Raw genomic sequence first — 222365 nt, forward strand, 5'->3', positions numbered from 1 at the left:
GGCCTACGATGCAGCCATCTCGACCTGGTTCGCCAGCCAGCTGGGCGAGGCCGCCCCGAAGCGCCGCTCCCTGTCGGGCCGCCTGGCCCAGACCCTCCGCTACGGCGAGAACCCGCACCAGGCCGCCGCCTTCTATGTGGAGGAGGCCCCGCGGACCGGGGTGGCCACCGCCCGCCAGGTTCAGGGCAAGGCCCTGAGCTACAACAACATCGCCGATACCGACGCGGCCATCGAGCTGGTGGCGGAGTTCGACCCCCAGGCCTCCGCGGCGGTGGCGATCATCAAGCACGCCAATCCCTGCGGCGTGGCCCTGGGCGCGGACCTGAAGACCGCCTACGCCCGGGCGCTGCAGTGCGACCCGGTCTCGGCCTTCGGTGGGATCGTGGCTGTGAACCGCCGCCTGGACGCGGCGGCGGCCAGGGAGATCATCAAGATCTTCACCGAGGTGGTTGTGGCCCCCGAGGCCGACGAGGACGCCATCGCCCTGTTCGCCAAGAAGAAGGACCTGCGCCTGCTGCTGACTGGCGGCATGCCCGACCCCCTGGCCCCCGGCGACCTCTTCAAGCAGGTGGCGGGCGGCTTCCTGGTCCAGGGCCGCGACACCTCTCGCCTGACAGCCGCCGACCTGAAGATCGTCACCCGCCGCCAGCCGACCCCGCAGGAGGTGCAGGACATGCTCTTCGCCTTCACCGTGGCCAAGCACGTCAAGTCCAACGCCATTGTCTTCGCCCGGGACGGCCAGACGGCCGGGATCGGGGCCGGCCAGATGAACCGGCGCGACTCCGCCCGGATCGCGGCCCTTCGCGCCGGCGAGGCGGCCGAGCAGGCGGGCCTGCCGGAGAGCCTGGCCAAGGGATCGGCCTGCGCCTCCGAAGCCTTCTTCCCCTTTGCCGACGGCCTGATCCAGGCGGCGGATGCCGGGGCCACGGCGATCATCCAGCCCGGCGGCTCGATCCGCGACGAAGAGGTGATCGCCGCCGCCGACGCCGCCGGCGTGACCATGGCCTTTACGGGCGTGCGGGTCTTCCGGCACTAACCCCCAAGTCATCCGTCTTCCTTCCTCCAGAATACAGGGCCTTCCCATGACCCCGTTCCGCCCCCTCGCCCTGGCCGGCCTGAGCCTGGCCCTCGCTGTCCCCGCCCTTGCCCCCGTCCACGCCGCCGCCGCGTCCAAGGCCCCGGTTTCGGCGTCGCCGGCGGAGCCTGCGGCCTGGACGACCGCGACCCGCCGCCGGCCGGTGAGCTTCGCCGAGACGGCGCCGGGCACATCCGGCGTCCTGGTGATCGCCGCCGGCTCCGTCGCCGAGGCCTCGGAGCGGGCTTCCGCCCTCCTGGCTCCGGAGGCGGGCGCCGGGGTCCGCCGGGCGGTGGAGGCCGCCGGGTTCGACTTCTCCAGCGGCGAAATGCTGGTCCTGCGGGCCTTTGGCGGGCTGGAACAGGTCGTCCTTCTTGGAGTGGGCAAGTCGCCGAAAGGCGCCGGCCTTCAGGGCGCGGGCGAGGCCCTGGGCCGGTCCCTGGCCAAGGTGCGGGCGCCGGTCACCGTGTCAGCCGGAGCGCTCGGCGCCGAGGGCCTCGCCGCCCTGGCCACGGGCTTCGGCATCGGCGAGTACCGGTCGGACCTGCTCAGCTCGGACCGCCCGACCACCTCGCCCGCGACGGTCGTCTTCACCGGCGCCGGGGCTGCCGGAGCCGAGACGATCTACAGGGGTCGCGGTCAGGCGCTGGTCGAGGCGGTGCAGTGGACGCGGGACGTCTCCAACCTGCCCGCCAACCTGATGTATCCGCAGGCCTTCGTGGACAGCGCCCGGGCGGCCTTCGCCGGAATCCCGGGCGTGACGATCGAGGTCCTGGACGAGGTCGCCATGCGGCGGCTGGGCATGGGCGCCCTGACGGGGGTGGGGATGGGCTCGGCCCGCCCGCCCCGTCTCCTGGTCGTCCGTTACCGGGGCGTCGGCGCCCCCGCGGGCGGGCCCCTGGTCCTGGCGGGCAAGGGCATCACCTTCGATAGCGGAGGCATTTCCCTGAAGCCCGGCTCTGGCATGGGCGAAATGAAGATGGACATGTCTGGCGCCGCCTCGGTGACCGGCGCCGTCCTGTCCCTGGCGAAATCCGGCGCACCGGTGAACGTGGCCGCTGTCTCCGCCCTCGCCGAGAACATGCCCGACGGCGCCGCCATCCGGCCGGGCGACGTCCTGACAGCCATGAACGGCAAGACCATCGAGATCATCTCCACCGACGCCGAGGGCCGGCTGGTCCTGGCCGACGCCATGGTCTGGTCCGAGCGCAACCTGAAACCCTCGGCCATCGTCGACCTCGCCACCCTGACCGGCGCCGTCCGGACTGCCCTGGGCGACGACTACGCCGGCCTGTTCGGCCGCGGGGACGCCCTGCTCGACCGCGTGATGGCGGCGGGCGAGCAGACGGGGGAGCGCCTGTGGAAGCTGCCGCTCCACCCCAGCTATGCGAAGGATACGTCCTCGACGATCGCGGACATCAAGAACAGCGGCGAGGGCGGGGCGGGGGCCGGGATCGGCGCCTGGTTCATTGGCGAATTCATCAGCCGGGACACGCCCTGGGCCCACCTCGACATCGCCGGTGTGGCCTACGGTGGCGCGAACGCCGTCAAGCCCGCGGGATCGGCCGGCTTCGGGGTTCGCCTCCTCGATCGCCTCGCCCGGGACTGGGGGCGGTAGCCCCGGCGGATCAGACCGTATCGACCATCACCAGCTCGGCGTCGTCCAGGGCGGTGATCCTCAGGCGAGGCTCATCGGTGATGGCCGCCCCGTCCCGGGCGCCGACCCTGACGCCATTCACCTCCACCGCGCCACGGGCCGGCACCAGGTAGGCCCTGCGGCCTGGCCCGAGATCATAGTCCAGGGTCTCGCCGGACCGCACGGTTGCGCCGAGCACACGGCCTGGCGTGCGGATCGGCAGGGCCTCCTCATCGCCCGGAAGCCCTGAGGCCAGGGGCACGAAGCGACCGGCGCGGTCATCCTTGGGGAAGGGACGGGCGCCCCAGGACGGCGCGCCGCCGGCGCGGGCCGGCAGGATCCAGATCTGGAAGAGGCGCGTGACGCCGGGCTCGAGATTGTATTCGGCGTGACGGATGCCCGACCCGGCGCTCATGACCTGGACATCCCCGGCCTCGGTGCGCCCCTGGTTGCCCAGGCTGTCCTGGTGGCTGATGGCGCCCTCCAGGACATAGGTGATGATCTCCATGTCCTGGTGCGGATGGGGCGGGAAGCCGGTGTTCGGCTGTATGGCGTCGTCGTTCCAGACCCGCAGGGCGCCCCAGTTCATGCGGGCCGGGTCCTGGTATCCTGAAAACGAGAAGTGATGCCGGGCGTTCAGCCAGCCGTGGTCGGCGCCGCCGAGGGTGTCGAAGGGACGAAGGTCGATCATGGGTGGCTTCCATCGACGGGGTCTTGGAGGGCCGGAAGATAGGGATTGAGACGGCCGAATGGAAATGGCGGGGCGGAAGATTTCCCGAGGGGCCGGGCTGGACGCCCGCCGCCGGGCCGGGTCATGGTGGGCGGCCCGACGCCGAGAGTCCCGAATGCCCCCCCGGGTCCCGCCTGCACCCGGCCTACCTGGCCGCCGGCCTGATCTTCGCCGTCCTGCTGGTCAGCGCCGGCTTGCGCTCGACCCCCGGCGTCCTGATGCTGCCGCTGGAAGAGGCGTTCGGCTGGAGCCGCTCCACCGTCTCCTTCGCCGCCGGGGTGGGGATCCTGTTCTACGGCCTGACGGGTCCCTTCGCCGCCGCCCTGATGCAGGGCCTGGGCGTTCGCCGGGTCGTGCTGGGCGCCCTGGCCCTGATGGCCGCAGCCACCCTGGCCTCGACCCTGATGCGCGAGCCCTGGCAGTACGTGGCGACCTGGGGCGTCGCAGCGGGAATCGGCTCGGGAGCCCTGGCCATGACCCTGGCGGCCACCGTGGTGAACCGGTGGTTCGTCGCGAGGCGGAGCCTGATGATGGGCCTGCTCACGGCGGCGACGGCCACGGGCAACCTGATCTTCCTGCCTGTCCTGGCCCTGCTGGCCGAGGACGGGGGCTGGCGGCGGGCGGCGGCGGCCACCGGGCTGGTCGCCCTGGCCCTGATCCCCCTGGTCTGGCGGTTCCTGCCGGAGCGGCCCTCAGACCGGGGCCTTGCACCCCTGGGCGCACCCGATGGCCATGTGGAGCCTACGGCGCCGGCGGGAAGCGTCCTGTCGCTGGCCTTTGGCGCGCTCTTCCGCGCGGCGCGGACCCGCACCTTCTGGCTGCTCTTCACCGGCTTCTTCATCTGCGGCCTGACCACGAACGGACTGGTCGGGACCCACCTGATCGCCCTGTGCGCCGACCAGGGCATGGCCCAGGTCCAGGCCGCGGGCCTGCTGGCCATGATGGGCGTCTTCGACCTGGCCGGCACGACGGCCTCGGGCTGGCTGACGGACCGCTACGACCCGCGCCGGCTGCTGGCCATCTACTACACCTTGAGGGGGCTCGCCCTGGTCGCCCTGCCCTTCTCGGATTTCTCCCTGATGGCCCTGGGCCTCTTCGCGGTCTTCTTCGGCCTGGACTGGATCGCCACCGTACCCCCCACCGCGCGGCTGGCCACCGAGGCTTTCGGCCTGCGGGAGGGACCCATCGTCTTCGGCTGGATCGCCGCCGGCCACCAGGCGGGTGCGGCCACGGCGGCCATCACGGCGGGGATGATGCGCGCCGCCCAGGGCCGCTACCTGGAGGCCTTTGTCCTGGCCGGCCTGACCGCCCTGATCGCGGCGGCGGCCTCGCTGATGATCCGCCGGAGCGTCGTGGCGGCGGCGTCCTAGAAGGGCCGGGGCTTGACGCCGTTGGCGGCGAAGTGGGCCAGCATCCGGTCCCAGGCGTCCCGGGCGGCGACCGGATCGTAGCTGGTGCGGTAGTCGGCGTGGAAGCCGTGCTGGCTTTCCGGATAGATCACGATCTGGCTGCCGGTCTTGCGGGCGGCGACCAGGGCGCTGCGCATGGCCTCGACGTCGGAGAGGGGGATGCCCTGGTCCTTGCCCGCATACAGACCGATCACCGGGGCGCGGAGCTGGGCGACGCCGGGGAGGGGCCAGGGCCGGTTCGGCTCGCCCAGGAACTCGCCAGGCTTGGGCGCGGTCAGGCGACCGTACCAGGCGGCTCCGGCGCGGAAATCGGGAAGGCGCTGGCAGGCCAGCCAGACGATGGCGCCGCCCCAGCAGAAACCGGTGACCGCCATACGGGACTTGTCGACGAAGGGCTGGGCCTTGAGGAACCGCAAGGTTCCCGACAGGTCGTTGAAGATCTGCTTGTCCGGGGCCGCGCTGACGATGCGGCGGATCTGGTTGAAGTCGTTGGTCTTGGAGGGGTCCCCGGCGCGGACGAAGAGGTCGGGGGCGATGGCCACGTAGCCGAGGCGCGCGAGGCGGCGGCAGACGTCGCGGATGTACTCGTGGACGCCGAAGACCTCGGAGATGACCAGGACGGCGGGGAAGCGGCCGCGGGCGTCGGGGCGCGCCATGTAGGCGGGCGCCATCCGATCGCCGACGTCGACCTCGACGTCGCCGGCGACCAGACCCGTGGAGGGCGTCGAGATGGCCTGGGCCTCCGCCGAATAGGCGTAGAGCGCGTAGCCGCCCAGGGCGGCCAGGGCCAGCCGGCGACGGGTCAGGGCGAGATCATCGGGATGATTGCCCTCAGGACGGGTCAGGGTCTTCATGGTCAGCGCCTCCCTCGCCGGTCACCGCCGGCCCGGGCTCATTTGGCGATCCGGAAAGCCGCTGTCAAAGCCTGAGCCCTGCAGAAACCACAGGCATCTTTCCGCCGGGCCCCGCCGGGGGCATATGCGGCGTGTGATGAAGCGTACGACCATGATCCCCGGCGCCGTTCGCCGCCTGACCGAGGGTGAGACCGACCTGGCGGCCGGGGTTTTCGGCCGCGCCCTGGATGCGCGCCGGGTGCGTATCGCCGCCCTGCCGGTCTGGCGCCGCGCCTTCGTGGCCGGTCCCGCCCTGGTGGCCTGGCCGGCGCGGACCGCCCTGAAGGACTTCAGCGTCGCGCCCCTCGCCCTGCAGGCCGTCCTGGTCCACGAACTGGTGCATGTCTGGCAGGCCCAGACAGGGGTGAACCTGCTGGCCGCCAAGCTGAGGGCGGGGGACGGGCCCGCCGCCTATCGCTACGATCCGGCGGCCGGGACCGGGTTCTCCAGCCTCAACATCGAGCAGCAGGCGATGGTGGTCCAGCACGCCTTCCTGGCCTCGCGGGAGGGTCCGTCGCCCCATTCTGCGGAAACCTACGCCATCCTTCTGGCTGGCGCGCCGTTCGGAGAGGGTCTAAAGCCCTTCACCGCATAGGGACTTTGCCCTTGCAGTGCGGCCGTTCCGCACCATATCGCACGGCGACGGCGGTGTTCCCAGAACGTCCGCCGGCGACCCTGAACTGTTCAAGGGGGCCGCAGGAACGAGGAGTGCTTGGCGACGAGGCTCCTCAGGCGCGGCCCGCCAACTCGGAGCGTTTGAGACTCATCATGAGCAAGATCATCGGTATCGACCTCGGGACCACCAATTCCTGCGTCGCGATCATGGACGGCAAGACGCCGAAGGTGATCGAGAATGCGGAAGGCGTCCGCACCACCCCCTCAGTCGTGGCCTTCCTCGAGGACGGCGAGCGCCTCGTCGGCCAGCCGGCCAAACGCCAGGCCGTGACCAATCCCACCAACACCCTCTTCGCCATCAAGCGTCTGATCGGACGGAACTACAACGATCCGCTGGTGGAGAAGGACAAGGGCATGGTGCCCTACGACATCGTCAAGGGCCCGACCGGCGACGCCTGGGTCAAGGCCCATGACAAGGACTATTCCCCCCAGCAGGTTTCGGCCTTCATCCTCCAGAAGATGAAGGAAGCCGCCGAGCAGCACCTCGGCGAGAAGGTCGACAAGGCCGTCATCACCGTGCCGGCCTACTTCAACGACGCCCAGCGCCAGGCCACCAAGGACGCCGGCAAGATCGCCGGCCTTGAGGTCCTGCGGATCATCAACGAGCCCACCGCTGCGGCCCTGGCCTATGGCCTGGAGAAGAACGACGGCAAGAAGATCGTCGTCTATGACCTGGGCGGCGGCACCTTCGACGTCTCGGTCCTGGAGATCGGCGACGGCGTCTTCGAGGTGAAGGCGACCAACGGCGACACCTTCCTGGGCGGCGAGGACTTCGACCTGCGCGTGGTCGACTTCCTGGCCGAGGACTTCAAGAAGGAAACCGGCGTCGACCTGCGGAACGACAAACTGGCCCTGCAGCGCCTGAAGGAAGAGGGCGAGAAGGCGAAGAAGGAACTGTCCTTCACCGCCCAGTACGAGGTGAACCTCCCCTTCATCTCGATGAACGCCTCCGGGCCCCTGCACCTGAACATCAAGCTGACGCGGGCCAAGCTCGAGGCCCTGGTCGACGACCTGGTCTCCAAGACCCTCGGCCCCTGCGAGCAGGCCCTCAAGGACGCCGGCCTGAAGAAGACCGACATCGACGAGGTGATCCTGGTCGGCGGCATGACCCGCATGCCCAAGGTGGTCGAGACGGTGAAGGCCTTCTTCGGCCGCGAGCCGCACACCGGCGTGAACCCCGACGAGGTGGTGGCCCTGGGGGCCGCCATCCAGGCCGGGGTCCTGCAGGGCGACGTCAAGGACGTCCTCCTGCTGGACGTCACCCCCCTGACCCTGGGCATCGAGACCCTGGGCGGCGTTTTCACGCCGCTGATCGAGCGCAACACGACCATCCCGACCAAGCGCTCCCAGACCTTCTCGACCGCCGACGACAACCAGTCGGCGGTGACCATCCGGGTCTTCCAGGGCGAACGCCCCATGGCGGCGGACAACAAGATGCTGGGCCAGTTCGACCTGGTCGGCATCCCGCCCGCGCCGCGCGGCGTGCCCCAGGTGGAGGTGACCTTCGACATCGACGCCAACGGCATCGTCAATGTCTCGGCCCGCGACAAGGCGACGAGCAAGGAACAGTCGATCCGGATCCAGGCCAATGGCGGCCTCTCGGACGCCGACATCGACGCCATGGTGCGCGAGGCCGAGGCCAACAAGGCCGGGGACGAGAAGCGCAAGGCCGTGGTCGAGGCCCGCAACCAGGCCGAAGCCCTGATCCACTCCACGGAGAAGGCCCTGGGCGAGCATGGCGACAAGGTGGGCGAGGCCGAGAAGTCGGCCATCACCTCGGCCATCGAGGACCTGAAGTCGGTGCTGGAGGGCGACGACCCCGACGCCATCTCCTCCCGCACCCAGACCCTGGCCCAGGCTTCGATGAAGCTCGGTGAAGCGATGTACGCGGCCCAGCAGTCCGGGGACGGCGACGCCGCCCGGGGCGACGCGGCCGACGACGTCGTGGACGCCGAGTTCGAGGAAGTCACCGACGACGGCAAGAAGGCCTGAACCTGACCGGGACCCGGCCCCGCCCCGAGAAGAGGCGGGGCCGGCGTCCTTTCGGAAAGATGCATCGGAACGCCTGACGCCTCATGCGCGACTACTATGAAATCCTGGGCGTCGCCCGTGGCAGCGACGAGGCCGCCCTCAAGGCGGCCTTCCGCAAGCTGGCCATGGAACACCATCCCGACCGCAACGGCGGCTCGGAGGAGTCCGCTTCCCGGTTCAAGGAGATCAACGAGGCCTATTCGGTCCTGTCCGATCCCAAGAAGCGCGCGGCCTACGACCAGTTCGGACACGCCGGGGTGAACGGCGGCCAGGGCGGCGGCGGCGGTCCGGGCTTTGCGGACATCAACGACATCTTCTCGGAAGTCTTCGGCTCGGCCTTCGGCGACATGTTCGGCGGCGGCCAGAGGCGCAGTGGCCCGGCCCGGGGCCAGGATCTCCGCTACGACCTTGAGATCACCCTCGAGCAGGCCTACGCCGGCTCCGAGGTCGAGATCACGGCGGCCACCGCCATGACCTGCGAGGCCTGCGAGGGCGGCGGGGCCAAGCCCGGGACCAGCCCCGTCACCTGCCCGACCTGCGGCGGCGCCGGCAGGGTCAGGGCCTCCCAGGGCTTCTTCGCCATCGAGCGCACCTGCCCCCGCTGTGGCGGTGAGGGGCGAACCATCAGCGATCCCTGCACCACCTGCCGCGGCCATGGCCAGGTGCGGCGCAACCGCACCCTCCAGGTCCGGATTCCAGCCGGCGTGGACGACGGCGCCCGCATCCGCCTTTCCGGCGAGGGCGACGCAGGCGCCCGGGGCGGCCCCCGGGGCGACCTCTACATCTTCGTCTCCGTCCGGCCCCACGACCTCTTCGAGCGCGACGGCCTGGACCTGCACTGCACCGTGCCCGTGCCCATGACCACCGCCGTACCCGGCGGCGAGATCGAGGCGCCCTGCCTCTCGGATGGCTCGCCGGATGATGCGGAGAACAACCGCCTCACGGTGAAGGTGCCGGAGGGCGCCCAGACCGGCCGCACCGTCCGGATCCGTGGTCGCGGCATGCCTTCCCTGCGCAGCCGTGAACGCGGCGACCTGGTGGTCGAGCTCTTCGTCGAGACGCCGACCCGGCTCAACGCCCGCCAGAAGGCGCTGATGCAGGAGTTCGCCGACCTCTGCGGCGACCAGCAGCACCCGGAGTCCAGCGGCTTCCTGAACAAGGCCAGGAAGTTCTGGGAAGACGTCACCGGCGGCTGACGGCGGGCCCTGTCCCGATCTCCTGAAGGATGCGGCGTCGAAGCCCTTGACCCCTCACCCGGCTCCGCCGGGAGCTCCCCCTTGGGGGAGCAATTGCGGAGTCATTCCTCCCCCCAGGGGGAGGTGGCGCGCGCAGCGGGCCGGAGGGGGTCTCCAGAGCCGCCGTTGCCCCACTCACCCGGCTCCGCCGCGAGCTCGCCCTTGGGGGGCAATCTGCGCAGCGCGCACCCTTGGGAGTCCGACGCCTCAACGATCTGGATGCGCTTGATTTCGGTTCGTCCTAAGGTTTCCACCGCCCCGGACAGGTCCGGGACCAGGAGGAAATCATGCGATCCACTACATCCAGGTTCGCCGCCGCCGGCTTGGCCGCCATCCTGCTTGCAGGATCGCTGCCCGCCGACGCTGCACCCGCCGCCCGCACCCTCCCCGGCGGTGACGCCGGCAGCCGCGTCCCTGGGTATCCGGACGTGATGGCCGAATACATCCAGCTGCCGGGCGGCAAGGCGCCCGGGACCCCGGCCAGCCTGAACACCGCCAGCTTCCTGCGGGTCCGACCCGCCGCTGACGGCGCCCGGCCGGGACCGGCCAACGCCGTGATCGTCGGCCTGCCGGGCTTCTCCTCGACGCCGCCGCACTGGCTCTTCCTGGCCAGCCAGATGGTCTCGCGGGCCTCGAAGGAATCGTGCGGGAACCAGCCCTGCCGGGTGGAGGTCTGGGTGCTGCAGCGCCGGGGCGCGAATCTGGCGGAAACGGAGGCCCTCACGGAGGCCCGGCGCAAGGGCGACCCGGCCCTGGCCCTGAACCACTATCTGGGCGCCGACTCCATCGGGCCGAACGGCCAGGTGGGATCGCCGACCGCCTCGGCGAAGTGGAAGCCCCTGACCCAGACGGACCTCGCCTTCATGGCGGACTGGGGCTTCGAGACCTACGCCGCCGACGTCGACGCCATGATCGGCCGCATCCGCGAACGCTCGGGCGCCCGCAACATCTTCCTGGCCGGGCACAGCCAGGGCGGCGGCTTCGTGGCCAACTACGCGGCGCGGAAGCGCCCGGACGGACGGCGCGGAGTGGAAGGCCTGGCGGGCCTGATCTTCCTGGACGGCGGCCCCTCGGCGGGTGTGCAGCCCGAGCCGACCGCGGCGGAGCTGGACGCCTATTTCACCCGGGTCTCGGCCCTGCGCAGCGGCAAGGACCGGGTCTACACGGACGCCAACGGCCTGCTGGGCGCCATCGCCGGCCCGGCCTCGGCCGCCAGCCAGTCGGTGACCGGCGTCTATTACGCCCTGTCCGATCCCTCGGCGGAGGCCATCTTTCCCCTTCGGGTCGCCGGCATGGCCCCCGCCCCCGGGGACGACTTCCTCAAGACTGCACGGATGACCTGGCTCGCCCGGGCCGGCGCGAGCTTCGATACCGACCCGGTTCCCGGCGGCGGGGTCCAGATGCAGATTCTCCAGTTCCTGGGCCAGGGCCTCGGACGGCTGGACTTCACCCCCATGCCGGGGACCGAGGACCGCTGCGACCGCACCCCGCCCCCGCCGGCGGCCGGCCCCATGCGCGCCCTCGCGCCCCCGCCCAAGTGCGTCCCCTCGGGCGCCATGGCGGACCCCGGGCGGGTGCACGGCTGGATCGAGCCTGGCGGCGCCTCCGGCCCGAAGGAGGCCGGACGGGCGGAGCTTTGGATGAACGCCCAGGCCTTCGCCCCCACGCGGTCCAACATCCGGCCGGTGACCGTGAGCTTCGCCGAGTCCGGTAGGCGCCGGATCGACGCCTCTGACATGGTCGCCTCCAACTGGTACCCCTCCGAGCGTTGGGATTTCGACGCCGGCTTCGTCGGCCGCTACAAGACCCTCAAGGTCGACCGCGACGGCGTGAAGCTGGACGTCGACAAGGCCGCCATCGCCGGCGTTCCGGTCTATGTCGCCCGGCAGGGCTTCACCCAGGGCGTCTCGGGCAACCCCTTCCCGGGGGTGAAGGACTACACCGAGGTCAACAAGACCGGCACATGGCAGACGCCGGAGGCCAAGGCGATCAGCCCGCTCGACCCGGCGATCAACGCCGCCATCTACTTCCACACGGACTTCGTGGGCGCCGACGACTCCCGGGCTGGCCAGGCCCGCCCGGGCGAGCCCGGCGTCTCGGCCGTGTCCGGCACCCTCGTCGACTGGGTCCTGAAGCGGGCGAAGGGCCTGGCGGATACGCCCTCGCCCGCCGCCCTCGGGGTGCGGGCCCGGTACTGAGCGCCGTGGCGGCCCGGGAGGTGAGGCCGCCGCCCCGTCGCGGGTGACGGCGTCGCAGCCGGCGGCTAGTTTACCCGCCGAGATGAACGCTCCCGTCCCGCCCCAGGTCGATTCGGCCGGCGCCACGCCGGTCATGGCCCAGTTCTTCGAGGCCAAGGCGCGGCAGCCCGACGCCCTTGTCTTCTTCCGCATGGGCGACTTCTACGAACTCTTCTTCGACGACGCCCGACAGGCGGCGGCGGCCCTCGGCATCGCCCTGACCGCCCGCGGCCAGCACGCGGGCGAGCCCATCCCCATGTGCGGCGTGCCGGTCCATGCAGCGGAGGCCTATCTCTCCAAGCTGATCCGGTCCGGCTTCAAGGTGGCGGTCTGCGAGCAGATGGAGGACCCGGCGGAGGCGCGCAAGCGCGGGTCGAAGTCGATCGTTCGCCGCGACATCGTGCGGGTGGTCACCCCGGGAACCCTGACCGAGGACGGCCTCCTGGACGCCCGGGGCGCCAACCGGCTGGCGGCCGTGGCGGTGCGGGCCGGCGCCGCCGCCATCGCCAGCGTCGAACTGTCCACGGGCGAGGTGGAGGTATGGGCGCCCGGCAAGTCAGCCCTCGCCTCGGCCCTGGCGGCCCTGGGCCCCTCGGAGATCCTTGTGCCGGACCGGCTGTTTGCCGACGAGGCGGTGAGCGCCGCCCTCAAGGCGGCTGGCGGCCGGGTCCAGCCCCTGCCCTCGGCCCTGGGCGAACCGGGCGCCGCCGAGGCCCGGCTGAAGCGTCTTTACGGGGTCGAGACCCTGGACGGGTTCGGCGCACTGTCCGGCGCCGAGGTCTCGGCCCTGGGCCTGATCGCCGCCCACCTGGAGACCACCCAGGCCGGCCGCACCCCATCCCTCGCCCCGCCCCGGCGGGCCGGGGAGGCCGACGTCATGGCGATCGACCCGGCCACCCGCGCCAGCCTGGAGATCGAGCGCAGCCTTTCGGGCGCACGGGAGGGCTCGCTCCTGGCCGCCGTGGACCGGACGGTGACGGCGCCGGGCGCACGGCTGCTGGCGGCGCGCCTCGCCCGCCCCCTGTTGGACCCGGAACGGATCGAGGCCCGGCTGGACGCCGTCGACTGGCTGCTTGCGCGGCGGGACCTGCGTCGCCGGTTGCGCGAAACCCTCAAGGGACAGGGCGACATGGCCCGGGCCCTGTCGCGGCTGGCCCTCGGCCGGGGCGGTCCCCGGGACCTGGGCGGACTGCGCGACGGCCTGGCGGCGGGCGGCGCCCTGCGCGCCCTGTTCGAGGCCGCCGAAGGCCCCCTGGAGGCGACTCCGCCAGCCGAGCTGGCGGAAAGCCTGGCCGCCCTCGACCTCGGCCGGCGACCGGAACTGGCCGACCTGCACGCCAGCCTCTCCGCCGGCCTCGGACCCGACCTGCCCCTTCAGGCGCGGGACGGCGGCTTTGTCGCCCCGGGCGTCCGGCCCGAGCTGGACGAGGCGCGCCGGCTGCGGGACGACAGCCGCCGGGTCATCCTGTCCCTTGAGGCTGAACTGGCGGCGCAGAGCGGCGTCGCCCTCAAGATCCGGCACAATGGGGTGCTGGGCTACTTCATCGAGGCCACGGCCAAAGCGGCCGAGCCCCTGCTGCGTCCGCCCCTGAACGCCACCTTCATCCACCGCCAGACCCTGGCCAACCAGATGCGGTTCACGACCGTGGCCCTGGCCGAGCTGGATGCGCGGATCGCCCAGGCGGGCGAGCGGGCCCTGGCCATCGAGATGGCCGCCTTCGAGGCCTGGCGGGACCTGGTCTGCGCAGCCGCAGATCCCCTGCGGGAGGCCGCGGCGGCCTGCGCCCGCCTGGACGTAGCCGCCGCCCTTGCTGAATGGGCCGAAGAGGCCGGGGCTGTCCGGCCCGAGCTGGACCGCAGCACCGCCTTCGAGGCCGAGGGCGCCCGCCATCCGGTGGTCGAGGCGGCGGTGCGTCGCTCTGGCGGCGCCTTCACGCCCAATGACTGCCGGCTTGACGGCCAGGCCGTGACGGCCCCGCGGCTGGCCATCGTCACCGGCCCGAACATGGCGGGCAAGTCGACCTTCCTGCGCCAGAACGCCCTGCTGGCGGTCCTCGCCCAGGCCGGTTGCCCGGTGCCCGCCCGACGCCTGAAGCTGGGCGTGGTCGACCGCCTGTTCAGCCGTGTGGGGGCGGGCGACGACCTGGCCCGGGGCCGTTCGACCTTCATGGCGGAGATGGTCGAGACCGCCGCCATCCTGACCCAGGCGACCCCGCGCTCCCTGGTGATCCTGGATGAGATCGGGCGCGGCACGGCGACCTGGGACGGCCTGGCCATCGCCTGGGCCTGCGCAGAGGCCCTGCATGGGACCAACCGGTGCCGGGGCCTCTTCGCCACCCATTACCACGAGCTGGCCGAGCTTGAGCGACGCCTGCAGGGCGTGGCCAACCTGTCCCTCCGGGCCCGGGAATGGAACGGGGAGCTGGTCTTCCTGCACGAGGCCGGCCCGGGTCCTGCGGACAGGTCCTACGGAGTCCAGGTCGCCCGGCTGGCGGGCGTGCCCCCGACGGTTGTGGCCCGGGCCCAGGAGGTCCTGGAGCGGCTGGAGCGGGAGGCCGGCGCCCCGGCCCAGCTGGGCGACCTGCCCCTGTTCGCATCCCCCGCACCTGGATTGGCGAAGGCCGCGGGTCCCTCCCCGGTGGACGAGGCCCTGGCGGACATGGACCCGGACGGCATGAGCCCCCGTGAGGCCTTGGAGGCCCTCTACCGCCTGAAGGGCCTTTCCCGGGAGGCCTAGCGTGCGGCGCCAGCCGGGGCGCCGTTGACCCCCTCAGTCAGCTTCGCTGACAGCTCGCCCTTTGGGGCAGCCCTGAAGGTGGATTCCTACCTTGAAGGAAGGACCTAGAACCATCCCTTGCGGCGGAACCAGAGCAGGGGCGCGACGCCGCTGACCACCATCAGGCCGAGGGCCAGGGGATAACCCCAGGGCCAGGTCAGTTCGGGCATGACCTCGAAGTTCATGCCGTAGATGGCGCCGATCAGGGTGGGCGGCATCAGGAGGACGGTGAAGACCGAGAAGGTCTTGATGCCGATATTCTGCTCGATGTTGATCAGGCCGAGGGCTGCATCGAGCAGGAAGGCGATGTGGGCCGACTGGGCGGCGGCGTGCTCGGTCAGGGACACGATGTCCTGCTGGACCGAGACCAGGTGGGCCTGGGCAGAGGGCTTGCCGGCGATCTCAGGGGCGAGGGCGGCGAAGCTGGCCAGGCGGGCGAGGCTGGCCAGGCTTGTGCGGGCCAGGGCCGCCAGGGACTGGGTCCGGGCGAGGCTGGTCAACAGGGGCTCGAAGGCGGCGCCCCGCGGCCGGTCGAAGATGGCGTTGGACGAGGCCTGGACCCGCTCCGATCCCCGCTCGAGGACCTCCGCCAGCCGCTCGATGACGGCGTCCAGGAGATCCAGGAAAAGGTCGGCGCCGGACGCTTCGGCGTAGTCTGGCCCGGTTACCCGCTGGGAAAAGGCGGTGAAGGCCCGGAGTGGCTCGTAGCGGAGGGTCACCAGCCGGCCATTGGCGAGGACAAAGGTCACCGGCGTCAGTACGGGATGCTCTTCATCGGCCCGGCTCAGGAGGCTGGCGGTCATGAAGGTCGCCCCGCCCTCCATGTAGAGCCGGCTGGAAGGCTCGATCTGGGCCATCTCGCGGGAGGTCGGCAGGTCCAGGCGCAGGGCGCTCTCGATCACAGCCTCTTCATGCCGGTCGGGGCTGATGAGCTCGATCCAGATGATGTCGTCCGGCGCCTGCCACTCCGGGGGCAGGTCCAGGGCGTGCACGGCCCGGAAGCTGCGGGTCTCGCGCGGGAGGAAATTGAGCATGCGCGGGTCGGCCGGGCCTGCGCCCTAGCGCGGCGGCGGCGGAGCGGTCACGGACTGGATGAGCGCGGCGATCCGGTCGCCGGCGTCAGCTGCCTGACCAAGGATCGAGAGCGGGGTCGCGCCCGGACGGACGGTGGAGGCCACCTGGCTGGCCGCGCTCTGGGCCACGGTGAGGGCGGCGCTCTGGGCGGCGTTGAACTGGCTGGAGGCCATCCGCACGGCCTGGGCGTCGGGGTAGATGAAGCCGTAGGTCGGATAGGTGCTGGAACCGATGTCGCGGACCGGGTCGTACCAGACCTTCACCCGGGACCAGTCGCCGGCGGGGGAGACATCGATCACGGTAACGTCGCGCTCGATCTGGCCGCGGGTCCCGCCGATACGGGACCAGTTGGCGTGGGTGATCTGGATGACCCGGTCGGTGAGGACCTGGCTGACCACGGCCACGTGGCCGAGGGTCATGGCGCCGGATGGCTTGAAGCAGAGGACCGAGCCCGCCCGGGGCGAGAAACCGGTCTCGTAGCGACCCGTGGCCTGGCGCCACCAGGTGTGGGCGTCGCCGAAGATCTGGATGCCGGACACCAGGCGGGCGAAGGGCACGCACTGCCAGTAACGGTCGGCGACGGCGCTGGAGAGCGGCGCGAAAGCCACAATCCCGGCGACGAACGCCCCGACGGCGATGTGCATGGCGCGCCTGAACATCAAGCCTCTGCCTCCAACAATCCGTGACTGCACATAACCGCTCGGGCGGCGCTCGGCAAGTCCGGCGGACGAAACGCCGTGATGCTCTCGGGGCTTACTGAGAGACGAAACAAGGGGAGGCTTGGAAATTGAGAAATGTAAATTTCCTAATGGGTCAAATTAAAATCACGTCTAACCCCTGTTTTCCTCAACGCATCTGATGCTGAATTCAATTTTCGTTGAACCCGAACCAAAGTAGACACTCATTCACTGTTTCGGGAGGGATGAATTCACGCTGGCAGGCACAATGGAGCCATCGATCTTGGCGCCCCTTCAACGGCCCGGAGGCCGACCGGACGCTTTCCCTCCGCCCCGGCCATCGACCCCTGCTCCGGTTCCCGGCGCCTGAAAGCGGGCGCCGGACGCCGGGTTTCCGGGCATATCGGGGATGGATTACGGCCGGCGTCCCAGGCTTTTTGCGACTCATGCTCTGGCTTTCGCCGGATCGCCGCCTAAATCTCGCCCCATGGACGCCATACTCCCCCTTCTGACCGACCCCGCCGCCTGGGCGGCCCTTATCACCCTGATCGCGATGGAGGTGGTGCTTGGCATCGACAACCTCATCTTCATCTCGATCCTTTCGAACAAGCTGCCGGAAGGGCAACGGGAGCGCGCGCGGCGACTGGGCATCACCCTGGCCCTCGTCATGCGCCTCGGCCTGCTCTCGACCCTGGCCTGGCTTGTGCACCTGACCGACCCGGTCCTCTCGCTTGGGGGCTCGATCGGCCCCCTCGACATGACCTTCTCCTGGCGAGACCTGATCCTCATCGCGGGCGGCGCCTTCCTGCTCTGGAAGGCGTCCAAGGAAATCGCCAGCATGTTGAACCCGAAGGCGAGCGGACATGAGACCGACAAGGTCGCCCTGGTTGCCGCCAACTTCGGGGCGGTGATCTTCCAGATCATCCTGATCGACATGGTCTTCTCGGTGGACTCGATCCTGACCGCGGTGGGCATGACCGATCACCTGCCCATCATGATCGTCGCCGTGATCATCACCGTGGCCATCATGCTGGTGGCGGCCGATCCCCTGGCCAACTTCATCAACAAGAACCCGGGCGTGGTCATGCTGGCCCTGGGCTTCCTGCTGATGATCGGCCTGGTCCTGGTGGCCGACGGCTTCGGGATCGATATCCCGAAGGGCTACATCTACACGGCCATGGCCTTCTCTGTGGGGGTCGAGGTCCTCAATATCCTGGCCAGACGCGCCAAGGCGAAACTGGGGCTCCAGGCGGATCACTGACCCGCCGGCGCCGGGGCCTCCCGCGGGAGGCCCGGAGCCTCAGAAGAAGCTGTAGGGGTCGATGTCGACCGACAGGCGGATCGACCCCCGCGGCTTCACCCTGGCCTTCCAGGCCGCCATGTAGGCCGACAGGTCGACCTGGCGGTCGGCCCTGACCAGGAAGCGCTTCCGCCGCCGCCCCCGGACAAGGGCCAGGGGCGCATCGGCGGGACCGTAGACTTCCACCCCCTCCGCATTGGGCGCCGCCGCCGCCAGTTCCCGCACGAAGCCCTCCAGGGCCTGAGGGTCGCGGCCCGACACCACCACGGCGGCCAGACGGCCAAACGGGGGCAGACCCGCCAGCTCCCGCTCATACAGCTCGGTCCGGACGAAGGCGTCGCGGTCCTGGGCCTGCAGGGCCTGCATGACGGGATGGTCCGGCGCCCAGGTCTGGATCAGGGCGCGACCCGGCCGGTCCCGGCGCCCCGCCCGGCCGGTGGCCTGCGCCAGGAGCTGGAAGGTGCGCTCCGCCGCCCTCAGGTCCCCGCCGCGCAGGCCCAGGTCGGCGTCCACCACGCCCACGAGGGTCAGGTTGGGGAAGTTGTGGCCCTTGGCCGCCGCCTGTGTGGCCACCAGGATGTCGATCCCGCCCGCCTCCATGGTCTCGACCAGGGCTCGGGCGTCGGCGGCGCTGCGCACCGTATCCGACGAGAAGACCGAAATGCGGGCCTCCGGGAAAAGGGCCCGGGCCTCCTCCTCCAGGCGCTCGACCCCGGGGCCGATGGAGACCAGGGAATCCGCCGCACCGCAGTGGGGGCAGGTCGCCGGCCGGGGCATGGAGAAGCCCGTAAGGTGGCAGACCAGGCGGTTGGTGTAGCGATGCTCGACCAGCCAGGAATCCGTGTCCGGGGCGGTCAGCTTCTCTCCGCAGGCGCGGCACAGGACCAGGGGAGCGTATCCCCGGCGGTTCAGGAAGAGCAGGGTCTGCTCCCCGGCCGCCAGGGTCTCGGCCATGGCCTCGGCAAGGGGCGGGGAGATCCAGCGGCCCGAGTCCGGCGGGGTCTCACGCAGGTCCACCAGCCGGATGTCCGGCAGTCGCGCCTCGCCGTGGCGGTCCGCCAGCCGCAGCCAGCGGTAGCGGCCCGTCTCGGCGTTCCGCAGGCTCTCCAGGGAGGGCGTTGCCGAAGCCAGGATCACCGACGCCCCCTCCAGCTTGGCCCGGACCACCGCCAGGTCGCGCGCCTGGTAAATGAAGCCGTCCTCCTGCTTGAAGGAGGTGTCATGCTCCTCGTCGACCACCACCAGGGCCAGGCGGCGGAAGGGCAGGAAGAGGGCCGACCTTGCGCCGACCACGATCCGGCAGCGACCCTCGGCCACGGCGTCCCAGACCTGCCGGCGGGCTGGCGGCGCGATGCCGGAGTGCCACTCGCCCGGCGGGGCGCCGAACCTTTCGGTCACCCGGGTGATCAGGGCCTGGGTGAGGGCGATCTCCGGCAGGAGGATCAGGACCTGGCCCTCCGGGTCGGCGGCGAGGGCGGCGCGGACCGCCTCCAGGTAGACCTCCGTCTTGCCCGACCCCGTCACGCCGTCGAGCAGGGCGGCCTGGAACCCGCCCTCGGCGATCATGCCGCGCAGGCTGGCGGCGGCGGCGGCCTGGCTGGCGTTGAGGGGCGGAGCCGGCGTGTCCAGGTCCGGTGGGCCGAATCCGTCGGGCCGGGGCGCCAGGCGCAGCTCCAAGGCGCCGTCGTCGATCAGCCCCTTCACCACCGCGGGCGAGACCTCCGCCCGGCGGGCAAGGTCGGCCGGCGGCGAGGGCCCGGCTGCGGCGGCCTCCAGGACCCGGGCCCGGGCGGGCGTCAGGCGGGCCGGCGGGCGGCCGGTGGCGACCGCCAGGCGCTCGGGCCTGGGCAGGGGAGCCCGCGCACCCCGCAGGGCGATGGCCAGGGGCAGGCCGGGTCCATCGGCGGCGTAGCGGGCGGCCCACTGGACGAACTCGACCGTGGCGGGGCTGAGGGGCGGCCCCGGGAGTCGCTCGGCGACCACCTTCAGGGGCCGGTTGCCGCCGGCTCCCTCCCGCAGGCCGGTGACCACGCCGGCGGCCAGCCGGGCGCCGAGGGGCGCAAGGACCCGGTCGCCGACAGACAGGGCGAGGCCCTCCGCCTCTTCGTAGTCGAAGGCTTCCGGCAGGGGCAGGGGCAGGAGGACGGAGACAATGCGGACCATGTCGCCCCTTCATAGACGGGTCCGGCCCTGAGCGGGAGCGGTCAGGGCTTCCGGGCGGACCCCGGGAGTCCTACAAGAGCCCTTCAACAAAAGCGGACGCAGCCAGATGCAACTCTTCCTCGACACCACCGACGTGGCGATCCTGAAGGATCTCGCCGCCAGCGGCCTCGTCGACGGCGTGACGACCAACCCGACCCTGATCGCCAGGTCGGGCCGGCCCATGTTCGACGTCATCGCCGAGATCTGCGAGCTGGTGGAAGGCCCCGTCAGCGCCGAGGTCGCCGCCACGGACGTCGCCGGCATGCTGGCCGAGGGCGCAAAGCTGGCCGCCATCGCCCCCAACGTAGTGGTCAAGGTGCCCCTGACCCGAGAGGGCCTGGTGGCCACCTCAGAGTTCGCCGTCCAGGGCATATCGACCAATGTCACCCTGTGCTTCTCGGCGGCCCAGGCACTGCTCGCCGCCAAGGCGGGCGCGAGCTACATCTCCCCCTTCATCGGCCGGCTGGACGACCACGGCGCCGAGGGCATGGACCTGATCAGCGAGATCCGGGCCATCTACGACAACTACGACTTCGACACCGAGATCCTGGCCGCCTCGATCCGGAGCCCGGCCCATGTCACGGCCGCAGCCCTCTGCGGCGCGGACTGCGCAACGATCCCGCCCGAGGTCTTCACCGCCCTCTTCAAGCACCCGTTAACCGAACGCGGGCTTTCTCAGTTCCTCAGCGACTGGGCCGCCACGGGACAGTCGATTCTCTGAACCGGGGGTACAGGCGCGATGAGCGGGTCGGGCGAGGCGGAGCCGCAGGACGGGCCCGGGCCGGAGACGGTGCGCGCGGCCCTGCTCCGCCGGCCGGACATCCTGACGGGCGACCCTGAGACCCTGCAGGCCCTGGGTCTGGCGCTTCGTCCCGACGCCCGCGTCGTCGAGTTCGGCCCGGCCGCCCTGGCCCGGGTCAGCGAGGTCGCCCGCGCGGAGAGCGAGGCCCGTTCCCGCCTCGAGGCCGTCGCCCGCGCCAACTTCGCCGCCCAGGCCCAGACCCGCGAGGCCGTGGTGGACCTGCTGGACGCCGGGGACGCCGCCGACCTCGCCCTGCGCCTGGACGAGATCGCCCGGGCCCGCTTCGGCCTCCAGGCCGGGGCCCTGGGGCTCGAGGGCGGGGCGGGGCCGCAAGGCTGGCGTCGCCTGCCGGAGGGCGGGATCGCCCAGGTCCTGGAGGACGGAGCCGAAATCCTGCTTGGCTTCCGCGCCACGGCCCTGGGACTGTTCGGAGACCAGGCGCCCTTCATACGCTCCATGGCCCTGGCCCGCCTTGAACTGCCTACCGGCCCGGGGCTCCTCGGTTTCGGATCGGGCGATCCCGAGGGCTTCACGCCGGACATGGGACCAGAGCTTGTCGCCTTCGTGGCCCGGGTCGCCGAGCGCCTGGCGCGCCGCCTCATGGACGCGGAGCCGGGCGGAGTCGCCTGATGGAGGCCCGTGCGGCCCTCGCCCAATGGCTGGAGCACCTGGAGCAGGAACGGCGCCTGTCGCCCCGCACCCTGGCCGCCTACGGCTTCATCGGCCGGCGCTACCTGACCTTCCTGGAAGGGCACAGGGGCGGCCCCCTGACGGCGGAGGACCTCGGCGGGATCAGCGCCGCCGAGATCCGGGCCTGGCTGGCCGTGCTGCGCCAGGGCGAGACGCCGCTCTCTCCGCGCTCCCTGTCCCAGTCCCTGTCAGCGATCCGCACCTTCCACGGCTTCCTGGACCGGCGACTGGGGATCGCCAACCCCGCCCTGGCCCTGGTGCGGGGACCGAGGGTCCGCCCTTCCGCGCCCCGGCCGGTCACCGAGAGCCAGGCCGCGGAGCTGCTGGCCGAACCCGGCCTCGACGCGAACCTGGACCCCTGGGAGTCGTCCCGGGACGAGGCGGTCCTGACCCTGCTCTACGGCTGCGGTCTGCGGATTTCCGAGGCCCTGTCCCTGCGCCGCCGGGATGCGCCCCTGGGCGAGGCCCTGCGGATCACCGGCAAGGGCGCGAAGACGCGGATGGTCCCGGTCCTGCCCCGGGTGGCCGGGGCCGTGCAGACCTACCTGGACGCCCTGCCCTTCCCGCTTGACCCGGATGAGCCCCTGTTCCGGGCCCGGCGGGGCGGCCCGCTCTCGCCCCGCCACGTCCAGGCGACGGTCCAGGGGATGCGGGCGCGGCTGGGACTTCCGGACTCGGCTACGCCCCACGCGCTGAGGCACGCCTTCGCCACCCACCTGCTCGGGGCCGGCGCGGATCTCAGGTCGATCCAGGAACTGCTGGGACACGCATCGCTATCGACCACCCAGCGCTATACCCAGGTGGATTCCGCAACCCTGCTCAGGGCCTACGCGAACTCTCACCCGAGAGCCTGAGAAAGCCGTCGGGGCCCGTCAGGCCTGCATGGTCCAGCCCTCGACGCCCATGGCGGCCTGCCGGCCGGCCTCGGAGCGCGTCGGGTGCGGGTGGCAGACGCGGGCGATGTCCTCGCTGGCGGCGCGGAAGGCCATGGCCACGCAGTATTCGCCGATCAGTTCGCCTGCCTGGGGCCCCAGGATGTGCACGCCGAGAATCTCGTCGGTGGCGGCGTCGGCCAGCACCTTCACGAGGCCATCGGTCTCGTGGTTGATCTTGGCCCGGCTATTGGCGGCGAAGGGGAACTTGCCGGCCTTGTAGGCGCGGCCCTCGGCCTTCAGCTGCTCTTCATTGCGGCCGACCCAGGCGACCTCGGGGGTGGTGTAGACCACGCTGGGCACCAGGTTGTAGTCCACGTGGCCCGCCTTGCCGGCGATCAGCTCGATGCAGGCGACGGCGTCCTCCTCGGCCTTGTGGGCGAGCATGGGGCCGTGGATCACGTCGCCGACGGCCCAGACCCCAGCTGCGGCCGTGCGGAAGTGGTCGGTCTCCAGGAAGCCCCGGGCGTCGGGAACCAGGCCCACCGTCTCAAGGCCGAGGCCGGCGGTGTAGGGGCGCCGGCCGATGGCCAGGAGGACCCGGTCGGCGGAAAGGGTCTCGGCGGCGCCGCCGGCGGCGGGCTCGACGGCGAGATCGACCTTGGACTTGCCGGCCTTGGCGCCGGTCACCTTGGCGCCCAGGCGGAAGTTCACGCCCTGCTTGGCCAGGGTCCGCTGGAAGGCCTTGGCCAGTTCGGCGTCCATGCCGGGGCAAATCCGGTCCAGGTACTCGATGACCGTGACCTCGGCCCCAAGCCGGCGCCAGACCGACCCCAGCTCCAGGCCGATGATGCCGGCGCCGATGACGACAAGGGTCTTGGGGACCTCGCCCAGGGACAGGGCTCCGGTGGAATCGACGATGCGATCGCCGTCCACCTTCACTCCCGGCAGGCCCGAGGGCTCGGAGCCTGTGGCGAGGACGATGTTGGCGGCCTCGAGGGTGACGACCTTGCCGTCCCCGCCCTCCACCTCGACCCGGCCAGGGCCGGCCAGGCGACCCTTGCCGAGGAAGCGCTCGACCTTGTTCTTCTTCATCAGGAAGTCGACGCCCTTGGTCAGGGCGGTCACCGACTCGTCCTTCTGGGCCATCATCTGCTTGAGGTTGAGGCGCGGGGCGACCTCGATGCCCAGGTGCTCGAACTCCCGGTTCGCCGCCTCGTAGAGCTCGGAGGCGTGCAGGAGGGCCTTGGAGGGCATGCAGCCAACGTTGAGGCAGGTGCCGCCCAGGGTGTCGCGCATCTCGACGATGGCGGCCTTCAGGCCAAGCTGGCCGGCGCGGATGGCGGCGTTGTAGCCCCCGGGGCCGCCCCCGATGATGACGACGTCGAACTGGGACATGGGTTTTCCTCGCCCGCCTCGGGGCCTGAACCGGATTAGATGTCGAGCAGCAGGCGCTGCGGATCCTCGATGGCTTCCTTCACGCGGACCAGGAAGGTCACGGCGCCCTGGCCGTCGACGATCCGGTGGTCGTAGGACAGGGCCAGGTACATCATCGGACGAATGACCACCTGGCCGTTCACGGCCACGGGACGCTCCTGGATCTTGTGCATGCCGAGGATGCCCGACTGCGGCGCGTTCAGGATCGGCGTCGACATGAGCGAGCCATAGACCCCGCCGTTCGAGATGGTGAAAGTACCGCCCTGCAGGTCATCCAGGGCCAGGGCGCCGTCGCGGGCCTTCTTGCCAAGGTCGCCGATGGCCTTCTCGACCCCCGCCAGGGACAGGGTGTCGGCGTCGCGCACCACCGGCACGACCAGGCCGCGCTCGGTGCCGACGGCCACGCCGATGTCGTAGTGGTTCTTGTAGATCAGGTCCTGGCCGTCGATCTCGGCGTTGACCTCTGGCACGGCCTTCAGGGCGTGGATGCAGGCGCGGACGAAGAAGCCCATGAAGCCCATCTTCACGCCATGGGTCTTCTCGAAGGCGTCCTTGTAGGTGTTCCGCAGGGCCATGACGGCGCTCATATCGACCTCGTTGAAGGTCGTCAGCATGGCGGCGGTCTGCTGCGCCTCCTTCAGCCGGCGGGCGATGGTCTGCCGCAGGCGGGTCATGCGGATGCGCTCCTCGCGGGCGTGGGCCTCACGCGGGGCGGCCGGCGCCGGAGCTGGCGGCGGCGCAGCGGCGCGCGCCTCGAGGGCGGCCATGGCGTCAGCCTTGGTCACTCGCCCACCCTTGCCGGAGCCCGGGATGGCGGCGGGATCAAGCCCGCCTTCGGTGGCGATGCGCTGGGCGGAAGGGGCCAGGACCGGCGCGGCGGCCGCGGCCGCCGGGGCGGCGGGCGCGGGCGCGGGCTTGGTCGCCTTCGGCGCGGCGGGGGTGGAAGCCGGGGCGGGAGCCGAAGCCGGAGCGGCGGCCGCGGCGGCGCCCTCCTTCACCCGGCCCAGGACGGCGCCGGGCTCGACGGTGGCGCCTTCCTCGGCGGAGATGGACTCCAGGACGCCGTCCGCCGGAGCGGCCACCTCGAGGCTGACCTTGTCGGTCTCAAGCTCGACGAGAATCTCGTCCTTGCGGACAGCCTCGCCGGGCTTCTTCGCCCAGCGCGCCACGGTGGCTTCGGAGACGGACTCTCCAAGGGCGGGGGTCATGATGTCGGCCATGGTCGTGTCCTTGGGTTCAGGCGAGGGCTTCGGTAAGGAAGGCCTGGAGTTCGCGGTTGTGCCGGCTCATCTGCCCGGCGGCGGTGGAGGCGGAGGCGGGCCGGCCCACATAGCGGGCGCGCTTGGCCTTCACCTTCAGGCGCTCGAGGGTCAGTTCAAGCCAGGGATCGACGAAGGTCCAGCCGCCCATGTTCTTCGGCTCTTCCTGGCACCAGACCAGTTCGGCGTTGGGGAAGCGGGAAAGCTCGGTGGAGAGCGACTTCATCGGCCAGGGATAGAACTGCTCGAGCCGCATCAGGTAGATGTCGGTCAGCCCCTTTTCCTCCCGCGCCTCCAGAAGGTCGTAATAGACCTTGCCGGAGCACAGGACGACGCGGCGGATCTTCTCCGGCGGATCGAGGGTCAGGGCGGTGTGCCGGCCACGCTCGGCGTCGTCGTGCAGCACCCGGTGGAAGGACGAGCCCTCGGCCATCTCCGCCAGGAGGGACACGGCCTTCTTGTGCCGCAGCAGCGACTTGGGGGTCATGACCACCAGGGGCTTGCGGAACTCCCGCTTCATCTGTCGGCGAAGAACGTGGAAGTAGTTGGCCGGGGTGGTGCAATTGACCACCTGCATGTTGTCCTCGGCGCAGAGCTGCAGGAAGCGCTCCAGGCGGGCGGACGAGTGCTCGGGACCCTGTCCCTCATAGCCGTGGGGCAGGAGCAGGACGAGGCCGCTCATCCGCAGCCACTTGCGCTCGCCGGACGAGATGAACTGGTCGATGACCACCTGGGCGCCGTTGGCGAAGTCGCCGAACTGGCCCTCCCACAGCACCAGGGTCTTGGGATCGGCCAGGGAGAAGCCGTACTCGAAGCCAAGGACGGCCTCCTCGGAGAGCGGCGAGTCGATGACCTCGAAGTGCGCCTGCCCTGCGCCCAGGTTGTTGAGGGGCGTGTACTGGGCCTCGGTCGTCTGGTCGATGATCCCGCAATGACGCTGGGTGAAGGTGCCGCGCACGCTGTCTTGGCCGGCCAGGCGGACCGGGAAGCCGTCCTGCAGCAGGCTGCCAAAGGCCAGGTGCTCGGCCGTCGCCCAGTCGAGGCCCTCGCCGGACTCGATGGCCGACTTGCGCCCTTCGATGACCCGCCGGACGTTCTTGTGGACGTCGATCCCGTCCGGAATGGCGGTGATGGCGGCGCCCAGGGACTTGAGGCGGGGAAGTGGAACGGAGGTGTTCCCCCGACGGTCCTCGCCCTCAGGCAGGGCAAGGCCCGCCCACTTGCCGTCCAGCCAGTCGGCCTTGTCGGCCTTGTAGGTCTTGCCGGCCTCGAACTCGGCGTCGAGGAAGGCCTCGAACTCGCCCATCCAGCGCGACACGTCGTCTTCGGACACCACGCCCTCGGCGACCAGTTGGCGGGTGTAGATCTCGCGGGTGCTCGGATGATCCTTGATCCGCGCATACATCAGCGGCGAGGTCATGGTCGGGTCATCGCCTTCGTTGTGACCGAACCGGCGATAGCAGAACATGTCGATGACGACGTCCCGGCCGAACTTCTGCCGGAACTCGGTGGCGACCTTCACGGCGTAGACGGTAGCTTCCGGGTCGTCGCCGTTCACATGGAAGATCGGCGCCTCGACCATCAGGGCCACGTCCGAGGGATACGGCGAGGAGCGGCTGTACTTGGGCGCGGTCGTGAAGCCGATCTGGTTGTTCACGATGAAGTGGATGCAGCCGCCGGTCCGGTAGCCCTTGGTGCCGGAGATGGCGAAGCACTCGGCCACCACGCCCTGCCCAGCGAAGGCGGCGTCGCCATGCATCAGGAGGGGCAGGACATGGTTGCGCCCGGCGTCCGACGTCTCGCGCAGGACAAAGGCCTGCTTGGCGCGGGCCTTGCCGAGCACCACCGGGTTCACGATCTCGAGGTGGGAGGGGTTGGCGGTCAGGGACAGGTGGACGCTGTTGCCGTCGAAGGCGCGGTCGGAAGAGGCGCCCATGTGGTATTTGACGTCCCCAGAACCCTCGACGTCGGTGGGCAGGGTCGAACCGCCCTGGAACTCGTGGAAGATCACCCGGTAGGGCTTGCCCATGACGGCGGCCAGGACGTTCAGCCGCCCCCGGTGGGGCATGCCGATGACGATGTCGCGCACGCCCAGGGCGCCGCCGCGCTTGATGATCTGCTCCAGGGCCGGGACCATGGCCTCGCCGCCGTCAAGGCCGAACCGCTTGGTGCCGGGGAAGCGCTTGTGCAGGAAGCGCTCGAAGCCCTCGGCCTCGATCAGCTTCTTCAGGATGGCGATCTTGCCCTCGCGGGTGAAGACGATCTCCTTGTCCCGCCCCTCGATCCGCTCCTGCAGCCAGGCCTTCTGGGCCGGGTCGGAGATGTGCATGTACTGCACCCCGATGTCGGCGCAGTAAGTGCGCTTCAGGATGGCGAGGATCTCGCGCAGGGTTCCGGTCTCGAGGCCGAGCACATAGTCGAGGAAGATCGGACGGTCATAGTCGGCCTCGGTGAAGCCGTAGGAAGCCGGATCAAGCTCGGAGGCGTCGCCCTCGGGGATGGCGATGCCGAGGGGATCAAGGTTGGCCCGCAGGTGGCCCCGCATCCGGTAGGCCCGAATCATCATGATGGCGCGCAGGGAGTCCAGGGTCGCGGCCCGGACATCCTGGCCCGCTGCGGCGGGCGCCTTGCGGGCGGTCCATGCGGGCGGCGCCATGGGCTGAGCCGCGCCGGCGCGGTCGTGGATGGAGGCGAAGAAGCTCCGCCAGGAGGCCTCGACGGAGTCGGGGGCCTTCATCCAGCGGGCATAGAGGTCTTCGATGAAGGCCGCATTCCCGCCGTAGAGGAAGGAAGTCTCCGCCAGGAGTTCGTTGATCCGTCCCGCGTCGTCCGCCATGTCGCTCGCCTGTCGCCTGCGGCCCGCGACGCCTTCAGGAGGAGAGTCGAGCTGGACCGCTCAAGGTTGAATTGTCAGGCCCCCTCAGGCGCCTTTCAGCACCTCGAGCAGGGTCTCTCCCAGCTTAGCCGGAGACGGCGCCACGCGGATGCCCGCGGACTCCATCGCCGCAATCTTGTCCTCCGCGCCGCCCTTGCCGCCCGAGATGATGGCGCCAGCGTGGCCCATCCTGCGCCCGGGCGGAGCCGTGCGGCCCGCGATGAACCCGACCATAGGCTTCCGAATCGCTGAATTCTTTATGAATTCCGCAGCATCTTCTTCAGCCGACCCGCCGATCTCGCCGATCATGATGATCGACTCGGTCTCGGGGTCCTTCAGGAACATGTCGAGCATGTCGATGAACTCGGTGCCCTTCACCGGGTCCCCGCCGATGCCCACGGCTGTGGTCTGTCCAAGGCCCACCTGGGTGGTCTGGAAGACCGCCTCATAGGTAAGGGTGCCGGACCGCGAAACCACCCCGACCGACCCTTTTTTGAAGATGTTTCCGGGCATAATCCCGATTTTGCAGGCTTCCGGCGTCAGGACGCCCGGGCAGTTGGGACCGATCAGCCGGGACTTCGAGCCCGACAGGGCGCGCTTGACCTTGATCATGTCAGCGACAGGAATGCCTTCGGTGATGCAGATGATCAGAGGAATTCCGGCGTCGATCGCCTCGAGGATCGAGTCCGCTGCGAAGGGCGGCGGCACATAGATCACGCTGGCGTCTGCGCCCGTTTGCCGAACGGCTTCATCCACCGTGTTGAACACGGGCAGGCCCACATGAGTGGTCCCGCCTTTACCGGGGGTCACGCCGCCGACCATCTTGGTCCCGTAGGCGATGGCCTGCTCGGAGTGGAAGGTGCCCTGGGCGCCGGTAATGCCCTGGCAGATGACCCGGGTTTCCTTGCCGATCAGAATGGACATTAGGCGAGCCCCCGCACGGCTTTCACAATCTTCTCTGCGCCATCGCTGAGGTCGTTGGCCGCAATGACGTTGAGGCCGCTCTCATTGATGATCTTCTTGCCCAACTCGGCGTTGGTGCCTTCCAGGCGCACCACCAGGGGCACGGTCAGGCCAACCTGCTTGACGGCGTTGACCACGCCGTTGGCCAGGATATCGCACCGGGCGATCCCACCGAAGATGTTGACCAGAATGCCCTTCACATTGGGATCGGCCATGATGATCTTGAAGGCGGCCGTCACCTTGGCTTCGTCCGCGCCGCCGCCGACGTCCAGGAAGTTGGCGGGCTCGGCGCCGTAGAGCTTGATGATGTCCATGGTCGCCATGGCCAGGCCCGCGCCGTTGACCATGCAGCCGATCTCGCCGTCGAGGGCGATATAGGACAGGTCGAACTTGGAGGCTTCGATTTCCTTGGGGTCTTCTTCGCTCTCGTCGCGCAGAGCCACCACTTCCGGATGCCGGTAGAGGGCGTTGGAGTCGAAGGACACCTTGGCGTCCAGGACCCGCAGCTGGTCATCGGCGGTCACGATCAGCGGGTTGACCTCAAGCATCGCCATGTCTTTGGCGACAAAGGCCGTGTAGAGCTGGCCGAGAAGCCTGGCCGCCTGCTTGGCGAGGTCGCCGCTTAGGCCCAGGGCCTTGGACAGGGTGCGCCCATGGAACGGCCAGACGCCGGTCGCCGGGTCGATCCCGAAGGTTACGATTTTTTCCGGCGTGTCATGGGCGACGGTTTCAATATCCATGCCGCCTTCCGTCGAGGCGACCACCGAGACCCAGCTGGTTTCACGGTCGACCAGGAGGGAGAGGTAGAATTCCTTGGCGATGGCCGCGCCTTCCTCGATGTAGAGGCGGTTGACCTGCTTGCCCTTGGGCCCGGTCTGGTGCGTCACCAGGACCCGGCCGAGCATTTCCTGGGCGTTGGTGCGGACGTCGTCGACGCTCTTGACCACCCGGACGCCGCCCTTGGCGTCGGGCCCGAGTCCCTCGAAGCGGCCCTTGCCGCGCCCGCCGGCGTGGATCTGGGACTTCACCACGAAGACCGGACCGCCCAGTTGCTCGGCGGCCTTCACGGCCTCGTCGACGGAAAAGGCGGGATACCCGCGCGGGACCGCCACGCCGAACTCGGACAGGACGGCCTTGGCTTGATGTTCGTGGATGTTCATGGGGCCCAGAAGCGCTGTTCTGCTGGCTCGCCCGATTGGCGAGTGGCCGGTTTATAGGCGCCCCCCGGAAAACAGGCAACCGCCGAGCCGCCCTGCCCCTGCGTCAGCCCAGGAACAGGTTCCATACGAAACGGCCCGGCAGGAGGACGAACAGGAGGTTCACGGCGAAGCCGCCGAAGAACATGCCGGTCATGGTGCGGCGATGCCGCTCCACGTCATGCCGGCGGGCCGCCGCCACCGCCAGGGGCAGGGCGATGATCACATAGCCGCTCAGGATGTGGATGAAGGAGAAGTGGCCCGGATTGACGACCCGGATGAAGAGGGAAGTGATCGCGACGATACCCACCGCCAGGACCCAGCCCCAGCCGAGGATACGGTGCATGCGGGCTCCCTTGCGACCCGCCATCAGGATGGCGCCGACCAGCAGGGCGAGCAGGCCGAAGGCGAGATGGACCAGGATGACCGGCGGGGTGGAGGCGAGCAACTCCAGGTCCGGCCCGTGCGGCTGGAAGGCCGGCAGGCCGGCGCCCGGCGAAGGCTGGGCCAGGACGCGGGGCAGCAGGGCCGCTGCGATGGCGAGCGAGCCGACCGTCACGGCGGCGATAAGCGCAGCCTTGCGCGAGGGGGGGCGGATTTGGGACATGAGGGTCATCTTGGGTCTCCGGTCACCCGGGCGGACGTCGCCGCCGGGCTCTGGTCGGAACCTGCAGGGCCCCTCGCCGGGCCTCAATCGGGGATGCGCCAGATGACGCCGCCGCTTCGCCAGCCGCCGGGGTCCGCCGTTCGCGAAGCGTGGACGGCGCCCAGGTTTCGACGCTCGGTTGGCGTGACGGCTGGCGTGGCCGCGGCCGTCGGCGCCTTCCTGGCCTTTGTCGGCGCCTTCGGCCTCTCGGCCTTCCCTCTCGCCTGGAGGCTCGCCTACCTGGTCCCGGTGGCGATCCTCACCGGGATGATCGGCCTGTGCGGCTTCCTGGCGGCGAGGCGCCTGGCGCCGGGAGGGAACCGCTGGGTCCAGGCCGGCCTGGGCGGACTCATGGTCTTCATTCCCGCGGGGGTCGTGGTCTGGCTCACGGCGGGCCTGATGCCCGGCCAGGCCCTTAGCCTTTCGGAACTTCCCGGCTACCTGGGTACGTCCCTGGTGGTGTCCGTGAGCATGTCGGTGCTGTCTGTGGCCGTCATGCCCCCGCCGCGAGACCCCGCCGCGGTCCCGGAGGCGGCGACGCCGCCCTCACGCTTCCTGGAACGCCTGCCCGTGCGGCTGCGCGGCGCGGCGATCTGGGCGGTCGAGGCCGAGGACCACTACCTGCGCGTGCACACCAGCGCGGGCCAGGACCTGATCCTCCTTCGCATGGCCGACGCCGTCGCCGAGCTGGAAGGCCAGGAGGGCATGCAGGTGCACCGGTCCTGGTGGGTCGCGCGCGCGGGCATCGCCGACGCCCGCAGGGCGGATGGCCGGGCGACCCTGACCCTGAAGGATGGGGCGGAGGCGCCGGTCAGCCGCACCTACGCCGCCGAGCTCCGGCGGCGCGGGTGGATCTGAGGGTCAGGCCAGGAGGTCCTTGATGGTCTCGCGCTCGCCGACCAACTCGTCGTTGGTCAGGGCGATCTTGGACTTGGCGAAGTCGTCCATGGCGTAGGTCTCGATGACCTCGTAGCCGGTCGCCGTGGTGCGTACGGGCATGCCGGCCCAGACGCCGGGGGCGAAGCCGTAGCGGCCCTCGCTGCTGATCGCCACGGAGTGGACCTTGCCGGGGGTGACCAGGTCGCGGACGTGGTCGACCAGGGCGTTGGCGGCCGAGGCGGCCGAGGACAGGCCCCGGGCCTCGATGATGGCCGCTCCGCGCTTGCCGACGGCGGGCAGGAAGTCGTTCTTCAGCCAGGCTTCGTCACCGATCACGCTGGCGGCGTCCTTGCCGCCGACCTTGGCGTGGGTGAAGTCGGCGAACATGGTCGGCGAGTGGTTGCCGTAGATGTAGAGGTCGGTGACCTCGTCGATGGCCACGCCGGCCTTCTGGGCCAGCTGGGCCCGGGCGCGGTTCTCGTCCAGGCGGACCATGGCGGTGAAGCGGTCGGCCGGCAGGCGGCGGGCCTGGGCGGCGGCGATCATCACGTTGGTGTTGCAGGGGTTACCGACCACCGCCACCCGGGCGTCGTCGGCGGCCACGGCGTCGATGGACTTGCCCTGGGCGATGAAGATCTTGCCGTTGTCCTTCAGGAGGTCGGCGCGCTCCATGCCGGGACCGCGGGGCTTGGAGCCCACCAGCAGGCACCAGTTGGCGTCCTTGAAGGCCACGTCGGCCTCGCCGGTCAGGACCATGTCGGTCAGCAGCGGGAAGGCGCAGTCCTCAAGCTCCATGGCCACGCCCTTGAGGGCCTTCTGGGGCCCTTCCACCGGGATCTCCAGGAGCTGGAGGATGACCGGCTGATCGGGGCCGAACATGGCGCCCGAGGCGATGCGGAACAGGAGGGCGTAGCCGATGTTGCCGGCGGCGCCGGTGACCGCAACGCGGATGGGTTTCCTGGAAGCCATGACGTGTCTCCGGAGTGTGGGTTTCGCGGTCACCCCGCGTCGGAGGGCTCCCTAGCTGGAAGCGGCGGGGCCTGCAACGCCGCAGGCGCTTGTGAAGCCCCGCCCGGGCGGCCAATCTGGCCCCATGCCCGAGATCGACCCCGCCTTCCTCACCGGCTCCCATGCCCTGGACGAGCTGCCCCTCTGCCATGTCCGCCTGCAGGACGACGCCCGCTGGCCCTGGCTGATCCTGATCCCCCAGGTCTCCGGGGCCCGGGAGATCGAGGACCTGACCGTCGCCGAGCGCAGGCTCCTGTTGGAGGAGGTGGTCGCCGCCGGAAACGCCGTTCGGGCCCTGGGGGCGGCCCTTGGCCTGGCGGTGGAGAAGCTGAACGTCGGGGCCCTGGGCAATGTCACGCCCCAGCTGCACGTCCACGTGGTGGGCCGCAGGGCGGGGGATCCGGCCTGGCCGGGACCGGTCTGGGGGTTCGGCGAGGCGGAGCGCTTGGCGGCGGAGGACCTGCAACGGGCCCTCGATGCGGCCCGTCCGGCCCTGGCGCCGGGCGCCCAGCCCTACCCGCCCTTCCCGGGTCACGGCCCGGCCTGAGCCGGCTCAGTCGCGCTCCATGCGCACGGCGACCTCGACCCCGTCCTCGGTCAGGGTCCCGGACCACTGGCCGGCAGGATCGGACCGGAGCTGGAGCCGGACCGGCCCGCGGTGCGGCGGGGCCTCGAAAGTCAGGGCCAGGCGATCGCCGGTCCGGCTGGCGGCGCGGAGATAGCCTGAGCCGGAAAGAGAGCCGGGCCGGCGGGGATCGCTCCAGGCGCCGTCCAGGGTCCCGGCGCCGGAATCAATGAACTGGAAGGCGTAGAGGGCGCCGCCCTGGCTGCGCACCAGCCATCGGCCCTCCAGCGCGCCCTGCCGACCCTGGGCCGCCGCGAAGCCGGCCCTCAGGCGCGCCTCGTAGGTCCGTTCGGCGGAACCGAGGGGCGGCTCGGGCGTACGCCCGTGGTCGTCCACCCCCACCTTCTGGCCGGGGACGGAGACAGGGCCCTGTCGCGGGGCGGCGGGGGCCGAAGCCTCCGGCAGGTCCAGGTCGCCGCCGTCGGCCTCTTCCTCCTCGTTGTCATCCTGGCCCGCCGGAGCGGGCCGGGACTTCAGGAGGTCGCCGATCAGGTCCGGGTCCTGGGCGCGCGCCGGCGCCGCCTGCAGGACCAGAAGGCCGGCAAGCGCGGCCAGGGCGGCGGGTCGGAACCGGGTCATGCCTCCTCGAGGGCTGCGGCGATCTCCAGCAGGCGGAGGGCCTGGTCCAGGTGCAGGCGCTCGACCATCCGGCCCTCGACCCGCAGGACCCCCTTGCCGCGATTTTCGGGCGAATCAAAGGCGGCCGCCACCGTTTGCGCCCAGGCCACCTCTTCCGGCTCCGGGGCGAAGGCCCGGTTGGCGGCGGCGATCTGGTCGGGATGGATCAGGGTCTTGCCGTCGAAGCCGAACTCCACGCCTTGGCCGCACTGGCGCTCCAGGCCGTCGAGGTCGGAGATGTCGTTCCAGACCCCGTCCAGGACGGTCAGGCCCCGGGCCCGTCCGGCGGCGACGGTCAGGGACAGGGCCGCCTGCAGGGGCCGGCGCTCGGCGTCGACCCGGCAGCGCATCTCCTTGACCAGGTCGTTGGATCCGACGACCAGGGCGGCAAGGGGTCCGCCCGCCGAAGCGAGGGCGTCCAGGGCGAAGAGGCTGGCGCAGGTCTCGACCATGATCCAGAGGGCGACGCCTTCCGGCAGCCGTCCGGCGTAGGCGGCGACGTCTCCGGGCGTGGAGACCTTGGGGGCCAGGACCGCATCGGGCCGGACGGCGCCGGCGGCCACGGCGGCCAGGTCCGCCTCGCCCCAGGGCGTGTCCAGGCCATTGACCCGCACCACCAGCTCCCGCCGGCCGAAGCCGCCCTCGGCGACGGCGGCGACCGCAAGGTCCCGGGCCGCCGGCTTGGCGTCGGGGGCCACGGAATCCTCCATGTCCAGGATCACCACGTCGCAGGCCAGGCCCCGGGCCTTCTCGATGGCGCGCGGATTCCCGGCGGGCATGTAGAGGGCGCTTCGGCGGGGGCGGGCGGGCGTCATCGGGCGTCTCCGTGGGCTCTTCGGCGCAGGCGTCGGCGGGGTCGCGGACCGGCCCTGTTCTAGACTATGCTGGCGCCATGATCACCCGCTACGAACCCGACGCCCGCAATGTGCTGGGCGGCCCCTTGCAGCCCTGCGGCCTCGATCCTGTCACGGGGTTCTATCGCAACGGCTGCTGCGAGACCGGCGCCGAGGACATGGGCCTGCATACGGTCTGCGCCATCATGACGGCGGAGTTCCTCGCCTACTCACGGTCCGTGGGCAACGACCTGTCGACCCCCATGCCGGCCTACAGGTTCGCCGGGCTTAGGCCGGGGGACCGGTGGTGCCTCTGCGCACCCCGCTGGAAGGAGGCCCTGGACGCCGGCGCTGCGCCGCCCGTGGTGCTTGAGGCCACCCACGAGGAGACCCTGGCCGTCGTCGACCTCAAGACCCTCAAGGCCTACGCGTCGGGGGCGGACTCGGGCGGCGGGCCGGTATAGCGCGCCCGCGGACGGATCAGGCCGCCGTCCTGGACCTGCTCGAGGGCATGGGCCAGCCAGCCCGCACAGCGGGCGGCGGCGAAGAGGGAGAGGGCCGCACCCTCCGGCGCGCCCAGGTGGTCGCAGACCGCCACAAGGGCGAAATCCACGTTCGGGGCGAGGCCGGTCGTCGCCCGGACCTGTTCGGCCAGCCTGGCCAGGTCCTCTGGCGGGTTGAACCGGGCCAGGAGGGCGGCGGCCCGGGGATCGCCGTCAGGGTAGAGCGGATGGCCGAAGCCCGGGATCCCGCGATCCTCGGCCACCCGGGCGGCGACGGCGGCGTCCGGCCCCTGGGCCAGGACCTCGGCCCGGAGCCGGGCCAGGGCGGCGGGCGCCCCGCCATGCCGGGGCCCCGACAGGGCGGCCAGTCCCGCCAGGGCCGAGGCGGCCAGGGACGCGCCCGTGGAGGCCGCCACCCGGGCTGCGAAGGCTGAGGGATTGAGCTCATGGTCCGCCAGCAGGACCAGGGTGCGGCGGATGAGGTCGGCGGCGGGGCCGCCGGGCCCGAGCCGCCAGGCCTTGGCGAGCCGCAGGTGGATCGGGCCGGAATCGGTCTCGGCGGCCAGGGCGTCGGCGAAGATGTCGAGCAGGAGGGCGGCCTCGGCGGACCGGGCGAGGGCGGGCTGGCCCAGGGCCGGCGAGGCCTCGGCGGCGCGGGCCGCCAGGGCCAGGAAGGCCCGGGACAAAGGCGGCCCCGCGGATGGGGGCTCGGGGCGATCCGACCGCTTGAGGGTCACGCCATCGCCGCCCCGCAGCAGCCGGGCCACCGACTCGAGGGTTTCCGTCTCGGCCAGCAGAAGGGCGTCGCGGCCCCGGTACCAGGGCCGTCCAGCCTGCACCGTGGTGATGGCTGACGCCAGGACCGGCTCGCCCCAGGTCATGGCTCCGGCGGCGACCTCGGAGGGGCGGCGGCTGCGCCTCCTGCGCTCGGCCAGGGCTTCCACCTCCCGCGCGCGGTAGAGGCTGCGCCGGGAATCCCCAGGGTCGGCGCGGGCGGTCAGGAGGCCCCGACTGACATAGGCGTAGAGGGTCTGGGGCTTGAGCCCCAGCCGATCCTGCACGGCTGCAGCGGTCAACCAGTCCGCCATGCAGGCCTCCCTCGCCAGAATTTATATTGATTATCTTGATCAAGATTGACGGGTCAAGGCTGCGAGCGCCGGGTGTGGCCATCGCGACCCAGTGCAGAAAGGAAATCGCCATGGAAGCCGGCCTCGAATCTGTGATCGCCGCACACACGGTGCTGTCGGATGTGGACGGCGAGGCCGGACGCCTCGTCCTGCGAGGCGCGACCCTGGAGTCCCTGGCTGGCGTCGCCAGCTTCGAAGAGGTCTGCGTCCGGCTCTGGTCCGGCCTCGCGCCCGTCCCGGTCGACGGCCTCAAGGCGGCCTTGGGCGCCGCGCGGGTCGAGGTCTGGTCGGAGGTCGAACGGCTGGACGACGCCCTCGCCGCCCTGCCTCCGGTGGAGGGGTTGAGGGCCCTGATGGCCCGGCTTGCGGACGGCGAGGACCTTCCGGCGGCGCTTCGCATCACGGCGGCGCCCGCGGTCTTCACCGGCGCCCTCCTGCGGCGGCGGGCTGGACGGCCCGCCCTGGCGCCTGACCCCTCGGCCGGGCACGCCGCGGACCTCCTGCGGATGATCTCGGGCCGGGCGGCGACCCCGGCCCAGGCGGCGGCCCTGGACGCCTACCTCGTCACCGTCATCGACCATGGCCTCAACGCCTCGACCTTTGCGGCCCGTGTGGCGGCCTCGACCCGGGCGGGCCTGGTGTCGGCCGCCCTCGCCGGGATCAGCGCCCTGAAAGGACCCCTTCATGGCGGGGCCCCAGGTCCGGTGATCGACATGCTGGATGGGATCGGGTCGCCGGGGAATGCGCGCGCCTGGCTGGAGGCGGCCCTCGACCGCGGCGACCGGCTGATGGGCTTCGGCCACAGGGTCTACCGGGTGAGGGACCCCCGCGCCGACGCCCTGAAGGGCGCGATCCGGCGTCTGGGTGCGGACGAAGGTCGTCTGGCCCTGGGCGAGGCGGTGGAGGCGGCGGCCCTCGAGATCCTGCGCACCCGCAAGCCCGACCGCCCCCTGGAGACCAATGTCGAGTTCTACACGGCCCTGCTCCTGGAAGCCCTCGGCATCCCGCCGGAAGCCTTCACCTGCATCTTCGCCGCAGGCCGGGTCGCAGGGTGGACCGCCCACGCCTGGGAGCAGGTCGCCACCGGGCGGCTGATCCGCCCACGCTCGATCTATGTCGGCCCCGAACCGGCCCCGGAATGATTTGGCCGGGCCGGGGGGCGGCGCTAGAAGGGGGCATGCCTCACGACGCCCGCCTGCCGCCGGACCGCGCCGCCGCCCTGACGCGGGGGATCACCCTCATGTCCGTGGGGGTCGCAGCCCTGCTGGTGACCGCCAAGGCGGGAGCCTGGATGGCCTCCGGCTCGGTGGCGCTCCTGGCCTCACTCGCGGACTCCGCACTCGACCTCCTGGCCTCGACCATCACCTTCTTCGCCGTCCGCTACGCCGCCGCCCCGCCCGATGAAGAGCACAGGTTCGGGCACGGCAAGGCCGAGGCCTTCGCCAGCCTGATGCAGGCGGGCCTGGTCTTCGCCTCGGCCGCCCTGATCGGGCAGGAGGCGATCCGGAGCCTCCTGGATCCCCAGCCCCTCGAGGCCAGCGGCTGGGCCCTTGGGGTGATGGTTCTTTCCACCGTCATGACCTTCGTCCTGATCTCGGCCCAGACCTGGGTCCTGAAGCGCACCCAGTCCGTGGCGGTCAGCGGCGACCGCGCGCACTACGCCTCGGACCTGGCGTCCAACCTGGCCGCCCTGGCGGGGATTGGGGCCTCGGCGGCCCTCGGCGTCGCGGGGCTGGACGGCGCCGCCGCCCTCCTGATCACCGGCCTTCTGCTTTGGGGCGCCATCGGCGTCTTCCGCGAGGCCGCCGTCCAGCTGATGGACCAGGAGCTGCCGGCCGAACAGCGGGCCCGGATCGTCGAGCTGGTCACCTCCGACCCGCGCCTCACCGATGTCCACCAGCTGCGCACCCGCGCCTCCGGACCCTACGTGCACATGCAGATGCACGTGGACCTCGACCCCCTCCTGACCCTGGAGGACGCCCATCGGGTGGTCGTCGAGGCCGAGCGACGGCTCCTGGCGGTCTTCCCCATGGCCGACATCCTGATCCATCCGGACCCCCGGGGCCTGGCCGAGCCGCACGGCGGCGCTTTCGCCGAGTCCACGGCCGCAGAGTAAACCGCCCCTTAAGGTCTGGCGCCCCTTACTGCGGCTTCCAGATCGTCTCGCCGGCCGGGCATGACCGAACGCATCCTGCACCACTTTCCGCTGGACCCCGCCTCGCGACAGGTTCGCCTGGCCCTGGGGGAGAAGCGCCTGCCCTTCACGGAACAGACCGTCCGTTACTGGGAGCAGCCCGACGCCTTCCTGGACCTCAACGCCTCGGGCGTGACCCCGGTGATGGTCGAGGACGGGCTGGTCCTTTGCGAATCCCGGACCATCCTCGACCACCTGGAAGAGACCTGTCCCGAGCCGCCCCTGCTGGGTCGCGACCCGCAGGAGCGCGCCGAGGCCCGCCGGCTGGTCCTCTGGTTCGACCGGAAGTTCGACCTCGAGGTGGCCGGCTTCCTCCTGCACGAGAAGATGGAGAAGCGGCTCCTGGGCCTCGGCGCCCCGGACCTCGCCGCCCTGCGCCAGGGCCGCGAGTCCCTGCGCCATCACCTGGCCTATCTCGAGGCCCTCCTGTCCGCCCGCGACTGGCTGGCGGGCCGCCGGCTGTCCCTGGCCGACTTCGCCGCCGCCGCCTACCTCTCGGTGATCGACTATCTGGGCGACGTGCCCTGGGACGGATATCCGACGGTCAAGACCTGGTACATGAAACTCAAGTCCCGGCCCGCCTTCCGCCCCATCCTCGCCGACCGCTGGCCCGGGCTGGCCCCGGCGGCGCATTATGACGACCTCGATTTCTGACCCCCGCGAGGCGATCCGCCAGCGGGCGGCCGAACTGGGCTTCGACGCCTGCCGGTTCACAGGGGTCGAGTCGCCCTGGCCGGCGACCGCCCGTCTGCAGGCCTTCCTCGAGGCCGGACATCACGGCGAAATGGACTGGATGGCCGACACCGCCGGGCGGCGGGGCCACCCCCGCGCCCTCTGGGCGGAGGCCCGGAGCGCCATTGTCCTGGGGCTGAACTACGGGCCGGACGCCGACCCCCTGCCGGGTCTCGCCCGGCGCGACCGGGGCCTCGTCTCGGTCTACGCCCAGGGCGACGACTACCACGACCTAATCAAGGGCCGGCTCAAGCAGCTGGGCGGCTGGCTGGCCTCGCGCCTGGGCGCCGACCTCAAGGTCTTCGTCGACACCGCCCCCCTGATGGAGAAACCCCTGGCCCAGCAGGCCGGCCTGGGCTGGCAGGGCAAGCACACCAACCTTGTCAGCCGCGACTTCGGCTCCTGGCTCTTCCTCGGGGTGATCCTCACCACCGCGGCCCTGCCGCCCGACCCGCCGGGCGAGGATCACTGCGGCCAGTGCCGGGCCTGCCTGGACGCCTGCCCCACGGCGGCCTTCCCGACCCCCTACCAGCTCGACGCCCGCCGGTGCGTCTCCTACCTGACCATCGAGCACAAGGGTCCGGTGGACCCCGCCCTGCGCCCGGGCCTGGGCAACCGGATCTATGGATGCGACGACTGCCTGGCCGTCTGCCCCTGGAACAAGTTCGCCCAGGCGGGCCGGGAGCAGAAGCTGGCGGCGCGGGCCGACAGGGTCGAGCCGTCCCTGGCCGAGCTCGCAGCCCTCGACGCGGCCGCCTTCCGGGAGAGGTTCGCCCGCTCCCCCATCAAGCGGACCGGCCGGGACCGCCTGGTCCGGAATGTCCTCTACGCCATCGGTAACTCCGGCGACCCGGCCCTCGTCCCCGCTGCACAGGCGCGATTGGAGGACGCTTCACCCCTGGTGCGGGGCGCAGCCGTCTGGGCGCTGGGGCGCCTCCTGCCTCGCGCCGAGGTCCTCGCCCTCGCCCACAGTCATGCCGAGGCCGAGGCTGACCCCGGCGTCCGGGCCGAGTGGGCGGCGGTTCAGTCGGCGTAGACGCCGGCCCGGTTCTCCATCGCCGCCCTCACGGCCTCGACCTGGTTGGGCGAGCCGATGAGGGCGCCCTGCTCCTGGCTCTCGGCGAGGAGGATGGCGTGCTGGTCGGCGTCCGGCGCCAGGTCCAGGAGGCGCTTGCCCGCCCGGATGGCGTCGGGATTCTTCGAGGCGATGTCGGCGGCCAGGGCCAGGGCCTCGGCGCGGGGATCGGCGCAGACGCGGGTGGCGAGGCCCAGGCGATGGGCCTCCTCGCCGTTGAAGATCCGGCCGGTAAAGGTCAGCTCGCGGGCCACGTCGTCGCGCACCAGGCGCTTCATGAGGACCAGGCCCGCCATGTCGGGCACCAGGCCCCACTTGATCTCCAGCACGGCCATGCGGACGTCCGGCGTGACGAAGCGGATGTCGGCGCCCAGGGCCAGCTGGAAGCCGCCCCCGAAGGCCACGCCATGGATGGCGGCGATGACCGGCACGGTCTGCTCGCGCCAGACCATGACCGCATGCTGGGCGTGGTTGGAACCGCCCTCGGTGCGCTTGGGCGTGACCAGGCCCGCTCCGCCGCGGCGCTCACCCGAGGCCATCTTGGCGAAATTGCCCATGTCGAGGCCGGCGCAGAAGGCGCGGCCGTCGCCGGACAGGACGATGACCCGGACGCCCTTCTCGGTCTTGAGGCGTTCGCCCGTGTCGACCAGGGCCTGGAACATGCGGTCGTCGAGGGCGTTCATCTTGTCGGTGCGGACGAGGCGGACGTCGGCGACGCCGTTCTCGATCGTGACCTGGATGCGGTCGTCCATGGCAGTCTCCTTCAGGTCTTGCCGGGGACGGCGATGTAGCCGACCCGGGGGAAATGCAGGTGCAGGCGGCCGAGGTCGGGGGTCTCCTGCGCGAGGATGAGTCGGGAATGGCGCGCCGCCACCAGGGTCCCGGCGATCGGGTCCCGGCCATAGTCGTCGGCCATCACCACCACCGGATCGCCCGGGGACAGGCCCAGGGCGTCGTCGGGATCATGGTCCGGCGCGGGAGCGGGCTCGGCCGCCCGGGCGATGTCCAGGGCCGCCGCGCCGGTGATCTCGGTCCGAGCCCCATGGCCGAGGGCGGCCATCCGGCCCCGCCAGGCCTCAAGCCGCTCCAGGCCGGCGGTCAGGCGGGCATAGGTGTCGGGCAGGGCCCCCTTCAGCCACCAGATATTCATCCAGGCCGAGGCGTCGGCCAGGCCGGGCGCATCGCCGGCCAGGAAGGGCGCATCCCCCAGGGCGTAGTCCAGCCAGGAGGCATGCCCCCGCCACTGGACCTTCATGGGCCCGGCGGCCTGCGCCATGGCCTCCACGTCGAAGGGGCGACCGGAGAGCTTCTCGCGGTCGGCGATGAAGGCCTTGGGGGTCAGGTGTCCCATCTCGCCGAAGATGACCGGCACGGTGGCCTGGAAGAACAGCCGGTCGGCCCAGAGGCCGATCCCCCTCAGGCCCGCCAGGCCCCGGTCGCCCGGCAAGGGCGCGCGCCTCTGCAGTTCGTCGAGGATGACCATGGAGTCACAGTAGACGTCAGCGCCGACCTGCAGGACCGGCGCGCGCCGGTAACCCCCCGTCAGGGGCGTCAGGTCCGGCTTGGGCATCATGTTCGGGGTCAGCACCGACGACCAGGCCTGGCCGGTCATGCCGAAGACGATCCGCACCTTCTCCGAGAAGGGCGAGGCGTCGTAGTGGTGCAGGATCAGGTCCATCTCCCCCCCTGTTGCGCGGCGCTTTCGGGACACGCTGTCACGGATTCCGCCGTCCGGCCACCGTGACGCCGCGTCAGCGCCAGCGGATCAGGGCCTCCTGGGCCGCCTCGGCCACCAGCCGGCCCGAACGGTCGTAGATCTGGCCCCGGTTGAAGCCCCGCCCGCCGGAGGCCGAGGGGCTGTCCTGGACGAACAGGTGCCATTCCTGGAAGTCGCTGGGCTGGTGGAACCACATGGCGTGGTCGAGGCTGGCCGCCTGCAGCCGCCCGCTGTCCCAGTCCACCGCATGCGGACGCAGGGAGGCGTCCATCAGGGTCATGTCCGAACCGTAGGCCAGGGCGCACTGGTTCACCGCCACGTCGTCGCCGAGGGGCTGGCGAGCCCGGAACCAGCACATGTCCGTGGGCTCCCGCACGCCGACGAAACCGTGCGGGACCGGGGCGCAGGGCTTGAGCTCCACCGGCCAGATGCGTCGGGTCGAAGGATCCAGGCCGGCCTCGGCGCGCAGTTCCTCCTCGTTCTTCAGGGCCTCGGGCGGCGGGGCTTCGGGCATGGGCAGCTGGTGTTCGAAGCCGGTCTCGGGAACCTGGAAGGAGGCCGCCAGGTTGAAGATCTGCTTGCCGTTCTGGATGGCCACCACCCGGCGGACGCTGAAGGACCCGCCGTCCCGCGCCCTGTCGACCTGGAAGAGGATGGGAAGCTTGGGGTTTCCCGGCCGGATGAAATAGCTGTGCAGGGAGTGGCACTCCCGCCCCTCGATCGTCCGGTAGGCGGCCGCCAGGGCCTGGGCCACCACCTGGCCGCCATAGATCCGGCGGGTCTCGAAGGGCGGGTTGAACCCCCGGAACAGGTCGGTGTCGAGGGTCTCCAGGTCGAGGAGGGCGAGGAGCTCGTGGTCCTCGAAGGCGGTCTGGGTCATGGGCCGGGCCGACAAATCAGAAGGCGGGATCGGGAAGCTGGGCGAGGCGGGGCAGGAGGCGGTCCTTGTCGGAAAGGATGGCGTCCCCCTCCGATACCGGCCAGTCGATGGCCAGGTCCGGGTCGTTCCAGATCAGCCCGCCCTCGGTCTGGGGCGCATAGTCGCCGTCGACCTTGTAGGCCAGCATGACGTCGTCGCAGAGGGTGCAGTAGCCGTGGGCGAAGCCGCGCGGCACGAAGAGCTGCTCGCCCCCCTCGGCGGTGAGCCGGGCCGAAACCCAGCGCCCGCGGGTCGGCGACCCTGGCCGCACGTCCACCGCCACGTCGAGGATGGCCCCTGACAGCACCCGGACCAGCTTGGCCTGTGCGTGCGGCGCCATCTGGAAGTGCAGGCCCCGGACGGTTCCCGCCCGGGCGTTGAAAGCCTGGTTGTCCTGGACGAAGTCGGCCTCGACCCCGGCCCCGGACAGGGTCCGGCGGCTCCAGGTCTCGGAGAACCATCCGCGCGCATCGCCATGTCGGCGGGGCGTGATAAGCAGGACCTCGGGAAGGGCCAGGGGCGTTACGGTCGTCATGGAATTCCCGGACACGGGCGGCGAGGCCGCGAAGGGTGCGAGGCATGGCGCGGGACGCGGCGAAAGACAACCCCGGGGCGGCGACCCAGGGCTCGGTCAGCGTCATCGTGGTCGCCTGGCAGTCGGGCCCCGACCTAACCCGCTGCCTTTCGGCCCTGGCCGGCCAGACCCTGCCGCCACTTGAGATCCTGCTGGTCGACAACGCTTCCACCGACGGCGCGCCGGAAGCGGCGATGCGCGAGGTCCCCGGGATCACCCTGGTTCCGGCGGGCGCCAACCTGGGCTTCGCCGCCGGGGTCAATCTCGGCGCCCGACAGGCCCAGGGCGAGTGGCTGGCCCTGGTGAACCCCGACGCCTTTGCGGCGGCGGACTGGCTGGAGCGCCTGCTCGCGGGCGCGGCGCGCAACCCCGGGGTGGACTGCTTCGGCTGCCGCCAGGCCATGGCCGACGCGCCCGGACGCCTTGATGGACTGGGCGACGTGATGAGCCTGCCCGGCATTCCCTATCGGGGCGGATACGGTCTGCCCGATCCCGGCCCTGTCGGGGAGGGCGAGTGCTTCTCGGCCTGCGGCGGCGCCATGCTGATCCGGCGGTCCCTCTTCGAAGCCCTGGGCGGGTTCGACGAGGACCTCTTCATGTACTGCGAGGATGTCGACCTGGGTTACCGCATCCGGCTGGCGGGCGGCGCCTGCAGGGTCGTCCCCGACGCCGTGGTCGACCATGTGGGTTCGGCTTCCACTGGCGGGGCGGGCTCGGACTTCGCCAGCTTCCACGGCGCACGGAACCGGATACGGGTCTTCATCAAGGACACCCCGCCCCTGTTGTTCTGGCTGACCCTGCCCCTGCACGTCATCGCCACCACCGCCCTCTTCCTGCGGCTCGCGACCCAGGGGCGGCTGGGACCCAACCTCAAGGGCGCACAGGCCGCCCTGGCCGACCTGCCGGCGGCCTTCGCCGCCCGCCGGCGGACCCAGGCGACCCGCAGGGCCTCGTCCTGGGACATCGCCCGGGCCATGACCTGGAACCCCCTCGACCTCCTCGGTCGCCGGGTGGTGATCCGCCGGCGGGGCTGACGCGGTCAGCCGGCCTGTTTGTGGCGGGGGCCCGGCAGGACGTCGATCAGCTCGATCCGGAAGACCAGGGTCGCGCCAGGCGGGATCGGGCCGCCGCCCTGGTCGCCGTAGCCGAGGTCCGCGGGCACGAAGATGCGCCACTCATCCCCCGGCCGCATGATCTGCAGGGCCTCGACCCATCCCGGGATCAGGCCATCCAGGGGCATGACGGCGGGCACGCCCCGGTCGTAGGAGCTGTCAAAGACCTCGCCGGACAGGAGCTTGCCTTCGTAGTGCACCTTGATCTGGTCGCCCGGCAGGGGCCGGACGCCGTCGGCGGGGCCGGAGCGGACCACCGCATACTGAAGGCCGGAGGGCAGGGATTTCACCCCGGGCTCGGCGGCGTTCTTGGCCAGGAAGGCCTTGCCCGCCTCGGCGTTGGCGGCCAGGACCTTGGGGTCTGGCCCCCTCTGGCAGGCGGCGAGCAGGGACAGGCCGGCGGCCAGGGCGATGAGGACGAGGCGCATTGGGGTCTCCTTCAGACCGCGCGGGGCGGATAGCCCCGGGCCCTGAGGGCCTCCATGATTTCTTCGGTGTGCCGGGCGTCGCGGGTCTCGATCATGATGTCGAACTCCGCACCCTTGGCCGGCACGTCGAGGGCCAGGCGATTGTGGGCCACCTCGACGATGTTGGCGCCCATCTGGCCGATCAGGGCCGAGACATTGGCCAGCAGGCCCGGGCGGTCGTCTCCGATGATCCGAAGGGAAACAAGGCGCTGGTCCCGGACCAGCTGGCGGGTGAGGACCGAGGCGAGAAGGCGGGTGTCGATGTTGCCGCCGCAGAGAATCACCCCGACCTTCTTGCCTCGGAACCGGTCCGGATAGGCCAGGAGAGCGGCGAGGGCCGCCGCGCCGGCGCCCTCGGCGACCGTCTTCTCCACGTTGCAGAACAGGGCCACGGCTTGCTCGAGAAAGGGCTCCTCGAGCAGCAGGACCTCGTCGATCAGAGGGCGGGCGACCCCGTAGGTCAGGTCGCCGACCCGCTTGACGGCGATGCCCTCGGCGATGGTCGCCCCGCCGGTGACGGCCTCGATGCCCTGCATGCGCGCCGTGAAGGACGGATACATGGCCGGCTCGACGCCGATCACCCGGCAGCTCGGGTTGATGGACTTGGCCACGGTTGCGCAGCCGGCGATCAGGCCGCCGCCGCCGATGGGCACGGGCAGGACCTCGATGTCCGGCTGCTCCTCGAACATCTCCAGGGCCACCGTGCCCTGGCCGGCCATGACCTTCAGGTCATCGAACGGGTGGACGAAGGTCAGCTCGCGCTCATCGCAGAGCTTCCGCGCGATGGCCGCGGATTCATCGTAGGTGTCGCCATCCTGGACCACCTCGGCGCCAAACGCCCGGGTCTGCTGGACCTTCACGAAGGGGGTCGAGCGCGGCATGACGATGGTCACGGGAATGCCCAGCCGCGCGGCGTGGTAGGCCAGGCCCTGGCTGTGATTGCCCGCCGAGGCGGCGATGACGCCCCGCCGCGACTCGTTGTCCGACAGCTGGAGCAGGGTGTTGAGGGCGCCCCGCTCCTTGTAGGCGGCCGTGAACTGCAGGTTCTCGAACTTCACCCAGACCTCGGCCCCGGTGATTTCCGAGAGGGTCTGGGACTTGCGCATCGGCGTGCGCTCGACCCGGCCGGCGATACGCTCGGCGGCGGCGCGGACATCGGCGAGGGTGAAGCTCATGGCGGACCTGCGACTTTCAGGGGCACTTCCCTAGTCGTTCCGCCGGAAAAGGGAAAGCTCAGGCCTGGGAGTCGAACTCGGCCACGCGGTGGCCGGGACCCGCCTCCAGGAGCTGCGGACGGTAGGGCGGGGTCTCCCCCCGGCGCCCCGGCAGGAAGCGGAGCGCGGCGTCCGGGTCCAGCGGGCTGGGCGGCTCGCCGTGAAGGCGAAGGCGCGGGCGGGTGCGCTCGACCCCGGGGTCGGGGATCAGGGCCGAGGCGATCAGGGTCCGGGTGTAGGGATGGCGGGCGTCCGTGAAGATGCGGTCCGCCGGGGCCTCCTCCACCACCCGTCCCATGTAGAGCACCATGACCCGGTGGCTGATCTCGCGCACCACGGCCAGGTCATGGCTGATGAACATCATGGCCATGCCGAACTCCCTCTGTAGGTCGATCAGCAGGTCGATGATCTGGGCGCGGATCGAGACGTCGAGGGCCGAGACCGCCTCGTCGCAGACCACGACCCGCGGCTTCAGGATCATGGCCCGGGCGATGCCGACCCTCTGGTTCTGGCCTCCGGACAGCTCGTGCGGATAGCGGTTGATCAGGTCCCCGGACAGGCCCACCCGGTCCATAATGGCCCGCACGGCGGCCTCCCGCGCCCGGCGGTCGAGGTGGGGCTGGAAGACCCCCAGGGGCTCGGCGATGGAATCGCCCACCGGCATGCGGGGGTCCAGGCTGGCCAGGGGGTCCTGGAAGACGATCTGCAGGTCGCGACGCGCCGCCCGAAGGGCCTCGCGGTCCGCCTCGGGAATGTCGCGCCCCAGGAGGGTGACAGCGCCGGCGGTTCGGGGGATCAGCCTGAGGACCGCCCGGGACAGGGTCGACTTGCCGCAGCCGCTCTCGCCGACCACGCCCAGGGTCTCGCCCTGCCGGATCTCCAGGCTGACCCCGTCCACGGCCCGCAGGTCGGCCCGCCGCCCGAACAGGCCCCGCCGCACCGGGAACCAGACCTTCACGTCCTTCGCCTCCACGGCCAGGGGCGCGTCCGGGGCGACCGGGACGGGGGCGGGCCGGCCGCCGCGGTCGGCGCGGTCCAGGCGGGGCGCGGCCTCCAGCAGGTTGCGGGCGTAGTCCGTGCGCGGACGGGCGAAGACCTCGGCCGCCTGTCCCGCCTCCACGTAGGCGCCGTCCTTCATCACGCAGACCCGGTCGGCCAGCCGCGCCACCACGCCCATGTCGTGGGTGATCAGCACCAGCCCCGTCCCGCTCTCCCGGGTCAACTCCTCCATCAGGTCGAGGATCTCGGCCTGGACGGTCACGTCGAGGGCGGTGGTGGGCTCGTCGGCGATCAGCAGGCGGGGCGCGCAGGCCATGGCGCCGGCGATCATCACCCTCTGGCGCATGCCGCCGGACAGCTCGTGCGGATACTGGTCCAGCCTCCGGGCCGCGTCGGGAATCCGCACCCGCTCCAGCCAGCGCAGGGCCTCGGCCCGGGCGTCCGCCGCCGACAAGCCCCGCCCGCGCCGCAGGGGCTCGCCCAGCTGGTCGCCGATCTTGAGGTGGGGGGTCAGGGCGGTCAGGGGGTCCTGGAAGATCATCCCCATGCCCGCGCCGCGCACCCGGTTCAGCTCCCGCTTCGGGGCGCCCAGGATCTCGCGGCCCTCGAAGCGCACCGAGCCGCTCGCCCGGCCGTTGGGCGCCAAAAGGCCCATGACCGCCATGAAGGTCTGGCTCTTGCCCGAGCCGCTCTCGCCCACCACGCCAAGGGTCTCGCCCGGCAGGACCTGCAGGGACACGCCCCGGACCGCCGGGACGGACCCGTCGCGGGTCTGGAAGTCGATGCGCAGGTCCTCGATGGCGAGGACGGGGCTCGGGGACGTCAGGGTCACGGGGGGCTCCGCTGGGGTTCGCCTGAACATAGGGCCGACCTCGCAGAAGGGAAATCGCCAGAGGACGGCAAGGCCGCTAGACTGGACCCGTGACCCCCCTGCTCCGGCCCGCCCTGTTCCTTGACCGCGACGGCGTCCTCAACGAGGACCGCGGCTACGTGCACCGCTGGGAGGACTTCCGCTGGATCGACGGCGCCCGGGAGGCCGTGGCGACCTTCAACGCCCGCGACTGGTGGGTCTTCGTGGTCACCAACCAGTCCGGGGTCGGGCGGGGCTACTACGCCGAGGACGATGTCCACGCCCTGCACGCCCGGATGATCGAGGACCTGGCGGCGATGGAGGCCCGGATCGACGCCTTCTACCACTGCCCGCACCACCCCGAGGCGCTCGAGGACCGTTACCGCCACCCCGACCCGCCGGACCGCAAACCGAACCCCGGCATGCTCCTGCGGGCGATGGCGGAGTGGCCGGTAGACGCCGCCCGCTCGGTCATGGTCGGGGACAAGCCCATCGACCTGGAGGCCGGCCGGCGGGCGGGGGTGCGCAGCCTCCTCTTCCCGGGCGGCGACCTTTCCGCCTTCCTCGCCGCCGAGGTCGCCGGGGACTGACCGCGCATTGACCCGTCCCTTCCGTCGCTGCAAACGGAAGGCATGAGCGATCCCAATCCCAACCTGCCCAATCCCAACCTGGACGCCGCCGCGGCCATGGCGACCGAGGTCCCGCAGGCCGCCGCCCTCGGTTTCCAGATGGTCTCCGCCGCCGACGGCAGGGGCGTCATGCACGTGCCCTGGCGCGAGGACCTGGTGGGCGATCCCGACACCGGCGTGATTGCGTCCGGCGTCGTCACTTCCCTGCTCGACCACTGCTGCGGCATGGCCATCACCGCCACCACGGGCGAGCGCCGGCCCACCGCCACCCTGGACCTGCGCATCGACTACATGCGCCCCGCCGCCGCCCGGGCCGGGGTCACGGTCGAGGCGCACTGCTACCACACGACCCGGTCCATCGCCTTTGTCCGGGCCCACGCCTGGGACGCCGACCCCGCCGATCCCATCGCCACCGCCCAGGCCGCCTTCATGCTCACACCGACGCCCGCCCCCGCCCCGGGAGGCGCCGCATGAGCCCCGAGGAACAGCTTCAGGCCTTTCTGGGCCGGGTCCCCTACATCCGCTTCCTGGGCATGCGCGCCGAGCTGGCCGGCGACGAGCTGACCGGCGTCCTGCCCTTCTCGCCCCACCTGATCGGCAACGCGATGCTGCCGGCCCTGCATGGCGGGGTGATCGGCGCCTTCCTGGAGATGACCGCCCTGGCCCAGCTGGCGGTGACCCAGTCGACCCCCCGGGTCCACAAGACCATCGACGTGACCATCGAGTACCTGCGCCCGGGCCGGGCCCTGACCACCTACGCCCGCGCCGACCTGCGCAAGGTTGGCCGCCGCATCGCCAACGTCCACGTCGAGGCCTGGCAGGAAGCCCGAAGCCAGCCCGTCGCCGCCCTCCGCGGCCACTTCATGCTGGCGGAGGACTAGGGACCGTTGCAGGGCGTCCGCGACCAGACTAAGTCTAGTGAACTAAGTTTGGAGGTGTCGACGTGAAGACGGTCAATATGCACGAGGCCAAGACCCACCTTTCCCGCCTGGTCGAGGAAGCGGTCCAGGGCGAGGGCTTCGTCATCGCCCGGGCTGGAAAGCCTCTTGTGAAGGTGACTGCGGTCGACGCGCCCGCCGGTCCGGCGTCGCGGATCGGCTTCCTTCCCGGCCTGCGCTTTCCGGAAGACTTCGACGAACTTGGCCGGGAAGAGATCACTGGTCTCTTCGAGGGTGACCTTTGAACCTCCTCCTCGACACCCACGTCCTCCTGAGGGCGGCGAGGGGTGGCGATTTGAGCGCCGGGCTACGGAAACTTCTCGAGGATCAGTCGAACCGGCTGGTCTTCAGCGCGGCGAGCATTTGGGAGATCGCGATCAAATCAGGCCTCGGAAGGCCGGACTTCGATGTGCCGCCCGGCGTCTTCCGACGGGGGCTCCTGGAGGCGGGCTACGAGGAGCTACCGGTCACGGGCGAGCACGCCGCCGCCATTCAAGGGCTTCCGGCCCTGCACAGGGACCCGTTTGACCGGATCCTCGTCGCCCAGGCCATGGTGGAGAGCCTGATCCTGGTGACGGCGGACAGGACGATCCTGACCTATCCTGGCCCCATCCTGGCGGCGCCCTGAAGCGAGACCTCAGCGCTCGCCTTCAACCGGCCTTCGCCGCCAGGGCCTTCTGCTCGGCCTGGACCTGGTCGAGGCTGGCCTTGGCCTTGGCCTCCGCGGCGGGGTCCTTGCGGTTGCGGGCCTCGATGAGGGCGGCGGTCGCCTCCATCTCCCGCACCGGCAGGAGGTGGCTGTCGTCGGCGGGCTTGAAGGGGCCGGTCTGGATCGCGCGCATGACCTCCCGCTGCCGCTTCGCCTCGTCGGTGTCGCCGACCCCGTAGGAGAGGACGAAGTCGCGGATCCTGGCCTTCAGGGCCGGGTCCAGGTCCTTGCGCCAGACCATCGGGTCCTCGGGCAGGGTGGGCGAGCGCCAGACCACCTCGATGTCGGCCACCGCCTTCTGCGCCGCCGGGGTCTTCTGGTCGGCCAGGCGGGCGATGGACTGGGAGTTGTTGGTGGCCGCATCCAGCTGGCCCATGGACACGGCGAAGAGGTTGGCCTCGTGGTTGGCGCTGCGCACGGTCTTGAAGCAGGTCTCGGGGCGGATGTTGCGCGGCCCGAACAGCCAGGTCATGGGCGCCAGGGTTCCCGAGGTCGACTTGGCGTCGCCCATGGCGAAGTCCAGGGTCCGGTCGCAGGCCAGGATGCGGTCCAGGGTCAGGCCCGAGCCCTTCTTCACGACGATCAGGGCCTGGTAGCCGTCCGGCCCGTCGGGCTTGGTGGTGCGGGCGAAGACCTCGCCGCCGGACCGGCGCACGGCCTCCAGCCCCGACTGGTTGGTGAACCAGCCCACATCCGTCTGCTTGAAGCGCATGGCCTCGATCAGGGCGATGTAGTTGGTCCCGTAGTAGGGCTCGATCTTCAGCCCCGTGGCCTTCTCCATGTCGGCCAGGAAGGGCGTCCAGGCCCCCTGGGCGGCCTGGATGTTCTCTGTGGACATGATGGAGAAGCGCACCGTCCCCGGCGGCGGCCCGGCGGGCGCCTTGGGCTGGCAGGCGGCGAGGGCCAGGCCCAGGCCGGCGGCGAGGAGGAGGGAGAGGCGGACAGGGGTCATGGAGGCGCTCCGGGCCGGGGGTGGACGCCCGGCGTGTGTCCCGACTTCATGACGGTTTCGGCGGGGTCCGCAAGAGACCCCGGCGCCGTGCGGGCTTGAGGCGGCCGCCAAGGAAGGCTAACGCCCCCTCATGCCCGCCCACACCGACCTTTCCCGGCTCGTCCTTCCCGCCCGCGAGGCCCGCTCCTGGCCCTTCGAGCAGGCCCGCCTCCTGCTGGACAGGATCCTCCGCCTGCGCCTCGACGACGCCGGCCGCGACCTCGCCGCCGCCCTGTTCGCCCAGGGCCGCCCGGACGAGGCCGTCGCCGCCCTGCCCGTCCTGCGCGAGCCCGTCATCTTCCAGTGCGGCTACGGCGCCTCGGGACTGCCGCACATGGGCACCTTCGGCGAGGCCGCCCGGCCGACCATGGTGCGCACCGCCTTCCGCGCCTTGACGGGCGAGGCCATCCCCACCCGCTTGATCGTCTTCTCCGACGACATGGACGGCTTCCGGAAGATCCCCGACAACGTCCCGAACCGCGAGGCGCTGGAGCTGGACCGGGACAAGCCGGTGACCAGCGTCCGCGACCCCTTCGGCCTCTACGAGAGCTTCGGCGCCCACAACAACGCCCGCCTGCGCGCCTTCCTCGACGGCTTCGGCTTCGACTACGACTTCAAGTCCTCCACCGAGACCTACCGGTCCGGAGAGCTGGACGCCGTGCTCCTGCGGGTGCTGGAGCGCTTCGACGCCATCCAGGGGGTCATGCTGCCCACCCTGGGCGAGGAGCGGCGGGCCACCTATTCGCCCTTCCTGCCCATCAGCCCCACGACCGGCCGGGTCCTGCAGGTCCCCACCCTGGAGCGCAATGTCGAGGCCGGGACCATCGTCTTCCGCGACGAGGACGGGACCCTGACCGAGACCCCGGTGACCGGCGGCCGCGTCAAGCTGCAGTGGCGGCCGGACTGGGCGGCCCGCTGGGTGGCCCTGGGTGTGGACTACGAGATGTCCGGCAAGGACCTGGTGGACTCCGTGCGGGTGTCCAACAAGGTGGCGAGGATCCTCGGCGGCGAGCCTCCCGAGGCCTTCCACTACGAGCTCTTCATGGACGAGAACAACCAGAAGATCTCCAAGTCCAAGGGCAATGGCCTGACCATGGAGGAGTGGCTGCGCTACGGCGCGCCCGAGAGCCTCGCCTACTACATGTACCAGTCGCCCAAGTCGGCCAAGCGGCTCTATTTCGACGTCATCCCCAAGGCGACGGACGAGTACCTGCAGCAGCTGGACGCCTACAACCGGGTCGGCGCCGGGGCCAATGCGCCGGCCATCGACAACCCCGCCTGGCACGTCCACACCGGCGCGCCGCCGGCGGTGGGCTCGCCCCTGTCCTTCTCCCTGCTCCTGAACCTGGTGTCGGCCGCCGACGCCTCGACCAAGGAGATCCTGTGGGGCTTCATCGCCCGCTACATGCCGGGCGCCGACGCCGCCAGCCAGCCCCTGCTGGACCGGCTGGCCGACTACGCGATCCACTACTACGAGGACTTCGTGAAGCCCTCGAAGCGGTTCCGCGCTCCGGACGAACGGGAGCGGGCCGCCATGGCCGACCTCGCCGCCCGGCTGCGGGCCCTGCCCGCCGGCTGCCAGGACGCCGAGCTCATCCAGGCCGAGGTCTATGAGGCCGGCAAGGCGGCGGGCTTCGAGCCGCTTCGTCTCTGGTTCGGCGCCCTCTACGAGGTGCTGCTGGGCCAGAGCCAGGGCCCGCGCTTCGGCTCCTTCGCGGCCATCTTCGGCCTCGACCGGACGGTGGGACTGATCGAGCGCGCCCTGGCCGGCGAGCTCGCCTCCTGACGAAGGCTCAGGGCTTGCGCGCCACGCCCTCGCGGCGGGGATCGGCGCCGCCGGACAGGCCCTGGGGCGTCACCATCACCCCGTGCAGGCCCGAGCCCTCGGCGCCGCCGGAGCCCACCAGGACCACGCCCCGGGCCGCCAGGCCCTCGACCACGCCGGGGGCGAACTTGGCCGGCTCCGAGAGGTAGGGCGCGCCCCGGGAGATCAGGTTGGGCAGGGCCACGGCCTCCTGCATGGACAGCTTCCAGTCCAGCACACCCACCAGGGCCTTGAGGTTGTAGGCCAGGATGGAGTTGCCCCCCGGCGAGCCGACGGCGGCGTAGAAGCGGCCCTTGCGGTCCAGCACCACGGCCGGGGCCATGGAGGAGCGCGGCCGCTTGCCGGGCGCCACGGCGTTGGCGGCGGCAACCCCGTCCTTTTCGGTGGGCGAGAAGGAGAAGTCGGTCAGCTGGTTGTTCAGGAAGAAGCCGTGGACCATCCGGCCCGAGCCAAACAGGCTCTCCACCGTGGTGGTCATGGACACGACATTGCCGTCGCCGTCGACGATGACGAAGTGGGTGGTGCCGCCCGGCTCCTGGGTGGCGTCCGGCGCCCGGGCGCCCGCGCCCTTGGGCTTGCCGGGAGGCGGCGGCGCGCCGGCGACCTGGGGCGGGATCAGGGCCGCCCGGGCCTTGAGGTAGGCGGGGTCCAGCAGGCCCTTCACCGGCACGTCCACGAAATCAGGGTCGCCGAAATAGCGGTCGCGGTCGGCGTACATCAGCCGGCTGGCCTGGGAGAAGAGGTACCAGCCCTGCACCGTGTCCGGGCCATGGGCGGCGATGTCGGTATTGGCGAGGATGCCCAGGCCCATCAGCACGGCCGGCCCGCCCGAGGGCGCCGGCGGTACGCAGACCACATAGACGCGATAGGGCCGGCACACCGCCTCCGAGACCTTGGGCTTGTAGGCCTTAAGGTCGGCGAGGGTCAGGGTCCCGGGCAGGGGCCCCTCGGTGGTGCGGCGGACGATGGCCTCGGCGATCTCGCCTTCCAGCAGGGCGGCGGGCCCCTCGGCGGCGATCTTGCGCAGGGTGGCGGCGTAGGCCGGGTTCCTGAGGATGTCGCCGGCCTGGATCAGCTGGCCGTCCGGCTTTGTGAAATAGGCGACGGCGTCGGGCTGGCGGGCCTGGGGCGCACGGGAGGCGGCCAGGGCGGCCAGGCGCGGGGTGACGGCGAAGCCCTGGTCGGCCAGGGCCTCGGCCTCGGTGAACAGGTCCTTCCAGGCCAGGCGCCCGTGGGCCTTCTGGGCCATGTGCAGCATGGCCACGGCGCCAGGCACGCCGGTGGAGCGGCCGCTGGTCACGGCGGCGACGAAGGACAGGGGCTTGCCGTCGGGGCCCAGGAACATGTCGGGCGAGGCGCCCGCCGGCGCCGTCTCGCGGCCATTGTAGGCGGTCACCTTGCGGGTCTTCGCATCGTAATAGGTGATGAAGGCGCCGCCGCCGATGCCCGAGCTCTGCGGCTCCACCAGGCCCAGGGCGGCCTGCACGGCCACCGCCGCGTCCACCGCCGAGCCGCCCCGGCGCAACACCGAGACGCCCGCCTCCACCGCCAGGGGATGGGCGGCGGCGACCATGCCGGTCTCCTTCGCCTTTGCCGCCGGGGCGGCCGCCGGAGCCTTCGCCTCCCGCGCCAGGACCGGCGACGCCGGCAGGACAAGGGCCAGGACGGCGGCGGACAGGAGGGCGGACTTCAGCAGGGGGAAGGGGCGCATGGGGGCCTCACGACGCAGGAACCGCCTGACCTATAGACCCGCCCGCGTGGACAAGGAACGCCATCCGGTGTTCTAGGGGCCCCATGAGCGAAACCGCCCTCAAAAGCGGCGCCGGCCCCGCCCCCGGCCCCCGCAACCTCATCACCGACGTCCCCGGCCTCGCCGTCGGCCAGGCTGAGGACCTGGGCGCGCGCACCGGCGTGACGGTGATCCTGCCCGAGGCGCGAGCCGTCTGCGCCGTGGACGTGCGCGGCGGCGGACCCGGCACCCGGGAGACCGACGCCCTCGCCCCCGAGAACCTGGTGGAGGCGGTGGACGCCGTGGTCCTGTCCGGCGGCTCGGTCTGGGGCCTGGCCGCCGCCGACGGCGCCGTCGCCTGGCTGGGGGCCCGGGGCCGGGGCTTCCGCCTCGCCGACCGGCCGGGCGTCCCGCCCTCCCCCGTCGTGCCTGCGGCCATCCTCTTCGACCTCGCCAATGGCGGCGACAAGGCCTGGGGCGAGGACCCGCCCTATCGCGAACTGGGCCGCCGGGCCTGCGCCGCCGCCGGCGCAGACTTCGACCTCGGCACGGCCGGCGCCGGCTATGGCGCGGCGGCGGGCGGCCTGAAGGGCGGGACCGGCTCGGCCTCAATCCTCTCGGCGGACGGCGCCGTGGGGGCCCTGGTCTGCGTCAACAGCTGGGGCTCGGTCACCGCCCCGGACGGCCGCACCTTCTGGGCCGCTCCCTTCGAGATCGACGGGGAGTTCGGGGGCCTGCCCCTCGACGGCCTGCGCGCCGGCCCCGGCCAGTGGGGCCCGTCCAAGGCCCCGCCCCCGGCGGGCGCCCGCCAGAACACCACCATCGCCTGCGTGGCCACCGACGTCGCCCTCACCCCGGCCCAGGCCAGGCGCCTCGCCGTCATGGCCCAGGACGGCCTCGCCCGCGCCATCCGGCCGGTGCACGCCCCCTTCGACGGCGACGTGGTCTTCGCGCTCTCTACCGCCCGCCACCCCCTGATCGGCGGCGACGCCGCCCTCGCCCGGCTGGGCGCCCTGGCCGCCGACACCCTGGCCCGCGCGGTCGCCCGGGGCGTCTTCGAGGCGACGGCCTGGCCCGACGCCCCGCCCGGCGAAGGCCCCCCCGCCTGGCGCGACCGCCGCGGCTGACCGGGGAAGGAATCTCCCGCCCCCCGCTTGCGCTTTGCCGCCCGTGCGACTAATTCTCGCGCCCTCGCCGCAAGGCGGTGCGCGCCCGTAGCTCAGCTGGATAGAGCATCAGACTACGAATCTGAGGGTCGGACGTTCGAATCGTTCCGGGCGCGCCATTTTTCTCTTCTCGAAACTACGAAACTGACTGCGTCGGACGGCCCTTCAGCCGGTCAGATCAACGGTTTCGTGCCGATGGTACAGGCTGGGAAGAACGGCGTGTGAGACGCGGAATTGGTTCCTGCGCTTCAACTTGACGAGGCCATTCGCCTCGGTTTCCAGCTTTAGCGCCGGGTCGAGATAAATCTGACCCCGGTCGACAGCCCTCAGAAACAACAGGAAATCTGTCTCTTCGCAGGTGAGCACCTGACCGCCGAACGCGTACTCAGGAGGTGGGTTCCGGTAAAGCGAGGGGACGTAAGCTGCTTTGGCGTGCTTTCGGTTCCAGTGGGAAAGAAGCCCTCCGAACGTCCAGGACGCCGCTATCGTGTCCGCGGAGTCCAGAAGCACGATGGAGCCGTTCATGTCAGTGACCTGACCATTTCCGCTGTCGAATCCTGACAAGGACATCCGAAGGCCCGTGAGATGGTTTGGAGTCCGAAGGCAATCGTATACTCCACCGAAGTTGAGACGGCTCTCCCGTCCCCTTTGGTCGGGGTACCCAAACCGGCGGATGAAGGCCTCGGGCCCCTCATCCCGATAGACACCTCCGGTGGGCTCCGGGGTCATGAGGGTTACGGCTGACTTCGCTCGATAGGACCTGAAGTCGGAGACTGCATACTGCTTGACTTCCCACCCCATGAAATCAGGTTCAGCGCGTCCATTCGGACTGATCCCGAGCAACGCTTCAAGTGTGTAGCCGCCAGCATTCCGAGCGGCATATGGCTTGGGAACACCTCCGGGTCCCAACTTCATGGACTCCACCCAGGTTCTCTCATGAATCAGGCGGAGTCTCTCGAGGAGAACTTCCTTGGCCGAGGGTTCCGAAGGTGATCCCGATGAAAGTTCGAGGAAGACGCCGACTGACGACCATGCGCCATTCAGGACTTCGTTGGAGATTCTTTCTCCGGCCCCGGATGCGTAGCCGATAATCCTTCCGCTGGCCGTAACCCCGAGGAGGAGGACCCGCCCCGGTTCTCTGGAGACCATGACATCGGAAGGAGGCGACTGGCATCCCCTGAGAAACCCTGAAAACCTCACCTCAGGATAACGAGGGTAGAGGATAAGCTTCGCATCTGGTGCGACACTTATCCCCTCTGGCGAAAGCCAGGAGAATTGCAGCCCGGCCTTGGCCCTGTCTCTTACTGCACCTGCAACGGACGATGGGTCCGTCGTCACTTCGCCATGTGGCAGCAGGTTCAGGGAGGTGAACCCTGACCCAAGGAACACCTGATTTTTGGAGTTATCGTTCGGCGCCAGAACCTTTGCGTAGAGGCGGATAACACCTGCGTGGCGCATCCGCTCCCTCAACGCGGCCAGTGATTGCTCCACAGTCAGCTTCCCCGAAGCTCAAGAAATTCGGAGCTTGAACCTAACCAGCTTTGAAGTGCTGACAAAAGCTCGGGATCACCCATCCGATCCCTGCCTCTCATTGCGCATTCCCAGATCAGACAGACCCGCCAGCCATTCTCGCGAAGTGCCAGAAGGCTCTGCTGATCCCTCAGAACGTTTGCACCGATCTTCGAGCGCCAGAAATCTTCGCGGGTCTTGGGCCACCGGAAAGTCGAGCACTCGTGTCCATGCCAGAAACAGCCATGCACAAAGATGACGGCGCGGTGCTTAGCGAAGACAAGGTCCGGAGAACCCGGCAGCGCCCCGGCGTGAAGACGGAACCTGAATCCAGCATTGTGCAGGATTTTCCGCACCCTGACTTCAGGAGAGGTGTTCTTCGCACGGATCGCCGACATATTCCGCGACCGGGTCGACGGGTCGTGAACATCCCCCAAATTCAGGCCCTCAGTCTTATGTCGCTCCCACCAGTCACCAGACTTTCGATGTGCGGCTTCATAATCCTGAGGACTTCTCTGAACACAGGGACCGCAACGGAGTTACCAAACTGCTTGTAGGCCTGAGTGTCAGAAACCGGAATGATGAAATCATCACCGTAGCCCATGAGGCGGGCGCACTCACGGGGAGTAAGTCGTCTCGGATTTAGTCCGGGTCCCCGGTCTATGAGAATCTCCGAGCCATCCTTGAAGTACCTGGCTGACAGTGTTCGCGCGACATCGTCAGGGCCTACAAGGCCAAATCCAAACCCGTTACCTGCAGCGCGATGCTTGTCGGCATAATCCCGGAGATACTTCCAGAGGTGGTCGGTCAGAACATATTTTTCGCTGACCTTAGCCAAAGGTCCCTGAGTGTAGTGCCCCTCCGGGGCCTCGCTGCCATTTTCGGGATGAAGGATGTCTCGCAGCCGGACCGCACCCTTTGGCGGCAGGCGGAGATCGTCCCAACTGAAGGGAACATTCTCCTTGAATCCGACGATGACAATCCGTTCCCGGTGCTGGGGTACAAAGTGCTGGGCGTCGATGATCTTGTACCAGACCTTGTATCCCAACTCCTCCCGAAGAGTCCGAAGGATCACCTCGAATGTACGCCCCCTGTCATGGGAATGAAGGTTCTTAACATTTTCAAGCAGGAATGCTTCCGGGCGGTGCGATTTCAAAATACGCGCAACGTCAAAGAAGAGAGTTCCCTGGGTTTCATCTGCAAAGCCATGGCTTCGACCGAGGGAATTCTTTTTGGAGACACCTGCAATTGAAAATGGCTGACAGGGGAAACCCGCGAGGAGGAGATTGTGAGACGGGATATCCTCCGCTTCGACCTCGGTGATATCTCCCGAGGGCGGATGATTATCCCTGAAGTTCGCAGCATATGTCTTCTGCGAGTAGGGGTTCCACTCCGAGGTGAAGGCACAGTACCCGCCTATAGACTCTGCCGCCTTACGGAGGCCTCCGATTCCGGCGAAGAGATCGATGAAATTGAACCCCCGGTCGGCATTGACAGCAGCTGAGTTCATTTCTCGGAGCATCCTGAGAAGAGCGGTCATGACCGAACTCCCTCTGCGTGCCCGACTTTGTCTCCGGATGAGGAGACCGCGGATCTTGCATCCGGGGAGAATGGCCAGACCTTCGATGCCGATTTCGGATTGTCTGCGCAGACAGACGAACCAGTCGGCTTGACTAAGGTAGCTGATTCTGGACGCAGGCAGCACATCGCGTAGCACTCGATACCGACTGACAAAATGACCTCCATAGATGCGCCCCTCAGCACATCCGATCTCGAAGCCCGAATGTTCTTCTTTTGTTCGGCCTTATGTCAAGCCCCCTCACCCCTCCCTCAAGAGCCGCCAGGTCATCATCAGCCTCGGCGCCTTCGACGCATTCGGCGCGGCCGTATGCAGCGCCCGCATGTCCATCAGCCAGAGGTCGCCGGGGGCGCCGGTCAGCTCCACCACCTCGATGGGCGCGCCGTCCGCCTCGCCCAGGGGGCCGGGGGCGGCGGGGCGGTCGGGGTGGGCCGGGTCCATCAGGCGGGCGAAGGGGGGCAGGGCGCGCAGGCGGGCCTTGATGCCCTTCGACCTCAGCTCGCCCTCGTCATTGAGCAGCCGGTGCGAGCCGGCGGCGACGAGGGTTCCGCCGGCGCCCGGGGCGACGGGCGAAAGGAAGCTGAAAACCTGAACGCCCGGGCAGCCGGCCTGAGGCGTGCGAGGGACGTCGGTGTGCCAGACGATGGCGGGCAGGCTCCAGGCCGCAGCGTTGGGCAGGGTCCAGAGGAGCTGGGGCCGGCTGAGGCCGCCGGCGGTACCCATCCTCGCCCCCGCCAGCGTATCGAAGCCGGCGATGAGCCCGGCGGGGACCAGGGTCTCCAGCACGGCCGCCAGCCGGCGGTCCTTGAAGGCGGCCGGCGCCTTGCCGAGGGCGGGCCAGCGCGGCGTCTCGGCGCCCGTCAGGGTCCAGCCCTCGCCATCGGTCCAGAGGCCCGCGCGCGACAGGATTTCGAAGACGGCGGTCCGGGCGGCGGCCAGGCCCGCGGGATCGGCGGCGGCGGGAAGGCGCAGGAGGCCCCTGTCGCGGAAGGCGACGACGTCGGCGTCGGAGATCATGGGGCCGCCGCGCCTAGGGGACGGCGGAGGGTTTCACTGCACACGGTAAAAGCCTAGACCCGTCGGGACTGCAGCGCCATCGGGGGCGAGAGAGACGGGGTCGTGACAGAAGCGCAGGTCCTGGAGGTGCTGGCGGCCTGCGCGGCGCAGGGCCTGCCGGTCTGGGTGGACGGCGGCTGGGCCGTGGATGCGGTCCTCGGTCGCCAGACCCGGCTGCACGAGGACCTCGACCTGGCGGCGCGGGTGGAGGATGGGCCGGCGCTGGAGGCCCTGCTGGCCGGGCTTGGCCTGGTCCGGCAGGCGGGGGGCGCCGCCTGGAACCCTGTCTACAGCGACGGCGAAGGCCGGCGCGTCGACCTGCACCTCTTTCGCCTGGACGCGGAGGGGCGCGGGGTGATGGACCCTGACGATCCGGCCGTGGCCTATCCGGCGGGGTCGTTCGACGGGCGCGGCGTGATTGCGGGGCGGGCCGTGGACTGCCTGCCCGCCGACGTCCTCTGGCGGCTGAAGACCGGCTATCCGCCCCGGGACCGGGACCTTCTGGATCTCGCCGCCCTTCAGGCCGCCTTCGGCTTTTCCCTCGCCGGCGACTGACGCGCCAACCCCTCGCCCCTTGCCTGTCGCCCGCGCGCTGGTGGGAGAAACGGGGTGTTTGGAGCGATGCGGAGGCCGGGCTGGCCCTCTTCGCCGGCCTGGAGCGAGGCCGATCCCCGGAGGGCGCCGGGCCCGAAGGTCGGCGTCGAGCACCGGGTGCGAAGCGAGAAGCTGGACCTGCTGGAAGGGGGGCCGTCGGCGCGCATCGGCGGCTGAGGCGGGCGCGAAAGTTCCGGAGAAGGCGCGCTTTCACACGATCTCCGGCTTTTTTCACGGCAGAGTCACGCTTGTCGGCGCGGCGCGCTCACGGAGGCTGGACGCCAACCCCGGAAAAGCCTCCCTGTCAGATGCGCCGGCATGGAGCCGGGGCGGACGCAGGGGGCCCGGGGGCCGACCATGTCGAAGCTGGTGATCGAAAATCTCAGCGTGCGGATCGCCGCCATCAGCCGCGTCCAGCGGCGGGTGTCGGTGACCGTCTTCTGCCGGGGCCCGGGCGACCGCTGCGCCGCCGCCGTCCTGAAGCCCCGCCGCCATATCGCCCAGCCGGCCGACGGACTGTGGAACATCGACCTGTTGATCCCCCGCACGCTGGAGGGCGTCGATCCCGTCACCACCCGGGAGCTGCACTTCACCGGCGACGCCGACTGGTGCCAGGGCGTCCGCCTGCACGCTGACGGCGTCATCATGGAGCACCGGCTGGCCGAACATGAGATCCGCCAGCCCACGCCCGCCAGGCTGGCGTCTCCCGCCGCGCCGCGGATCCCCTGGGCCCCGGCCTCGGCGGCCCTCTCCGTCTGGCTGGACCCTGACCGTCCGCCGATGATCATCCCCGCCGGCCGGCCCGTGCCGCGCCGACCCCGCAAGACCTGGCCGCTGATCGCCTTCGCCTCCGGCGCAGCGGCCGCCGCCGCCGTGAGAGCCTGAACATGCTGAACCTGAAGATCGAGACCGCCGCCGTCCGCGTCGCCGCCTTTCCCGAGGGCGACCGCCTGCTGACCCTCCGGGCGACCTGCCTGGGCCCCGCGGCCGCCCTGGCCGCCGCCCGCCTGGTCCCGCGTCGCCATGCGCAGGTCCCCGAGGACGGCCTCTGGGACATTGACCTGGTCGTGGACGCCGGGGTGGAGCCCGGGGGCGCCGTCACCTGGCGCGATGTCGTCTTCATCGGCGAGGCCGACTGGTGCGAAGGGGTCCGCCTCCACAGCCCGGGCGGCGTGCTGGAGCACCGGATCGCCCCGCAGGGCGCCCAGCTGGCGCCCCGGCCCCTGGCCGCGCCGCGCTGGAGCCGGCCCGCAGCCCCGGCGTCGTCGCCCGCCAAGCCCCGGCGCCGGTTCGATCCCTTCCGCTTCCTGCTGGACGGCGCGGCGACGGCCATGATCCTGGCCGGCGTGTCCCTGCTGCCCATGGCCCTGCCGGCGAACGCCGCCGAGCCCGCGGGTCAGGGTCCAGCCCCGGCGGCCTCCGGGTTCGACCGGAACTGAAGGGGCCTTGCCCCGCGGGCAGGGTCGGGCGAAGGCTGGTCCCCTGCAGGAGGCGGCCATGACCCGACTGAAGCTTCACGACGAACGCCATCGGGTCACCCGGGTGGGCTGGCTGAGGGCCGCGGTCCTGGGCGCAAATGACGGGATCGTCTCCACCGCCAGCCTGATCGTCGGCGTCGCCGCCGCCTCGGCCGGTCGCTCCGAGGTGCTGGTGGCCGGCGTCGCGGGCCTGGTTGCAGGGGCCATGTCCATGGCCGCCGGCGAGTACGTCTCGGTCAGCTCGCAGTCGGACACCGAGGGCGCCGACCTCACCCGTGAGCGCGGCGAGCTGGCGACCCGGCCCGAGGCTGAGCTGGAGGAGCTGGCCGGCCTCTACCGCAGCCGCGGCCTCGACGCCGAGACCGCCCGCAGGACCGCCGAGCAGCTGATGGCGCACGACGCCCTCGGCGCCCACGCCCGGGAGGAACTGGGCATTTCCGAGATCACCACGGCCCGGCCGGTCCAGGCGGCCCTGACCTCGGCCGCCACCTTCACCTTCGGCGCCGCGGCGCCCCTGCTGCTGGCCGCCGTCTCGCCCCTCGCCGCCATGCCTGCGATCGTCTCGGCGGGGTCCCTGGCCGGTCTCGCCATCCTCGGCGCCGTGGGGGCCCAGGCCGGGGGCGCCCCGCCCCTCAAGGCCGCCGTACGGGTCACCTTCTGGGGCGCCCTGGCCATGGCCCTGACCGCCGGCATCGGCCGGCTCGTGGGCGCCGCGGTCTAGACGCGCCCGCCTGGAGGAGGCCGCCTAGAGGGGCCGGTCCTCTGGATCCTCGATCAGGATCCGGCTCGCATCCCCCTGGGGGTCCTCGTACTGGTCATTGCGCAGGGTCCACCAGAAGGCCGCCAGGCCGATCAGGGCCAGGGCGAGGGAGAAGGGCGCCAGGATCACGACGATGTTCACTTCCCGCCTCCGTTCAGCAGCCGCAGGGCGTTGAGCGTGACCACCAGGGACGAGCCCGACATGGCCAGGGCGGCCACGAAGGGATTGACCAGGCCCAGCATGGCCGCCGGGCCTGCGACCAGGTTGTAGAGGGCGGCGAAGGCGAAATTCTCCAGGGCGCGCCGGCGGGCCGCCCGGGCCACGTCGATGGCCTCCAGGATCCGCTCCGGCCGGTCAGCGGGATAGACCAGGTCCGCCGCCGACTGGCTGGCGTCGAGGGCCGTGCCCGGCGCCATGGCCACGTGGGCCTGGCTCAGGGCGGCCACGTCGTTCAGGCCGTCCCCGACCATCAGCACCCTGCGGCCGACAGCCCTTAGGCCGGCGATCACCTCCACCTTGCCCTGCGGGGTCAGGCCGGACCGCCAGTCCGGGACGCCGAGGGCCTCGGCGGCGCGACGGGTCGGGGCCTCGACATCGCCGGACAGGACCGAGACGGCCAGGCCGCGCTCGCCCATCCCGCTCGCCAGGCCGGCGGCGGAGGCGCGCAGGGGGTCGGCGAAGGCGAAGCGGAAGAGGGCGCCCCGGTCATCCCGGAACCAGAGCTCGGTCTGGTCTCCCGACAGGGGCGCGCCGACGAAGGCGGCCCGGCCCAGGCGCATGACGCCGGCCGGGGTGCGGGCCTCCACCCCCTGGCCCGCGACCTCCACGGCCCCGGCGGCGACGGGCCCCTCGCCGGCCGCCTCGGCCAGGGCGCGGGCGAGGGGATGGGATGACGCCCGGGTCAGGGGCGCCGCGCGGGCGAGGTCCAGGGGATCGGCGTTGAGCAGGCGCGGGCGTCCCTCGGTCAGGACCCCGGTCTTGTCGAAGGCGGCGTGGTCGGCCTCGGCCAGGCGCTCCAGCCCGGCGCCGGACTTGACCAGCACCCCCCGCCGGAAAAGGCGCGAGGCCGCCGCCACCTGGACGGCGGGAACCGCCAGGCCCAGGGCGCAGGGACAGGTGACGATCAGCACGGTGGCGGCCCGCAGGACGGCCTCGCGCACCGGCAGGCCCAGGGCCCAGCCCACGACGAAGGTCAGGGCTGCGGCGATGTGGACCACCGGCACATAAATGGCCGCCGCCTTGTCGGCGAGCTGGACGTAGGACGACCGGGACTGGGCGCCCGACTCCACCAGCCGGGCGATCCGCGCCAGGGTCGAGTCCTCGCACGCAGCCTCGGCGCGAAGGGTCAGGAGGCCGGACAGGTTGAGGGCGCCCGCCCGGCAGACCGCGCCGGGGGCCACCGCCTCGGGCGCGGTCTCGCCGGTCAGGATGGCGTTGTCGAGCTCGGATTCCCCGGTCTCCACCACCCCGTCCACGGGGATCCTTTCCCCCGGCCGGACCCTCAGCCTGTGGCCAGGCCGGACCAGGCGCAGGGGCGCCCGCCGCTCGGTCCCGTCGTCGGCGAGGAGGGAGGCCGAGGGCGCCTGGAGGGCCAGGAGGTCAGCCGCGGCGCTTCGGGCCCGCCGCCGGAGGGCGTGGTCCAGCCACCGGCCGATCAGCAGCAGGAAAAGCAGGGTGACGGCGGCGTCGAAATAGGTGTCCCGGCCCTTCAGCAGGGTCTCCTGGAAGCTGACGAGCAGGGTCAGGATCACGCCGATCGAGATCGGTACGTCCATGTTGGCCCGCCCCGCCCTCAGGGCCTTCCAGGCCGAGCGGAAGAAGACCATGCCGGCGAAAACGGCGCAGGGCGCGCCGACCCCGGCGCTGGCCCACTGCATGAAGGTGCGGGTCGCAGGTCCCAGTTCCTGGCCGAACAGGCCGGCCCAGACCGGCACGGAGAAGATCATGGCGTTTCCGGCGCCGAAGCCGGCGACGGCCAGGGCCATGGCCAGCTCCCGGCCCTCCCGGTCCTGGGCCTGTCGGGCCGAGTCCGGATCGAAGGGCGTGGCGGGATAGCCGATGCGGTCGAGGACGCGCAGGACACGGCCGGGCTCCCCGTCAGGGGCCAGGCCCACCGCCAGCCGCCCCGTGCTCAGGTTGAGCCGGGCCGAGGCCACGCCGGGGGTGTCGGCCAGTTCGCCCTCGATCCGGGCGATGCAGGCCGCGCAGTGGGCGCCGCTGACCAGGAGGTCGAGCCGCCGGGCGCCCGGCCCGGTCTCGGTCAGGTAGGCGGACAGGTCAGGGCCGTCGGCTCCGGCCTCCGCCACGCGATCCGCCCAGATCCGCGCCTCGCCCTCGGTCAGGGCCATGTGAGCCTCCGGGCGCCCTCGAAGGCGCCCTCGCCGCCCCGGGCCTCGAAGGTCAGGTCCCAGGCGCCCGAAGGCTGGGCGACCGGCGCCTCGTAACGGCCGGGGGCGGTCTCGGTGAAGCGCAGGGAGGTCCGGCCCGCCTCGGTGGCGGGGCGTTCAAGCCGGCCGGTCAGGGCCAGGCCGCGCACGGGAGTCCCCGAGGCGTCGCGCATCTCCACCCGCGCCTTGCCAGGTCCGGCCCCCGCGGTCGCCGTCCAGCCCAGTCGGGCCTGGGCCTCCTGCCGCGCGATCCGGCGGTTGAAGGCGACGCCGTCCTCGTAGGGCGTGTCGGAGACCTGGCCAGGGAAGGTGCGGTAGGCCAGGGTCATGAACCAGACGTCCAGGGCGATCACGATGGCGAAGAAGCCGACGACGACGCCCAGGACATGCCAGCCGGTGAGGGTCCAGCCGCCCGCGGGGGCGGCGGCCTCGGTCGCGGGGGCGGGACTCATCGAGGGGCTCATGGTCGGGCTAATGGTCGGGCTCCGGGGTCGGTGATGAAGGTCGACTTCACGGTCATGGCGCCTTCCGGCAGGGTCACGGTGAAGGCGACGGGCAGGCTCTCACCCTCGCCCTCGTCCCCGCCCCTGGCCCCGTCCCCGTCCCCGTCTTCCTCAGGCTCGCGCCTGGGCTCAGGCAGGGTCACGAAGATCCGGACGGCGCGGACGGTGTTGGCCTCGATCCGGGCGCTCACCCCGTCGGCGGCGACCGGCGCCGCGGGCGTCTTCAGGATCGCCCCGGCGGGCCCTTCGAACCGGATGCGGGCGTCGGCGTCCGAAAAGCTGCGGTTCGAGACCTTCAGGGTGTAGCCGTTGCGCACCGAACCGTCGGCCAGCCGAACGGCGATGGGGTTGCGGTCGCGCAGGACGTGGACATCGAAGGCCTGGCGGTGGACCAGGCCCCAGAGCATGAGGCCGCAGACCAGGACCAGGGCCCCCGCGTAGACCAGGGTGCGCGGGCGGACCAGCCGGTAGACCGCCGCCCGCCCCGCCGCCCGGGCCGCCACGGCCTTGTCCGTGTCATACCCGATCAGGCCCCGGGGCCGGTCGATCCGGTCCATCATCTCGTCGCAGGCGTCGGCGCACAGGGCGCAGTTGATGCACTCCAGCTGGGCTCCGTTGCGGATGTCGATCCCCATCGGGCAGACCATCACGCACTGGCCGCAGTCGATGCAGCCGCCGCGGCCCTCCCAGGAGGCGCCCTTCTTGTGAGTCCCGCGGGGCTCGCCCCGGTCGGTGCGGTAGGTGACCTGCAGGGAATCCTGGTCGATCAGGGCGCCCTGGATGCGGGGCCAGGGGCACATGTAGGTGCACACCTGCTCGCGCATTGTCCCGGCGAAGACATAGGTGGTGAAGGTCAGGAGGGCGCAGAAGACATAGGCCGTGGCGGGAGCCTGGCCGGTCCAGAACTGGACCAGGACGGTCGGGGCGTCATGGAAATAGAAGATCCAGGCGCCGCCGGTGCCGAAGGCTATGCCCAGCCAGACCAGGTGCTTGCCCGCCTTGCGCCAGGCCTTGTCAAGGGACCAGGGCGCAGCGTCCAGCCGCATCCGGGCGTTTCGGTCACCCTCGAACAGGCGCTCGACGTGGAGGAAGAGATCGGTCCAGAGGGTCTGGGGGCAGGCATAGCCGCACCACAGCCGGCCAAAGAGCGAGCTGGCCAGGAACAGGGCCAGGGCGGCCATCACCAGGAGGCCGGTGATGAAATAGACCTCCTGGGGCCAGAACTGCAGGTCGAAGAGGTAGAGGCGCCGCCCGGCGAAGTCGACCAGGATGGCCTGGTCCGGCAGGTCGGCGGGGCGCTCCCAGCGGATCCACGGCGTGATGTAGTAGATCGCCAGGGTGACGATCATCAGGGCCCACTTCAGGGTGCGCCAGCGGCCCTGGACGGACTTGGGATAGATCGGCGTCCGCGGCTTGTAGAGGCCGCCGCCCGCGTCCCCTCGCCGGCGCGCCTTCTCAGCGGCGGAGGTCGGGGCGGCCTCCTCCGGAGCAGTCCGCGTCCGGTCGATGACGACGGTCATGGCGGCGGCTCACTGTCCCGCGGCGTTGGCGTGCACGTAAACCGCCAGGGCCTTGACCGTTTCGGGATCGAGGCGGCCGGACCAGGCGGGCATGACCCCGCCGCGGCCATTGTGAATCTGGCCCTGGATCTCCTGGCGGGTCGAACCGTAGAGCCACTCCCGGTCGGTCAGGTTGGGCGCGCCCTGGAGGGGATCGCCGCGGCCTTCGGGCCCATGGCAGGCGACGCAGTTGCCCGCATAGACCGGCGCAGCCCTCTGGACCGCCGCCCCATTGGCGGGGCGCCCGGACAGGGCGACCACGTACTCGGTCAGGTCGCCAACCTGGGCTGCGGTGAGGATCTGGTCCTTGCCGAAGGCGGGCATCTTGGAGAAGCGCGCCTGGGGATGGCCCGACCGGATGCCGAACTGAAGGGTCCGATGGATGTCGTCCAGGGTCCCGCCCCACAGCCAGACGTCGTCGCGCAGGTTGGCGTAGCCCTTGCCGCCTGTGCCGCCGACCCCGTGGCAGGTGGCGCAGTTGTCGCCGAACACCGACTGGCCGACCGCCAGGGCCTGGGCCTGGAGTTCCGGGTCGCGCTCGATCTCCTGGAGGGACGCCTGGGTCAGCCGGGCGTTCTGCTGGCCCCGCTGGGCCTTCAGCTGGGCCAGTTGCTCGACCACCTCTGCGCGATCGGACTTGCCCAGCACCCCGCGGGAGTATCCCGTCAGGCCCGGCCAGGCGGGCATTAGGATCCAGTAGCCGACGGCGAAGGCCACAGAAGCGTAGAAAATCCATAGCCACCAGCGGGGAAGCGGGTTGTTCAGTTCGTGGATGCCGTCCCACTCATGGCCGGTCGTCGGGACCGAACCGGTGTCTTTCGGGGTTTCAGGAGCCGACATGCTCGTCCTCGTCATCTCTCAGCGGCAGGTGGGCCATGTCCCGGAAGGCCTGGCGGTTCTTGGGCCAGAGGGCGTAGGCGACGCCCGCCAGGAAGATGACCACGAAGTAGACAGTCCCCCCCTGCTGGGCGAAGCGGGCGACCTGCTCGTAGGTCAGGCCGCTCATCGCAGGTTCTCCGCCGCGCCGGCCTCGTAGGTCCGGAAATCGACCAGGGTCCCCAGCATCTGGAGATAGGCCACCAGGGCGTCCATTTCGGTCAGCCGGTCCGGATCGCCGTCGAAGTCCCGGCGGTTGACCTTTTCGCCATAGAAGCCGGCGAGGCTCGCGCCCGAGGCCGTGGGGTCCACCTGGGCCTCCAGGTCGGCCCGGGCGTTCCTCAGCGCCGCCTCCGTGTAGGGAACACCCACCCGGGTCAGGGTCCGCAGGCGCGCCTCGATGTCATCCCCCTTCAGGTCCTTCTGCGCCAGGAAGGCGTAGGGGGGCATGATGGATTCCGGGACGACGGCCCGGGGGTCGGTCAGGTGCTGCACATGCCAGGCGTCGGAGTACTTTCCGCCCACCCGGGCCAGGTCGGGACCCGTGCGCTTGGAGCCCCACTGGAAGGGGTGGTCGTACATGCTCTCGGCGGCCAGGCTGTAGGGGCCGTAACGCTCCACCTCGTCACGCAGGGGGCGGATCATCTGCGAGTGGCAGACATAGCAGCCCTCCCGCACGTAGATGTCCCGGCCCGCCTGCTCGAGGGGCGTGTAGGGCCGGACGCCCTTCACCTTCTCGATCGTGCTCTCCAGGAAGAAGAGGGGCGCGATCTCGACGAGGCCGCCGACCGAGACCACCAGGAGGATGCCGAGGACCAGCAGGAGCGAGTGGCGTTCAAGCTTGGAATGGTTCTTCCACATGTTCCCGTTCCCCTCAGGCCGCAGCCGCGACGATGGGTCCGGAGGCCTCGGGCAGGACGGCGGGCGCCGGCTGCCGGATGGTCCGGTAGATGTTGTAGGCCATGATCAGGGCGCCCGAGAGGTACATGAGGCCGCCCAGGGCGCGGACGATGTTCTCGACGTGCTTGGCGGCGACCGTCTCGACGAAGCTGTTCGCGAGGAAGCCCTGGGGGGTGTACTCCCGCCACAGGAGGCCCTCGCCGATGCCCGAGACCCACATGGCGGCGATGTAGAGAAGCAGGCCCAGGGTCGCGATCCAGAAATGCCACTCGACCAGGGCGTTGGAGTAGAGCCTGTCCTTCTTCCACAGCCAGGGCACGAGGCAGTAGACCGCCCCGAAGCTGATGAAGCCGACCCAGCCCAGGGCGCCGGAGTGCACATGGCCGATGGTCCAGTCCGTGTAGTGGCTGAGGGCGTTGACCGCCCGGATCGACATCAGCGGCCCCTCGAAGGTGGACATGCCGTAGAAGCCGATGGCCACCGCCATCATCCGCAGGACCGGATCGGTGCGCAGCTTGTCCCAGGCGCCCGACAGGGTCATCAGCCCGTTGATCATGCCGCCCCAGGACGGCATCCACAGCATGACCGAGAAGGTCATGCCCAGGGTCTGGGCCCATTGCGGCAGGGCCGTGTAGTGCAGGTGGTGCGGCCCGGCCCAGATGTAGATGAAGATCAGGGACCAGAAGTGGACGATGGAGAGCCGGTAGGAATAGACCGGCTTCTCCGCCCGCTTGGGCACGAAGTAGTACATCATGGCCAGGAAGCCGGCGGTCAGGAAGAAGCCCACTGCATTGTGGCCGTACCACCACTGGGTCAGGGCGTCCTGGACGCCCGCGAAGGCCGAAAAGCTCTTGGACCCCAGCAGGCTGACCGGCAGGGACAGGTTGTTGACGATGTGCAGCATCGCCACCGTCACGATGAAGGCGAGATAGAACCAGTTCGCCACGTAGATGTGGGGTTCCTTCCGCTTCCAGATCGTCCCCAGGAAGACCAGGAGGTAGACGACCCAGACGATCGTCAGCCAAAGGTCCACGAACCACTCGGGCTCGGCGTACTCGCGGCCCTCGGTGATGCCGGCCAGGTAGCCGACGGCGGCCATGGCGATGAAGAGCTGGTAGCCCCAGAAGACGAACCACCCGGCCATGCCGCCTGCGAGCCGGGCCCGGCAGGTGCGCTGGACCACGTAGAAGGAGGTGGCGATCAGGGCGTTGCCGCCAAAGGCGAAGATCACTCCCGAGGTGTGCAGGGGACGCAGCCGGCCAAAGTTCAGGAAGCCGTAGTCCGGGAAATAGAAGAGGCGCGGCCAGGCCAGCTGCAGGGCGATGACCACGCCGACCAGCATGCCGACAATGGCCCAGAAGAGGGTGGCGATGGCGCCGGCGCGGATCACCCCATCCTGGTAGCGGGTGGGATCCTCACGGTAGCCGCCATTGGCGACGCCCACCGTCAGGGCGGCCGCACTGGCCAGGGCGGCGAGGGTGAAGATCCACCCTTCAAGCCTGTACAGCGGGTCCGGCGACAGGGCCGTCGCCATGAGTCCGAGGAAGGCGCCCGCCGCCGTCAGGATCAGGAGCGCCACCGCGCCGGGCGGCGAATCCTGCTGGGCCAGATTTTCCGACATTCCCCGCATTTCCCTGTTTGTCCTGGGAGGGGCATGCCGTCGTGCCGGAAGGTGGGCCTTGATCTATCGCAAAGGCGGGCGGATCGTCAGGCGTCGGAGGCCCGGAAAGTCAGGGTTTTTTAAGCCTGTTTCCAAACCCTCGATTAAGCCCGTCGCCGGTATCCCTGTCTCATCTGGAAACAGGGGCGAGACCAATGTCGGTTCACAGCAAGACGCGTGCCAAAGCGATCAGGATCCACCAGGGTCCGGTCCTCGCCTTTGCAGCGCTCCTGGTCGCCCTGCTCGCCTTCTGGCCCGCCTCCAGGGCCGCAGCCTCCACCACCGCGCCCTTTGCAGGCGAGCTGACCCGGTCGGCGACGGAACTCGGGGCCGTCGCCCCGGAGGCCCGCGCTATCGTCGGCTTCCGGATTCACCGCACCCTGCGCGCCTTCCGTCCCGCCCCCAAGGTCATGGCCCGCGCCGTCTACCGGCCCTACATTTCCACCCGGCTTGTCCTGACCCCCCGGAAGCTGGCGGCCAACGCGGGCCCCGGGGCCGTCGCGGCCAACCTGACCGAGGACGTCCCGGTCGCCCCGGCCCTCATGGTCAAGGCGACCTGGGCTGACGCCGCCGACCCGACCCTCCAGGACAACCCGTTCACCCTCGTCGGGAACCGCTCCGGCCTGGAGAACGCCACGCAGACGGAAGTCCGCGGCGGCGAGGTCTGGCTGACGGCCGGCGGCGCCAAGCGCGAGCCGGTGAACGCCGGCGTCGCCCAGGGCGGGACGCCCTGACCCCCGGAAACGGCGCACGCGGACGACTTCCCGAAGTTTTCACGCCGGCGTCACCCTTTTCGGCCCTCGGGTCTCACGCTCGCCGGACTCGCACCCTTCATCCTCCCCCCACCTGAAGCCGAGGTCGGCGGCAGGCTGGAGCGGAGAAATACGCATGTCCCGGACGACCGAAACCCCAGGCCACCGGATGTCCCGACCCCTGGAGTCGGGAAACCCTCGCATCCCCCAGGGACTTTGGATCACCCTTGCGGCAAGCCTCGTGATCCTGGGCGCCCACGGCGCCGAGGCTGCGGAAGCGACCCTTGATCCCCTGCCGGAAGCCGCCCTGACCCTCGCCTCAGCCCAGCTTCCCCCGCCCCGGGTTCATGCGAACTTCGGGGTGGCGCCAGGCTTGGGGACCGCCCCGGAAGCTTCCCCGGTCCGACTCGTCATGTCGGCCGGACGCATGTCGAAACCTGTGGTTGAGGCCGCCGGGCCGGGCCATCGCAACCCCTTCACCCTCGTCGGGAACCGGAAGGGCCTCGAGAACGCCGCCCAGGCGGAAGTCCGTAACGGAGAGACCTGGCTGGTCCCGGCCTCCGTGAGCGACACCCCCGTCCGCGAGATCGGGCTGGCGTCTTTCCAAGGCGGGGGTTCCTATATAGCTTCCCGCTAGCCAATCCAGCTTCGGGGCCCTTCATGAAATTCCGCCGCGTTCTCGCCAGTCTTGTCCTTGCGCTCAGCCTTCCCGCCGGGATCGCCGCCGCCGCGTCGCCCGCCCCTCCCGCGGGACTGACCGCCCGGGATTTCGCGCGCGAACCTGCCATCCAGGGCCTCTCGATCTCGCCCAGCGGCAAGAACCTCGTGGGGATCGTCTCGCCGGACGGCGATACCCGCTACATCGCGATCTGGGAGACTGCGAACCCGGGCAAGGCGCCCGTGATCCTGGGCGCCCAGAAGATGCGCCTGATGGCGGTCCAGTTCATCAAGGATGACCGCCTGGCGGTGGTCGCCCAGCAGCTGTTCACGGTCGGGACCCGGGCCACCCATCTCCAGAAGATCTACATTACCGACCTGAAGGGCGAGAAGTGGACGCCGGCCATTCCGGACCAGAAGGCCAGCTCCGAGCAGGAAGAGTTCGCCAACAAGACGAGCAACCCCAGCATCGTGAGCATCCTGCCCAACGACCCAAAGCACATCCTGGTTATCGACAACCGGCTCGACGGGCAGGGCGACATCTACAAGGTGGACATTTATCGCGGCACTGCCGAGCGCCTCTATCGGGGGTCGGACAAGTACGCGAACTACGAACCTGACTGGAACGGCAATCTCCGCGCCCGCAGCTACATCGATTTCGACAATGGCGCGATCTTCATCGGCCAGCAGTTCCTGAACGCGTCGACCGGCCAGTGGGAAGACCACTTCCGCTCCTACGCCCGCGACCGCAACCTGACTGAGGTGGCGGGCTTCTCCCAGGACCCGAACATTGTCTACGTCTCCAAGCGCGAGAAGGACAAGGAAGGCATCTACGAGTATGACCTGACCCAGAAGAAGATCGTCGGGCCGGCCTTCGAGCATAAGCTCTTCGAAGCGGGCGGCGTCCGCCAGGACAAGTCCGGGCGCCTGCTCGGCTTCACCTACCTGGCCGATGAGCCGCGGACCTACTGGACCGATGAAAAGCTGGCGGCCATCGCCAAGGGGCTGGGCCCCGCCCTCGGGGTCGCCAATGTCAGCGTCGACTGGAATGACCCGGCCGGCGGCGCAACCGCCAAGGTCTCCTACCCCGACGGCGCCGGCGCCTATGTCCTGGATTGGTCGGACGACCTGAAGTACGTCCTGGTCGAGAAGTCCGGACCCAACCTCTCTCCGGAGTACTACCTCCTTACCGATGGGGCCAAGCTCACCCTGCTGGGCAAGTCCATGCCGCACATCCCGGGGGCGGCCCTCGGGGACTCCCGCCTTGTCCAGTACAAGGCCCGGGATGGCCTGGTCATACCGGCCTTCCTGCACACCCCATCCAAGGCCCGCTTCGGGGCCGGGCCCTATCCGGCCATCGTGCTTCCGCACGGGGGTCCGACCGCCCGGGACTTCCTGGGGTGGGACGTCTCTGGCTGGACCAAGTACTTCACCGCCCGGGGCTATGTGGTCATCCAGCCCCAGTTCCGCGGCTCGGCCGGTTGGGGCGACAAGCTCTACCGCGCGGGCGACCGGCAGTGGGGCCTGGCCATGCAGGATGACAATGACGATGCGGCCAAGTACCTGGCCTCCCAGGGCCTGGCCGCGCCGGACCGGATCGCCATCTTCGGTTACTCCTACGGGGGATATGCGGCCATGGCTGCGTCGATCCGCCCCAACGGGCTCTACCAGTGCGCCATCTCCGGCGCCGGCGCTCCCGAAATCCGGCGCTTCCAGAACCGGACCTACGAAAACCGCTTCCTGCGGGAGTTCCAGCGGCCGACCGTCGGCGGCGTGGACCTCCTCGACAACGCCGGAAAGGCCTCGATCCCCATCTTCGTCTATCACGGGGACCGCGACACCACCGTCGAGATCGAGCAGTCCGAACGGTTCGTCGCCGCCCTGAAGACGGCGGGCCGTCCGCACCGCTACCTCGCCATCAAGGACATGGGCCACCAGTTCAACCTGATGACCCCGGCCCACGTCGAGACCCAGCTGGTGGAGATCGAGAAGTACCTCACCACCGAGTGCGGCCCCGGCGGGCTCTAGGCGTCCGCCGTGGCTGGCGCCGGCCTGTCTGACCCCGGACTCCTTCGCCAGGCCGCCTGGATCGGCGGCCTGGAGCGGGTGGGCGAGACCTGGATCGAGGTGACCAACCCAGCCAACGGGCAGGTCCTGGGCCGGATCCCCGACCTCGGAGCCGACGCCGCCCAGGACGCGGTGGCGGCCGCCCGGGCGGCCCTGCCCGCCTGGCGCGGCCTGACCGCAAGGGCGCGCGCGGTCATCCTTCGCCGCTGGCATGACCGCGTGATGGAGTCCCGGTCAGACCTGGCCCGCCTCCTGACCGCCGAGCAGGGCAAGCCCCTGGCCGAGGCCGAGGGCGAGATCGCCTATGCCGCCAGCTTCCTCGAATGGTTCGCCGAGGAAGCCCGCCGCGCCTATGGCGACATCATTCCCGGCCACCAGGCCGACCGGCGCCTCCTGGTCCTCAAGCAGCCCGTGGGCGTGGTCGCCGCCGTCACCCCCTGGAACTTCCCCGCCGCCATGGTCACCCGCAAGGTGGCGCCCGCCCTCGCCGCCGGCTGCACCGTCGTGCTCAAGCCCTCGGAACTGACCCCCTTCACCGCCCTGGCCCTGGCGCGGCTGGCGGCCGAGGCGGGGGTCCCGGACGGCGTTTTCAACGTCGTGACCGGGGCGCCCGCCCCCATCGGCGAGGTGCTGACCGGTTCGCCGGACGTCGCCAAGTTCACCTTCACCGGCTCCACCGCCGTGGGAAAGCGCCTCGCCGCGGCCTGCATGGGCACGGTCAAGCGGGTGTCCCTGGAGCTGGGCGGCAACGCCCCCTTCATCGTCTTCGACGACGCCGACCTCGACGCCGCGGTCGAGGGCCTGATGGCGTCCAAGTTCCGCAACACCGGCCAGACCTGCGTGTGCGCCAACCGGGTCTATGTCCAGGCCGGCGTCCACGACGCCTTTGCCGCCGCCCTGGCCGCCCGGGTTGCGGGCCTGCGCGTCGGGGACGGCCTCGCGGGGCCCACCGACCAGGGCCCGCTCATCAACGCCGCGGCCCTCGACAAGGTGGAGCGCCATGTCGCCGAAGCCCTGACCGGGGGGGCGCGGGTCCTGGCCGGCGCCCAGCGCCTGCCGGGCGAGGGCTGCTTCTACGCCCCGACCGTCCTTGCCGATGTCGCACCGGGCGCCCTCATCAACCGCGAGGAGACCTTCGGGCCGGTCGCCGGCCTTGTCCGGTTCACCACCGAGGACGAGGTCCTGGCCCTGGCGAACGACACCCGCGCGGGCCTTGCGGCCTATGTCTACACCCGCGACCTGGGCCGGTCCTGGCGGGTCAGCGAGGGGCTGGAGGCCGGCATGGTCGGCCTGAACACCGGCCTGATCTCCACCGAGGTCGCCCCCTTCGGCGGGGTCAAGGAATCCGGCCTCGGTCGGGAGGGCTCGCGGTATGGCCTTGACGAATTCCTCGAGTCCAAGACGGTCTGCCTTGCGGTCTGACCTGCCGGGACGGGCCGGGCCAACGGAGGGGAGGCGGAGGTGGTGAAGACGGGATCCAGGCTCGCCATCTACCATCCGCCGGGCCGCATCGGGCTGAAGTCCAACCCCTTCGGCAAGGACGTGGCCAACCTCCAGCTCTACCAGGCCCTGGCCCGGCATGGCGGGTATGGCCGGATCGACCTGTTGTCCAACCTGCCGGTGGCTGACGCCGACGTCGCCGCCGACCTTTTCCCGGAGGGGCGGGCGCCCTGCCAGGTCGCCGGGGGCAGCATCCTCTCCACCGAGGCGGCGGCCGAGGGCGGGGTCCTGTTCCGGGGCCAGCCCGACCTTGACGCCCTGGCCTGGATCCGCCGCAAGGCGACGGGCGACCGCGGCTACAGCCTCGTCGGCCTGATCCACACCCTGGCTCCGCCGGCCATGCGCCAGATCATCGCCGGGGCCTTGACCTCGCCGGTCCAGGCCTGGGACGCGGTCATCTGCACCTCGCCCGCCGTGCGGGACGCCCTGTCGAACATGTTCGACGGCTGGGGCGACTTCCTGGGCGAACGCTTCGGCGGCGACCTTCGGCCCCGCCCCCAGCTGCCGGTCATTCCCCTCGGCGTCCCGGCCCAGGAGATCCGCGAGAAGGCCGACCGGCCCGGCGCCCGGGCCCGCGTGCGCTCGGACCTGGGCATCGAGGCCGACGAGGCGCTGGTGGTCTGGGTCGGCCGGATGTCCTTCTTCGAGAAGGCCTTTCCCCAGCCCATGTTCCGCGCCGTGGAGGAGGCCGGGCGCCTGACCGGCAAGCGCATGCACTTCGCCCTGGCCGGCTGGTTCCCCGGCGGCGAGGCGGACCGCGCCCGCTACGAGCAGGCCGCCGCCGCCTACGCCCCCTCGGTCCAGGTCGACTTCCAGGACGGCAACGACCCGGAGGTGGTGGCCGACCTCTGGGCCGCCGGCGACATCTTCCTGTCCCTGGTCGACAACATCCAGGAGACCTTCGGCATCACGCCGCTCGAGGCCATGGCCGCCGGCCTGCCCGTGGTCGCCAGCGACTGGGACGGCTACCGCTTCACCGTGCGACACGGAAGCGAGGGCTTCCTCATCCCCACCCTGGGCGGACCGCCGGGCGCCCTGGGCGAGGCCCTCGCCGCCCGCCACGCCATCGGCCTGGACTCCTACCAGACCTTCGTCGGCGCGGTGGCCCAGCACACCGCCGTCCACGTCGGAAAGGCCGCCGAGGCCATCGCCGAGCTGACCCGCAACCCGGACCTGCGCCGGCGCATGGGCGCAGCAGGGCGGGCCCGGGCGCGGGAGACCTTTGACTGGCCCGTGGTGGTGCGCCAGCTCACCGGCCTGTTCGAGGAGCTCGCCGCCCTGCGCGCCGCCACCCCGGGCGGGGCGTCCAGCCACCGGCTACACCCCCTGCGCGGCGATCCCTTCGCCGACTTCGCGGGCTTTGCGAGCCATGACCTCGGCCTGGAGCGGCGCCTGCGCCTGCGTCCCGGCGCCGGGCCGGACGACCTCGTCCGCGCCGCCGCCGTGGACCTGGACGGGGCCTTCCGGATGTGGCGGGCCCCGACCGAGGACGCCGCCGCCCTGGTGGGTCGCCTGGCGGAGACCGGCGATGCGAGCGTGCGGGACCTGCTGCTGGGCTTTCCGGTCGAGCGCCGTCGGGCCGTCCAGATGTCGCTGGTCTGGCTGGCCAAGATCGGCGTGGTGGACTGGCTGCCGCCTCAGGCCTGAGCCGGCTCCAGCCAGGTCCGGCGGAGGGCCTCGGCCCGCCCGGCGTCGACCCCCAGCCCGGCCAGGTAGGCCTCCACCGACCCGGCCTCCCGGCGGATCGCGCCGAAGGCCTCGGCCAGGTAGGTCCGGTCAACCCCCAGGAAGGCCCGGACCGCCGTTTCCGACGGACGCCGGCCCAGACTCTCGGTCATGGACTCCGTGACCTGCGGCAAGCGCGCCTCGATCCGCGCCGCCAGGTTGGTCAGCTCGAAGTCGGCCAGGAGGTCGGCCTCGTCCACGCCCAGGAGGTGATGGGTCAGGGCCGCCAGGAGGCCCGTCCGGTCCTTGCCCGCCGTGCAGTGGATCAGCACCGGCCGGCCCGCATCCAGGGCCTCGAAGTAGCGGCTGAAGAGCTCCTGGTGTCGGGGCTCGAAGGGCGCCTTTCGGTAATAGTCCCGGAAGAAGGCCCGGGCGCTCTCCGCCGACAGGTCGGTCTCGCGCAGGAAGGCCACGTGGGGCGGCTCGGCCTGGTCCCCATGATCGCAGTCGATCACCTGTCCGCCAAAACCCGCCGGGCGGCGGGACGGCTGGTTCGCCCGCTCGGTCGGCCGGCGCAGGTCGACCACGGCGGCCAGGCCGAGGCCCGCGATCCGCGCCAGGTCCGCCTCCGTGGCCGCGCCATGGTGGGCCGAGCGCCACAGCCGCCCGCGCACCACCCTGAGCCCGCCGGGAACAGCGTAGCCGCCGTAGTCGCGGAAGTTCTCGACGCCCTCCAGGGGCAGGATGCGGTCTTCGGGAGTCATGTCGTCTGGGGTCATGGCGAACTCTCTTCGCGGGATTCTGTGACGGTTTGGGGACCCGGCGCGGCGCAGTCGGCGAGGAAGGCCTCCACCCCCGGGGTGACGGCGGCCAGCCCCTTGTAGCGGCGGAAGTCCTCCGGCGCCTGGGCCCAGGCCCAGGCGAAGACGCGGACAGCCCCGGGATCGGCGGCCAGGTCGCGCAGCGGCGTCAGGTGGATGCGGATGGTGAAGAGCACGCCTCCCGTCCGGGGCAGGCGGCGCAGGGTCTGGCGCTCGCAGCGCAGGAACAGGCCCGCCCCCGGCCGGCGCGGCCGCAGGGCCAGGGCCCGCCTCCGGGCCGCCGCGGCCTCCGGGGCGTAGAGGCTGCTCCAGGCGACCACCGACCAGTTTCGGCGCTCGACGATCTCATCGGCGGGCAGGCGGTCGAAAATCCTCCGTACACGGACCAGGATCCTGTCCTGGAATCCCGGCACCGGGCCGTGAAGCGCCGCGAGGTCGCGCCCCAGGGCCTCGTCCGCCGTGAAGAAGGAGCCCGCGCACAGGCTCAGGGCCGAGACGGTCCAGTCGCCGCCCTCCGGCTTCTCCATCAGGACCAGGTCGTCCGGGACCCGCCGGGCCGCCTCCAGCAGGGGCGGTCTACCCGGGGCGCCAGGCCTCAGCCCCAGGCTCTGGCGGATCATTTCCGCGACCTCGGCCTGCCCCGGCCGCGAACCCGGCGTCTCGCCCCAGACCTTCAGCGGAACCGTGCGCTGTAGGCGGTCCTTGCGCACCCAGGGCCGGGCCTCGCCGCCCTCCAGCCAGTCCCCGGCGGGAATCCGCCTCAGGCCGATGCCGAATCCCGGCAGGCCGCCCCAGGGCGGATCGGCGAAGCGGGAGGCGAGAGGCGGCATGTCCGGGCCACACTAGCACCCTGCAGCCTGTTCCCCTCAAGCTGGAAACGCCCTAGCTTCGCCGCCGCAGGCCAAGGGAGAACAGGGCATGGGCGTCGAGGCGGTGATCTGGGATTTCGGCGGGGTCTTCACGTCCTCGCCCTTCGAGGCCTTCAACCGGTACGAGGCCGAGAAGGGCCTGCCCCGCGACCTGATCCGCACCGTCAACGCCACCAACCCCGACACCAACGCCTGGGCCCTGTTCGAGCGCGCCGAGATCGACGCCGAGGGCTTTGACCGCCGCTTCCATGAGGAGAGCTCGGCCCTCGGCCACCCCGTACCGGGGCGCGAGGTCCTGCCCCTGCTGTCCGGCCACCTCCGGCCGGCCATGGTCGACGCCCTCCTGGCCTGCAAGGCGGTCTTCAAGGTCGGCTGCATCACCAACAACATGGCCAGCAGCCATTCGCCGGGCTCGGAATCGACCATGGTCACCGCCATGGGCCGGGTCATGCCCCACTTCCACGCCATCATCGAAAGCTCCAAGGCCGGCGTCCGAAAGCCCGACCCCCGGATCTACCTGATGATGTGCGAGCAGCTGGAGGTGGCGCCCGCCGCCTGCATCTACCTCGATGACCTGGGCATCAACTGCAAGCCGGCGGCGGCCCTGGGCATGCGGGCCATCAAGGTGGTCAGCGAGGCCCAGGCCCTGGCCGACCTGGCCGAGGCGACGGGCCTCAGCTTCGGCGGCGCAGCGTGAGCCGCCCCGTCCGGATCGGGGCCATAGACGCCCTGGAGACCCTGCCCCTGTGGGGCGACCTGCCGGGGGACCGGGACGTCATCGCCCGCACCTTCGTCTTCCGTGACTTCAACACCGCCTTCGCCTTCATGGCCCGGGTGGCGCTGAAGGCCGAGCGCATGGACCACCATCCCGAATGGTCGAACGTCTGGAACCGTGTGGAGGTCGCCCTGACCACCCACGACGCCGGCGGGGTCACCGCCCTGGACGTGGAGATGGCCCTCTTCATGGACGCCGCAGCGGCGGAACTCGGCGTCAGTTGATCAGGACGTTCAGGACCAGGAGCCGGGCGCCCGGCTGGCCGACGGTCTGGTCGACCTGCTTCTGCAGCTGGGGAACCAGGAGGTCCAGGTTGGGCGACAATCCGGGCGCCAGGTTGTCCGTGTAGAGGGCCAGTCGCCGGGACAGGTCCGCCCGCAGGCGCGGGATCAGCATCTGGACCCGGGCCCGCAGCTTGGCGTCAGGAACGTCGACCCCGCTCTCCACGGACAGGACGCCCCGCGTGCGGTTCGAGCGCACCACATTGGCGTTGAAGACGGGCAGGCGCACGAAGCTGGCCTTCTGGTTTCCCCCGCCCCCCGTCGGCGGGGCGGCGGCCGTTGCGGGCGAGGCGGCGAGGGCCGCAAGACTTGCCAGGAGGACACGCCGGAGCATGGCGGACGTTCTCCCCCATCATGGTTAGCAATCTCTTTACGCGGCCGCGGTCAGACTGGCCCGCGAATCGCAGAATCCCCGGAGATCCGTGTTGGACCGCTTCACCACAGACGCTGGCGAGCTCGAGGGCAAGACGGTCCTCGTCACCGGCGGAACGGGCTCCTTCGGCCGCCGCTTCATCGACACCGTCCTGTCGAGGGCCACGCCGCGGAAGCTGATCGTCTTCTCCCGGGACGAACTCAAGCAGCATGAGATGCAGGTCGACATGGCCGCCCGGTTCACCCCCGAGCAGATGGGCCGGATGCGCTTCTTCCTGGGCGACGTGCGCGACCGCCAGCGGCTGACCCTGGCCCTTCGGGGGGTGGACATCGTGGTCCACGCCGCCGCCCTCAAGCAGGTGCCCGCCGCCGAGTACAACCCCTCCGAGTTCATCCAGACCAACGTGCTGGGCGCCGAGAACATCGTCTGGGCCGCCCTCGCCAACCGGGTCGGCAAGGTCATCGCCCTGTCCACCGACAAGGCCTGCAACCCGGCCAACCTCTACGGCGCGACCAAGCTGGCCTCGGACAAGACCTTCGTGGCGGCCAATAACCTCTCGGGGGACATCGGCGCCCGTTTCGCCGTGGTCAGGTACGGCAACGTGGTGGGCTCGCGGGGCTCGGTGGCGCCCCTGTTCCAGAGGCTGATCGCCGAGGGCGCCCGGGAACTGCCCATCACCGACCCCCGCATGACCCGGTTCTGGATCACCCTGAACCAGGGCGTCGACTTCGTCCTGTCCTCCCTCTCCCTCATGCGGGGCGGGGAAATCTTCGTGCCCAAGATCCCGTCCATGAAGATGACCGACCTGGCCGAGGCCATGGCCCCCGGCCTGCCGATCCGGGTCATCGGCATCCGCCCTGGGGAAAAGCTGCACGAGATGATGATCTCGGTGGACGACGCCCGCCACGTGGTGGACCTCGGCGATCGCTACGCCATCGAACCGGCCTTCGTGGAGTTCTCCCGCAAGTCCTTCGCCAGCGACCACCGGACGGCGGAGGACGGCTTCTCCTACGCCAGCAACACCAATGACGAGTGGCTGAGCCACGAGGGGCTCCTGACCCTGCTCCGCGACGGCGCCGCGGCCTGACATGGGCGCCGGGCCCTTCCTTCCCTATGGCCGCCAGGACATCGACGCTGACGACATCGCCGCGGTGGTGGAGGCGCTCGGCGCGGACTTCCTGACCACCGGCCCCCGGGTGGAGGCCTTCGAGCAGGCCTTTGCGGCGGCCGTGGGCGCGCCCCACGCCGTGGCCTGCGCCAACGGCACCGCCGCCCTGCACCTGTCCATGCTGGCCCTCGGCATTGGCCCCGGCGACCGCGTCGCCGTTCCCTCCGTGACCTTCCTGGCCACCGCCAACTGCGCCCGCTTCGTCGGCGCCGAGGTGATCTTCACGGACGTCGACCCGGACACCGGCCTGATGACCCCCGCAACCCTGGCCGAGGCCCTGGAGCGGGCGGGCCCCGGACCGGTCCGGGCCGTCCTGCCCGTCCACCTGCGGGGCGACGTGGCCGACCTCGCCGGCCTGGCCCGCATCGCCCGGCAGGCCGGCGCGGTCCTGGTCGAGGATGCGCCCCACGCCCTCGGGTCCCGGGCCGACTTTGGCGACGGCGACCAGCCGGTCGGCAACGGCCGCTGGTCGAGGGCGGCCACCTTCTCCTTCCACCCGGTGAAGACCATCGCCACCGGCGAGGGCGGCATGGTCACCACGGCCGACGCCGACGTCGCCGCGCGCCTCCGCCGCCTGCGCAGCCACGGCATGGAGCGCACCCCGGGCGCCGATCCCTGGCTCTACGAGATGCGCGAGCCGGGATTCAACTACCGCCTGCCGGATATCCTCTGCGCCCTGGGCCAGTCCCAGCTGAAGCGGCTGCCGGCCTTCGCCACCCGCCGGCGCGCGCTGGCGGCGCGCTACGCCGACGCCCTCGCACCCCTGGCGCCGCACGTGCGCCTGGCGACGACCCCGGGCTGGAGCCGGCCCGTCCTGCACCTCCTCACCGTCCTCATCGACTTCGAGGCCCTCGGCCGGGGCCGGCGCCCGGTCGTCGAGGCCCTGGCGGCCGAAGGGATCGGGACCCAGGTCCACTACATCCCGGTCCACGCCCAGCCCTACTATGTCGGCCGCTACGGCCCCCTGGACCTGCCCGGCGCGGCGGCCTGGTACCGCCGGTGTCTCAGCCTTCCCCTCTTCCCGGCCATGGCCGACGCCGACGTCGACCGGGTCGTCGCCGCCCTGTCCCGCGCCCTCGGCCTGGACTGACCTCCCCAGTGCTCCCCCAGGGGCGAGCTGCCGGCAAAGCCGGCTGAGGGGGTCAACAGCCTCGCCCCATTGAGGCCACAGGCCTGGGGGACTAGGGTCGAATCTGCAGCGACACGGAACAGACGCACCCCATGGCCCGGATCACCCTCGTGGACGACGACGAGAACATCGTGACCTCGGTGAGCCTTGCGCTCGAAAGCCAGGGCCACGCGGTCAAGGCCTACTACGACGGCGCCTCAGGCCTGGCCGCCCTCGAGAACGATCCCCCCGACCTGGCCATTCTGGACGTCAAGATGCCGCGCATGGACGGCATGGAGGTGCTCCGGCGCCTCCGCCGCGCCTCCGACCTGCCGGTGATCATCCTGACCTCCAAGGATGACGAGATCGACGAGCTCCTGGGGTTCAACCTCGGGGCCGACGACTACATGCACAAGCCCTTCAGCCAGCGCCTGCTGATCGAACGGGTGAAGGCCGTCCTGCGTCGCGCGGGCAGCCCCGCCGGGGACGAGGACGAGGAAGACGAAGTCGCCTCGCGGGCCCTGAAGCGGGGGCGGCTCACCCTCGATCCCGCCCGCCACGACTGCCTGTGGAACGGCAGGCCCGTGAAGCTGACCGTCACCGAGTTCCTGCTCATCCAGGCCCTGGCCCAGCGTCCGGGCTTCGTGAAGAGCCGCGACAACCTGATGGACGCCGCCTACGACGATCAGGTCTATGTCGACGACCGGACCATCGACAGCCACATCAAGCGGATGCGCCGCAAGTTCCGGGAGGTCGACCCCGAGTTCGACGCGATCGAAACCCTGTATGGCGTCGGATACCGTTACCGCGAGTCCTGAGCCCGCGCGTCGACGGTGGCGGGGGCCGCCGTCGTCGCGACTCGGCCGGCTGATCTTCGCCCTGAACCTCCTGGGCCTGACGATCCTGATCGTCGGAGCCCTGGTGCTCAATGAGCTGCGCCGGGGCCTGGTGGAGGCGCGGATCGACAGCCTCACCACCCAGGGCGAGCTGATCGCCACCCTCATCGACCAGGCCGCCACCGTGGGCGAACCCGTCCCGGCCCTCGACGCGGCCCGGGCCAGCGAGATCCTGCGGCTCCTGTCCAATCCCGGCGTCCAGCGGGCCCGGCTCTTCGACGCCCAGGGGCAGGTCCTGGCCGACAGCGACTGGATCGCCGACCGGGTGGAGCAGAAGCCCCTGCCCCCGGCCCGGCCGCGGGGCGCCAAGGCGGAGGCGCCCGAGCGGCCCCGCACCTCCCCGGGCCGCGAGGCCCTGCAGGCCGAGGTGGCCAGGGCCATGGAGGGGCGGCGGGTCTCCGGCGTCCGCCGGGCCGATCCCTCCGGCCGGGTGGTCTCCGTTTCCTTCCCGATCCGCCACGTCCAGGCCGTCCTGGGCGTCCTGACCGTCGAGGCTGGCGACGTCGACAGCATCATCGCCCGGCAGAGGGCGGCCCTGATCCCTTTCATCCTCCTGTCCATCGGGGTCAGCCTCCTGTCCTCGGCCCTTCTGACCAGCCTGATCGCCCTGCCCGTGCGGCGCCTGGCGCGGGCGGCGGACCGGGTGCGCCTGTCGCGGGTGCGCTCCATCTCCCTGCCGGACCTCTCGCGGCGGACGGACGAATTGGGCGACCTGACCCGCGCCCTCGAGGCCATGACCGACGCCCAGTCCGAGCGCATGGGCGCCATCGAGCGCTTCGCCGCCGACGTGGCCCACGAGATCCGCAACCCCCTCACCTCCCTTCGCTCGGCGGTGGAGACCCTGGACCTGGTCTCCGATCCCGAGGCCAAGGCGCGGCTGGGCGCCGTCATCCGCCAGGACATCCAGCGCATGGATCGGCTGGTGACCGACATCTCCAACGCCTCGCGGCTGGACGCCGAGCTGTCCCGGGAGCCGCCGCGCCCCTTCGACCTGGGCCGCCTCCTCGCCGAAATCGTCCAGGCCTATTCCGCCGCCCGGCGCGAGGGCGAGCCCCCGGTCCTGCTGTCCGGCCTCGAGGGCGAGACCCCCGTGATCGGCCGGGAGGGACCGGCCGGCCAGGTCTTCCGCAACCTCATCGACAACGCCCGCTCCTTCAGCCCGCCCGGGGGAAGCGTCCGGCTGGGCCTGTCGCATGACGGCGGCTGGGCCATCGTTCAGGTCGACGACGATGGCCCGGGCATCCCGCCCGAGAACCTCGAGACCGTATTCGAGCGGTTCTACACCTCCCGTCCGAAGGGGGCGGCCTTTGGCGGCAATTCCGGCCTCGGCCTGTCCATCGCCCGGCAGATCGTCGAGGCCCAGGGGGGAACCCTGAAGGCGGAGAACCTGTCGGCCCCGTCCGGAGACCGCATCGGCGCCCGGTTCACCGTGCGCCTGCCCCTCAGGCCGGGCGCGTGAGCCCGCCCCTCCACGCCGGCCTCCTGGCCCTGAGGTGGCGCGGCCGTTGGCGGGGCGCCCTGGTCCAGGGACCGGCCGGCGCCGGCAAGAGCGACCTTGCCCTTCGGGCCCTGGACGTCGGCTTCCGGCTGGTGGCCGATGACCGCACCCAGGTCTGGGCCAGCGGCGGTTGGGCCTGGGGCCGGGCGCCGGAGGTCCTGTCCGGCCTCCTGGAGGTCCGGGGCCTCGACGTCGTCCGGGTCCCGGTCCTGGACTACTGCCGGATCGACCTGGCGGTGACCGCCGGCGACCCCGAACGCCTGCCGGAGCCAGGCGTCCTGGACCTCGCCGGCGCATCGGTCCCGCACCTGGTCCTGCGGCTGACAGACGCCTCGGCGCCACACCGGCTGAAGGAAGCGCTTTGCCGGCTTGGAGGCGACCGGGAAGAGTCGTATCAAGGCGGCCTTCCGGCGCCGCCGGCCTCCGCAACGGGTGGGTCAGCCCCTTGAAAGACTTCTGATGATCGGCCTCGTCATCGTGACCCACGGCCGTCTCGCCGAGGAGTTCCTCCTGGCCATGGAGCATGTGGTCGGGCCCCAGTCCGGGGTTTCGGCCATCTGCATCGGCCCCGACGACGACATGGAGCAGAGGCGACGCGACATCCTGGCGGCCTGTGGCCGGGTGGATGCGGGCAGCGGCGTCATCCTCCTGACGGACATGTTCGGCGGCACCCCCTCCAACCTCGCCATCTCGGTCATGGAGCAGACCCGGGCCGAGGTGATCGCCGGGCTGAACCTGCCCATGCTGATCAAGCTGGCCAGCGTCCGCACTCGGCTGGACCTCGACAGCTGCGTCGCCCAGGCCCAGGAGGCCGGGCGCAAGTATATCTCCGTCGCCTCCTACGTGCTGGCGGGGGACAAGTGACCACCCGGGCGCGGGTCGAGATCATCAACAAGCGCGGCCTTCACGCCCGCGCCTCCGCCAAGTTCGTGAAGACCGCCACCGGCTTCGACGCAGAGGTCCGGGTGTCCAAGGACGGCGCCGAGGTGGACGCCCGCTCGATCATGGGCCTGATGATGCTGGCCGCAGGCCCGGGCTGCTGCATCGACATCACCGCCGAGGGACCACAGGCGGAAGCCGCCCTGGCCGCCCTTGTCGCCCTTGTGGCCGCCCGTTTCGACGAGGACGAATAGCCCCGGAGGGGTCATGAAGCCCGAGGTGGAGATCAAGTTCGCCTGCACGCCGGAGACCCTTGAGGTCCTGGCCGGGCGCCTCTTCACCGGCGCCGCCCGGGATCGTCGACTGGTCTCGGTCTATTTCGACACCCCAGAGGGCGACCTCGCGGCCCGCCAGGTCTCGCTGAGGCTGAGGACCGACGGGACGGGCCGGACGATCCAGACCCTCAAGACCGGCGAGGGCCTTGGCCGACATGAGGCCGAAGGCGAGACCGCGCCGGGACGTCTCGACCTTGCCGCCGTCGCGGCCGGGTCCGGCCTGGGCCCCGGGGACCTGGAACGCCTGGCGCCCCGCTTCACCGTCCAGGTCCGGCGCCGCGCCTTCGAGGTGGTGCGCGGCGGATCGCGGATCGAACTGGCCCTCGACCAGGGGGAGATCCTGGCCGGCGGCGCCCGCGAGCCGGTCTGCGAGGCCGAGCTGGAGCTCCTCTCCGGCGAGACCGGGGACCTCTTCGCCCTCACCCTCGACCTCGCCGGCGACCTGCCCCTGTCCCTGTCCCTGAAATCCAAGTCCGACCGGGGCGCCCGCCTGGCGGCCGGCGGGGGGCCGGACGACGCCCGCATCCCCGCCCTCCCTCCTGGCCTGGACTGCGGCGAGGCCCTGCGCCTCGCCCTGCTCGCGGCCCTCTCCGGGACCTGCGACCGGGCGCTCGAGGCCGCCGCCGACCCGACCCCCAGGGCGGTTCACCGGCTGAGGGTGGCCCTGCGCCGGCACCGGAGCCTGTTGACCGTGTTCCGAAGGCGGTTCGACCCCAGCGAGACCACCGCCGTCCGGCGCGGCCTGCAGGCCCTGGCCCGGGCCTGCGCGCCGGCGCGGGAGCTGGACGTCCTGGTCGCCGCCGCGGACCCCGCCGGCGCCCTCTGCGCCGAACTCATCGCCGCCCGCGGGGCCGCCGCCGACGGGCTGGTCCTGGCCCTCGGGGCCGCGCCCGCACGGCGGGTCCTTCTGGAGAGCCTGGTCCTGGCCGAGGCCGGCGAATGGCGGGCGACCGGCGACAATGCAGCCCCGGCCGTCGGCCTGGGGGAGGACCTCGGCCGTCGCTGGCGGCGGATCTGTCGCCTGGGGGCGGCGATCGACGGGCTGGATGCGGGCGAGCGGCACGAGCTGCGGCTGCGCATCAAGTCCCTTCGGTATGCCCTGGACAGCCTGGCCCTGCCAGGTTGGACCGATCTTCGGGCGGGGCTGGTCCCGGCCCTGCGGGCCGCACAGGACGCCCTGGGGGCCGAGAACGACGGCGAGGCGGCGAAGGCGCGCCTGGCCGGCCTCGACCTCTCCCGGACCGCGCAGCGGGAGGCGGACAGGCTGGCGGCCAGTCTCCGGCGGCGCGGCGCACGGGCCCGGGCCGCCCGGGCCGTCCGGCGGCTGGTGGAAACCCCTGCGCCGGGGCTCACATAAAGCAATCTTTATGTCCCGGTTGCGGCCGGGCGCCCCGGAGCGTATAGGACCGTCCAGGCGGCGAGCGCCCGCGCGACAGGAATCCCGACATGACCGACTATGTGGTGAAGGACATTTCCCTGGCCGACTTCGGCCGCAAGGAGATCGCGATCGCCGAGACCGAAATGCCCGGCCTGATGGCCGTGCGCGCCGAGTTCGGCCCGTCCCAGCCCCTGAAGGGCGCGCGGATCGCCGGCTCCCTGCACATGACCATCCAGACGGCGGTGCTGATCCAGACCCTCGAGGCCCTGGGGGCCGAGGTGCGCTGGGCGTCCTGCAACATCTTCTCCACCCAGGACCACGCCGCCGCGGCCATCGCCGCCGCCGGCACGCCGGTCTTCGCCACCAAGGGCGAGACCCTGGTGGAGTACTGGGACTACGCCCACCGCATCTTCGAGTGGGCCGACGGCGGCTATCCCAACCTGATCCTCGATGACGGCGGCGACGCCACCCTGCTCTGCGTGCTGGGGCCCAAGGCCGAGAAGGACCCCTCGGTCCTCGAGAACCCGCAGAACGAGGAGGAAGAGGCCCTCTACGCCGTGATGAAGCGGTACCTGAAGGAGAAGCCCGGCTTCTACACCGCCATCCGCAACGCCATCGGCGGCGTCTCGGAAGAGACCACCACGGGCGTCCACCGCCTCTACCAGATGGCCGAGCGCGGCGAGCTCCCCTTCCCCGCCATCAATGTCAACGACAGCGTCACCAAGTCCAAGTTCGACAACCTCTACGGCTGCCGCGAGAGCCTGGTGGACGCTATCCGCCGGGGCACGGACGTCATGCTGTCCGGCAAGGTCGCGGTGGTCCTCGGCTATGGCGACGTGGGCAAGGGCTCGGCGGCCAGCCTGCGCAACGGCGGCGCCCGGGTCATCGTCACCGAGATCGACCCGATCTGCGCCCTGCAGGCGGCCATGGAGGGCTATGAGGTCCAGACCATGGAAGACGTCGCCGACAAGGGCGACATCTTCGTCACCGCCACGGGCAACAAGGACGTCCTCACCGTCGACCACATGCGGCGGATGAAGAACAACGCCATCGTCGCCAACATCGGCCACTTCGATTCCGAGATCCAGATCGCGGGCCTGCGCAACTATCGCTGGGACAAGATCAAGGACCAGGTCCACCACGTGGAATTCCCGGACGGCAAGAAGATCATCGTCCTGTCCGAGGGCCGCTTGGTGAACCTGGGCAACGCCACGGGCCACCCCAGCTTCGTGATGAGCGCCTCCTTCACCAACCAGACCCTGGCCCAGATCGAGCTGTGGACCAACGGCGGCGCCTACGGCAAGCAGGTCTACACCCTGCCCAAGCACCTGGATGAGAAGGTCGCCATGCTGCACCTGGAGAAGCTGGGCGCAAAGCTGACCCAGCTGACCTCGGACCAGGCCGCCTACATCAACGTGCCGGTGGCCGGGCCCTTCAAGCCCGAGCACTACCGCTACTAGGGCGTAGGGCGGGGGCCCCGCCATGCCCGTCGCCCTGATCGTCTCCAGTCATGTCGCCGGCTCCGGGGTCGGCGGCGGGCTGCAGGCGGCGGAACTCACCCGGCTGGGCTTTCGCACGGCCCTCCTGCCCACCGTCCTGTTCGGTCGCCATCCGGGCCTGGGGTCGCCGGGCGGCGGCCCGGTCCCGGACGCCCTCTTCGCCGGCCAGGCCGAGGGCCTCCTGGCGTCGGGCCTCGCGGACCGGGTGGACCTTGTCCTCACCGGCTATTTCGCCTCGGCCGGTCAGGTGGAGGCCGCCGCCGGCCTGCTCGACGCCGTCGCGGCCCGCAATCCCCGCGCCCTTGTCCTGGTGGATCCCATCCTGGGCGACGAGGGCCGCGGCCTCTACGTCCCCGAAACCGTCGCCGACGCCCTGCCCCGGGCGCTGGTCCCCCGCGCCGGCCTGCTCGCACCCAATGCCTGGGAGCTGGAGCGGCTGACAGGCGCTCAGGTCACCGACCCCGGCTCGGCCCTCGCCGCCGCCCGGAGCCTGGGCCGGCCGGTCCTTGTCTCCTCCGTCCCCGATGGGGCCGATGTCGGGGTCCTGTGGACCGACGGGGCGGAGGCCTGGCTCGCCAGCCACCCGCGCCTGCCCCGGGCGCCGCGGGGCACGGGCGACCTCCTGGCCGCCCTGTTCGGGGCCGGCCTCAGCCTCGGGGGAGACCCTTCGGAAGTTCTTGAGTCTTCGGTACGGAATCTCGCCGCGCGGCTGGCCCAGGGCGCCGAAGACCTGCTCGACGCGCCCGGAACGGATGCCGGACCCCCCCGGTCCCCCCCACGCGGGGGCGACGCCGGGGTGACGCTGCGCAGACCCTGAGGCGACCTACTTGAGGTCCTTGGCCGCCTTGTTCAGGTCGGGGGCGTTGGGCGAGCGCATGGCCACCCCCGCCTCCATCCCCGCCTTCAGGGCCGCCGCGGCCCCCTCGTGCGACATGATCTTGCTCATCACCGCCTGGCCGGCCCGCTCGAACCATTCCCGGTTCTCGATCACATAGGCGCGGGAGTCGCGGTAGCCCTCCAGCAGGCCGTTGATCTCGGGGATGACGTAGCGGGCGACGAGCTCCCAGCTGCGGTTGGTGTTCTCGCGGTTGGCCCAGTCGTGAACGAAGCCCAGGACGACGCCGAAGCCGCCGGAGCTGGCCTGCAGCTTGCGGATCGCCGCCACCAGGTCGTCCGGCGTGCCGATCACCGCCGCCGCGCCCTCGACGTCGGCGGTCTGCTCCAGCGCCTGCTCGGGCGAGGCGAAGGGGCCGGCGCCCGGGCGCATCAGAGTGCCGACCTGATACTCGTTGTGCCAGTGCATCAGGCCCTTGGCCGCCTGGGCCCGGGCCTCCTCGCGGGTCTCGGCGATGTGCCAGGACATCAGCACCCGCCAGTTCTTCCGGTCGATCCGGGCGCCGGACTTGGCGGCGGCCTGCTCGGCGAAGCCCCACTGGGTGGGCAGGGCGGCGAGGCCTGCGTCGGAGTTGGAGCCGATGGACAGGACGCCCATGCCGTACTTGCCCGCCAGGGTCATGCCCGAGGGGCTGACCGAGGAGGCGGCGACCATCTCCATCTCCTCCTGCAGGGGCAGGAGCTGGAGCCGGGCGTCGCGCAGGGTGAACCACTCGCTCTCATGGGTGACCCTCTCGCCGGCCAGGAGGCGCTTGATCACGCCGATGGCCTCGTCCTGGCGGTCGCGCTGCGTCATGGGGTCGATGCCCAGGGTGTGGGCGTCGGAGGGCAGGGCGCCGGGGCCCGTGCCGAGGATGGCCCGCCCGCCGGTCATGTAGTCCAGCTGGACCATGCGCTGGGCGACGTTGAAGGGGTGGTGGTAGGGCAGGGAGATGACCCCTGTGCCCAGGCGGATGCGCCGGGTGTGCTCGCCCACGGCGGCCAGGAACATCTCGGGAGAGGCGATCATCTCCCAGCCGGTGGAGTGGTGCTCGCCGACCCAGAACTCGTCGTAGCCCAGCTCCTCCAGCCGCGTCGCGAACCGGATGTCGTTCCGGAACTGGAGCATGGGATGCTCGCCGATGGGATGATGGGGCGCCAGGAATGCGCCGAACTTCGTGCGGGCCATGGGTTTCCTCCGGAACTGTCGCGTCGCCGTCGCCGCCCTGTGGGCGAAAGGTCGTTCCGGACACCGATAGCCGCGGGGGCGGAATACGCAAGCGCCGGTCAGGCGTCGAGGTTCCGGGTCCGCCGCCAGAGGCCGAAGATGTAGGTCGCCGCCCCGGCCCAGATGAAGGCGAAGGACACCCCGCGCAGGGCGGTGAAGGGCTCGCCCTGGGCCAGGCCGATGCCGAAGCCGATGGTCGGGCCGATGAACTGCAGGAAGCCCATGGCCGAAAGGGGCATGCGCCGGGCCGCCCAGGAGAAGAGGACCAGGGGAATGGCGGTGATCGGCCCAGCGGCCAGGAGCCAGGCCGCCGCTGCGGGAGAATCGTCCATATGCCCCTGCCCGGTCAGGGTCAGGTGCGCCATCCAGAGGGCGCCGGGGATCGCCAGGAAGAGGCACTCGACGAAGAGGCCGGTCTGGGCGTCGGCCTGCACCTGCTTGCGGACGACCCCATAGGCGCCGAAGGTCAGGGCCAGGACCACCGCCATCCAGGGAAAGTGCCCGAGGGCCAGGCCCTGGAGGGCGACCCCGATCCCCGCCAGGATGATGGCGCCGAGCCCCAGGGCGTCGAACCGCTCGCGGAAGATCAGGGCGCCCGCCGCCATGTTCAGAAGGGGCGTCAGATAGTAGCCGAGGCTGCTCTCCAGCACCCGGCCGGCGTTGACCCCCCAGACATAGAGGGCCCAGTTGGCGCCAATCAGCAGGGCGGAGAGGGCGAGCATGCCCAGCCGCCGGGGCGACCTCAGGACCGACGCCACCTGGGCGCCCTGCCGGGCCAGGACCACGAAGACCCAGGCGGCCAGGGTTCCCCAGACCGCCCGGTGGGCGAGGATCTCCCAGGAGTCCGCGCCGAGCCGCCCCATGGCCTGGAAGAACAGGGGCGCGAACCCCCAGATCAGGTAGCACAGGACCCCGGCGCCGACGGCGGCGCGCGGCGAGACGTCAGCTGGCGAGGCGGGCCCCCCGGCCACCCGTCAGCGGTCGCCGATCAGGCCCCGCTCGTCGAGGAGCTGGGCGATCTGCACGGCGTTGAGGGCGGCGCCCTTCCGCAGGTTGTCGGCCACGACCCACAGGTTCAGGCCGTGCTCGACGGTGGGGTCCCGGCGGATGCGGCTGACGAAGACCGGGAACTCGCCCTGGGCCTCCTTGGGGGTGATGTAGCCCTTGTCATTGCGCTGATCGATGACGATCAGGCCGGGGCTGTTGCGCAGGAGGTCGCGGGCCTCGTCCTCGTCGAGGGGCTCGTGGAACTCGATGTTCACCGACTCCGAGTGGCCGACCATGACCGGCACCCGCACGCAGGTGACGGTCAGGGCGATCTCGGGATCGATCATCTTGTGGGTCTCGTTCCACATCTTCGCCTCCTCGTCGGTGTAGCCGTCGTCGTTGAAGGCGCCGATGAAGGGAATGACGTTGAAGGCGATCTGCTTGGGGAACTTCTTGGGCTCCGACGGGCCGAGGACGAAGATGCCCTTGGTCTGGTCCCAGAGCTCGTCCATGCCCTCCTTGCCCGCGCCGGAGACCGACTGGTAGGTCGAGACCACCACCCGCTTGATCCGCGCCCGGTCGTGCAGGGGCTTGAGCGCCACCACCAGCTGGGCGGTGGAGCAGTTGGGGTTGGCGATGATGTTCCTGCGGTCCGCCCACTCGACATCGTCGGGGTTCACCTCGGGCACCACCAGGGGCACATCCGGGTCCATCCGCCAGGCCGAGGAGTTATCGATGACGATGGGACCGGCGGCGCCGATCTTCGGCGCCCATTCCTTGGAGAAGGTCCCCGACACGCTCATCAGCACCAGGTCGACGGTGGAGAAGTCGAACTGCTCGACGTCCTTGCACTTCAGGATACGGTCGCCGAACGAGACCTCGACGCCAATGGATTTGCGGCTGGCGATCGCGTGAATCTCGTCCACGGGGAATTCGACTTCCTCGAGGATGTTCAGCATTTCGCGGCCCACATTACCCGTGGCCCCGACGACGGCGACGCGATAGCCCACCTGTGTCTCTCCTGTACAGAACGGACGGTCCCCCTACGCCCGGCGGCGGCGGGGCGCAAGGCGAGGCCCCTTGCTGCGTTGCGGAAAATTCACTGGAACCCCACCTGCAGAAGGTTAGACAGCCCTCGGGCGTTCCCAACTCCAGCGCGTATGAGGCCTTGGCATGACCCTTACGGCTCCGACCCGGCGCACCCTCCTGACAGCGGGCGCCCTGCTGGCGGTCCCGCACCCCCTCCTCGCCGCGACGCCGTCAAGCCGGCGGCTGACCTTCCAGGTTTTCCGGAACGGCGAGCGCATTGGCGAACACCGGCTGAGCTTCTCGGGGGACTCCGCCTCCCCGACCGTGTCCACGGAAGTGGACATGACGGTGCGGCTGGGCTCGGTGCCGGTCTATCGGTACCGGCACACAGCCCGCGAGGTCTGGGTGGACGGAAGGTTCGAAAGCCTGGAGACCGTGACGGACGCCACAGCCGGAGACCGGAAGGTCTCGGCCAGGCGCACCCCCTCAGGGGTCCTGATCCGCACCGGACGCAAGGAGGTGCTGGCCCCGGTCGGTACGTCACCTCTCACCCATTGGAACCCGAACGTCCTGACCGGACGCCTGTTCAACCCGCAGGAGGGCACCCTGGCCCGGATCACGGCGTCGCCAAAGGGGTTCCGGCCCATCACCCTGGCCGATGGCCGGCAGGTGGAAGGCCAGGTCTGGGCCCTTCGTGGCGAGGCCGAGATCGACAACTGGTACGACCGGGCCGGCGTCTGGACCGGCCTGAAGGGCCGCCTCGAAGACGGCTCCAGGATCGAGTACCGGCGGGTCTGAGCCCCGCACCGCCGTCCGCTCAGAGGGCGACGAGCACCGCGTCGCCCATCTGCACCGTGGTCAGATCACCGCCCAGGTCCCGGGTGCGGGCTCCGTTGTCGAGGGCGCGGACCACGGCGGCCAGGATGCGGTCCGCCGTCTCAGGACGGCCGAGCGACCAGCGGAAGGCCATTTCCAGCGACAGGATGGAGGCCAGGGGATTGGCGAGGCCCTGGCCCGCGATGTCCGGCGCAGAGCCGTGGATGGGCTCGTAGAGGCCAGGCCGGCCGGCGTCGCCAAGGGCGGCCGAGGGCAGCATGCCCAGGGAGCCCGTCAGCTGGGCGGCGGCGTCGGACAGGATGTCGCCGAACAGGTTGTCGGTCACCATGACGTCGAACTGGCGCGGGTCGCGGACGATCTGCATGGCGGCGTTGTCGGCCAGGATGTGCTCGAGGCGGACGTCCGGGAATTCGCGGGCGTGGAGGTCGGTGACCACCTGGCGCCAGAGCAGGCCGGAATCCATGACGTTGGACTTCTCGGCCGAGTGCACCAGGTTGCGCCGGCCCCGGGCCAGCTGGAAGGCCACCCTCGCCACACGCTCGATCTCGGCGGTGGTGTAGACCTGGGTGTCGACGGCGCGCCTGCCGCCGCCGGGCAGGTCCTCGATGAACCGCGGCGAGCCGAAATAGATCCCGCCCGTCAGTTCACGGACGATCATGAAGTCCAGCCCCTCCACCAGGTGACGCTTGAGGCTTGAGGCGTCGGCCAGGGCGGGGAAGCACAGGGCGGGGCGAAGGTTGGCGTAGACCTCCATGCCCGCCCGCAGGTTCAGGAGCCCGGCCTCGGGCCGCCTGTCGCGGGGGGCGCCGGCCCACTGGGGACCCCCCACGGCGCCCATCAGCACGGCGCGGGCGGACCTGGCGGCGGCCAGGACCTCGTCGGTCAGGGGCGTTCCGTGGGCGTCGAAGCTGCAGCCGCCGAACAGGGCCTCGGCGATGGACAGGTCCGGCGCAACCGCCTCGGCGACCCGGCGGGCCTGGGCGGTGACTTCGGGGCCGATGCCGTCACCCGGCAGAAGGAGGAGGTCGGTCATGGGCAAGCCTTTGCAGATCGGAACAGCGCCCTTGCACGTCCGCCCCCTCGCGGGCAGGACCCGTCAAAGCGGGCGCTGAGAGGCGATCTCGTAGGCGAACAGGCGCCGGTCGGAAACCCCGAAATTGGGCCAGTGGGCGCGCCATTCGGCCATGTGCGGGGTCTGGAAATGGGCCTCGAGGGCGGCCGCGTCGCGCCAGACCTCGAACACCCGGATCCGGCCGGGCTCGGCCACGTCCTCGGCGTAGGTATAGTCCAGGCATCCGTCCTCGGCCCGGCTGGCCTCGAGCATGGCCTTCATGTGGGGCCGGAACCGCTCGAGGTTCCCGGGCGGCACGCGCACTGAGCCGGCGATGATCAGGGTCATGTCCGCTCGAGCCAGGGATGGGTCAGGGTGCGGCCCGCCTCCCAGGCGTCGATGTCGGCGGCGGCTGAGAGGGTCTCGCCGATGGCGTCCAGGCCGTTCAGCATCTTGGCCTTTCGGGAGGCGTCGATCGCGAAGGCGAAGACCCTGCCCGAGGGCGAGGTGACGGTCTGGGCCTCCAGGTCGACGCTGACCATGTGGTTGCCGCCCAGGCATTCGCCCATCAGGTCCTGGACCTCGTCGGGCTTGAGGACCACGGGCAGGAGGCCGTTCTGGAAGCAGTTGTTGTAGAAGATGTCGGCGAAGGACGAGGCGATGACGCAGGTCACGCCGAAGTCCATGAGGGCCCAGGGGGCGTGCTCGCGGCTGGAGCCGCAGCCGAAGTTGTCGCCGGTGACCAGGACGCCGGCTCCGGCGAACTCGGGCCGGTTGAGCACGAAGTCCGGACGGGGCTGGCCGTCGCCATCGAAGCGCAGGTCGTAGAACAGGCCGCGCGAGAGGCCCTCGCGCTCCACCGTCTTCAGGAACTGCTTGGGGATGATCTGGTCGGTGTCGATGTTGGCCAGGGGCAGGGGCGCGGCCCGGGCGTCGAGGCGGGTGAAGGGCTTCATGGCTCGGCTCCGGCCGTTCCGGCGTTCTGCTGCAGCACCACGGTGGGCGTAAAGGGCACGCCCTCGCGGAGGGTGAAGATGCGGGTCCCGGGCTTGCGGCCGTTGCGGACCTCCGAAACGTTGAAGCCGAGGCCGGAGAGCCGGCCCTGGACGGCGTCGGCGTCGGCGGCGCCCCAGGCCAGGCCGTTGAAGTCGTCGGGCTGGTCCGTCGTCTCGGCCTCCCCCAGACGCAGGACGACCTCCATGACCAGGCCCCCGCAGGCGAAGAACATCTGCCGGGCGCCCCAGGCGGGATTGGACCGGTCGAGCCGCAGGTCGAGGCCGAGCCGGGCGCCCCACAGGGCCAGGGCCCGGTCTCCGGAGCGGGCGGCGATGACCACGTGGTCCAGGGCGCTGACGGCCGAGGCCTCCGAAACCGCAGGCGCCGACAGGCCGGGGCCGTCGCCGGACACGAGGGCCAGGTTGAGGCCGCCCGCCGCAGCGGGGTCCAGGCGGACCATGCGGCGGTCGCCGAAGGTGGTCTCCTCCCCCAGGGCGGGCAGGCCCCGACGGCCGGCCAGGCGCACGGCGGCGTCGAGGTCGGCGACCTTCAGGGCGATCAGCTCGCCGGGATCGGCCTCGCGGCGGGCGCGCAGGCAAAGGGCCATGTTGGTCAGGGAAAAGACACTGGCCGCAGCGCCGTCGAGCTGGCCCTCCCAGGCCGGCTCCCGGCCCAGGAAGACGCCGTAACGGGCGGCGGCGTCCTCGACGTCATCCACGGGGACGACCACATGGTCGAGGCCCAGGATCACCGCAGGTAGTCCCGGACGTCGGCGATGCGGCCGGCGAGGGCGGCGGCGGCGGCCATGGCCGGGCTCATCAGGTGGGTGCGCCCTCCCCGTCCCTGCCGGCCCTCGAAATTGCGGTTCGAAGTGGAGGCGCAGCGCTCGCCCGGCGCCAGCCGGTCGGGGTTCATGCCCAGGCACATGGAGCAGCCCGGCTCGCGCCAGTCGAAGCCGGCGGCGCGGAAGATCTCGTCCAGGCCCTCTTCCTCGGCCTGGGCCTTCACGAGACCCGAGCCCGGGACCACCATGGCCCGGACGCCCGGCGCCACCGTACGGCCGCGCACGATGTCGGCGGCGACCCGCAGGTCCTCGATCCGGCTGTTGGTGCACGAGCCGATGAAGACCACGTCGACCTTGGCCGAGGCGATGGGCTGGCCGGCCTCCAGGCCCATGTATTCGAGGGCGCGGGCGACGGCGGCCCGCTTGTCAGGGCTGGCGAAGGCCTCCGGCGAGGGCGCGGCGCCGGTGACCGGGACCACGTCCTCGGGACTGGTGCCCCAGGTGACGAGGGGGGCGATGGCCGAGGCGTCGATCCGGACCTCGCGGTCGAAGACGGCGTCGGGGTCGGAGAAGAGGGTCTTCCAGCTGGCCAGGGCGATGTCCCAGGCGCCGCCCTTGGGGGCCGAGGGACGGCCGCGCAGATAGTCGAAGGTGGTCTCGTCCGGGGCCACCAGGCCCGCCCGGGCGCCGCCCTCGATGGTCAGGTTGCAGAGGGTCATGCGCCCCTCCATGGACAGGGCCCGGACCGCGTCTCCGGCATACTCGATGACATAGCCCGTGCCGCCGGCCGTGCCGATCTGACCGATCACCGCCAGGGCGAAGTCCTTGGCGCCGACGCCCGGGGCGGGCGTTCCCTCGATCATCACCCGCAGGTTCTTCGCCTTGGTCTGGCGCAGGGTCTGGGTGGCCAGGACGTGCTCGACCTCGGAGGTGCCGATGCCATGGGCCAGGGCCCCGAAGGCGCCGTGGGTGGAGGTGTGGGAGTCGCCGCAGACGATGGTCATGCCCGGCTGGGTGCGGCCCTGCTCGGGGCCCACCACGTGGACGATGCCGTTGCGGATGTCGCCCATGGGGAAGAACTCGATGCCGTTGTCGGCGACGTTGCGCTCGAGGGTGGCGAGCTGGAGGCGGGCCTCCTCGTCGGCGACGGCGGCCACGCCCAGGCCCTGGCCCTCGGTGGGGATGTTGTGGTCGGCCACGGCCAGGGTGCGGTCAGGCCGCCGGACCTTCCGCCGGTTGGCGCGCAGGCCGGCGAAGGCCTGGGGCGTCGTCACCTCATGGATCAGGTGCAGGTCAATGTAGAGGATGGCCTCGCCGTCCTGTTCGGCGACGAGGTGTGCATCCCAGATCTTGTCGTAGAGGGTCTTGCCGGCCATGGCGCGCATCTAGGGTGCGAGGGGCGCGGGTGTCCAGCGCAGGACGAAAAAGAGGCGGTTTCAGGCCTTGACCACCCGGTCTCCGGGCAGGCCGCGGCGGGCCATGGCGTTACGGGTGTCGACCACCAGCCGGGCGGCGTCCGAGACAAGGGCGTAGTCCACGGCGTCGTGGTCGGTGGCGATCAGGACGGCGTCGTACCCAGCCAGGGCTTCGCGCGTCAGGTCGACGGAGCGGCGCCCGGCCAGGCCCGGGTGCTCGCGGGTCGGCGGAATCTGCGCGATCAGGGGGTCATGGAAGTCGCAGGTCGCGCCGCGGGCCTCGATGGCCTCGATGAGGACCAGGGAGGGGGACTCCCGCGTGTCATCCACGTTCTTCTTGTAGGCCGCGCCGACGAGGAGGATGCGGGCGCCCTTGAGGGCCCGCTCGGCGTGGTCGCTGAGGGCCCGCGCCAGCCGGTCGACCACAACCCCGGGCATGGCGGTGTTGATCTGTCCCGCCAGCTCGATGAAGCGGGTCTCCATGCCGAACTCCCGGGCCCGCCAGGTCAGGTAGAAGGGATCCACCGGGATACAGTGCCCGCCCAGGCCGGGGCCCGGATAGAAGGGCATGTAGCCGAAGGGCTTGGTGGCGGCGGCGTCGATCACCTCCCAGACATCGATGCCCATGGCGTCGTAGACCAGCTTCAGCTCGTTCACGAGGGCGATGTTCACCGAGCGGAAGATGTTCTCGGTCAGCTTGGCGGCCTCTGCGGCGGCGGCGCTGGAGACCGGCACCACCCGGGTGATCATGGCCTCGTAGAGGGCGACGGCGAGGTCGCGGGAGGCCGGGTCATCGGCGCCCACCACCTTGGGAATGGTGCGGGTGCCGAAGTGGGCGTTGCCCGGATCCTCACGCTCGGGGGAGAAGGCCAGGAAGACCTCGCGGCCCACCTTCAGCCCGCCGGCCTCCAGGAGAGGGCGCACCACCTCGTCCGTGGTGCCGGGCCAGGTGGTGGATTCCAGGACGACCACCTGGCCGGGCCGCAGGGCGGCGGCGGCCGAGGCGGCGCTGGCGCGGACGAAGGACAGGTCGGGGTCGCGGTTGCGGGTGACCGGCGTAGGCACGCAGAGGATGACGGCGTCGGCCTCGGACAGGCGGGCGAAGTCGGTGGTGGCGTCCAGCCGCCCGCTGTCGAGGGCGGTCCGGAGAGCCTCGGGCGCCAGGTAGTTGATCACCTGCCGGCCGGCCAGGATGGCCTCGACGCGGGAGGGGCTGATGTCGAAACCCAGGACCGGGAAACCCGCCTCGACGGCGGCGAGGGCCAGGGGCAGGCCTACATAGCCCAGGCCAATGATCCCGACGACGGCGCGCCGGGACCGGATTCGGTCCATCAGGTCGGCGCTGTGGGCGTTTTGGGTCATCTGGGAGTCCCTGTCGGTCTCAGGCGAGGTCATCGATCTCGGCCTCGGAAAGGTCGCCGGGCACGACGGTGACGGGCAGGTTGCGGCCGCCCCAGCGGACGCCCTCGCGGGCGATGGAGGCGACCAGGGGTCCAGGTCCGCGGCCGCCGGTGGCCGCCGCCAGCACCAGGATCTTGATGTCGCGATCGGCGCTGATGGCCCGGCGCAGGGCCTCGCGGGTGTCGTCGGCGCGGATGAGGAGAAGCTCGGGCAGGCTGCCGGTCTCGGTCTGGACGAGGGGCGTGTAGGCCTTCAGCTCCTCGGCGGCCTCGGCCCGGGCCTGACGCTCGATCTCGTCACGCACTCCGGACCAGTGCTCGAAGACGGCGGGGGCGATGACCCGCAGGATCGCGATCTTGCCCCCCGTCGAGCGCGCCCGGCGGCAGGCGAACCGCAGGGCGGCGGCGAATTCGGCGCTGCCGTCGGCGATCACCAGGAACTTGCGCGGCGGGGCCGTCAGGGAGGTCATGGTCGGACCGTGGCCCGCCGCCGGCGCGGAGACAAGGCCCTCAGCCCGCCCAGTAACCGACCGCGGCCTTCACTTCGGCCAGGACGGGGGCCCCGACCTGGCGCGCCCGCTCGGCGCCGGCGGCCAGGATGCGGTCGATTTCGACCGGATCGGACATGTAGCGGCGCATGGCCTCGCCCACCGGGCCCAGCTTGGCCACCGCCAGGTCCGCCAGGCGGGGCTTGAACACCCCGAAGCCCTGACCGGCGTACTCGGCCAGGACCTCGGCGGAGGTGCGGCCATCGAGGGCGGCGTAGATGGCGACCAGGTTCTGCGCCTCCGGCCGGGCCGCCAGGGCCTCCAGGGTGTCCGGCAGCGGCTCGGGGTCGGTGCGCGCCTTGCGGATCTTCTGGGCGATGGCGTCGGCGTCGTCGGTGAGGTTGATGCGCGAGTATTCCGAGGGGTCGGACTTGGACATCTTGGCCGCGCCGTCGCGCAGGGACATGACCCGGGCGCCCGGCCCCTCGACCACCGCCTCGGGCAAGGGGAAGAAGCCCGGGACGCCAAAGTCATGGTTGAACTTGGCGGCGATGTCGCGGGTCAGCTCCAGGTGCTGGCGCTGGTCCTCGCCCACCGGCACGTGAGTGGCCCGGTAGAGCAGGATGTCGGCGGCCTGGAGCACCGGGTAGGTGTACAGGCCGACGCTCTCGCGCTCCTTGTGCTTGCCCGCCTTGTCCTTGAACTGGGTCATGCGGTCGAGCCAGCCCAGGCGAGCGACGCAGTTGAACACCCAGGCGAGCTCGGCGTGGGCCGGCACGGCGGACTGCGGGAAGATGGTGGCGACCTTCGGATCGAGGCCCGAGGCCAGGTAGGCGGCGGCGATCTCGCGCACCTGGCCCTTCAGCCGCGCCGGATCCTGCCACTGGGTGATGGCGTGCAGGTCGGCGACGAAGATGAAGGTCTCCATCTGGTGCTGGAGGCGGGTGAACTTCACCAGGGCGCCGAGATAGTTGCCAAGGTGGAGGGCGCCGGTCGGCTGGACGCCGGACAGGACGCGGGCGGGGCCGGCGTAGGCGGGGGGAGGCGTGTCGGTCATGGAGGCGCAGGGCTCCGGAAGGGCGTCGGATGAAGGGGCGGCGGCGTCAGCCGCGGCGCCATCGCAGGCTCTGTGCAGGCTTCCGGATCATGGCGGGCGAATAGCGCCGAACCGGCCTCAGGACAAGTCCGGGGCCGGCGGCGAAGGGGCGGAGGGCGTCCGGCGCAGGGCGGCGCGCACGTCGGACATCCGCATGCCGCCAAAGGCGAAGAGCAGGCCGACATAGGCGAGGGCGCCGGCGAGGCAGACCCAGAGCACGGTCAGCTCCTTGGCGCCGAGGCCCAGGAGCGAGACCCCGGCCAGGGGCGCCTCGAGGGCGGTCCGGAAGTGGGCGGCCAGGGCCAGGAGGAGGCCCATGCCCACGCTGGCGGCGATGATCCGGGCGATCCGGCTCCAGGCCTCCGCGGAGGGGGCGTAGGCCTTCCGGCGGCCCAGGGCGTAGGCCATCTGCGCCACGGTGATCCAGGTGGCGATGCTGGTGGCGGCGGCCAGGCCGGTGAAGCCGACCAGGTGGAAGAGGGCGACCCCCAGGGCGATGTTCACCGCCACCGACACCAGGGAGAAGACCATGGGGGTGCGGGTGTCCTCGCGGGCGAAGAAGGCCGGCTGGAGGATCTTGACCAGGACGAAGGCCGGCAGGCCCCAGCCGTACTGGAGCAGGATCAGGCCCGAGGCCCGGGCGTCCTCGAACACGAACTGGCCGCGGGTGAAGAGGCCGTCGACCAGGTAGACCGGCATGGCGACCAGGGCGGCGGAGGCCGGAAGGCAGAGGGCGAGGCCGAAGACCAGGGCCTGGTCCATGACCGCCTGCCCCTCGCGGGCGTCCTCTCCCGCGAAGGCCCGGGACAGCTGGGGCAGCAGGGCCACGCCGATGGCGGTGCCCACCAGGGACAGGGGCAGCTGGTAGAAGCGGTCGGCGACGCTCATCCACACCCGCAGGCCGGCGACGTGGGAGGCGAGCATGGTGGAGATGAAGATGTTGACCTGGACGGCGCTGGAGGCCACCGCGCCGGGGATGGTCAGGCGGACGAGGCGGCGCACCTCCGGGGTCAGCCGGGGCCGGACGAGGCGGATCCGGGCGCCGGCGCGCCGGACGCCCCACCAGCAGAGCCCCGCCTGGGCGATCCCCGAGACGATGGTGGCCCAGGAGGCGGCGTAGGCGGCCTTCACCGGGTCGGTCTGGGGCAGGACCGCCGCGAGGACGCCGATGTTCAGCACCACCGGATAGGCGCCGTAGATGATGAAGCGCCCCCGGGCGGTCAGCACCCCCGCCAGGAGGGCGGCGATCACCATGCAGGGCAGGTATGGCATGGTGATCTGGGTCAGGATGACCGCCAGCCGGAACTTGGCGGGATCGTCGATGTAGCCGGGGGAATAGACCAGCATGATCCAGGGCATGGCCAGCTGGGCGACGAGGGTCAGGGCCACCGTCGCCACGGCCATGACCGCGAGGGCGTCGGAGGCGAGACGATCGGCCTCCGGGCCGCCCTCGCCCGACAGCGTGCGCGAATAGGCCGGGACGAAGGCGGCGGCGAAGGCGCCCTCGGCGAAGACCCGGCGGAACAGGTTGGAGAAGGCCTGGGCGGTAAAGAAGGCGTCCGCCGCTATGGTCTGGCTCGCGCCCATCCGGGCGGTGATGACCAGGTCCCGGGCCAGGCCCAGGAAGCGGCTGACCAGGGTCAGGCCGGAAAAGACCATGGAGGCGCGGATCAGGCCGCCCCCGGCCTTTGGCCCGGCGGACGGCGGATTTCCCCGCGAGGGAGTCGGGAGGGACGGATCGCTCACAGCGCCTGAATGCGCCCCGCCGCGGCGACCGGTCAAGACGCTGGCGCGGGGTCAGCGGGCGACGCTGGCCCGGGCCTTCTGCAGGTGCGCCCGGCTGCGGCCCGAGGGCAGGGCCTCCACGGCCTCGAGGGCGGCGAGCATGTCCGCCTGGAGACGGGCGGCGCGGGGAGCGTCCAGGAGTTTGCGGCCCTGGTCGTCGACCACGTAGAAGGCGTCGACCGCACGCTCGCCATATCCGTCGATGTGGGCCGAGATCAGGGACAGGCCGGCGTCGGCGATCACCTCGGCCAGGGCGGACAACAGGCCCGGCCGGTCGCGCCCGGAAGCCTCGATCACGGTGGCGGACTCCGAGGCGTCGTTGTCGAGGACCACGGTGGGGGTGATGGCGAAGGCCGCGGCGCGCCCAAGCTCCGAGGCCGGACGGCCGTCGCGCTTCAGGGCCTCGCCCCGTCCGGCGGCATCCAGGAGGGACATCAGGCGGTCGAGGGCCCTGGGATTGTCGGCGCCGAAGGCCCCCCCCGAGGCGTCCTGGACAAAGAAGACGTCCAGGGCCTCGCCCCGCCGCGAGGTGTGGACCCGCGCGCCCAGGACGTTGGCGCCGGCCAGGTTCAGGGCGGCGGACAGGTCGGCGAACAGGCGGGGGCGGTCGGTGGCCGCCACCGACACCTCGGCGGCGTTCATGTCGGTCCGGATGCGGCAGGCGGTGGCCGACCCGCCCTCGGACGCCCTGCGGACCAGGGCGCCGTGGGCCCGGACCTCGTCGTCGGTGAAGGCGCTGAAGTAGGCGTCCTCCATGGACTGGGCCCATTCGGTCAGGGCCGGGCTGGAGGCGGCCAGGCGCATCCGGGCGTCGTAGGCGGCGTTCTCGTGGTAACGGCGGATGGCCGCAGCGTCCTCGGCGCCCCGACCGCCCCGGAAGAGGGCTTCGGTGGCGCGGTAGAGCTCGCGCAGGAGCTGGCCCTTCCAACCGTTCCAGACCCCGGGGCCGACGGCGCGGATGTCGGCCACCGTCAGCACCAGCAGCAGGCGCAGCCGTTCCGGCGTCTCGACGATCCGGGCGAAGTCGACCACGGTCCGCGGGTCGGAGACGTCGCGTTTCTGGGCATAGTCGCTCATGACCAGGTGGTGCTCGACGAGCCAGGCGACGAGCTCGATGCGCTTGCGGGTCTGGCCCAGCCGCTCGCAGGCCTGTCGCGCGGCCCGGGCGCCGGCCAGTTCCTGCCCCCCGGCGCCGCCCTTGCCGGTGTCGTGCAGCAGCATGGCCAGCAACAGGGCGTCGCGGTCGCTGATCAAGGGCATGATGGCGGTGGCCAGGGGATGGTCCTCGGCATAGCGGCCATCGGCGATGCCGGCGATCACCCCCACCGCCCGCAGGGTGTGCTCGTCCACCGTGTAGGAGTGGTACATGTTGAACTGCATCTTGGCGACGATGCGGCCCCACTCCGGCAGGTAGCGACCGAGGACGTCGGCCTCGTTCATCAGGGTCAGGGCCCGCTGCGGGTCCCGGCCCCGGGCCAGGATGTCCAGAAGCACGGCGGCGGCTTCGGGATCGCGGCGCACTCGCGGGCCGATGAGGGCGGCGTGGCGCGAGGCGGCCGTGAAGGCGTCGGGGTGCAGGTCCAGCCCCTCGCGGTCAGCGTGCAGGAAAAGGCGCAGGAGGTTGACCGGATCGGCCTCGAAGACCGCCGGGCCGTCGACATGCAGCCGCCCCCCCTCGGCGTAGAAGCCCGGCGCCACGTCCCGGCGGCGGGACCGGCCGCGGCCGGGAAGCAGGCGGGAAAGGCCCCCGGGCTGGGACTTGACCCGCTCTTCCTCGAGCTTGGCGGTGAACACCCGGGTCAGGGCGCCGACCTCCTTGGCGATCAGGAAATAGCGCCGCATGAAACGCTCCACCGCCGGGGCGTCGCCGCGGTCGCCGTAGCCCATGCGCCGGGCGATGGCGGGCTGGAGGTCGAAGGTCAGCCGCTCCTCGGGCCGGCCGGTGGCGAAGTGCATGTGACAGCGCACCGCCCAGAGGAAGTCGATGGCCCGGATGAACCCGGCGACCTCCCGGCGGTCGAACATGTCCAGCTGGATGACGCCGCTGGCCCGGTCGGCGCTGGCCACGGGGTTCAGGTAGCGGGCGATCCAGAACAGGGTGTTCAGGTCGCGCAGGCCGCCCTTGCCCTCCTTGATGTTGGGCTCGACCATGTAGCGGCTGGCGCCGGCGCGGACGTGCCGTTCGTCCCGTTCCTTGAGCTTTGCAGCAACGAACTGGGCGCCCGTGCCCCGCACCACCTCATCCCGGAACCGGCGGAGCAGGTCCCCCGCCAGATCCTCGTCGCCGGTCAGGTGCCGCGCCTCGAGGATGGAGGTGCGGATGGTGAAGTCCTCGCGGGAGAGGCGCAGGCACTCGTCGACCGTCCGCGAGGCGTGACCGACCTTGAAGCCCAGGTCCCAGAGCGCATAGAGCATGAACTCGATCACGCTCTCGGCGTGCGGCGTCTGCTTGTAGGGCCGCAGGAACAACAGATCGAGGTCCGAGAAGGGCGCCAGGGCGCCCCGCCCGTAGCCCCCCACCGCCATCAGAGCCAGGCGCTCGCCCTCCGTGGGATTGCGCGCCCGGAAGACGTGCACGGTGGTGAAGTCGTAGAGGGCGCAGACGACCTCGTCGGTGACGCCCGCCAGGAGGCGGGCGGTCTCGATCCCGCCAGCGCCGTTCTCGAGCCGCTCCTTGGCGATCATCCGCCCCCGGAACAGGGCCTGCCGCAGGATGTCGAGGGCCCGCCGCCTCTGCTCGGCCTCGTCGCCGATGGCGTCCAGGGCCGCAGCGGAAAGGCGCGCGCGCAGGCTGACGCCATCGAGGACGTGTTCCAGCCGGGTCGGGCGAAGGCGCTTGGACATGACGCCAGATATAGGCGCAATTCTCGCCGCGCGTCAGGAGGATCGAGCGGGCCGGATGCGGCGGGGCGGGTCCCGATTGCCGGGCCGCCCGGGCGGGGGCATTATCCCTCCACGCGGCGAGGGACTCCCGAATGACAGGCGCACCCGCACTGGAGCTGGAGGCCCTGACCCGGACGTTCGGGGACCGGGCCGTGGTCGAAGACCTGAGCTTCCGGGTCGAGCCGGGAGCCGTCTTCGGCTTCCTGGGCCCGAACGGCGCCGGAAAGACCACGACCCTGAGGATGATCCTGGGCCTGATGGCCCCGAGCTCAGGACGGATGACCGTCCTGGGCGCGAGCGACGGACGGCGGGTCCGGGACCGGATCGGCTTCCTGCCGGAGGAACGTGGCCTGCACCCGCGCATGACCCCCCTGCAGGCGGCGGCCTTCCTGGGCGGCCTGAAGGGAGTGGCCCCGGCGACCGCCCGACGGAAGGCCCGGACCATGCTGGACCAGCTGGGCCTGGGCCACGCCGCCAACACCCAGATCCGGAGGCTGTCGAAGGGCATGGCGCAGCAGGCCGCACTGGTCTGCACCCTCATCCACGACCCGGAGCTCATCATCCTGGACGAGCCGTTCTCAGGGCTGGACCCGACGCATCAGCAGGGCCTGGAGGCGCTGATCCTCGAGCGCTCGGGAAACGGCGCCACCATTGTCTTCTCGACCCACGTGATGTCGCATGCCGAGCGCCTCTGCGACCGGATCCTCCTGCTGGCCGGCGGACGCAAGGTCTTCGACGGGACCGTCCAGGAGGCCCGAAGCCGGGCGCCCGGACGGCTGGTGCTGGAGGGCGGACTGGAGGTTTCCGACATCCAGGGCCTGCCGGGCGTGGTCGGCGTCAACGCCGCAGGCCCGGCCGCGAACGAGGGGGACCGTCGCCTGGAGGTCGAACTGGCCCCGGGCGCCGAGGCGCATGAGACCCTCTCCGCCGTCTTCCGGGCCGGCCTGGCCGTGCGGCGGTTCGAGTCCCGGGAACCTGGCCTGCATGAGGCCTTCCTGCTTTTGACGGGCGCCGGCCAGCGCCTTCCGGAGGTCGCCGGCGCATGAGACGTCTGCTTCTGATCCTGAGGCGGGAGTATCTCGCCTACCTGCTGACGCCGGGCTTCTTCATCGCCCTTCTGATCGTGCCGCTGATCTTCGTCGCCACGGCTGTCCTGCCCAGCCTCCTGTCCCGCCACACGCCGGCGCCCAGGGTGGTCATCCTCGACCTCACCGGGATCGGGCCGGAAGCACCGGGCCGATACCTGGAGGCAAGGATCCGGGAGGGCCGGACCCGGAACCTGCCCCAGGAGCAGGCGGCGGTCCTGGCGCCGCCGCCGCCGGGGCTGGTCGGCGTCCGGACGCCGCAGGACGCCGGTGAGCGCATCCAGGCCTTCTACCGGGAGCAGGATCCCGATGCGAACCCGCCGATCATCCTCGTACTGGCGGGCGGGGCCGATGCCATAGAGGCCAGGCTCTGGACGCCAAGGGCGCGCCTGATCGACCTTTCCGGATCCCTGGAGGATGACCTGTCGGAGTGGGCCCGCGAGCGACGCATGAAGGCCCTCGGTCTTTCCGGGGCGGATATCCGGCGGGTGTCCGAGGCGGGAATCGACGTCCAGACCTACTCGCCGGAGTCCCGAACCGGGAAGGTCACCTTTACCGACCGGCTGCCTCAACTCGCCGCCCTGGGAGTCAGCTATCTGCTGGTCAGCCTGATCCTGGCGGGGTCGGGGATGATCCTGACCAGCGTCGTCGAAGAGAAGTCCAGCCGGGTCATCGAGGTCCTGGTGACCTCGGCGCACCCGGCGGAGCTGCTGCTCGGCAAGGTCCTCGGGGTCCTGTGCCTTTTCCTGACCGTCCTGGGCGCACTGGCCGGGGTGGGAGTCCTGGCGGCGGGCCAGCTGCCGGCAGGTAACGCCCGGGAGGCGGTGGGGGCCATCTTCGATAACGGCCTCCTGGGCTGGGCGGCGCTCTTCCTGGCGTCCGGCTTCCTGCTCTACGGATCGATCTTCGCAGGGCTGGCCGCCTTCTGCGAAACGCCCCGGGAAGCCCAGAGCCTCGCCACACCCCTGAGCCTGATGATGGTGGCGCCCCTGATCCTGGTGGTCTCCGCCCTGCAGGCGCCCGACTCGCCCTTCCTCCGGGCCGCAGCCCTCTTCCCGCCCTTCACGCCCTTCCTGATGCTCCTGAGGATCGCCGACGGCGCACCGGCCTGGGAGGTTGCGACCGGGCTGGCCCTCATGGCCGCGACTACGGCCGGCGCGATCTGGATCGGCGTCCAGGCCTACAGGACCGGCGCCCTGGCGCAGGGGCCGCCTCGCCTCGCCGCCATCCTGCGAAACGCCTTCACCCGAAGAGCCTGACCCCCGACCTTGCGGAAGACGCGCTAGCCCTGAGCGACATCCTCGCTGAGGGCGGCCCTGTCCTCGGCCGAACCCAGGGTCGATCCCGCTGACCGGCGCCCCAGGGCGTAGTTGGGCGGAACCACCTCAGGGTCGGCGCCGGGCGCCGTGGGGGGCGAGAAGTAGCCCAGGGCATAGGAGCCCATGGCGTAGCCCAGCAGGTCCTGGAGCTCGGGGTCGAAGGTCCGGGCGATCTCGGGCGGGCAGGCCAGGTACTGGTTCTCTTCCTGCCGCAGCCAGCCGAGGGCGTAGGTGATGTTCAGGCCGACGCGGTCTGAATCCGAGTCGTTGGCCCCGCCGCTGTGAACCACGCTGCCCGTGTAGACGAGGACGGAACCCCGCGTCATCACCGCCTGGGTGACCTCCGAGGGGTCGGCCCGCCGGTCATCCGGCCAGCCGGTGGAGCCCGGGACCACGCGGGTGGCGCCATTCTCCCGGGTGAAGTCGGTCAGGGCCCAGATCGTGTTGAGCTGGGGCTCGACCCCCTTCAGGTGCGTGCCCCAGGCCCAGCGGTCCTTGTGAAGGCTCTGGGCCTTCTCGCCGGGCATGATGCGGATCACCTGGCCAAGATGCAGCTGGTAGCGTTCGCAGGACGGCAGGAGCAGGCGGTCGCACTGGGCCAGGACCTGCGGGTTACGGATAAGGTCGCGGCAGAGGGGCGAACGGGCGGCCAGGGCGCCGGTGCGCGTCGTGCGAAAACCCGTGAACCCGTCGCGGCCCGGCGACGTGGCCTGGACCCAGGGATCCAGCTCGGCGCGGACCGCGTCGGCCTCGGCCGGGGTCAGGACCCCATCAAGGATGACGGCGCCATCGGCCATGAGCCGGGCGTGGACCGAGTCGGGATCGGCGTCGGGCGGGAAATGGGCGAGCTCGGGCGCCAGCTCGTTCTCCTGTCACTTCCGGGCCGGCGGGACGCGCTCGAGTTCCATGACGTCGAAGGCCGACTCGAACTCCGGCTCGGGGAATTCGAGGCGCAGCCGGTCCGGGCCGGGACGGACCGCGAGGGCCACCTGGTTGCGGGCGCCGGGCCGGCCGTAGGCCTGGCGGGGCTCGTCCCCGAAGGACAGGGCGCCGGCGAAGATCATCCGGGTCTCGCCATCGTCATAGAACCGTCCGCTGACCCGTTGGGAGCCCGTGAGCTTGTCCAGTCGCCAGCCGGCCCCATCGTCGACGATCCGGCAGCGGAACCAGCCATAGACCACCAGTCCTGCGGACTTCCCGAGCTTGATCGTACGGCAGCGCCAGTCCCCGGTGAGGTCGGCGGACCGGACGGACAGGAGCTTTCCGGACAGGGCCTTGTCGAGGACGGCGACATCCTCCGGCGCGCCCACGGACTTCGCCGCGCTGACGGCGGCCGTCCGCGTCGCCTCGAAGCGCTGGAGCCGCGCCTTGTCCTGCACCGTGAGGAGCTGGACGATGGCGCCGTCGGCCCGGGCTGCGCCGGCGATGCCAAGGACCAGCCCGAGCGACAAGATGGTTGCGAACATTCCCTTCACGTCAGCCTCCTCCGGGGATCACCCAGGATTTGAGATGGATCATGGCGCAGGTTCGCGGAGGGCGCGAGTCTTCAACCGTCCAGCGGGAACCCGGGTCGATCCCAGGATCGGTCCTGCCTCGCGCGGATAGCCTCGATTGGCGCACCCCGCCTCCTGACTCCCCCCGTCAGACGAGGTGGGACGCCCGGCCCGCCTCGCCCCCCGAGGCGGGCCGATTGCGTTCATGAACTCAAACGCCGCCCGAGCACATGACGCTGGACGGCGCGGAATTCGGGTCGGCCGGACCTGCGGGTCAGACCTTGATGTCGACCTTGCGCTCGGGATCCCGGGGACGGCGATCGTCATCCGCACGCATTTCGGACTTGGACGAGGATTCGGCCGGCTTCACGGGAGTCACGGTCTCGGCGCCAAGGACCGGCGGGATGTTCGTGGGCTGGACGTAGGTCCAGGCCATGGGATCGAAGGGTTGAACCCTCATGTCCGCCTCCTGCGGGGGGCGACCAGATCCAGATCCTGGGGAGACAGGATCAGGATGGCGCAGATCCTCATTACAGCCTCACGTTCCTCTGCGTCAAATCCGCCGTCTGCAGAGGCGACGGCGCAGGCGGCGGCAGCGACGGCCCGGGCCGCGGCCGGCTTCTCCCGAAGCCTGCGGATGGAGGCCTCGGCGAGGGCCTGGGCCCTCTCCGGGTCCTGGTTGAACTCGGTGATCCGGGCCTCGAACGCCTCGATCACATCCTCGACGCCAAAGACGTCGAGGGCGGGCAGGGTTCGCAGGCGCTCGGTGACCCTGCGGGTCTCGTCGGGGGTCACCCACCCGTCGGACTGGGCCACAAGGGCGCAGGCGCTGACCAGGGCCTCGAACTGGACCAGGTCGCCCGGAGTCCAGGCGTCCTGGAACTCCACCGGCGCATCCTTGCGTCTGGGAGTCTGGGCGAAGGCGGAAAAAGTCATGTTGGTGCTCCTCTGTAGGATGGGAGCGCCCGACGCCGGAACCGGCAGGCTTGGGGGGGGAAGGGAAGGCCCCGGACCCGGCATCGAGCGCACCCGATGCGGTCCGACATCGCGCTACACTGGAAGCGCCAGAGGGGCCCGGCCCGCGAGTGAGAGTTGGGAAAGGCGAAGGGGCCCTGCAAGGGGCGGCGCCGGAAAAAAGCGACCGCCCCTTCGGGCGGGATCACCGTCCGTGGAACTCCGGCTCGCGCCGCTCCATGAAGGCCTGCACGCCCTCACGGAAGTCGTCGGACCGGAAGAGGTTGAGCAGGCTCATGAGCACATGATGGGAATGGCTCTCGAAGTCCTGGGTCAGGCCGTGGCGGAAGAGGCGCTTCATCTCGGTCACCGCCAGGGGTGCGTTGGCGGCGATGGTCGAGGCCCATCGGGTGACCTCGGCCTCGAAATCCCCTGAAGGGACCGCCCGGTTGGCCAGGCCCATGGCCACGGACTGCTCTGCGCCGAGGGTCTCGCCCAGCATGGCGACCTCGCAGGCCTTGGCCCAGCCCAGGAGGCGCGGAAGATACCAGGTGCCGCCACTCTCGGGGATCACGCCCCGGCGGGTGAAGCCGGGCAGGAGCCGGGCCGTGTCGGACATGATGCGCATGTCACAGCCCAGGGCCAGGTCCAGGCCATAGCCCGCCGCAGCCCCGTTGATCGCCCCGATCACCGGCTTGTCCATACGCTGGAGGGTCACGGTGCAGATCTCGCGCGTGGAATGATGCCGGGCCCCGGCGCTGGCGAGGCCGGACCCACCGATGCCTTCGCCGGCCGCGGCCTGCTTGAGGTCGAGCCCGGAGCAGAAGGCCCGCCCGGCTCCCGTCAGGACCACCACCCGAACGGCTGGATCGTCATCGGCCACCTTGAAGGCCTCGTTGAGCTCGCCCAGCATCCGGCCGGTGATGGCGTTCATCACCTCGGGGCGGTTCAGGATGATCCAGCGGACCGGGCCCCGGTCCTCAATGCGCACTTCTTCCATGGTTGGCCTCCCTCGGTCCGTCCGGGACCCCTTCGCCGACTTTCGCCGGGGGGAGCGGGCCCGGTCAATCCGGGGCGGCCCCCGGGGCCTTTCCCCCGGCCCGGACCTGTAGGACACTGGCCCCGCAGAGGGAGACCACCATGGCCGGAACGGAACGCAGGCTGAGGATCGCGGTGATCGGGGCCGGGGCCGGCGGGATTGCAACCGTGATCCGCCTGAGGGAGCGCGGCGACCACGAGGTGGTGGTGTTCGAGAAGGCCGCAGAGCCCGGCGGGACGTGGCGGGACAACACCTATCCCGGCATCACCTGCGATGTGCCATCGCACCTCTACAGGTTCTCATTCGCGCCCAATCCGGACTGGAGCCACAAGTACTCGCCGGGTCCGGAGATCCAGGCCTACATGCGCCAGGTGGCCTCGGACTTCGGGGTGGACCCCGTCGTTCGCTACAACTCCGAGGTGGTTTCCGCCACCTGGCGCGAAGGCGGCTGGGAGATCGTCACGACCCAGGGCCCCGAAGGGCGCTTCGACGCCGTGATCACCGCGGTGGGCATCCTGCATCATCCCGCCCTGCCGGACATCGAGGGCCTGGACGACTTTGCCGGCGACGCCTTCCACACCGCCCGCTGGGACCATTCGGTTTCCCTGCAGGGCAAGCGGATTGGCGTCATCGGCACCGGCTCAACCGCCATCCAGGTGGTGCCCGCCATCGTCGACCCCGCGGAAAAGGTCAGCCTGTTCCAGCGCACGGCCCAGTGGATCATGCCCGAGCCCAACACGCCGATCCCGGACGAGAAGCGCGCCGCCTACCGGGCGGACCCGGGCCTGCTGGCGGGCCAGTACGACCACCTCGCCCAGGCCTTCAACGGCGCCTTCTGCGCGGCGGTGGCGGGCGAGGCGCCGGACGTCTACGAACGCATGGCCCAGGCCTGCCGCGACAACCTGGCCACCGTGGCCGACCCGGAACTGAGGGCCCGGCTGACCCCGGACTACCGGATGGGCTGCAAGCGCCTGATCGTCTCCAGCCTGTTCTATCCGGCGATCCAGCGGCCCGACGCCGAGCTGGTCACCGACTCCATCACACGGATCGAGGCCGGCGGGGTGCGGACGGCGGACGGGCGGCTGCACCCGCTGGACGTGCTGGTCCTGGCCACCGGCTTTGACGCCCACCACCCCTTTGCCGACATGCGCATCACCGGGCGCAGCGGGCGACCCCTTTCGGAGACCTGGGCGCGGGGCAATGTGACCTACCGGGGAGTCACGGTCCCGGACCTGCCCAACTGGTTCATGCTGGGCGGGCCCAACAGCCCCCTGGGCAACTTCTCCTTCCTCATGACCGCCGAGCGCCAGCTGGGCTACGTGCTGCAGCTGGTGGACCTGCTCGCGGCGGGGAAGGCCCAGGAGATCACCCCCCTTGAGGCGCCGACAGAGGCCTGGACCCAGGCCCTGAAGGACCGGCTGGCCGGATCGATCTGGGCCTCGGGCTGCCGGAGCTGGTACTTCGACCCGCACGGCAATGTGGCCACCTATCCCTGGTCCTACGAGACCTTCGAGGCCGAGATGAAGGCGCCCATCCTCGAGGACTACGCCCTGGCGACATAAGGCGGGGTCAGGTCGCGCCGGACAGGATGAGCTCGCGGGCCTGGCGGATCGGCTCCACGACCAGGGGCAGCTGGTGCTTCAGGAAGAAGAGGCCGTAGAGGCCGGTCCGACGGTCGATCCAGGGATAGGCGCCAAAGGCGCCGGGGCTTGAGGCCAGGAGACAGGCGCCGCCCGGCCCGGCGACCTCACACCAGTTGCCCAGGTCGTAGGCGGCGACGTCGGCCAGCCCCGGGGGGCGGTAGGCCATGGGCAGGCCCGCGGTCTGCACCTTCTCCAGTTCAGCGACGGCGGCCTCCGAAAGCACGCGATGGCCATCCAGGACGCCGCCGCCAGCCACCATGCCGAGGAACCGGCCGTAATCCTCGGCGGTCGTGTAGGCACCCCCCTGGAGGTTGGGGTTTCGGACCCCGGCCGGGTCGAGGTCAGGGCGAAGGGGATGGCCCCAGTAGGTCGAGGTCATGCCGAGGGGACGGGCGATCCGGGCCTCGAAGAGGTCGGCCCAGGTCTGGCCGGTGGCCTGCTCCACCAGGGCGCCGGCAACCTGAAGGGAGGGGCCGCCGTACTTGAAGACCCGCCCGGGTGGATCGACCTGGGCGCGGCCGGCGATGCGGTCGGCGGACTCAGCCAGGGTCAGGTCGGACTCCTGGAGGAGGTCCGACATCCCCAGGAGTCCCCCCTGGCCGGCGGTGAAGGACAGGAGCTGGCGCAGGGTGATCTCGCCGGCGGGGCCCTGGAAACGGGGCAGGCGACGACCGATCGGCTCGTCCAGGGACAGCCGCCCCTCGTCGACCACGGTCATGACCAGGGCGGCGGCCATCCACTTCGACGCGGAGGCGACGGGCAGGCGGGCGTCGGGCGCGATCCGGCCGCGGTCCATCCGGTAGAGCCTCACGCCGTCGCGATAGACGATGACCGAAACTCCCGGGGCGCCGCGGGCGAGGATGGCGTCGAGCCGCGCCTCAAGGCCCTCTGGAGGGTTCGCCGCCAGGGCCGGGCGGGCGACGACGCCCAGCGCCAGGAGGGCGGCGAGGATGAGGGCTCTCAACGGCATCTGGTGACTTTCCCCGGAAAGCGGCAGGGTGTGGAACGGGGTGCGCGGGAAACCGGGCGGTTCCAATCCTACCAGACTGGAGGGGAAATCCGGCATGAGTGCGGCGAACGCGGCCCAGGTCGCCTATTGGAACGAGACGGCGGGCCGGACCTGGGCCGATCTCCAGGACCGCATCGACCGGCAGATCCGCCCCCTGGGGCTGGCGGCCATGGAACGGCTGGCCCCGGCGTCGGGTGAGCAGGTGCTTGATGTCGGCTGCGGCTGCGGCGACACCAGCCTGGAACTGGCCCGGCGGGTCGGGCCAGGGGGCGGGGTGCTGGGCCTCGACATCTCGGCGCCCATGCTGGAGGTCGCCCGAGGGCGGGCCGAGGCCGCCGGCGCCCGCAACCTGGCCTTCGACGAGGCCGACGCCCAGACCGCCGAGCTTCCAGGCGGCCGCGACGCCGTCTTCTCGCGCTTCGGGGTGATGTTCTTCGCCGACCCCGCGGCCGCCTTCGCCAACCTGCGCAGCGCCCTCAGGCCCGGCGGCCGGTTGGGGTTCGTCTGCTGGCGGCCCCTGGCCGAGAACCTCTGGATGCGCCTGCCCGCCGAGACCGCCGCCGGCCTGGCGCCGCCCGCCCCGCCGCCGGAGCCGGGCGCGCCCGGACCCTTCGCCTTCGCCGATCCGGACCGGGTGCGGCGCATCCTGGCCGAGGCCGGGTTCACCGGGATCGACCTTGCGCCCCACGAAGAGGCGATCGGCGGCCTGGACCTGGAGGGAACCGTGGCGATGAGCTTCCGGGTCGGCCCCCTGGGCGCGATCCTGCGCGAACGGCCGGATCTCGCCCCCCTGCTGCGCGAACGTGTCCGCGAGGCGGTGTCCCCCTGGCTCCGCGGGGACGCCGTGTACATGCCCTCGGCGACCTGGCTGGTGAGCGCCCAGAACCCGGGTTGAACCTGGCCTCAGCCGTTCAGGAAGCGGTTGAGGGCGGCGCGACTGTCGCGGTCGGCCGCCTGGGCGACCCGGGCGCCGCGCATGACCTGAAAGGCATGGAAGGCGCCGGGATAGACGTGCACCTCGGTCGGGATTCCCTCGCGGGTCAGGCGCCGGGCGTAGTCCAGGTTCTCCTCCAGGAAGAGGTCCAGGGCGCCCGTGGCGATGAAGGTCGGGGGCAGGCCCGCCAGGCTCTCCGCCCGGGCAGCGGCGGCGTAGGGCGAGACCCCCTCGATCCCCGGTTCATGCCCGAGTATGGCGGTCCAGCCGAAACGGTTGTTGTGCGGCGTCCAGATGAACTCGCCCACCGTCGGATGGGGATCGGGCCGCGTGCAGGTGCGGTCGTCGATCATCGGATAGATGAGGTGCTGGAAGGCCAGCTGGTGCTCGCCCCGGTCCCGGGCCAGGAGGGCGAGACTGGCGGCCAGGCCCCCGCCGGCGCTCTCGCCCATGACCCCGACCCGGGCCGGGTCGACCCCCAGCTCCGCGGCGTTGGCTAGGGTCCAGGCGAGGGCGGCGTAGCAGTCCTCGACGGCGCCGGGGAACCGCGTCTCGGGCGCCAGGCGGTACTCGACCGTGACGATGACGCAGCCGAGGTCGGCGGCCATGGGCCGGTGCATGGCCTCGTTGCCGTCCGCGCGGCCCGAGACATAGCCGCCCCCATGGATGTGCAGGATGCAGGGCAGGGATCCCTCGACGCCCCGGGGCCGGTAGATTAGGACTTCCACGTCCGGGTCGCCGGCCCGGCCCGGGATCATCCGCCGGACCTGGTCCGTCCGCTCCGCGTCCTTCGGGTCGGCGGGGAACCAGGAGGCCCGGCCCCGCATGCCCGGCAGCATGGCCTCGGTCAGGACGGCCGTCGGGAAGGCGTCCAGCATGGGCAGGAGCTCAGGATCGACCAGGTGGCGGGAGAAGGAGTCAGGCATGGGGCTTCCGCGGGTGGAGGGTCAGGAGGAAATCATGGCCCCGCGCCGGCGGAGCGGCAAGCCGGTGGGGATCGGACGGCGGGGATTGGACGGCGGGGATGAGGCGATCAGGGATAGATCTTCAGCATCTGGCCCTCATGGCGACGGACGGCCTGGCGCATGCTGGTCCACTGGGCGGGCACATTGCCCCGGTCCCACTCGGCGATCTCGGCCTTGAGGCGGGCCACCACCTCGGGCCGGGACGCGGCGAGGTTGCGGGTCTCGCCGGGGTCGTCGGCCAGGTTGTAGAGCATGTCATAGACCCCCTGGGCGGAGACCTTGGCCTGGACGCCGTCGGGGGTGATGCCGGCGGCGAGGCTTTCGGTCTCGCCCGGCTCGGCCCTGTTGACGCTCCAGAGCTTCCAGGCGCCGTCCCGGACCGCATAGTTGGGGCCTGAGCGCCAGAAGAGGCGGCGGGCGAAGGGCGCCGGCGCCTTGGCGTACAGGTAGGGGGCGAGGTTCTGGCCGTCCGTCCCCTTCGGCAGGTCGGCGCCCGCCAGGGCGGCGGCCGTGGGGGCGATGTCCAGGCTGGAGACAACCTGGGGCTCGACCGCCCCCTTCCGGAAGCGGCCGGGCCAGGAGACGATGTAGGGCACCCGCACGCCGCCCTCGAGATGCAGGCCCTTGAAGCCGTTCAGGGGGCCGTTGGTGCAGGCGGTCCCGATGTAACCGGCGCAGCCGTTGTCGGAGAGGAAGACGATGAGGGTGTCCTTCTCCAGCTTCCGGGCCTTCAGCTCCGCGCGCAGCTTTCCAACGCCGTCGTCCAGGGCCGTGACCATGGCGGCGTAGACCCTCTGGCCCTTGTCGGGGATGTCGCGGTTCCGCTCGATATAGCTGGCCGGCGCCTGCAGCGGCGTATGGGGCGTGGTGTAGGCGAGGTAGAGGAAGAAGGGCTTTCCGGCGTTGGCGTCGATGAAGCTGACCGCCTCGCGGGTGAAGGCGTCGGTGAGGTAGGTCTCCTCCTCCACCACCTCGCGGCCGCGCAGGACGGGCGCGGCCCGGCGCAGCAAGGCCATCTTCTCAGCCTCGGTCGCCCCGGGCGGGGCCTGGACACCCTCGGCAAGGCCAAAGGAGGCGCCCGCCCCCGGGGGCGTGATCTCCTCATCGCCGACCCTGAAGTCCGTCATGAACGAAGTCGCCCCGGTCATGACGCCGAAGAAGCTGTCGAAGCCCCGGTCGAGGGGATGGTAGCCGGCGGGCTGGCCCAGGTGCCACTTGCCCACCATGCCGGTGGAATAGCCGGCGCCCTTCAGGACCTGGGGCAGCAGGACCTCGTCCCGCGAGACCCCGCCCGTGCGGTCCCGGCCCACGGGGTTGAACTCGTAGCCGAAGCGGGTCTGGTAGCGGCCCGTCATGAGGGCGGCCCGGGAGGGCGCGCAGACGGGATGGGCGACATAGCCCTGGGTGAACCTCACCCCATCCCGGGCCAGGGCGTCGATGTTGGGTGTCTTCACCCAGGGCGAGCCGTAGGCGCCGGTATCGCCATAGCCGAGGTCGTCGGCCAGGATGACGATGATGTTGGGGCGCGCCGGGGCGGCGGGCGCGGCGAAGGCCGGGGCGGCCGCGAGGCAGGCGCCGGCGGCGAGGATCAGGCTTCGGGTGAACATGCAGGGCTTCTCCGGGCCAGGTCTTCCACCCGGCCTCCGGGAAGGCTAGCACAGGGGGGCCTGCGGGCCAGCGCGATCTGACGGCGCCGGCGTGGGGCCGGAGACCGAAGATGCCGAACCTGCTGCGCCCCGCCCTCCTGGCGGCGAGCCTCCTGGTGGGAGCCCTGCCCATGACCCAAGCCCTGGCCGCTGACGACCCCTACACCTGGATGGAGGAGATCGAGGGTGCGCGGGCCCTCGACTGGGCCCGGGCGGAGAACGCCCGGTCCCTGCCCCGACTGCAGCAGGACGCCCGGTACGCGGGGCTCTACGAACAGGCGCGCGCCATCGCCACGGCGCCGGACCGGATCCCGGGGGTCGCCTTCGCCGGCGGCGACCGGCTGCGGGACTTCTGGCAGGACGCAACCCACGTCCGGGGCCTCTGGCGCGAGACGGACCTGGCGGGCTACCGGTCCGGCGCGCCGGCCTGGCGGACGATCCTCGACGTCGACGCCCTGGCCAAGGCCGAGGGCGCGAACTGGGTCTTCGCCGGGGCGGACTGCCTTGAGCCTGACGCCCGCCTCTGCCTCGTCAGCCTGTCCGACGGCGGCAAGGACGCGGTTACGGTGCGGGAGTTCGACGCCCGGGAAGGACGGTTCGTCGAGGGCGGCTTCCGCCTGCCCGAAGGCAAGCACCGCTTCGACTGGATCGACCGGGACACCCTGCTGGTGGTCACCGCCCTTTCGCCCTCGGAAAGCACCGTCTCCGGCTATCCCTTCATCGCGCGCCTCCTGAAGCGCGGCCAGACCCTGGCGCAGGCGCGGGAAGTCTTCCGGGGCGAGCGCCGGGACGGCGGCTACGGCGTCAGCGGGCAGGTTTTCCGGGACGCCGCAGGACGGGTGGAGGCCGTGGTCCTTGACCGCCCCATCGACACCTTCAGCTCGGAGCATCACCTGCTGCTGGGCGACCGGACCGTGAAGCTGGGCCTGCCCCTGCGCTCGACGGTCCAGGCCCTCTCGGCCGGGCGGCTCGTGGTCAGCCTGGAGGCCGACTGGCCCGAGACGGGCATGAAGGCGGGCGACCTCGTGGACTTCGACCTGGCCGCCGTGTCGCGGGCGCCGCAGGCCCTGCGGCCGGACCTGGTGCTGCGGCCAACGGAGAGCCAGAGCGTCGAGCAGGTGGCGACCACCCGGGACCGGCTGGTCATCGGCCTTCTGGACAATGTGCGGGGCCGGGTCCTGAGCCTGCGGCGGACCGCGACGGGATGGACTTCGGAGACCCTGCCCCTGCCCGCCGATTCCACCCTGACGGTGACCTCGGCCTCGAAGGACAGCAACCGCCTGATGGTGGGCGCCTCAGCCTACCTGTCGCCCACAAGCCAGTGGCTGGCGGACGCCGCGGACGGATCGACGGATCGCCTCCGGGGCCTGCCGCCCCGGTTTGACGCCTCGAACATGGTCGTGGAGCAGAACTGGGCGGTCTCGAAGGACGGGACCCGGATTCCCTATTCGGTCGTCCGCCGGAAGGACGCGCCGATGGACGGGTCGAACCCGACCCTGCTTTATGCCTACGGCGGCTTCCTGGTCAGCCAGACCCCGGCCTATGCGGCGACGCCAGGCAAGCTCTGGGTGGAGAAGGGCGGGATCTACGTCGTGGCCAACATCCGGGGCGGCGGTGAGTTCGGCCCCCGCTGGCACAACGCCGGCCTGAAGCTGGACCGGATGCGGGTCTACGACGACTTCTTCGCAGTCTCGGAGGACCTGGTGCGGCGCGGCTACACCTCGCAACGGCGCCTCGGGATCATGGGCGGATCGAATGGCGGCCTGCTGATGGGCGTGGCCCTGACGAAGCGCCCTGAACTGTACAACGCCGTCGTCATCCAGGTGCCCCTGTTCGACATGATCCGATACACGCAGATCGGCGCCGGGGCCTCCTGGGTTGGAGAGTATGGCGACCCGGCCGTCCCGGCGGAGCGCGAGATGCTGATGAGCTACTCGCCCTACCAGAACCTGAAGGCGGGCCAGCCCTATCCCACGGTCTTCATCGAGACCTCGACCAAGGATGACCGCGTCCACCCGGCCCACGCACGCAAGGCTGCGGCCCGGCTGAAGGCGCTGGGCTACGAGTACATCTACTACGAGAACATCGATGGCGGTCACGCCGCCGCCGCCAACCTGAACGAACGGGCGGTGCGCCAGGCCCTGGAATACACCTACCTCATGCAGAGGCTCATGGACTGACCGCGGCGCACGCGCAGCCGTGCCAGGGCTCAGAACCGGACGGTAAGGCGAGCGACAGCCCTGACGTCGCCGGCCCGAGTCCGGGCCCCGTCGGCGAGGGCGCCGGCCACAGTGGCCCGCAATTCGGCCCGTCCTGCGAGGCGGGCCGTGGCTGCGACCCCGATGTTGGCGAGGGCGGCATCCTCGCCCCCGGAGGCGTTCCGCCCCCAGGCGGCGTCCGCGATCAGGGACGGCTGGACGCTGATGACGTCGGAGACGACCGGGATTTCTGCGAAGTCGAGATCTCCCTGGACCAGCAGGCCGTGGTCGGCGGCGCCGTCATCGTAGCTGTAGCCCCTGGCGGCGGTGAGACCGCCCAGGCCGAACTGCTCGGACCTGGGAAGGGCGCCGGTGGTCGCCTGCGCCCTGACCAGGGCCCGGAGGGTGCGGCCGCCCTTCAGCACCCGGGCGTGGACCAGGGACAGGCCGGCGTAGGCATAGTGCGCATCCTCCACCCGGCCATCGGAAATGGAGCGGATGCGGTACGTGCTGTTGGCGTCTCCAAGGTTGCCGGGGGAAAGCCTCAGGACGGCCTCGACCTCGGTCTGCGAGACCTGGGCGAAGCGGGTGCGGTTGTAGCCCGCGACGAGGTGGTAGGCGTTGAAGGCGCTCGAGGAGACCCGGACCTCGCCGAAGGCGGCGACGGAGACCTGGCGGCGCGCCTCAAGGCCCAGCCAGACGTCTCCCGGGGCTTGGGGGGAGCCTGTGAGGTTGGACAGGGCGAACCGGTAGGACACCGCCGCCTCGGCCATGGTGTCCTCGAGCTCGAAGACCTCGACGCGCTGGTGGGACTGGATCCAGTTGGCCGCAAGGTCGACCTGGGCCCTGGGCGCCACCGGGGCGGAGGCCTGGAGGGACTGGGAGAGATAGCCCCGCTCCGAGCGACCGCCGATATCCTCTGGAGATATCGTGACCTGGTAGGCCAGGAGGCTGTCCTTCAGACCAAGCCCGCCGGCCTGGACGCCTGCGAAGAGGCGGTTCCAGCTCGTCGTTTCCGAGCCGGTGTTGCCGTAGCCGGCGAAAATCGCCAGGGGCCGGGTCCGTGAGGTCCGGAGGATGAGGTCGGTCTCCCCGAGTCCCGCGCCCGGGCGGAAGATCGCCTCGACCGTCCGATAGGGATACCGGTTGAGCCAGACTAGGTCTTCCTGCAGCTGGCGGAGAGGGATCGCATCGCCGCGGGACAGGCGCACGGATCCCCGGACATCATCGTCCGGATCCTCCGGCTCCTGGCGGACCTCGCCGATCCGGAACTCCACGATACGGAGCCTCAGGACCCCGCTGCTGAGGTCCTGGGGCGGAGTGACCACCGCGGCGAAGGGATAGCCCCTGCGCCGGTAGATGGCGTTGATGTCGCCCTGGATGGCGGTGACCACGGCCGTGGTCAGGGGCCGGCCGGCATGGCGCGCCAGCACCTGGCCAAGCTCGGCTTCGGTGAGGCGAAGGTCACCGCCCGCCACCACCGCGCTCCGGCCCTCGGGAAGGATCGCCAGGTCTGCGCCCGAGGCGGCGGCCAGGCCCCTCAGGGGCGGGCCGGCGACATCCGCCTCCTCAGGCCCGGCAGGGGGCGCGATCTCCGGGGTCAGGGGGGCGGCCGGGCGGTTGACCGGCGGCGGGTTCCGCTCCACGGCCTGGGCGAGCGCCTCCCCGCCCACCCCTGCCAGAAGGGCGGTGGCGATGACGAGAGGCCGGACGCGGACCTGACTGGAACTCATTGGCCTTCGCCCCCGCCATCCATACGGCCTCACGGTCATCGTCAGGGCCTACGCGCCCGTTTTCGGGCCCAAGCCGGCAAACTTCAAGGCGGAAACGCCGGGTGGGACGGCCAGCGGGACCGTCGGAACGAAGCCCGGGCGCACCGGCGCGGAGGATCAGGCGCCCAGGGGCGTAAAGAGGCGCGCCGGGCGGTGAGGGCCCCGTTCGAAGGCCTCCAGGGCCCGCACCCGACCGGAGTCTTCCATAAGCTTGCGGAAGTTCCGCTTGTCCACCGGCCGGCCCAGGGCCGCCTCGTAGCCCGCCTGGAGGCGCGCCAGGGTGAAGGCGGGGGGCATCAGGGGGAAGAGGAAGGCGGGGTCCGCCCGGACCTCCGCGGAAAGACGCACCAGCGCCGCCTCCAGGATGGCGTCGTGGTCGAAGGCCAGGTCCTGTGTTCCGGCCAGGGGACGCCAGGCCGCCTCGGCGGCGTCCGTCCCCGCCTTCAGGCGGACATCTTCCGCGCGGAGAAGGGCGAGGTAGGCTACGGAAATGACGCGCCCGCGGGGATCACGGTCGGGCTGGCTGAAGTTGGCGAACTGCAGGATCCGGCCCGGCCGGACCCCGGTCTCCTCCTCGGTTTCGCGGCGGGCGCAGGCGTCGAGGTCCTCGTCTTCCTGGAGGAACCCGCCAGGTAGGGCCCACCGCCCGCGGAAGGGGTCGCCACCCCTGCGGACGAGCAGGGCTTGCAGGGCGCCCTCCCGGAGGCTGAGGATCACTATGTCGGCGGCCACGGCGGGGCGCGGGTAGTCGTAGCAGAAGGCGGGCATGTTAGTGTGTTGACAACACCAAGTGGAATGTGTAGAGATTACACTATCATCCTGTCCCGGACCGTCAACCAAAGGAGACGCCCTTGATCCGAACCAGCCAGTCCCACCCCCTGAGGATCGACTCCGTAAGCGCCGGACCCGGCTGCATCGGCATGACCCTGGCGCCTGGAAAGAAGGGCCCCAGCCACTTCGGGAGCCAGTGGGATCGGGACCTGGAGGCGGACCTGGCCGTCATCGCGGGATGGCGGCCCACCCTGGTGGTCACCCTGATGGAGGCCGACGAATTCACCCTGCTCCGGACTCCCCGGCTCGGGGAGCGGGTCCGCGAGGCGGGGCTCGAATGGCGACACCTTCCCATTCGCGACCTGAAGGCGCCCGACAGGCGGTTCGAAAGCGCCTGGACCTTCGCCGGGGCGGAGATGAGGGACCTCCTGGTCCGGGGCGGGCGGGTCCTCCTCCACTGCAGGGGCGGACGGGGACGCACGGGACTGGTGGCGGCCCGCCTGCTGGCGGAGCTGGGGGAGCCGGCCGAGGAGGCCCTGCGCCGTGTCCGCTCCGCCCGCGAGGGCGCCGTCGAGACCGAGCCCCAGGAGCGGCATGTCCTTTCCGTCGAGCCGGCGCCGGAGGACCCGGAGCGGACCTCGCGGCGGCTGGCCTGCCTTGCGGCGGGCGCCGTGGGCGACGCCCTGGGCTATTCCATAGAGTTCCTCAGGCGGAACGACATCACCCGGAAGTTCGGGGAACAGGGCATAATGGCGCCGGAGACGGATGCGGCGGGCCGGATCCTGGTCAGCGACGACACCCAGATGACCCTCTTCACCGCCCAGGGATTGCTTGAGTCCGCCGAGCCGACCGTGGAGGCGCGCACCGCCGCCCAGCGCCGCGCCCTTCTCGACTGGCTAGAGACCCAGGAAGGGGTCTTCCGGCCGGGACGGAATGGCCTGCTGGCCCACCCTTCCCTTTGGGTGCGCCGGGCCCCGGGCGCCACCTGCCTGTCGGCGCTCAGGGCCGGCGGTCGGGGCGACCTGGTCCGCAAGATCAACGACTCCAAGGGATGCGGCGGGGTGATGCGGGCGGCCCCCTTCGGCCTGCTGCCCGACGTCTCACCGGAGACCGCCTTCGAGCTGGGCGTCCGGGGCGCGGCCCTGACCCACGGCCACCCCTCTGGCTATCTGCCCGCCGGCGCCCTCTCGGCCCTGGTCGCCGGCCTGATGACCGGCCGGCCCCTGGACGCGTCCTGGGCCGAGGTCCGGCGCCTCCTGGCTCGCCAGCAAGACGCCGGGGAGACCCTGGAAGCGACCGACCGGGCCGTCGACCTGGCCGGGCGGGAGCGCATCAGCAACGCCGAGGGCATCCAGCGGCTGGGCGAGGGCTGGACCGGCGAGGAGGCCCTGGCCATCGCCCTGTTCGCTTCCTTCCGGGGCGAGGACCTGGTGGATACCCTGCGGATCGCCGCCAACCACGATGGCGACTCCGACTCCACCGCCGCCATCGCGGGGAACATCCGCGGGGCGGAGGAAGGCCTCTACGGCCTGCCCCTCGAGTGGATCCAGGGCCTCGACGTCTTCGACCCCCTGGTGGAAATCTCCCGCCGGTGGCCCACGGCCTGAGGCCGCGCGACGAATCCGGTTTTCCCTCTCGACGCAAGGCGATCTAGGATGGCGTGAACCCGCTGGAGCGAGGGAGGAGACAAGAGATGACCGACATTCTGGACCTTGGGGGCCGCGTGGCCCTGGTGACGGGGGCAGGGCAGGGCGTGGGACGCCAGATCGCCCTGCACCTGGGCGGCGCCGCCCACAGCGGCGGCGTGGTGGTGAACGACTACGTCCTGGAGCGGGCCGAGGCCGTGGCCGAGGAAATCCGCGCCGCGGGGGGCAAGGCCCTGGCCCTGCAGTGCGACGTCTCCAACCAGGCGGCGGTCAAGGACATGGTGGCCAAGGCCAGCGCCGACCTTGGGCCCATCGGGGTCCTGGTCAACAACGCCGGCAACGCCGGGGCGACCCCCTCGGCCGACGCCCGCCTGCCCTTCTGGGAGACCGGGCCGGAGGCCTGGCAGACCTTCCTGGGCGTCAACCTCTTCGGGGTGATCAACTGCACCGGGGCGGTGATCCCCGGCATGATCCAGCGCCAGGCGCCCGGCCGGATCGTCACCATCATCTCCGACGCCGGCCGCTGGGGCGACGCCAACATGGAGATCTACGCCGCCGGCAAGGCCGGCGCGGCGGGCTTCATGCGTTCGGTGGCCCGGACCCTGGGCCGGTACGGGATCACGGCCAACTCCGTGGCCATCGCCCTCACGGCGACCCCGGCCGTCGAGCGCACCCTGAACGGCGACCCCGAGCGCCTGAAGCGGCAGATGGAGAAGTACATCATCCGTCGCCCCGGGCGCCCGGACGATGTCGCCAACATGGTCCTGTTCCTGTCGTCTGACGCCTCGAGCTGGATCACCGGCCAGGTCTATCCGGTGAATGGCGGCTTCACCTTCGCGCTCTGAGCGCGGCCAGTGGCGCGTCCTGGCCTCAGCCCATGAGCGCCAGGACGGCCCGCCCAGGGCTTCCGGCAAGAAGCAGGATGGCGAAGGCCAGCTCGAAGCCAACCGCCATCAGGTTCCGGGTGTCGCAGGCGTCATCGAGCACAATGGAGGCCGCCCGGCCGAGGGCGGCTCCTGCCCAGCAGAGGCCGCTGACCGCGAAGAGCATCGGGTCCCGCGTTAGGATCGGCAGGAGCGCCAGCGGGATCCAGAGCCCGCCGTACGTCGCCCGGAACTCCGAGCGTCCAGCAGGCGTCAGGGCCTGCAGGCCCACGAAACGGGCCGCGGTCCTCGGCAGAACAAGTCCAAGGAGGCCCATCAGCAGGGTCCCTACGGCGCCTCCAAGGTTGAAAAGGTCCGTCGTCACCCCGTGGCGGCCAGCGGCGCCCGGGGCGCAAAGACTGTCTCCGACAGGGGCGCCCCACAGCCGCGGGCCTCGTACCGGTCGGCGGCGAGGCGGGCCAGTCCCTGGATTTCCTTGAGGAAGAGGCCCTGGTCGCGCATGCGGGCGTTGTGGGCGCCCTGCTCGGCCTTCACGGCAGCGAGAAGCTCGGGGGAGTCCATGAGGAAACCGAGATAACGGAAATACTCGTCGGCATCGCCGGCGACGAAGCTGTCGGGGATGAGGGCGGAGACGTCGCCGAGGCCCAGTGACAGGACCGCCGCCCCGGCGCCAAGCGCCAGGTTGGCGCTGTTCCCGCCGCCTGTCCGGAAAGGATTGGCGAAGACGTCGACCGTGGTCATCAGCCGGTCGAGCTCGTGGGAATAGGGAATGTGCATGAAGCGCGGTCCGAGGACCTGCTCGAAGGCGCCGGAGAGGTAATCCGGCAGGCCGCCGACGACCATCCAGACACACTCCGGGCGGTCGCGGATCGCCAGTTCGACCCCGGTGATGTAGGCCTCGTCCATCTCCACCGCGAGCCGGTTGCCGACCGTCGCGATGACGAAGGCGTCCTCCGAGAGCCCCAGGTCCCGCCGCAGGAGGGGTGTGGGAGGGGGGCCGTCGAGACAGGGCCCGGACGCCAGGCGGACATATCGGTCGATGAAGGCCTGAGGCGCTCCCTGGTCCGCCCAGAGCCGGCGGATGCGGTCTTCGGCCTGGAAGTACCAGTAGACGTCGGCGAACTGGACAGGGGGCTCGTCGGCGCAGGTGAACATCAGGGTCGGACCCAGCCGGCTCGCAACGCTGATGACGGGCGAGAGGGCCGGCTCCCCCCAGACATGGAAGGTGCAGGGACCGCGGCCAAGGATGTCGACCAGGAAGTCCGGATTGTCGCGGGTAGAGACAAGGGAGAGGCCCCGGGACGCCGGGAAATGGCCCAGCCGGGTCTCGATGTAGGCCTTCATCGCCGGGGTGACGCCACCGGAGTGGACGATCTCCACCCGCTCCGTCTGGGAATCCATCGCGAGGGCGGCCGCATAGTCGATCGCCCCCGCCGAAGGTGAGTGCGCCGGGTCGAGAAGGTTCCCTGCAAGGATGACGTGGGCGCGCCTCAGACGGCTCCGCGGGAGGGGCCTTGGCTCCATCTGCAACCCGTCCGAGGTCCGGATGAGGATCTGCCGGGTGAGCGCGTTGAGTCTCCCCCTGAGCCCGTCCGGCAGCGCGGGGCCCCGCCACCAGGCCAGTGCGGCGAGGTCCCCCGCCACGGCCAGGACAGCATCGTCGGCAAGGCCGCCCGCCTCGATGGCGGCTACGACGCGCAACTGCAGGTCTTCGGGCGGGTGTCCGTCCATGAAGTGCGGCCCGAGCAGGACCTCCCACCGGGCGGCGATGAGGCGGATGCTCTCGGAATAGGTGGGCTGGGCGCCCTCGAGCAGAAGGTCTTCGAGCTTCACGCGGGAGTCCTTTCGAAGCCGGCCTGGTCCATCGCAAGCTTCAGGGTGCGGGCGACCCGGTTGATCTGGTCGGGCTGTAGATGGGCGAAGAATGGGATGCCCAGACCCGATCCCGCCAGCTTCACGGTGGCCTCCAGCGAATCCGAGGGGCAATCGGCGAAGGCCGGTGCAGTGTGGCAGCCTGCGCCCCACCAGCGCCGGGTCTCCACGCCCTGTTCGTTCAGGAAGGCCTCGACCGCATCGGCCGAGCCCTGCGGCAGGGAGACAAGGCAGGTGCTGGAGATCCAGTCCAGGCCCCAGCCGGACTGGAAGCGCACTCGGGGCTCGTCGGACAGGGCGATCCGAAGCCGGCGCGCCGCGGCGACATATCGGTTGCGGGTTTCCGGCCAGATATCCAGGGCGGCGAGGCCCACGGCGGCAGCGTACTCGCTGAGCTTGGCGTTGGTCGCGGGGTAGCGGGCGATGCGGTCGCCCATGAAGGCGAAGTTCGTCAGGGCGCGCCACCGCCGGGCCAGGGCAGGGTCCCGCGTGGCGAGGAAGGCGCCCTCGCCGATCCCAAGGGCCTTGGTGGCGTGCAGGCTGACCATGACGGTGACGGCCGCATCGTGGACGGCGTCAAACCCGGCGGCGGCGTCGAGGATGACCGGAAGTCCCGTCGCTTCCTGGAAGGCGGCCCAGGCCTCGACCTGCGTCGGGCGGCCCATGACCGAGACGGGGAGGGTCGCCACGACGGGACCGGGCGCCCGTGGCAGGGCCTGGGCCAGGAGGTCAGGCGTCAGTTCACCCCCCTCGGGCTCGACATCGACGAACCAGGGGGTCAGGCCCGCCATCCGCACCGCATGGGCGGTGGCGACAAAGGTCCAGGAGGGGATGGCGCAGAAGCCGCCCCGCGGCAGGTCGAGAGCCTGCAGGGCAAGCGTCAGGGCAAGGGTGCCGTTGGCGACGGTAACCACCTCGGTCGGGTGGACGAAGCGACCGGCGAGACGGGCCTCCAGCTCCTGGACGAGGGGGCCGAAGTTGGAATACCAGCCCGAGGCGTCGATCCTCTGGAGATAGGGCAGGACCCCTTCAGCGGCGGGAAGGGTCGGCGCCGCCACAGGAAGGCGGGCCGGTGTCGCCGCAGCGACCGGCGCGACGAATCCTGACCTGGGGTCGACGAGCGGCATGAAGACTCCCTCGGGGCCTAATCTCAGGCTCCTCTTTTATGGTTAATCCAGCGTTACCGGCCCGGCTTGGACGAATGGCCGAACCGCCCTAGCCTTCCTCCGTCCAGGATACGGCGACCGGCCGGGTCCAGCGTGGCGGAGGGCGGCGGATGTCCCGAGTTCGGCTTGTGGTCGTGGGGCCCGGCCTGATGGGCATGAAGCACATCGCCCTCGTGGGCGCCCACCCCGGGGCCGAACTCGTCGCCATCGTCCAGCCCGAGCCCGTCCACGCCCGGGAGCTTTCCGATACCCTCGGGGTTCCCGTCCATGCGGACGTTGAAACCTGCCTGGAGGCCGAGAAGCCGGACGGGGTCATCCTGTCCTCCCCCAACGTCTTCCACTTCGAGCAGGCCCGCGCCTGCGCCGAGGCCGGCGTCCCCATGCTGGTCGAGAAGCCGATCACGGACGATGTCCGGGAGGCCGAGATCCTTGTGGAGATGGTCGCCGCCCGCGGCATACCCACCATGGTCGGCCACCACAGGGCCCACAGCCCTCTCGTCCAGGCCGCGCGCGAGGTGGTCCAGTCCGGGCGACTGGGCCGCCTGGTCGCCTTCCAGGGCAGCGCGGTCTTTCGCAAGCCGGACGATTACTTCGCGGCGGCCCCCTGGCGGACCCGTCCGGGCGGCGGCCCCATCCTCATCAACCTGATCCACGAGATCGGGATGATGCGGACCTTCTGCGGAGAGATCGAGGCGGTCCAGGCCATGACCTCCTCCAGGGTGCGCGGCCACGCGGTGGAGGACTCCGCCGCCATCACCCTGTCTTTCAGGGGCGGCGCCCTTGGGGTGTTCATGCTGTCGGATTCCGGCGCCTCGGCCCGCAGCTGGGAGCAGACGACAGGAGAGAACCCGGCCTTCTTCCAGTCCGGCGAAGAGACCTGTTACACCCTGACCGGCGAGCGCGGGACCCTGCACTTCCCCACCCTGCGCCTCGAGACCTTCGCGACCAAAGCCGAAGCGTCCTGGATGAAGCCGTTCAGTGTCGAGACGGTTCCGGTGACCCGTCGCGATCCGCTCCAGGCCCAGCTGGACAACTTCCTCGCCGTGATCCGCGGCGAGGCTGAGGTCGTGGTGACGCCCCTGGACGGGCTTCGCAACCTGAGGGTGATCGACGCCATCCAGAGATCCGCCGCCTCCGGCCGCCGGGTCGAGGTCGCGGACTGATCCCATGGCCCGGGTCCTCCTCCTCGACACCAACATCGCCGCTGGCCCCCTGCTCCAGGCCCTGAAGGCGGAGGGGCACGAGGTGACCCTGGCCGGCGCAAACCCCTCGGACGTCCTGGCCCGCGCCCACCCGGACTATGTCCAGCTGGACTATTCCGACACGGAGGCGACCCTGCGCCTCTTCGAGGCTGGCGGGTTCGATTTCCTGGCGCCGGGATGCAACGACCGCTCCTACCAGACCTGTGCGGAGATCGCCGACCGGCGGCCCCTACCCGGCGTCGACGGCTCCGCCGTGACGCGGGCGCTGAACAACAAGGGCGCCTTCCGGTCGTGGGCCCAGGCGATCGGTCTTCCGGTCCCGCGGACCCTGGGACCCGCCGAGGTCCACCCGGGAATCCCGGTGATCGTCAAGCCGGAGGAATCCTACAGCGGCCGCGGCGCCTCGATCCTGCGATCGCCAACCGTGGCCGAGGTGTCGGAGGCCCAGGCCCGGGCCTGCGCGGAGTCGCGTTCCGGCGCCTGTGTCATCGAGGAGTTCGTCGAGGGCCAGCTCTACAGCCACACCGCCTTCGTCGACCGCTCCGGCGTGCGCTGGGACGCCGTCGTCGTGGAGTACGGCTCGGCAAACCCCCTGGCGGTCGACACCAGCCACCAGGTCGACGACTTCCCCGCCGAAGCCCTTGAGGAAATGCGGGCCGCCGCCGTCCGGATGCAGGCCGAACTCGACCTCAAGCCCGGGCTCCTCCACACCCAGCTGATCCTGGGCCCCTCCGGGATCCGCATCATCGAGGTCACGCGGCGCTGCCCGGGAGACCTCTACAGCCTGCTGATCCGCCTCTCGACGGGCCTGGATTACGCCCGGGCCTATGTCCGGCCCTTCCTTGGCGAGGACTTCGGGCCCCTGTCTCCAACGGGGCCGGGCGCACTGGTGCTGCGACACACGGTTTCGTCCCCGGAAGGGGCGCCGCTCGGCGCCCTGCGGTTCCACCGGCCAGTGGACATCGAGCGGCTGGCGCCCCTCGCCCTGGCGGGGGACACGCTTGCGCCCAGTCCCAGGTCGCGGGCCGGGCTTCTCTTCCTTCGCGCCCGGGACGCCGAAGACCTCGCCGACCTCACCCAGGCGGCGCTCGGGCGGCGGCTGTATGACATCCTGCCGGGAGACGCCTGGTGACCGGCGGGTTCACCCGCCAGATCGAGGCCGCCCTGGCTTCGCGCCCGCCCGCCGCCCTGGCCCGAGCGGCGCTGAAGGGGAAGGCGGGCCCCTGCTACCTGGTGGGCCGCAACGCCGACGCCGCCCGCCTTGCGGGGCGCCTCAAGGCGGCCGGACTGATCGATGACGGGGCGGCCCCGGGATCGACCTGGAACGGTCTCCCCGTATTCAGATCCGAGGACCTGCCGGAGGGCGCAGTGGTGGTGAACGCCGCCAGCTCGATCCGGCCGGTGGACGTGGTGCGCAGGTTCTCGGCGCGTCCCGGCCTTCGCCTTGTCGGGCTCGCAGACCTGATGGCGGCCGACACGGCCCTCGACCCGCCGGACTTCGTCCGGGAACAGAGTGCGGACTGGGCGGCGCACCCGGCAGAGTGGGAAGCCCTTTACGAGCGCATGGCGGACGCGGAGTCCCGAAGGACCCTGCTGGATGTCCTGAGATTCAGGGTGACCGCCGATCCCGCCTACATGACGGACTACGAAGTCCGGATCGAGGCCCAGTACTTCGAGCCCTTCCTGGACCTGGCCGGCGAGGTCTTCGTGGACGCAGGCGGCTTCGACGGCGACACGGCCGAGGCCTTCATCCGGCACGACCCGGACTATCGCGCCGTCCACCTCTTCGAGCCCTCGGCCGCCAACATGCGAAAGGCCCAGGCCAGGCTGGCGGGCCAGCGCGATATCCATTTCCATCCTGTCGGCCTGTCCGACATCGCCGGGGACCTCGCCTTCGACCCCGACGCCGGCTCGGCCTCGGCCATCGGCGAAGGCGGCGGACAGACCATCCGGGTGATCCCTCTGGACGCACACCTCGAGGGGCCGGTGAGCGTCATCAAGATGGACCTCGAGGGATGGGAGACCCGAGCCCTCGCGGGGGCCCGCCGGCTCATCGGCGACTTCCGCCCCAAGCTGGCGCTCGCGGTCTATCACCGGGCCTCCGACTTCCGGGACATCGCCCGCTTCGCCCTCGGCCTTCATCCGGACTACCGGGTCTTCCTGCGGCACTACACCCAGGGGTGGTCCGAGACGGTGATGTTCTTCGTCTGAGACCAGGCCGGGACTAGGATGCGGGCGAATCAGGAGGCGGCCATGCAGGCGGGCGCACAGGACCTACCGGCCGGGGCGGACCCCTCCCGCCCCATCGAGACCCCGGCGGCGCTGGTGGACCGGTTCACCCAGGGGGGGCCGGGCCTGGCCTACATCAAGCCAAAGGTGCTGTTCCTGAAGACCGAGGCCCTGTACGCCGACCCGACGCCGCTCTCGATCCACCTTCCGCCCAGCGGGATTGGCAGCATTTCCCTGCTGGAAGCCGCCTGCCTGACGGCCCTGTCCCGGATCCTCCGTCCCCGGCGCATCTTCGAGTTCGGGACCTTCCTCGGCTATTCCACCTCTCTGTTCCTGGCCAACTCGGAGACTGACTGTCAGGTCGTCTCGGTGGACCTCGGGGACGTCTCCGACGACCTCAGGGAGGCGGCGGACTATTCCGACGCCGAGCTCCGCAGCGATGACCGGAAGAATGACGACCACCTGCGCCTGACCCAGGCGCGGCTGGGGCCGCTCTACCTTCGGGGCCTGTCCGAGGCGGACCGGCGGCGGCTCACCCTGCTGCACCAGGACAGCCGCACCCTGGACACCGCCGCCCTGGGCCTGGACGGGAAGGTCGACCTCGTCTTCATCGACGGCGGGCATGACCTTGAAACCATCGCCTCGGACACGGCGAAGGCCCGGGCCATGCTGGGCGGCTCGGGCGCGATTGTCTGGCATGACTTCAACTCCACCATCCACGGGGAAGTGACCCGCTACATGGCCGGGGAATGCGCGCAGGACATCATCGTCAGCGTCCCGGGGACCCTCCTGGCCATCGGGCTTGCGGGCGCTGCGCGGGACGCCTTCCTCGCCGCCGCCGTCACGCAGGGATGACCGGGGACCCAAACTCCCCGGCCTTCGCCGCCCTCGACCGGGAGACCTATCGCCGGCTTGTCCGCCCGAGGAACGACGTCGCCCTCCTCCACCTGGCCGCCCGGGCGGCCTTTCACCTTTCGCTCCTGGCCCTCTCCGTCCACCTGGCCTCCACCGAGCGGACCCTGGTCGCCCTCGCCGTGCTGGTCCCGCACTGGGCGGCCTGGTCCTTCCTGGGCTGGGCCGGCCTCGGGCATGAGCTCTTTCACCGCAATGTCCTGTCCTCACGGCGGGCCAACGCCATCCTGTTCCGCGCCTGCTCCATCCTGACCTGGAGCAATGACGCCTTCTTTGAGCTGACCCATCCCCTTCACCACCGGCACACCCTGGGGCCCGCCGACATCGAGGCCAACGCCAGGGCGAGGATTCCCCCGGCCCAGTGGCCCTGGCTCCTCACCCTGGACCTGCCCGGCCTGGTCCGCAGGCTCCGCCTCCTGGTCCTGAACGCTGCGGGGCGCATTCCCGGGGATGCGCGGATCCAGGCCCTGGCGCCCCCGGGGAGCCCGGAGCGGCGGGCGGTCCGCGACGGCGCCCGCCGGGTGCTCGCCGTCCAGGCGGTCCTCGCCGCCAGCTTCCTGGCGGCGGGCCAGCCGATCCTCATCGCGGGCGTGACGTTGGCGCCCTTCTGTCTTTCGGGGTTCAACCGGGTCCTGGCCCTCCTGCAGCACGCAGGTCTGGAGGCGGGTTCGCCGGAGACCCGGTTCGACGTCTCGACCCGGACGGTGAGGCTGGGTCCGGTCGCGGCCTTCTTCTACGCCAACATGAACCTGCACCTGGCCCACCATGTCTGGCCGGCCATTCCCTTCTACAACCTGCCCGAGGCGGACAGGGCCCTCGTGGAGAGCGGCGCCAGCCGGCACGAGACCCGGGGCTTCCTGGCCGGCCTGCGTCTCCTCTCTCGCCTCAGTACTTCGGGGTGATCCGGGTCTGGCCGGCCGGGTCGGGCTGGGCGGCGTTCCGGGAGCGGGGCAGGCCGGCGATCCCGGTGAGGGCGTCGAGGGCGGAGGCGATGTGGTCGCGGTCCCGGGGCGTCAGGTCCCCCGTAGGCGCGGTCCCGTCCCGGAAGTCTGCGCCCAGGCCGCCGCGCGCCCAGACCTTCCGAGCCTGCCGGGAGACCTGCACCAGGCCCGCATAGAGCGCCCGCGCGCGCAGGACCTGGTGGTCCTCGAAGGAGGTCGCGGCCAGTCGCCGCCCCGCCTCCAGGCCGTAGCGCATGAGGGTTTGCACGCCCGCCCGGTCCATGCCGAGGTTGAACCCGCCCTGGTCGGCGGCCAGGTGCACCCGGGCGATCCGCCCGCGGTGGATGGGCAGGAGGGAGAGCAGGAGGTCGTTCCAGTTGCGCGAGGTGGCCAGGGCGGCGCCCAGGAACTCGCCGGCGGAACCGACCGGATGGATCCGGGTGTCCGTCGCCCCCTCCACGATGGCCACCCGAGAGGCGCCCTCCGCCCCCGGCGGCAGGGCCTCGAAGTCGACGGCGTAGGTGGGCCAGGCCGGAAGGGGTGCGTCGAACAGGTGGATGGGGAAGTTGCTGGTGAAGCCCCCGTCGCTGAAGAGCACCCTGCGCCACTCCGCCCGCGGGGGCGGATCCGATGCAGCGCCGCCGGCCAGCTCCCGCACCCTGCGGGGCGTCTCCACGTCGAGCAGTTCCACCGGGACCGGCTCGAAGAGGCCGGGTACGCTCATGCTCATGCGTGAGGCGACCAGGATGGGCAGGTCCCGCCAGTGGGGCAGGCTACGGGTCCCGTCGCCGGTGTTGTGGGTGCAGGCCTCCAGGTGCTGCAGGATCGCCGGTGGGAAGAGGCGGGCCCACTCTGCGGGCCGGTAACGCCCCTCCGGCCAGGCCTCCGGCAGGGTGTGGGGCTTCTGCTGGGACAGGTTGGAGGTGATCAGCCTCAGGCGGATTGGCATGCGACCCTGCGCCTCCAGGTCGCCGAAGGTCAGGACCGGGCCCGGGACGTCGCCATGGGCGATCGCCTGGATCGACTCATGCAGCCAGTCCGTGATGGCCGGCATGCCCCGGCCCCGGCGGGTCAGGCCGGTGCAGATCCCCAGTCGTGCGTTGAAGCGCCGGGCGAGGCCAAGCCCCGCCATCCCCGCCGCCGCCAGCGCGCCCAGCACGGCGCCGCCCAGGGCGATGACCAGCGTCGACAGGAGGGCGGGGAAGGAGGCTGACCAACCGCCAACCGCCAAGGCCAGGGCCAGGAGGGCGCCGGCGAGGCCGCCCGTCGCCAGGGGGCGGGCGAAGCCGGCCAGGAGCCGCGCCATGAAGCCGCCCCGGCCCTTGACCATGGCCATGAGGGGCTCGAAACCCGGCGACTCCTGAAAGAGCTCGCCCAGGCCGCCGGCCCGATCCTCACAGATCTTCTGTAGACGGAGGAAACCCCCCGGGTCGCCTCGCACCGTCCGGGCATATTCCGCCGCCGCAGCCAGGACGCCGGCGTTGGCCCCGGCCGAGGTGGCGCCGATGGCGTTGAACCTGTGCTTCCGGGCCAGTTCGAGGACCACATAGGGGTGCACCGCGCCCGAGGCCACGCCGCCTTCCAGGATCAGGTCGCAGGGGTCTCGCGGACGGGGCCGGAAATCCTCCGGGCTGTAGGTCACCAGGAAGGGGGAAGCGGCGTTCGTCATGCTGGCCTCGCGGGTCAGATCCGGAAGGCCCACCTCACCCTGCCGGCGCGGGCGGCGTCAAGCCGTCGCCGGGGCCCTACTCCGTCGGTCTCGGCGGGACCTTGCGGTACCAGACCAGTTGCTCGGAGGTGGCCAGCAGCTTGCCGTCGCGCCGCCAGTAGCTCGAACGTTCGTCCGAGGCGCCGCCGCCGCCCACCCGGCCCTCGTACTCGATCAGAACATAGTCATTGCCCACCTCGGCCACCTCTTCGTCGGTGGCGTGCAGGTAGACGGTGAGGGACAGGGTGGTGGTCGAGACCCCCATGCCGAAGGCGTACATGGCCCGGGGCGGGGAGTTGTCGGTGATCATGCCCAGGAGGGCCTTGTCCAGGGGCTCCCGGCGCGAACGCACCCAGGCCAGGGACCGCGAGCCCGCCGAGGGACGGGGCGGGAAGCCGTCCAGGCTCCGGCGCTCCAGCATGGTGGAGCCGAAGTGCTGGCGGGCGTGGGGCATTTCCGGCGCCGGCAGACTCTCGGGCTCGGGCGCCTCGGGCATGGTGGTGAAGGAAAACGGCGGGGTGTCCGGCCGCCGGGCGGTGGTGACGATGGCGTGGACGCCCACCTCCTCCGAGCCCTCGGGCCGCAGCTCGACTTCCCACACCCCCACCGAGCCGCCCTGGCGGATCCGCCGGGTGCGCACGTCGAGGTCCCCCGCCGGCAGGGCGGCGGCGTAGGTCAGGGTCAGGGAAAGGACCTCCCCCACCCGCTCCGGCTCGGCCTGGATGATGCGGGTGGCCAGGCCGATGGCGTAGCCGCCCCAGAGGCCGCCGGAGGGGTTCCGCCATTCCTCGCCGGCCGGCACGCGCCAGCGGCCGGGGCCGAGGCGCTGGAGGGACATCTGGTAGGTGGGGGCGTCGCTCGTCATGGCCGGCACCCCTACACCGGGCCGGGCGGGAATTGGAAGGGCGCCCGAGCCGGTTCCGCGTCAGTCCGATTCCGGCTAGGCGGGGACCTGGGGGTCGTAAGGGAGGCGCGCATGGGCAGGGTTCTGGTGACGGGCGGTTCGGGCTTCCTGGCCGGCTGGTGCCTCGCGGCGCTGGACGCGGCGGGATGGGAGACGGTCGCCACCGTCCGGGCGCCGGACCGGGAAGCGGGCCTGCGCGAGCGCCTCGCGGCGGCCGGAGTCCGCGATCCCGCGGCGACCGGGGTCCGGGTCGCAGACCTTACCCGCGACGAGGGGTGGGCCGAGGCCGTCGCCGGCTGCGACTTCGTTCTTCATGTCGCCTCGCCCTTCGGCGGGTCAGAACCGGACAGCGAGGCCGAGCTCATCGCCGCCGCAAGGGACGGGACCCTTCGCGTCCTTCGGGCGGCGGCGGCGGGGAAGGTGCGGCGGGTGGTGCTGACCTCCTCCTTCGCCGCCGTAGGCTACGGCCACCCCGAGCGCGAGGCCCCCTTCACGGAAGCCGACTGGACCCGGGTCGACCAGCCGGACGTCGCCCCCTACATCCGCTCCAAGGCGGTTGCGGAGCGGGCCGCCTGGGACTTCATGGCCGGGGCCGGCGGCATGGAGCTGAGCGTCATCAATCCCGTGGGGATCTTCGGGCCGGTCCTCGGCCAGGACTTCGCCAGTTCCATCGACATCATCCGGCGGATGCTGGAGGGCGCCATGCCCGCCGCCCCGCGAACCTATTTCGGCCTGGTGGACGTACGCGACGTCGCCGACCTTCACCTGCGCGCCATGGTCCATCCATCGGCGGCGGGCGAACGCTTCCTGGCGGTGGCGGGCGAGCCCCTGTCCATGCTGGAGGTCGCCGCCATCCTGCGCGAGGGCCTGGGCCCCGCCGGCGCCCGGGCCCCGGCGGCGGAACTGCCCGACGCCGTGGTCCATGACCTTGCGCGCACCTCCCCGGAGATGGCCAGGCTGGCCGCCCAGCTGGGACGCCGACGCCGGGCCAGCGCCGCCAAGGCGCGGGAGGTGCTGGGCTGGCGGTCCCGGCCCAACGCCGGGATCGTACTCGACACCGCCCGCAGCCTCTTCGCACACGGGGGGATCGCGCCGGGCGACGGAAAGGCCGAGGCGCCATGACCCCCGGGGACCGGGTCCGCAGCCTTGATCCCACGGCCCGGCTAGTCTCGGTGAACCCCCTGAAAGGCGGGGTCTCCTCCGACGCCCGGAAGCTGGTGTTTGAAACGGACCGCGGGACCGAGGCGGTCGTCGAGCGCCGGCCCAGGGACATGCCGGGCAAGCCGCCGGCGGCGGAGCGCGCCGCCCTCGAGGCCGCCCTGCTGGCGCGCCTGCCGGACCTGGGAGTTACCGCCCCGCGCCTGCGCCGCTTCGATCCGCCTGACACCCTGGTCCTCGACTTCCTCGAGGGCAGGACGGAGCCGCCCCCGGGGCCGCCCGCCAGCCTCATCGGGCCGATGGCCCAGGCCCTCGCCGCCCTGCACCGGCTGGGCGCCGAGCACGGCCTGCCGGCCATGCGGACCTTCACCGACCCCCTGCCCGACCTTAAGGCCTGGCGGCCGGAACTCTTCGGCCCGGGCGCGGTCCAGGCGCCCGCCTGCCCGCCCTTCGCCGGGTCGCCCCGCCTCCTGCATGGCGACTTCTGGATGGGAAACCTCCTCTGGCGGGAGGGACGGCTGGCGGGCCTCCTGGACTGGGAGGACGCCTGCCTGGGCGATCCCATGGCCGAGCTGGCCGCGGCCCGCTGCGACCTGCACAGCCGCTTCGGCGTCCACGCAGCGGATGACCTCGCCAAGGCCTACGCCGCCCTCGCCCCGGTGGACCGGGCCCGCCTGGCCTGGTGGGACCTCTACATGCCGACCGCCCAGCTCACCTTCATGGACGGCTGGGGCCTGCCGCCCGACGACCTCGTCCGCGTGCGCACAGCCATGACCGAGCGGCGGGACCAGGCCCTGGCGGCGCTGGGGATGGGTGCGCCCCCAAATAGCTCCACGCCGGCAAACCTCCCTTAACGTCACGGCGTCTAGGTTCCGGACGACACCGGAGACCGCGCCATGATCCGCCCCGCCTTCCTGTTCGCCGCCCTCGCCCTGGGCCTGTCCGGCTGCGGCGCTCCCGTCGCAGGGGCAGTGGCCGTGGCGGCCTGCAAGGTTCCCGCCACCGCAAGGTTCATACCTGCGTGCAGGGACGCCGCGGCCGCCCCCGAACCTCCGGCGGCGCCGGAAGCGCCCGCCGCACAGGCGCCGTCGGTGGAGCCCGAGGCCCTGGCGCCGGCCAGGACCCTGGCCCAGGCCGCAGCCGAGAAGGCCGCCGCCTCGCGGATCGACCTCGACTTCCTGGCCGGCCTCTGGATGGACAAGGGCGCGAACTGCGGCGCGGCGACGGGCGCCTTCTATGTCTTCGAGCGCAACATGACCTTCAGCTCGCCCAGCCTGGAGTCGGGCCGGTTCACCCTGAAGGGGCCCATGCTCACCCTCCTCCCCGAGGATGACTTCACCGGCAAGGTGGTGCGGCGCGAGGTGCTGAACCTGAAGCGGGACGGCGACACCCTGGTCATGGCCGGGACGCCCATGCAGAAGTGCGCCAGGTACTCCCGCTGCATCGAGAAGAAGCTGCCGCTGTCGGACTGCAACACCTACTGACGGCGGGCGGCCCCGCCGGTCACCGCCCGATCTGGCCGTCCAGCATCTTGCGGATGCCCGGGCCGAAGGGCGGGCGCAGCATCTTCAGCGGGCCGATGTCCTTCTTCATCTGGCTGAAGACGGCCTTGCGGTGGCTGAACTCCCGGAAGCCGTCGAGCCCGTGATAGCTGCCCATGCCGGAGGGACCGACGCCGCCGAAGGGCAGGTCCTCCTGGGCCACATGCATGATGACGTCGTTCACCGTCACGCCGCCCGCCGTCGTCCGGCTGAGCACCGTCTCCTGCTCGGCCGCGTCGTCTCCGAAGTAGTAGAGGCCGAGGGGCCGGTCGTGGCCGTTCACATAGTCCAGGGCCTCGTCGAGGGTCTGGTAGCTCTTCACCGGCAGGACCGGGCCGAAGATCTCCTCCTGCATCACCTTCATGTCGTCGGTGGGCTCGAGGATCAGGGTCGGGGCGATCTTGCGGTGGGGCTGCTGGGACAGGTCCTCGCCCTCGGGCTTGAGCTCGATCACCCGGGCGCCCTTGGCCCGGGCGTCCTCGATGTAGCCGGTGATCCGGTCATAGTGCCGCTGGGCGATGATGGCCGTGTAGTCGGGGTTGTCCTTGATCGTCGGGAACATGGTCTCGACGGAGGCGCGGGCGGCGGCCACGAAGCCCTCCACCTGGTCCTTCGGCGCCAGGACATAGTCGGGCGCAAGGCAGATCTGGCCGGCGTTGAGGGTCTTGCCGTTCATCACCCGGGCCGCGGCCACCTTGAGGTCCGCCGACCTGCCGAGGATGACCGGGCTCTTGCCGCCGAGCTCCAGGGTCACGGGCACCAGGTTCTCCGCCGCCGCCTTCATCACGTGGCGGGCGATGGAGGTGGCCCCGGTGAAGATCAGGTGGTCGAAGGCCAGGCGCGAGAAGGCCTCGCCGACCTCCGGGCCGCCGGTGACCACGGCGATCTCCTCCTCGGAGAAGGCGCCGGCGAACATGGTCCGCATCAGCTCCGAGGTGGCCGGGGTGAACTCGGAGGGCTTGATCATGGCCCGGTTGCCGGCGGCGAGGATGCCGGCCAGGGGGGCGAAGGTCAGGTTCACCGGGAAGTTCCAGGGGCTGATCACCCCCACCACGCCCTTGGGCTGGTAGCGCACCTCGGCCTTCGCCCCGAAGAGGCCCAGAATGGCCGGGGTGGTCTTGCGCTTCTCCGGGCGCATCCACCTGGCGAGGTTGTCCCGGGCGTGCTGGAGCGGGCCGATGGAGCCGGCGATGTCGGTGAAGGCCGTCGCCTCCCGCGAGCGGGAGCCGAAGTCGGCGTTGACCGCCTCCTCGATGGCCCGGCGGTTCTCGCGCAGCAGGCGGATGCAGCGGTCGATCCGCTCAATGCGCAGGGCCGCGCTGGCCTCGCCGTCGCGCAGGTGGGCCGCCTTCTGGCGCTCAAGGATGGCCTGCATGTCCATGGGGATGTCTCCGGTCTGTCAGCGGCTGAAGAGGCGCGGGGATTACGCCCGTCGTCAAGAAGATAGGGCGTCGGGCGCGCGCCGCCATGGCCCTCCGGCTCAGGACCGGCCCGCCGCCACCAGGGGCGTGAAGGCGCCGAGGATCAGGCGGGAGGCGTCGAAGGGCGGCGCCCCGGCGCTGTCCATCCGGGGGTCCTGGTGCATCCGTTCCTCGGCGGCCTCCAGGAAGGCCTTGCTGGGCCAGACCTGCCAGGCGAAGACGATCTTCTCCCCAGGCTGGGCGGCGACCGCCCTGCGGAAGTCGGTCTGCCTGCCGTCGGGGACGAAATCCTCCCAGCTCTCGACGACCTCGAGGCAGCCGTATTCGAGGAAGAAGGCCGCACTGGCCTCGGCCCACTGGCGGTAGTCGTCCAGCCGGTCCTCGGGAACCGGGATCACCATGCCGCAGATATGCATCTCGCCCTGCCTCCCGAGTTACGGGTCCAGTCTATTCCGGGGCGGGAGGGTCGCCTAGACGCAGGGACGACGGGCAAAAGGCTGCGCGCCCTCTGCGGGATCCAAGTCTGCAATTCGGAAAATGGCGCACCCGACACGATTCGAACGTGTGACCTTTGCCTTCGGAGGGCAACGCTCTATCCAGCTGAGCTACGGGTGCGTCTTCAGCGGAGGGGCCTTCTAGCCGAAAGGCGGGCGGCTGGCTACTGCGACGAGACGCTGGCGCGGAACTCCCGTTCGGCGAGGGTCCGGCGGTCGGCGGGGGACAGGTCCGACAGGCGCTCCAGGGTGACGGTCCGGATGCGCGCCGTGCACGGATAGACGTGGGGATAGGGGCCCACCGGGGCGCCGGTGTCGAGGCCGACGTCGAAGGTCTCGCCGCTCATGGAGAAGACGACCGGGACCGTACGCTCCAGCCGCGCCTCGCCGGCCGGGGCGCCGTCCACCGACAGGGTGAGGACGCCGCCGGCGCCGAGGCCGCCGTCATAGGCGAAGCCGACCTCCAGCACATGCGGCCCCGGGGCCAGGGGCCCGGCCTCGCCGACCAGGGTCAGCTCGCGGCCGAAGTAGTTGTAGAGGAACCGGGGCGCCCCGGCCGCGTCCAGGTAGAGGCTCCAGCCCGCCATGTTGCCGCCCTGGCAGGCGATGACGCCCCGGGCGGGCGCCTCGCCCACCTCCAGGTCCGCCGTGATCCGGTAGGAGCAGTTCTTGAGATTGACGACGATGCTCTCGGGGATCCGCACGTGGGCCGTCGTGTAGGTCATGGACCGGGCCGACCCCAGGGCCGTGGGTACGGCCAGGCCCGGGTCCGCGCGGCGGGCCGGGTCGCGCATCGGATAGACCCCGTTCCGCCGGGCCTCGGCGTCGAAGACCGCCTTGAGTTCCTCCAGCTTCTCCGGGAACTCGGCCGACAGGTCGCGGCCCTGGGAGAAGTCCTCGGCGATGTTGTAGAGCTCCCATCGCTCCTGCGGCCCGTCGAAGGGCGTGGCGAGGAAGCGCATCCAGGGCACGCGCCCGTGGAAGCAGGAGGCCATCCAGCCCTCGTGGTAGACGGCGCGGTTGCCCAGGATCTCGAAGTACTGGGTCGTGCGCCGGCCGGGGGCGTCGGGCGCCTCGAAGCTGTAGGCCATGGACACCCCGTCCATGGGGTCCTGGTCCACCCCGTTGACCCGGGCGGGCGCCTCCACCCCCGCCGCCTGCAGCAGGGTGGGGGCGATGTCGATGACGTGGTGGAACTGCGAGCGGAGACCGCCGGCCTGGGCGATGCCGGCGGGCCAGCTCAGGGCCATGGCGTTGCGCGTCCCGCCGAAGTGGGAGGCCACCTGCTTCATCCACTGGAAGGGGGCGTCCAGGGCCCAGGCCCAGCCGGCGTTGAAGTGGTTCTCGCAGCGCGCCGTGCCGAAGTCGTCCATGTGGGCGAGCATCCACTCGGGGTCCTCAGGCACGCCGTTCTGGAAGGAGGGCGCGGCCCAGGCGCCGTTCAGGGTCCCCTCGGCGGAGGCCCCGTTGTCGCCGGTGATGTAGACAACGAGGGTGTTGTCGGCCTGGCCGGAGGCCTCCACGAACTGCAGCAGCCGGCCGATGTGGTGGTCGGTGTGGGCGAGGAAGCCGGCGAAGGCCTCCATCAGCCGGCTGGCCATGGGCTTGTAGCGGTCGGGATAGTCCTCCCAGGCCGGGATCTCGTCGGGCCGGTCGGTCAGGACCGTACCCTCGGGGATGACGCCCAGGGCGATCTGGCGCTCGAAGATGGTCTGGCGCAGGACGTCCCAGCCGGCGTCGAACTGGCCGGCGAACCGGTCGATCCAGGCCTTGGGCGCATGGTGCGGCGTGTGCACCGCAGGCGTCGGCAGGTAGAGGAAGTAGGGCTTGCCCGGCGCCGTCGCCCGCACCCGCTCGATCCAGGCGATGGACTGGTCCACCAGGTCCTCGGTGAGGTGGTAGTCGGGCTTGCCGAGATAGGGAAAGACCGGCGTCGTCTGGTCGTAGACGGGGGGCTCATACTGCGAGGCCTCGGCGTTGATGATGCCGTAGAAGCGCTCGAAACCCATGCCCGTCGGCCAGCGGTCGAAAGGACCGGCGGGGCCCTGCTCCCAGGTCGGGGTCAGGTGCCACTTGCCGAAGCAGGCGGTGGCGTAGCCGTTCTGGCGCAGGATCTCGGCCACCGTGGCCGAGGAGCGGGGGATCAGGCTGTCATAGCCGGGGAAGCTGTTGGCCCCCTCGGGGATGCCGCCCATGTGCACGGCGTGGTGGTTGCGCCCCGTCAGCAGGGCCGCCCGGGTGGGCGAGCACAGGGCCGTGGTGTGGAACTGGTTGTAGCGAAGGCCCCGGGCCGCCACGGCGTCGAGGGCGGGGGTGGGCACGGGCCCGCCGAAGGTCCCGAAGGATCCGAAGCCCACGTCGTCCAGCATGATGAGGATGATGTTCGGGGCGCCGTCGGGGGCGCCGTCCTTGCGCAGGCGCGCCGCCTGGGAGTCGTCCAGAAGCCGTTCGATCCGGCCCTCGAAGGGACGGGGAGGCCGGGGAAGCGCGCTCATGCGCCGGCCCCCACCAGGGTCTTGCCCAGGCCCTGGCCGGACAGGGCGAACTCCAGGGCCGGGCCGTAGTCGGCCAGGGCGAAGCGGCGGCCTTCGGGGGGCGACAGGCGGCCCTCCGCCACCCAGGCGAGGAGGCGGTCGAGGGCCTCGGCGGCGCGCGGGCCCTCGAACAGCAGGAACTGGCGCACGTCGACCCCGGTAAGGGCGGCGCCCTTCATCAGGGGCAGGTTGGCCGGCAGGGCCGGGATGGGGCCGCCGGCGAAGCCCACCACCAGGTGCCGTCCGCCCCACGCCAGGGACCGGAAGGCCGGCTCGAACAGGGGCCCGCAGACGGGATCGAAGATCACGTCGGGGCCCTTGCCGCCGCACAGGGCCTTGAGCCGGTCGCGCCAGCCCTCGCCCTCCGTATCGAGGGTCGCGTCCGCGCCGCAGGCGGCGGCGAAGACGCGCTTCTCGGGGGTGGAGGCGCAGGCGATGACCCGGGCGCCGAGAATCTTACCCACCTGGACGGCGGCGGTCCCCACGCCCCCCGCCGCGCCCAGGACCAGCAGGGTCTCGCCGGGCCGCAGGGCCGCCCGGTGCTCCAGGCCGTGCAGGGCGGTGAGGTGGTTGATCCGGAATCCGGCGGCCTGGCCGGAGGTCATGTTGGCCGGAAGGCGCGTACAGGCGACGGCGGGCGCCAAGGCGAGGTCGGCGAAGCCCCCCGCCACGGTGGCCATCACCCGGTCGCCGGGCGCCAGGCCCGCCACCCCCTCGCCGAGGGCGTCGACCACGCCGGCGACCTCCTGGCCCGGGGTGTGCGGCAGGGGCGGCTTGACCTGGTAGCGGCCGAGGGCGACCAGGGCGTCGACATACCCGAGGCCGCAGTCGGTAACGCGCAGGCGCACCTGGCCCGGGCCGGGTTCGGGAGTCGGCGCCTCGACAAGGCTGTAGCCGGCCAGGCTGTCCAGGCTTTCGCCAACGACCTTCTTCATGGCGCGCTCCTCAGGCCAGGCCCAGCATGCGGGGCAGGTCGGGCTGGCCGGTGTGGGCGGTGACCCCGCCATCCACCGCCAGGATGGCCCCGGTCATATAGCTGGCGTCGTCCGAGGCCAGGAAGGCGACCACCGCGGCGATTTCCTCGGGTCGGGCGAAGCGGCCCATGGGCACCCGGGCGTCCCAGGCTTCCCGCACCCCCTGCAGGTCGTTGATGCCGGAGATGATGGGGGTGTCCACCGGTCCTGGGCAGACGGCGTTGACCCGGATGTTCTCCCGGGCGTGGTCGATGGCCACCGAGCGGGTCAGGTTGACCACCCCCGCCTTGGCGGCGTTGTAGGCGGCGAAGGAAAAGTCCCCCGCCAGGCCCGAAATGGAGGCGGTGTTGATGATTGACCCGCCGCCCCGGGCGCGCAGGGCCGGGAGGGCCGCCTTGCACCCGTAGAAGACCGAGGACAGGTCCACGTCGATTACCCGCCGCCAGTCCTCGACGGCCAGATCCGCGGCGTTGGCGAAGCTGCCGATGCCGGCGTTGTTGAACAGGATGTCGAGACCGCCGAAGGCCCGGACAGCGTCGGCCACGAGGGCGTCCACCTCCGGCCAGGAGGCGACGTCCACCTTCCGGAACCGGGCCCGGCCCTCGCCGAGGCTGGCGGCCAGAGCCTCGCCGGCCTCCAGGTTCAGGTCGGCCAACAGGACCGAGGCCCCCTCGGCGTGGAACCGACGGGCGGCGGCGGCGCCAATCCCTGAGGCCCCGCCCGTGATCACCGCGACCTTGCCGTCAAACCGTCCCATGGGCGCCTCCCGCTTTGGTCCCTTGTCTCCACCCTGCCCCAAGGCGCAGGGGGATGCACCCCTGACCCTGCGTCAGGGCTGAAGCTTCATCCGACTGTCGCCAAACCTTCCGGCCATCTGTCACACGGCGCGTCCAGGGAGCCGCGTACGTCTTCACTCCGGGGGCAAGCATGGGGTCCGCCCGACCGTATCGTCCTTTGCCACAAGACATCCTGCCGCCGCCGGACTCTGTCCGCGAGTGGATCCGCGAGGGACTCGGGCAGGCGGGCGGGGAATGCCACCGGTCCTTCATCCTCTCCGACATCGCCAGGCGAACCGGCCTGCCGGCGGGTCCTGACCTGGAGGACTGGATGGTGCGGGCTTTCGAGGCCGAGGCCCGTGAACCGCGGGGGAGGTTCGAACCCCGGTTCGGGCCCGGCTCGCACCGCTGGCGCCTGCGCGGGACCTCGGCGGAGGCCTGAAGGCTCCGCAGGGGTGCGGAGATTGCCCTCCGGGACAGAGTGGCTGATGGTGGCGTCGGAGCGCCCATGCAGCTGACCGTCCGGCCCCTGGCCATCGACACCTTCCGGGAGAACACCCTGCTCCTGTCGCGCGACTGCCGGGCCCTGCGGCCCGAGCGGCTGGCGGGGGTGCGCAAGGTCGAGATCCAGGTGGGCGGGCGCACCCTCCTGGCCGCCGTGGTGATCTGCGACGACCCCGCCCTGGTGGGCCCCGGCGAGGCCGGCCTGACCCAGCCCGCCTTCCGGCGCCTGGGCGTTGCGGCGGGGACCCCGGTCCATGTCGCCCCGGCGCCGCCGCCGGCCGGCGCGGCGGCCCTCCGGGCCAAGATCGGCGGCGCCACCCTGACCGACGTCCAGATCGGGGACGTCATCCACGACCTGGCCGAACACCGCTGGTCAGACATGGAGATCTCGGCCTTCCTGGTGGCCTGCGCGAGCTTCATGACGCCGGAGGAGACCCTGGCCCTGACCCGGGCCATGGCCAATGCCGGGCGGCGCCTGTCCTGGAACCGGCCCCTGGTGGCCGACAAGCACTGCATTGGCGGGGTGCCCGGCAACCGGACCTCGCTGATCGTCGCCCCCGTTGCGGCGGCCCATGGCCTGTTGACCCCCAAGACCTCGTCCCGGGCCATCACCTCCCCTGCCGGGACCGCCGACACCATGGAGGTCCTGGCCCGGGTGGACCTGGACGAGGACGAGATGCGGGCGGTGGTCGAAAGGTGCGGCGGCTGCATCGTCTGGGGCGGACGGGTGAACCTGTCCCCCGTCGACGACGTACTCATCTCTGTGGAGCGGCCCCTCTCCCTCGACACTCCCGAACAGATGGTCGCCTCCATCCTCTCCAAGAAGATGGCGGCGGGCTCGACCCACCTCCTGCTCGACCTGCCCGTGGGGCCGGGCGCCAAGATGCGCGACCCGGAGGCGGCCCGGCATCTTCGCAAGCTGTTCGAGTTCGTCGCCGACCGGGTGGGCCTGAAGGTCGAGGTCGTGGAGACCGACGGCTCCCAGCCGGTCGGCCGGGGTGTGGGCCCGGCCCTTGAGGCCCGCGACGTGCTGGCGGTCCTGCGGGGCGAGGCCGGGGCGCCGGCGGACCTCGCCGAAAAATCGGTGCGGCTGGCCGGGCGCCTGATCGAGCTGGACCCGGAAGTCGCCGGCGGCGCAGGTGCGGCGCGCGCCCGCGAGCTCATCGCCTCGGGGGCGGCCCTGCGCAAGCTGGAGGCCATCGCCGAGGCCCAGGGCCCCTCCCCCCTGGCCGGCGGACTCACGCCGGGAAGTCGGGTTTGCGAGATCCCCGCCGCCCGGGACGGGACGGTCACCGGTGTCGACTGCCTGCGGATCGCCCGCATCGCCCGCCTGGCCGGGGCGCCCACCGACCCGGGGGCGGGCCTGGACCTGCTGAAGCGCCGGGGCGAGCGGGTGCGAAAGGGCGAGCCCCTCTATCGCCTTCACGCCGAGGACCCCGCAGACTTCGCCCTGGCCTGCGAAGCGGCGGGCGAGGACCCGGGCTTCGCCCTCGCATGACCGCCGCGGTCCACGCCTTTCCCGACGACGCCGCACCCGCCGGGCGCTTCGCCGAAGCCCTCGGCCTGTCCCTGCGCCCCATCACGCCGCACCGCTTCCCCGACGGGGAGTCCCGGCCGGTGGTGGATATGGCGGGAGGCGGGACCGCCCTCCTCTATCGCAGCCTGGCCGATCCCGACGCGAAGCTGATGCCCCTGCTGCTGGCGGCGGACGCCCTGCGCCGGGCGGGGGCGGACCGCATCGACCTTGTGGCGCCCTACCTGCCCTACATGCGCCAGGACCGGACTTTCGCCCCCGGAGAGCCTCTCAGCCAGGCCGTGATGGGACGGATGCTGGGCTGTGCCTTCGACCGGGTCCTGACCCTGGAGGCCCACCTCCACCGGACACCGGACCTGGACCGGGTCTTTCCGGACCGCGCGGTGCTGAACCTCGGCGGCGGGGAGGTGCTGGCCGGGGCCTTGTCGCGGCTTCGGCCCCGGATCGACCTGGTGGCGGGACCAGATTCCGAGAGCGCCCCCTGGGCCGCGGCGGTCGCAGACCGGCTGGGCGCCGGCGTCCTTGTGGCCAGGAAGATCCGGCGGGGCGACCGGGAGGTCGACGTTCAGTATGCGGAAGATTTTCGGCTCAAGGGGGCGCATGTCGCCCTGGTGGACGACATCTGCTCGACGGGCGGGACCCTGGCCGCGGCGGCCCGGGCCCTGAAGGCGGCTGGGGCGGGCCGGATCACGGCGGCGGTGGTCCACGGCCTGCACGACCGCGCGACCGCCCGGCGCCTGGCGACCTCCGGCGTCGACCGGCTGGTCGCCACGGACACCGTCATGGGGCCCGGCCGGCGCCTGCCGGTCGCCGAGGCCCTGGCCGGGGCCTGGCGCGAGCTTGACGCCCGGCCTGACCCCGCCTGAGGCCGGCTCAGAACTCCAGGCAGATCTTGCCGAAGTGCTTCTGCGAGACCTGGTGGGCGAAGGCCGCGGCGATGCCCTCGAGGGGGAAGGTGGAATCGATCACCGGGCGGATCGTGGAGACCTCCAGGGCGCGGATCATCTCTTCCTGCTCCTGGCGCGAGCCGACGGTGACGCCCTTCACGGCGACATTCTTGGACATGATCAGGGCCGTCGGCACCTCGCCGGCGAAGCCCGCCAGCACGCCGATCAGCGAGACGTGGCCGCCGATGCGCGTGCCCGTGACCGACTGGGCCAGGGTGCCCGCCCCGCCGATCTCGACCACCACGTCCACACCCCGGCCGCCGGTCAGGGCGGCGGCGGCGGCGCCCCATTCCGGAGTCTGGCGATAGTTGATCAGGTGGTCGGCGCCGAGGGCCTTTAGCCGCTCCAGCTTCTCGTCCGAGGAGGATGTGGAGATGACGGTTGCGCCGGCGGCCTTGGCCAGCTGCAGGGCGAAGATGGACACGCCCCCCGTGCCCTGGGTCAGGACCACGTCGCCAGGCTTGATCCGCGCCTCGACCATCAGGGCCCGCCAGGCGGTCAGGGCCGCGCAGGGCAGGGTCGCGGCCTCGGCGAAGGACCAGCCGGAGGGCATGCGCGTGAAGGCCCGGGCCGGCATGGCCACGAACTCCGACGCAAAGCCGTCGGCGTGGTCGCCGGGCACCCCGATCAGGCGCTCCAGCATTGGGCCGCCCGTCTCCCAGTTGGGGAAGAAGGTCGACAGGACCTTGTCACCGGGAGCAAAGCCCGCGACCCCCTCGCCGACGGCGACCACTTCGCCTGCGCCGTCCGACATGGGAATCCGGCCGTCGGCCGTCGGCAGCATGCCGGCGACCACGGCGAAGTCGTGGAAGTTCAGCGAGCTGGCGCGCACCCGCACCAACAGTTCGCCGGGACCGGCGACGGGCTGGGCCCGCTCCTCGATGACCAGCTTGTCCAGCCCGCCCGGGGCCTTGATGGCGGCGACTTTCATGGGGCCTCTCCCTGCCTGGCCCCTGGGGGCCGATCTGTTCCGGAGGCGCACAATGGACACTCCGGCGCACACCGCAAGATCACGTCGCGTCAGGTCTTGCCCCGGCCCGGCGGCGGGCGTATCCGGAAACCGTCAAAGGGGAGTAGCCCTCCGCCATCCCCGGCGGACCCCTGCGTCAACACACTTGGCCGGCATGGCCATGGCGCAGGGAGAACGGTCCGTCCTTTCAGGGCGGGGGTTCGGGCGAGACCGATGGCGCTGCGGCCCCGTTCTGTCGGGCGGGGGCTGTGGCGACCATTGGATGTCTCGCCGCCCGACCCGGAACCGACCCTTGGAATCGCTCCTCACCTCCACCGCCGTCGTCACCCTCGCCGAAATCGGCGACAAGACCCAGCTCCTGGCCATTGTCCTGGCCGCGCGCTTCGTCCAGCCCTTCCCCATCGTGGGCGGGATCCTTGTCGCCACCCTGGCCAACCACTTCCTCGCCGCCCTGGTCGGCGCCCAGGCGGCGGCCTTCCTGCAGGGCGACATCTTCCGTTACGCCATCGCCGCGTCCTTCATCGCCATGGCCGCCTGGACCCTGGTCCCTGACAAGCTGGACGCGGACGAACCCCTGAAGGCGCCGGCGAAGATGGGCGCCTTCCTGACCACCACCGTGGCCTTCTTCATCGTCGAGATGGGCGACAAGACCCAGCTGGCCACCGTCGCACTGGGGGCGAAGTTCCACTCGGCCCTGTTAGTCACCCTGGGGACGACCCTGGGCATGATGCTGGCCAACGTCCCCGCCGTCTTCCTGGGCCACGAGATCCTGAAGCGGGTGTCCCTGACCCTCGTCCGCCGGATCGCCGCGGGCCTCTTCCTGGCGATCGGCCTCTGGATGGTCGTTCAGACGGCGGAATGGATCTGATTTCAGTTGCGGCGACGGGGGATGAGAACCTCCGCGCCGGCGCCGACCCCGCGGGCGGCTGCGTAGTCGCCCATGTTCAGGGCCAGACTCATCCGTCCCCGGGAGTCCGGATAGAGGAGGACGGCGCCCTCGGGCACGTCGCTGAAGGTGCGCACGTAGGGGGCGGGCTCCGGCCGGCCGGCCACGGTGAGGGGCACGACGTCCCCGAACCTCCAGCCCAGGCCGGCGAAGGCCTCGGCGGAGAGATCGAGGATCAGGTTGCCATAGGGCCCGTCCGTCCCGATGGCCTGGGCCCGGACGCCCTCCGGCCCGATCGTCGGCGGCGCGAGGTCGAGGCGCACGAGGGACCTCGGGTCGATCGCTGGCCCGACGCCCGTCCAGTCGTCGCCCCGGGCCAGGCGGCCTGCGACGGGAGCGAAGATGTCCCGGCCATGGAAGGTCGAGGATCGCCGCGCGCCGATCATCCAGGCCTCATTGCGGATTTCCCGGGCCGCGACGACGGGATCGGCGGCGTCCAGCAGGGTCAGGAGGCCATTGTCCGGCAGGACCAGGCTCTGTCCGCGCCGGGTCCGGGCGACGATGGCCCTGCGGATGGAGCCCACCCCCGGATCCACCACCCCCACGATCACCGCGTCCGCCGCCAGCCAGGGCGCGGAGCCGGCCAGCAGCCGGGCGCCGGCCACGATGTCGTAGGGCGGGACACGGTGGCTGATGTCCAGGAGCCGCGCCTCCGGCGCCAGGGACAGGATCACCGCCCGACAGATGGCGACGGCGTCGTCGATCTCGTCGAAGTCCGAGAGGAAACCCACCATCCGTCCCGGCGCGGCGCGCGCGACCCCCGGAGCCAGGGACAGGGCGAGGCCGGCGGCCAGCAGGTCGCGGCGGTGCAGCCGGGCGGACGCCATCCGGTTCAGGACCTGAGGGCGGCGTAAAGCCGTCGAGGGGTGATCTCGCGGACATTGGGGGTTCCCGCCCCAGGGATGCTGCCGTTGAGGTTCTGGATCATGCCCACGAAGACGATGTCGTTGGTCGGGTCGATCCAGAACCAGGTGCCAAAGGCGCCGCCCCAGTAGAAGGTATCCTTGCCGTGGGGCGTGGCGGCGGCGGCAGGGTCCTCGATGACGGCGAAGTCCAGGCCAAAGCCCACGCCCGCCTGGGATGGGCCGTAGAGGTCCACCTTCAACCCGGGCGCGAGCACGCTGCGCCGCATGAGGCGGACGGTCTCCGGCTTCAGGATCCGCGCGCCCCCCAGCACCCCGCCGTCCAGCAGGGCCTGGGCGAAGCGGAAATAGTCCCCGGCCGTGGACAGGAGGCCCCCGCCCCCGGACAGGAAGACCGGCGGCGTGACCGGTATGGCCTGGGGCGGACCAGCGACGATCCGGCCTTCCTTGTAGGTATGGATGCGGGCCACCCGAGGCGCCTTCTCCGCCGGGACGTGGAAGCCCGTGTCGGGCATCTTCAGGGGGCCGAAGACGTGCTGCGCCAGGTAGGCGTCGAGGCGCTGGCCCGACAGGGTCTCGACCAGGTAGCCCTGGATGTCGACGCTGGGGCCATACCGCCAGTCCGTCCCCGGCTGGGCGGCCAGGGGCAGGGCGGCGAGGCGGCGGATCATCGCCTTCAGGTCGCCGGACCGGAGACCCGCCTGGGCGTACCCGGCGCTGACGTCGAAGCCTGCCGTGTGGCTCATCAGCTGGGCCATGTTCATGGGCGATGCCTGGGGAACCAGGCTCCCGTCCGCGGCCTTCACCTTAAGGCCCGCGAACTCGGGGATGTGCCGCTCGACAGGGTCGTCCAGCCTCCAGAGGCCCCTCTCCCACAGCTGCATCATGGCGACGCCGATCACCGGCTTGGTCATGGAGGCGATGCGCCAGATGGTGTCAGGCCGGGCCGGGGCGCCGGTCTCGACATCGGCCAGGCCCCGGGTCTCGAAGTGGAAGACCTTCCCCTTCCTGGCGGCCAGGGTCGTGACCCCGGCCAACTGGCCCCGGTCGACCAGGCCCTGGAGATCCTCGGACAGGGCCTTCAGCTTCACCGGATCGAAGCCTACGGCCTGGGGAGCGACGAGGGACGGCGCCGCGGCGGCCGCCAGGGCGGCGGGCGCGATCCCCGCCAGGGGGGAGGCCGCGGCGGCGGCGAGGAGGTTGCGGCGGGTCAGGCGCATGGGCATCTTCCGGACATGAGGACAGGAACGAACGGCGTGATCCTGCACGGCGCAGGCCGGACTGCGCAACCTTGGGCCGCGCGGACCCTGGGCGGTGCAGCCCTCGCCCTCGCCCTGGCGGTGTCGGGCGGGGCGGCGCAGGCGGCGGGCGCCTGCGCCGGTATCGCCCCCGGCGAGGATCGCCCCGTCCCGGACCTGGCCTACGCCGCCCCGGAGCCGGGCGTGCCCGCCTCGGCGCACAGCCTCGACCTCTGGCCGGGGGCGACTCCGCTTCCGGCACCCCTGGTGGTCTTCGTCCACGGCGGCACCTGGATGCATGGCGGCAAGTACGCCGGCACCCCGCAACAGGCCCGGGCCTTCCGGTCCGCGGGCTACGCCTACGCCACGGTGAACTATCGACTGCTGCGGCACGGCCCGCCGCAGGCGGCCGCCCGGGACATCGCCGAGGCCGTGGCCTTCCTCAGGCGGGAAGCGAGGGGGTGCGGGATCGACCCCGACCGAATCCTCCTGATGGGCCATTCCGCCGGCGCCCACCTGGCGGCACTGGTCGCCCTGGACGAGTCCTACCTGGCGGCGGCGGGGGTCCCGCCCGAGGCGATCCGCGCGGCGGTGCTCCTGGACGCCTACGGTCTGGACATCGCCCGGCACGTCCGCGAGACGGGCGACCCCGTCTACGCCCGGGTCTTCGGCCCCGACCCTGCGGGCTGGGGCGGCATGTCGCCGGTCAGCCACGCCGCGCCCGGACGGCGCCCGCCCCCGATGATCCTGCACGTCGTGGCCGGCAATCCCGAGACGCCGGGCCAGGCCGAGGCCCTGGCCGGGGCCCTGCGCGCCGCCGGCGGGGAGGTCGAGGTGCATGTCGCCGAGGGCGAGAGCCACAACAGCCTCAACTATGGCTTCGGCGCCCCGGGGGACGCCGCCACCCGCCTGACCCTGGACTTCCTTTCCACCCGGCTTCGCTAGGCCCGGGCTTGTCAGGAACCGTCGCGATGGCCTTAATCGCCCGCGACACAAGACCGCACAGGAAGGACGCCCCCCATGAACGCGCCGACGCCCCCCACCACGGGCCCGCTGACCTTCGGCTTCAACCCGCATGACGACATGAACGACCTGCGGATGAGCGAGAAGGCGACCCCGCTCTACGAGCACGTCAAGCGCTTCATCGCCGAGACGGTCGTGCCCATGCAGAAGGAATTCCAGGCGCTTGGCGAGGGCCACAAGGACCGCTGGACCTTCGCCCCGGGCCAGCTCGAGGTGCTGGAAAAGGCCAAGGACCAGGCCAAGAAGGAAGGCCTCTGGAACTTCTTCCTGCCCGACGCCGATACCGGCGAGGGGCTGTCCAACCTGGATTACGCCTACATCGCCGTGGAGCTGGGCAAGGCGCCCATGGCCTCCGAGGTCATGAACTGCTCGGCCCCGGACACGGGCAACATGGAGGTTCTGGAGCGCGTCGGCACGCCCGAGCAGAAGGAGCGCTGGCTGAAGCCCCTGCTGAACGGCGAGATCCGCTCGGCCTACGCCATGACCGAGCCGGCGGTGGCCTCGTCCGACGCCAAGAACATCGCCACCCAGGCGGTCCTGGACGGTGACGAGTGGGTGATCAACGGCGAGAAGTACTACATCTCCGGCGCCGGCGACCCGCGCTGCAAGATCATGATCACCATGGTCCGCACCAATCCCGACGCCCCGCCGCACAAGCAGCAGTCGCAGATCCTGGTGCCCATCGACACGGCTGGCGTGGAGATCCTCGGCCCGATGCACGTCTTCGGCGAGGACCACGCCCCGCGCGGCCACATGCACATCCGCTTCACCAATGTGCGGGTGCCCAAGTCCAACGTCCTCCTGGGCGAGGGTCGCGGCTTCGAGATCAGCCAGGTCCGCCTTGGCCCCGGCCGGATCCACCACTGCATGCGCACCATCGGCAAGGCCGAGCGGGCCCTGGACCTGATGGTCCGCCGGGGCCTCTCGCGCGAGGCCTTCGGCCGCAAGATCGCCTGGCTGGGCGGCAACGTCGAGATCATCTCCCGCGCCCGGATCGACATCGAGGCCATGCGCCTGATGGTCCTCAAGGCCGCGAAGGCCATGGACGTCCTGGGCAACCGCGAGGCCCGGGTCTGGGTGTCCATGGTCAAGGCCATGGTGCCGGAGCGGGCCTGCCAGATCATCGACCAGGCCATCCAGATGCACGGCGCCACGGGCATTTCCCAGTGGACGCCCCTAGCCTCCATGTACACCGACGTGCGCCACCTGCGCTTCGCCGACGGCCCGGATGAGGTCCACCACCTGGTGGTCGGCCGCAACGAACTCCGGGCCTACGAGGGCGGCGGCGAGGAGGTCTCCGCCTCGGTCGCCCTGCGGAACTGACCGGCCCCGGCGTCAGCCGGGGAAGTTGGCCGGGATCGCCTCGGACAGGGCCGGCCCGATCTCGTCGCGGAGGATGAGGTCGGCGTAGTCGTCCAGGTCCGTGGGGTCCCGGTTGACGATCACCAGGCGCGCGCCGGCCCGCCGGGCCTGCAGGGGAAAGCCCGCCGCCGGCCAGACGGTGAGGCTTGAGCCCAGCACCAGGAAGAGGTCGCAGGACAGGGTCTCCTCCTCGGCCCGGCGCATGGGCTCCTCGGGCATGGACTGCCCGAAGGAGATGGTCGCCGTCTTGACGATACCGGCGCAGTCCCGGCAGGCGGGCAGGTCGCCCCGCGTCTCGAAGGCCGGGCGAAGGTCCTCGATCTCATGGCGCAGGCCGCACGACAGGCAGGTGGCGTAGCTGGCGTTGCCGTGCAGCTCGATCACCCTTTCGGCGGGCACGCCGGAGTGCTGGTGCAGGTTGTCCACGTTCTGGGTGATGATCGACGAGAGCCGGCCGGCCCGCCACAGGCGCTCCAGGGCGTAGTGGCCGGCGTTGGGCTCGCGGCCCGTCCAGCCGGCCCGACCCTGAAAGGCGCGGATCCAGGACTCCCGCCGCTTCTCCTCGCTGTTCACGAAATCCTGAAACTGGATCGGCTTCATTTTCGTCCAGATCCCGCCCGGAGAGCGAAAGTCCGGAATTCCCGATTCCGTGGAGATTCCGGCCCCGGTGAAGGCCACAATGCGCTTTGCAGCGCGCAGGACCTGCGCCAGATCCTCCCGTTTCGCCGAATTTCCGCTCAATTCCGACTCCGACCGTTTCCGCGCCTGGCGACCTGCCTGCCGGACCGGCGCCCGGGGCCTGTTTTTTTGGGCCTTTTCACCGACGCCTGATCCTGTAGCCAAGGACTTCAGGACAACCGCCGGAACGGCGCAAGGGGGGAAGCGGGGAATGCAGCGCACAAGAGTCATGCAAGCGACGGGCCTCGCCCTGGGCCTGGGGCTCCTCGGGGCGGGCCCGGCCCTGGCCCAGGCGCCTTCGGAGGTGAACTCCGGCGATACGGCCTGGCTGCTCAGCGCCACGGCCCTGGTGCTCCTGATGACCCTGCCGGGACTGGCCCTCTTCTACGGCGGCCTGGTGCGCACCAAGAACGTCCTGTCGGTCCTGATGCAGTGCACGGCGGTGGCCTGTCTGGCCTCGGTGGTCTGGCTGGCCCTCGGCTACTCCCTGGCCTTTTCCGGGACCGCTCCCCTCATCGGCGACCTAGGCCGCGTCGGCCTGATGGGCCTGACCCGAGGCGACGTCATCGGGACGGCGCCCGAGATCGTCTTCTTCGCCTTCCAGATGGCCTTCGCCATCATCACGCCGGCCCTGATGATCGGCGCCGTGGTCGAGCGGGTGAAGTTCGCCGGCCTCCTGGCCTTCTGCGCCGGCTGGCTGGTCCTGGTCTACGCCCCCGTCTGCCACTGGATCTGGGGCGGCGGCTGGATGGCGACCCTGGGGGTCAAGGACTATGCCGGGGGCCTGGTGGTCCACGCCACGGCGGGGGTCAGCGCCCTCATCCTGGCGAAGGCGGTCGGACCCCGGGACGGCTGGCCCCGGGACCTGTCGCCGCCGCACAATCCGGGCATGACCATGACCGGGGCCGGCCTCCTGTGGGTGGGCTGGTTCGGGTTCAATGGCGGCAGCGCCCTGGCGGCCAACGCCGACGCCGGCGCCGCCCTCACCGCCACGCACATGGCGGCGGCCTCGGCGGGCCTGGTCTGGGCCCTGATCGAGCACCGCCGCTTCGGCCGGGCCAGCCTGGTCGGACTGGTCACCGGCGTGGTCGCCGGCCTGGCCACCGTCACGCCCGCTTCGGGCTTCATCAGCCCCCTGGCGGGCCTCTTCCTGGGGGCGCTCGGCAGCTATGTCTGCTTCGAGGCCGTAAGCCTGGTGAAGGCCCGGCTGAAGGTTGACGACAGCCTCGATGTCTTCGCCGTCCACGGGGTGGGCGGCATTCTCGGGACCCTGATGCTCGCAGGGCTGGCCCACCCCCTCCTGGGCGGGACCGGCTATGCCGAGGGCGTCGGCCTCGCCGGCCAGGCCTGGCGCCAGGCTCTCGGGGTCGTCGTGGTTTGCGCCTGGTCGGCGGGCGCCAGCCTGGTCCTGGTCGCCATCGTCCGGAAGCTGACAGGCCTGCGGGCCAGCGACGAGGTCATTGACGAGGGCCTCGACCTCGGCGCCCATGGCGAGCGGGCCTACCACATCAACTGAGCCGCCGTTGACCCCCTCACCCCGCTTCGCGGGGAGCTCCCCCTGATGGGGAGCAATTACAGTCCAATTCCTCCCCCCAGGGGGAGGTGGACCGGGGCAAGGCCCCGGGACGGAGGGGGTCCACGGCCCCTAGTCGGTGAACACCACCGTCTTGCGGCCGTTCAGGAGGACCCGGTCCTCCAGCACCCAGCGGACCGCCCGGGCCAGGACCCGGCGCTCGATGTCGCGGCCCTTGCGCACCAGGTCCTTCGGCTGGTCGCGGTGGCTGATCCGCTCGACGTCCTGCTCGATGATCGGACCCTCGTCGAGGTCGGGGGTCACGAAGTGGGCCGTGGCGCCGATCACCTTCACCCCCCGGGCGTGGGCCTGGTGATAGGGCCGGGCGCCCTTGAACCCCGGCAGGAAGGAGTGGTGGATGTTGATGCAGCGCCCGGCCAGGCGCCCGGCCATGTCCTCCGACAGGATCTGCATGTAGCGCGCCAGGATGACCAGATCGGTCCCCGTGGCGTCGATCAGTTCGCTGAGGCGCGCCTCCTGGTCCGCCTTGGTCTCGGGGCTCACCGGCAGGTGGTGGAAGGCGATCCCCTTCAGGTCCGTGTGCGGGAAGCTGGCCTCCGGGTGGTTGGAGACCACCGCCGAGATGTCCATGGGCAGCTCGCCCTGCCGCCAGCGCCAGATCAGGTCGGCCAGGCAGTGGTCGGTCTGCGAGGCCAGGATCATCACCCGCCGCCGGGCCTTCGGGTCGCGCAGGGTCCAGTCCATGGCGAGGTCCGCCGCCAGGGCCTCCAGCCCCGGGCGCACGCCCTCGGCCCCGCCGGGGCCGGGGGTGAAGACCACGCGCATAAAGAAGCGCCCGGTCTCGCCGTCGTCGAACTGCTGGGCGTCGACGATGTTGGCGCCATGCTCGAACAGCAGGGTCGAGACGCGGGCCACGATGCCGGGCCGGTCGGGACAGGACAGGGTGAGGATCACGTCAGGGCTCCCAGGACGGGGCGGCGGATACCGCGAAAGGCGCGGGCTGGAAAGGCTCGGGCCATCAGGCTGGCGGCGGTGCGCCCAGACAGGCGGCGAGACCCGCAGCGTGCAGGCCCCGAACCTCCACCTGCTTGATCCGCGCCGAGGCGCCGGCGGCCAGGGTCAGGGCGGACTTCGGCAGGCCGAGGGCCGAGGACAGGGTCTTCAGGACGGCGGCGTTGGCGGCGCCCTCGGCAGGGGGCGCTGTGACCCGCACCTTCAGAACGGGCCGTCCGGCCTCGTCGCGCATCCAGCCTTCGACGGCGTCTCGCCCGCCCCGGGGCGTGACCCGGACAACCAGCCTCAGGACCGCAGGCTCAGAGCCCGCCAAGCAGGCCGGGCAGGATGAAGCGCTGGATCCCCTGGAGGACCAGGATGGCGATGATGGGGGTGATGTCGAGGCCGCCCAGCGGCGGGATGATGCGCTGGAGCGGACCCAGGACCGGGGCCGTCAGGGTCTCCAGCACCCGGTGGACGCCGGCCACGAAGCCGTTGCGCAGGTTCACGACGTTGAACGCCGTCAGCCAGGACATGATGGCGCTGATGATGATGGCCCAGATCATCACGTCGATCAGGCCGTTCAGGACGAAGTGCAGGAAGCTTCCGATCATTCCCGCCACATAAGCCGCCCGCGCGCGCCGGGCAAGCCGGGGCCCGCCAAGCCGTCTTGACAGCCCCGCCCCAAAACCGCTTATTCCGCGCCTTCCTTGGGGCCGTAGCTCAGTTGGTAGAGCGCATCGTTCGCAATGATGAGGTCAGGGGTTCGATTCCCCTCGGCTCCACCAGGAAGCTCCCCCCAACCTGACGCCCTCTCCTGCCGGTGACGCGCGGTCCGTCGTCGTGATACCGCTTCGACAGGCTTTCCGCAGAGGACGACCGCCATGGTGGCCATCAGCCGCGCCGACTTCCTGCTCCTCATGGTCGGCCTTCGGGATTCCGATCCGGGCAAGGACGAGCAGATCGCCTTCCTGCAGTTCTGCATGGACAACGCGGCCTGGAGCCACGGCCAGTTCCTCCAGGACCTCTGGGTGGCCTACGAGACGAAGATGCGGACCGGCGGCTTCTTCGTGGAGTTCGGGGCGACGGACGGGATCAAGTTCTCCAACACCCGGGCCCTGGAGACCCGGCTGGGCTGGAGCGGCATCCTCGCCGAGCCGGCGCGCATCTGGTACCCGGCCCTGCGCCGCAACCGGGCCTGCTTCATCGACGACCGCTGCGTCTGGACCAAGACCGGAGAGACCCTGGTCTTCAACCAGCCGGCCATCGCCGCCCACTCCACCATCGACGCCTATTCCAGGGGCGACAGCCTGGCCGGCACCCGGGCGGAGGGCCGGCGGTACGAGGTGACCACCGTGTCCCTGAACGACCTCCTGGCGCACTGGAATGCGCCCCGGCGGATCGACTACCTGTCCATCGACACCGAGGGCTCGGAGCTCGATATCCTGCAGGCCCTGGACTTCGGCGCCTGGGAGATCCGCCTGATCACGGTGGAGCACAACCACACGCCCAAGCGGCGCGAGATTCACGATTTCCTAGTCTCGAAGGGCTACCAACGGAAATTCGAGAGGCTGTCCAACGTCGACGACTGGTACGTGCGGACCTACTGAACCCGGGGGGAAATTGGGGGAAAAATGCGGAGGGGGCGGCAGGTCCGCCGCCCGGCTCATTCTGGGGGGGAATGCCGACGTGATCCGCCGGGTCCTCCCGCTCGCCGCCATTGCGTTCCTGCTGTCCGGCTGTGGCGCACCCGTCGCGGCGGTCCTGGCCGTCACGGTCTGCAAGGTCCCTGCGAGCGCGGCGCGGATTCCCGCCTGCCAGGCGCTGGCGGGCGCCCCTGGAGACACCCCAGCCCCCATGGTCGGCGTCGCGGGGCGCGCGGACGTGTTCCTCTCCGACAGCCTCGACGTCACGGTAACCGGCGTGGCGCAGAAGCGCAGCGCCCCCACCACCCGCGGCTCCACGATCCTTCGGACGCTCCAGCCCGGCGAGCGCCTTTCCGGGCGCTGGGTGCAGGGCGCGGACGGCGAGTCCCGGTGGCTGAAGACGACGGATGACGGCTATGTCTGGGACGGAAACCTGGGCGTACCCGGGTCGCTCACCCCCGAGGGGATCGAAGGCGTCCGGGTGGGCGCCGCCTACGCCCAAGTCCGGCCGCGCCTGTCCGCGGAGGGGGTCTACAGTTCCCAGGACAGCACATGGGACAAGGCCGCCTGCGAAGTCTACCCGACGCGGGACGGGCGGGCCTACGCCATGGTCGAGGACGGCCGCGTGACACGGATCTCGGTGGAGGACCGGCGGCTCCTGACGGCCGAAGGCATCCACGTCGGCTCGACCGAGGGCGAGCTGCGCTCGGCCTACGGCGCCCGCCTTCAGAAGAGGGAAAACCCCTACGCCGGGGCGGACTTCGTGATCTGGACCGGGTCCGAGCGGGGAATGCTGTTCAATGTCTACGAGGGCAGGGTCACGGAGATCCGCGCTGGCGGCCGGTCGATCCAGTACGTGGAGGGCTGCCTCTGAGACGTCCGCAACCCGCTGGCGGAGAACGCCCGGGAACCCTCGCGGGCCTGCGCTCCGCTGGCCTGCCGAGGGGGCTCGACGCCCTCTTCCGCGCGGGCCTGGCCCCCGCCGTCGCGGCCTGGTCCCTCAGCCTCGGGACCCCCGTGGGCGACCACGCGCCGGGCTGCCTGTTCCGCCTTCTCCTCGACCAGGACTGCTGGGGCTGCGGGACCCTGAGGGCCCTGGCCGCCCTCCTGCGCCTCGACCTCCCCGGCGCCCTGGCGCTCAACCCTCTCAGCCCGCTCGTTGCAGCGACCCTCGTCGCCGTGTCCGCCGGCGGGCTCCTGGAACTTCACGCCCATAACCGGAGATCTCCAAATGGCTGAATTCACCTTCATGGAGCAGCAGATGCTGACCCAGGACCTCACCGATCAGCAGAAGGTCCTGTTCAACGGCCAGTTCGCATCCGAGAAGAAGGACAGGACCCTGATCTTCGTCCTGTCGATCCTGTTCGGCACCCTGGGCGTCGACCGCTTCATGGTGGGCGACATCGGCTTCGGCATCCTGAAGCTGCTCACATTCGGCGGCTGCGGCATCCTCTGGCTCGTGGACCTGTTCCTGATCTGGGGCCGGGTCGACGACTTCAACCGCCGCAAGGCCTCCGAACTGGTCGCCACGATCAAGATGACGACGCCCGCAGCCCCGCCGCCGGCCGCACCGGCGGCGACGCCGGCGGCCTAGGCCTGCGCAGCGGAGGGGTTCAGCCGTCCGTCGGTTGACCCCCTCCGTCCCGCTACGCGGTCCACCTCCCCCTTGGGGGAGGAATTCCGGAGGCATTGCTCCCCCAAGGGGGAGCTGTCGTCTTGCGGGAATGGGCCTAATGGCTGGCCGCCGCCTTGTAAGCGCGGCTCCAGCGCTCGGGAATCTGCTTCCAGTCCTCGCGGCGGAAAGCCCTCATGATCGGCGAGGGATGGACGGAGCTGAAGAGGCTGAAGCCGCCGCCAGTCAGAAGCGGACGGGCTTCTTCAGCCCTGGCGCCCACGAGCACCACGGCCTTCAGCTGCGGTAGCAGCTGGACGAGGCGTAGAGCCTCAAGAGCGCCCTCCCTCACCTCGCGCGCCGTCACCTTCCGCGTGCCGTTCCAGCCGGGGATAAGGTTCCAGAGCACGGTCTCCCGTCGAGGGATGCCGGCGTCTCGCATGAAGTTGAAGATGGCCTCGGCGGTGGGATCATCATTGTCGCGACTGATGAATCCCGAGCCAGCTCGACCGGGCCGCGAAGCCGAGGTCATGGGCCCGGGCTTTTCGAGCAGGAAGAGCAGTCGAGCCTCGACGCCGCCATCCAGGGGATCGAAGTCGGGGAATTCGTCGGATGAGCGGGCCCTGAGCCGTTCCACATAGGCGATCAGGGGATGGATGTGCGGCTGCGCAAGGAGCCCGCGCCGCATCGCCCGGGCATCAGGGTCGCGAAGGCTGCGGGGCGTCTCAGGGCCCGGCCCCAGGCTCACCCCAGTCCCCGGAGGTAGCGCAAGCTCGCCTCCACGCTGGGCCAGTAGGGGTCCGGCGGGAAGTCGTGCTCGACAAAGCGGTGCTCGACGCCGACCTCGGATCCGGCGGCCAGGAGGGCGGGGAAGTCGAGGGTCCCGGCGCCCACATTGTCCATGCCGCCGTCTTCCCGGTAGTCCTTCAGGTGCAGGAGGCGCACGCGGTCGGCCAGCTGGCGGATCATGGCCAGGGGGTCCTCGCCGCCGCGCTTCAGCCAGTAGACGTCGAGCTCGAAGCTGACGCGGGCGGGGTCGAGGCCGGCGACCAGGCGGTCGAAGGGGCGGGTCCCTTCGGCGTCCGGCGCGAACTCGAAGTCGTGGTGGTGGTAGGCGACGCGGAAGCCGGCGTCGGTCGCCGTCAGGGCGAAGGCGTTCAGGTCGGCGATCACCCGGTCCCAGTCGCGCTGGTCCGGCATGACGAAGGGCAGGACGATCCAGCGGCAGCCGAGGTGGCGGGCCATGGCCAGGACGGCCTCTGGCCGGTCCCGCATGTCGTCGATCCCGGCGTGGACGGAGGGGCAGTCCAGGCCGATGGCCGCCAGGTGGTCGCCCAGGTCGGCGAAGTCCATGGACAGGGGGGCGGCGAACTCCACGGCGTCGTAACCGATCTCGCGGATGCGGCTGAGGGTCCCCTTGGGGTCGGCGGCGAAGGGCTTGCGCAGGGTGTAGAGCTGCAGGCCGTAGGCGGTCATCCGAGGACTCCGTCGCGGAGGAGGTCGGCGGCGTGGTTCGCCGTCCGGGCCGAGAGGGCCATGTAGGTCAGGGACGGGTTCATCGAGGCGCTGGAGGCCATGACCGCCCCGTCGGACAGGAAGAGGTTGGGAACCTGGTGAGCCTGGCCCCAGCCGTTGACCACCGAGGTCGCCGGGTCGCGGCCCATGCGCGCCGTGCCCATCTCGTGGATCCGGTCGCCGGGCGGAGTGATGTGCTCGGCGGCCTCCTCCCAGCGGTTGAGGTCGACACAGCCGGCGGCCTTGAGCATCTGGTGCGCGTCGCGGGCGGCCTCACGCATCATCAGGTACTCGTTGCGGCCGTGGGCGGCGTCGATCACCGGCACGGGGACGCCCCAGGCGTCCTTGCGCGTCGCCGACAGGGTGACCCGGTTGTCCGGGTTGGGCAGGACCTCGCCGAAGGGCATGAGCGACATGGACCAGGGCATGCCGCCCGGGGCCTCGGACCGGCGGGTGCGCACCGCCCCGCCCTGCATGCCGAAGCCGCGCAGGTAGGGCTTGTCGTCTTCGGTGACGTTGGCGTAGCGCGGGACATAGATGCCGGTCGGGCGCTCGCCCGGGTCCGGCTCGTCCTGGAAGCCCGGCCAGCGGCCGACGATGGGCCGGGTGCTGACATGGTCCATGAGGTTGCGCCCCACCTGGTCGCTGCCGTTGGCTAGGCCCCTCGGGAAGGCGTCCGACACCGAGTTCAGGAGCAGGGCCGAAGTGTTGATGCTGGAGGCGTTGAGGAAGACCATCCGGGCCGAATAGGTGCGGGCGGCCTTGGTCACGCGGTCGATGACCCGCACGCCGGTGACGCGGCCGAGCCCGGCGTCGTACTCCACCGAGGCGACGACGGCGTCGGTGACCACGGTCAGGTTGCCTGTAGCCTGGGCGGCCGGAAGGGTGGCCGCCTGGGTGGAGAAATAGCCGCCCAGGTTGCAGCCGTGGGCGCAGCGCAGCTTGCCCTCGCAGCGCTTGCGGCCCAGGTCCTGGTGGGTCTTGGTGGTGCGGCTGAGGTTGGCGACCCGACCCATGATCAGATTCCGGGTGGGGAAGGCCGCCTCGATGTTGGCCTTCACCGCCTCCTCGACGGCGTTCATCGGCCAGGGCGGCAGGAAGTCGCCGTCGGGCAGCTGGCACAGGCCGTCATAGTCGCCGCTGATGCCGGCGAAGGCCTCCACGTGGTCATACCAGGGAGCGAGGTCGTCATACCGGATCGGCCAGTCGACCCCGTGGCCGTCCTTCAGGTTGGACTCGAAGTCCTGAGGCGCCCAGCGGTAGGACTGGCGGCCCCAGGTCAGGGAGCGGCCGCCCAGCTGGTAGCCCCGTATCCAGCGGTAGGGCTTGCCCGGCGCGGTCTCGTAGGGGTGGTCGTAGTCGCTGGCCCAGAACTTCTTGTTGGACTCGAAGAGGGCGTAGGAGACGCCGACATAGTAGGGGAAGTGCTTCTCGCGCTCCTCCAGGGCGATCTGGTCCTCGCTGCGCTTCAGGCTGGCGGCCAGGTCGTTGCTGTAGTCCTCGCCGTGCCGGACCTCCGGCCCGCGCTCGAGCATCAGGACCTTCAGCCCCCGCTCGCACAGCTCCTTGGCGACCCAGCCGCCGCTGATCCCCGAACCGACGACAATGGCGTCAAACATTCCGTACTCCCGCTTCGGCGCCGGCGTTGAACAGGGCGATGGCCTGGGCGAGGGCGGCGACCGGCTCGCCCCGCGGCACGAACTCGTGGCCCACCCACTGGCCGTAGCCCTTGCGGGCCAGGAGGCCGGCGATGGCGGGCCAGTTGATCTCCTGCCGGTCGTCCAGGTCGCGGCGGCCCGGGGCGCCGGCCGTGTGGACATGGCCGATCAGGTCGAGGTGGTCGACGATGGTCCGGCTCAGGTCGCCCTCCATCAGCTGCATGTGATAGCCGTCGTAGAGGAGGCGCAGGCCCGGGTCGTCCAGTTGACGCACGATCTCGGCCCCGAAGGCGGTGCGGTCGCACTGGTGGCCGGGATGGTCGACCTTGCTGTTCAGCAGCTCCAGCAGGAGGCGCACGCCGGTCCCGCGAGCGTGCTCCACCACCGGGCCCAGGCCCTCGACGCAGGCGGCGATGGCCGGGGCGTCGGCGCCGTCGCCGATCCGCGAGCCCGAGAAGACGATCACCGCCTCGCAGCCGCCGGCGGCGGCGTCATCGATCCGCTGGCGGACTTCGTCTCGCAGGGCGGCGTGGCGGGCGGGATCATTGAAGCCGACTTCCAGGGCGTGACCACTGAGGGTGACCACCGACAGGCCAAGGTCCTGGGCCACGGGCCAGAGGTCGTCGGGCAGCATTTCCACGCCTTTCGCCCCTGCGCCGGCAGCGCCGGCCAGGAGGGCCCTGGGGTCGGTGTCAGGCGCCATGGCGAAGGACCACCAGGCGAAGCTCTGCCGGATCATGCGGCCTCCTCGGAAAGGGAAATCCAGGCCCCGTCAGCAGCGGCGCTGCGGACGGCGGCGGTGATGAAGGCCACGCCCTCGACGCCCTCGCGCACCCCGGGCAGGCCGGACAGGCGGTCGGGGGGCGCCTGTCCCGCCCGATGGGCGAGGAGGAGGTCGGCGGCGTCGGCGTAGATCTGGGCGAAACCCTCGAGGTAGCCCTCGGGGTGGCCGGCGGGCAGGCGGGTGGCGCCCTCGGCGGCGGGGGACAGGCCCGGCCCGCCCCGGCGCAGGACCTGCGGAGCCTCGCCGAGCCGGGCGAAGCGCAGGTAGTCGGGCTCTTCCTGGGACCAGTCCAGGGCGGCGTCGGCGCCGATCACCCTCAGGCGCAGGCCGTTGGAGGCGCCGATGGCCACCTGGCTGGCCCAGAGCTGGCCGCGCGCGCCGCCGGCCCAGCGAAGGCGCGCCTGGACGTCATCGTCCAGCCGCCGTCCAGCGACGAAACGGGAGGTCTCGGCGCTGACCGCCGAAGGCGTCTCGCCGGTCACGAAGGCCGCCAGGTGGAAGGCGTGGGTGGCGATGTCCCCCAGGGCGCCGCCGGGGCCCGCCTTGTCCGGATCGCCACGCCAGTCGGCCTGGCGGTTGCCGGGCAGGTCGCGGGCCAGCCAGTCCTGGGCGTACTCGGCCTGGACCACCCGGATCGGCCCCAGCACGCCGCGCGCCACCAGGTCCCGGGCGTGCCGCACCATGGGATAGCCGCTGTAGTTGTGGGTCAGTACGAAGGGCAAGCCGGTGCGGGCGACCAGGTCGGAAAGGGCCTTCGCCTCCGCGGGCCCTGTGGTCAGGGGCTTGTCGCAGATCACCGCGACCCCCGCCTCGAGGAAGGCCCGGGCGGGAGCGAAGTGGGCGGCGTTGGGGGTGACGATGGCGACGGCGTCGATCCCGTCCGGACGGGCGGCCTCGGCCCGGGCCATTTCGGCGAAGTCGCCGTAGCTTCGGTCCGGGTCCAGGCCCAGGCCCAGGCCGAAGGCCCGCGACCGCTCCGGGTCCGAGGAAAAGGCGCCGGCGACCAGGGTCCAGCGGTCGTCGAGCCGGGCGGCCATGCGGTGGACGGCGCCGATGAAGGCGCCCTCCCCGCCGCCGACCATGCCGAGCCGAAGGCGGCGCTCAGCGGTCAAGGCCAAGCATCCGGCGGTTGGCGGCGGCGTCGACCCCGGTGGCGACGAAGTCGTCGAAGCTCTTGCCGGTGACGTTGATGATGTGGTCGCGGATGAAGGGCGCGCCCTCGCGGGCCCCGTCCTCGGGCGCCTTGAGGGCGCACTCCCACTCCAGCACCGCCCAGCCCTCGTAGCCGTACTGGGCCAACTTGGAGAAGATGGCGCGGAAGTCGACCTGGCCGTCGCCGAGGGAGCGGAAGCGGCCGGCGCGCTCCTTCCAGGGCTGGTAGCCGGAATAGACCCCCTGCCGCCCGGTGGGCCGGAACTCCGCGTCCTTCACGTGGAACATCCGGATCCGCTCGTGGTAGAGGTCGATGTACTCCAGGTAGTCCAGCTGCTGCAGCATGAAGTGGCTGGGGTCATAGAGCAGGCAGGCCCGGGGATGGTGATCCACCCGGTCCCAGAACATCTCCACCGTCGCCCCGTCGAACAGGTCCTCGCTGGGATGCACCTCGTAGCAGAGGTCGACCCCCGCCTCCTCGTAGGCGTCGAGGATGGGCCGCCAGCGCCGGGCCAGTTCGTCGAAGGCTTCCTCCACCAGGCCCGCGGGCCGCTGCGGGTAGGGATAGAAGTAGGGCCAGGCCAGTGACCCCGAGAAGGTGACGCTGGCGGGCAGGCCCATCCGGCGCGAGGCCTTGGCGCCCATGAGGACCTGGTCCACCGCCCAGGCCTGCCGGGCGGCGGGATTGCCGCGCACGGCGGAGGGGACCCCGCCGTCGAACATCTCGTCATAGGCCGGATGGACGGCCACCAGCTGGCCCTGGCTGTGGGTCGACAGCTCGGAGACCTCGAGGCCGAGGTCGGCCAGCATGCCCTTGACCTCGTCGCAGTAGGCGTCGCTCTCGGCGGCGAGCTTCAGGTCGAAGAGGCGACGGTCCCAGGTGGGGATCTGGACCCCCTTGTACCCCATGTCCGCCACCCAGCGGCCAATAGCCGGCAGGGTGTTGAACGGCGCCTCGTCCCCAGCGAACTGGGCGAGGAAGATCCCCGGTCCCTTCATTGTCACTCCCCGAAAAGCATTCTCTTCACGGGCAAACTAGCACGCCCGGCGCACAGGGCGAGAGGGGCCGTCAGAGGTCGCGCAGCAGGGCCCGGACGGGCGAGGCGTCGGCGCCGGAAAGGCGCAGGGGCGGGGCGATCAGCTCGTATCGACCGTCCGGGACCCCGTCGAGGACCAGCCCCTCCAGCACCGCCATGCGCCAGCGGCCCAGGGCCTGGTGGCTGACCAGGTCCTTGGCGTCCTGAGGGTCGAGGGAGGGCCCGTCGATCCCCAGCAGGCGGACGCCGGCGACGCCCAGGGCTTCCACCAGGTCCGGTGCGGGGGTGCGGAAGTGGGTCGGCCAGGCGTCGTGGGGGAAGGGGTCGAAGGTGCGGAGAAGCACCCGGCGGGTTCCCGGCTCCAGCCTCGGCAGGACCTCCCCGGCGGCGATCCGCTCTGGCCCCTCCGTCACCGACAGGAGCTGGGCCGGGCCGAGATAGGGAACCAGGTCCACCGCATCTATGGCCGCTCCGGCGGGGTCGAAGTGCAGGGGCGCGTCGGCGTGGGCGCCCGAGTGGGTCGACAGGGTCAGGCGCGAGACATTGACCGGGCAGTCCCCCTCCAGGACCCAGGTCCGCTCCAGGCCGAAGGGGGTGTCGCCGGGCCAGACCGGCAGGTCGGCCCGCAAGGGCTGGGAGATGTCGTAGAGCCGGCGGCCGGCCTCGTCACGGGTTTCGGGGCTCATGTGACCCTCTGCTTCTCGGAGAAGGCCGGGTCGCGCCAGGCGCCGGTCTCCATGACCCGGGCGAAGCGGTCGGCCGCAGCCCAGACATCCGCCCGGCCGAGGAAAAGGGGCGAGAAGCCCAGCCGCATAAGGTCCGGCGCGCGGAAGTCCCCCGTCACGCCCTCGGCGATCAGGGCCTGGACCACCGGATAGGCGTGCGGGTGGGCGAAGGCCAGGTGCCCGCCCCGCGCCTCCCGCCGGGCCGGTGAGACGCACCGGAAGCCGTGGGCCTCGAGGGTCGGGGCGGCGCGGGCCAGGAAGAGGTCCGAGAGGCGCCGCGAGCGCTCCAGGAGGCCCTCCGGATCCAGGCCCTCGAAGAGTTCCAGGGCGGCGTGGAGGGCGGTCAGCGACAGGACGGGCGGGGTCCCCGCCATCAGCCGGGCGGCGCCGGCGGCCGGGATGTAGTCCGGCGCGAAGTCAAAGGGTCGGGCGTGACCCATCCAGCCAGCAAGTGGGTTCTCGAAGGCGGCGTGGTGGCGTCGGGCCAGGAAGGCGAAGGCCGGGGCGCCAGGGCCGCCGTTGAGGTACTTGTAGCCGCAGCCCACGGCCATGTCGGCGCCTGCGGCGTCCAGGCCGACGGGGGCGAGGCCCGCCGTGTGGCTGAGGTCCCAGAGGGTGAGGACCCCCGCCCCTGCCGCCCGGGCGGTCAGGCCCGGCAGGTCCGCCAGGGCGCCGGTGCGGTAGTGGGCATGGCTAAGGACCACCAGGGCGACGTCCGCCGACAGGGTCTCAGACAGGCCGTCGGCGGGAACCCTCCGTATACAGATGTCTTGCCGCAGGCGGGCCAGGCCCTGCAGCATATAGCCGTCGGTGGGGAACTCGTCCTCCGCCATGAGGATCACCCTGCGCCCGGGCCGGAGGGCCAGGGCGCCCGCCGCCAGCTTGAAGAGGTTGACCGAGACGGAGTCGGCGCAGGCGACCTCGTCGGGTGCGGCGCCGATCAGGGGCGCGATACGCGCCGCCGTGCGGGCCGGGAGGCCGATCCAGTCGTCCGCATTCCATCCCCCCACCAGGGACCGCCCCCACTCCTGGGCGGTGGCGCGGCGGACCGCCGCCTCGGCGCCCCGCGGGAGGGGGCCGAGGGAGTTGCCATCCAGGTAGACGCCCCCCGCCGGCAGGCGAAAGCGCCGGGACAGGGCGGCGAGGGGGTCGGCCTGGTCCAGGCGGCGGCAGGCCGCCAGGCTGTCGGGAATGGCCGCCGCGCCGCCGCCCATCAGCGGACCTTGATGAAGACCGGGTTGGCGTAGAACCAGAGGTCGTCCCAGGGGTTCTCGCCCGGGACGTCCATCGCCGGCTCGGCCTCGTCGGTCCCGGTTCCGCGCAGGCGGATGTAGCCGGAGGCCTGGACGTTCCGCAGGGTGGTCGTGAGGGTGATGAACTCGCCCTCCCGGACCCAGTCGGCGGCGGTGAAGCGGCGCTCGACCCGGGTGGTGGGGTTCTCGTCCGCCGACCGACTGGGGGCCGGGCCAGTGAGGTCGCCTCGGATCAGGTCGATCCGCTTCACCTCGGGCGACCGGCCGCCGAAGTTCTGGCCGGCGGGGTCGCGGACGCGAAGGGTGACACGCACGTCCTGGCCGCGTGAGACCGTCACCTCGCCGCCGATGCCGGCGGCCGTGGCTCCCCGGGCGACGGGGCGGACCTCCAGGTCCACCGAGGAGACCAGGTCCCCGGTAGCCACGAAGACCCGGCCATTGCGCAGGCCGTCGAGAATGTCGTCCGGCGCCTTGCGGGCCAGGACGTAGGTCTTGGCGTATTCGCCCGGCCAGAAGTCGATCCCGCCATCGGTATAGTGCCGGTGCGAGTCCGAAGTCGCGGTGATCCACCACCGGCGTCCCTCGCCGAGCATGGAGTCCCAGAACCCGCCGACCCGGGCGGTCATCTGGTCGAAGCCGCCGTAGGTGGGATGCTGGCGATAGGCGCCCCGCTTCTCGTCGGTGCGCGGCGACCCATCGGGTTTGAGGCCCCCGGCCTGGTGACCCGGCGCGCCTTCCATGCCGACCGAGACCTGGGGGGCCGCATCGTTCCAGTCGCGCAGTTCGGCCGGGGCGGTCTGGCCATACTGGCCAAGGCCCTTGGCCGACCGCGAGGGGTGGTGGGCGATCACCACCGGCGGGCGCGGCAGGGCCTTCATGTAGGTCAGGGCCTCGACCATCCGGCTTTCCTGGTCCCGGGCCGGGTCGGCGGGCCAGGCCTCGAACTTGTCGAACCTGCGCTCCAGGTCGGTCAGGTCATCCCGCTCCTGGGGCGAGGCCGGGACGATGATGCTGGAATGGTCTGCGCCAGGAGTGTTCAGCTCGAGGCCGAAGAACAGGACGAGGCCGGGAACCTCCCGGCGGGCCTTCAGCACCTCCGGATAGGTCATGTCCCGGCTGACCCGTGAATGGTTCGGGCCCCCGTGGTCCGTGGCGGCCATCCAGGACAGGCCGTATTTCTGGGCCATGCGGGCGTTGGTGGGGATGGTGTTGTTCGAGTCGCCGCCAACCACGGGCTCGGGCGCCTTGGAGAGGTCGGACCCCGGCTTCCAGTCAACGCTGAACTGGGAATGGACGTGGTGGTCCCCGGCCTGCCAGGCCCGGCCATCGTCATGTCCCCCATGGGGGGCGCCGGTCTCGTGGGCGCGGGCCACCGGGGCCAGCGTCGCTGGAAGCAGGGCGAGGAGGGAGGCCGCCGCAACGACGGACCGGCGAGCGGCGGAGGGCGGACGAGCGCGCATTCAGAGTCTCTGCGAAGCGTGACGGGGCGTGCAATGTGAAGGGTCAACGTGATGGTCCGGTGACGCCCGGCTGTCAAACCAGCGGAGGCAAGTGAAGGCTTGTCTTTTCGGCGAGTGACAGGTCATTTGCCCGGAAACAGTCTCGAGGGAGGTTCAGATGCAGCTTTGGACATGGGCGGCCGGCGTGGCGGCGGCGGGACTGCTGGCCGGCTGCGCGCCCCAGGCGGCGGACAAGACGGCGACGGTCTACACCGGCGGCGACATCCTGACCCTGGCCGGGGAAACCCCGACCTATGTGGAGGCCCTGGCGGTCCGCGATGGCAAGGTCGTCGCTGCGGGATCCCGGGCCGACGCGGTCAAGGCCGCGGGACCGGGCGCGCGCAAGGTCGACCTGAAGGGCCAGACCCTGCTTCCGGGCTTCATCGATACGCACAGCCACCTCCTGACCTACGCCGACAGCCTGGTTCAGGCGAACCTCAACCCGCCGCCCGTCGGCGGCGTGAAGTCCATCCCGGACATCCTCGCCGAGGTGAAGCGCCTGAAGGAGTCCATGAAGGCGGGGCCGGGCGTCCTGCTGGTGGGACAGGGTTACGATCCTGACTTCCTGGCCGAGAAGCGCCATCCGACCGCAGCTGAGCTGGACGCCGCTTTCCCGGACAACCCGGTCATCCTCATGCACGCCTCCGGGCACATGCTGGTGGCCAATTCCCAGGCCATGAAGACGGCGGGGGTCACCGCCGCCACCCCAGATCCGGAGGGCGGCGCCATTATCCGCAAGCCGGGGAGCCGGGAGCCCGAGGGGCTGTTCCAGGAAACCGCCATGCACCCCTTCATCCCGCAGGTGCAGGCGCCCCGGCCCCAGGACCAGAGCTTCGAACTCATCCGGCGCGCGGTCGATCACTACGCCGCCAACGGATACACCACCGCGTCAGAAGGCCTCGTCATGCCCGACAAGATGCCCCTGCTCCAGGCGGCGGCGGACAAGGGGCTCCTGAAGATCGACGTCGAGGCCCTGCCCGCCTACCTCATCGCCGACCAGCTGGTGGGGACGGGCAAGATCACCTGGGGCCAGAGGAAGAACGGGCTGAAATGGACCGGGATCAAGCTGGCCACCGACGGCTCGCCCCAGGGCAAGACCGCCTACCTGACCAAGCCCTACATGACGCCGGTTCCCGGCTGCAAGGCGGACTGCCGGGGGTTCCCCAACATCCCCCAGGATGAACTGAACCGCCTCTTCGTCCTGGCCTACAAGGACGGTGTGCAGATCTACTCGCACTGCAACGGCGACGCCTCGGTCGACATGATGATCGCGGCTCACCGCAACGCCGAGAAGACCCTCGGCAAGGTCGATCCCAACCGCCGGACGGTGATCATCCACTCACAGATCATGCGTCCGGACCAGATGGCCAGCTACAAGGCCCTGGGCCTGCTGCCCAGCTTCTTCACCAACCATGTCTACTACTGGGGCGACGTCCACCTGGCCAATCTCGGGCCGGAGCGGGCGGCCTACATCAGTCCCCTGGCCAGCGCCCTCAAGTCGGGGGTCAAGGCGACGAACCACACCGACTCGATCGTTACCCCCCTGGACCCGATGTTCCTGGTGTGGACGGCGGTCAACCGGGTGACCCGGGCTGGAAAGGTCCTCGGGCCGGACGAGCGGGTGACGCCCTACCAGGCCCTGCAGGCCCTGACCGTCAATGGCGCCTACACCTATTTCGACGAGGCCTCGAAGGGTTCCCTGGAGGTGGGTAAGACGGCGGACCTGGTCATCCTCGACCGCAATCCGCTGAAGGTGGAGCCGAACGCCATCCGCGACATCAAGGTCGTGGAGACGGTGAAGACCGGAAAGTCGGTCTACCAGGCCCCTAAGGGCTGATCCCGCCCGCCGGTCAGTGCGCGTCGTCCCAGTTGGCGGCGGCGCGCACGTCGACCACCAGCGGCACGCTGAGGGCCACGGCCGGCAGGGGCGCCGCCGCCATCACCCGGCGGATGACCTCCGAGGCTGTGGCGGCCTCCGCTTCCGGCGCCTCGAAGATAAGTTCGTCGTGCACCTGAAGCAGCATGCGGGTCTTGAGGCCGGCCGCGGCGAGTTCGCCCGGCATGCGGATCATGGCCCGGCGGATGATGTCCGCCGAGGCGCCCTGGAGGGGGGCGTTGATCGCCGCCCGGTCGCCAAAGGCGCGCTCGGCCTGGCTGCGGGCCTGGACGGCGGGGATGTGCACGCGACGCCCGAAGAGGGTGGTCACATAACCCTGCCGCCGCGCCGTCTCCTTGGCCTGGTCCATGTAGGCCCGGATCCCGGGGAAGCGCTCGAAATAGGTGCGGATATAGTCTCCGGCCTCTTCCCTCGGGATGGAGAGCTGGGCGGCCAGGCCGAAGGCGGAGATGCCGTAGACGATGCCGAAGTTGATGGCCTTGGCCCGCCGGCGGATCTCGGCGGGCATGCCCTCGATGGGAACCCCGAAGACCTCCGAGGCGGTCATGGCGTGGATGTCCAGGCCCCTGGCGAAGGCGTCCTTCAGCTGGGGGATGTCGCCCACGTGGGCCAGCAGCCTCAGCTCGATCTGGCTGTAGTCCGCACTGATCAGGACATTGCCCGGCTCGGCGACGAAGGCCTGCCGGATCTTGCGCCCCTCCTCGGTCCGGACAGGGATGTTCTGCAGGTTGGGATCCGTTGAAGAGAGCCGGCCCGTGGTGGTGGAGGCCAGGGCGTAGGAGGTATGCACCCGCCCGGTCGCCGGTGCGATGGCCGCCGCCAGGGCGTCGGTGTAGGTGCCCTTCAGCTTGGACAGCTGGCGCCAGTCGAGCAGCACCCTCGGCAGGGCGTGGCCCTCGGCGGCCAGCTCCTCAAGCACCGAGGCGTCCGTGCCCTGGGCGCCCGTGGCGGTGGTGCGGCGCGACTGGAGGCCCATCTGGCCGTACAGGACCTCGCCCACCTGCTTGGGGCTGCCGAGGTTGAAGGGATGACCGGCCAGGCGGTGGGCCTCGGCCTCCAGCTCGCCCATGCGCACGGAGAAGTCGTTGGACAGCCGGCGCAGGCGTTCGGGATCAACGCGGACCCCGGCGTTCTCCATGGCCGCCAGAACCGGCGGCATGGGGCGCTCAAGGGTCTCATAGACGGTCAGCAGGCCCTCCTTGCGAAGACGCGGACGCAGGACCCGGTAGAGCCGCAGGGTCACGTCGGCGTCCTCGGCGGCATAGGCGGTCGCCGGCTCCAGGGCCACGTGGCGGAAGCTCTTCTGGGCCTTGCCGGTTCCGGCCACCTGCTTGAAGGGGATGGGGCTGTGCCCCAGGTGCAGGCGGGACAACTCGTCCATGCCGTGCCCGTGCAGGCCGCCCTCCAGGACGTAGCTGATCAGCATGGTGTCCTCGACCGGCGACACCTGAACCCCGTAGCGGGACAGGACCCCCAGGTCGTACTTGGCGTTCTGCGCGACCTTGAGGATCGAGGGGTCCTCCAGCAGGGGCCGGAGGCGGTCGATGGCCGTCGCCAGGGGGATCTGGGTCAGGTCGCCGGGGGCGTCGAGGGCCAGGCCCGGCTCGGGCTCATGCGCCAGCGGGATGTAGCAGGCCTCGCCGGGCCCGACGGCGAGGGAGACCCCCACCAGCCCCGCCGTGGCCGAGCCCAGGGCGTCGGTCTCGGTGTCGAAGGCGATCACCCCGGCCGCCTGGGCCCGGGCGATCCAGACGTCCAGGGTCGGCAGGTCCCGGACGCAGGCGTAGGCGGCGACGTCCACAGGCTCGGCGGCGGCGGTCTGGTCGGCGGGCGCCTGGGCCTTGGCCGCCAGGTGCGCCCCGGCCACACGCCGGCCCAGGGTGTTGAGCTCCATCTCCTGGAGGAAGGCGGCGAGGGCGTCCGGGTCGGGATCGGCCACCGCCAGTTCCTCGAGGGCCGAGGGCAGGGGCGCCTGGTCGTCCAGCTGGACGAGCTGGCGGGACAGGCGGATCTGGTCGGCGAACTCCAGCAGGATCTGCCGGCGCTTGTCCTGGCGGATCTCGCCGGCCCGGGCGAGCAGGGTCTCCAGGTCGCCGTACTCGTTGATCAGCAGGGCGGCGGTCTTCACCCCGATGCCGGGGGCGCCAGGGACATTGTCCACCGGATCGCCGCACAGGGCCTGGACCTCCACGACCTTGTCGGGAAGGACGCCGAACTTCTCGACCACCTGGTCCGGCCCGATGCGGACGTTCTTCATGGTGTCGAGCATGGTGACCCGGTCGCCCACCAGCTGCATCAGGTCCTTGTCCGAGGAGATGATCGTCACCTGCCCGCCCGCCTCGCGGACCTGGCGGGCATAGGCGGCGATCAGGTCGTCAGCTTCGAAGCCCGGCTGCTCCAGGGCGTGGACGCCGAAGGCCCGGGTCGCCTCGCGCACCAGGGGGAACTGGGGGACCAGGTCCTCGGGGGCCGGCGGCCGGTGCGCCTTGTATTCGGGGTAGATCTTGTTCCGGAAGGTCTTCTCGGAATGGTCGAAGACCACCGCCAGGTGGGTCGGCGAGTCCGGCTGGGCCTTCATGTCCACCAGCAGCTTCCACAGCATGTTGCAGAAGCCGGAGACCGCCCCGATCGGCAGGCCGTCGGACTTGCGGGTCAGGGGCGGCAGGGCGTGGAAGGCCCGGAAGATGAAGCCGGAGCCGTCAACGAGGTAGAGGCGGAGGGGGGCGTCGCTCATGCACGCCATCCTAGAGTGGGCCGGCCGGGCGGTCGATCCTCGGTTGGCGGGTCAGTGGCCGCCGGAGACCTCGTAGACACCGGGCGCGTCGTCGCCATGCCCGCCGTCGAGGACGAAGCGGCGGTCGCAGTAGGGGCAGTCCACCGTCCCGTCGACCCCGAGGTCGAGGTAGACCCGCGGATGGCCCAGGGCGCCGCCGACGCCGTCGCAGGCCACCCTGTGGGCGTGGACACGGACGACTTCCGGTTCGGGACCCGGGGCGGCGGGGGCGGGGGTGTCGGACTTGCGGGCCATTGGGGATCTCCCTCGCCGGGAGCGCTTGGCGGCGGCCCGGGCAGGCTCTAGGTATGCGAGCCCGGCTTTCGTCGTCAATGCGCCGGAGCCCTGGAGGTCGCCATGAGCCTGCCCGACTACGCCATCGAGGCCCGGAACGTGGTCAAGACCTACGCCGCGACCAAGACGACGCCGCAGATGCAGGCCCTGAAGGGGATAGACCTCCTGGTGCCGCGCGGGTCGGTCTTCGGCCTGCTCGGCCCCAACGGCGCCGGTAAGTCGACCTTCATCAACATCCTGGCCGGCCTGGTGCGCAAGACCTCCGGCACGGTCAAGATCTGGGGCCGGGACATCGATGAGCGCCCGCGGGACGCCCGGGCCGCCATCGGCGTGGTGCCCCAGGAGATCGCCGCCGACCCCTTCTTCACGCCCCGGGAATCCCTCGAGGTCCAGGCCGGCATGTACGGCGTACCCCCCAAGGAGCGCCGCTCCATGGAGCTGCTGACCGCCCTCGGCCTGGCCGACAAGGCCGAGGCCTATGTGCGGCAGCTCTCCGGCGGCATGAAGCGGCGCCTGATGGTCGCCAAGGCCATGACCCACAATCCGCCCGTCCTGATCCTCGACGAGCCCACCGCCGGCGTGGACGTGGAGCTGCGCCGCCAGCTCTGGCGCTATGTGGTCGAGCTCAACCAGAAGGGCGTGACCATCGTCCTGACCACCCACTACCTGGAAGAGGCGCAGGAGCTCTGCGACCAGATCGCAATCATCAACCGGGGCGAGGTGGTGGCCTGCGAGGCCACCGGCGATCTCCTGGGCCGGATCGACACCCGCGCCGTGGTGGTGACCCCCGAGACGCCGGTGGAAGCCGCCCCGTCCCTCGCCGGCTTCGAGACCCGCCTGCGCCCGGGCGGCGCCTTCGCCGTGACCTACCGCACGGGCGAATCCAGCGTCGAGCAGGTGCTGGCCGCCGTCCGCGCCGCCGGCCTCTCCGTGCGCGACGTGACCACCGAGGACCCCAGCCTCGAGGATGTCTTCATGGCCCTCACCTACGGCGCCGCAGACCGCGCCGGCTGACTTCAAGCAAGGATACCCAGATGCTCCGAGTGACCCTGGCCGCCGCCCTCCTCGCGACAGCCGCCCCCGCCTTCGCCGCCGATGTGAACCGGATCGTCCTGAACGGCTCCGATGAGGGCCTGGCGGTCAACGTCGTCGCCGACGAGGGCGAGGGCGAACCCCGCAGCACGGGCAGCTACGCCCTTCGCCTCTACAAGTCCGGGGACCCGTCCTATCCCTTCGACGCCTTCCTCGCCGGCGCCGTGCGCGCCCGGGACGGCGCCCTGGAGGCCCTGAAGTTCGCCGACCTCAACCGCGACGGGAAGAACGAGATCATCGTCGTCGTCCGCTCCGCGGGGTCGGGCGGCTACCTCTCCGCCGACGCCTACCGCCTGCAGAAGGGCGCCCTTGTCCTGGCCGCGTCGAAGTCCGGCCTGCCGGCGGACGCCGACCCCGTCGCCGCCCTGTCCAGCGGGCGCAAGGGCTCCAGGTAGGTCCTAGCGGCCCTTGAAGACCGGCGGGCGCTTCTCGAAGAAGGCCTGGCGGGCCTCCTTGGCGTCCTCGCTGGCGAAGGCGATGCGGATGTTCGAGACCTCGTAGCGCAGCTGCACCTCGGGATCGGGGGTCTCGTAGGACTTGACCATGCCCCGCTTCAGCAGGCGCAGGGTGATGGGCGACCAGGCGCAGAGGCTCTGGCAATAGGCCTGGAAGCGCTCCTGGAAGTCGGCGTCCGCCACCGCCTCGCCGGCCAGGCCCCAGGCAACGGCCTCCTCGCCGGTCACCGTGCGGTTCTCCATCATGAAGCGCATGGCGCGCTCGTAGCCCATGGCCTGGGGCAGGGTGATGGTGAGGCCCGCGTCCGGCGAGCCGCCGATCCGGGTGTAGCCCGCCATCAGCCGCGCCGAATGGGCCACGAGGCGGACGTCGCAGGCCATGGCCAGGCCCAGTCCCGCCCCCACGGCCACACCGTTGATCCCGCCGACCACCGGCTTGTCGCAGATCTTGCGGAGGGTCAGGACGAACTGGCCGACCCAGCCGATGTCGTCCAGCTGGGCGGCCTGGGGGCTCAGGGGCGTGTAGGGCTTGGCGCCGGGCGTCAGGTCCAGGCCCGCGCAGAAGGCGTCGCCCGTGCCGGTCAGGCCCACCACCCAGACGTTGTCGTCGGCGGCGGCCTCGCGCACGGCCTCGATCACGCCCCAGGCGAGCTCCAGGGAGATGGCGTTCTTCTTCTCGGGCCGGTTGAGGGTGATGTAGCGGACGTGGCCTTCGTCGCGGACGGTGACGAGATCGCTCAATTCGGGAACTCCGGGGTTCGGGGGCGGGGGTCAGTCCCTCATGGCGCCGTGCTCGATCATGTGATCGGCGGCGCTGCCCAGCATCTGGATGAACATGTCGTCGCCCCGGGCCGTGCGAGTCACGACCATGGCGGCGAAGAAGGCGGTCAGGAACAACAGGTAGGCGCCCTGGCCATAGTGACGGCGCAGGTCGGCCATGGCGTAGCCGCTGACGCCGTGGGCGGTGAGAGTGTCGTGGTAGAGCTTCAGGAGCTCGTCCTCATGGGCCCGGCGGACCTCCCCCGGAAGGGCGCCCGCCAGGAAATAGGCCAGGTCCGTGGGCCCCGCCCCGTAGGCGAAGGACTGCCAGTCCAGGACGGTGACGGGGTATCCGCCCTCCGGCGTGCCGAACATCATGTTGTCGGGGCGGAAGTCATTGTGGGTCAGGCAGCGCGGCCCGTCATGCCTCTGGCCCAGCCAGGAATAGCGGGTCGAGACCCAGTCCCCGACCTCGGTCCATTCCGGCTTCAGGCGTCCGGCGTAGCGGTCCTTGAAGCCCGCCCAGAGCATGGCCACGGCATCATCGCCCACCGGGCTGCTGGGGCCGGCCTTCGACCCCGACACCCAGGGCAGGTCGTCCAGCCCATCGTCGCCCCAGTGTGAGGCGTGCAGCAGGCCAGCCTGCACGGTGACCAGGCGGGCCTGCTCCAGGGTCACCCCGCGCAGCTGGTCGCCCTGCCCGGCGGGGGCCAGGTCCTCCATCATCAGGACGAAGTTATGGGTCGCCTCGTCGACGTCGGTGAACCAGCAGCGGGGCGTATGCACCAGGGCCTTTGGCGCAAGGTGCTGGTAGAACCGGACCTCGCGCAGGTAGTTGCCCAGGGCCACGCCGGTGGCGCGGCTCTCCGCCCCGGCCGAGGGGAACTTGCCCACCAGGGAGTCCGGGGCGCCCTCGCCGCGCCGGGCGTAGTCGAGGGTGAAGCGGACGCTGTCGCCGATCTGGCCTGTCCCCACGGCCTTCGCCGTGAAGCTTCGGACCCCGGCGTCAACCCCGCCGGCGGCGAGGACGGAGTTCAGCCAGGCGGCGTCGATGTCGCCGGGTTCGCGGATGTCAGGTCGGGTCATGGAAGCTGGTGCACGTAGACTTCGTTGTGGGTGATGCGGTCGCCGTCGAGCAGGACCATGTCGAAGCCGCGGATCCGGCCCAGGGCGCCGCCCTCGCCGATGTCGCAGTACCAGCGGCCGCAGAAGCCCCCGGGAATCGGCCAGACCGCGTCCGGCGTGTAGGTCATGGGCGGCGTGGCCGCGAACAGACCCGTCAGATAGGCGCGCAGGGCGTCATTGCCCTTAAGCCCCGCCGCCGTCTGCGGGTCCTGGTAGCTGCAGTCGGCGGCGTAGAAGCTGCAGAGCCGGTCCACGTCCTTGTCCGTCCAGGCCTTAAGCCAGTCGGCGTTGTAGGCGGCGATGTCGATCCCGCTCATTCGGCGGCCTCCGCAAGTCCGAGGACCCGGGCCCGATGGGCCTCGGTGAAGAGTTCCGCCGGTACGGTCTCCGGACCCGCCATGACGGCGAAGGCGTGGGCCTTGAGCCCCGGATCGGCCAGGGCCCGGTCGTGCAGGTCCTTCCGCCGCGCCGCAGCCTCGGGCCCGAACTCCATGTCCAGGGCCGCCTGGATCCGGGCGGTGAACCTCAGGCGCCGCATGCGTTCGGCGCGCTCGGCGGCGTAGGACGAAAAGTCCGGGACCCGGCCGGCCGGGACGGACTTCAGGAGGTCAGAGACGATCCGGACGTCCCGGTAGGTGATCGACATGCCCAGGCCGATGATCGGGTCATTCCACCCCGCCGCATCACCCACCAGCACCGCGCCCATGGCGAAGGGCTTGTCGGTCCAGGAATCCGCGTTGATGAAGGCGCCGACGGGGCCGGCGGGCCGCCCGGCCACCAGGCGGGCGTTCCCCGGGCTGCAGGCGACAGCGAAGGCGTCCAGGAAGCGGCGGGCGCCATCCGGACCCTGGAACCGCCGGGCCTGGTCCAGGGCGAACCCGCCATAGACGCGCACCCTGCCTTCACCCTGCGGGAAGGCCAGGAAGCCGAAGTCTCCTTCCGTGCCGATGGCCTGGGTGTCCTCGGGCCAGCCCTCGACCCCCTCGACCAGCAGGCCGGCGAACCAGTGGTGGGGCGCGTCCTGGTGAAGGACGATGCCCGCCGCCTCACGCACGGCGGAGGTCCGACCATCCGCGCCCACCACCAGGGGGGCCCGGGCCATGAGCACCTCGCCGCCCGCCTCGAAGGTGACGCAGGGGTCCGAACCGGTGCGGATCTCCGTCACGGCCACGCCCCGCCGGGCGTCGGCCCCAGCCGCCAGGGCCGCGTCGAACAGGGCCTGGCAGTGGATGGGGTGGCGGAGGCACAGAGGGCCCGGCACGCCGGGAGCGAAGATGTCGAGGGGCAGGGGCGCCGCCTCGGCCGCCCTCGGGGACAGGGTCTCGTCATAGGTGATGTGGCGGCGGAGGTGGTGGCCGCCCGCCGCCATGAGGGTGTCATAGAGGCCGAGGGTGCGGGTCTCGACCACCCCCCAGGGGGCGATCCACTCGCCGCGCACCCGGTCGACATAGGTCTCGGTCTGCTCAAGCAGCAGCACCTTGCGCCCGGCGCGCGCCATGACCGTGGACAGGGCCCCGCCGCCGACCCCGCCGCCCACGACGATCAGGTCGTAGTCGCCGATCTCCCGCGCTCCGCCTTCCTGGCCCATGACGTCCCTCCCGCGCAGCCGTCCCGGCCGCGGTCTCATTCGTGACCATCATATGAAAGGCCCGCAGGGGCGGGCGCAAGACTTCCCCCGCGGCGCCCGGAGGGCGAGGGGCTCAGGCCTCTCCGGCCAGCGCCAGGGCGAGGTAGTCGAGGGCCAGGACATAGCCCTGCACCCCGAGGCCAGCGATGACCCCGGTCACCCCCGCGCTCATGATGGAGTGACCGCGCCAGTCCGCCTCCACTGTGCGCTTGTGGATGTTGGAGATGTGCACTTCCACCACCGGGCCTTCGCACATTTTCAGGGCGTCCAGCACCGGGGCCGAGAAGTGGCTGAAGCCTGCCGGATTGATCACCAGGCCCGCGTCCTTCCGGGCGGCCTGGATCCAGTCGATCATCTCGTATTCGCGGTTGGTCTGCCGGAACTCGAGGTCGAAGCCATGGCGCGCCGCGGCGGCCTGACACAGCGCCTCCACGTCGGCCAGGGTGCGCGAGCCATAGAGATGCGGCTCCCGCTGGCCCAGCAGGTTCAGGTTCGGACCGTTCAGCACATGGACCCGGCGGCTCATGGCGCCCTCCCGCGACAGACGCCGCCCAGCGGGGACGGCGAAAAGGCCTTAGCCCCTTGCGGCGCGGATGTGAACCGGGGGGCGCTCAGGCGTAGAAGGCCGGGTGGAAGCGGAACCGGCCGTCCGGAATGCCGCCCGACAGGGACAGGACCATGAAGTACTCCGGCGGCTCGGCCTCCGGCGCGTGACCGGGGGCCGGAAGGAACCCGTGCCGGGGATAGTAGTTGGGGTCCCCCGTAAGGATGCAGCCTCGCGCGTCCTGGTCCGAGAGCCACCGCTTGGCCTCGGCGATGAGGGCGCCGCCGACACCCTGCCTCTGCAGCGCGGGTTCGACGGAAATCGGGCCGAGCCCAAACCAACCCGCCTCCCCGCTTTCGTGGGTGACCGGAGAGAGGGCCACGTGCCCGACGACCTCGCCCCGGTGCTCCGCGACGAGCGAGAGGCTGAGGGCGCCCAGGTCGCGCAGGACACCGATCAGCACCTGCTCGTCGCCGGCCGCGAAGGGCATGGGCGCAAAGGCCCGCCGGGTGAGATCGAAGATGGCGGGAGGATCTGCCTCGACTTCGGGCCGGATCCGGATGGCCGGGGGGTTCATGCCTGGACCTCTACGGCGCTGGACCGGGGGAAATGGTGCCGCCTAGGTGACTCGAACACCTGACCTACGCATTACGAAAGAGACTGAATAACTCTTAGAATTGATATTTTTCATAGACTTAGTTTCGTCCTTGGGCAGGCGACTCCAATAACCCACCCTCTTCCCAGACTGGCCAATACGGGCGGATTCGCTGTCTCCGAGTTTAAGCGCTTTGGTTCGGGAAGCGCGGAAAAAACGACCCGCTGCATACCTCTAGACGTCATGAGTCGAACAGGCTCTCACCGAGGCGCATCATCCTGTGCTCGAGCCGATGGCAAGTCGGACAGAGAAGTGCGAAATCCTCCATCCGCGTCACCCTTTTTCCTAGGGAAAGGGGAGTTTTGTGGTGGACGTCCAAGAGAGATCGGGCGGGGATTTTCCTCCCAGCGATCAGGGGAACCGGATCAAAACTGCACTGATCGCAACGAAGCGCCCCCTCCCTTCGGCGGCTGATCACGAAGCTGTTCGCCAGCCACGCAGCTCGGCGCCTTAGCTTCGTTTTGGCCTTCTCGTCCCAACCCTCGAGCGCCTCGTCGCTCAGGTCGGTGCTGAGATTTCTGAGAAGCACAGGGTCGACGTCACTCGCCTCGGCACTCTCGAATTCGTGATGGTGCAAGATCCACTCGTTCGCCGCAGGCCGCTCCTGGATTTCGAGATGGGCGATTGCCGCACGCTCTTCATCATTCAGGGGACGAAGCGTTGCAGAGGCGTGCGCAAAGAGACGGCGATAGCTGACCTCACCGAAGAGGTCCCTGGCGCGCGGTTTCGACGGGATCGAGTAGCTACGGACGATGGGAAAGGCGACCGACCAACGGTGCCGTTTATCACCCTGCGCCCACATGTCCTGAAGTCGGCTGTAGGCCTCCTCGCCAATGACCTTGGCCAGGGGAAGCGGCGTGGGGATGAGCCGGTGCACGCCAGCAAGCCTGCCCGCCACCTCCTGATGGTGCTCTAAATCTTTCAGGAACACCGGGTCGCGCTGGAACCCGGCGTTTGGCTTGCTGAATGTCTCCGTAATGTACTCGAGGACATAGCCATCGCGGGCCTGACCGTTGATTGTGCTCTGGCACTGCGCAGCAGCACTGGGACCGGAAGACGTAGGGGTAAAGCCAATCCAGTCGGTGGCCTGCAGCCAGTCGGCCTTTGACGCAGTGACTGGTCGATCGAGTTCACCGATCCGCATCTGAGTCGCTCCCGTTCGAGATCAAGTGAGAAAGACCTCCTACTCTGGCGCTCAAGAGATCGGGTCAAATTGTCTACCCCATTGGGATGACACAAGCGCCATTTCCCATCTCGACAACGTCGCCGTTACCCTCTTGGGAGAAAGGCGCAGGTTAACTCTCCGGCTTGAACCGGTCACGCGCAACAGCGTCATAGGCGAAGGCAGATACAGGATCGGGGTGGTCAGACTGATGACGAATTCAGCCCCCGGGAATAAGATCAGCGGGTTGGTCTTGGGACGAGCCCTAGTCTCCCGGATCGCTTCCGTTAGACCTCCCGAAACACCAATCTGAGGCTATCAAACCCGGCGTCCATGCCAAATAATCGGATTCATTGATCAGGTACACGCCTGGGATTTCGGCATCAGGCTCATGGATCGGCGAGCTTTTTGAGGAGTGTTCTTCGCGATGGGATGGGTTTCGATGAGGGAGGATATCGAGGCATACAGCCGAGATTTCTCATCTTTTGTACAATCGATCTCGTCTAATGAAATCGATAATTCCCCGAAACTTGCCAAAATGATTGATAGCGGAAGACATATAGTTGAAAAAATTGAGAAACTCATCGATTTAATCGGTGAGTCTGATAGTCAAAAGGAATCGCATATTCTCTCATTAGTTTCAGAGAATTCCTTTTTGAAGAAGAATATTGAAAATTTAGAAATGAAGTGCGCCGATTTATCGATCGAAGTTGCTCGTATCAATCATTTGAGAGCGTCTGAATCAGAATCCTTAAAGCGCGAAATCCAATCGCTTCGAACGCTATTCCAATCGGAACGGCTCAAAAAGGAAGCTTTGATGTCGATAAATAAAAACAAGATCATGGAGGCTGCCCGGAAACGAGGCCTTCTGGCGCAGAAAATGAAATCTGATAGCGATCCAAATAATAATATTCCAAAGAAGAAAAAATCAATCAAATCAAGGAGAGCTAAATTATAGTCTGGGTGGTTGAGGGTTCTTCGGCGCCGCTACAAGCTGCCCGCGCGCCGGCTCCTCAACGCGTCCGCACGAACGGGGAGTTGGGAACTGTCCAGGCCGGCCGGTGCCTCCGGATCATGAGGGGCTTAACCTGCATGGCCACCTCCCGCGCATGAGCGTCAAAGCCGGTGATCAGGACTTCAACCCGAAGCTCGTCGAGATGCTCACGGATAAGCCGGCCAGCGTAATGGCGCCGACCGCTCGAGCTTGGCCGCCGAAAATCGGATAGCCGCTTCGCAAGCCCGCCATTCCTTCCCACACCCGTGCCTAGGGCGCTGATCTTGTTTCCAAGGAAGACCCGGTAGAGGCCGACCTTGTGCCGAAGTTCGGGATGATAGCGCGTCAGGCCTTCAGGGACGGGCTCCCACAACCTGTCCCACTCCTCGATGCGCTTGCCGCCAATCGGCGACGATTGAACCTTCGTCATCACGAATACCTTTTGAAAATCTGTTCTGAGATCCCCGCCTGCGAGCCAGCCGAAGCCAGCGCACAGGCGGGGAAGAGGGTCAGAGGGCTTGCTTCGCAGCACCGGCCTCGACAGCCCGGAGCAGGGTGTCGTTGGCGAGGTGGGAGTACCGTTGGGTCGACTGGTAACTCGCGTGGCCCAGCACCTTACCGACCGCGAAGAGATCGACGCCGCTGTTGACCATGAACGACGCCGCAGAGTGCCTCAGATCGTGGATCCGCAGCCCCGGCAGTCTCGCTACGCGTATGGCCCTTAGCCATCCGTGCCTGATGGACACGAAGGGCTTCAAGGTTTCCGGGTTCGGGAGCAACCAGGGGCAACCCTTAAACCGCGGCAGGGTCTCCAAGATCTCCAGGGCGGCGCTGGATAGAGGCACGTAGCGGGGCTTGCCGGTCTTACTCGTCGGAATGAACCAGGCGCGGCGTTCGACATCGACGTGCTCCCATCTGGCATCGAGCAGCTCCCGCACCCGAGCGCCCGTCAACAGAAGTAATCCCACGATATGGCGAAGCTGAGTGTTCTGGGACTCCGCCACTGCCAGCCGAAGCCGTGCGGCCTCTTCTGCGGTGAGGAACCGCTCACGGGCATTGTTCAGCGGCTTCCTGGGTAAGCCCCGCGTTGGGTTCCGGTCGCAGCCCGGCACGTCCCATCGGGAGCCCAACACAAACGAGCGCCCGAAAATGACCCTGATCTTCTCAACCGTGGCCGGCGCCAGCCCTGAGGCTTGCTTGTCGCTGAGCCATTGAGCCACCGAACGGCTGTTGATGTCCGTCAGCCGCGTCCTGCCCCATTTGGGAAGGATGTGGCGGCGGACGTACATTTCAGTATCGGCGTAGGACCGTTGGTGAAGCTTGGCGTCTGCGAGGTGCATGGCCGCCAACTCGCTGTAGAGCGGGATCGATTTCACCAGGGCCTTTGTGGCGCCGGGGTCTCCCCCCATGACCACTTCCGACCGGAGCTGCAGAGCCCTCTTCTTTGCGTCGGCGAACCGGATGTCCTGGTAGCGGCCGATCTTGAACTGCTTCTGGCGTCCGCCTTGGTCTTGATAGCGCAGATAGTAGGTCCGGCCGCCGCTGGCGCGACACTCCAGAACGAATCCCGTGATGGCTTCGTCGTACCAGTCGGTCTTTGCCTTGCCGGGTTCGCACTCGGCGGTGGCTGCAAACGCGTAATCTAGTTTTGCCTTAGGCATGTATGGTCTCCTTGTGTGTTGAGGATCGACGCGTGAGCGCCGGGGAGCCGCGGCGGGGCGCGGCGGGGCGCGGCGGCCAAGGGTGAAATTTGAGAGAGCCAGACGGCTCCGGAGGCTGTCGGAGAGACGCCCCAGTGGGTGCGGGATTAGGTGTGGCCACGGAGGCGCGAAGAACGCCCAGCGGGCTACGCTCTGGCAGAGGGATGGCCGGGGCAGTTTTTCAGGGTTTCAGTCTCGCGCGGTGCGCCCTTGGCCGCCGTCGACGGGCGCCGCCTGGAGCCTGAGAAACTGAAAAACTGCGAGGCTGGCGGCCCTAGTCGCCTGGCTTCCGTTGGTCGATGAGCCGATAGACCCGGACGCCCCTAGGGCCCTTTTGGAAGTTCCAAAGGTGTGTGAAGGGCTTGTCGCCGGTGTAGCGCTCCAGAACCTCGATAGCCGCGCGATGGGATACGCCGCACTCCTTTGCGACGGCCTTCGCCAAAGCCATCTTGCCGTCCGTGCTACCCGCCTGGAGACGCCGGACTATGGCGTTCATTACGGGAGGATCGCTGACCTCGTCGCTTTCGGTGGCGTAGTCGTCCAGGTCATCGGGATCGATGGGGAGCACTGACGCCAGCTTCTCTGGGTAGCTGACGCCCGATTTGGCCGTGTAGGCGTAGGCCACGGTCTCGGGGCTGTCGGCTCTGCACTTCTTCTTGCTGAAGCTGGCGCCCCTCACGTCGGGGCGGCGTTTGGACGTGATCGGCTGACCCACATAGACGGCGTCGAAGTCTTCCAGGATGTCTGTTGTGCCCTGGTACCGCGGAGAACCATCGGCATTGGGGTTCTTCGCGGTGTGGCCGAGGGCGACGATGGTGCCGGACGCCATTACATACTGGCGGCAAACCTGAGCGAACTCGCTGCTCCGCTTCTTGTCCATCAGATCGGTGAACTTCTTCATCGTATCGAGAACGATGCAGGTGCCCGAGGCCAGCCCCTCGTCAATCATCTCGGTCATAATCGCTGCGAGCTGATCGCTCCTGAATCCCTTGAAGCCGGGCGCAAGCATGTTTGCGCCGGCGTCATCCATCAGTCGCAGCTTGTCGGCGAGCCCCTGGCTGCTGTCGTCAGCGTTCACGAAATAGAGCTTGCTGGGATCTATATGGCCGGCGTCGATCGCATCGAGGCACAGCTTCAGCACGACCAGCGTCTTTCCGGTGTTGGGCGCTGCGTAGATCATCGTGGATTGCCCCTGCATGACGAACTTTCCGAGCAGAGGCCTGGTCTCTGCGGCTCTCGCCTCAAGTTCGTCCGCCATGCCCCGAAGACTGAACCTGCTGAGGGGAGGCTTGGGAGCCCGCTCTTGAGGTTCGGGCCGGGTCAGATCCTGGGCGCCAGGTCTGGCTCTCGGTTCGCCCGGCGATTGGCGCAGACTGGGTGCGCGAAGTCCGGACGGATTGATACTGCTTTGCGAAATGGTGTCGTTGGGCATCGCACCCCTCCGAACAAGTGTGAACCGTGATGGGTCCGCTCTTGCGGAAGGCAACGGGACTTCCATTTCCAGGAGGCAGCCGCCACGGATAAGGCGTCCCGGTCGATGGAAGCGGGCCGCCAAAACAGGCGGCCCAGCACAGGTCAAATGAAGCAAAATTCTTCAGAGATCGTCTAAACGCGAGATCAAGCGCCGTCAACTTTTAAATTTGGCGACCTCTCCCATATACTGACTACGGGCTCTGATTACGACATTATCGATCGATAACGTTAGAAAAACGGCCTCCCAATGTTTCAGCCTCTTTGGTAGGCAATCTCCGTCTGAACTACCGGACGGCGCTCTGGTTCGGCCCCTTGGGAAAAACAAGCTGAAGGCGCTTTACGACCGGCCCAACGCTAAGCGGCTTTATCATCTATAATCCACGCGAGCTTGCTAGCGCGCCCTAGGCTTATGGTCCGCTCGATCGTTCGCCCGCCTACAGGTAGCCGGGGTTCAGATTGCATACCCCCTCAACGGCAAGGCGACCCGTGTGAGGTTGATCACACGGGCGCTTGGCTGCCGGATTGGAGCGTGGTCGGTTGCCGAGCGGTTCCTTGTTTGTTCTATTATGGATCCGGCCGGTTGGCGACGCCGAGGCAGTTGAACCGTAGCGTGAAGTTGGTGCCGGGATCGTCAGCCACGAAGACGATCATTCCGACGTCGTCGGTTAAGGCGTAGGCAAGCTCGAACCACGAGCCGTGGTCCTCCATCCATTCCCAGCCGGGTTGGTGGGCCTGGTCCCAGGTGATCGGAAAGCCCACAGCCTCATGGATGACCTCTGATGAGTCACCCGGCTGAACGACGACAAACAGGACGATCTCGCTAAGGGGACGGGCGCGATCATCGTCCATCTGCCAGGCCCGCAGGCCAATCAGGGCGCGCAGATTGGGGTCGAGCTTCGGATTGGTAAGCGCAGCCGTGACGGCGACGCGGTCGGTGAGTGAGAGCATTGGGGTTCCTTTCAGGACAAAGAAAAAGCCCCCGTGACCGTGGTCACGAGAGCTCGGGCGGTCGGAGATTTTTGCCCGCAAGGGCGGCAGTGAAGTTTGTTAGGTCCTTGGTTCGTTTGGGGTTCGGCCGGGTTGGTAAGGCCCCGGCGGCGTAGCCTTTAAGCGGAACTGGGCAGCGTCATTACCGTCCGCCGCAGAGGACCGAAGGCAAAACGCTGCAAGCGGTTACTCGCGCAAAAACGGGCTAGAAGGGTCGATGGCCTACCGCTTCACATAAGATACCCAAATAAGCGCAGAGCCGAGGATGCACATGCGCCTAGACGCTTTAGCACCGGGTCCAGGCTAGCCAGGGAAGTAGGCTCTGACCTTCACGTCGGGGTTGCCAACGACGCGAAGCGGAACCTCGAAGTAGGACTTAACGTTCATCTCGGCCTGCTGTCTGGCGTTTTCCATGATGCTGGGCTGCTGAGCCATCTTGATGAACGCATTGCGCGCTTGGCTATAGTTCTTCCGCTCGAGCTCACTGACGACTTCGGCGCTGAGGGTCATGAGCCCATTGTTGATCTGGCGGGAACGCTCCGGCTGAAAGGCGACATCGTCGAGCTTCAGGGCGGGAAGCTTGACCAGCACGAGCTTGGAGCGCTCGTCGTATGTCACATCCTCCTCATTGAGGTCCTTCATATCCAGGTAGTAGACGACGGTAGCGGGCACATAGAGGTCCTGCTGGCCGTTCAGCAGGCCTGCGAGCGCAGTCTTCTCGATCGAGACCCGGACCTCACCCGAAAATCGATAGACGACGAGCTGGTTCTCGGAGCGAAGGCTCTCGACCGTCGCTGATAGGACGCGGGTGGTTTCTCTGCTCAGGAAGCCGGCGCTTTTGACGTTGGTGTCCAGGATTTCCCTGGGGGCCGTCTTGTAGCCGGTAAAATAGCCAGCCCCGAAGAGCATCGCCGCTGCTGATATACCTGAAACGAGCGTGAGTCTGATTGTGTTTTCCAATGATTGTCTCCTCGTACTTTTAAGATTGATGATTGTTGTCGCATATCCGGACGCAATAGTCCCTTAAATCCGCCCTATTTAATTTTGAAAAACCCGTAACGTTTCGGGGGAATTTCCGGTGAATATTCTATCCCCAACAATAATAAAATGCTCGGGGGTTCCCATGATAGGACCTAAAGGAAGCGGCTCACCTCATAGGGGTGCTCATCGCCGTCGTCAGTCTTCACACCCCGACATCAGAATTTTGTTCATTTCCTTGTCGCAGATCGGAAGGCTGCCAGTGGTATGCAGGTTGGGGTCGCCACCTGTCTGCGTCGCCATTAGAGCTTCGCATCGAAGTTGAGCGAGGCGAGCGTCGAGTTGACGTGATTGAGTTCTCTCAGGTGACGGAAGTGCTAGGCCGCAATCCATCGAAGCTGCTCGAGGAGTTCCTGGATTTGGAGGGCCGATGAAGCGCTGAGGGGGGAGCGCCGCTGCCGAGCCGGCCACATGTTTGGGGGCTGTATGTCATTTGCATGATCGATGCCTTATGGACGCTGCGAGTTGCGGAGAGGCAGCATAGCTGCATTTGTGTTTGACTGCCCTTGAGGGGGTGAATCTGTTGTGAGGCCAAATGGCGCATCGTGAACTCAAGGTCATGATCTCGAGTCGATCGGATAACTTCGAAATTCCTGATGGGAACGGCGGGCTGATGAAGCTCCGCGCCGCGCGCGAAACATTGAAGGCCGATCTTGAAGCGGCGTTGTTTTTGGACAGGCCGCTGCTGAAAGTCTGGATTAACGAACGTGAACATGGCGCGGGCGGGCAAACGGCGTGGGACCAATGTCTTGCGGAGGCCAAGGCCTGCGACCTATTCATCTGCCTGTACGACGGACACGCGGGGTGGAAGTTGAAGGGCAGCAAGCTCGGAATCTGCCAAGCTGAGTTTGATGCCGCGTTCAATAATTCTCCTGGAAAGGTTCAAGTCGTCCGACTGCCCAAGGCGACGCTCAAAGCCGGCGACGTCGCGGGGAGGAATTTCTTGGACGCGCTTAACAGCTCTCAGTGGTTTGAGACTCAACCCCAGAGCGACTGGCCTGAAATTCGGGCGAAAATCCACTCCCTAGTCCATCAAATGGTCTTGGGAGCTTTGCATGAAGGCGTTAGACAATATCGGAAGAGCGGCCCGAACCTAGGTCAGGCGCTCAACTGGTCACGCATGACATTCTTTGACCGCTCGAGTGCTATCCAAGCCGCAATCGCGAGTGAGATCGCCGAGACCGCCGGCTGTGAGACGCTGGAGGCGGCGCGAGGCTTGGTGGCCCTCCGGACTATCCGCGACACTCGCGTCCTGTTTTCCTGCCATGGCGCACCACGGTCGCTGGGCGAGGCAGCAGGTCGAGAAGCGGTCGGTCGACCATTTCTGAACGACCATAACCTGAGCGCCGCCAAAAGTTGGGAACAGTCAGACGCTGGCCCTGTCCACTTGGTGGGATGCCCAAAAGGCGTAACTGAACTTCAGGCACTCGCGCTGCTTGGAGCAACTGACGTGACGATTGTACCTGGAACATTCGGTGTTTACGCGGCTGATCGCAGCCACATGGTACAAATTTGCCTACTTTCAGGTTGCACGGACCCCGGCAGCACCCGAAACGCAGTCCAACGCTTTCTTGAATGGTTGGAACGGTCGGGGGAATTCGAACAACTTAATCGGCGCGCCCGCTCACGTCGTCGCATCGTCGAGACCATTATAGGAGAGATGCACCCGTCCACGTGAGGAAGCCTCACTGCAGCGTTTGGAGGTCTGATCGTTCTTCCTCCCAGCTATCGCCTCACCTGCCCCTGAGTTATCCGACCGATCTGAGCTATTAGGGGGAAAGCCTGGCTGATGCGGCGGCCAGGCAGTTCCCTGACTGGCGGGATGGGGACTTGGTGGTGTTTACGGGAGTTCCGAGGCCATAGTCCGTTAGCCCCTCATTTTCGAACTCAAAGCAGGCGCCCACGTGCCGAGAGGTAGCATAATCTGGGTCGGGAGCCGTCACGGCTCAGATCGGTCCGCTAATGGCGGCATTGCCGCCATGCTGGAAAATTCCTGCCATGTGGGGCATTTTAATCGTTTCCGTATTCTGGCTCGTACTCCATCTCCCGCTCCTGCTTTTCAAAGTGGGTGTGATCGATCTCGGCCGAATGTAACTCTTCACTGCCGATAAGGCTGAGTTCGCATGCTGAACATTTGAATTCCTCGGCAACGAACTCCTGGTTAACAATCTCCCAGACCCCATCCTCGCCAACCTCTTCGGCAATGTCCTCCCCTGTCTGTCCACCAGCAACGAAGGCGCGACATCCACACGCAGGACACGTTTCTGCCCAGACTTTATCGTGCAAGTCGGGGAACAGGCTTGCCTGCCTGTAGGGTTCAACCAAGGCCGATTCGGCGTGTCGCCGTTCCCGCTCAGCCTTCTTGAGGTCCCGAAAGGCTTTCCGATGCGCCTCGATGCGCAATTTGATCGCGGCGCTCCTGGCCGCCCGAGCTTCCATAAGTAATCTTCGCGGCGCTCGGGCATCCGCTGCGCCGATCCAGTCCTCTAACGACGCTTCAATGTGCAGAAGTATCGTGTCGCATGAACGCCAGTATCTTTCCTCCCATGCATCCAGATGCATAGTCTTAAACGGCAGGTCGGCAGAGTGTAGCTCAGCATTCCGGCGCTCTGCCATAGATATACAGAATGTACGCTGAATTCCATCGAAGCGCGGAATCAAGCGGGTAAGGCGCTCGAACAGCGTCTTGGCCGAGATCGTCTTTACGTCTGTTGTACTATTAATACCAGCAGCCACGAAGAGCGATTCCGAGTGCTGTGGGTCGACGACAAGACAAGGATGCTGGCGGGACAGGGCCGCCTTTCCCAGCAGTTCGAGCGCTAGCGACGCCCAGAGTTGATACTCTTCGAGGTCGGCAGCAGCCTTACGCGTCATCGCTCGGCTCATGTAAACCTTGGACTTCGCATATAGCGCGTCACTGTTGATTGCGATGAAGACATCATCAGGCATCGATCAGGATCCTTGAAATCCGGCGTCCTACGCTGCCTTCCGCCGACGCTCGCCCATGAAGCACCCGCCAGTTGTCGAGCAATAGAAGCTCACCGGCACGCCAGTGATGCTGGACGGGTAAAGAGCGCGCGATGTGATCCTGGACAACCTGGATTGCTGCACGACCATATGAATCGATGGCCTCCATGCAATTAGCATCGAACCTTAAGAAACGTCCGTCGGCCGGCAGAATTGATGAGTAGAACGAGCGACGACCGGACCGAACGAGCACGACGGCATGGCGCAGTAGGGCCTGCTCGCGCCTCGAAAAGTTTAGCTTGAGACGATCTAGAATGGTCGTGGCGACCGATGGAATACCTGCGTCCAAGCACCCAAAGGCCACATAGCGGCATGGGCTCATCCGGTGGCTGAGCTCGACATGAATAGGTAGTGGCTCGAGACCATGATATGCGCTGAGAGACCTCTGATACGCACCTTCACGAGTGGTAGGCGCAATCGTTTCAATTTCGGAACCACCACGCCCCTGGACTATTCTGCCCATCTGATTGCCCAATGCCTTTAGAGCGTTGACGATCTCTCGCTCGCTCCCGCCAACAAATGCGGTCGCCCATCCCGCTTCGCCCAAACAGGCCATTAGGTCGGGCGCGTGGGGAAACGAAATCGGCTGACCTTGGGGGAGGGGCAGGAACAACTCTTCGGGCTAGCAGCTAGAGCCATAAGATAGCCACCCGGGACGGTGTCCTGTCAAAGGTTAAACTCCTTTGTGGGCGAGTAGAAACTGGGGTCAATCCTACTGAAAGACGTTGACACCGCCTTCCTTCTTAATGTCCGCAGCTGTAAGCTTTGAGAACAAATCAGGGTGGGGCTTCTTGGCGCGGATCGCCTCCTCAATCCCACCGGTATCCCTTGCGCCGACATCGACCTCGTCAGAACGTTGCTCCGCCAGCGAGGCCAACTTCTCTCTATGCGGTCAGATTCCCCTCCAGTCTGGAGGCATACCCAGCCCGAACCCAGGTGGGGCTAAGCTAACGCGCCTTCGCCCTATCGCCTTGGATTCCCTGCTGGAAGCAATGGTGCCGCCTAGGTGACTCGAACACCTGACCTACGCATTACGAATGCGCCGCTCTACCGGCTGAGCTAAGGCGGCCCAAGGGCCTGTCGGGCGCGGGGCCCGCGGACGGGGCCTACTTAGCGTCTCGCGGCGGTCTCGCCAAGCGGCGACGCGCAGGGGGAGGGGCGGCGGGCGGCGGGATCAGGTCGGGCTCGTCGTCCTCCTCGCCCTGCAGGCCCTCGCCGATGGGGAAGGGCGCCGGCGCCTCGAGGCCCGTGAAGTCCTGCTCGGCATAGGACATGGGCAGGTCCGGCAGGTCCGAAAGGCCGGGCTCGCGCCGTTCGTGGCGGGGATGGATGAGCTCGCCCGTCTCCGCGAAGCTGACGGCCAGACGCGCCCAGTCGGCGGGCTGGTAGGCGAAGGCGCGGCCCTCGGGGTCCAGGTCCGACCAGTCCGGCTCACCCGGCGCGGCGATCCCCCGACCCCGCCAGACCCGGGCCTCATCGGGCCGGCCGGCGGCGAAGGCGGCGCGGGCCATGAGACCGGCGATCCGGGCGGTCAGGGGCTCGGCCTCCAGGCCGCGGGCGAGCTCGACCGCCCGGGCGGCGTCGCCGCCGGTCAGGGCCGCCTCGACCGTCAGAATGCGCGACTCCCGGGCGCCCGGGTTGAGGGCGGCGAGGGTCGCCAGCCGGCCTGCGCGCTCCCTCGGCGTCTCCTGGGTCTTCAGGTCGCGCAGGGCCAGCCAGAGGGCCGGATGGGGCGCGACCTTCCAGGCGTTCTCGATCACCTGGGCGGCGCGTCCAGCCTTGCCCTGGCCGGAGAGGAGGCGGGCGGCCATGACGACGCCCGGGGCGAAGCCGGGCTGGAGGCGGGCGGCCTCCAGGGCGTAGTCGGCGGCGCGGCTGCGGGCGCGGACGTCGCCGGTCAGGTCCAGCTGGGCGGCGGAGGCGGCCAGCAGGGCGGCGCGACCACGCTCGGCGACCTCAGGGCTGACGATGCGCCGGTCCTGTCCGGTCTTGAGGAGGTCGCGGGCGGCCTCCCAGTCCCCCGCCTCCAGGCGGGCCTCCAGGAGGACGCGCCAGGCCCAGCGGGCCGTGCGCGCCAGGGCGAAGGCGGCCTCGGCGTGCTGGACGGCGCTGGCCCGGTCGCCCCGGGTCAGAGCCAGGGTCGTGAGCCCACGGCGCGCAGCCAGCCTGAGGTCGGGAAAGGCCAGCATGGCGGTCCAGGCGGCCTCGGCGGCGGCCGGGTCCTCGGCGGTCTCCGCCGCTCGGGCGGACAGGAGCCGAGCCAGGGCCGGCGCCTCGGCGCTGAGGTCGGCGGCCTTGGCGGCCAGCCGCCGGGCCTCGGCGCCGTCGCCCGCCGCCACGGCGGTGAAGCCCCGGGTCAGGGCCTCGATCTCCTGTCGCCGGCGGGACTCGGCCCGGGCTGCGGCGGCGCGGCGAGGCGTCTCGGCGACCCACAGGACCAGGCGCCAGGCCGAGAAGGCCAGGAAGGAGACCAGGAGGACCAGGATCAGCAGGGTCGTGGCGGTGGTGTCCGTCCGCCAACCCAGCCAGACGATGCTGGCCCGTCCGGATTCGCCGGCGAGGGACAGGGCGAAGGCGGCCGCCAGGGCGGCGAGGATCAGGAAGACGGCCGAGCGGATCATGGGGCGGTCTCCTCCAGGCGGGCCAGGTCGCGGAGGGCGCGCTCGCCCAGGGCGGCGGCCTGCCGGTCAAGGCGGGCGCGGGTCTGAGCCCGGTCCCACCAGGGCCTCAGGGCCTCCTGGGCGGCCGGCGGCAGGCCCGCGAGGCTGGAAAGGGCGGCGTCGAGGTCGCCTTCCGACAGCTCGACTTCCGCCCGGGCGAGCCGGGCCTCGGGGGCGCCTCCTGCGAGGCGGCCCACAGGGCGGACGACAATGACCCGGGACAGGGCGAACAGGAGCCGCTCGCCCAGGGCGGCGGTCTCCCCGGGCTGGCGGGCGGCCGCGGCGGCCCGGGCGGCGAAGTCCGGGAACTCCAGGGCCAGGGCCGTACGGCTGGGGGCGCCCGTTGCGGCCAGGGCGGCGAAGCCGGAGAGGTCGAGGTCGGTGGGGGCGACCGCCTGGACTTCGGCCAGTTCGGCGGTGAAGGGCCGGGAGGTCTGGGTCGCCGACAGCAGGGCGGCGGCGGCCAGGGCGGAGCGAGCGGAGGCGGCCGTCCGGGATTGGCCGGCCTCGAGGTCGTCCAGCCGCGCCTCGAGGCGGGCGAGTTCGCCAGGCCCGGCGGAGACGCCTGCGGCGACCGGCGCATCCACCGAGAGCGGCGACGGCGCGGGTACGAGGGCTGCAGTCGCAGGCGCGGGTTGGGCGGGCTGGGCGGGCTGGGAGACGGCGGCGAAGTCCAGGGGCGGAGGAAGGCCGGGGCCGAACTTCAGGAAGGCGGTGATGGCGATCGTCGCCACCGCGGCGAAGGCGATCAGGGCCCAGACCAGCCGTCCGGCGAGAGACGGGGTGCGGGCGGCGGGCCGGGACGGCGGAGGCGGGGTGTCGACGGTCATCGGCGTGAGGCTAGCAGATTCAGGAGGTCGGTTTCGAGGGGCGAGTCCGGGGCGGCGAGGCCGGCCAGGTCCAGTCCCTCCAAGGGCGCTAGGCAGGCCCGGGACAGGCCCATGACGAAAGGGCGCGCTGAAGCGCCCGCCAGCAGCCCGGCGAGGCGGCGGCCAGCGCGGGGGGAATGCACCAGGATGAAGGGCGAGGCGAGGGCGGCCTCGAGGTCCGGCGCGGCGGGGCAGGTGTCGCGGGCGGCGTAGAGGGCGACGATCCGGGCGGGTCGCCCGGCGGAGGCGAGGCGCCCGACGAGGTCGCCGGCGGGCTCCCGGGCCGAGGCGTGAAGAACCTCGCCCACAGGGGGATCGGCCAGGATGCGGCCGGCCAGGGCCTCGACATCCCCCGCACCCTCGATAACGTCCGGGAATCCCGCCGCCCGAGCGGCGGCCGCCGTGGCCGCGCCCACCACATAGACCCGGCCGGACCGGCGCGGGCTGAGGCGGACGAAGGCGCGCACGCCGTTGGCGGAGGTGAAGGCCAGGGGCCCGTCTCCGGCCAGCAGGCCGGGATCGACCGGCAGGTCGACGGTCTCGAGGAGGGGCAGGACCCGGGGCAGGAACCCGAGCGCCGCCGCGCGGGCGGCCGTTTCCGACGCGCCGGGATCGGCCCGGGTGATCCAGACGGCGGGTGCGGGCTCTCTGGCGTTTCGCGGGGTCATGGCGGCGGCGAGAATGCGCCCCTGCGCCGGGGAATCAATCCGGCAGGAGGATCAGGTCGCCGCCTTGCGCCTGGATCCGGCGGCCCAGGTCGAGGCCGAGGGCCGCGGCGGCCGTAGCCCCGGCGGCGGCGGCCACGCGGCCTTCCCCCCGGAAACGGTGGACCCCGTCGGGGGACAGGGCTTCGACCACCAGGAGCAGGTCGTCCCCGTCTGCGAAGGCGTAGGCGCCGATGGCGGTGCGGCAGCTGCCCTCCAGGGCCGCCATCGCGCCCCGCTCGGCGGAGACGGCCAGGGCGGTGGGCGCATGGCGCAGGGCCGCCAGCCAGGACACGTCCCGGTCGGCCTCGCGGGTCTGGATGGCCAGGGCGCCCTGGCCCGGCGCCGGCGGCGACAGGTGCGGGTCGATGAAGCTCTTCGGGAGGTCGGAGAGGCCCAGCCGGTTCAGCCCGGAGGCCGCCAGGAGGATGGCGTCGGCCTCGCCCGCGCGGAGCTTCTCGAGCCGGGTGTCGACATTGCCGCGCAGCATGCGCACCTCGAGGTCCGGCCGCAGGTTCAGGCACTGGGCCTGCCGGCGAAGCGAGGCCGTGCCCAGGCGGGCGCCCTGGGGCAGGTCCTCCAACCGGTCGGCGGTGAGGCTGATGAAGGCGTCGCGGGGGTCCTCACGCTCGGGAATCGCGGCCAGCACCAGGCCCTCGGGGGCCATGACGGGCATGTCCTTCAGGGAGTGGATGGCGCAGTCGATGCGGCCGTCGAGGAGGGCCTCCTCGATCTCCTTGGTGAAGAGGCCCTTGCCGCCGACCTCGAGCAGGCGGCGGTCCTGGATCCGGTCGCCGGAGGTGGTGATCACCACCAGGGGGGCGACGCGATCGGCCTCCTCGGGCGGCGCGCCGAGGGCGGCCGCGATCCGCCTCTGCATCTGGCCCGCCTGGGCGAGGGAGAGCTTGGAGCCGCGGGCCCCGATCCGGACAGGCTGTTGCGCAGGCACGACGGGACGGCTACCTCGGCTGGGACTTACCCGACCGGCCCTACAGGAGCCGCGCCGGAGCCGCAACCCGGACCCCCGTCCCCATGACCGACCTGACCGTCCTTGGCGTCGAGACAAGCTGCGACGAGACCGCCGCGGCGGTGGTGCGCCTGTCCGGCGACGGGATCGTCACCGTCCTGTCCTCCGTGGTCGGCCTGCAGACCGAGCGACACGCCCCCTTTGGCGGCGTGGTCCCCGAGATCGCCGCCCGGGCGCATGTGGAGACCATCGACGCCGTCGTCGCCGAGGCCATGGACCGGGCCGGGACCGGCTGGGAAGGCCTGTCCGGGGTCGCCGCCACGGCGGGGCCGGGCCTGATCGGCGGGGTCATGGTGGGCCTGTCCTTCGGCAAGGCCGTGGCCCTGGCGCGCGGCCTGCCCCTGGTGGCGGTGAACCACCTGGAGGGCCACGCCGTCTCGGCCCGCCTCGCCGCCCGGATCGAATACCCCTTCCTGCTGCTCCTGGTGTCGGGGGGGCACTGCCAGCTCCTGCGGGTGGACGGGATCGGCGCCTGCACGCGCCTGGGCTCGACCATCGACGATGCAGCGGGCGAGGCCTTCGACAAGATCGCCAAGTCCATGGGCCTGCCCTATCCCGGCGGACCGGCCCTGGAGCGGCTGGCCGCCGGCGGGAGCCCGGAGGGCTTCGACCTGCCCCGGGCCCTGCTGGGCCGGCCGGGCTGTGACTTTTCCTTCTCGGGCCTCAAGACTGCGGCGGCGCGGCTGGCGGCGGAGACGCCGGAGGCGCGGCGAGCCGACCTCGCCGCCGCGGTGCAGGCCGCCATCGCCCGGCAGCTGGCCGAACGGACGCGTCGGGCCATGCTGGCCTGCGCCGCCGACCTGCCGCCGGGCGGACGCCGCTTCGTGGTGGCCGGCGGGGTGGCGGCCAATGGCGCCGTGCGCCGGGCCCTGCAGGACCTGGCGGCGGAGCTGGGCTGGAGCTTTGACGCCCCGCCCCTGGCCTACTGCACGGACAACGCCGCCATGATCGCCCTGGCCGGCGCCGAGCGGCTGGCCCTCGGCCTCACCGACCCCCTCTCCGCCGAGGCGCGCCCACGCTGGCCCCTCGACCCGGCCGCCGCCGCCGCCCGGCCGACCCACACCCCCGGCCGCAAGGGAGCCAAGGCATGAGCGAGACCTTCAGGTCTGTGGGCGTCATCGGCGCCGGCGCCTGGGGCACGGCCCTGGCCCTGGTCTGCGCCCGGGCGGGGCTGGACGTGACCGTCTACGCCCGCGAGACCGAGGTCGCTGACGACATCAACACCCTCCACGAGAACCGGACCTTCCTGCCCGGAGCCGCCCTCGACCCGGGAATCCGGGCGGTGTCCTCCCCCGAGGCCCTCTCAGGCCGGGACCTCTACCTGAATGTGACCCCGGCCCAGCACCTGCGCTCCAGCCTGCGGGCCTTCGCCCCGGTGCTGGCGCCCGGCGCCCCGATGGTCCTCTGCGCCAAGGGCATCGAGCAGGGGTCGCTGAAGCTGATGACCGAGGTCCTGTCCGAAACCCTGCCGGATGCGCGGCCCGCCGTGCTGTCCGGACCCTCCTTCGCCGCCGAGGTGGCGCGGGGCCTGCCCACCGCCGTCACCCTGGCCTGTCCGGACGAGGCCCTGGGCGCCGCCCTGGCCCGCGCCGTGGCCGGCCCTGCCTTCCGGCCCTACGCCGCCACCGACGTGGTCGGGGCCGAAGTGGGGGGTGCGGTGAAGAACGTCCTGGCCATCGCCTGCGGCGTCTCGGAGGGCCGGGGCCTGAGACGGTCCGCCCACGCCGCCCTCATCACCCGGGGCTTCGCCGAGCTGACCCGGATGGCCGTCGCCCTGGGCGGACGCGCCGAGACGGTGGCGGGGCTGTGCGGCCTGGGAGACCTGGTCCTGACCTGCTCTTCGCCCCAGTCCCGGAACATGAGCGTCGGTCTCGCCCTTGGCCAGGGCCGGTCCCTGGCGGACGCCCTCGCCGGCAAGGTCTCGGTGGCCGAGGGCGTCGCCTCCGCCCCCGCCGTCCGGGAGCTCGCCGCCCGCATCGGGGTCGAGGCGCCCATCTGCGAGGCGGTCGCCGCCATCCTGGCCGGAGAAGTCGGGGTCGAGGCGGCGATCACCGGCCTGTTGTCCCGTCCCCTCAAGTCCGAACGCTGAACCGCCGAAAGGAAACGCCCATGGGCCTCTACGTCCTCTTCTGCAACGACAAGCCCGATAGCCTCGAACTGAGGCTGGCGAACCGCGAGGCTCACCTCGCCTACTCCCGGGGCTTCGCCGACCGGCTGAAGGTGGCCGGCCCCCTGCTGGACGAGGCCGGGAACATGGCGGGGTCCCTGCTGATCCTAGAGGCCGACAGCCTGGAGGAGGCCCGGGGCTTCAACCTTGGCGACCCCTACCAGAAGGCCGGCCTGTTCGCCTCGGTGCAGGTGACGGCGTTCAAGGCGAGCATCGGCGCTCTCTGATGCGTCGTCCGGAGGCGGACAATCCGGCGGCCCCACCCGCCGGGACGCGGCTCTGCGCGGTCAGCGAACTGCGCGACCCTGGCGCCCGAGGCTTCCGCTTCCGGGCCGGCGAAGCCCTGTTCGCCGCCTTCCTGGTGCGCGAGGGCGCCGAGGTGAGGGGCTGGATCGACTCCTGCCCCCACAATGGCTGGCCCCTGGCGGTGATGGACGACCTCTACCTGACGCGGACGGGGGACCGGATTCTCTGTGCCGCCCATGGCGCGGTCTTTCGGCTGGGTGACGGCGTCTGCACGGCAGGCCCCTGCGCCGGCGAGTCCCTGACGCCCTGGCCCGTCGCGGTGCGCAACGGGTGGGTCGAGACGGCCTGAGGCCTCAGCCCGCCGGCGAGACCTCGGCGGCGAAGGCGGCGACCTCCTTCACCAGGCCCTCGGCGGCCAGCTTCACCAGCTCCCCGCCCTTTTCCGGCGTAGCCTGGGCCGGGTCCGAACCCATCCGGCCGTCCGGATAGCGGGCGCGGAAGTCCGCCGCCTCGCGGATCGGACCGGTGGGGGCGATGGGCGGGGCGTAGTCTGCGCGCTTGATGGCGTCCGGATAGGCCCACTGGGTGACGGCGATCTCGGACGGGGTGGCGTGGCTGCCATGGCCGGTGGGGAACTGCCGGTTGGCCAGGGCGTTGACCCCGGGCAGGTCCCACCAATTGCGCAGCTTCAGGGAAAAGCCCCTGGGGCGCTTCGCAAAGCTCGCCTCGGCGTAGAGTTCCGAGAAGGCCGCCTCGATGGTGGCGACGTTCCCGCCGTGTCCGTTCAGGAAATAGATCCGCGTGAAGCCGTGGAGGGCCAGGCTGCGGCACCAGTCGCCGATGGCGGCGATGAAGGTGCTGGGCCTCAGGGAGATGGTGCCGGGGAATCCCAGGTGATGCTGGGCCATGCCGATGTTGAAGGTGGGCGCGACCAGGAGGTCGGCGCCCTTCTGGGCCTCATGGGCGATGATCTCGGGGCAGAGCCAGTCGGTACCCAAAAGCCCGGTGGGTCCGTGCTGCTCGTTTGAGCCGATAGGCACGACGATGGCGTTGGAGCGGGCGAGGGCGGCCTCGATCTCGGGCCAGGTCGACAGGTGCAGCAGCATGGGGATCTCCGGGGGAACGCCATCCGAGGCTAGCGGCCCGGGCGGCGGGCGCAAGCCGACTGAAAATCCGCCGCCCCCGCTTCCCCCCGCCGCGCCGCCGCACTACTAGCTTTCAGGCGATGACCGCGAGGGAGGCATGGCGTGAGCGAAGGTGAAGTTTTCCCGGTTCCCGAGGCCTGGGCGAAGAAGGCCCTGATGACGGCTGAGGGCTACGCCGCCGCGGTCGCGCGGGTCGAGACCGACCCCGACGCCTACTGGATGGAGCTGGCCGGCCGCCTCGACTGGATCCGCAAGCCCACCCGGACCAAGGACGTGTCCTTTAACCGCGAGGACTTCCATGTCCGCTGGTACGAGGACGGGGTCCTGAACGTCTCGGTCAACTGCCTGGACCGTCACATCGCCGAACGCGGCGACCAGGTGGCGATCATCTGGGAGCCGGACGATGGCGAGAACGGGACAACCCTGACCTATCGCCAACTCCTCGCCGAGGTCTGCCGGATGGCCAACGTCCTCAAGGCGAAGGGCGTCAAAAAGGGCGACCGCGTCACGATCTACCTGCCCATGATCCCCCAGGCGGCGGTGGCCATGCTGGCCTGCGCCCGGATCGGCGCGGTGCATTCGGTGATCTTCGGCGGGTTCTCGCCGGACAGCATCGCCGGACGGATCCAGGACTGCGACAGCCGGATCGTCATCACTGCCGACGAAGGCCTGCGGGGCGGCAAGGTCATCCCCCTGAAGCGCAATGTCGACGAGGCCCTGAAGGACTGCCCGCAGGTCTCCGACGTGATCGTCATCCGGCGCACCCGGGCCGACGTGCCGATGAGCCCTGGCCGGGACGTCTTCTATTCCGACGTCAAGGGAACCGTATCCGACCAGTGCGATCCGGAACCCATGAACGCCGAGGATCCTCTCTTCATCCTCTACACCTCCGGCTCCACGGGAAAGCCCAAGGGCGTCCTGCACACCACGGGCGGCTACCTGGTCTGGGCCTCCCACACCCACCAGCTGGTCTTCGACTATCGCCCCGGCGAGGTGTTCTGGTGCACGGCCGACGTGGGCTGGGTGACCGGGCACTCCTACGTGGTCTACGGGCCGCTGGCGAACGGGGCCACCAGCCTGATCTTCGAGGGCGTGCCCAGCTGGCCGGACAATTCCCGGTTCTGGCAGGTGGTGGACAAGCACAAGGTCGAGATCTTTTACACGGCCCCTACGGCCATCCGCGCCCTGATGCGCGACGGCGAGGGGCCGGTGAAGTCCACTTCCCGGGCCTCGCTGCGCCTCATCGGCACGGTGGGCGAGCCCATCAACCCCGAGGCCTGGCTCTGGTACCACCGGGTGGTGGGCGAGGGCCGCTGCCCCATCGTCGACACCTACTGGCAGACCGAGACAGGCGCCTGCCTGGCCTCCCCCCTGCCCGGCGCCACGGACCTGAAGCCGGGGTCCTGCGCCCGGCCCCTGCCCGGCGTGAAGTTCCAGATCGTCGACGCCGAGGGCCAGGTCCTGGACGGCGCGGTCAGCGGCAACCTCTGCATCACCGACTCCTGGCCCGGCCAGATGCGGACGGTCTATGGCGACCACCAGAGGTTCATCGACACCTACTTCTCCACCTATCCCGGCAAGTACTTCACCGGCGACGGCTGCCGCCGGGACGAGGACGGCTACTACTGGATCACCGGCCGGGTGGATGACGTGCTGAACGTCTCGGGGCACCGGCTGGGCACGGCGGAGATCGAGAGCGCCCTGGTCGCCCACCCCGACGTGGCCGAGGCCGCAGTGGTCGGCTACCCGCACGACGTCAAGGGCCAGGGGGTCTACTGCTTCGTGACCCTGAACGCCGATGTGACGCCCACCGACGTCCTGCAGGCCGACCTGAAGGGCTGGGTCCGGCGCGAGATCGGGGCCTTTGCGGCGCCCGACATCGTCCAGTTCGCCCCCGGCCTGCCCAAGACCCGCTCGGGCAAGATCATGCGCCGCATCCTGCGCAAGATCGCCGAGAACGACCTGTCGAACCTGGGCGACACGACGACCCTGGCGGACCCCGCCGTAGTCGACGACCTCGTGAAGAACCGACAGGGCTGAGGCCGGATTGGACCCGGCCCTCCCGGCGGCCCTGAGGGCGGCGATCGACCAGGCCCTGGAGGGCCAGGCCCGGGGCCCCCTCGCCCAGAGGGCGGGCGCCCTGTCCGCGGGCTATCGGGGGAAGCGGACCTCGTCGGTCCTGGTGAAGGACGGCGGCGACGCCCTGGCCTACGCCCTTACCCGGACGCCGGCGACCTACGCCGCCACGCTCCGGGCCCTGGTGGAAGTCACCCGCCTTCGGCCTGGCCTTGCGCCGGAGAGCCTGCTCGACGCCGGCGCCGGGCCCGGGGGGGGAAGCTGGGCGGCGCTGGATGCCCTGCCCTCCCTGAAGACCTGCACCCGCCTCGACCACAGCCCCGCCTTCCTGGGCCTGGCCGCGTCCCTGGCCGCGGCCGGGCCGCCCGCCCTGTCCGGGGCGCAGGGCCTTCGGGGAGACCTGACGGACCCGGCCCTTACCCCGCCTGCGGCGGACCTGGTCCTGGCCGCCTACGCCCTGACCGAAGTGGCGCCCGAGAAACTGGGCGGGGTGGTGCGCCGGCTCTGGGACGCGACGAAGGGCCTGATCCTGGTGATCGAGCCAGGGACACCCGATGGCTGGAGGCGCGGCCTGGAGGTGCGCAGGATGCTGGGGGAGGCCGGAGCCCGGCTCGTCGGGCCCTGCCCCCACGCCGGCGAATGCGCCCTGCCCGCGACCGACTGGTGCCACTTCTCCCAGCGCCTCCCCCGCAGCCGGGACCACCGTCGGGCCAAGGGCGGCGAGGCCCCGTTCGAGGACGAGAAGTTCTTCTGGATCGCCGCCGAGCGCCCGGTGGGGGCCGCGCCGACGGCCGCCTTCGAGAGGGTCATAGCGCCGCCCCGGTCAGGCAAGACGGGGGTCCGGCTGAGGCTCTGCCGGCCAGATGGAAGGATCGAGGATACAGAGGTCCCGCGGCGGGATCGCGCCGTATTCGCCCGGGCGCGCCGCCTGTCCTGGGGCGACGCCCTGGACCTGGGGGAAGATCAGTAGGGCGGAGGCTGGGTCGAGGCCGCGTCCGCGCCCTGGATCAGGTCGCCCACAGCGTCCTGGCCCGCCGGGGTCTTGGCGGACGGCGCCGGGGTGGGCGTCTCGGTCGCCGGCTTCGGCTTGTCCTCGGGCTTGGGAGTTTCAGGCTCGGGCTTCTTCTCTTCCTCCGGCTCGGGCTCGGGCGGCGGGGGAAGATCGGTCGGCAGGGGCGTGACGTCCGGAGCCGCGACAGCGGGGGTCGAGGGGGAGGAAGGCGCGGAGGGCGCCTCCCCGGGCAGGTAGGCGATGTCGCGCGCGCCCAGGACGCCGGAGATGAAGCCGGCCAGGGCCATCAGGGCGATCACGATGATCGCGATCTTCCTGAGATTGCGGGGCATGGACCACATTCGACCACTCCTAGAGCGTTTCTGCGGGGTTGCAAACGGGAGAGGCGCAGGCCTGCCGCCGCGAAGTAAACGCCTCTTAACCCTCTTCCCGGCAGACTGGGGCCGGATCTGGAATGAGGCGAACCAGCATGGCGCGCGCAGCGCGGAAACGGGGACTGGACAGGGGGCTCGAGATCGCCGGTGCGGTCTGGGCTCACACCCTCGCGGCGCGGGCGCGGGGCGCCCTGGCCGCGGCAGCGGGGGTTGGCCTGGCCGTCGCCCTGGCGACGTGGAACGTCGCGGACCCCAGCCTGAACGCCTCCACGGCCGTCTCGCCGCGAAACCTGCTGGGGCCGACGGGAGCGACCCTCGCGGACCTCCTCTTCCAGGGCCTGGGACTTGCCGGCGCCTTCTCGGCCCTGCTCCTTCTGGTCCTCGGCATCTCGCGCCTGGCCGGGCCGCCGCCGGAAGCCGGCCGCACCACCCTGCGCCTGAGGGCCCTGGCCGGAAGCGTCGGCATGATCGGCCTGGCCGCCCTTCTCGCCTGGGCGCCGACGCCCGCCGCCTGGCCTCTTGCCCGGGGACTGGGCGGCCTGGCGGGGGACGGCCTCCTGAACCTGGGCGGCGGCGCCCTCGCCGAGTTCAACGTGCCTTTCGGCCGGGGGCTTACGGCCGTCCTGCTGGGGGGCCTGGGGATCTGGGGCATGGTCTACGCCCTCGCCCTGCCGCGGCTGGACCTGGCGGGGATGGCGGCCGGGATCACCGCCTGGCTCCGCAACCGCAGCCTCACCGCCGCCGTGCGCTCTCCCTTCCAGACTGACCCCGAACCGGTCACTGCGCCGAAGCCCCCCCGGGCCCGGCGGTCGGCGGCGGCGCCCGTCCGCGCCGCTGCGCCTGAAGACGAGGACCTAGAGCCCGCTCCGGCGCGAACCGAGGCCGGGGATGCGGGGGCCCCGGTCGCCATCCGCCCGCCCAAGAGCTCCCGGGAGTCCGGCCGAGAGACCCGCGAGGCCCAGGGCGTCCTGGACTTCGTCCGGGAGGACGGCTTCATCCTGCCTGAGCTGTCCATGCTCGCCCGTTCGGGCCCGCGCGCGGCCCAGTTCGACGAGGCGGCCCTGCGCCAGAACGCCCAGCTGCTTGAGGGCGTGCTGGCCGAGTTCGGCGTGCGCGGCCAGATCGACCAGATCCGTCCCGGCCCGGTCGTCACCCTGTACGAGCTCGTCCCGGCGCCGGGGGTGAAGTCGGCCCGCGTGGTGGCCCTGGCGGACGACATCGCAAGGTCCATGTCGGTGGCGGCCTGCCGCGTGGCCGTGGTCCCCGGGCGCAACGCCATCGGCATCGAGCTGCCCAACGCCCGACGCGAGACGGTCTATCTCCGCGACCTCCTCTCGAGCCCCGAGTACGAGAAGACCGGCCACGCCCTGCCCATGGCCCTGGGCGAGAACATCGGCGGCGAGCCCTACATCGCCGACCTGGCCAAGATGCCCCACCTGCTGATCGCCGGCACCACCGGCTCGGGCAAGTCGGTGGGCGTGAACGCCATGATCCTGTCGATCCTCTACCGCCTGCCGCCCGAGGCCTGCCGGTTCATCATGATCGACCCCAAGATGCTCGAGCTGAGCGTCTACGACGGCATTCCGCACCTTCTCGCGCCGGTGGTCACCGACCCGAAGAAGGCCATCGTCGCCCTGAAGTGGACCGTCCGGGAGATGGAGGACCGCTACCGCCTGATGTCCAAGATCGGCGTTCGGAACGTGGCCTCCTACAACGAGCGGGCCCGGGAGGCTGCGGCCAAGGGGGAGCATTTCGAGCGGACGGTCCAGACCGGCTTCGACGACCAGGGCCGGCCCGTTTACGAGAGCGAGCGGATCGACCCGCGCCCCATGCCCTACCTCGTCGTGGTCATCGACGAGGTCGCAGACCTGATGATGGTGGCCGGCAAGGACGTCGAGGGCGCCGTCCAGAGGCTGGCGCAGATGGCGCGGGCGGCGGGCATCCACCTGGTCATGGCGACCCAGCGGCCTTCCGTCGACGTCATCACCGGCACCATCAAGGCCAACTTCCCGACCCGGATTTCCTTCCAGGTCACGTCGCGGATCGATTCCCGCACCATCCTGGGCGAGCAGGGCGCCGAGCAGCTGCTGGGCCAGGGCGACATGCTCTACATGGCCGGCGGCGGCCGGATCACCCGCCTGCACGGCCCCTTCGTCTCGGACGGAGAGGTCGAGGCCGTCGCCCGCTTCCTGCGCGACCAGGGCCAGCCCCAGTACCTCGAGGAGGTCACCGCCGGCGGAGACGACGAGGACGGCGAGGGCGACTTCGGTGGCGGCGAAGGCGGCTCGGGTGACGACCTCTATGACCGCGCAGTCGCCGTGGTCACCCGGGATGGAAAGGCGTCGACCTCCTACGTCCAGCGCCGGCTCCAGATCGGCTACAATCGGGCCGCCTCGCTGATTGAGCGCATGGAGCGGGAGGGTGTGGTCAGCCCCGCCAACCACGCAGGCAAGCGGGAAATCCTGGCCCCGCCGCCGCCCTAGGGGTCGGTAGGCCCCCGCAGTCCTGAACGCCCTGTGGCCGCCGCATTCACCGGGCATTGACCGCGGCGCCCGCCGGGACCATGTCGGCGGCCGGAGGATCTCCATGCCGACACGCCGAACCGCCCTGGCGGGCCTGACCGCCGTCGTTGCCCTGCCCGCCAGTGCAGCCGCCCCGACCCTGGGCGAGGCGGAGCGGGCGCTCGCGGCGCGCGCCGCAGCCTGGCTGGAGGACCTGGGAGAGGCCCGGGGTGGCTTCGTCCAGACCGATCCCCGCGGACGCACCAGCCGCGGCGAGGTCTTCATCCGACGGCCTGGCAAGGCGCGCTTCGCTTACGCCCCGCCCTCTTCCCTGCTGGTGGTGGCCGATGGCGCCACGGTCTCGGTGGCCGACCCCCGGCTCAAGACCTTCGAGCGCTATCCGCTCTCGGCGACACCCCTGTCCCTTTTCCTGTCGCGACGGATCCGCCTGGACGGCGACGCGCGGGTCACGGCCGTGCGTCGCACCGCCAACGGCTTCGAGGTGATCGCCCGCGACGCCCGCCGTCCCGCCGACGGCCAGATCGCCCTGGCCTTCACCGAAGCGCCCATGGCCCTCTCGGGATGGACGGTCACGGACGCCCAGGGCCGCTCTACCCGGGTCCAACTGGAGGGGTTCAGGGCGGTCAGCGGACTGCCCTCCAGCCTCTTCGTCCTCGAGGACCCTCGACCCAAGGCGCCGGGTCGGGGGAAGATGTGACATTGAAGAGACAGGCAACTCGAAAACTGCTCTTGCTTGACAAATCCGTCAGGAGTGACCTTCATGCCACTCAGAGGTCCGGCTGCGCTGGGCCTGCGACCCCCGGATCACATCCCCTTCCGGTGGACGCGCGAGAGAGATAACTACGCCCGGACGGCCTGCGCCTCCGGGCGTTTCTTTTCCGGCCGCCCGGAGACCGGACATGCGCCTGAGGCTCGCCACCTGGAACGTGAATTCCGTCCGCCTGCGGGCCGGGCAGGTCACGCGGTTCCTGTTGGACCAGGCGCCCGATGTCCTCTGCCTGCAGGAGATCAAGTGCCGGGACGGCGAGTTCCCCGCTGCGGAGTTCGAGGCGGCGGGCTATCCGCATATGCGGATCCGTGGCCAGAAGGGCTCGCACGGCGTCGCCATCCTCTCGCGCCTGCCCCTGGAGGACGCGCCCGACCTGGAGGTTTGCCGGGAAGGCCACGCCCGCGCGGTGGGCGCGCGCGTGGCGGGGATCGAGGTGCAGAACTTCTACATTCCGGCAGGCGGCGACGTTCCCGACCCCGAGGCCAATCCCAAGTTCGCCCACAAGCTGGACTTCCTGGGCCGCCTGACCGCGGAGGCGGCGCGGCGGGACCCGACTTCGGCCCTGGTGATCACCGGCGACCTCAATGTGGCCCCCGGCGAGTTTGACGTCTGGAGCCATCGCCAGATGCTGAAGGTGGTCAGCCACACCCCGGTGGAGCTCGAGGCCATGGAGGCCCTTCGCGCAGCGGGGGGATTCACCGACCTGGTGCGGGCCGCCATCCCGGACCCGCAGAAGCTGTTCTCCTGGTGGAGTTACCGGGCGGCCGACTTCAGGGCTTCGAACCGGGGCCTTCGCCTTGACCACATCTGGATCTCGCCCGGGCTCCGGAAGGCCGCCCTCGACGGCGGCGCCGAGGCCCGTGTCCATGACGATGTGCGCGCGTGGGACCGGCCCAGCGACCACGCCCCGGTCAGCGCCGACTTCAGGCTCTAGGGCGCCAGCCGATAGCCGCCGCCCTCAGTCAGGATCAGGCGGCCCCCCGCGGGATCGCTCTCGATCTTCTGGCGCAGCCGGTAGACGTGGGTCTCAAGGGTGTGGGTGGTGACGCCGGCGTTGTAGCCCCACACTTCCGCCAGGAGTTCATCCCTCGGTACGGGCTTTTCACCAGCCCGGTAGAGGTACTTCAGGATGTTGGTTTCCTTCTCGGTCAGGCGAACCTTGCGGCCGGAGCCGTCCACCAGGACCTTCGCCGAGGGCCGGAACTCGTAGGGGCCGAGACGGAACACGGCGCCCTCAGACTGCTCGTGGCTGCGGAGCTGGGCGCGGATCCGGGCCTGGAGGACCGCCAGCCGGAACGGCTTGGTCACGTAATCGTTGGCGCCGGCGTCCAGCCCTCCCACCATTTCCGCTTCGGTGTCGGCGGCGGTCAGCATGATGACCGGGCAGGCGATCTGGCGCGCCCTCAGCTCCCGGCAGACCTCGCGTCCGTTGGTGTCGGGCAGGTCGACGTCCAGGAGGACCAGGTCCGGCCGCGACTCCAGCGCCGCCTTCACGCCAGAGGCGCCGTCTGCGGCCTGGACCACGGCGAACTCGCCCCCGGCCGCTAGCAGCTCGGCGAGTTCTGTGCGCAGGTCGTCATTGTCGTCGACGAGGAGCAGGGTCTTGGGTTGAGCCATGGGCCGGAACATGCACCCTGATGGCCGCCTCCGCCAAGGGTTCAGATGCGAGGGGTGCGGAGGGACCATGATCTTCACGGCCACATCAGATGGACGCATCGACATCGCCGGACGCGAGGCGGCCTGTGTCCTGGGAAGGTCAGGCGTACTGCCGGCGGCCGACAAGCGGGAGGGAGACGGCGCCTCACCCCTGGGGGTCTGGCCGCTGCGACGGGTGCTCTACAGGCCCGACCGGGAGGCCCCGCCGGCCACCGGCCTGCCCGTCGTCGCCCTGAAGCCTGACGACGGGTGGTGCGACGCCCCGGGCGATCCCGCCTACAACCGGCCGGTCCGCCTGCCCTATCCCGCCAGCGCCGAGCAGATGTGGCGCGAGGACCGGGTCTATGACCTGGTCGTCATCCTGGGCCACAACGACGACCCGCCGGTCAGCCCCATGGGGTCGGCCATCTTCCTGCACCTGGTCCAACCGGACCGCTCAGCCACCGCCGGCTGCGTGGCGGTGAGCCGCGAGGACATGCTGGACCTTCTGGCGCGGGCCCGGCCCGGGGACGCCCTGGCCATCCTGCCGGCGACCCCCCTCTAGGTCGCAGGCGGGGCCCGGTCGCCGAACAGGGCCGAACCCACCCGAACGCTCGTGGCGCCAAAGGCGATGGCCGTCTCGAAGTCCCCGCTCATGCCCATGGAGAGCTTCTCAAGGCCGTTCCGGGCCGCGATCTTCGCGAGGAGCGCAAAATGCGGGCCGGGGGGCTCGTCGGCAGGCGGGATGCACATGAGACCCTCAACTTGCAGCCCCAGCTCGCCGCGGACCCTCTTGAGGAAGGCGTCCGCCTCCAGGGGCCCAATCCCGGCCTTCTGGGGCTCTTCCCCGGTGTTGACCTGGACATAGAGGCGGGGGAGGCTGCCCGCCCGGCCCGCGGCGTCGGCGAGGGCGACGGCCAGCCGGTCCCGGTCCAGGGTCTCGATGACGTCGAAGAGGGCCACGGCGTCCCGGACCTTGTTGGTCTGGAGGGGGCCGATGAGGCGCAGCTCGAGGCCCTCGCGGCGACCCTCCCACCGGGACAGGGCCTCCTGGACGCGGTTTTCTCCGAAGACCCTCTGCCCGGCGGCGACGACAGGGGCGACCGCCTCCCAGGGCTGCTGCTTGGAGACGGCGGTCAGGACAACCTCCGACGGACTGCGGCCTGCGGCCTGCGCGGCGGCGGCGATTCGGGATAGGATGGCGTCGAGCGGGGGAGAGGCGGACATTTCCGGTTTCTGGACGGTCAGGCGGACTGCGGCCTTCCTAGGTCGCCAGAGGCCCCGGGGGAAGAGGGCGCCGCCGCCCCTTCTGGTGTTCACGGACCCCGACCGCACCCCGGACCCCATCGCCCTGGCCCTGCGCCTGCCGCGGGGGACGGGCCTCGTCTACCGCGCCTTCGGGGCGCCAGGCCGGCTTCGGACAGCCAGGGCGCTGGCGGCCATCGCCCGCCGGCGCGGCCTGGTCTTCCTGGTGGGCGCCGAGGCGGGGCTGGCCGCGCGTTCCGGCGCGGCGGGACTGCACCTGCCCGAGCGCCTCGCCGGAATGGCCCCTCGCCTGCGCCGGCCTGGCTGGATCGTGACCGCGGCGGCCCATTCGACCCGCGCCGCCCGGCGGCCGGGGGTCGACGCCTTTGTGCTCTCGGCGGTCTTTCCCTCGGCCTCGGCCTCGGCCGGAGTCCCGATGGGGGCCCTTCGCTTCGCCCAGCACGTCCGGCGGGCGTCGTCGCCGGTCTACGCCCTGGGCGGGGTCAATGACCGCACGGCCGCGCGCCTGCGCCTGACAGGGGCCGCAGGCCTGGCCGGGGTCGGCCTTGGGTCGACGGAACAGGGACCGATGGAAAAGGGATCAACGGACCGTGACGCGGCGAAAACCCGCGGCGGCGTCAGAACTTGAAGGCGGTCTCGAGGCGGACCCGCGGGGCGGGCTGCTGGGGGGCCGCCTTGCGCCAGGCCTCGGGCTGGGCCGCCTGGTCACCCATGGAAACAGCGCCGCCGATCCGCAGGCTGGGCGAGACGCGGTAGTAGGCGCCGGCCTTGACGTCGGTCCATTCCGTCTCGCGGGTCTGGGGCGACTCCACATTGAAGGTCATGCCCCAACGTCCCTTGCGGGCGTCCCAGGTCAGGGAGGTGCCGCCAGCGGGCCTTTGGGCCTGGTCGACCCGGACGGTGAAGTCCGCGGCCTTTCGCGCCGGATCGGCGTGCGCAGCCGACCCCGCGCCGGCCATGACGGCTCCGGCGAGGACAGCGGCGGACAGGCGCCGGAAGGCTGAACCCGAAAGGAACAAGGACACACTCACCATCTTTATCCGGCTGTCTGGCAGCCGATTGCGCCGAAAAAACGACGTTGGGAAACGATTAAGGGCCGCGGGAGGGAGAGGTCAACCTCGGCGGACCCCCAGGGGCCGGAATCCGCCCCCCCCTGTGGCGGTCAGGCCACGCGATTCCTGTTTGGCCCCGGTCCCGGCGTTGGTATAGAGGGCGCGGCGCGGGGTGGCGCCGGTTCGCGCCGCGGGTGCGGACCCTGAAGTTTGGAGCGGTGCGGATGCCGTCTGGAACCGGAATCCTGAAGAAGCGCCTGATGGCGGGCCTGGCGATCGCCGCGGCGACGTCCCTGGGGGCGTGCGCCTCGAACCGGGCGGCCAAGACCTTCGAAGGCCAGGAGCCTGCGGGCTTCAACCCCCTCAGCGTCTTCGAGGGATCAGGATCTGCCGAGGGCGATCGTCCGACCATCTCCGTCAACGGTTACCTCTGGCGTGCGGCCCTCGACACCCTGTCCTTCATGCCCCTCGCCTCGGCTGACCCCTATGGCGGGGTGATCATCACGGACTGGTTCGTGAATCCCGAGAAGCCGGACGAGCGCTTCAAGGCGACCGTCTACATCCTCGACAGCCGCCTGCGGGCCGACGGCCTGAACGTCGCCCTGTTCCGCCAGGTCAAGGGCGCTTCCGGGGCCTGGACCGACGCCCAGGTCAACGCCCAGACCGAGATCGACCTCGAGAACGCGATCCTGACCCGGGCGCGCCAGGTTCGACTTTCGAACGTTCCCGGCTGACGCCGGCTCGCGCGCCGACCCTCCAGGATCCGCCCCAAGGCCCTGAAAGGCCAGACCGCGCCCCGGGGGCCGGCCCGAGCCTTTTTCCGCGACCTGATCCGACGGTATGCCCGCAATGACCCGATACAATCCGAAAGACACCGAGCCGAAGTGGCGCCAAGCCTGGGATGAGTCCGACGCCTTCCGGGCCGGTCCGCCCGATGCCGCCCGGCCCAAGTACTATGTCCTGGAAATGTTCCCGTATCCCTCGGGCCGGCTGCACATGGGCCATGTGCGCAACTACGCCCTGGGGGACGTCATCGCCCGGTACAAGCGGGCGCGGGGCTTCAACGTCCTGCACCCCATGGGCTGGGACGCCTTCGGCCTGCCCGCAGAGAACGCGGCCATGGAGCGGGGCGTCGACCCCAAGGCCTGGACCTACGACAACATTGCGCGGATGCGCGGCGAGCTGAAGGAGCTGGGCCTGTCCATCGACTGGTCCCGGGAATTCGCCACCTGCGACGTCGAGTACTATGGCCGCCAGCAGGCCTGGTTTCTGGACCTGTTCGAGAAGGGCCTGGTCTATCGCAAGGAGAGCCTGGTCAACTGGGACCCGGTCGACCAGACGGTCCTGGCCAACGAGCAGGTCATCGACGGCCGCGGCTGGCGATCGGGCGCGGTGGTCGAGAAGCGCCGGCTGAGCCAGTGGTTCTTGCGGATCACCGACTATGCCGACGCCCTGACCGATGACCTGAAGACCCTCGACCGCTGGCCCGAGAAGGTCAGGACCATGCAGGAGAACTGGATCGGGCGCTCGCGGGGCGCGCGGTTCAGCTTCCGCTTCACCGACCCGGCCCGCACCGAGGGGCTCGAAGTCTACACGACCCGGCCGGACACCCTGTTCGGGGCCGCCTTCGTCGGGATCGCCGCTGACCATCCCCTGGCCGCCGAAGTCGCGGCATCCAACCCCGGGGCGGCGGCCTTTATCGAGGCCTGCCGCCAGGGCGCCGTCTCCGAAGCCGAGATCGAGACGGCGGAGAAGCTGGGCTTCGACACGGGACTGAAGGTCCGCCACCCCTTTGACCCCGACCAGGAGCTACCGGTCTGGATCGCCAACTTCATCCTGATGGACTACGGCACGGGCGCCATCTTTGGCTGCCCCGCCCACGACCAGCGGGACCTGGACTTCGCGCGGAAGTATGGCCTGCCGGTCCGCCCGGTCGTCCTGCCGCCGGGCGCAGACCCAACGACCTTCGCCGTGGGAGACGAGGCCTGGACCGGAGCCGGCGCCCTCTTCAACTCCGGCTTCCTGGACGGCCTGGGCATAGAGGCCGCCAAGGCGGCGGCCATCGCCCGCCTGGAGGCGGATGGCGCCGGGGAAGGCGCGACGGTCTTCCGCCTGAGGGACTGGGGCGTCTCGCGCCAAAGGGCCTGGGGCTGTCCGATCCCGGTGGTCCACTGCCCGTCCTGCGGCGTGGTTCCGGTCCCGAAGGCCTCCCTGCCCGTCGCCCACCCGGCGGACATCGCGTTCGGCAAGGCGGGAAACGCCCTGGACCGCCACCCGACCTGGAAGCATGTCGCCTGCCCCGCCTGCGGCGGCGCGGCCGAGAGGGAGACCGATACCCTCGACACCTTCGTGGATTCGTCCTGGTATTTCGCCCGCTTCACCGACGTCGAGGCCGCCGAGCCGATCCAGAAGGCGGCGGCCGACTACTGGCTGCCCGTCGACCAGTACATCGGCGGGATCGAGCACGCGGTCCTGCACCTGCTCTACGCCCGGTTCGTGACCAAGGCCCTGTCCGACGCCGGCCACCTGTCGGTGCGGGAGCCCTTCGCGGGCCTGTTCACGCAAGGGATGGTCACCCACGAGACCTACCGCAAGCCGGGCGGCGAATGGGTGGAGCCTGGAGAGGTCGTCATCGAGGCCGAAGGCCGCATCCGGCGGGCCCGGCTCCTGTCCACCGGGGAGCCCGTGGTCATCGGCGACGCCGAGAAGATGTCGAAGTCCAAGAGGAACACCGTCTCTCCCGGCGAGATCTTCGAGGTCTACGGGGTGGATGCAGCCCGCCTGTTTGTCCTGTCCGACTCCCCGCCAGAGCGCGACGCCCAATGGTCCAACGCCGGCGTCGAGGGGGCCTGGCGCTTCGTCAACCGGGTCTGGGCCGAGTTCGAGAGCCAGCCGGCCGGCCCTCACGCCGCAGATCCGGCGGACGCCGCCGCCGAGACCCTGCGCCGGGCAACCCACCGTCTGACACGGTCCATGACCGAGGCCATCGAGACCTTCCGGTTCAATTCCGGCATCGCGCGGCTCTACGAGTTCCTGAACCTCCTGCGCGAACACAAGGCGGAAGGCGCCTCTGAGGCCCTCCTGGCCGAGCGCGCCGAGGCCCTGTCGGTCTTCGCCCGGCTGATCGCTCCGTTCACGCCACACCTGGCCGAAGAGTGCTGGGCCCGGATAGGCGGCGAGGGCATGGCCGTCTTCGCCCCCTGGCCGGCCTTTGACGAGGCCCTGACCCGGGAGGCCGAGGTCACCTTGCCTGTTCAGGTGAATGGCAAGCGCCGCTGGGAGATCCGGGCGCCCGCCGGGGCCGAGCCGGCGGATGTCGAGAAGATGGTGCTTGACGATCCCGAGACGGCGCGGCGACTTGAGGGCCTGACCATCCGCAAGGTGATCGTGGTGAAGGATCGCATCGTCAACATCGTGGTCGCCGGATGAGCCCCCTGGCGGCGGCGCTCCGGGGGGCGGGCTTCGCCTCGGTCCTCCTGCTGGCGGGATGCGGATTCACGCCCCTCTATGCGACGCCGGACCTGGGGGCGGGGCTGGCCGCCGTGGAGGTGACCACGCCCGAGGGCCGGGCCGGGGCGCTCCTGCGGGAGCAGCTCGACGACGCCCTGGGCCGGCGGGCGGGCCTGGCGCCGACCTATCGCCTGGACGTCGCCCTGTCCGAGCTCCGCTATCCCCGCGGCGTCCGGGTCGACAATGTCGCCACCCGTTATGAGTACGTCCTGACAGCCGCCTACACCCTTAGCCCGGCGACCGCGGGCGAGCCGCTCAAGACCGGCAAGGTGCGGGTGGAGCTATCCTACGACTCCGCCGACCAGCCCTACGCCTCGGTCATCGCCCAGCAGGACGCCCAGGCCCGGGCCGCCCAGGAGGCTGCCCGCCGGATACACCTGGAGCTCGCCGCCTTCCTCGCCGGCCAGGGGTCCTGACGCGGGTGATCCTGAGCCGCAGGCCTGATCTGGAAAGGTTCCTGGCCCGGCCGGACCCCCAGGTGCGCGCCGCCGTCATCTATGGCCGGGACATGGGCGTGGTGCGGGAGCGAGCCGCCCAGCTGGCCCGCAGCGTCACCGAGGACCCCGAGGATCCCTTCAATGTGGCGGTCCTGACCGAGGGCGACCTCTCCGGAGATGAAGGTCGCCTGGAGGGCGAGCTGGCCGCCCAGTCCCTGATGGGTGGCCGCCGGCTCGTCCGCCTGCGCCTCGGCGGCGAACGGGCGGCGAGTGAGAAGCTGGCGGTGGAAGCCCTCGGGCGGCTGCTGTCGGGCGAGCTCAATCCCGAGGCCTTCTTCCTGGTCGAGGCCGGGGCCCTGGGGCGGGACTCGGCCCTACGCAGGGCGGCCGAGAAGGCCGAGGGCTGTGCGGTCATTCCCTGCTACGAGGACGAGGCTGGCGACATCGCCCGCATGACGCGGGAGGCCCTGGCGAAGGATGGCGTCGGCCTCAACGCCGAGGCCCTGGCCCTGTTTGTCTCGCGGCTCCCCCACGAGCGCGGAGTGGCCCGCCGCGAGATCGAGCGCCTGGCCCTCTTCCTGGGCCCGGGCTCAGGAGTGACGGCGGGCCCCAAGGACCTGGAGACCTTCCTGGGAGTGGAGCCTGAGGCCTCCCTCGCCGGGGCGGCGTCGGACGCCTTTGGCGGGAGGTTGGCCGAGGCCCAGGCGGGGCTGAGGCGCGCCGCCCAGGAAGGCCTGTCCGGTCCGGGGGCCGTGCGCGCCCTGGGCCAGCATCTGGGAAGGCTACGCCGCACCCTGACCCTGGCCCGGAACGGCGCCGGACTGCAGGAGGCGGCCAAGGCCTCGGGGGTCTTCTGGAAGGACGAGCGGGAGTTCCTGCGGCAGGCGCGGTCCTGGAGCCTGGAAAACCTCGATGGGATCACTGCAGACGTCCTGGCCGCCGACCGGGCCTGCAAGACGGCGCGGGCGCCCGACGCCCTGATCGCCGAGCGCCTGGCCCTGCAGATCGCCGCCAGGGCCCGCCGGCTGGGGCTTTAGCCCTGGATCCTCCGGGTACGGAGGGTTTCAGCGATCCGGCGGGTCTCCCCGGGGCCCGGCCACCAGGAGCCGGTATCCGGCGTCGTATTCCTCCAGCCCGTTGATGTCAGCGTAGCGGCCTTGCCAGTCCCCGGAGTCCAGGTCGGCCTTCAACCGGCCCAGGCCTGCATCGATGTCTTTCAAGGCATGGAAGGACGAGCTTCCCGAACGGATTCGAGGATCGAGATAGGCGTGCGGCCTTCGCCAGTAGGCGTAGAGGAACCCGTCGACGCAGTCGTGGGGCGTCAGGAGGGGCTCGACGCGAATGGGTCCGAGGGCGGCGCGATACACCTCGAGCGGGGGCATCTGGGCTTCATCCAGCGCGGCCAGGCCCGGGAGGTAGTCGGTCAGCCAGGGCCGCGCGGCGGGATCGAAGGTCAGGATTACGATGCGGCCCCGGGTGACCCGCCTCACCTCCCTGAGTCCGGCCAGGGGATCAGGGCAGTGGTGGATGGTCAGGACGGCCAGGGCGGCGTCGAAGGCGCCGTCGGCAAAGGGAAGGGCCGCCGCCGAGGCCTGGATCGCCGGGGCGGAGCCTGGCGGGCGGCGCTGGATCATCCGGGCGGACGGCTCTACCGCTACGATCGACCGGTCGGAAGGTTCGTAGTTTCCGGTCCCGGCGCCGACATTGAGCACCCTCCGCGCCGGCCCGAGGGCGGAATGAAGGCGCGCGCCGATGCGGGGGTCGGGCTGGCGGAGGGTCTCGTATCCGGCGCCGATGGAGTCATAGAGGGCGGGCATCGGTCCCGCCTAGCGGCGGGAGAGCCGACGGCAGATCTCGTCGAGCTGTTCCAGGGCCCCGTAGTGGATCCTGACCTCGCCGCGACCGGCCTTGTCCGAGATCTCGACCTTGAGGCCGAGGGCAGCGGACAGGTCGGCCTCGAGGGCGAGGGTGTCGGGGTCCTTGCGCGACGCCGTCCGGGCGCCCGGGGACGTCGCCTCGACGCCACCCTCCGCCTGGAGGCGCTTCACCAGGGCCTCGGTGTCACGGACCGAAAGCCCGCGCTCAATCACATGCCGGGCGGCCGAAAGGGGGTCCGGCGCTCCAAGCAGGGCCCGGGCGTGGCCTGCGGTCAGCTCGGCCTCCGCCAGCATGCCCTGGATCTCCGCCGGCAGGGCGAGAAGCCGGATGGCGTTGGCCACGTGGGAGCGGCTCTTGCCCATGGTCTCGGCGACCTCTGCCTGGGTGCGGTGATGGAGTTCGATCAGCCGCTGGTAACCCGCCGCCTCCTCGATGGGGGTGAGGGACTCCCGCTGCACATTCTCTGCGATCGCCGCCTCGAGCTGCTGGACGTCGCTCATCTGCCGGATGAGGGCGGGGATGACGTGAAGTCCGGCCCGCTGGGAGGCCTGCCAGCGGCGCTCACCCGCGATCAGTTCGTAATGGCCCTGGTTGAAGGGATGCGGCCTGACCAGGATCGGCTGCAGCACGCCGCTGGCCCGGATGGACTCGACCAGGGCTTCCATTTCCTCCGGGGCGAAACGGGCGCGGGGCTGGGCCTCGAACCGCCAGATCCTGTCGAGGGGGATTTCGGTCACGCTGCCAGGCGGCGGCGGTGGCGGCGGCGCCGCTTCTCCGAGAAGGGCCGAGAGACCCCGGCCAAGTCCGCGCTTCTCCGCCATGGGGGCCTCCTCAGGCCGCCTCGCGCCGGGCGCGTTCGCGCTGGACGACCTCGCGGGCGAGCTTCAGGTAGGCCTGACTGCCGGCGCAGTTGATATCGTAGACCAGCACGGGCTTGCCGAAGGAAGGCGCCTCCGAGACCCGGACATTCCTCGGGATCACGGTCTGGTAGACGGTTTCACCGAAATGGCTGCGGACATCCCCGGCGACCTGCTCCGACAGCCGGTTGCGCCGGTCGAACATGGTCAGGACTACGCCCTGGATCTCGAGTCGGGGATTAAGGCTGCCGCGCACCAGCTCCACGGTCCGCATGAGCTGGCTCAGCCCCTCGAGGGCGAAGAACTCGCACTGCAGGGGCACGAGAACGGCGTCGGCCGCGGTCATGGCGTTGACGGTGAGGAGGTTGAGGGACGGCGGGCAGTCGATCAGGACGTAGGTGTAGCGCCCCGACGCCCGGACGGCCTCAAGGGCGTCGCGGAGGCGGAAAGACCGGCGGGCCTCGGGCCCAAGCTCGATCTCCACCCCGGAGAGGTCCGGGTCGGCGGGCGCCAGGTCCAGGCCGGGAAGACGGGTTGGGGTGACGGCGTCGAGGAGCGGCGTCCCGCCCATCAGCACGTCGTAGAGCGTGACCCGGCGCTCGGCCCGGGGCACGCCCAGGCCCGTCGAGGCGTTGCCCTGGGGATCGGAGTCGATCAGCAGGACCCGCTCGCCCACCGCCGCCAGCGCGGTGCCCAGGTTGATGGCGGTGGTGGTCTTGCCGACCCCGCCCTTCTGGTTGGCGACGACCAGGATGCGGAGGGGACGGGAGGCTTCAGCGACGTGGGCCACGACCGGAGCTCCGGATACGAAGGATACGACCCCGATCATCGCTCAGGCTGGGCAGGATTTCCACCTCAAAATCCCATGATCTTGTGGCTTCTTCGATTTCAGCCACAACATCTTGACCCTTAAGGAACAAACCCGTCGCCCCTCTCCGAAAGTAGGGCCGAGCGTACCCAAGCAGCCGGACCAAGGGCGCGCAAGCCCGTGAGGTGACGATATCCACAGTCAGGTCAAGGTCCTCGGCGCGGCCGTTGTGAACGCTGGCGGGTAGACCCAGTTGGGTGACGACCGTCTCGAGGAATCGGCAACGTTTGGCCATGCTTTCAACGAGGTGGACATGGAAGCCCGGGCGGTTCCGGCCGAGTATGGCCAGCACCACCCCGGGCAGACCCGCGCCGGTCCCAAGATCAGCCCAGGTCAGGGCGTCGGGCGCCAGGGGCAGGAGCTGGGCGGAGTCCAGGGCGTGCCGGGACCAGAAGGCCGGCAGGGTCGCAGGACCGACCAGGTTCATCTTCTGGTTCCAGTCCCCGAGCAGGATCCGGTAGGCCTCCAGGTCCTCCAGGGCCCGGGCGTCCGCCCCGGTCAGGGCGGCGAAGGCCTTGGCGGTGGGAGCTGGCCCGGCTTCAGGCGGCGTGGCGTCGGGCATGGGCCAGGAGGGCGGTGAGGGCGCCGGGGGTCATGCCCTCGATGCGGGCGGCCTGGCCCAGGGTCAGGGGCCGGATGCTGGCGAGCTTCTCGCGGATCTCGTTGGAGAGTCCGCCCACGCCGGCATAGTCGAGGTCGGCGGGCAGGCGCAGGGACTCATCCCGCCGGAAGGCCTCGGCGTCGGCCGCCTGCCGGTCCAGGTATCCCGAATAGGCGGCGTCGATCTCCACCTGCTCCCGGACCGTAGGGCTCCACGACCGGACCTGAGGCCAGATCCGCGCGAGGTCCTCGAAGCCGATGGTGGGATAGGCCAGGAGCTCGGAGAGGTTGCGCCTCTGGCCGTCGGCCTTGACCGGAAGCCCCTCGCGGGCAGCCTGGGCCGGGGTGAGGACAAGCTCCGCCGCCATGCGCCGGGCGGCGGCCAGGTCTTCACGCCGGGCGCCCCAGGCGGCGGCCCGCCGGGCTCCGATGCATCCCAGTTCGAGGCCCCGGTCGGTCAACCTCTGGTCGGCGTTGTCCGCCCGGAGGGTCAGGCGGAACTCGGCCCGGCTCGTAAACATGCGATAGGGCTCGGTCACGCCCCGGGTGACCAGGTCGTCGATCAACACGCCGATATAGGCCTCGTCGCGCCGGAAGACAGCGGCGTCGGCGCAAGAGGCGGCGCGGGCGGCGTTGAGGCCGGCCATCAGGCCCTGGGCGGCGGCCTCCTCGTAGCCCGTGGTCCCGTTGATCTGGCCCGCAAGATAGAGACCGGGCAGGCGCTTGACTTCGAGGCTGGGATCAAGCTCGCGGGGATCGACGTAGTCATATTCGATGGCGTAGCCGTGGCGGATCACCTTCACCGCCTCCAGACCGGGAATGGTCTTCAGGAAGAGGTCCTGGGTCTCCGCCGACACCGAGGTGGAGATGCCGTTCGGGTAGACGGTGGGATCGTCAAGGCCCTCAGGCTCCAGGAAGATCTGGTGGCTCGTGCGGTCGGCGAAGCGGACCACCTTGTCCTCGATGGAGGGGCAGTAGCGCGGGCCACGGCCCTGGATACGGCCCCCGTAGACCGCGGACTCCGACAGGCGCTCGGCGATGATCCGGTGGGTTTCCGGCGTGGTCGCAGTGACGCCGCAGGCGACCTGGGGGTTGGTGATCCTGTCCGTGAGGAAGGAGAAGGGGCTTGGAACCTCGTCGGCCGCCTGGCTGTCCAGCCGGTCCCAGGCGATGGTGCGGCCGTCCAGCCGGGCCGGGGTTCCGGTCTTCAGCCGCCCCATGGAAAGGCCCAGGGCGTACAGCCTGTCGGAAAGGCCAATTGCCGGCGCTTCCCCGGCACGGCCGGCGGGAATCCTCTGCTCGCCCAGGTGGATGACGCCCTTCAGGAAGGTCCCGGTGGTCAGGACCACCCGGGGAGCGGGATAGGTCCTGCCCGAGGCGCCGACAACACCGGTGATTCTACCTCCGTCCACGACCAGGTCCTCGACCGCCTCCGCCAGGATCTCGAGGCCCGGTGTCGTCGCCAGTTCCGCCTGCATGGCCTGGCGGTAGAGCTTGCGGTCGATCTGCGCCCGGGGTCCGCGGACCGCCGCACCCCGTGAGCGATTGAGAAGCCGGAACTGGATCCCGGCGGCGTCCGCCATCCGGCCCATGACGCCGTCCAGTGCATCCACCTCGCGGACGAGGTGCCCCTTGCCCAGGCCGCCGATGGCGGGATTGCAGCTCATCTCGCCGAGGGTCTCGATCCGGTGGGTCAGCAGGAGGGTCCGCGCGCCGAATCGCGCAGAGGCCGCCGCCGCTTCACAGCCGGCGTGTCCACCACCAATGACGATCACGTCCCACATGGGTCTCGGTCAATCCCAGGATCCGGAGCCCTGGAGGCGCCGGGAGGCGGCGAGGCCATACACCAGATCACCCGGTGTTTCACGTGAAACAGGTCACTTGCCGATGCAGAAGGTGGAGAAGATGCGGTCCAGGACGTCTTCCGGACCGATCTTGCCGGTGATCCGGTCCAGGGCGCGGGCTGCGAGGCGGACGTCCTCCGCCGCGAGTTCCGGCTCTGCGGACAGGGCCCGGGCGCTCTCGAGCCGCTCGAGCGCCTCAGCCAGCAGGGCCGCGTGCCGGAGCCG

215 protein-coding genes, 4 tRNA genes and 1 riboswitch (2 of these 220 only partly in view) are annotated in these 222365 nt (G+C 70.6%); of the genes, 98 read left to right on the top strand and 121 right to left on the bottom strand.

Going from position 1 to position 222365, the window contains the following annotated elements:
• Positions 1–1036, top strand: the 3' portion of a protein-coding gene (gene purH / locus HYN04_RS11790; protein WP_110450934.1) for a bifunctional phosphoribosylaminoimidazolecarboxamide formyltransferase/IMP cyclohydrolase. The gene continues 578 nt to the left of window position 1, outside the view; only the last 1036 of its 1614 coding nucleotides appear in the window; its start codon lies off the left edge, out of view; its stop codon occupies positions 1034–1036.
• A 46-nt stretch (positions 1037–1082) separates the two neighbouring features.
• A complete protein-coding gene (locus tag HYN04_RS11795) occupies positions 1083–2693 on the top strand; it encodes a leucyl aminopeptidase family protein (RefSeq protein ID WP_110450935.1) in 1611 nt (536 codons plus the stop codon).
• Between the two features lie 10 nt (positions 2694–2703).
• On the opposite strand, the gene HYN04_RS11800 is transcribed toward HYN04_RS11795, so the two are convergent.
• Complete coding sequence (locus tag HYN04_RS11800; protein WP_110450936.1) at positions 2704–3402, bottom strand: pirin family protein; 699 nt, start codon at positions 3400–3402, stop codon at positions 2704–2706.
• 2 nt (positions 3403–3404) lie between these two features.
• On the opposite strand from HYN04_RS11800, the gene HYN04_RS11805 reads away from it, so the two are divergent.
• Positions 3405–4811 (top strand): MFS transporter, encoded by a 1407-nt coding sequence (locus HYN04_RS11805; RefSeq protein WP_241962621.1) that lies wholly within the window; start codon positions 3405–3407, stop codon positions 4809–4811.
• On the opposite strand, the gene HYN04_RS11810 is transcribed toward HYN04_RS11805, so the two are convergent.
• The gene (locus tag HYN04_RS11810) at positions 4808–5704 is read right to left on the bottom strand and encodes a dienelactone hydrolase family protein (RefSeq protein WP_110450937.1); all 897 of its coding nucleotides are present in this window, start codon (positions 5702–5704) and stop codon (positions 4808–4810) included. The two genes, HYN04_RS11805 and HYN04_RS11810, sit on opposite strands and share 4 nt — an antisense overlap.
• 136 nt (positions 5705–5840) lie before the next feature.
• On the opposite strand from HYN04_RS11810, the gene HYN04_RS11815 reads away from it, so the two are divergent.
• From HYN04_RS11815 to mutS, 5 genes are all read left to right on the top strand, one after another.
• On the top strand, positions 5841–6338 hold the full coding sequence (locus tag HYN04_RS11815) for a hypothetical protein (protein ID WP_241962622.1): 498 nt from the start codon (positions 5841–5843) through the stop codon (positions 6336–6338).
• A gap of 173 nt (positions 6339–6511) precedes the next feature.
• Entirely contained in the window at positions 6512–8410 is a 1899-nt protein-coding gene (dnaK, locus tag HYN04_RS11820; RefSeq protein ID WP_110450939.1) for a molecular chaperone DnaK, read from the top strand.
• A gap of 83 nt (positions 8411–8493) precedes the next feature.
• Positions 8494–9645 (top strand): molecular chaperone DnaJ, encoded by a 1152-nt coding sequence (gene dnaJ / locus HYN04_RS11825; RefSeq protein WP_110450940.1) that lies wholly within the window; start codon positions 8494–8496, stop codon positions 9643–9645.
• A 326-nt stretch (positions 9646–9971) separates the two neighbouring features.
• On the top strand, positions 9972–11882 hold the full coding sequence (locus HYN04_RS11830) for an alpha/beta fold hydrolase (RefSeq protein WP_110450941.1): 1911 nt from the start codon (positions 9972–9974) through the stop codon (positions 11880–11882).
• Positions 11883–11964: 82 nt separating this feature from the next.
• Positions 11965–14658, top strand: a complete 2694-nt coding sequence (mutS, locus tag HYN04_RS11835; protein WP_110450942.1) for a DNA mismatch repair protein MutS — start codon at positions 11965–11967, stop codon at positions 14656–14658.
• Positions 14659–14762: 104 nt separating this feature from the next.
• On the opposite strand, the gene HYN04_RS11840 is transcribed toward mutS, so the two are convergent.
• Together HYN04_RS11840 and HYN04_RS11845 are read right to left on the bottom strand one after the other, a co-directional pair.
• Entirely contained in the window at positions 14763–15731 is a 969-nt protein-coding gene (locus HYN04_RS11840; RefSeq protein WP_110450943.1) for a magnesium transporter CorA family protein, read from the bottom strand.
• Positions 15732–15755: 24 nt separating this feature from the next.
• Positions 15756–16430 (bottom strand): CHAP domain-containing protein, encoded by a 675-nt coding sequence (locus tag HYN04_RS11845; protein ID WP_110450944.1) that lies wholly within the window; start codon positions 16428–16430, stop codon positions 15756–15758.
• Positions 16431–16935: 505 nt separating this feature from the next.
• Between HYN04_RS11845 and HYN04_RS11850 the strand changes: the two genes are divergently transcribed.
• On the top strand, positions 16936–17709 hold the full coding sequence (locus HYN04_RS11850; RefSeq protein WP_110450945.1) for a TerC family protein: 774 nt from the start codon (positions 16936–16938) through the stop codon (positions 17707–17709).
• A 39-nt stretch (positions 17710–17748) separates the two neighbouring features.
• On the opposite strand, the gene HYN04_RS11855 is transcribed toward HYN04_RS11850, so the two are convergent.
• Positions 17749–19911, bottom strand: coding sequence for a primosomal protein N' (locus HYN04_RS11855; RefSeq protein ID WP_110450946.1), 2163 nt, complete (start codon positions 19909–19911; stop codon positions 17749–17751).
• A 106-nt stretch (positions 19912–20017) separates the two neighbouring features.
• On the opposite strand from HYN04_RS11855, the gene fsa reads away from it, so the two are divergent.
• The 3 genes from fsa to HYN04_RS11870 are packed head-to-tail and all read left to right on the top strand — an operon-like array spanning position 20018 to position 22296.
• The gene (gene fsa, locus HYN04_RS11860; RefSeq protein ID WP_110450947.1) at positions 20018–20671 is read left to right on the top strand and encodes a fructose-6-phosphate aldolase; all 654 of its coding nucleotides are present in this window, start codon (positions 20018–20020) and stop codon (positions 20669–20671) included.
• Between the two features lie 18 nt (positions 20672–20689).
• Positions 20690–21382, top strand: coding sequence for a DUF484 family protein (locus HYN04_RS11865; protein WP_110450948.1), 693 nt, complete (start codon positions 20690–20692; stop codon positions 21380–21382).
• Positions 21382–22296: a tyrosine recombinase XerC gene (locus HYN04_RS11870; protein WP_110450949.1), complete on the top strand. Its 915-nt coding sequence runs from the start codon at positions 21382–21384 to the stop codon at positions 22294–22296. Before HYN04_RS11865 ends, HYN04_RS11870 begins: the two co-directional genes overlap by 1 nt.
• Before the next feature lie 18 nt (positions 22297–22314).
• On the opposite strand, the gene lpdA is transcribed toward HYN04_RS11870, so the two are convergent.
• The 6 genes from lpdA to HYN04_RS11900 all read right to left on the bottom strand — a co-directional run bounded on the left by lpdA (position 22315) and on the right by HYN04_RS11900 (position 30660).
• Positions 22315–23712 (bottom strand): dihydrolipoyl dehydrogenase, encoded by a 1398-nt coding sequence (lpdA, locus tag HYN04_RS11875; RefSeq protein ID WP_110450950.1) that lies wholly within the window; start codon positions 23710–23712, stop codon positions 22315–22317.
• A 35-nt stretch (positions 23713–23747) separates the two neighbouring features.
• Positions 23748–24971, bottom strand: a complete 1224-nt coding sequence (gene odhB / locus HYN04_RS11880; protein WP_110450951.1) for a 2-oxoglutarate dehydrogenase complex dihydrolipoyllysine-residue succinyltransferase — start codon at positions 24969–24971, stop codon at positions 23748–23750.
• Between the two features lie 16 nt (positions 24972–24987).
• Positions 24988–27846 carry a 2-oxoglutarate dehydrogenase E1 component gene (locus tag HYN04_RS11885; RefSeq protein ID WP_110450952.1) on the bottom strand — a complete coding sequence of 953 codons (2859 nt, stop codon included), beginning with the start codon at positions 27844–27846 and terminating at the stop codon, positions 24988–24990.
• A gap of 84 nt (positions 27847–27930) precedes the next feature.
• Complete coding sequence (gene sucD, locus HYN04_RS11890) at positions 27931–28809, bottom strand: succinate--CoA ligase subunit alpha (protein WP_110450953.1); 879 nt, start codon at positions 28807–28809, stop codon at positions 27931–27933.
• Entirely contained in the window at positions 28809–30008 is a 1200-nt protein-coding gene (gene sucC, locus HYN04_RS11895; protein ID WP_110450954.1) for an ADP-forming succinate--CoA ligase subunit beta, read from the bottom strand. The genes sucD and sucC overlap by 1 nt, the downstream gene beginning before the upstream one ends.
• A gap of 103 nt (positions 30009–30111) precedes the next feature.
• A complete protein-coding gene (locus HYN04_RS11900) occupies positions 30112–30660 on the bottom strand; it encodes a DUF2306 domain-containing protein (RefSeq protein ID WP_241962623.1) in 549 nt (182 codons plus the stop codon).
• A gap of 93 nt (positions 30661–30753) precedes the next feature.
• Between HYN04_RS11900 and HYN04_RS11905 the strand changes: the two genes are divergently transcribed.
• Positions 30754–31548, top strand: coding sequence for a LytTR family DNA-binding domain-containing protein (locus tag HYN04_RS11905; RefSeq protein WP_110451424.1), 795 nt, complete (start codon positions 30754–30756; stop codon positions 31546–31548).
• A 3-nt stretch (positions 31549–31551) separates the two neighbouring features.
• Here the strand turns inward: HYN04_RS11905 and HYN04_RS11910 are convergent, their stop codons facing one another.
• Complete coding sequence (locus tag HYN04_RS11910) at positions 31552–32538, bottom strand: malate dehydrogenase (protein WP_110450955.1); 987 nt, start codon at positions 32536–32538, stop codon at positions 31552–31554.
• A 124-nt stretch (positions 32539–32662) separates the two neighbouring features.
• On the opposite strand from HYN04_RS11910, the gene HYN04_RS11915 reads away from it, so the two are divergent.
• A complete protein-coding gene (locus tag HYN04_RS11915) occupies positions 32663–33124 on the top strand; it encodes an HIT domain-containing protein (RefSeq protein ID WP_110450956.1) in 462 nt (153 codons plus the stop codon).
• Positions 33125–33130: 6 nt separating this feature from the next.
• Here HYN04_RS11915 and HYN04_RS11920 read toward each other — a convergent pair whose 3' ends face one another.
• Together HYN04_RS11920 and HYN04_RS11925 are read right to left on the bottom strand one after the other, a co-directional pair.
• Positions 33131–33781, bottom strand: a complete 651-nt coding sequence (locus tag HYN04_RS11920; protein ID WP_110450957.1) for a hypothetical protein — start codon at positions 33779–33781, stop codon at positions 33131–33133.
• Positions 33778–34635 carry an HpcH/HpaI aldolase/citrate lyase family protein gene (locus HYN04_RS11925; protein ID WP_110450958.1) on the bottom strand — a complete coding sequence of 286 codons (858 nt, stop codon included), beginning with the start codon at positions 34633–34635 and terminating at the stop codon, positions 33778–33780. The genes HYN04_RS11920 and HYN04_RS11925 overlap by 4 nt, the downstream gene beginning before the upstream one ends.
• A gap of 77 nt (positions 34636–34712) precedes the next feature.
• On the opposite strand from HYN04_RS11925, the gene HYN04_RS11930 reads away from it, so the two are divergent.
• Positions 34713–35117, top strand: coding sequence for a DUF2237 family protein (locus tag HYN04_RS11930; RefSeq protein ID WP_110450959.1), 405 nt, complete (start codon positions 34713–34715; stop codon positions 35115–35117).
• On the opposite strand, the gene HYN04_RS11935 is transcribed toward HYN04_RS11930, so the two are convergent.
• On the bottom strand, positions 35078–36244 hold the full coding sequence (locus HYN04_RS11935; RefSeq protein WP_110450960.1) for a citrate synthase family protein: 1167 nt from the start codon (positions 36242–36244) through the stop codon (positions 35078–35080). The genes HYN04_RS11930 and HYN04_RS11935 overlap by 40 nt on opposite strands.
• A gap of 110 nt (positions 36245–36354) precedes the next feature.
• Here HYN04_RS11935 and HYN04_RS11940 point away from each other — a divergent pair, with 110 nt between their 5' ends.
• The 4 genes from HYN04_RS11940 to queG are packed head-to-tail and all read left to right on the top strand — an operon-like array spanning position 36355 to position 40245.
• Entirely contained in the window at positions 36355–37425 is a 1071-nt protein-coding gene (locus HYN04_RS11940; RefSeq protein WP_110450961.1) for a citrate synthase/methylcitrate synthase, read from the top strand.
• Positions 37426–37460: 35 nt separating this feature from the next.
• Complete coding sequence (locus HYN04_RS11945) at positions 37461–38399, top strand: cation diffusion facilitator family transporter (RefSeq protein WP_110450962.1); 939 nt, start codon at positions 37461–37463, stop codon at positions 38397–38399.
• Positions 38400–38459: 60 nt separating this feature from the next.
• On the top strand, positions 38460–39131 hold the full coding sequence (fzlA, locus tag HYN04_RS11950) for an FtsZ-binding protein FzlA (protein WP_110450963.1): 672 nt from the start codon (positions 38460–38462) through the stop codon (positions 39129–39131).
• Entirely contained in the window at positions 39112–40245 is a 1134-nt protein-coding gene (queG, locus tag HYN04_RS11955) for a tRNA epoxyqueuosine(34) reductase QueG (RefSeq protein WP_110450964.1), read from the top strand. The genes fzlA and queG overlap by 20 nt, the downstream gene beginning before the upstream one ends.
• Here queG and HYN04_RS11960 read toward each other — a convergent pair.
• The 4 genes from HYN04_RS11960 to rfbC form a co-directional block, all read right to left on the bottom strand.
• The gene (locus HYN04_RS11960; protein WP_110450965.1) at positions 40233–41036 is read right to left on the bottom strand and encodes a crotonase/enoyl-CoA hydratase family protein; all 804 of its coding nucleotides are present in this window, start codon (positions 41034–41036) and stop codon (positions 40233–40235) included. The genes queG and HYN04_RS11960 overlap by 13 nt on opposite strands.
• An 11-nt stretch (positions 41037–41047) precedes the next feature.
• Positions 41048–41962 carry a glutathione S-transferase family protein gene (locus tag HYN04_RS11965; protein WP_110450966.1) on the bottom strand — a complete coding sequence of 305 codons (915 nt, stop codon included), beginning with the start codon at positions 41960–41962 and terminating at the stop codon, positions 41048–41050.
• A 73-nt stretch (positions 41963–42035) separates the two neighbouring features.
• Entirely contained in the window at positions 42036–42881 is an 846-nt protein-coding gene (locus tag HYN04_RS11970; RefSeq protein WP_110450967.1) for an acyl-CoA thioesterase, read from the bottom strand.
• Between the two features lie 16 nt (positions 42882–42897).
• Entirely contained in the window at positions 42898–43455 is a 558-nt protein-coding gene (gene rfbC, locus HYN04_RS11975; RefSeq protein WP_110450968.1) for a dTDP-4-dehydrorhamnose 3,5-epimerase, read from the bottom strand.
• Between the two features lie 44 nt (positions 43456–43499).
• On the opposite strand from rfbC, the gene HYN04_RS11980 reads away from it, so the two are divergent.
• A complete protein-coding gene (locus tag HYN04_RS11980; RefSeq protein ID WP_110450969.1) occupies positions 43500–44528 on the top strand; it encodes a glycosyltransferase family 2 protein in 1029 nt (342 codons plus the stop codon).
• A gap of 5 nt (positions 44529–44533) precedes the next feature.
• On the opposite strand, the gene HYN04_RS11985 is transcribed toward HYN04_RS11980, so the two are convergent.
• Genes HYN04_RS11985 through HYN04_RS11995 form a run of 3 tightly spaced genes read right to left on the bottom strand, consistent with a single transcriptional unit; the run spans position 44534 to position 48118 of the window.
• Complete coding sequence (locus tag HYN04_RS11985) at positions 44534–45034, bottom strand: FKBP-type peptidyl-prolyl cis-trans isomerase (RefSeq protein WP_110450970.1); 501 nt, start codon at positions 45032–45034, stop codon at positions 44534–44536.
• Between the two features lie 11 nt (positions 45035–45045).
• Positions 45046–46248 carry a threonine ammonia-lyase gene (locus HYN04_RS11990; protein WP_110450971.1) on the bottom strand — a complete coding sequence of 401 codons (1203 nt, stop codon included), beginning with the start codon at positions 46246–46248 and terminating at the stop codon, positions 45046–45048.
• 58 nt (positions 46249–46306) lie between these two features.
• On the bottom strand, positions 46307–48118 hold the full coding sequence (locus HYN04_RS11995) for an ABC transporter ATP-binding protein (protein WP_199285966.1): 1812 nt from the start codon (positions 48116–48118) through the stop codon (positions 46307–46309).
• A gap of 89 nt (positions 48119–48207) precedes the next feature.
• On the opposite strand from HYN04_RS11995, the gene HYN04_RS12000 reads away from it, so the two are divergent.
• The 5 genes from HYN04_RS12000 to HYN04_RS12020 all read left to right on the top strand — a co-directional run bounded on the left by HYN04_RS12000 (position 48208) and on the right by HYN04_RS12020 (position 50331).
• The gene (locus HYN04_RS12000; RefSeq protein ID WP_110450973.1) at positions 48208–48726 is read left to right on the top strand and encodes a D-glycero-alpha-D-manno-heptose-1,7-bisphosphate 7-phosphatase; all 519 of its coding nucleotides are present in this window, start codon (positions 48208–48210) and stop codon (positions 48724–48726) included.
• A 42-nt stretch (positions 48727–48768) separates the two neighbouring features.
• Complete coding sequence (locus HYN04_RS12005; protein ID WP_241962624.1) at positions 48769–49239, top strand: PaaI family thioesterase; 471 nt, start codon at positions 48769–48771, stop codon at positions 49237–49239.
• Positions 49236–49646, top strand: coding sequence for a PaaI family thioesterase (locus HYN04_RS12010; protein ID WP_110450974.1), 411 nt, complete (start codon positions 49236–49238; stop codon positions 49644–49646). Before HYN04_RS12005 ends, HYN04_RS12010 begins: the two co-directional genes overlap by 4 nt.
• Positions 49647–49708: 62 nt before the next feature.
• Positions 49709–49948: a type II toxin-antitoxin system Phd/YefM family antitoxin gene (locus HYN04_RS12015; protein WP_110450975.1), complete on the top strand. Its 240-nt coding sequence runs from the start codon at positions 49709–49711 to the stop codon at positions 49946–49948.
• On the top strand, positions 49945–50331 hold the full coding sequence (locus HYN04_RS12020; protein WP_110450976.1) for a type II toxin-antitoxin system VapC family toxin: 387 nt from the start codon (positions 49945–49947) through the stop codon (positions 50329–50331). Before HYN04_RS12015 ends, HYN04_RS12020 begins: the two co-directional genes overlap by 4 nt.
• Before the next feature lie 22 nt (positions 50332–50353).
• Here HYN04_RS12020 and phnD read toward each other — a convergent pair whose 3' ends face one another.
• Positions 50354–51364 carry a phosphate/phosphite/phosphonate ABC transporter substrate-binding protein gene (gene phnD / locus HYN04_RS12025; RefSeq protein ID WP_110450977.1) on the bottom strand — a complete coding sequence of 337 codons (1011 nt, stop codon included), beginning with the start codon at positions 51362–51364 and terminating at the stop codon, positions 50354–50356.
• A 130-nt stretch (positions 51365–51494) separates the two neighbouring features.
• Between phnD and HYN04_RS12030 the strand changes: the two genes are divergently transcribed.
• Positions 51495–53189, top strand: coding sequence for a lysine--tRNA ligase (locus tag HYN04_RS12030; RefSeq protein WP_110450978.1), 1695 nt, complete (start codon positions 51495–51497; stop codon positions 53187–53189).
• Positions 53190–53196: 7 nt separating this feature from the next.
• On the opposite strand, the gene ggt is transcribed toward HYN04_RS12030, so the two are convergent.
• On the bottom strand, positions 53197–54939 hold the full coding sequence (gene ggt / locus HYN04_RS12035; protein ID WP_110450979.1) for a gamma-glutamyltransferase: 1743 nt from the start codon (positions 54937–54939) through the stop codon (positions 53197–53199).
• Between the two features lie 83 nt (positions 54940–55022).
• Between ggt and HYN04_RS12040 the strand changes: the two genes are divergently transcribed.
• Together HYN04_RS12040 and HYN04_RS12045 are read left to right on the top strand one after the other, a co-directional pair.
• A complete protein-coding gene (locus tag HYN04_RS12040) occupies positions 55023–56084 on the top strand; it encodes a P1 family peptidase (protein WP_110450980.1) in 1062 nt (353 codons plus the stop codon).
• Between the two features lie 81 nt (positions 56085–56165).
• Positions 56166–56242, top strand: a tRNA-Arg gene (locus HYN04_RS12045).
• Between the two features lie 46 nt (positions 56243–56288).
• Here HYN04_RS12045 and HYN04_RS12050 read toward each other — a convergent pair.
• The 4 genes from HYN04_RS12050 to HYN04_RS12065 form a co-directional block, all read right to left on the bottom strand.
• Positions 56289–57581, bottom strand: a complete 1293-nt coding sequence (locus HYN04_RS12050; protein ID WP_241962625.1) for an MvaI/BcnI family restriction endonuclease — start codon at positions 57579–57581, stop codon at positions 56289–56291.
• 35 nt (positions 57582–57616) lie between these two features.
• Positions 57617–58030: a very short patch repair endonuclease gene (locus HYN04_RS12055; RefSeq protein WP_241962626.1), complete on the bottom strand. Its 414-nt coding sequence runs from the start codon at positions 58028–58030 to the stop codon at positions 57617–57619.
• Between the two features lie 41 nt (positions 58031–58071).
• Positions 58072–59172: a DNA (cytosine-5-)-methyltransferase gene (dcm, locus tag HYN04_RS12060; RefSeq protein WP_110450983.1), complete on the bottom strand. Its 1101-nt coding sequence runs from the start codon at positions 59170–59172 to the stop codon at positions 58072–58074.
• Positions 59173–59451: 279 nt separating this feature from the next.
• The gene (locus HYN04_RS12065; protein WP_110450984.1) at positions 59452–60228 is read right to left on the bottom strand and encodes a phytanoyl-CoA dioxygenase family protein; all 777 of its coding nucleotides are present in this window, start codon (positions 60226–60228) and stop codon (positions 59452–59454) included.
• 102 nt (positions 60229–60330) lie between these two features.
• Here HYN04_RS12065 and HYN04_RS12070 point away from each other — a divergent pair, with 102 nt between their 5' ends.
• From HYN04_RS12070 to HYN04_RS12085, 5 genes are all read left to right on the top strand, one after another.
• On the top strand, positions 60331–60822 hold the full coding sequence (locus HYN04_RS12070) for a nucleotidyltransferase domain-containing protein (protein ID WP_162599643.1): 492 nt from the start codon (positions 60331–60333) through the stop codon (positions 60820–60822).
• 54 nt (positions 60823–60876) lie between these two features.
• Positions 60877–61038, top strand: a complete 162-nt coding sequence (locus tag HYN04_RS13530; RefSeq protein ID WP_162599644.1) for a hypothetical protein — start codon at positions 60877–60879, stop codon at positions 61036–61038.
• 180 nt (positions 61039–61218) lie between these two features.
• The gene (locus HYN04_RS12075; protein WP_162599645.1) at positions 61219–61746 is read left to right on the top strand and encodes a hypothetical protein; all 528 of its coding nucleotides are present in this window, start codon (positions 61219–61221) and stop codon (positions 61744–61746) included.
• Between the two features lie 2 nt (positions 61747–61748).
• Complete coding sequence (locus tag HYN04_RS12080; RefSeq protein ID WP_110450987.1) at positions 61749–62300, top strand: hypothetical protein; 552 nt, start codon at positions 61749–61751, stop codon at positions 62298–62300.
• A 58-nt stretch (positions 62301–62358) separates the two neighbouring features.
• Positions 62359–63060 (top strand): VIT1/CCC1 transporter family protein, encoded by a 702-nt coding sequence (locus tag HYN04_RS12085; protein WP_110450988.1) that lies wholly within the window; start codon positions 62359–62361, stop codon positions 63058–63060.
• Positions 63061–63084: 24 nt separating this feature from the next.
• Here HYN04_RS12085 and ccoS read toward each other — a convergent pair whose 3' ends face one another.
• The 8 genes from ccoS to ccoN are packed head-to-tail and all read right to left on the bottom strand — an operon-like array spanning position 63085 to position 70945.
• The gene (gene ccoS / locus HYN04_RS12090; protein WP_110450989.1) at positions 63085–63240 is read right to left on the bottom strand and encodes a cbb3-type cytochrome oxidase assembly protein CcoS; all 156 of its coding nucleotides are present in this window, start codon (positions 63238–63240) and stop codon (positions 63085–63087) included.
• The gene (locus HYN04_RS12095; RefSeq protein WP_110450990.1) at positions 63237–65447 is read right to left on the bottom strand and encodes a heavy metal translocating P-type ATPase; all 2211 of its coding nucleotides are present in this window, start codon (positions 65445–65447) and stop codon (positions 63237–63239) included. The genes ccoS and HYN04_RS12095 overlap by 4 nt, the downstream gene beginning before the upstream one ends.
• Complete coding sequence (locus tag HYN04_RS12100; protein WP_110450991.1) at positions 65438–65938, bottom strand: FixH family protein; 501 nt, start codon at positions 65936–65938, stop codon at positions 65438–65440. The genes HYN04_RS12095 and HYN04_RS12100 overlap by 10 nt, the downstream gene beginning before the upstream one ends.
• An 8-nt stretch (positions 65939–65946) precedes the next feature.
• Positions 65947–67509: a cytochrome c oxidase accessory protein CcoG gene (ccoG, locus tag HYN04_RS12105; protein WP_110450992.1), complete on the bottom strand. Its 1563-nt coding sequence runs from the start codon at positions 67507–67509 to the stop codon at positions 65947–65949.
• A 9-nt stretch (positions 67510–67518) separates the two neighbouring features.
• Positions 67519–68388, bottom strand: a complete 870-nt coding sequence (gene ccoP / locus HYN04_RS12110; protein WP_110450993.1) for a cytochrome-c oxidase, cbb3-type subunit III — start codon at positions 68386–68388, stop codon at positions 67519–67521.
• The gene (locus HYN04_RS12115; protein WP_110450994.1) at positions 68375–68554 is read right to left on the bottom strand and encodes a cbb3-type cytochrome c oxidase subunit 3; all 180 of its coding nucleotides are present in this window, start codon (positions 68552–68554) and stop codon (positions 68375–68377) included. Before HYN04_RS12115 ends, ccoP begins: the two co-directional genes overlap by 14 nt.
• Positions 68551–69285, bottom strand: coding sequence for a cytochrome-c oxidase, cbb3-type subunit II (gene ccoO, locus HYN04_RS12120; RefSeq protein ID WP_110450995.1), 735 nt, complete (start codon positions 69283–69285; stop codon positions 68551–68553). Before ccoO ends, HYN04_RS12115 begins: the two co-directional genes overlap by 4 nt.
• Positions 69286–69298: 13 nt before the next feature.
• A complete protein-coding gene (gene ccoN / locus HYN04_RS12125) occupies positions 69299–70945 on the bottom strand; it encodes a cytochrome-c oxidase, cbb3-type subunit I (RefSeq protein WP_110450996.1) in 1647 nt (548 codons plus the stop codon).
• 194 nt (positions 70946–71139) lie between these two features.
• Between ccoN and HYN04_RS12130 the strand changes: the two genes are divergently transcribed.
• The 5 genes from HYN04_RS12130 to HYN04_RS12150 all read left to right on the top strand — a co-directional run bounded on the left by HYN04_RS12130 (position 71140) and on the right by HYN04_RS12150 (position 77607).
• Positions 71140–71718, top strand: a complete 579-nt coding sequence (locus HYN04_RS12130; RefSeq protein ID WP_110450997.1) for a hypothetical protein — start codon at positions 71140–71142, stop codon at positions 71716–71718.
• 154 nt (positions 71719–71872) lie between these two features.
• The gene (locus HYN04_RS12135) at positions 71873–72373 is read left to right on the top strand and encodes a hypothetical protein (RefSeq protein WP_110450998.1); all 501 of its coding nucleotides are present in this window, start codon (positions 71873–71875) and stop codon (positions 72371–72373) included.
• Positions 72374–72396: 23 nt separating this feature from the next.
• Complete coding sequence (locus HYN04_RS12140) at positions 72397–74421, top strand: alpha/beta hydrolase family protein (RefSeq protein WP_110450999.1); 2025 nt, start codon at positions 72397–72399, stop codon at positions 74419–74421.
• 9 nt (positions 74422–74430) lie between these two features.
• Positions 74431–75882 (top strand): NAD-dependent succinate-semialdehyde dehydrogenase, encoded by a 1452-nt coding sequence (locus tag HYN04_RS12145; RefSeq protein ID WP_110451000.1) that lies wholly within the window; start codon positions 74431–74433, stop codon positions 75880–75882.
• 42 nt (positions 75883–75924) lie between these two features.
• Entirely contained in the window at positions 75925–77607 is a 1683-nt protein-coding gene (locus HYN04_RS12150) for a glycosyltransferase family 4 protein (RefSeq protein ID WP_110451426.1), read from the top strand.
• Here the strand turns inward: HYN04_RS12150 and HYN04_RS12155 are convergent.
• Positions 77598–78404 (bottom strand): tyrosine-protein phosphatase, encoded by an 807-nt coding sequence (locus tag HYN04_RS12155; RefSeq protein WP_241962627.1) that lies wholly within the window; start codon positions 78402–78404, stop codon positions 77598–77600. The genes HYN04_RS12150 and HYN04_RS12155 overlap by 10 nt on opposite strands.
• Positions 78401–79276 carry a heme-dependent oxidative N-demethylase family protein gene (locus HYN04_RS12160; protein WP_110451001.1) on the bottom strand — a complete coding sequence of 292 codons (876 nt, stop codon included), beginning with the start codon at positions 79274–79276 and terminating at the stop codon, positions 78401–78403. Before HYN04_RS12160 ends, HYN04_RS12155 begins: the two co-directional genes overlap by 4 nt.
• 88 nt (positions 79277–79364) lie before the next feature.
• Between HYN04_RS12160 and HYN04_RS12165 the strand changes: the two genes are divergently transcribed.
• Together HYN04_RS12165 and HYN04_RS12170 are read left to right on the top strand one after the other, a co-directional pair.
• The gene (locus HYN04_RS12165; RefSeq protein WP_110451002.1) at positions 79365–80012 is read left to right on the top strand and encodes an HAD-IA family hydrolase; all 648 of its coding nucleotides are present in this window, start codon (positions 79365–79367) and stop codon (positions 80010–80012) included.
• Complete coding sequence (locus HYN04_RS12170) at positions 80009–80314, top strand: 4a-hydroxytetrahydrobiopterin dehydratase (protein WP_110451003.1); 306 nt, start codon at positions 80009–80011, stop codon at positions 80312–80314. The genes HYN04_RS12165 and HYN04_RS12170 overlap by 4 nt, the downstream gene beginning before the upstream one ends.
• Here HYN04_RS12170 and HYN04_RS12175 read toward each other — a convergent pair.
• Complete coding sequence (locus tag HYN04_RS12175) at positions 80307–80705, bottom strand: Tat pathway signal protein (RefSeq protein ID WP_110451004.1); 399 nt, start codon at positions 80703–80705, stop codon at positions 80307–80309. The two genes, HYN04_RS12170 and HYN04_RS12175, sit on opposite strands and share 8 nt — an antisense overlap.
• 91 nt (positions 80706–80796) lie before the next feature.
• Here HYN04_RS12175 and pseB point away from each other — a divergent pair, with 91 nt between their 5' ends.
• The 10 genes from pseB to HYN04_RS12225 all read left to right on the top strand — a co-directional run bounded on the left by pseB (position 80797) and on the right by HYN04_RS12225 (position 90322).
• Positions 80797–81831 (top strand): UDP-N-acetylglucosamine 4,6-dehydratase (inverting), encoded by a 1035-nt coding sequence (pseB, locus tag HYN04_RS12180; RefSeq protein ID WP_110451005.1) that lies wholly within the window; start codon positions 80797–80799, stop codon positions 81829–81831.
• A gap of 1 nt (position 81832) precedes the next feature.
• Positions 81833–83002: a UDP-4-amino-4,6-dideoxy-N-acetyl-beta-L-altrosamine transaminase gene (gene pseC, locus HYN04_RS12185; protein WP_110451006.1), complete on the top strand. Its 1170-nt coding sequence runs from the start codon at positions 81833–81835 to the stop codon at positions 83000–83002.
• Positions 83003–83133: 131 nt separating this feature from the next.
• Complete coding sequence (locus HYN04_RS12190) at positions 83134–83838, top strand: response regulator transcription factor (RefSeq protein WP_110451007.1); 705 nt, start codon at positions 83134–83136, stop codon at positions 83836–83838.
• A complete protein-coding gene (locus HYN04_RS12195) occupies positions 83807–85375 on the top strand; it encodes a stimulus-sensing domain-containing protein (protein WP_110451008.1) in 1569 nt (522 codons plus the stop codon). Before HYN04_RS12190 ends, HYN04_RS12195 begins: the two co-directional genes overlap by 32 nt.
• Positions 85372–85863: an HPr kinase/phosphorylase gene (locus HYN04_RS12200; protein WP_110451009.1), complete on the top strand. Its 492-nt coding sequence runs from the start codon at positions 85372–85374 to the stop codon at positions 85861–85863. Before HYN04_RS12195 ends, HYN04_RS12200 begins: the two co-directional genes overlap by 4 nt.
• Positions 85864–85873: 10 nt before the next feature.
• Positions 85874–86278, top strand: a complete 405-nt coding sequence (locus HYN04_RS12205) for a PTS sugar transporter subunit IIA (protein WP_110451010.1) — start codon at positions 85874–85876, stop codon at positions 86276–86278.
• The gene (locus HYN04_RS12210) at positions 86275–86547 is read left to right on the top strand and encodes an HPr family phosphocarrier protein (protein ID WP_110451011.1); all 273 of its coding nucleotides are present in this window, start codon (positions 86275–86277) and stop codon (positions 86545–86547) included. The genes HYN04_RS12205 and HYN04_RS12210 overlap by 4 nt, the downstream gene beginning before the upstream one ends.
• Before the next feature lie 13 nt (positions 86548–86560).
• Positions 86561–87985 carry a CYTH and CHAD domain-containing protein gene (locus HYN04_RS12215; protein WP_110451012.1) on the top strand — a complete coding sequence of 475 codons (1425 nt, stop codon included), beginning with the start codon at positions 86561–86563 and terminating at the stop codon, positions 87983–87985.
• 89 nt (positions 87986–88074) lie between these two features.
• Positions 88075–89466 carry an adenosylhomocysteinase gene (ahcY, locus tag HYN04_RS12220; RefSeq protein WP_110451013.1) on the top strand — a complete coding sequence of 464 codons (1392 nt, stop codon included), beginning with the start codon at positions 88075–88077 and terminating at the stop codon, positions 89464–89466.
• Positions 89467–89488: 22 nt separating this feature from the next.
• The gene (locus tag HYN04_RS12225) at positions 89489–90322 is read left to right on the top strand and encodes a bifunctional hydroxymethylpyrimidine kinase/phosphomethylpyrimidine kinase (RefSeq protein ID WP_110451014.1); all 834 of its coding nucleotides are present in this window, start codon (positions 89489–89491) and stop codon (positions 90320–90322) included.
• Between the two features lie 6 nt (positions 90323–90328).
• Here the strand turns inward: HYN04_RS12225 and HYN04_RS12230 are convergent, their stop codons facing one another.
• The 3 genes from HYN04_RS12230 to HYN04_RS12240 form a co-directional block, all read right to left on the bottom strand.
• Entirely contained in the window at positions 90329–91567 is a 1239-nt protein-coding gene (locus HYN04_RS12230) for an LLM class flavin-dependent oxidoreductase (protein ID WP_110451015.1), read from the bottom strand.
• A 98-nt stretch (positions 91568–91665) separates the two neighbouring features.
• Complete coding sequence (rarD, locus tag HYN04_RS12235) at positions 91666–92577, bottom strand: EamA family transporter RarD (protein ID WP_110451016.1); 912 nt, start codon at positions 92575–92577, stop codon at positions 91666–91668.
• Positions 92578–92580: 3 nt separating this feature from the next.
• The gene (locus HYN04_RS12240) at positions 92581–93603 is read right to left on the bottom strand and encodes an aspartate-semialdehyde dehydrogenase (RefSeq protein WP_110451017.1); all 1023 of its coding nucleotides are present in this window, start codon (positions 93601–93603) and stop codon (positions 92581–92583) included.
• A 163-nt stretch (positions 93604–93766) separates the two neighbouring features.
• Here HYN04_RS12240 and HYN04_RS12245 point away from each other — a divergent pair, with 163 nt between their 5' ends.
• The gene (locus tag HYN04_RS12245; RefSeq protein ID WP_110451018.1) at positions 93767–94420 is read left to right on the top strand and encodes a DUF6134 family protein; all 654 of its coding nucleotides are present in this window, start codon (positions 93767–93769) and stop codon (positions 94418–94420) included.
• Positions 94421–94439: 19 nt separating this feature from the next.
• Here the strand turns inward: HYN04_RS12245 and leuB are convergent, their stop codons facing one another.
• From leuB to HYN04_RS12295, 10 genes are all read right to left on the bottom strand, one after another.
• Positions 94440–95492: a 3-isopropylmalate dehydrogenase gene (gene leuB / locus HYN04_RS12250; protein WP_110451019.1), complete on the bottom strand. Its 1053-nt coding sequence runs from the start codon at positions 95490–95492 to the stop codon at positions 94440–94442.
• 63 nt (positions 95493–95555) lie between these two features.
• Positions 95556–95858, bottom strand: coding sequence for a putative quinol monooxygenase (locus HYN04_RS12255; RefSeq protein WP_110451020.1), 303 nt, complete (start codon positions 95856–95858; stop codon positions 95556–95558).
• Positions 95855–96466, bottom strand: coding sequence for a 3-isopropylmalate dehydratase small subunit (gene leuD / locus HYN04_RS12260; protein WP_110451021.1), 612 nt, complete (start codon positions 96464–96466; stop codon positions 95855–95857). The genes HYN04_RS12255 and leuD overlap by 4 nt, the downstream gene beginning before the upstream one ends.
• Complete coding sequence (locus HYN04_RS12265) at positions 96463–97257, bottom strand: VOC family protein (RefSeq protein ID WP_110451022.1); 795 nt, start codon at positions 97255–97257, stop codon at positions 96463–96465. Before HYN04_RS12265 ends, leuD begins: the two co-directional genes overlap by 4 nt.
• Positions 97254–98666: a 3-isopropylmalate dehydratase large subunit gene (gene leuC / locus HYN04_RS12270; protein ID WP_110451428.1), complete on the bottom strand. Its 1413-nt coding sequence runs from the start codon at positions 98664–98666 to the stop codon at positions 97254–97256. Before leuC ends, HYN04_RS12265 begins: the two co-directional genes overlap by 4 nt.
• A 60-nt stretch (positions 98667–98726) precedes the next feature.
• On the bottom strand, positions 98727–100067 hold the full coding sequence (locus HYN04_RS12275) for a nucleotide sugar dehydrogenase (protein ID WP_110451429.1): 1341 nt from the start codon (positions 100065–100067) through the stop codon (positions 98727–98729).
• A gap of 19 nt (positions 100068–100086) precedes the next feature.
• On the bottom strand, positions 100087–100575 hold the full coding sequence (locus HYN04_RS12280; RefSeq protein WP_110451023.1) for a universal stress protein: 489 nt from the start codon (positions 100573–100575) through the stop codon (positions 100087–100089).
• A 40-nt stretch (positions 100576–100615) separates the two neighbouring features.
• On the bottom strand, positions 100616–101650 hold the full coding sequence (gene trpS / locus HYN04_RS12285; RefSeq protein WP_110451024.1) for a tryptophan--tRNA ligase: 1035 nt from the start codon (positions 101648–101650) through the stop codon (positions 100616–100618).
• A 117-nt stretch (positions 101651–101767) separates the two neighbouring features.
• Entirely contained in the window at positions 101768–103348 is a 1581-nt protein-coding gene (murJ, locus tag HYN04_RS12290) for a murein biosynthesis integral membrane protein MurJ (protein ID WP_110451025.1), read from the bottom strand.
• Between the two features lie 138 nt (positions 103349–103486).
• Complete coding sequence (locus HYN04_RS12295; RefSeq protein WP_110451026.1) at positions 103487–106318, bottom strand: [protein-PII] uridylyltransferase; 2832 nt, start codon at positions 106316–106318, stop codon at positions 103487–103489.
• Positions 106319–106449: 131 nt separating this feature from the next.
• On the opposite strand from HYN04_RS12295, the gene HYN04_RS12300 reads away from it, so the two are divergent.
• The gene (locus tag HYN04_RS12300) at positions 106450–107403 is read left to right on the top strand and encodes an ABC transporter ATP-binding protein (RefSeq protein WP_110451027.1); all 954 of its coding nucleotides are present in this window, start codon (positions 106450–106452) and stop codon (positions 107401–107403) included.
• Positions 107400–108701, top strand: a complete 1302-nt coding sequence (locus tag HYN04_RS12305) for an ABC transporter permease (RefSeq protein ID WP_110451028.1) — start codon at positions 107400–107402, stop codon at positions 108699–108701. Before HYN04_RS12300 ends, HYN04_RS12305 begins: the two co-directional genes overlap by 4 nt.
• A gap of 23 nt (positions 108702–108724) precedes the next feature.
• Here HYN04_RS12305 and HYN04_RS12310 read toward each other — a convergent pair whose 3' ends face one another.
• The 5 genes from HYN04_RS12310 to HYN04_RS12330 form a co-directional block, all read right to left on the bottom strand.
• Entirely contained in the window at positions 108725–109558 is an 834-nt protein-coding gene (locus HYN04_RS12310; protein ID WP_110451029.1) for a phytanoyl-CoA dioxygenase family protein, read from the bottom strand.
• A 75-nt stretch (positions 109559–109633) separates the two neighbouring features.
• Entirely contained in the window at positions 109634–110227 is a 594-nt protein-coding gene (locus HYN04_RS12315) for a DUF4893 domain-containing protein (protein WP_110451030.1), read from the bottom strand.
• 301 nt (positions 110228–110528) lie between these two features.
• On the bottom strand, positions 110529–110714 hold the full coding sequence (locus HYN04_RS12320; protein WP_110451031.1) for a hypothetical protein: 186 nt from the start codon (positions 110712–110714) through the stop codon (positions 110529–110531).
• Positions 110711–111190 carry a tellurite resistance TerB family protein gene (locus HYN04_RS12325; RefSeq protein WP_199285967.1) on the bottom strand — a complete coding sequence of 160 codons (480 nt, stop codon included), beginning with the start codon at positions 111188–111190 and terminating at the stop codon, positions 110711–110713. Before HYN04_RS12325 ends, HYN04_RS12320 begins: the two co-directional genes overlap by 4 nt.
• A 223-nt stretch (positions 111191–111413) precedes the next feature.
• Positions 111414–112208 carry an enoyl-CoA hydratase/isomerase family protein gene (locus HYN04_RS12330; protein WP_110451033.1) on the bottom strand — a complete coding sequence of 265 codons (795 nt, stop codon included), beginning with the start codon at positions 112206–112208 and terminating at the stop codon, positions 111414–111416.
• A 140-nt stretch (positions 112209–112348) separates the two neighbouring features.
• On the opposite strand from HYN04_RS12330, the gene HYN04_RS12335 reads away from it, so the two are divergent.
• Positions 112349–113809 carry a flavin-containing monooxygenase gene (locus tag HYN04_RS12335; protein ID WP_110451034.1) on the top strand — a complete coding sequence of 487 codons (1461 nt, stop codon included), beginning with the start codon at positions 112349–112351 and terminating at the stop codon, positions 113807–113809.
• Positions 113810–113816: 7 nt separating this feature from the next.
• Here the strand turns inward: HYN04_RS12335 and HYN04_RS12340 are convergent, their stop codons facing one another.
• A complete protein-coding gene (locus HYN04_RS12340) occupies positions 113817–114860 on the bottom strand; it encodes a serine hydrolase domain-containing protein (RefSeq protein ID WP_162599646.1) in 1044 nt (347 codons plus the stop codon).
• 94 nt (positions 114861–114954) lie between these two features.
• On the opposite strand from HYN04_RS12340, the gene HYN04_RS12345 reads away from it, so the two are divergent.
• Positions 114955–115794 carry a class I SAM-dependent methyltransferase gene (locus HYN04_RS12345; protein ID WP_110451036.1) on the top strand — a complete coding sequence of 280 codons (840 nt, stop codon included), beginning with the start codon at positions 114955–114957 and terminating at the stop codon, positions 115792–115794.
• An 8-nt stretch (positions 115795–115802) separates the two neighbouring features.
• Here the strand turns inward: HYN04_RS12345 and HYN04_RS12350 are convergent, their stop codons facing one another.
• Both HYN04_RS12350 and HYN04_RS12355 read right to left on the bottom strand, forming a co-directional pair.
• A complete protein-coding gene (locus tag HYN04_RS12350) occupies positions 115803–116759 on the bottom strand; it encodes an alpha/beta hydrolase (RefSeq protein ID WP_110451037.1) in 957 nt (318 codons plus the stop codon).
• Between the two features lie 107 nt (positions 116760–116866).
• Positions 116867–118405, bottom strand: coding sequence for a sulfatase-like hydrolase/transferase (locus tag HYN04_RS12355; protein WP_110451038.1), 1539 nt, complete (start codon positions 118403–118405; stop codon positions 116867–116869).
• A 110-nt stretch (positions 118406–118515) separates the two neighbouring features.
• On the opposite strand from HYN04_RS12355, the gene HYN04_RS12360 reads away from it, so the two are divergent.
• Complete coding sequence (locus tag HYN04_RS12360) at positions 118516–120624, top strand: prolyl oligopeptidase family serine peptidase (RefSeq protein ID WP_110451039.1); 2109 nt, start codon at positions 118516–118518, stop codon at positions 120622–120624.
• Positions 120625–120653: 29 nt separating this feature from the next.
• Here the strand turns inward: HYN04_RS12360 and HYN04_RS12365 are convergent, their stop codons facing one another.
• Both HYN04_RS12365 and HYN04_RS12370 read right to left on the bottom strand, forming a co-directional pair.
• Positions 120654–122375 carry a ShlB/FhaC/HecB family hemolysin secretion/activation protein gene (locus HYN04_RS12365; protein ID WP_162599647.1) on the bottom strand — a complete coding sequence of 574 codons (1722 nt, stop codon included), beginning with the start codon at positions 122373–122375 and terminating at the stop codon, positions 120654–120656.
• Between the two features lie 156 nt (positions 122376–122531).
• Positions 122532–123182 (bottom strand): NUDIX hydrolase, encoded by a 651-nt coding sequence (locus tag HYN04_RS12370; RefSeq protein ID WP_110451041.1) that lies wholly within the window; start codon positions 123180–123182, stop codon positions 122532–122534.
• A gap of 83 nt (positions 123183–123265) precedes the next feature.
• On the opposite strand from HYN04_RS12370, the gene HYN04_RS12375 reads away from it, so the two are divergent.
• The gene (locus HYN04_RS12375; protein WP_110451042.1) at positions 123266–124792 is read left to right on the top strand and encodes an ADP-ribosylglycohydrolase family protein; all 1527 of its coding nucleotides are present in this window, start codon (positions 123266–123268) and stop codon (positions 124790–124792) included.
• An 86-nt stretch (positions 124793–124878) separates the two neighbouring features.
• The gene (locus HYN04_RS12380; RefSeq protein ID WP_110451043.1) at positions 124879–125676 is read left to right on the top strand and encodes an SDR family NAD(P)-dependent oxidoreductase; all 798 of its coding nucleotides are present in this window, start codon (positions 124879–124881) and stop codon (positions 125674–125676) included.
• A 25-nt stretch (positions 125677–125701) separates the two neighbouring features.
• Here HYN04_RS12380 and HYN04_RS12385 read toward each other — a convergent pair whose 3' ends face one another.
• From HYN04_RS12385 to HYN04_RS12395, 3 genes are read right to left on the bottom strand one after another with little or no spacing between them, the layout of a single operon-like run.
• The gene (locus HYN04_RS12385) at positions 125702–126079 is read right to left on the bottom strand and encodes a DUF4345 family protein (RefSeq protein ID WP_110451044.1); all 378 of its coding nucleotides are present in this window, start codon (positions 126077–126079) and stop codon (positions 125702–125704) included.
• A complete protein-coding gene (locus HYN04_RS12390) occupies positions 126076–127548 on the bottom strand; it encodes a hypothetical protein (RefSeq protein WP_110451045.1) in 1473 nt (490 codons plus the stop codon). The genes HYN04_RS12385 and HYN04_RS12390 overlap by 4 nt, the downstream gene beginning before the upstream one ends.
• Positions 127545–128714: a DegT/DnrJ/EryC1/StrS family aminotransferase gene (locus HYN04_RS12395; protein WP_110451046.1), complete on the bottom strand. Its 1170-nt coding sequence runs from the start codon at positions 128712–128714 to the stop codon at positions 127545–127547. The genes HYN04_RS12390 and HYN04_RS12395 overlap by 4 nt, the downstream gene beginning before the upstream one ends.
• A gap of 149 nt (positions 128715–128863) precedes the next feature.
• Here HYN04_RS12395 and HYN04_RS12400 point away from each other — a divergent pair, with 149 nt between their 5' ends.
• From HYN04_RS12400 to HYN04_RS12420, 5 genes are read left to right on the top strand one after another with little or no spacing between them, the layout of a single operon-like run.
• Entirely contained in the window at positions 128864–129916 is a 1053-nt protein-coding gene (locus HYN04_RS12400) for a Gfo/Idh/MocA family protein (RefSeq protein WP_110451047.1), read from the top strand.
• A 4-nt stretch (positions 129917–129920) separates the two neighbouring features.
• Positions 129921–131087, top strand: a complete 1167-nt coding sequence (locus HYN04_RS12405) for an ATP-grasp domain-containing protein (protein ID WP_110451048.1) — start codon at positions 129921–129923, stop codon at positions 131085–131087.
• On the top strand, positions 131084–132166 hold the full coding sequence (locus tag HYN04_RS12410; protein WP_110451049.1) for an FkbM family methyltransferase: 1083 nt from the start codon (positions 131084–131086) through the stop codon (positions 132164–132166). The genes HYN04_RS12405 and HYN04_RS12410 overlap by 4 nt, the downstream gene beginning before the upstream one ends.
• Before the next feature lie 42 nt (positions 132167–132208).
• Positions 132209–133039 carry a class I SAM-dependent methyltransferase gene (locus HYN04_RS12415; protein ID WP_110451050.1) on the top strand — a complete coding sequence of 277 codons (831 nt, stop codon included), beginning with the start codon at positions 132209–132211 and terminating at the stop codon, positions 133037–133039.
• Positions 133036–133998, top strand: a complete 963-nt coding sequence (locus tag HYN04_RS12420) for a fatty acid desaturase family protein (protein WP_110451051.1) — start codon at positions 133036–133038, stop codon at positions 133996–133998. The genes HYN04_RS12415 and HYN04_RS12420 overlap by 4 nt, the downstream gene beginning before the upstream one ends.
• Here HYN04_RS12420 and HYN04_RS12425 read toward each other — a convergent pair.
• Entirely contained in the window at positions 133982–135706 is a 1725-nt protein-coding gene (locus HYN04_RS12425; protein WP_162599648.1) for a patatin-like phospholipase domain-containing protein, read from the bottom strand. The genes HYN04_RS12420 and HYN04_RS12425 overlap by 17 nt on opposite strands.
• 76 nt (positions 135707–135782) lie before the next feature.
• The gene (locus HYN04_RS12430) at positions 135783–136610 is read right to left on the bottom strand and encodes an acyl-CoA thioesterase (RefSeq protein WP_162599649.1); all 828 of its coding nucleotides are present in this window, start codon (positions 136608–136610) and stop codon (positions 135783–135785) included.
• Positions 136611–136721: 111 nt separating this feature from the next.
• On the opposite strand from HYN04_RS12430, the gene HYN04_RS12435 reads away from it, so the two are divergent.
• Genes HYN04_RS12435 through HYN04_RS12445 form a run of 3 tightly spaced genes read left to right on the top strand, consistent with a single transcriptional unit; the run spans position 136722 to position 139291 of the window.
• Positions 136722–137771, top strand: a complete 1050-nt coding sequence (locus tag HYN04_RS12435) for an SDR family oxidoreductase (protein WP_110451054.1) — start codon at positions 136722–136724, stop codon at positions 137769–137771.
• Positions 137768–138661: a phosphotransferase family protein gene (locus HYN04_RS12440; protein WP_110451055.1), complete on the top strand. Its 894-nt coding sequence runs from the start codon at positions 137768–137770 to the stop codon at positions 138659–138661. The genes HYN04_RS12435 and HYN04_RS12440 overlap by 4 nt, the downstream gene beginning before the upstream one ends.
• A 42-nt stretch (positions 138662–138703) precedes the next feature.
• Complete coding sequence (locus HYN04_RS12445) at positions 138704–139291, top strand: hypothetical protein (protein WP_110451056.1); 588 nt, start codon at positions 138704–138706, stop codon at positions 139289–139291.
• A 19-nt stretch (positions 139292–139310) separates the two neighbouring features.
• Here HYN04_RS12445 and HYN04_RS12450 read toward each other — a convergent pair whose 3' ends face one another.
• From HYN04_RS12450 to budC, 6 genes are all read right to left on the bottom strand, one after another.
• Positions 139311–140729, bottom strand: a complete 1419-nt coding sequence (locus HYN04_RS12450) for a coniferyl aldehyde dehydrogenase (protein ID WP_110451057.1) — start codon at positions 140727–140729, stop codon at positions 139311–139313.
• 99 nt (positions 140730–140828) lie between these two features.
• The gene (locus tag HYN04_RS12455) at positions 140829–141185 is read right to left on the bottom strand and encodes a DUF1428 domain-containing protein (protein ID WP_110451058.1); all 357 of its coding nucleotides are present in this window, start codon (positions 141183–141185) and stop codon (positions 140829–140831) included.
• Positions 141186–141307: 122 nt separating this feature from the next.
• Positions 141308–141384 (bottom strand) — tRNA-Arg (locus tag HYN04_RS12460).
• A 43-nt stretch (positions 141385–141427) separates the two neighbouring features.
• Entirely contained in the window at positions 141428–143758 is a 2331-nt protein-coding gene (locus HYN04_RS12465; protein WP_110451059.1) for an arylsulfatase, read from the bottom strand.
• Positions 143755–144732: an NADPH:quinone oxidoreductase family protein gene (locus tag HYN04_RS12470; protein ID WP_110451060.1), complete on the bottom strand. Its 978-nt coding sequence runs from the start codon at positions 144730–144732 to the stop codon at positions 143755–143757. Before HYN04_RS12470 ends, HYN04_RS12465 begins: the two co-directional genes overlap by 4 nt.
• Positions 144733–144742: 10 nt before the next feature.
• Positions 144743–145528 (bottom strand): meso-2,3-butanediol dehydrogenase, encoded by a 786-nt coding sequence (budC, locus tag HYN04_RS12475; protein WP_110451061.1) that lies wholly within the window; start codon positions 145526–145528, stop codon positions 144743–144745.
• 197 nt (positions 145529–145725) lie between these two features.
• Here budC and HYN04_RS12480 point away from each other — a divergent pair, with 197 nt between their 5' ends.
• The 3 genes from HYN04_RS12480 (at position 145726) to prs (ending at position 148451) form a co-directional block, all read left to right on the top strand.
• Positions 145726–145989, top strand: a complete 264-nt coding sequence (locus tag HYN04_RS12480; protein ID WP_110451062.1) for a hypothetical protein — start codon at positions 145726–145728, stop codon at positions 145987–145989.
• Positions 145990–146055: 66 nt separating this feature from the next.
• Positions 146056–147549 (top strand): thymidine phosphorylase family protein, encoded by a 1494-nt coding sequence (locus HYN04_RS12485; protein ID WP_110451063.1) that lies wholly within the window; start codon positions 146056–146058, stop codon positions 147547–147549.
• On the top strand, positions 147546–148451 hold the full coding sequence (prs, locus tag HYN04_RS12490; RefSeq protein WP_110451064.1) for a ribose-phosphate diphosphokinase: 906 nt from the start codon (positions 147546–147548) through the stop codon (positions 148449–148451). The genes HYN04_RS12485 and prs overlap by 4 nt, the downstream gene beginning before the upstream one ends.
• Before the next feature lie 7 nt (positions 148452–148458).
• On the opposite strand, the gene HYN04_RS12495 is transcribed toward prs, so the two are convergent.
• Positions 148459–149463, bottom strand: a complete 1005-nt coding sequence (locus HYN04_RS12495) for a zinc-dependent alcohol dehydrogenase family protein (RefSeq protein WP_110451065.1) — start codon at positions 149461–149463, stop codon at positions 148459–148461.
• A 125-nt stretch (positions 149464–149588) separates the two neighbouring features.
• A riboswitch (yybP-ykoY riboswitch) is annotated at positions 149589–149736 on the top strand.
• Positions 149737–149794: 58 nt separating this feature from the next.
• Between HYN04_RS12495 and HYN04_RS12500 the strand changes: the two genes are divergently transcribed.
• Positions 149795–150370, top strand: coding sequence for a TMEM165/GDT1 family protein (locus HYN04_RS12500; protein ID WP_110451066.1), 576 nt, complete (start codon positions 149795–149797; stop codon positions 150368–150370).
• A 2-nt stretch (positions 150371–150372) separates the two neighbouring features.
• Here the strand turns inward: HYN04_RS12500 and HYN04_RS12505 are convergent, their stop codons facing one another.
• Positions 150373–151275, bottom strand: coding sequence for an SAM hydrolase/SAM-dependent halogenase family protein (locus tag HYN04_RS12505; protein WP_110451067.1), 903 nt, complete (start codon positions 151273–151275; stop codon positions 150373–150375).
• A 5-nt stretch (positions 151276–151280) separates the two neighbouring features.
• A complete protein-coding gene (locus tag HYN04_RS13535) occupies positions 151281–152531 on the bottom strand; it encodes a serine hydrolase domain-containing protein (protein ID WP_162599650.1) in 1251 nt (416 codons plus the stop codon).
• 15 nt (positions 152532–152546) lie between these two features.
• On the opposite strand from HYN04_RS13535, the gene HYN04_RS13540 reads away from it, so the two are divergent.
• Entirely contained in the window at positions 152547–153494 is a 948-nt protein-coding gene (locus tag HYN04_RS13540; protein ID WP_162599651.1) for an alpha/beta hydrolase, read from the top strand.
• Positions 153495–153569: 75 nt separating this feature from the next.
• The gene (locus HYN04_RS12515; protein ID WP_110451069.1) at positions 153570–154895 is read left to right on the top strand and encodes an acyl-CoA dehydrogenase family protein; all 1326 of its coding nucleotides are present in this window, start codon (positions 153570–153572) and stop codon (positions 154893–154895) included.
• 12 nt (positions 154896–154907) lie between these two features.
• Here HYN04_RS12515 and HYN04_RS12520 read toward each other — a convergent pair whose 3' ends face one another.
• Positions 154908–155612 carry an SIR2 family NAD-dependent protein deacylase gene (locus HYN04_RS12520; protein WP_241962729.1) on the bottom strand — a complete coding sequence of 235 codons (705 nt, stop codon included), beginning with the start codon at positions 155610–155612 and terminating at the stop codon, positions 154908–154910.
• Between the two features lie 211 nt (positions 155613–155823).
• Between HYN04_RS12520 and HYN04_RS12525 the strand changes: the two genes are divergently transcribed.
• Entirely contained in the window at positions 155824–157128 is a 1305-nt protein-coding gene (locus HYN04_RS12525; RefSeq protein WP_199285968.1) for an ammonium transporter, read from the top strand.
• Positions 157129–157257: 129 nt separating this feature from the next.
• On the opposite strand, the gene purU is transcribed toward HYN04_RS12525, so the two are convergent.
• The 3 genes from purU to HYN04_RS12540 form a co-directional block, all read right to left on the bottom strand.
• Positions 157258–158100 (bottom strand): formyltetrahydrofolate deformylase, encoded by an 843-nt coding sequence (gene purU / locus HYN04_RS12530; RefSeq protein WP_110451072.1) that lies wholly within the window; start codon positions 158098–158100, stop codon positions 157258–157260.
• 64 nt (positions 158101–158164) lie between these two features.
• A complete protein-coding gene (locus HYN04_RS12535; RefSeq protein WP_110451430.1) occupies positions 158165–158449 on the bottom strand; it encodes a DUF167 domain-containing protein in 285 nt (94 codons plus the stop codon).
• 10 nt (positions 158450–158459) lie between these two features.
• Complete coding sequence (locus HYN04_RS12540; protein ID WP_110451073.1) at positions 158460–158753, bottom strand: YggT family protein; 294 nt, start codon at positions 158751–158753, stop codon at positions 158460–158462.
• Positions 158754–158851: 98 nt separating this feature from the next.
• On the opposite strand from HYN04_RS12540, the gene HYN04_RS12545 reads away from it, so the two are divergent.
• From HYN04_RS12545 to HYN04_RS12560, 5 genes are all read left to right on the top strand, one after another.
• Positions 158852–158927 (top strand) — tRNA-Ala (locus tag HYN04_RS12545).
• A gap of 96 nt (positions 158928–159023) precedes the next feature.
• A complete protein-coding gene (locus tag HYN04_RS12550) occupies positions 159024–159749 on the top strand; it encodes an FkbM family methyltransferase (RefSeq protein WP_110451074.1) in 726 nt (241 codons plus the stop codon).
• Between the two features lie 79 nt (positions 159750–159828).
• Entirely contained in the window at positions 159829–160659 is an 831-nt protein-coding gene (locus tag HYN04_RS13545) for a hypothetical protein (protein ID WP_162599652.1), read from the top strand.
• A gap of 143 nt (positions 160660–160802) precedes the next feature.
• Positions 160803–161024 carry a DUF2752 domain-containing protein gene (locus tag HYN04_RS13550; protein ID WP_162599653.1) on the top strand — a complete coding sequence of 74 codons (222 nt, stop codon included), beginning with the start codon at positions 160803–160805 and terminating at the stop codon, positions 161022–161024.
• Positions 161017–161379 carry a TM2 domain-containing protein gene (locus HYN04_RS12560; RefSeq protein WP_110451075.1) on the top strand — a complete coding sequence of 121 codons (363 nt, stop codon included), beginning with the start codon at positions 161017–161019 and terminating at the stop codon, positions 161377–161379. The genes HYN04_RS13550 and HYN04_RS12560 overlap by 8 nt, the downstream gene beginning before the upstream one ends.
• A 136-nt stretch (positions 161380–161515) precedes the next feature.
• Here HYN04_RS12560 and HYN04_RS12565 read toward each other — a convergent pair whose 3' ends face one another.
• From HYN04_RS12565 to HYN04_RS12605, 9 genes are all read right to left on the bottom strand, one after another.
• Positions 161516–162085: a uracil-DNA glycosylase gene (locus HYN04_RS12565; protein ID WP_110451076.1), complete on the bottom strand. Its 570-nt coding sequence runs from the start codon at positions 162083–162085 to the stop codon at positions 161516–161518.
• A gap of 56 nt (positions 162086–162141) precedes the next feature.
• Positions 162142–162873 (bottom strand): sugar phosphate isomerase/epimerase family protein, encoded by a 732-nt coding sequence (locus HYN04_RS12570; protein WP_110451077.1) that lies wholly within the window; start codon positions 162871–162873, stop codon positions 162142–162144.
• Complete coding sequence (locus tag HYN04_RS12575) at positions 162870–164531, bottom strand: GMC oxidoreductase (RefSeq protein ID WP_110451078.1); 1662 nt, start codon at positions 164529–164531, stop codon at positions 162870–162872. The genes HYN04_RS12570 and HYN04_RS12575 overlap by 4 nt, the downstream gene beginning before the upstream one ends.
• Entirely contained in the window at positions 164524–165309 is a 786-nt protein-coding gene (locus HYN04_RS12580; protein WP_110451079.1) for a TIM barrel protein, read from the bottom strand. Before HYN04_RS12580 ends, HYN04_RS12575 begins: the two co-directional genes overlap by 8 nt.
• Positions 165306–166466 carry a Gfo/Idh/MocA family protein gene (locus tag HYN04_RS12585; protein WP_241962629.1) on the bottom strand — a complete coding sequence of 387 codons (1161 nt, stop codon included), beginning with the start codon at positions 166464–166466 and terminating at the stop codon, positions 165306–165308. Before HYN04_RS12585 ends, HYN04_RS12580 begins: the two co-directional genes overlap by 4 nt.
• Positions 166456–167505, bottom strand: coding sequence for a sugar phosphate isomerase/epimerase family protein (locus HYN04_RS12590; RefSeq protein WP_110451080.1), 1050 nt, complete (start codon positions 167503–167505; stop codon positions 166456–166458). Before HYN04_RS12590 ends, HYN04_RS12585 begins: the two co-directional genes overlap by 11 nt.
• A gap of 70 nt (positions 167506–167575) precedes the next feature.
• Positions 167576–168229 (bottom strand): arylformamidase, encoded by a 654-nt coding sequence (kynB, locus tag HYN04_RS12595; protein WP_110451081.1) that lies wholly within the window; start codon positions 168227–168229, stop codon positions 167576–167578.
• The gene (locus HYN04_RS12600) at positions 168226–169482 is read right to left on the bottom strand and encodes a kynureninase (protein ID WP_110451082.1); all 1257 of its coding nucleotides are present in this window, start codon (positions 169480–169482) and stop codon (positions 168226–168228) included. The genes kynB and HYN04_RS12600 overlap by 4 nt, the downstream gene beginning before the upstream one ends.
• Positions 169482–170981: a PHP domain-containing protein gene (locus tag HYN04_RS12605; protein WP_110451083.1), complete on the bottom strand. Its 1500-nt coding sequence runs from the start codon at positions 170979–170981 to the stop codon at positions 169482–169484. Before HYN04_RS12605 ends, HYN04_RS12600 begins: the two co-directional genes overlap by 1 nt.
• A 157-nt stretch (positions 170982–171138) precedes the next feature.
• Here HYN04_RS12605 and HYN04_RS12610 point away from each other — a divergent pair, with 157 nt between their 5' ends.
• Positions 171139–172857, top strand: a complete 1719-nt coding sequence (locus tag HYN04_RS12610) for an amidohydrolase (RefSeq protein ID WP_110451084.1) — start codon at positions 171139–171141, stop codon at positions 172855–172857.
• A 13-nt stretch (positions 172858–172870) separates the two neighbouring features.
• Here the strand turns inward: HYN04_RS12610 and polA are convergent, their stop codons facing one another.
• Together polA and HYN04_RS12620 are read right to left on the bottom strand one after the other, a co-directional pair.
• A complete protein-coding gene (gene polA, locus HYN04_RS12615) occupies positions 172871–175651 on the bottom strand; it encodes a DNA polymerase I (protein ID WP_241962630.1) in 2781 nt (926 codons plus the stop codon).
• Positions 175652–175702: 51 nt separating this feature from the next.
• Positions 175703–175945 carry a zinc-finger domain-containing protein gene (locus HYN04_RS12620; protein WP_110451086.1) on the bottom strand — a complete coding sequence of 81 codons (243 nt, stop codon included), beginning with the start codon at positions 175943–175945 and terminating at the stop codon, positions 175703–175705.
• Positions 175946–176047: 102 nt separating this feature from the next.
• On the opposite strand from HYN04_RS12620, the gene HYN04_RS12625 reads away from it, so the two are divergent.
• On the top strand, positions 176048–176998 hold the full coding sequence (locus tag HYN04_RS12625; RefSeq protein WP_110451087.1) for an ABC transporter ATP-binding protein: 951 nt from the start codon (positions 176048–176050) through the stop codon (positions 176996–176998).
• A 20-nt stretch (positions 176999–177018) separates the two neighbouring features.
• Entirely contained in the window at positions 177019–177471 is a 453-nt protein-coding gene (locus HYN04_RS12630) for a PliI family lysozyme inhibitor of I-type lysozyme (protein WP_110451088.1), read from the top strand.
• A gap of 3 nt (positions 177472–177474) precedes the next feature.
• On the opposite strand, the gene HYN04_RS12635 is transcribed toward HYN04_RS12630, so the two are convergent.
• From HYN04_RS12635 to HYN04_RS12665, 7 genes are all read right to left on the bottom strand, one after another.
• Positions 177475–178272, bottom strand: coding sequence for an enoyl-CoA hydratase/isomerase family protein (locus tag HYN04_RS12635; protein ID WP_110451089.1), 798 nt, complete (start codon positions 178270–178272; stop codon positions 177475–177477).
• A 30-nt stretch (positions 178273–178302) separates the two neighbouring features.
• Positions 178303–179376 (bottom strand): phosphotransferase, encoded by a 1074-nt coding sequence (locus tag HYN04_RS12640; RefSeq protein ID WP_110451090.1) that lies wholly within the window; start codon positions 179374–179376, stop codon positions 178303–178305.
• Complete coding sequence (locus HYN04_RS12645; protein WP_110451091.1) at positions 179373–179732, bottom strand: nuclear transport factor 2 family protein; 360 nt, start codon at positions 179730–179732, stop codon at positions 179373–179375. Before HYN04_RS12645 ends, HYN04_RS12640 begins: the two co-directional genes overlap by 4 nt.
• Complete coding sequence (locus tag HYN04_RS12650; RefSeq protein ID WP_110451092.1) at positions 179729–181003, bottom strand: FAD-dependent oxidoreductase; 1275 nt, start codon at positions 181001–181003, stop codon at positions 179729–179731. The genes HYN04_RS12645 and HYN04_RS12650 overlap by 4 nt, the downstream gene beginning before the upstream one ends.
• Before the next feature lie 112 nt (positions 181004–181115).
• Positions 181116–181568 carry a type II 3-dehydroquinate dehydratase gene (locus HYN04_RS12655; protein WP_110451093.1) on the bottom strand — a complete coding sequence of 151 codons (453 nt, stop codon included), beginning with the start codon at positions 181566–181568 and terminating at the stop codon, positions 181116–181118.
• Positions 181569–181653: 85 nt separating this feature from the next.
• On the bottom strand, positions 181654–182163 hold the full coding sequence (locus HYN04_RS12660; protein WP_110451094.1) for a GNAT family N-acetyltransferase: 510 nt from the start codon (positions 182161–182163) through the stop codon (positions 181654–181656).
• A gap of 259 nt (positions 182164–182422) precedes the next feature.
• Positions 182423–183385 (bottom strand): HNH endonuclease, encoded by a 963-nt coding sequence (locus HYN04_RS12665; protein ID WP_110451095.1) that lies wholly within the window; start codon positions 183383–183385, stop codon positions 182423–182425.
• A gap of 460 nt (positions 183386–183845) precedes the next feature.
• Here HYN04_RS12665 and HYN04_RS13555 point away from each other — a divergent pair, with 460 nt between their 5' ends.
• Positions 183846–184361 carry a hypothetical protein gene (locus HYN04_RS13555; protein WP_162599654.1) on the top strand — a complete coding sequence of 172 codons (516 nt, stop codon included), beginning with the start codon at positions 183846–183848 and terminating at the stop codon, positions 184359–184361.
• 55 nt (positions 184362–184416) lie between these two features.
• Here HYN04_RS13555 and HYN04_RS13560 read toward each other — a convergent pair whose 3' ends face one another.
• From HYN04_RS13560 to HYN04_RS12685, 5 genes are all read right to left on the bottom strand, one after another.
• On the bottom strand, positions 184417–184830 hold the full coding sequence (locus HYN04_RS13560; protein ID WP_162599655.1) for a hypothetical protein: 414 nt from the start codon (positions 184828–184830) through the stop codon (positions 184417–184419).
• Between the two features lie 76 nt (positions 184831–184906).
• On the bottom strand, positions 184907–186058 hold the full coding sequence (locus HYN04_RS12670) for a site-specific integrase (protein WP_110451096.1): 1152 nt from the start codon (positions 186056–186058) through the stop codon (positions 184907–184909).
• Between the two features lie 313 nt (positions 186059–186371).
• Positions 186372–187355 (bottom strand): AAA family ATPase, encoded by a 984-nt coding sequence (locus HYN04_RS12675; RefSeq protein ID WP_162599656.1) that lies wholly within the window; start codon positions 187353–187355, stop codon positions 186372–186374.
• A gap of 779 nt (positions 187356–188134) precedes the next feature.
• On the bottom strand, positions 188135–188518 hold the full coding sequence (locus tag HYN04_RS12680) for a hypothetical protein (protein WP_110451098.1): 384 nt from the start codon (positions 188516–188518) through the stop codon (positions 188135–188137).
• A 342-nt stretch (positions 188519–188860) separates the two neighbouring features.
• The gene (locus tag HYN04_RS12685) at positions 188861–189517 is read right to left on the bottom strand and encodes a DUF4230 domain-containing protein (RefSeq protein WP_162599657.1); all 657 of its coding nucleotides are present in this window, start codon (positions 189515–189517) and stop codon (positions 188861–188863) included.
• A gap of 613 nt (positions 189518–190130) precedes the next feature.
• Here HYN04_RS12685 and HYN04_RS12690 point away from each other — a divergent pair.
• A complete protein-coding gene (locus tag HYN04_RS12690; protein WP_110451100.1) occupies positions 190131–191273 on the top strand; it encodes a DUF4062 domain-containing protein in 1143 nt (380 codons plus the stop codon).
• Positions 191274–191605: 332 nt separating this feature from the next.
• Here HYN04_RS12690 and HYN04_RS12695 read toward each other — a convergent pair whose 3' ends face one another.
• The 7 genes from HYN04_RS12695 to hemC form a co-directional block, all read right to left on the bottom strand.
• Positions 191606–192544 (bottom strand): hypothetical protein, encoded by a 939-nt coding sequence (locus HYN04_RS12695; protein ID WP_110451101.1) that lies wholly within the window; start codon positions 192542–192544, stop codon positions 191606–191608.
• A complete protein-coding gene (locus tag HYN04_RS13840) occupies positions 192537–193178 on the bottom strand; it encodes a TauD/TfdA family dioxygenase (protein WP_422385670.1) in 642 nt (213 codons plus the stop codon). The genes HYN04_RS12695 and HYN04_RS13840 overlap by 8 nt, the downstream gene beginning before the upstream one ends.
• 437 nt (positions 193179–193615) lie before the next feature.
• Positions 193616–193691, bottom strand: a tRNA-Thr gene (locus tag HYN04_RS12705).
• Positions 193692–193728: 37 nt separating this feature from the next.
• On the bottom strand, positions 193729–195243 hold the full coding sequence (locus HYN04_RS12710) for a heme biosynthesis HemY N-terminal domain-containing protein (RefSeq protein WP_110451103.1): 1515 nt from the start codon (positions 195241–195243) through the stop codon (positions 193729–193731).
• On the bottom strand, positions 195240–196112 hold the full coding sequence (locus tag HYN04_RS12715; RefSeq protein ID WP_110451104.1) for a COG4223 family protein: 873 nt from the start codon (positions 196110–196112) through the stop codon (positions 195240–195242). Before HYN04_RS12715 ends, HYN04_RS12710 begins: the two co-directional genes overlap by 4 nt.
• Positions 196109–196819 (bottom strand): uroporphyrinogen-III synthase, encoded by a 711-nt coding sequence (locus HYN04_RS12720; protein WP_110451105.1) that lies wholly within the window; start codon positions 196817–196819, stop codon positions 196109–196111. Before HYN04_RS12720 ends, HYN04_RS12715 begins: the two co-directional genes overlap by 4 nt.
• A 34-nt stretch (positions 196820–196853) precedes the next feature.
• Positions 196854–197804: a hydroxymethylbilane synthase gene (gene hemC / locus HYN04_RS12725; RefSeq protein ID WP_110451106.1), complete on the bottom strand. Its 951-nt coding sequence runs from the start codon at positions 197802–197804 to the stop codon at positions 196854–196856.
• An 83-nt stretch (positions 197805–197887) separates the two neighbouring features.
• Here hemC and tsaD point away from each other — a divergent pair, with 83 nt between their 5' ends.
• Genes tsaD through HYN04_RS12745 form a run of 4 tightly spaced genes read left to right on the top strand, consistent with a single transcriptional unit; the run spans position 197888 to position 200644 of the window.
• The gene (gene tsaD, locus HYN04_RS12730; RefSeq protein WP_110451107.1) at positions 197888–198973 is read left to right on the top strand and encodes a tRNA (adenosine(37)-N6)-threonylcarbamoyltransferase complex transferase subunit TsaD; all 1086 of its coding nucleotides are present in this window, start codon (positions 197888–197890) and stop codon (positions 198971–198973) included.
• Positions 198970–199971, top strand: coding sequence for an NAD(P)H-dependent glycerol-3-phosphate dehydrogenase (locus tag HYN04_RS12735; RefSeq protein WP_110451108.1), 1002 nt, complete (start codon positions 198970–198972; stop codon positions 199969–199971). The genes tsaD and HYN04_RS12735 overlap by 4 nt, the downstream gene beginning before the upstream one ends.
• Positions 199972–199991: 20 nt before the next feature.
• Positions 199992–200276, top strand: coding sequence for a YciI family protein (locus tag HYN04_RS12740; protein WP_110451109.1), 285 nt, complete (start codon positions 199992–199994; stop codon positions 200274–200276).
• A complete protein-coding gene (locus tag HYN04_RS12745) occupies positions 200276–200644 on the top strand; it encodes a Rieske (2Fe-2S) protein (RefSeq protein ID WP_110451110.1) in 369 nt (122 codons plus the stop codon). The genes HYN04_RS12740 and HYN04_RS12745 overlap by 1 nt, the downstream gene beginning before the upstream one ends.
• 4 nt (positions 200645–200648) lie before the next feature.
• Here the strand turns inward: HYN04_RS12745 and HYN04_RS12750 are convergent, their stop codons facing one another.
• Positions 200649–201401: a creatininase family protein gene (locus tag HYN04_RS12750; RefSeq protein ID WP_110451111.1), complete on the bottom strand. Its 753-nt coding sequence runs from the start codon at positions 201399–201401 to the stop codon at positions 200649–200651.
• Between the two features lie 195 nt (positions 201402–201596).
• Between HYN04_RS12750 and acs the strand changes: the two genes are divergently transcribed.
• Positions 201597–203480, top strand: a complete 1884-nt coding sequence (acs, locus tag HYN04_RS12755; protein WP_241962730.1) for an acetate--CoA ligase — start codon at positions 201597–201599, stop codon at positions 203478–203480.
• Between the two features lie 7 nt (positions 203481–203487).
• On the top strand, positions 203488–204486 hold the full coding sequence (locus HYN04_RS12760) for a small ribosomal subunit Rsm22 family protein (protein WP_110451113.1): 999 nt from the start codon (positions 203488–203490) through the stop codon (positions 204484–204486).
• Here HYN04_RS12760 and HYN04_RS12765 read toward each other — a convergent pair.
• Positions 204480–204869: a hypothetical protein gene (locus tag HYN04_RS12765; RefSeq protein ID WP_110451114.1), complete on the bottom strand. Its 390-nt coding sequence runs from the start codon at positions 204867–204869 to the stop codon at positions 204480–204482. The genes HYN04_RS12760 and HYN04_RS12765 overlap by 7 nt on opposite strands.
• Positions 204870–204997: 128 nt before the next feature.
• On the opposite strand from HYN04_RS12765, the gene HYN04_RS12770 reads away from it, so the two are divergent.
• The 3 genes from HYN04_RS12770 (at position 204998) to HYN04_RS12780 (ending at position 209127) form a co-directional block, all read left to right on the top strand.
• Positions 204998–207385: an FtsK/SpoIIIE family DNA translocase gene (locus tag HYN04_RS12770; RefSeq protein ID WP_110451115.1), complete on the top strand. Its 2388-nt coding sequence runs from the start codon at positions 204998–205000 to the stop codon at positions 207383–207385.
• A 103-nt stretch (positions 207386–207488) separates the two neighbouring features.
• Positions 207489–208121 carry a LolA family protein gene (locus HYN04_RS12775; protein ID WP_110451116.1) on the top strand — a complete coding sequence of 211 codons (633 nt, stop codon included), beginning with the start codon at positions 207489–207491 and terminating at the stop codon, positions 208119–208121.
• A 202-nt stretch (positions 208122–208323) separates the two neighbouring features.
• On the top strand, positions 208324–209127 hold the full coding sequence (locus HYN04_RS12780) for an exodeoxyribonuclease III (RefSeq protein WP_110451117.1): 804 nt from the start codon (positions 208324–208326) through the stop codon (positions 209125–209127).
• Here the strand turns inward: HYN04_RS12780 and HYN04_RS12785 are convergent.
• Positions 209124–209810, bottom strand: coding sequence for a response regulator transcription factor (locus HYN04_RS12785; protein WP_110451433.1), 687 nt, complete (start codon positions 209808–209810; stop codon positions 209124–209126). The genes HYN04_RS12780 and HYN04_RS12785 overlap by 4 nt on opposite strands.
• A 67-nt stretch (positions 209811–209877) precedes the next feature.
• On the opposite strand from HYN04_RS12785, the gene HYN04_RS12790 reads away from it, so the two are divergent.
• A complete protein-coding gene (locus HYN04_RS12790; protein WP_110451118.1) occupies positions 209878–210393 on the top strand; it encodes a L,D-transpeptidase family protein in 516 nt (171 codons plus the stop codon).
• Here the strand turns inward: HYN04_RS12790 and HYN04_RS12795 are convergent.
• A complete protein-coding gene (locus tag HYN04_RS12795; RefSeq protein WP_110451119.1) occupies positions 210390–211055 on the bottom strand; it encodes a YggS family pyridoxal phosphate-dependent enzyme in 666 nt (221 codons plus the stop codon). The two genes, HYN04_RS12790 and HYN04_RS12795, sit on opposite strands and share 4 nt — an antisense overlap.
• A gap of 85 nt (positions 211056–211140) precedes the next feature.
• Between HYN04_RS12795 and HYN04_RS12800 the strand changes: the two genes are divergently transcribed.
• Positions 211141–211722: a thiamine phosphate synthase gene (locus HYN04_RS12800; RefSeq protein ID WP_241962631.1), complete on the top strand. Its 582-nt coding sequence runs from the start codon at positions 211141–211143 to the stop codon at positions 211720–211722.
• Here the strand turns inward: HYN04_RS12800 and HYN04_RS12805 are convergent.
• Positions 211712–212128, bottom strand: a complete 417-nt coding sequence (locus HYN04_RS12805; protein ID WP_110451121.1) for an NtrZ family periplasmic regulatory protein — start codon at positions 212126–212128, stop codon at positions 211712–211714. The genes HYN04_RS12800 and HYN04_RS12805 overlap by 11 nt on opposite strands.
• Before the next feature lie 242 nt (positions 212129–212370).
• Between HYN04_RS12805 and HYN04_RS12810 the strand changes: the two genes are divergently transcribed.
• The 4 genes from HYN04_RS12810 to holA all read left to right on the top strand — a co-directional run bounded on the left by HYN04_RS12810 (position 212371) and on the right by holA (position 217130).
• Positions 212371–212880 carry a DUF3576 domain-containing protein gene (locus HYN04_RS12810; RefSeq protein WP_110451122.1) on the top strand — a complete coding sequence of 170 codons (510 nt, stop codon included), beginning with the start codon at positions 212371–212373 and terminating at the stop codon, positions 212878–212880.
• 115 nt (positions 212881–212995) lie between these two features.
• Positions 212996–215575 carry a leucine--tRNA ligase gene (gene leuS / locus HYN04_RS12815; protein WP_110451434.1) on the top strand — a complete coding sequence of 860 codons (2580 nt, stop codon included), beginning with the start codon at positions 212996–212998 and terminating at the stop codon, positions 215573–215575.
• Entirely contained in the window at positions 215572–216072 is a 501-nt protein-coding gene (gene lptE / locus HYN04_RS12820) for an LPS assembly lipoprotein LptE (RefSeq protein WP_110451123.1), read from the top strand. The genes leuS and lptE overlap by 4 nt, the downstream gene beginning before the upstream one ends.
• A gap of 5 nt (positions 216073–216077) precedes the next feature.
• On the top strand, positions 216078–217130 hold the full coding sequence (holA, locus tag HYN04_RS12825) for a DNA polymerase III subunit delta (RefSeq protein ID WP_110451124.1): 1053 nt from the start codon (positions 216078–216080) through the stop codon (positions 217128–217130).
• A gap of 27 nt (positions 217131–217157) precedes the next feature.
• On the opposite strand, the gene HYN04_RS12830 is transcribed toward holA, so the two are convergent.
• The 6 genes from HYN04_RS12830 to mnmE form a co-directional block, all read right to left on the bottom strand.
• A complete protein-coding gene (locus HYN04_RS12830) occupies positions 217158–217910 on the bottom strand; it encodes a class I SAM-dependent methyltransferase (RefSeq protein ID WP_110451125.1) in 753 nt (250 codons plus the stop codon).
• Positions 217911–217919: 9 nt separating this feature from the next.
• The gene (locus tag HYN04_RS12835; RefSeq protein ID WP_110451126.1) at positions 217920–218792 is read right to left on the bottom strand and encodes a ParB/RepB/Spo0J family partition protein; all 873 of its coding nucleotides are present in this window, start codon (positions 218790–218792) and stop codon (positions 217920–217922) included.
• Between the two features lie 10 nt (positions 218793–218802).
• Complete coding sequence (locus HYN04_RS12840) at positions 218803–219618, bottom strand: ParA family protein (RefSeq protein WP_241962632.1); 816 nt, start codon at positions 219616–219618, stop codon at positions 218803–218805.
• Entirely contained in the window at positions 219602–220258 is a 657-nt protein-coding gene (rsmG, locus tag HYN04_RS12845; RefSeq protein WP_110451128.1) for a 16S rRNA (guanine(527)-N(7))-methyltransferase RsmG, read from the bottom strand. Before rsmG ends, HYN04_RS12840 begins: the two co-directional genes overlap by 17 nt.
• Positions 220236–222080, bottom strand: a complete 1845-nt coding sequence (gene mnmG, locus HYN04_RS12850; RefSeq protein WP_110451129.1) for a tRNA uridine-5-carboxymethylaminomethyl(34) synthesis enzyme MnmG — start codon at positions 222078–222080, stop codon at positions 220236–220238. Before mnmG ends, rsmG begins: the two co-directional genes overlap by 23 nt.
• Before the next feature lie 93 nt (positions 222081–222173).
• Positions 222174–222365, bottom strand: the 3' portion of a protein-coding gene (gene mnmE / locus HYN04_RS12855) for a tRNA uridine-5-carboxymethylaminomethyl(34) synthesis GTPase MnmE (protein ID WP_110451130.1). 1149 nt of this gene lie beyond the right edge of the window; only the last 192 of its 1341 coding nucleotides appear in the window; the start codon falls outside the window, past its right edge; it ends in the stop codon at positions 222174–222176.

Source organism: Phenylobacterium parvum, from assembly GCF_003150835.1.
Classification (GTDB): domain Bacteria; phylum Pseudomonadota; class Alphaproteobacteria; order Caulobacterales; family Caulobacteraceae; genus Phenylobacterium; species Phenylobacterium parvum.

Coding starts and splice junctions, on each gene's coding strand:
- queG (WP_110450964.1), top strand. CDS start 39,112: ATGACGACCTCGATTTCTGACCCCCGCGAGGCGATCCGCCAGCGGGCG.
- HYN04_RS12325 (WP_199285967.1), bottom strand. CDS start 111,190: ATGACTTTTTCCGCCTTCGCCCAGACTCCCAGACGCAAGGATGCGCCG.
- HYN04_RS11900 (WP_241962623.1), bottom strand. CDS start 30,660: ATGACCCTCATGTCCCAAATCCGCCCCCCCTCGCGCAAGGCTGCGCTT.
- lptE (WP_110451123.1), top strand. CDS start 215,572: ATGAGCCCCCTGGCGGCGGCGCTCCGGGGGGCGGGCTTCGCCTCGGTC.
- HYN04_RS12320 (WP_110451031.1), bottom strand. CDS start 110,714: ATGAGGGTTCAACCCTTCGATCCCATGGCCTGGACCTACGTCCAGCCC.
- HYN04_RS12165 (WP_110451002.1), top strand. CDS start 79,365: ATGGGCGTCGAGGCGGTGATCTGGGATTTCGGCGGGGTCTTCACGTCC.
- HYN04_RS12175 (WP_110451004.1), bottom strand. CDS start 80,705: ATGCTCCGGCGTGTCCTCCTGGCAAGTCTTGCGGCCCTCGCCGCCTCG.
- fzlA (WP_110450963.1), top strand. CDS start 38,460: ATGACCGAACGCATCCTGCACCACTTTCCGCTGGACCCCGCCTCGCGA.
- HYN04_RS12425 (WP_162599648.1), bottom strand. CDS start 135,706: ATGACGAACGCCGCTTCCCCCTTCCTGGTGACCTACAGCCCGGAGGAT.
- HYN04_RS11905 (WP_110451424.1), top strand. CDS start 30,754: ATGACGCCGCCGCTTCGCCAGCCGCCGGGGTCCGCCGTTCGCGAAGCG.
- HYN04_RS12735 (WP_110451108.1), top strand. CDS start 198,970: ATGAGCGAGACCTTCAGGTCTGTGGGCGTCATCGGCGCCGGCGCCTGG.
- prs (WP_110451064.1), top strand. CDS start 147,546: ATGACCGCCGCGGTCCACGCCTTTCCCGACGACGCCGCACCCGCCGGG.
- HYN04_RS11815 (WP_241962622.1), top strand. CDS start 5,841: ATGAAGCGTACGACCATGATCCCCGGCGCCGTTCGCCGCCTGACCGAG.
- HYN04_RS12610 (WP_110451084.1), top strand. CDS start 171,139: ATGCAGCTTTGGACATGGGCGGCCGGCGTGGCGGCGGCGGGACTGCTG.
- HYN04_RS12690 (WP_110451100.1), top strand. CDS start 190,131: ATGGCGCATCGTGAACTCAAGGTCATGATCTCGAGTCGATCGGATAAC.
- HYN04_RS12280 (WP_110451023.1), bottom strand. CDS start 100,575: ATGACCTCCCTGACGGCCCCGCCGCGCAAGTTCCTGGTGATCGCCGAC.
- HYN04_RS12295 (WP_110451026.1), bottom strand. CDS start 106,318: ATGTCCAAGCGCCTTCGCCCGACCCGGCTGGAACACGTCCTCGATGGC.
- HYN04_RS12380 (WP_110451043.1), top strand. CDS start 124,879: ATGACCGACATTCTGGACCTTGGGGGCCGCGTGGCCCTGGTGACGGGG.
- HYN04_RS12485 (WP_110451063.1), top strand. CDS start 146,056: ATGCAGCTGACCGTCCGGCCCCTGGCCATCGACACCTTCCGGGAGAAC.
- HYN04_RS11885 (WP_110450952.1), bottom strand. CDS start 27,846: ATGGCGGACGACGCGGGACGGATCAACGAACTCCTGGCGGAGACTTCC.
- HYN04_RS12645 (WP_110451091.1), bottom strand. CDS start 179,732: ATGAGCGGGATCGACATCGCCGCCTACAACGCCGACTGGCTTAAGGCC.
- ahcY (WP_110451013.1), top strand. CDS start 88,075: ATGACCGACTATGTGGTGAAGGACATTTCCCTGGCCGACTTCGGCCGC.
- acs (WP_241962730.1), top strand. CDS start 201,597: ATGACGGCTGAGGGCTACGCCGCCGCGGTCGCGCGGGTCGAGACCGAC.
- HYN04_RS12600 (WP_110451082.1), bottom strand. CDS start 169,482: ATGGGCGGCGGCGCGGCGGCCATTCCCGACAGCCTGGCGGCCTGCCGC.
- HYN04_RS12560 (WP_110451075.1), top strand. CDS start 161,017: ATGGCTGAATTCACCTTCATGGAGCAGCAGATGCTGACCCAGGACCTC.
- HYN04_RS12715 (WP_110451104.1), bottom strand. CDS start 196,112: ATGACCGTCGACACCCCGCCTCCGCCGTCCCGGCCCGCCGCCCGCACC.
- HYN04_RS12470 (WP_110451060.1), bottom strand. CDS start 144,732: ATGAAGAAGGTCGTTGGCGAAAGCCTGGACAGCCTGGCCGGCTACAGC.
- HYN04_RS12355 (WP_110451038.1), bottom strand. CDS start 118,405: ATGTTCACCCGAAGCCTGATCCTCGCCGCCGGCGCCTGCCTCGCGGCC.
- rfbC (WP_110450968.1), bottom strand. CDS start 43,455: ATGACGACCGTAACGCCCCTGGCCCTTCCCGAGGTCCTGCTTATCACG.
- HYN04_RS12450 (WP_110451057.1), bottom strand. CDS start 140,729: ATGGACATGCAGGCCATCCTTGAGCGCCAGAAGGCGGCCCACCTGCGC.
- HYN04_RS11925 (WP_110450958.1), bottom strand. CDS start 34,635: ATGACGCCCGCCCGCCCCCGCCGAAGCGCCCTCTACATGCCCGCCGGG.
- rsmG (WP_110451128.1), bottom strand. CDS start 220,258: ATGCCCGACGCCACGCCGCCTGAAGCCGGGCCAGCTCCCACCGCCAAG.
- HYN04_RS12130 (WP_110450997.1), top strand. CDS start 71,140: ATGTCGGTTCACAGCAAGACGCGTGCCAAAGCGATCAGGATCCACCAG.
- HYN04_RS12030 (WP_110450978.1), top strand. CDS start 51,495: ATGCCCGCCCACACCGACCTTTCCCGGCTCGTCCTTCCCGCCCGCGAG.
- sucD (WP_110450953.1), bottom strand. CDS start 28,809: ATGTCCATTCTGATCGGCAAGGAAACCCGGGTCATCTGCCAGGGCATT.
- HYN04_RS12570 (WP_110451077.1), bottom strand. CDS start 162,873: ATGACCGCCTACGGCCTGCAGCTCTACACCCTGCGCAAGCCCTTCGCC.
- HYN04_RS12010 (WP_110450974.1), top strand. CDS start 49,236: ATGAGCCCCGAGGAACAGCTTCAGGCCTTTCTGGGCCGGGTCCCCTAC.
- HYN04_RS12650 (WP_110451092.1), bottom strand. CDS start 181,003: ATGGGCCAGGAAGGCGGAGCGCGGGAGATCGGCGACTACGACCTGATC.
- HYN04_RS12405 (WP_110451048.1), top strand. CDS start 129,921: ATGGCCCGGGTCCTCCTCCTCGACACCAACATCGCCGCTGGCCCCCTG.
- HYN04_RS12225 (WP_110451014.1), top strand. CDS start 89,489: ATGCCCGTCGCCCTGATCGTCTCCAGTCATGTCGCCGGCTCCGGGGTC.
- HYN04_RS12370 (WP_110451041.1), bottom strand. CDS start 123,182: ATGCCCGCCTTCTGCTACGACTACCCGCGCCCCGCCGTGGCCGCCGAC.
- HYN04_RS12465 (WP_110451059.1), bottom strand. CDS start 143,758: ATGAGCGCGCTTCCCCGGCCTCCCCGTCCCTTCGAGGGCCGGATCGAA.
- HYN04_RS12080 (WP_110450987.1), top strand. CDS start 61,749: ATGCTGAACCTGAAGATCGAGACCGCCGCCGTCCGCGTCGCCGCCTTT.
- HYN04_RS12445 (WP_110451056.1), top strand. CDS start 138,704: ATGATCCGCCCCGCCTTCCTGTTCGCCGCCCTCGCCCTGGGCCTGTCC.
- HYN04_RS11795 (WP_110450935.1), top strand. CDS start 1,083: ATGACCCCGTTCCGCCCCCTCGCCCTGGCCGGCCTGAGCCTGGCCCTC.
- kynB (WP_110451081.1), bottom strand. CDS start 168,229: ATGAGCCCCGAAACCCGTGACGAGGCCGGCCGCCGGCTCTACGACATC.
- HYN04_RS12245 (WP_110451018.1), top strand. CDS start 93,767: ATGACCCTTACGGCTCCGACCCGGCGCACCCTCCTGACAGCGGGCGCC.
- leuD (WP_110451021.1), bottom strand. CDS start 96,466: ATGAAGCCCTTCACCCGCCTCGACGCCCGGGCCGCGCCCCTGCCCCTG.
- dcm (WP_110450983.1), bottom strand. CDS start 59,172: ATGACCGCTCTTCTCAGGATGCTCCGAGAAATGAACTCAGCTGCTGTC.
- HYN04_RS12430 (WP_162599649.1), bottom strand. CDS start 136,610: ATGACGAGCGACGCCCCCACCTACCAGATGTCCCTCCAGCGCCTCGGC.
- HYN04_RS12745 (WP_110451110.1), top strand. CDS start 200,276: ATGCGTCGTCCGGAGGCGGACAATCCGGCGGCCCCACCCGCCGGGACG.
- HYN04_RS13555 (WP_162599654.1), top strand. CDS start 183,846: ATGAGGGAGGATATCGAGGCATACAGCCGAGATTTCTCATCTTTTGTA.
- HYN04_RS12155 (WP_241962627.1), bottom strand. CDS start 78,404: ATGACCCCAGACGACATGACTCCCGAAGACCGCATCCTGCCCCTGGAG.
- HYN04_RS11810 (WP_110450937.1), bottom strand. CDS start 5,704: ATGAAGACCCTGACCCGTCCTGAGGGCAATCATCCCGATGATCTCGCC.
- HYN04_RS11855 (WP_110450946.1), bottom strand. CDS start 19,911: ATGGTCCGCATTGTCTCCGTCCTCCTGCCCCTGCCCCTGCCGGAAGCC.
- HYN04_RS12540 (WP_110451073.1), bottom strand. CDS start 158,753: ATGATCGGAAGCTTCCTGCACTTCGTCCTGAACGGCCTGATCGACGTG.
- HYN04_RS12400 (WP_110451047.1), top strand. CDS start 128,864: ATGTCCCGAGTTCGGCTTGTGGTCGTGGGGCCCGGCCTGATGGGCATG.
- HYN04_RS12075 (WP_162599645.1), top strand. CDS start 61,219: ATGTCGAAGCTGGTGATCGAAAATCTCAGCGTGCGGATCGCCGCCATC.
- HYN04_RS12665 (WP_110451095.1), bottom strand. CDS start 183,385: ATGCGGATCGGTGAACTCGATCGACCAGTCACTGCGTCAAAGGCCGAC.
- HYN04_RS12440 (WP_110451055.1), top strand. CDS start 137,768: ATGACCCCCGGGGACCGGGTCCGCAGCCTTGATCCCACGGCCCGGCTA.
- ccoO (WP_110450995.1), bottom strand. CDS start 69,285: ATGTGGAAGAACCATTCCAAGCTTGAACGCCACTCGCTCCTGCTGGTC.
- HYN04_RS13840 (WP_422385670.1), bottom strand. CDS start 193,178: ATGGCCTGTTTGGGCGAAGCGGGATGGGCGACCGCATTTGTTGGCGGG.
- HYN04_RS11930 (WP_110450959.1), top strand. CDS start 34,713: ATGATCACCCGCTACGAACCCGACGCCCGCAATGTGCTGGGCGGCCCC.
- HYN04_RS12720 (WP_110451105.1), bottom strand. CDS start 196,819: ATGACCCCGCGAAACGCCAGAGAGCCCGCACCCGCCGTCTGGATCACC.
- HYN04_RS12140 (WP_110450999.1), top strand. CDS start 72,397: ATGAAATTCCGCCGCGTTCTCGCCAGTCTTGTCCTTGCGCTCAGCCTT.
- polA (WP_241962630.1), bottom strand. CDS start 175,651: ATGAGCGACGCCCCCCTCCGCCTCTACCTCGTTGACGGCTCCGGCTTC.
- HYN04_RS12630 (WP_110451088.1), top strand. CDS start 177,019: ATGCTCCGAGTGACCCTGGCCGCCGCCCTCCTCGCGACAGCCGCCCCC.
- HYN04_RS12765 (WP_110451114.1), bottom strand. CDS start 204,869: ATGTGGTCCATGCCCCGCAATCTCAGGAAGATCGCGATCATCGTGATC.
- HYN04_RS12750 (WP_110451111.1), bottom strand. CDS start 201,401: ATGCTGCTGCACCTGTCGACCTGGCCCGAGATCGAGGCCGCCCTCGCC.
- HYN04_RS12100 (WP_110450991.1), bottom strand. CDS start 65,938: ATGAGTCCCGCCCCCGCGACCGAGGCCGCCGCCCCCGCGGGCGGCTGG.
- budC (WP_110451061.1), bottom strand. CDS start 145,528: ATGGGACGGTTTGACGGCAAGGTCGCGGTGATCACGGGCGGGGCCTCA.
- HYN04_RS12095 (WP_110450990.1), bottom strand. CDS start 65,447: ATGGCCCTGACCGAGGGCGAGGCGCGGATCTGGGCGGATCGCGTGGCG.
- HYN04_RS12565 (WP_110451076.1), bottom strand. CDS start 162,085: ATGCGGCGCGGGCTCCTTGCGCAGCCGCACATCCATCCCCTGATCGCC.
- HYN04_RS12495 (WP_110451065.1), bottom strand. CDS start 149,463: ATGAAAGTCGCCGCCATCAAGGCCCCGGGCGGGCTGGACAAGCTGGTC.
- HYN04_RS11940 (WP_110450961.1), top strand. CDS start 36,355: ATGGAAGCCGGCCTCGAATCTGTGATCGCCGCACACACGGTGCTGTCG.
- ccoN (WP_110450996.1), bottom strand. CDS start 70,945: ATGTCGGAAAATCTGGCCCAGCAGGATTCGCCGCCCGGCGCGGTGGCG.
- HYN04_RS12205 (WP_110451010.1), top strand. CDS start 85,874: ATGATCGGCCTCGTCATCGTGACCCACGGCCGTCTCGCCGAGGAGTTC.
- HYN04_RS12305 (WP_110451028.1), top strand. CDS start 107,400: ATGAGACGTCTGCTTCTGATCCTGAGGCGGGAGTATCTCGCCTACCTG.
- HYN04_RS13540 (WP_162599651.1), top strand. CDS start 152,547: ATGAGGACAGGAACGAACGGCGTGATCCTGCACGGCGCAGGCCGGACT.
- HYN04_RS12670 (WP_110451096.1), bottom strand. CDS start 186,058: ATGCCTAAGGCAAAACTAGATTACGCGTTTGCAGCCACCGCCGAGTGC.
- HYN04_RS11915 (WP_110450956.1), top strand. CDS start 32,663: ATGCCCGAGATCGACCCCGCCTTCCTCACCGGCTCCCATGCCCTGGAC.
- HYN04_RS11965 (WP_110450966.1), bottom strand. CDS start 41,962: ATGGACCTGATCCTGCACCACTACGACGCCTCGCCCTTCTCGGAGAAG.
- HYN04_RS12740 (WP_110451109.1), top strand. CDS start 199,992: ATGGGCCTCTACGTCCTCTTCTGCAACGACAAGCCCGATAGCCTCGAA.
- HYN04_RS11840 (WP_110450943.1), bottom strand. CDS start 15,731: ATGCTCAATTTCCTCCCGCGCGAGACCCGCAGCTTCCGGGCCGTGCAC.
- HYN04_RS12330 (WP_110451033.1), bottom strand. CDS start 112,208: ATGGAAGAAGTGCGCATTGAGGACCGGGGCCCGGTCCGCTGGATCATC.
- dnaK (WP_110450939.1), top strand. CDS start 6,512: ATGAGCAAGATCATCGGTATCGACCTCGGGACCACCAATTCCTGCGTC.
- pseC (WP_110451006.1), top strand. CDS start 81,833: ATGGGCGCCGGGCCCTTCCTTCCCTATGGCCGCCAGGACATCGACGCT.
- ggt (WP_110450979.1), bottom strand. CDS start 54,939: ATGCGCCCCTTCCCCCTGCTGAAGTCCGCCCTCCTGTCCGCCGCCGTC.
- HYN04_RS12455 (WP_110451058.1), bottom strand. CDS start 141,185: ATGCATATCTGCGGCATGGTGATCCCGGTTCCCGAGGACCGGCTGGAC.
- ccoG (WP_110450992.1), bottom strand. CDS start 67,509: ATGACCGTCGTCATCGACCGGACGCGGACTGCTCCGGAGGAGGCCGCC.
- HYN04_RS12795 (WP_110451119.1), bottom strand. CDS start 211,055: ATGTCCGCCTCTCCCCCGCTCGACGCCATCCTATCCCGAATCGCCGCC.
- HYN04_RS12050 (WP_241962625.1), bottom strand. CDS start 57,581: ATGCGCCACGCAGGTGTTATCCGCCTCTACGCAAAGGTTCTGGCGCCG.
- HYN04_RS12625 (WP_110451087.1), top strand. CDS start 176,048: ATGAGCCTGCCCGACTACGCCATCGAGGCCCGGAACGTGGTCAAGACC.
- HYN04_RS12775 (WP_110451116.1), top strand. CDS start 207,489: ATGCCGACACGCCGAACCGCCCTGGCGGGCCTGACCGCCGTCGTTGCC.
- HYN04_RS12135 (WP_110450998.1), top strand. CDS start 71,873: ATGTCCCGGACGACCGAAACCCCAGGCCACCGGATGTCCCGACCCCTG.
- HYN04_RS11845 (WP_110450944.1), bottom strand. CDS start 16,430: ATGTTCAGGCGCGCCATGCACATCGCCGTCGGGGCGTTCGTCGCCGGG.
- HYN04_RS12590 (WP_110451080.1), bottom strand. CDS start 167,505: ATGAAGGGACCGGGGATCTTCCTCGCCCAGTTCGCTGGGGACGAGGCG.
- HYN04_RS12085 (WP_110450988.1), top strand. CDS start 62,359: ATGACCCGACTGAAGCTTCACGACGAACGCCATCGGGTCACCCGGGTG.
- HYN04_RS12190 (WP_110451007.1), top strand. CDS start 83,134: ATGGCCCGGATCACCCTCGTGGACGACGACGAGAACATCGTGACCTCG.
- HYN04_RS12830 (WP_110451125.1), bottom strand. CDS start 217,910: ATGCCCGCCCTCTATGACTCCATCGGCGCCGGATACGAGACCCTCCGC.
- HYN04_RS12365 (WP_162599647.1), bottom strand. CDS start 122,375: ATGAGTTCCAGTCAGGTCCGCGTCCGGCCTCTCGTCATCGCCACCGCC.
- HYN04_RS11960 (WP_110450965.1), bottom strand. CDS start 41,036: ATGGACGACCGCATCCAGGTCACGATCGAGAACGGCGTCGCCGACGTC.
- HYN04_RS12675 (WP_162599656.1), bottom strand. CDS start 187,355: ATGGCGGACGAACTTGAGGCGAGAGCCGCAGAGACCAGGCCTCTGCTC.
- HYN04_RS11910 (WP_110450955.1), bottom strand. CDS start 32,538: ATGGCTTCCAGGAAACCCATCCGCGTTGCGGTCACCGGCGCCGCCGGC.
- HYN04_RS12345 (WP_110451036.1), top strand. CDS start 114,955: ATGAGTGCGGCGAACGCGGCCCAGGTCGCCTATTGGAACGAGACGGCG.
- HYN04_RS12350 (WP_110451037.1), bottom strand. CDS start 116,759: ATGCCTGACTCCTTCTCCCGCCACCTGGTCGATCCTGAGCTCCTGCCC.
- HYN04_RS11800 (WP_110450936.1), bottom strand. CDS start 3,402: ATGATCGACCTTCGTCCCTTCGACACCCTCGGCGGCGCCGACCACGGC.
- HYN04_RS11850 (WP_110450945.1), top strand. CDS start 16,936: ATGGACGCCATACTCCCCCTTCTGACCGACCCCGCCGCCTGGGCGGCC.
- HYN04_RS12680 (WP_110451098.1), bottom strand. CDS start 188,518: ATGCTCTCACTCACCGACCGCGTCGCCGTCACGGCTGCGCTTACCAAT.
- HYN04_RS11865 (WP_110450948.1), top strand. CDS start 20,690: ATGAGCGGGTCGGGCGAGGCGGAGCCGCAGGACGGGCCCGGGCCGGAG.
- HYN04_RS13535 (WP_162599650.1), bottom strand. CDS start 152,531: ATGCGCCTGACCCGCCGCAACCTCCTCGCCGCCGCCGCGGCCTCCCCC.
- leuB (WP_110451019.1), bottom strand. CDS start 95,492: ATGACCGACCTCCTCCTTCTGCCGGGTGACGGCATCGGCCCCGAAGTC.
- HYN04_RS12655 (WP_110451093.1), bottom strand. CDS start 181,568: ATGAGCCGCCGGGTCCATGTGCTGAACGGTCCGAACCTGAACCTGCTG.
- HYN04_RS12065 (WP_110450984.1), bottom strand. CDS start 60,228: ATGATCTCCGACGCCGACGTCGTCGCCTTCCGCGACAGGGGCCTCCTG.
- HYN04_RS12780 (WP_110451117.1), top strand. CDS start 208,324: ATGCGCCTGAGGCTCGCCACCTGGAACGTGAATTCCGTCCGCCTGCGG.
- HYN04_RS11870 (WP_110450949.1), top strand. CDS start 21,382: ATGGAGGCCCGTGCGGCCCTCGCCCAATGGCTGGAGCACCTGGAGCAG.
- HYN04_RS12695 (WP_110451101.1), bottom strand. CDS start 192,544: ATGCCTGATGATGTCTTCATCGCAATCAACAGTGACGCGCTATATGCG.
- HYN04_RS12300 (WP_110451027.1), top strand. CDS start 106,450: ATGACAGGCGCACCCGCACTGGAGCTGGAGGCCCTGACCCGGACGTTC.
- HYN04_RS12275 (WP_110451429.1), bottom strand. CDS start 100,067: ATGACCCAAAACGCCCACAGCGCCGACCTGATGGACCGAATCCGGTCC.
- HYN04_RS12395 (WP_110451046.1), bottom strand. CDS start 128,714: ATGCCGCTCGTCGACCCCAGGTCAGGATTCGTCGCGCCGGTCGCTGCG.
- HYN04_RS12805 (WP_110451121.1), bottom strand. CDS start 212,128: ATGGTGAGTGTGTCCTTGTTCCTTTCGGGTTCAGCCTTCCGGCGCCTG.
- HYN04_RS12195 (WP_110451008.1), top strand. CDS start 83,807: ATGGCGTCGGATACCGTTACCGCGAGTCCTGAGCCCGCGCGTCGACGG.
- HYN04_RS11980 (WP_110450969.1), top strand. CDS start 43,500: ATGGCGCGGGACGCGGCGAAAGACAACCCCGGGGCGGCGACCCAGGGC.
- HYN04_RS12230 (WP_110451015.1), bottom strand. CDS start 91,567: ATGGCCCGCACGAAGTTCGGCGCATTCCTGGCGCCCCATCATCCCATC.
- mnmG (WP_110451129.1), bottom strand. CDS start 222,080: ATGTGGGACGTGATCGTCATTGGTGGTGGACACGCCGGCTGTGAAGCG.
- murJ (WP_110451025.1), bottom strand. CDS start 103,348: ATGGTCTTTTCCGGCCTGACCCTGGTCAGCCGCTTCCTGGGCCTGGCC.
- HYN04_RS12835 (WP_110451126.1), bottom strand. CDS start 218,792: ATGGCGGAGAAGCGCGGACTTGGCCGGGGTCTCTCGGCCCTTCTCGGA.
- leuC (WP_110451428.1), bottom strand. CDS start 98,666: ATGGCCGGCAAGACCCTCTACGACAAGATCTGGGATGCACACCTCGTC.
- HYN04_RS12660 (WP_110451094.1), bottom strand. CDS start 182,163: ATGAACCCCCCGGCCATCCGGATCCGGCCCGAAGTCGAGGCAGATCCT.
- HYN04_RS12420 (WP_110451051.1), top strand. CDS start 133,036: ATGACCGGGGACCCAAACTCCCCGGCCTTCGCCGCCCTCGACCGGGAG.
- HYN04_RS12360 (WP_110451039.1), top strand. CDS start 118,516: ATGCCGAACCTGCTGCGCCCCGCCCTCCTGGCGGCGAGCCTCCTGGTG.
- HYN04_RS11935 (WP_110450960.1), bottom strand. CDS start 36,244: ATGGCGGACTGGTTGACCGCTGCAGCCGTGCAGGATCGGCTGGGGCTC.
- tsaD (WP_110451107.1), top strand. CDS start 197,888: ATGACCGACCTGACCGTCCTTGGCGTCGAGACAAGCTGCGACGAGACC.
- HYN04_RS12790 (WP_110451118.1), top strand. CDS start 209,878: ATGATCTTCACGGCCACATCAGATGGACGCATCGACATCGCCGGACGC.
- HYN04_RS12640 (WP_110451090.1), bottom strand. CDS start 179,376: ATGACCCGACCTGACATCCGCGAACCCGGCGACATCGACGCCGCCTGG.
- fsa (WP_110450947.1), top strand. CDS start 20,018: ATGCAACTCTTCCTCGACACCACCGACGTGGCGATCCTGAAGGATCTC.
- HYN04_RS12040 (WP_110450980.1), top strand. CDS start 55,023: ATGAGCGAAACCGCCCTCAAAAGCGGCGCCGGCCCCGCCCCCGGCCCC.
- HYN04_RS12415 (WP_110451050.1), top strand. CDS start 132,209: ATGCAGGCGGGCGCACAGGACCTACCGGCCGGGGCGGACCCCTCCCGC.
- HYN04_RS12770 (WP_110451115.1), top strand. CDS start 204,998: ATGGCGCGCGCAGCGCGGAAACGGGGACTGGACAGGGGGCTCGAGATC.
- HYN04_RS12580 (WP_110451079.1), bottom strand. CDS start 165,309: ATGATCCGGCAGAGCTTCGCCTGGTGGTCCTTCGCCATGGCGCCTGAC.
- leuS (WP_110451434.1), top strand. CDS start 212,996: ATGACCCGATACAATCCGAAAGACACCGAGCCGAAGTGGCGCCAAGCC.
- HYN04_RS11970 (WP_110450967.1), bottom strand. CDS start 42,881: ATGACCCAGACCGCCTTCGAGGACCACGAGCTCCTCGCCCTCCTCGAC.
- HYN04_RS12810 (WP_110451122.1), top strand. CDS start 212,371: ATGCCGTCTGGAACCGGAATCCTGAAGAAGCGCCTGATGGCGGGCCTG.
- HYN04_RS12575 (WP_110451078.1), bottom strand. CDS start 164,531: ATGTTTGACGCCATTGTCGTCGGTTCGGGGATCAGCGGCGGCTGGGTC.
- phnD (WP_110450977.1), bottom strand. CDS start 51,364: ATGACCCCTGTCCGCCTCTCCCTCCTCCTCGCCGCCGGCCTGGGCCTG.
- HYN04_RS12605 (WP_110451083.1), bottom strand. CDS start 170,981: ATGCGCGCTCGTCCGCCCTCCGCCGCTCGCCGGTCCGTCGTTGCGGCG.
- HYN04_RS11830 (WP_110450941.1), top strand. CDS start 9,972: ATGCGATCCACTACATCCAGGTTCGCCGCCGCCGGCTTGGCCGCCATC.
- HYN04_RS12620 (WP_110451086.1), bottom strand. CDS start 175,945: ATGGCCCGCAAGTCCGACACCCCCGCCCCCGCCGCCCCGGGTCCCGAA.
- dnaJ (WP_110450940.1), top strand. CDS start 8,494: ATGCGCGACTACTATGAAATCCTGGGCGTCGCCCGTGGCAGCGACGAG.
- HYN04_RS12315 (WP_110451030.1), bottom strand. CDS start 110,227: ATGTTCGCAACCATCTTGTCGCTCGGGCTGGTCCTTGGCATCGCCGGC.
- HYN04_RS12525 (WP_199285968.1), top strand. CDS start 155,824: ATGCAGCGCACAAGAGTCATGCAAGCGACGGGCCTCGCCCTGGGCCTG.
- HYN04_RS12160 (WP_110451001.1), bottom strand. CDS start 79,276: ATGCCGCCTCTCGCCTCCCGCTTCGCCGATCCGCCCTGGGGCGGCCTG.
- HYN04_RS11985 (WP_110450970.1), bottom strand. CDS start 45,034: ATGCGCCTCGTCCTCATCGCCCTGGCCGCCGGCCTGTCCCTGCTCGCC.
- HYN04_RS12055 (WP_241962626.1), bottom strand. CDS start 58,030: ATGTCGGCGATCCGTGCGAAGAACACCTCTCCTGAAGTCAGGGTGCGG.
- HYN04_RS11990 (WP_110450971.1), bottom strand. CDS start 46,248: ATGAGCTTCACCCTCGCCGATGTCCGCGCCGCCGCCGAGCGTATCGCC.
- trpS (WP_110451024.1), bottom strand. CDS start 101,650: ATGACCGACACGCCTCCCCCCGCCTACGCCGGCCCCGCCCGCGTCCTG.
- HYN04_RS12115 (WP_110450994.1), bottom strand. CDS start 68,554: ATGAGCGGCCTGACCTACGAGCAGGTCGCCCGCTTCGCCCAGCAGGGG.
- HYN04_RS12005 (WP_241962624.1), top strand. CDS start 48,769: ATGAGCGATCCCAATCCCAACCTGCCCAATCCCAACCTGGACGCCGCC.
- lpdA (WP_110450950.1), bottom strand. CDS start 23,712: ATGTCCCAGTTCGACGTCGTCATCATCGGGGGCGGCCCCGGGGGCTAC.
- HYN04_RS12215 (WP_110451012.1), top strand. CDS start 86,561: ATGAAGCCCGAGGTGGAGATCAAGTTCGCCTGCACGCCGGAGACCCTT.
- HYN04_RS12515 (WP_110451069.1), top strand. CDS start 153,570: ATGAACGCGCCGACGCCCCCCACCACGGGCCCGCTGACCTTCGGCTTC.
- mutS (WP_110450942.1), top strand. CDS start 11,965: ATGAACGCTCCCGTCCCGCCCCAGGTCGATTCGGCCGGCGCCACGCCG.
- HYN04_RS12255 (WP_110451020.1), bottom strand. CDS start 95,858: ATGACCCTGATCATCGCCGGCTCAGTGCGCGTGCCGCCCGGGAACCTC.
- HYN04_RS11945 (WP_110450962.1), top strand. CDS start 37,461: ATGCCTCACGACGCCCGCCTGCCGCCGGACCGCGCCGCCGCCCTGACG.
- HYN04_RS12310 (WP_110451029.1), bottom strand. CDS start 109,558: ATGGCCGATGGCGCCGTCATCCTTGATGGGGTCCTGACCCCGGCCGAG.
- HYN04_RS12550 (WP_110451074.1), top strand. CDS start 159,024: ATGGTGGCCATCAGCCGCGCCGACTTCCTGCTCCTCATGGTCGGCCTT.
- HYN04_RS12435 (WP_110451054.1), top strand. CDS start 136,722: ATGGGCAGGGTTCTGGTGACGGGCGGTTCGGGCTTCCTGGCCGGCTGG.
- HYN04_RS12505 (WP_110451067.1), bottom strand. CDS start 151,275: ATGGCGTCCGCCCGGCTGCACCGCCGCGACCTGCTGGCCGCCGGCCTC.
- HYN04_RS12335 (WP_110451034.1), top strand. CDS start 112,349: ATGGCCGGAACGGAACGCAGGCTGAGGATCGCGGTGATCGGGGCCGGG.
- HYN04_RS12785 (WP_110451433.1), bottom strand. CDS start 209,810: ATGGCTCAACCCAAGACCCTGCTCCTCGTCGACGACAATGACGACCTG.
- sucC (WP_110450954.1), bottom strand. CDS start 30,008: ATGAACATCCACGAACATCAAGCCAAGGCCGTCCTGTCCGAGTTCGGC.
- HYN04_RS12710 (WP_110451103.1), bottom strand. CDS start 195,243: ATGATCCGCTCGGCCGTCTTCCTGATCCTCGCCGCCCTGGCGGCCGCC.
- HYN04_RS12340 (WP_162599646.1), bottom strand. CDS start 114,860: ATGCCGTTGAGAGCCCTCATCCTCGCCGCCCTCCTGGCGCTGGGCGTC.
- ccoP (WP_110450993.1), bottom strand. CDS start 68,388: ATGTCGGCTCCTGAAACCCCGAAAGACACCGGTTCGGTCCCGACGACC.
- odhB (WP_110450951.1), bottom strand. CDS start 24,971: ATGGCCGACATCATGACCCCCGCCCTTGGAGAGTCCGTCTCCGAAGCC.
- HYN04_RS11920 (WP_110450957.1), bottom strand. CDS start 33,781: ATGACCCGGTTCCGACCCGCCGCCCTGGCCGCGCTTGCCGGCCTTCTG.